Consider the following 229734-nt stretch of genomic DNA (forward strand, 5'->3'; position numbering starts at 1 on the left):
GGTGCTCTCCGTCGGCCGCGATCAGTACCGGCCGCCACCCGCACTTCAGAAGCTCGTGAAGTGGCGTGCCGATCGATGCATGGGGCCAGGCTGCGGGATGCCGGCCTCCCGGTGCGACATCGACCACCACGTCGACTGGGCTCTCGGCGGACGCACGGAGCTCACGAATCTCGGACCGCTGTGCAAAGGCCACCACACGGTCCGACATCACACCGACTGGACGATCGAGCACGTCGCCGACTCGGGCGGCGCGATCCGATGGACATCACCCTCCGGCCGCCAATACCTCGTCAAACCAGAGCGCTCTGTCCCCGTGTTCCGCTCCACGGACAGCCGTGACGCGCCGTTCTGAGCGCACCATCGCCGCGACCGTGCTGACGCGAGCGCGGTCACCTCGTGCTCGCCCGGCGTGACGACCTCCTGCGGCCGGTGCCCGACACCGACACCGACACCGACACCGACGGTGGGTCCGGCGCGTTCGCTAGCCTGCTGTCGATGATTCTTGATCTGGAGACGTGCGGCGCGAACGCCGTGACCTGGGCGCTCGGGCACGCCGGCTCGACCGAGTACACGACGCGCTGCCTGGCGTTCGTCGAAGACGCGATCGAGCGCTCGAACGACCTCGAGATGTTCGGCGGCGATGACGCGGCCGAATCGGCTCGGGTCTACGCAGCATCGGTGAACACCGGTGAGCCGACCGTCTACGCGCTGGTCTTCTACGAGAGCGTGGGCGAGCTGTTCGGCGAGCGGCGCGACTGGGGCCACGTCGGCCTGAGCCTCGGACACGGTCGAGTCGTGCACGCGTGGGACCGGGTGCGCGTCGACGACTACCGCGACCTCGAAGCGCTGACGCCTGCGCCAGGCTGGGAGCCCCTGCGCTGGGTCGGCTGGGTGCCACTCGCCCGTGCACTCGAGGGTGCACAGCCGCGCGTGTGGGGCGAGGATGCCGCCACGGCAGCCATCCGGATGCAGGCGGAACGCTTCGGCGGCTGACGAGCGTCAGGCGAGGCATCCGTCGTTCTAGGCGGTCTGCAGGATGCGCTCGGTGACGCGTGCCGAGAAGTGCAGCGCGTCGACCGGGACGCGCTCGTCGGCCGCATGGAACTGGGCGAACACGTCGAAGTCGCGGGGCACCCGCAGCGGCACGAACCCGTAGCCGTGGATGCCCAGCTTCGCGAAGTGCTTGTTGTCGGTGCTCGCCGGCAGCAAATACGGCACGACGAGACCGTCGGGATCGTCGACCGAGATCGCGTCCTGCAGGATGCCGATGATCGGGGCGTCGACGGGTGCCTCGGTCGCCGACCACCAGCGCCCCTCCCGAATGTCGATGCCGTGGCCTACGACCTCGCGAAGCTGCGCGCGCAGCGCGTCGTCCTCCCCCGGCAGGATGCGGATGTCGAGGCGAGCCGACGCGTCGGCCGGGATGATGTTCGTCTTGTCACCCGCCGCGAGCACCGTCGGCGTCGCGGTGTTGCGGGTCGTCGCGCCGACCAGTGACGACACGAACCCGAGGCTCTCGAGGTCGGCGGCGAGCGACTCGTCGGTGAACGCCAGCCCGCGCGCCTCGCCGAACACGTCGAGGAACCGCTGCAAGGCAGGAGTGCGCACCACGGGGAACCGGTGTCCGCCGACCGCCGCGACGGCCTGGGCGAGGCGCACCACGGCATTGTCGTCGGTCGGCCGCGAGCCGTGCGCGGCGTGCCCCCGGGCGCTGAGTGTCGCCCAGGCGACGCCCTTCTCGCTCGTCGCGACGAGGTACGCCCGCCGCGCATCGGCCGGGTCGGCGGCCAGCGGCACGGAGAAGCCGCCCACCTCGCTCAATGCCTCGGTCACTCCGGCGAAGAGCTCCGGGCGGTTCTCGACCAACCACCCCGCACCCCAGACGCCGCCGCTCTCCTCGTCGGCGAGGAACGCGAACACCAGATCGCGTCGCGGCACGATGCCCTCGCGTGCGAAATGGCGGGCGACGGCGAGGATCGTTCCCGCGTAGTTCTTCATGTCGACGGCGCCGCGGCCGTAGAGGAACCCGTCCTCGATCTCGGCGCCGAACGGATGGTGGGTCCAGTCCTTCTCGTCCACCGGGACGACATCGAGGTGCGCGTGGACCAGCAGGGCACCGGCATCCCGATCGCTTCCGGGGATGCGCGCGATGAGCGACCCGCGCCCGGGGCGCGACTCCACGAGCTCCGAGGCGATACCGGCCTCGGCGAGGCGCCCCTGCACGTACTGCGCGGCACGGGTCTCGCCGTCGCCGATGGTCGCGAGCACTCCGGTGTTCACCGTGTCGATCCGGATCAGCTCACGTACGAAGAGCAGCGCCTCGTCCTCCAGCAGCGTCGACACGGGACCCTCCTCCAGCTCGGGCGGCGGACGTTCCGCCGCGCCCGAGGGTAGCCCGATGAGCGGCCGCTGCGGCGACACCCGCGCCACGCCGAGTCACACCGCGACACGACACGACGCGCAGACACCGCTCGGTATGGTGTGCGCATGACGCGTTCTCGGACATGGGCGACGGCGTGGGCAGTACTGAGGCTGGCGATGGCGGCGGTCACCGTGACGGCGATCACGGCGCAGCTGTCGAAGTCGATCGGCACGGCGGCCGAACTCGGCCGCGACGTCACCACGACGATCACGAACTTCTTCAGCTTCTTCACGATCCTGTCGAACGCGCTCGCGGCGATCGTGCTCGTATGGGCAGCGGTGTGGTACTTCGCGCGCGGACGCAGAGCGGTCGCCGAGCCCCCGGCGCTGGCCGTCGCTCTCGCGTGCGCGAGCACCTACATGATCATCACCGGGATCGTCTACAACGCGCTGCTGCGCAACATCGAACTGCCCCAGGGCAGCGCGCCCATCCCGTGGTCGAACGAGGTGCTGCATCTGATCGGCCCGCTGTTCCTGCTGGCGGATGTCTTCGTGGGCCCGTTGCGTAGGTCGCTGCCGTGGCGGAGCCTGTGGGCGGTGGTCGCCTTCCCGATCGTCTGGGTGGTGTACACGATGATCCGCGGCCCCCTCGTCGCCAACCCCGTTTCGGGCGACCCCTTCTGGTATCCGTATCCGTTCCTGAACCCGAATACCCCGGGCGGCTGGCTCTCGGTGATCGTCTACGTGATCGGCATCGCGCTCGCGATCGTCGCCGTCGGAGCGTTCGTCGTGGGGTGGGGCCGGCGGACCGGTACCGCCGACACGGATGCCGGTACGGCGACGCGGGCGGCGGCATCCGTCCCCTCCGAGGCCCTGTCGGAGTGACGCGAAACGTCCGTTGGGAGCCGTTTGTGCGTTCTGTTCCCGGAACGGCGGACACGTTGTAGCTTCCTGACAACACGCTCATATCGGCGCGTGCTTTCCACACCCTGCCTTCTCATAGGTTTCCGGGCCGTCGGTATCGGCGGGAGTACATCTGTGCTCGGGGACATCGACACGCAATCGCGTGTTGACGAAGGGGGAGACATGTACTGGTCATGGTTTCGAATCGTCGCGGCGATCACCGGATTCTCGGGGGTCGTCGCGGGATTCATCGTCAACGTCGACCGCGCAGCGCGCCAGGGGCAGGGCCTCGGCGACGTGCTGGCGAACTACTTCAGTCTGTTCACGATCGCGTCGACACTGCTCGGCATGGTCACGCTGCTCATCGCCGCCTCATGGGGGATGCGCCACCCGGGCACAGGGCGCGAGCCGCTGGGCATCGCGCTCGCCTTGGCGGCCGTGACGGGACCGGTGCTGCTGCTCGGCCTGGTCTACAACGTGCTGCTGCGCGGCTTGCCCGCGCCGGTCGCCCTCGGCGACTCGGTGGGCATAGCGATGCTCGACACCTACGCCGCAGAGGTGCTGCACGTCGTGCTGCCGATCTACTTCATCCGCGACCTGGTCCTGGCACCGCGCCGGCGTGGGCTGCCGTGGTGGTCGCTCGCCGTGCTCGTCGGCTACCCGCTGAGCTGGACCACGTACACGATGATCCGCGGCGAGCGCGTCGCGAGCCCTGACGGCACCACGGCATGGTGGTACCCGTACCCGTTCCTCGACCCGCACGGCGCAGGCGGCTATTCGTCGGCACTCATCTACATCAGCGCGATCCTGGCGGGCTTCCTCGCGATCGGCAGCGCGATCATCGTGATCGGCCGCTACCGCGAGCGGCGCGCGACCCGCCACGGCGCACCCGCCGCGCGGGGCGCGCTGCCCATCTGAGCCGGCCAGCGGGCCGCGCGGGGCGCGCTGCCCATCTGAGCCGGCCAGCGGCAGAAGGACGCCCGGCCGGGTCGCGCCGCATCCCTTAACTAGACTTGACGGCATGTCGAAGGTCCTTCAGTCCCTGCCCGTCGGCGAGCGCGTCGGCATCGCCTTCTCAGGGGGCCTTGACACCTCCGTCGCCGTCGCGTGGATGCGCGACAAGGGCGCGATCCCCTGCACCTACACCGGCGACCTCGGCCAGCCCGACGAGGACGACATCGACGCGATCCCGAGCCGCGCGCTCGAGTACGGCGCCGAGGTCTCGCGGCTGGTGGACTGCAAGCCCGCGCTCGTCGAGGAGGGCTTCGGCGCCCTCGCGTGCGGCGCGTTCCACATCCGCTCCGGCGGCCGCACCTACTTCAACACGACGCCCATCGGCCGCGCCGTGACCGGCACGCTTCTCGTGCGCGCCATGAAGGAAGACGGCGTCGACATCTGGGGCGACGGCTCGACCTACAAGGGCAACGACATCGAGCGGTTCTACCGCTACGGCCTGCTGGCCAACCCGGCGCTGCGCATCTACAAGCCGTGGCTCGACGCCGACTTCGTCACAGAGCTCGGCGGGCGCCAGGAGATGAGCGAGTGGCTCGTCGAGCACGGCTTCCCGTACCGCGACTCGGCGGAGAAGGCGTACTCGACCGACGCGAACATCTGGGGCGCGACGCACGAGGCGAAGACGCTGGAGCACCTCAACGTGTCGCTCGAGACCGTCGAGCCGATCATGGGCGTGCGGTTCTGGGACCCGTCGGTCGAGATCGAGACCGAGGACGTCACCGTCACTTTCGAGGCCGGCCGCCCGATCGCCCTCAACGGCGTCGAGATCGCCGACCCGGTCCAGCTCGTCTTCGAGGCCAACCGCATCGGCGGCCGCCACGGCCTGGGCATGAGCGACCAGATCGAGAACCGCATCATCGAGGCGAAGTCCCGCGGCATCTACGAGGCGCCGGGCATGGCGCTGCTCTTCATCGCGTACGAGCGTCTGGTCAACGGCATTCTGAACGAGGACACGCTCGCTACGTACCACGAGCAGGGCCGTCGCCTCGGCCGCCTGATGTACGAGGGCCGCTGGCTCGAGCCGCAGTCGCTCATGCTGCGCGAGTCGATCCAGAAGTGGGTGGGCTCGACGATCACGGGCTCCGTCACACTGCGCCTGCGCCGCGGCGAGGACTACACGATCCTCGACACGAGCGCCCCGCGCCTGTCGTACCACCCCGACAAGCTGTCGATGGAGCGCGTCGGCGACGCCGCGTTCGGCCCCACCGACCGCATCGGCCAGCTCACCATGCGCAACCTCGACATCGCCGACTCGCGCGTGCGGCTCGAGCACTACGCCGCGGCGGGCATCATCGGCGGCGCGACGGGCGAGCTCGTCGGCCACCTCGCGCAGGGCGAGGCCGGCGAGATCACCGAGCACGCCGAGGAGTACAGCGCCGAGCGCGAAGAGCTCGCCGAGGCGACGGATGCCGCGAACGAGGCATCCGCGTTCGACCTGGGAACCGACTGAGTCCTGGCGCCATAACTTGCACAGTGTTGTGCAAGAAAACTAACGTGGAGGCATGACCTCTTCGATCGACGCTGCGCGCCGTCCGCGGCGGGACGCTCTCGAAAACCGCGCCGGCATCCTCGCCGCAGCGCACGTCGCCCTCGCGCACGACCCGCGCGCGTCGGTCGACGCGATCGCCCGACAGGCGGGACTCTCGCGACGAGCCCTCTACGGCCACTTCGACGACCGCGACGCCCTGGTGCGCGAACTCGTGGCGCAGGGCGCGGAGAGGTTCAACACCGTCGCCGTCCAGATCGACGACGCCGACCCGCGCCTCGCCCTCGCCCGCCTCGCGGCGGCGCTGTGGACCGAGGCCTCCCACGTGCAGGTGCTCGCCGCGATCGCCCTCGACGAGGCCCACCTCGAAGAGACGGCGACCGCACTCGCTCCCCTGCGGCGCACCGTCGTGCGCATCGTGCGCGAGGGCCAGGATGCCGACGTGCTGCGCACCGATGTCGCCGCGCCCACGCTCGCCCGGCTCGTCGAGGAGACCGCCCGCACCGTGATCACGCGCATGGACGCCTCGTCGCCGAGCGCGGGCGCCCTCGCGGTGCGGGCGGTGCTCAGCATCGCCGGACTCTCGTGGCGCGAGGCCGCGGCACTGCTCGAGGAGCATCCCGACCTCCTCGCCCCGTCGGCGAGGTCCACCGCCGCCGAGGCGGTGACCGAGTGAAGGTCGAGCTGGATGCCGTCGGCAAGGGCCGCCGCGAGCACGCACTGCCCGTGACCTCCGCCGTCTTCGAATCGGGCCGCGTCACGCTCGTCGCCGCCGAGACCGAGCAGCGCCCCACCGTGCTGGGGCTCATCGCCTCGGGCCGGATGCGGCCGGACACCGGACGCGTCGCCATCGACGGGCGCTCGGCGGCTTCCCGCCTGCGCCGCCGCGTCGCCCTCGTCGACGCCCCCGAGGTGTCGGAGCCGGAACCGAACGTCACGCTCGCCGGCGTCGCCGCCGAGGAGCTCATGTTCGCGGGCCGCCGGTCGGACCCGATCGCGGTGCGACGCTGGCTCGACGAGCACGCGCTCGGAGAGGCGGCATCCGTGCCCGTCTCGAACGTCGATCCCGCCGACCGCGTGCGCGCGCTCTGCGAGCTGGCCGTGCTGCGCACGGGCATCGAGGGCATCGTGCTCGTCTCGCCCGACCGCCACGGCGGACTGCCCGCCGCGTGGTGGGCCATCGCCGAGGAATTCGGCGCCCGTGGGCTCGCGGTGCTCGTGATCGCCGGCCAGGCCTCGCGATCGGTGCTCGACGGCGGCGCGCCGGACGCGTCCACCGCCCCCAGCGCCCCCACCACCCCGGCGCGCGAACCGCTCGGCACCCGCCGCGCACCCGGCACCCGCCGCGCACCCGGCGCACCCGGCATCCGACTGCGTCGTTTCACCGCACCGTCGAAGGGTGGCCGGGCATGAAGGTCCCGCAGATGATCCTCGCGGAGCTCCGGCGCCTCGCCTCGACGCGCATGTCGCTCATCGCGCTGATCGCGCTGATGGTCGTGCCGATCCTCTACGGCGGCCTGTACCTGTGGGCCAACCGCGACCCGTACGGTCAGCTCGACGAGGTGCCGGTGGCGCTCGTGGTCGCCGACACCGGTGCCGAGCTCAACGGCACGCAGCGCGACCTCGGCGACGAGGTCGCCCAGGAGCTCATCGAGGACGGAACCTTCGACTGGCACCTCGCCACCGCCGAAGAGGCGGACACCGGACTCGACGACGGCACCTATGACTTCGCGATCGAGCTGCCTGCGGACTTCACCGCCGCGATCGCCTCCATCACGACCGGCGAGCCGCGGACGGCAGACATCGTGCTGCATACGAGCGACGCCAACAACTACCTCGCCTCGACGATCGGCACGCAGGCGGTCGAGCGCATCCAGACCACGATCACCGAGAAGGTCGTGGCCGAGGCGGGTCTCACCATGCTCGACGCGCTCGACACCATCCGCATCCAGCTGACGGATGCCGCCACGGGCGCCTCCCAGCTGGTGGACGGTCTCACGCAGGCAGACGACGGCGCAGGGCAGCTCTCCGCGGGCGCCGTCCAGCTGGCCGACGGGACCGCGCAGCTGCGCGACGGTGCGGCGCAGCTCTCCGCCGGCGCCTCCCAGGTCGCCGACGGCGCTGCCCAGGTGGCCGGCGGCACCGCACAGCTCGATGCGATCGCCGACCGGGTCGGTGCGGCATCCTCCGACGCGGTCTCGACGCTCCCGCAGGTGCGCAGCGACATCGCCGCGACGCTCGCCGAGGCGGGTGTCGACCAGGCTCGGATCGACGAGGTCCTCGCGAAGCTGGATCCTGTGGGCGACCGGCTGGACGCGGTCGACGATCGCGTGCAGGGCGCCGTCGCCGAGATCTATCGGCTGAACGACGGCGCCCAGCGGGTGTCGACAGGAGCCGCGAGCGTCGCCGCCGGCTCGGCGACCCTGGCGACGGGCACGGCGACCGCCGCCGACGGCGCGGCGCAGCTGCGCGACGGCGCGGCGACGCTCGACGACGGCCTGACACAGCTCGAAGACGGTGCCACGCAGCTGCGCGACGGCCTCAACGAGGGTGCCGCCCAGCTGCCCTCGTTCGACGCGGCGACCCGCCAGGCGCAGGCCGACACGCTGGCCGCGCCCGTCGAGATCGAGCGGTCGTCGCTCACGCAGGCGCAGAACTACGGCGCGGGGCTCGCACCGTTCTTCGCCGCCCTCGCCGGGTGGATCGGCATCTACGCGCTGTTCCTGATCGTCAAGCCGGTCTCCAAGCGCGCGGTGACGGCTCTCCACTCACCGATCCGCATCACGCTGGCGGGGTGGGCGACGCCCGCGCTCCTCGGCGGTCTGCAGATGGTCGGGCTCTTCGGGGTGCTCGCCCTGGCGCTCGGCTTCTCGTTCGCGCACCCGCTGGCGACGCTCGGCATCCTGCTGCTCGCCAGCGCCACGTATGCGGCGATCGTTCTCGCGCTCAACGTCTGGCTGGGGTCGGTCGGGCAGTTCCTCGGCCTCGTGCTGATGGTGCTGCAACTGGTGACCGCGGGCGGCACGTTCCCCTGGCAAACGCTGCCGGCGCCGCTGGCGGCGCTGCATCACGTGCTGCCCATGGGCTACGTCGTCGACGCGATGCGGCAGGTCATGTACGGCGGCAGCGCCGACCGGGTGTGGCTCGACCTCGCCGTGCTGCTGACCTGGCTCGTCGGCGCAGGGGTGATCGCGGCCGTCGGCGTCACCCGCATGACGCACTTCCGCACTCTTCGCGATCTGCAGCCGAGCGTCATCGGCTGACGGATGCCGGGGCCGACGGACCGTCGAGGGGTTCCCCGGGGCCGATCCGACGGCAAAAGCGAGTGCGATTCGGCGTGGGGCGCGGGTCGGGGCTAGCATGCGGAGCGGTGCCTGTGCTACCCGAATGCGCAGGGACCGGATGCCGCGGTACCTGGCACCGCGTTCCCCCCACCCTCGCCCGGAAAGCCCTTCAATGCCGAAGCCCCAGCCCTCGCCCTACGCCGTCGACGACACCGCTCCCCGTCGATCCGTGGGGCGGACTCTCGGCATCACGCTGTTCAGCATCCTCGCCGGCATCGTCGTGCTCGCCCTCGTCGCGGTCGGCTTCATCGCGTTCACGGCACAGCGCTCGTTCCCCCAGCTGAGCGGCGAGGCGAGCGTGCCCGGCCTCGAGGCGGAAGTGACCGTGCAACGCGACGTGCTCGGCATCCCGACGATCACCGCCGACTCGTCGCACGACCTCTTCTTCGCGCAGGGCTACGTGCAGGCCCAGGACCGGTTCTGGGAGATGGACTTCCGCCGGCACGTCACGAGCGGACGCCTCTCGGAGCTCTTCGGCGAATCGCAGCTCGGCACCGACAAGTTCCTGCGCACGCTTGGCTGGCACGCCACAGCGGAGCAGGAGGTGGCGGCGCTCAGTGCGACCGAGCGGGCGTACTACGACGCCTACGCCGACGGGGTCAACGCGTACCTCGCCGAGAACCAGGGGGCCGACGCGTCCTTCGAGTACGCGATCCTCGGCCTGCAGAACCCCGAGTATGAGATCGAGCCGTGGACGCCCGCCGACTCCGTGGCGTGGTTGAAGGCGATGGCCTGGGATCTCCGCAGCAACATCGAGAACGAGACCGAGCGCGCGGTCCTGGCGGCCGACCTCACGGAGGCGCAGATCGACGGCCTCTATCCGGGCTACCCCTTCGACCGGAACCCCGTGATCGTGCCGAAGATCTCGACGGTGCCCGCCGTGGGCACCGCTCCCGACGTCGCCGCCGAGGGCGACACCGAAGGGGACGCCGCCGAGACCGAGGGCGACGCGGCAGGCGATGCCGCAGGCGACTCGGATGCCGCCACCGCCGCCATCGAGTGGACCGAGGCCGACACCGTGCTCGACGCCGTGAGCGACCTCGTCGGCGACGCGGGCGAAGGCATCGGCTCGAACTCGTGGGTCGTGTCGGGCAGCGTCACCGATACGGGGATGCCGCTGCTCGCGAACGACCCCCACCTCGGGGCATCGCTGCCGAGCGTCTGGCACCAGATCCAGCTGAAATGCTCCACCGTCACCGAGGAGTGCCCTTTCGACGTCGCCGGCTTCGGCTTCTCGGGACTGCCGGGCGTGGTCATCGGCCACAACGACCGCATCGCGTGGGGCTTCACCAACCTCACCACCGACGTCACCGACCTGTACGTCGAGAAGATCGACGGCGACTCGTACTGGTACGACGGCGCACTGGTCCCGCTCGAGACGCACACCGAGACGTTCAAGGTCGCCGGCGGCGAGGACGTCGACCTCGAGGTGCGCTCGACGGTGAACGGCCCCATCGTGTCGGGGCTCACCGACGACTTCACCGCGATCGCCGACAACCCGTACACCGGCACCGCCGGAACGGTCGCCGCGCCGGCCGGCGCGCCGGACGGCGAGTATGCGGTCAGCCTGCGGTGGACCGCGCTGCAGCCCGGGACCACGGCATCCGCCATCTTCGCCCTCAATACAGCGAAGGACTTCGATGATTTCCGCGGGGCCGCCGCCCTGTTCGACGTGCCGGCGCAGAACCTGATCTACGCCGACGTCGACGGCAACATCGGGTACCAGACGCCCGGCAAGCTCCCGATCCGCGGCGCCGGGGACGGCTCGCTGCCGCAGCCCGGGTGGGACTCGGCGTACACGTGGCAGGGCTACATCCCGTTCGAGGAGCTGCCCGTCTCGTACAACCCCACCGAGGGCTACATCGTCACGGCGAACAACGCGATCGTCGCCGCCGACTACACCTACCCCCTCACGAGGGACTGGGACTACGGCTGGCGCGCGGCGCGCATCGACGAGCTGATCCAGCGCGCGATCGCCAAGGGTCCGGTGACCGCCGACGACCTGAACGCCATCCAGGCCGACAACTACTCCTTCATCGGCATGCGCCTCACGGCGGCCTACGCCGACATCACCACGGGCGATGACGACACGGACGCGGCCCTCGCCCTGCTGCAGGAATGGGACGCCCAGAACGGTGCCGACTCCGCGGCCGCCGCCTACGCGAACGTGCTGTGGGACACCCTGGTCGAGAACGTGTTCGTCGACGGCCGCGAGAACGCCGCCCCGCTCAGCGGCCAGGGCCGGCTCTTCCTGGTCGTCGACGCACTGCTCGATGACGACGCGTCGCCGTGGTGGACCAACGAGGAGCTGGGCGTGTCCGGCATGACCGACATGCTGAAGCGCTCGGCGATCGACGCGTACGAGCGCGTGGTCGATGAGCAGGGCGACAACCCCGCGCGCTGGAACTGGGGCTCGCTGCACGCTCTGCCCCTGACCAACGGCAGCTTCGGCGAGTCGGGCATCGCGCCCATCGAGTGGCTTTTCAACCGTGGCCCGTACCCGGTCGGCGGCGGCTCGTCGGTCGTCAACGCGACCGGCTGGGACCTCGGCTCGAGCTTCGCGACCGTCACCGTGCCGTCGATGCGCATGATCGTCGACCTCTCGGACTTCGACGCCTCGCGCTGGAACCAGCTCACCGGCGAGAGCGGCCACGCGTTCCACACGAACTACACCGACCAGGTCGAGTCGTGGCAGAAGGCAGAGCTCACACCCTGGGCGTTCTCGTCGAAGGCGGTCGACGCGGCCACCACCGACACCCTCGTGCTGACGCCCTGACCGGGCGGCCGGCGTTCACGAGATGGTCCGCGTGATCGCGTAGCCGTCCGCGCGCAGCGCCACGGCATCCGTCATATCGGACCGACGGCCGGCGTTCACGAGATGGTCCGCGTGATCGCGTAGCCGTCCGCGCGCAGCGCCACGGCATCCGTCATATCCGACCGACGGCCGGCGTTCACGAGATGGTCCGCGTGATCGCGTAGCCGTCCGCGCGCAGCGCCTGGGCCATATAGGCGGCGTACCACTGCGGCCAGTTCTCGTCGTAGACCGATCCGAGCTCGTCGCGCTCGTAGCGGCCGTGGGCCTCCGCGGTGCGCGTCAGCAGCTCGCGGAGGAAGGTCTCGGCATCCGAGACCGGGGCTTCACCTGCCATCGTCGGACTCCCTTCGCGGATCAGCGGCCGGGGGCCCTCGTGACGATCTGCTGAAGCACCCACCCGTTGCCGTCGGGGTCCGAGAACGACGCGTACGTGCCGTAGCTGTCGGCAGCCGGGTGCGGGCCCGCGACGCGGTTGTCGGTGCCGGCCCAGTGGAAGATGCCGTCGGCGTCGTGCCACAGGTCGCTGACCTCGGCGCCGCGCTCGAGCAGCTGCTCACGCGCCTCGGCGATGTCGGTGGTGATGAGGTGCAAGCCCTGGGTCGAGCCCGGTTCCGCCGTCGTGAGCTTCTCACCGAGGATGATCGACGCCGCCGATCCGGGAGGCGTGAGCTGCACGACCCGCAGGCCCCGCTCGGAGCGGAAGTCGGCGTCCAGCCGGAAGCCGAGCTGCTCGTAGAAGGCCCTCGATCGATCGACATCCGAGACGGGGATGACGACGACTTCGAGCTTCAGGTCCATGGGATCCTCCTCTGTCAACGACCGGCACGTCACCGGTCTGAACGGTGACCATCTTGCACCTCTTCCCATCACCTGTCAAACAGGTGACGCAATTCGACCCGCATCGGTGTGTCACCTGTCAGAATGGTGATGTGATTCACGCCTTCCCGTGCGGCACGCTCGCCCTCGACTTCGTCGGCACCCTGCGCGCGCGTCGCAACGCCCGCCCCACCGAGAAGCTCGACGCGCCCTCCGACCTCGACGCATGGTTCGTGGAGTCGGGGCTGGTTCCGCGCGCCGCGGCATCCGGGCCCGCTGATCTGGACGCGGCAGTCGAGGTGCGCGAGGCGATCTACGCGCTCGTCTGGGCGCGGCTGCACGAGCGCCCGCTGCCTGCGGACGCGGTCGCGACCGTGAACGCCGCCGCTGCGGCCCCGCCGCTGACGGCCGCACTGACGCCGGACGGCTGGTCCCGCTCGGGGACTCCGCGCCAGGCGCTCTCGCACATCGCGCGCGAGGCCGTCGAGATCGTCGGCGGCGATCAGTCCGCGCTGCTCCGGGAGTGCGCGCGACCGGAGTGCACGCAGGTGTACCTGGACACGTCACGTGGTCATCGCCGCGAGTGGTGCTCGATGTCGACCTGCGGCAGCCGCATGAAGGCGAAGGCCTACCGCGAGCGCCGCAAGGCCGACGCCGCCTGAGGCGTCCCGCTCGAGCCCGGCGCCGCCGGAGGCGTCCCCCTGGAGCCGTCACGCTAGTCGCCGACGAATCCTCGAAGCATCGCGGCGATCATCCGCTGCAGGCGCGGCTCGATGTCGAACAGCGCGTGCCCGAGCCGCGGGTCCGCCCGGTACAACTCGGCCACCTCCGCGCCGGGAGTGGCGATCTGCCAGAACGCGCCGGCCATCGCCGTGGCCGCAGCGACGACGTCCACACCCTGCTCGGCGGTCAGCCGCGGGAGCGCCGCGCGCATCGCTCCGACGATGCGATCGAGCTGCGCATGCGTCACGAGCTTGAACCTGCGCACCGCGTCCACTGAGACGTTGCGTTCAAGATTGAGCGGCGCCTGCGCCAGCAGGTCGCAGAACGTCCCGCGTCGCGCCAGAGTCGCCGCCAGGTCGGCGGCGACATCCTGAGACGTACGCCTGCCACCCCGCTCCAGCGCGGCCACGAGTTCGTCCGCCCACGAGGTCCACTCGGCGGCGGTGACCCGCAGGAAGATCTCCTCCCGCGTCTCGAAGTACCGGAGCATCGCGGACTTGTGCATGCCCACGGCGGCGGCGATGTCGGTGAGCGTCACGTCACGCACCCTGTCGCGCGCGGCCAACTCGCGCGCGGCATCGAGGATGGCGGTCTCACGCCGGTCCTTCGCCTCGCGGCTCCGCGCGCGCTGGAAGCGGGCATCGATCGACGGCGTTCCCGACATGGGTCCATCGTAAGGCAACACGGTTGCATTATTAACGCAACCGTGTTGTACTAACCGCATGTCATCCACGTGGTTCATCACCGGTTCCTCTCGCGGCTTCGGTCGCGCACTCGCCCGCACCGCGCTCGCGCACGGCCATCGCGTGGCGGCGACCGCACGTCGCCCCGGCGACCTGAGCGACCTCGCCGACGAGTTCGGCGACCGCGTTCTCACCCTTCCTCTCGACGTCACCGATCCGTCAGCGGTGGCCGACGCGGTCGGCGAGGCTCACCGCACGTTCGGGCGACTGGACGTCGTCGTCAACAACGCCGGCTTCGCCAACGTCGCCCCGGTCGAGACCGGCGATCCCGAGGACTTCCGCACCCAGTTCGAGACCAACTTCTGGGGGGTCTACAACGTGTCGCGGGCCGTCGTGCCGATCATGCGTGCACAGGGCGAAGGCCTCATCATCCAGTTCTCGTCCATCGGGGGTCGGGTCGGCGGATCCGGCGGGATCGCGTCGTACCAGGCGGCGAAGTTCGCCATCGACGGGTTCAGCCGCGTCCTGCGCACGGAGACCGAGCAGTTCGGCATCCGGACGCTCGTCGTCGAGCCGAGCGGGTTCCGTACCGACTGGGCGGGCAGCTCCATGACGGTCGCGGCCATGCCCGACGAGTACGCGGCGCTGGGCGCGCGGTACGCCGGCTCCGCCGACGAATCCTCGCCCCTCGCGGCCGGCGATCCCGACAGGGCGGCCGAGATCCTGGTGGCGCTGGCGTCGCGGCGGGCGCTTCCGCACAATCTCCCGCTCGGCGCGAATGCGGCGGACCTGGCGGTGGCCTACGGCCGGCGGCAGCTCGAGAGCGACCTGACCTGGAGCGCCGTCAGCCGCTCGGCCGACTTCGGCGAAGAGTTCCCCGTCCCGTTCCCCGATTGAGCGCACGCGACGACCGACGCGATCGCCGGCCGGCCGGCCGGTGCGAGGATCGGGGCATGACTGTTGAGATCACGGCGGAGATCCCGTCGGCGACCGAGCTCGTGGAGCTGTACCGGGCCGTCGGGTGGACCGCCTACACCAACGACCCCGAGGGGCTCGTCGACGCGATCAACGGCTCCTTCGACGTGCTCACGGCGCGCAGTGCGGACGGCGAGCTCATCGGGCTGGCGCGGACCGTCTCGGACGGCCGGACCATCGCCTATCTCCAGGACATCCTCGTGGCACCGGACCACCATCGCCGGGGAGTCGGCGGAGCGCTGCTGGACGAGGTCCTCCACCGGACGCGCCACATCCGGCAGCTGGTGCTGCTGACGGATGCGGAGGACGCACAGCGGGCGTTCTACGAGTCGCGGGGGTTCGTCGAGGCACACGACTTCACCCCGAATCAGCTGCGATCGTTCGTCCGCATCGGCTGATGTCAGACCAGGGGTGCGCACCCGATCGAATCGGACCGCGATAGTCGGGCACGCGCGGGCGACGGCGACGAGGCTGGATGTCGAAGGAGGAACCGTGATCGCGATTCTCAACCGGGTCGTCGGGTACGTCGAGGACCACCTCACCGAGGACATCGACGTCGCCGACCTGGCACTGAGTCTCGGCACCACCGAGTACCACATGCGCCGGATGTTCTCGTCGCTGGCCGGAATGCCGCTGTCGGAATACATCCGGCGGCGTCGGATGTCCGTCGCGGCGGCCGATGTCGTCGGCGGCGGTGACCTGCTCGGGATCGCGGTCCGCTACGGCTACGGCTCGACCGAGGCGTTCGGCCGAGCGTTCCGGGCGGTGCACGGCGTCGGTCCCGGCGACGTGCGCCGCGACGGCGGTCCCCTTCGCACACAACCGCAGCTCAGGTTCCGCCTGATCGTAGAAGGGAACACACCCATGGACACCCGCATCGCGGAACTCCCCGACATCCGACTCGTGGGCCACGCAGCCCGCGTGCCTCTGATCCACGAAGGGGTCAACCCGCACATCCAGGCGCACATCGCTTCGCTCCCCGCCGACGAGCACCTGCGCCTCAAGGCGCTGAGCAGCGCAGAGCCCGCCGGGCTGCTGCAGGTGAGCGCCGACCTCGACCCCGACTACACCGAGGGCAGCGAGCTGACCTACCTGCACGGCGTGGCCGTCGGCGAAGGCACGACCGTGCCCGACGACCTCGACGTGATCGAGGTGCCGGCCGGGAGCTGGGCGGTGTTCCGCACCTCCGGACCGTACCCGGCGGCCCTCCAGTCCACGTGGGCCGCCACCGCTGCCGACTGGTTCCCGTCCAACCCGTGGCGGCTGCGGCCGGGACCCTCGATCGTGGCCATCCTCGAGCGTGCCGACGACTTCAGCACGGCGACATCCGAGCTGTGGCTGCCGGTGGAACGCGCCTAGCCGTCCGCGGGCGCGGCGGTCGTACCCTGGGTTCGGACGGTGCTCGGCGGAGCACGAGGACTCGAGGAGGCGTCGAAGGTGAAGACCGGGAGCGGTGCTGAGACGGATGTCGACATGCCCGCCGATCCCGACGATCCCGACGCCGGTGGGTCGCCGCGCACGACGTGCGCCATCGTGGGCGGCGGCCCCGCGGGCCTCGTGCTCGGGCTCCTGCTGGCCCGCGCGGGGGTGACGGTCACGGTGCTGGAGAAGCACGCCGACTTCCTCCGCGACTTCCGCGGCGACACGGTCCATCCGACCACGCTCGGCCTGCTGGACGACCTCGGATTGTTCGACCGGTTCGACGCGCTGCCGCACTCGCGCATCAGCAGGGTCGTCCTGCCCGGGCCCGCCGGACAGGACGTGCAGATGGCGGACTTCTCGCGTCTGCGGGTGCGGCATCCGTATATCGCGATGGTGCCGCAATGGGACCTGCTGGACCTCATCGCGGATGCCGCCGCCGCCGAACCCTCGTTCACCCTGCGCACCGAGCACGAGGTGACCGGTGTCATCCGCGACGGCGAGCGGGTGGTCGGCGTGGAGTACTCGTCACCGGCGGGTGACGGCCGGCTCCTCGCCGACCTCACGGTCGCGTGCGACGGCCGCTGGTCGGCGGTCCGCCGGTCGCTCGGCCTTCCGGCGCGGCAGTTCCGGGTCGGGTTCGATGTCTGGTGGTACCGCGTGAACACCGCGGAGCCGCTCGGCGAGTCCCTGCTGCCCCGCATCGGCAGGGGCCGCGTCGCCATCGCGATCCCGCGCAGGGGCTACGTCCAGGTTGCGGCTCTCGGGCACAAGGGCACCGACGCCGCCGTCCGACGGCGGGGCATCGACGCTTTCCGCGCCGACACCGCGCAGCTCCTCCCCGAGCTCGCCGGCGACGTCGACGGCATCGCGTCGATGGACGACGTCAAGCACCTCGACGTGCGCCTCGACCGCCTGCGCCTGTGGCACGCGCCCGGTGTGCTGTGCATCGGCGACGCGGCCCACGCGATGTCGCCCGTCGGCGGAGTCGGCATCAACCTCGCCGTGCAGGATGCCGTCGCCGCCGCCCGCATCCTCGCCAACCCGTTGCGTCGCGGCACGTTCTGCGGCCCCGCTCGCGAGGGCGATCACGTGCTCGCGCGCGTGCAGCGCCGGCGCACACTGCCCACGATCCTGATCCAGGCGCTGCAGCGCTTCATCCACGCGCGCCTCATCATGCCGGCGCTCAGCAGCACGGGAGTCACACCGCCGCGTCGGCTGATCCGCCTCCTGCGCCGTCTGCCCGCACTGACGGTCATCCCCGCGTTCATCATCGGCGTCGGACCGCGCCCCGAGAGGGCGCCGACCTGGGCGCGCCGCCCCGGGGGCAGCGCCTCCGGCTGACAGCGCCGGGCCCCGGGCCTCGGCCTCAGCCGCCGGCGGCGGGCGGCGTGCGCTTGGACTCGGCGAGCTCGTCGACGTGGAGCCCGGTCTCGTCGATCGTGCCGTTGCGATACGCCTGACGCCCCACCATGTGCGCCGACAGCGGCGCCGTCGCGAGCTGGATGAGCACGATCGGCACGAGGAACGCCACCACCGGCCACGACCGCAGCGACAGCGCGATCGCGAGGCAGATCAGCATCAGGCCGAGAACCTGCGGCTTGGTCGCCGCGTGGAGACGGCTCGGCACATCGCGGAACCGCAGCACGCCGATCGCGGCGGTGAGGCACAGCAGTGCACCGATGAGGATCAGGACCAGGGCCGCGACATCCAGGATCTCGTTCATCGTCCCTGGTCCCTTCTCGCCACGAACCGCGCGATCGAGATGGATCCGAACACGCCGACCGCCGCGATGATCAGCAGCACCGGGAGCGTCCGCGTGTGGTGGTTGATCGCCATCTCGGCGCCCAGCACGCACATCACCTCGGTGAGGAGCACGTCGGACGCGACCGCTCGGTCGAGAATCGACGGGCCGATGACGATCCGCCACAGCGTCAGCAGTGCGGCCACGCCGAAGATCACGTAGATCGCGATCATCAGGACGTTCATCGCGCACCCCCTCGGGCAACGGGCTTCATGTCGCGGATCGCCTGCAGCTGCGCGCGCGAGCCGACCGCGCGCACGATGCGCTCCTCCCAGCTGTGCACGCTCGCCCGCTGCCGCTCGACGTCCGCGTCGTCACGCACGCCGATCACGTGAAGGTACAGGATGCGGCGGTCCCGATCGGTCTCGACGATCAGCGAGCCGGGGATGAGGGATGCCGTGACGCCGGTGTGCGTCATGATCAGGTCGTCGTCGGTACGCAGCTGCACGGCGATGATCGCGGTGCCGGGCTGCCGGCGGAAGTCGAGCACCTGCCACGCCACGATGAGCGAGCCGTGGATCACCGCCACGATGAACTCGAGCACGAACACGAGGCCCCACCAGAGGTTCACGCGTCCGGAGAGCTCGACGGGCGGCAGGCGGAAGATGCGCGTCACGACGACCGCCGCGATCAGGCCGGTGAGGAACGCGAGCCAGGTGAACTGCCCCCACAGCAGCATCCACAGTGCGATCAGCCAGACGAAGAACGGCAGCTGGCGCCAGGTGGCGATGGCGGCGCGGCGCAGCCGGTTCTGGGGCAGGTCGGGGCTCACTGCGCCTTCTCCGATCCCTGCACGTCGTCCTGCAGCTGCGTGAGCGACACCGGCTGGAGGAGCGCCTCGCCGATGCGGGTGCACACCTCGTACAGCGGTCCGGCGAAGATCGTCAGGGCGACCGTGATGGCGACCATTCCGGTCGTGGCGGCCGTCATGATCTTCGGGATGACGCGTCGCTCGGTCTCGACGCCCGCCGCCGGCGCCGCCCCGAGGTACGAGATGCGGGCCTCGGTCTCGGCCGAGTCCTCGTCCTCGCGCCAGAACGACAGGTTCCACGCCCGCATGAGCGCGTACAGCGTGAGCAGGCTCGTCAGGATGCCGCCGACCATCAGCACCATCATGATCGGCGTGCCGACCTGGGCCGCGGCGTCGAACAGCGCGAACTTGCCGATGAAGCCGGAGAACGGCGGCAGCCCGCCGAGGTTGACGGCGGGGATGAAGTAGAGGACGGCGATCACCGGCGCCGCCTTCATGAGTCCCTTCACGCGCAGGATCGAGGTCGATCCCGCGCGGCGCTCCACCAGTCCCACGGCGAGGAACAGCGTCGTCTGCACCACGATGTGGTGGATCATGTAGTAGATCGTCGCCCCGATGGCGGCCGGCGTCGCGATCGCGAGCCCGAAGATCATGTAGCCGATGTGACTGACGAGCGTGAACGACAGGATGCGCTTCAGCTCCGCCTGCGCGACCGCGCCGAGCACGCCGACGATCATCGTCGCCAGCGCCACCCATATGAGCAGCTGATTCACGTCGTTGTAGAGGAACAGCTCGGTCTCTGTGCGGATGATCGCGTACACGCCGACCTTCGTCAGCAGGCCCGCGAACACCGCGGTCACCGGCGCCGGCGCGGTCGGGTACGAGTCGGGCAGCCAGAACGACAGCGGGAACACGGCGGCCTTGATGCTGAAGGCCAGCAGCAGCATGAGGTGCAGGATCAGCTGCGTCTCCTGCGGCAGCTCGCCCATCCGCTCCGAGATCTGCACCATGTTCACGGTGCCCAGCGCGCCGTAGATCATCGCGATCGCGGCCAGGAACAGGATCGACGACACCAGCGACACCACGATGTACACGACGCCGGTGCGGATCCGCGACTCCGTCGAGCCCAGCGTGATGAGCACGTACGACGCCACGAGCAGGATCTCGAAGCCGACGTAGAGGTTGAACAGGTCGCCCGCGATGAACGCGTTGAAGATGCCCGCACCCAGGATCAGGTACGACGGGTGGAAGATCGAGACCGGCGTGTCGTCGTCGCCGTCGGCCGCGCCCTGGCCGATCGAGAAGAGGAGCACCGCGAGCAGCACGATGCTCGAGACCACGACCAGCAGCGCCGACAAACGGTCGACGTACAGCACGATGCCGAACGGGATGGGCCAGCCGCCCACCGACACCGCGATCGGCTGGTCGCCGACGTCGACGACGTAGAGCAGGATCGCGGCGATGACGAGCACCGCGGTGAGCGTCACCACGGAGACCGCGACCTGCGTCTTGCGGTGCCGGCCGGCGATGAGGGCGATGGCGGCGCCGAGGAGGGGCAGGGTCACGAGCAGCGGGACCAGCGCGGGGGCGATCTGCATCATGTGTCATCACCCCGCTCCCGATCGTCGCCGCGACCGCGCGGGTTCTGTTCGGGACGGTCGACCGGGGCGTCGTCGCGGAGGCCGGCGAAATCGCGTGTGCCGAGGATCGTGATCGGAGCAGTGTCGGTGCCGACGAAGTCGGTCGTGGCGTCGTCGTCCGTGTGCTCGATCTCGGTCTCCTCGTCCATCGTGTCCTCGTCCTCGGGGCCGCGCTCGCGCACCTCGAGGTCTGCGACGTCGTCGACCACCGTGTCGGCCTGGCCGAGCTGCCAGGATCGGTAGATGAGTGCGAGGAGGAACGCCGAGACGGCGAACGTGATGACGATGGCCGTGAGCGTGAGGGCCTGCGGGAGCGGGTCCGACATCTCTTCGACGGATGCCGCCGCCCCGAAGAACGGCGCGACACCGGGGGCGCCCATCACGATGAGCAGGAGCAGGTTGGTCGCGTTGCCCAGCAGCAGGAACCCGATCAGGACGCGGGTGAGGCTGCGTTCGAGCATGGCGTACACGCCGCACGCGAAGAGGACCGCCATCACGATGATGAGGATGAGCGAGACGTTCACGAGACGCTCACCCCCTGCTGCTCGCGCAACTCCTGCGCCTGGCGGTCGACTTCGGCGCCGAGGCTGCGCAGGACGTCGAGCACCAGCCCGATGACGACGAGGTAGACGCCCACGTCGAAGATGGTCGAGGTCACGAACTCGACGTGGCCGAGCACCGGCAGCGTGGTCTCGAAGAAGAAGCTCGACAGCGGCGGGTAGCCGAAGAACACCGGCACCACGGCGCACGCCACCGCGATGGTCATGCCCGCGCCGAGCAGGCGTCCGGCGTCGGTGGGCGCGGCGGCACCCAGCTCGTAGCGACCGCCTGCGACATAGCGCATGACGAGCGCCATGCCAGCGACGAGGCCGCCGGCGAAGCCGCCGCCCGGGAGGTTGTGGCCCGCGAACAGCAGGTACAGCGACACGATGACGATCGTGTGGAACAGGATCCGCACGATCACCTCGAGCATGATCGAGCGGTTCTCGGGGCGCACGCGCTGGCCGCCGACCAGCCACGCCATGCGCCCGCTGCCGCGCTCGTCGCCCCGCTGCTTGAGGCCGTCCGACGTCTCGACGAGCGGGCGGCGTGCCCGGGTCGCACCCGAGGGCAGCGGTGCGATGAACCGCGACAGTGTGTCGGCACGGTGGGTGACGAAGACGAGGGAGGCCACGCCCGTCGCCGCGAGGATGAGCACCGAGAGCTCGCCCATCGTGTCCCACCCGCGGAGGTCGACCAGGGCCACGTTGACCACGTTCTTGCCGTGACCGAGCTGATAGGCCAGCTCGGGGAAGCGCTCCGAGATCGGCTTCTCGACGCGCGCCCCGGTCGCCACGATGGCGACGAGGGCCATGGTGATGCCGACCGCGGCGCCCAGCACGGCGCGCGCGACGGGCCAGACCGAGGCGTTGTGCTCGCCCAGCCGCGACGGGATGCGCCGCAGCACGAGCGCGAAGGCGACCAGCGTGACGGTCTCGACGAGGATCTGCGTGAGGGCGAGGTCGGGCGCCCCGCTCGTCGCGAAGAGCAGGACCATCCCGAGTCCTGTCACCGAGACGAGGACGACCCCGGTGTAGCGCTTGCGGGCGCGGATCGCGATGAGGCCCGCCGCGATCATGAGCGGCGCGACGAACAGCTGTGTCGGTGTCTGGAAGGCCTCGAGCTGGGCGCGCCACTCGTCGCTCGCGATCAGCGCGGTGCCCTCGGCGGCGACGAAGACCACGAAGATCGTGCCGACGTACACGGGCAACGAACCGCGCTGGGTGAGGCTGGTGGTCAGGACGGAGAGGCGTGCGATGCCGCGAAGCGCGCCGTTGTACGCCTCGGCCGCCGTGAACGGCAGCAGCCGGGTGACCGGGCGCCAGCCGCGGGTCGCCCAGAAGACGAGGACGCCCACCGCGATGGAGGCGAGCGAGATCCACAGCGCGGCCTCGAAGCCGTGCCAGACGGCGAGATGCGCGGGGTGTTCGGGAGCCGTCACGCCGATGGTGGCCGCAGGCGCCTCATCGGCGTACGGCGTGAAGGCCTTGTCGAGCCACGGCGACGCGACACCGGCGATCACGGTGAGGCCGGCGAGCACGATCGGCGCGACGAGGAAGCCGATCGGCGGGTCGGGCCATTCCGTGTCGGGCATACGGTCGCCGCTCGGCTGACGCTTGGTCGCGAACGCGCCCCAGACGAAGCGGATGCCGTACCCCGCGGTCAGCACCGACCCCAGCGTGATGCCCACCAGGGCGACGGTTCCCCACACCGCTCCGCCGAGCGCCTCGTGCAGGAGGGCGGCGAGCGCGCCCTCCTTCGCGACGAACCCGATGGTGGGGATGATGCCGACCATCGAGGCGACCGCGATGATCGAGAACGTGGCCAGCACGGGCGCCTGACGGCCGACCCCGGACAGCTCGGTCAAGTCGCGCGTGGAGAGCTGGCGGTCGATGACGCCCACCACCAGGAACAGCGCCGACTTGAAGAGCGCGTGACTCAGCAGCAGTGCGAGGCCGGCGAGGGCGGCATCCCGCGTTCCATAGCCGAGCACCACGGTCAGCATGCCGAGCTGGCTCACCGTGCCGAACGCGAGCACGCGCTTGAGGTCGGTCTCGCGCAGCGCCTGGAAGCCGCCCAGCACCATCGTGAAGACGCCGAGGCCGACCACGATCGGGCGCCACGTCGGCGCGATGGCGAAGACCGGCGCGAGGCGGGCGATGAGGTAGATGCCGGCCTTCACCATCGCCGCGGCGTGCAGGTAGGCGCTGACCGGGGTGGGCGCCGCCATGGCACCGGGGAGCCAGAAGTGGAACGGGAAGATGGCCGACTTGCTGAGCGCGCCGACGAGGATCAGCACGAGCGCGGCGTCGACGATCGGCCCGGAGGGCGCCTCGGCGAGGATCGTGGAGATGCTCGAGGTGCCGGCGTCCACGACGAGCAGCACGACGCCGATCAGCATGACCAGTCCGCCGAGCGTGGTGACCAGGAGCGCCTGGAGTGCGGCACGGCGGCTCGCCGCGCGCTTGTTGTAGTACCCGATGAGGAGGTACGACAGCACGCTCGTGACCTCCCAGAACATCACCAGCACGACGAGGTCGTCGGTGAGCACGAGACCGTACATCGCGCCGGCGAATGCGAGGAGAACGGCGGCGAACTGGCCGAGGTTCTCCTTCTTTCCGCGGAAGTACCAGCGGCAGTAGATCATCACGAGCGCGCCGACACCCGTCACCACCAGCGTCATGAGCCACGACAGCGTGTCCATGCGCATCGAGAGGTCGATGCCGAGCGAAGGGATCCAGGCGTATGTCTCGAACGGAATGTCGCCGGCGATGATGCGCGGTGTGAGCACCACGGCGTAGACGAAGCCCGCCAGGGGAAGAAGCGCGGCGACGTAGAATGCGCGTGCGCCGATGCGCGCCACGAGCCACGGCAGCAGGATCGGAACGACCGCGAACGCGCCGAGCACGAGGAGCATTCGGGCCTCCTCGTGGTCGTCGGTCGGCGCAGGTCGTCGAAGAACAGCGCGGAGCCAAGGCGATCGGGGTGTCTGGATCATCCTACCGGTCGCATCGGGGACGGGCTGCGCGACGCGGCGCGACGGTGACCGCCGTGGACGCCGGCGGTCGCTAGCATGTGCGCGGGCGCATATGACCGGGGGGCCATGCCATGACCGCGACGACCGCGACTTCCGAGACGACTGAACTGCGCGTGCGCGTGGCGCGGATCTGGTACCTGGCCATCGCCGTGGTCGTGGTGTTCTCGCTGGTGATCCAGCTCGTCCTGATCTTCACCGGCGGCCAGGACGCCAATTCCGGGACCAACGCGACCGGGCCGACCGGCACGCGACTGGTACGGCTCTTCAGCTTCTTCACCATCCAGAGCAATCTGTTCGTGCTCGGGACGTCGATCGCGCTCGCGCTCGACGTCTTACGCGACGGCAGGCTGTGGCGCGTGCTGCGGTTCGACGCGCTGCTCGGCATCATCATCACCGGCCTCGTCTACGAGACGATCCTCGCGCCACTGGTCCACCTCGAGGGGTGGGCGCTCGTCGCGACCATCGGGTTCCACTACATCTCACCGTGGGCCACGCTCATCGGCTGGCTCCTGTTCGGTCCGCGGCCTCGGGCGACGTGGGCGACGACGGCGCTCGCGTTCGTCTGGCCGCTGCTCTGGATCGTCTACACGTTCGTGCACGGCGCCGTGACCGGCTGGTACCCCTATCCGTTCCTCGACGTGGACACGATCGGGTTCGCCGACTCGGTGCGCAATTCCGCGATCGTGCTGGCCATCGGCGTCGTGATCGCCGTCATCCTGACGGTGCTCGACCACCGGCTGCCGTCACTCGTGCGAGACGGCCGCAGGCTCGCGCCTCCCGCTTAGCGCTTCGTCATGCGGCGCTCGCTCAGCGGCCGGCGGGTCAGGCGTCTGCCGGCGCCGGGCCGGTGGTGTTGCCCTCGCGGAACGTGCACGTGAAGCGGATCGAGGCGGCCGGCGCGCCTTCCAGCATCGCCGCGACAGCGGCGCCCGCCGCCCTGCCCTTGTCGGCCGCAGGCTGCACGAGCGTCGTGAGCTCGTAGGGGGCGAGACCGTCGACCACGATGCCGTCGAAGCCGGTGACGCTCACGTCTTCGGGAACCCGCAGGCCCGCCTCCTCGGCGGCACGGATCACGCCCGCGGCGAGCAGGTCGCTCTGGGCGATCACCGCCGTCGGGCGACGGTCCGGGTCGGCGAAGATCTCGCGGCCGGCCGCGTGGCCCTCGTCGATGAAGCTGCCGGCGGCGGCGAAGGTCGCGGCATCCGGGAACACGTCCAGCGCCCCGGCGAGGCGCTCGCGGGTGACGTCGACGGCGATCGCGGTGTCGTCGTGGATCCAGCCCCGCTCCCACCCGGCGCGGGCGGGAAGGGCGACGATCGCGACGCGGCGGTGGCCGAGGGCACGGAGGTGGCTGGCCGCCTGGCGCTGCGCCTCGCGGTTGTCGAGGCCGATGCGGGGCACGTCGTCTCCGGCATCGCCTTCGATGACGACGACCGGGATGCCGCGCGCCTTCACGGTCTCGAGCGACTCGCGCAGCAGCCCGCTGCAGCCGATCAGCACGGCCGCGTCGAGGGGCGCGGTGGTGAGCGAGGGGCCGCTGCCGGTGGGCTCATGGTCGCGCAGGAGGAGAAGTCCCGCGCCGATCGGCGTGACGGCGTCGGCGAGGCCGTCCATCATCAGCGTCTTCACGGGGTCGAGGAAGGCCGTGCGCAGGTGCTCCTCGAAGACCACGCCGACGATGCCCGAGCGCCCACGGCGCAGCGACGCGGCGCGGGGGTCGGGACCGGTGTAACCGAGCGCCGCGGCGGCGTCGAGGACCCTCCGGCGGGTGGCTTCCGACACCGGAGTCTTGCCACTGAACACCACCGAGGCGGTCGACGGAGAGACGCCGGCCTCACGGGCGACGTCCGAGATCGTGGCCCGGCGGGTACCGGCATCCTGACGGCTCATGTCGTGATGATCGTAGCCCGTCGAAGGCCACCGGGCCGAATCGATTCGAGGCGGGCCTTCCCGGCGATTCAGCGCTACCGAATCGATTCGGTACAGTGTCCGGATGGATACCGTGCTCACCCGGACGCAACTGGTCGCCTGGCGCACCGCGATCTTCGTCGTCTTCTTCGCGACCGGTCTGGGCTTCGCCACGTGGGCCGCACGCGTACCCTCCGTGAAGGCGAACCTCGGGATCAACGACTTCGAGGTCGGCCTGCTGCTGTTCGCGTCGGGCGCCGCCTCGATCCTCGGACTCTCGCTCGCCAACGTCGTGCTGGCGCGCTGGGGCGCGCGCCGCGGACTGCTGATGGGTCTCGCGACCTTCGCGATCGGCATCGTGCTCGTCGGCTTCGGCGCCGACATCACGGCATCCTTCGCCCTCACCGCCACCGGGCTCGCCGTGATGGGACTCGGCATGGGCGCGACCGACGTGATGATGAACGTCGAGGGCGCGGCGATCGAGCAGGCGAGCGGCAAGACGATCATGCCGCTGTTCCACGCCCTGTTCAGCCTGGGCACGGTGGCCGGCGCCGGGGTCGGCGTGGCGATGGCGGCGTGGCAGGTGGGCGTCGCCCCCCACCTCTGGATCGTGGGCTGCCTCGTCGTGGTCGGCGGCGCCGTCGCCGTGACCTTCGTGCCGCGACGAGAGGTGAACGAAGACCCGACCGACGCCGCCGACACCCCCTCCCGCCGCGAGAAGTTCGCAGCCGCGATCGCCGTGTGGCGCGACCCGCGCACGTACGCGATCGGCGCGATCATGCTCGGCATGGCGTTCGCCGAGGGCGGCGCCAACGACTGGCTGCCGCTCAGCGTCGTCGACGGCCACGGCGGCACCGAAGCGCAGGGCGCGATCGCGCTGACCGTTTTCTCGGTGGCGATGACGGCGGTGCGTGCGCTCGGCGGCCCGCTGGTCGACCGCTTCGGACGCGTGTGGACGCTCCGCATCCTCGCGATCCTCGCGGGCGGCGGCCTGGTGATCTTCATCCTCGCGCCCTCGATGCCGATCGCGCTGATCGGCGTCGCCCTGTGGGGCATGGGCGCGTCCCTCGGCTTCCCGCTGGGCATGTCGGCCGCGGCCGACGACCCGAAGAAGGCTGCGGCATCCGTCTCGGCCGCCGCCACGATCGGCTACGTCGCGTTCCTCTGCGGCCCGCCCATCCTCGGCTGGATCAGCCACCAGATCGGGCTGCTGCCGACCCTGTGGATCCTCGTGGCGCTCATCGCCCTCTCGGGCTTCGCCTCGGGTGCGGCCAAGCCGATCGCGGGCTCGCAGGTCGGCGCCGGCCACCACCACTAGGGCGTGACCACGCCGGGGCATCCGGAGATGTCGCGGCGCGTGTCAGCTCAGAGGCGATCCGCCACGGTGGCCGCGACCGTCAGCCACGCGTCGCGGGTCTCGGGCGCCAGCGCGTCGAAGTCGATGGGGCCGCCGTCGACGAGGGACGGATCGAATGGCGCGTTGACGACCGCCGAGGTCACCTGCTCGAAGTGACGCGAGAGGCGTGCCTCGAGCCGGCGGTCGGGGCGCGACGACGGTGCGGTGAGCACGGTGACCGCGTCATCGATCTTGTCGCCGAAGCCCTTCTCGCGGAGCCCGTCGAGCAGCCACGCGGCACTGGCGGCGGTGTCTTCGCGCACGGTGGAGACGATCACGAGCTGGTCGGCAGCGGCGACCGACGCCACCCAGTTCGAGGCCCGCATGTTGTTGCCCGTGTCGACGATCATCAGCCGGTAGTAGCGACGCAGGAGAGAGTGGAGCCGATCGAACGCGGCCGAGTCGATCGTCGAAGATGCGGCGGCATCCTCGTCCGACGCCAGCACGTCGAAGCGGGCATCGACCTGCGTGCGCACGTACGTGTCGAGCGCGGCGAGGCTGGAGCCGCTGGGGTTCCAGAACTCGTCGATGTCCGCGAGGAGGTCGACGGCGGTGCGGTGGTGCGGGGCGTTCTGCGCGCGCCAGCCGAGCGTGCCGCGGGTCTCGTTGTTGTCCCACGCGAGCGTCGCACCGCCGCGCACCGTCCCGAAGGTGGCGGCCAGCAGCAGCGTGCTGGTGGTCTTGTGCGCGCCGCCCTTCGGGTTGAGGACCACGATCGTCCGCGGCGCATCGAGTCGGCGCTGCACGCGCTTCTGGCGATCGAGCCGGTCGCGCTCGGCACGGCCGGGGGCCGGCGAGACGAGACCGCCGGTGGCCCGCCGCACGGCTCCCTGCCACCCCGACGTCGCGCGGGTCCGGCTGGTGCCGCCGCGCGAGTCGAGCAGGTCCTGGACCGTCGGCTTTCCCGGGTCGCCACGGTCGGCGACGGTCGCGGGCGTCTCGCGCGGCTCTGGGAGCGGCAGCGTCGCCGGATCGCGCCGCTGCGGGGGGACGGATGCCGCCGCCTCGCGCCGCTCCGCCGCGGCGGGCACGGCGGACGTGGCGGGCACGGCGGACGTGGCGGGCACAGCCGGTGCGGCGGGTGAGGCGGGCACAGCGGGCATGGCCGGTGCGGGCGGCGCTGCCGACACCGCGGGCATCGGGGGAACCGACGCGGTCGCGGGCACCGGCGGGACCGCGGACACCGGAGCGGGCGTCGACACCGGCGGGACCGCGGACGCCGGAGCGGGCGTCGACACCGGAGGAGCTGTGACGGATGCCGGCGCGGGCGCCGCCGGAGCAGGCGCCGTGGCGGCTGCTGCCGGCGCCGGTGCGGGCACGGGGTCGGCGGTGGCGGCATCCAGCGACTCCGCCCAAGTGCCGTCGGGGTGCACGACCAGCGGCCAGCTCGACGATCCCTCGACGAGGGTCGCGTGCGCGGGCTCGCCCGTCGAGGCTGCCAGCTGCCGGATCTCCTCGACGACGCGGTCGCGCAGGGCCAGGCTGTCGGGTGCGACGACCTCCTCTACATCGGTGCCGACGTGCAGTTCGGCGGTGGTGCTCGTCAGAAAGTGGACGGTCGCATCGGGGCGGCGTGAATTCATCGGTTCTCCTCCGCGGCGGCGGCTTCAGACGCCGGCCGCGGCAGAGGGCGGCGGCCGGTCAGGGCAGGCGAGTGGGCCGGCGAGAGCCCATCGGAGGGCGAGCGTGGGCCTCTGCCACGCATTCGCCGTGAATGTTCACGCTAGTCGACGGTTCCTGGAAGGCACCGCCGAGCCTCGCGGCGCGCCCGCGGGCAAGGCTCGTCGGGTCCTCACGGCACCAGCGCCGGATCGACTCATCGAGCCCTCGCGGCGCGCCCGCGGGCAAGGCTCGTCGGGTCCCCCACCGCACCACCGCCGGATCGACTCATCCAGCCTCGCGGCGCGCCCGCGGGCAAGGCTCGCCGGGTCTCCACCGCACCACCGCCGGATCGACTCATCGAGCCCTCGCGGCGTGCCCGCGGGCTAGGCTCGTCGGGTGCGTCTCGTCATCGCCCGCTGCTCCGTGGATTACACGGGACGGCTCAACGCCCACCTGCCGCTCGCGACCCGCCTGCTGGTGCACAAGGGCGACGGCTCGCTGCTGGTGCACTCCGACGGCGGCTCGTACAAGCCGCTCAACTGGATGAGCCCGCCCTGCCGCCTGGACGTCGAGATCCCGGATGCCGAATCCGCCGCCGCCGGAGTGCTCGAGCACTGGCGGGTCACCCACGCGAAGAGCGGCGACGCTCTGCTCGTCCGCATCTACGAAGTGCTGCACGACACCTCCCACGAGCTGGGTCTCGACCCGGGCCTGCAGAAGGACGGCGTCGAGGCCGACCTGCAGCGCCTCCTCGCCGAGCAGGTCGACGTCATCGGCGACGGCCTCACCCTCGTCCGTCGCGAGTACCCGACCGCGATCGGGCCGGTCGATCTGCTCCTGCGCGACCCCGAGGGCGGCACGATCGCCGTCGAGGTCAAGCGCCGCGGTGACATCGACGGCGTCGAGCAGCTCACCCGCTACCTCGAGCTGCTCGGCCGCGACCCGCACCTCGCCCCCGTCACGGGCGTCTTCGCGGCTCAGGAGATCAAGCCGCAGGCGAAGGTGCTCGCTACCGACCGCGGCATCCGCTGCGTCACCCTCGACTACGAGGGCATGAAGGGCATCGAGTCCGGCGCCCCGCGCCTCTTCTGAGTCCCTGCGCCTCGCTCCTGATCGCCGAGAGTTCATCTGACGGCCGAGACAGTGGGTCTCACCCAGGGTCTCGGCGGTCAGATGAACTCTCACGGGCTGGGGTGCCCACGACGGAGCGACGACACCGCTTGTGTGATGTCGCTGCGACGATAGATACTGTCGCTGAGACAGTTTTCTAGCAGGACGGATGCCGCGCGATGACGCTCGACGACTTCCGGCGCGAGATCGCCGACCCCGCCATCGATTTCCGCCCCGAGCTGCGGTGGTGGCTCGCGGAAGGGCTCCACAGCGATGCCACGCTGCGGCGGGAGATCGAAGACGCGCACCGTCTCGGTTTCGGCGGCATGGAGTTCCTCGCGATGGACGAGGGCGCGATCGACCACGCGCGCTACGGCTGGGGCTCGGAGGAGTGGGTGCACGACTCGCAGATCGTGGTCGAGGAGACCACGCGCCGCGGCATGTCGGTGAGCTTCACGTCGGGCACCAACTGGTCGAACGCGAACCTCCCGACCATCGATCCCGACCAGCGTGCCGCTGCGCAGGAGCTCGACGTCGTGCACGAGACGCTCGCTGCCGGCCGCTCGCGCACCGGCGCACTGCCGCGCATCGACCTCGAGGCCCCCATCGCCGAGACGACGCTGCCCGGTCACCGCGGCACCATCACGCAGCAGCACCTCGTCGCCGTGGTGGCGGCGCGCGTCGCCGGCGCCGGGCTGCTGGACGCGGCATCCGTCGTCGATCTCACTGCGCAGGTCGAAGGTGACGCACTCGACTGGACCGCCCCCGGCGAGGGCGAGTGGCGACTGTTCGCGTACTGGATGCACGGCACCGGGCAGACCGCGTCGCCGTCGGCCAGCGTCAACTACACCGTCAACTATCTCGACCGCGACGGCGTGGACGCCGTCATCGCCTACTGGGACGACGTGGTCCTGACGCCGGCGCTGCGCGCCGAGGTCGCCCGCAACCCGCGAGCGCAGATGTACATGGACTCGCTCGAGCTGTCGACCTACGGCGCCGGCGGCATGTTCTGGGGTTTCACGTTGGCCGAGGAGTTCCGCACGCGCCGCGGCTACGACATCGTGCCCTGGCTGCCGTTCCTCACCCGCGACGCGCCGTTCATGGCGGTCTCGACGGTGTACCACCACCAGCCCGCCGACGACGCCGACCGCACCACCGTCGAGAAGGTGCGGTTCGACTACGTCCGCACGCTCACCGACCTCTACATCGAGAACATGCTGCGTCCGTTCGCCGCGTTCCTGCACGAGGTCGGCATGACGCTGCGCGCGGAGATCAGCTACGGCCTGCCCTTCGAGCTGACCCGGCCGGGTCCGGAAGTCGACGGCATCGAGACGGAATCGCTGGAGTTCGGCGCGCAGATCGATGCGTACCGGCTGATGGCCGGCCCCGCGCACCTCTTCGGCAAGCAGTACTCGTCCGAGACCGGCGCCACCACCCGCAACCACATGCTCGACCACCGCTTCTACGACCAGATCATCGCCACGCAGCTCGCCGCCGGCATCACCAAGACGGTGCTGCACGGCTGGGCGAGCCCGGCCGGTGCCGAGGGTGTCACGCAGTGGCCCGGCCATGAGGGCATGTGGCCGATGTTCTCCGAGCGGTTCGACACCCGCCAGCCGGGCTCGGAGTTCTACCCGCTCTGGACCGCCGCGATCGGGCGTCTGCAGTACGCGCTCCGGCGCGGGCGGCCGCGCATCGACGTCGGCATCCTGCGCACCGACCACTTCACCGACAACCTCATCGGCATGGCGCTCATCGGCCCGAACGGCGAGCGCATCCCCGACGAGGTGGCCTACGGCACGATGTGGATGCGCGACCGCGAGAACCACTGGTGGCAGGACCTCGGCATGCAGGACGCCGGCATCACGTACGAGTTCTTCGACGGCTCCCTCCTGCTCCGCGACGACGTCTCGTTCGACGGCGACGAGGTCCAGCCCGACGGGCCGGGGTACCGGGCGCTCGTCGTCTACCAGAGCACTCTCGACGCCGACGTCGCCGCGCACCTGCTCGCCTGGACCGAGCGCGGCCTCCGCCTCGTGATCGTCGACGGCGCGCGGGAGCTCGACTCGCTCATGGCCCGACGCTTCCGCACGCACGAGGCCGCGGCATCCGCCACTCCCGGTCTCGACGGCCGCGACGACGAGCTCGCCGCCATCATGACCCGACTGCGACGGATGCCGAGGGTCCGCGTCACCGGGCCGTCCGGTGTCGTCGCGGCCCTCGACGACCTGAGGGCCGGCGGGCGGGCGCGCTTCGACGGCGACGACCGGAACGTGCTCACCCACCTGCGCCAGAACGACGGTCTCACCGTCCTCTACGCGTACCACTTCCTCTACGAGACGACCGAGCCGACGACCGTGCGCGTGCGCCTGGCAGGCACCGGCGTCGCGCACCGGCTCGACGTCTGGACGGGCGAGCTCCGCCCGCATCGGGGCGCGCGGCGCAACGGCGAGCACACGCTCGTCGAGCTCACGCTCGCGCCGGGCGAAGTGGCCGTGGTGGTCCTCGACACGACGACGGATGCCGCGGACACGGCCGCTCCGGCCGTGACCGAGGTGGCCCGCGCCGACCGGTGGCGGCTCGTCGTCGAGAGCCGGGACGCGGGCGAGCCCGAGGTGCTGACGGAGGACCGCGGCCTCGGCTATGTCACCCGCGAGGTGCGCCCGACGACCGCCGTCACCCGCCTCGACGCGGGTGAGACGGAGCTGGCGCCGTGGTCCCGGATCCCGGCCGTCGGCCCGGAGGTGTCCGGCGTGGGCGAGTACACGACGACGATCTCGGTCCCCGAGGCGCGGCCCGGCGTGCGTCACCTGCTCGACCTGGGGTCGACCTGCGGCGGACTGGGCTCGGTGCGCGTGGGCGACGGGCCGGCCCGTGGGTTCGACACCGCGCACCCGGTCGTCGACGTGAGCGGCGACATCCGTCCCGGCGACAACCTCATCACCGTGCGGGTCTCGAGCTCGCTCAACAACCGGCTCCGCGCCCGCGGCTACTATGAGCGCGTCCCCGACATCGGCGCGCAGCTCACCGGGGAAGAGCGCACGCAGCAGGCGATCGTGCGCGAGTACGGACTCGTCGGGCCGGTGCGGCTGCTGCGAGAGGACTGACACCGCGAGCGCCGTCGCGACGGCACGGCACCGAGAGGAACGAGCAACGATGGCCCGAGGTGACGTCGACCCCGACGCCTCCGCCGACCTGAGTCCCGTCATCGGCGCCGATCCGCTCGACCTGCGCCTGTCGCTGGCGTCGATCGTGCACTGGGCGGACAGCACCGGCGTCCGGCGGGACGTCATGGCGAGGGTCGCGTTCCCGATCGACGACATGGGCATGTTCCTCGTCGTGAACCAGCTCTCGTACAACGGGGCGATGAGACCCGTCGACCTGTCGCTCGCGCTCGGCATGACGCCGACCAACATGAGCAAGATCGTCGGGCGGCTCGTGCAGGCGGGCCTCACGGTGCGGGTCGCCGCGCCCGACGACGACCGCGGCGTGCTGGTCGCCCTGACCGACGAAGGGCGCCGCATCGGCGAGCGGATCATGTCCACCGCCGAGACGAACATGCAGGCGCTGCTCGCCGACTGGTCGCCGGCCGAGATCGACGAACTCCGGCGGATGATGGCGCGCCTCGCTCGGGTGCACCGGCGCGATCGCTGAGACGTCGGGGCCGGCTTCGGAGCGGGGGCCGCCTCCGCTTAGGCTTGGTCCCATGCCGAGCCGATCGCCGTGGACCTGTGTGCTGTGGGACGTTGACGGAACGATCGTCGACGCGTCCGACGGCATCCTCCGCCGCCTCACGATCGCCCTCGAGCACTTCGGCAAGCGTCCGCCCACCCGCGCGGAGCTCGTGCACTGGATCGGTCCGCCGATGTACGACTCGTTCCAGGTGAACGTCGGCATGACCCCGGAGCAGGCGTCCGAGGCCGTCGCCTTCTACCGCGGCCTCAACAAGATCGACGGCTACGCGACGGGAGCCAAGCTGTTCCCCGGCGTGGGCGAGCTGATCAAGGATGTCGCGGCCGCCGGCATCCCGCAGGCCACGGCCAGCTCGAAGCCCGAGGTGCAGGTCGTCGCCCTGATGGACCACTTCGACCTGTCGACCTCGCTGACCGCCATCGTCGGCGCCACGGCGGACGAGCGGACCCTGAGCGCGAAGTCCGACATCGTCGCCGAGGCGCTGCGGCGACTCGCCGCGGCCGGCGTCGACACGAGCCGCCCGGTGCTCGTCGGCGATCGCCATCACGACGTCGAAGGCGGTGCCGCCCAGGGCGTGCCGGTGATCTTCGTGCGCTGGGGGTTCAGCTGGCCCCACGAGGCGGAGGGCGCCCAGGCCGTCGTCGAAGACGTCGACCAGCTCCGCGAGCTGCTGCTGGTGGCGGGCGAGCCGACGGGTGCGGACGCCGGCGTGGCGGAGGAGCACGCACGCGCGGAGAGCGCCGAGACCGCCGGGCGTGCGGCGGGTGCGAGCGAACCCGTCGGAGTCGCGGATGCCTGAGCTCGCCGCCGCGATCCTGGGGTGGCTGGTGCCGGCCCTGGTCGTGTTCGGCGTGACGGCGATCGCCGTCGCCGTGATCGTCTGGGGCGTGCGGCAGGCGCGCCGCTCACCCCGTGCCCGCGCTGCGGCGGAGCACGCCCGGGCGAAAGCCGGTGCGACGCTGGTTCGGCTCGACGACGAGGTCGGCGACCTCGAGCTCGAGGTCGGGCTTTCGGGTGCGCTCTACGGCGGCGAGGCGCCGGCATCGCTGCGGCGAGCGCGCCTGACCGCGCAGCACGCCCGCGACGACGCCTTCGAGGAGTACCGCGCGATCAGCGACGGCACTGTGTCGCCCGCTGAGGTCCGCCGGGGCTCGGCGCGCATCGACCGGCACGCCGGCGAAGCCCTCGCCCTCGTGGCGGCAGCCCGCCGCGAGCACGGCGCGTGGGTCACCGCGAACGTGTCGGCCGCCGGTCAGATCGACGCCGCACGCCGCCGTCTCGCCGAGCAGCGGGCATCGATGGGCGATCCGGCGGCACTCGTCGCGGAGCTGTCCTCGCGATTCGCCGAGGACGAGTGGCGCGACGCCTCCCAGTCCGCGCACGCGGCGCTGTCGCAGCTCGCGGTCGCGCAGCGCCACCTGGACGCCGCCGCCGCACGCGCCGACGATCCCTCGCTCACCGCGCTGCCCGACCTCGCCGCCGCCGAACGCGCGCTCCGCCAGGCCGAGGCCGACGCGCGCAACCTCGAAGAGACACACCGCCTCGTGCTGCAGGCCGCGCAGGCGGTTCCCGCCGAGATCTCGGCTGCTCGCACCGCCCTCCGGCAGGCCTCGGTCACCCGCGAGCACCTCGACGCGCCCGATGCCGAGCGACTCGGCGCGGAGCTGCACGCCGTCGAGCAGGAGCTGAACCGCATCGAGACGGATGCCGCGCGCCGCCCCACCCGCACGGTCGACGCCATCGCGCGCCTGCGCGGACGCCTCGACCTCGCGCTCGGCGATGCACGCACGGCGCAGCAGCGGCTGCGGGGCGCCCGCACGGCCCTCGCCGGAACCGTCGCCGCCGCGCGCGGCGCCCTGGCCCAGGCCGAAGCGTCCGTCTCGCGGTCGCGCGCCGGCGCCGACGCGAGATCGCGACTGCTGTCGGCCCAGCAGGAGCTCGCGCGCGCCCGCCAGGCCGAGGACCCGGTCACCGCACTCTACGCCGCCCGCCGCGCCCTGCGCGACGCCGAGGACGCCAAGGCCCTCGCCGACTACGCACGCCTGTCCTCCGCCCGCTGAGTTCCGGGGCACACCTCCCCCCGGCGCGGCGGCCGCCGCCGCTATCGTGATCGCATGAGCGACGGGGCGACTCAGAGACCGAACCGCGTGCTCGCCGTCGTGCGGCGCATGCCGGGGACGCTGACCATGATCGCGCTGATCCTCGTGGTCGGCGTCTTGTGGCAGGGTCTGTGGCGCCCGTTCGAGGAGTCCGACCTCTACGGCGTGGTCGCCTACGGACTGCCCGCCTTCGAGGCGGGACGCTGGTGGACGCCCCTCACCGGCACCTTCTTCGTCAACCAGCCGTGGGTGTACGTCTTCACGATCACCGGGTTCGTCGGCATGGCGTACCTCGAGTTCCGGCGGGGCACCCGGATCGCCTTGGCGTACTACTGGGTCGGCCAGCTGTTCGCGATCTTCGCGACGGCGCTGCTGCTGTGGGGCTTCTCGCAGCTGCCGTGGGCATGGGCCCAGACGCAGGCGGCGGCGCTCGACGTGGGGGCCTCGGGCGGAACGATGGCGTGCATCGCCGCGGCGGTCGGCCTGTTCCGCAGCCCGTGGCGCGTGCGGGCGTGGTTGGTCCTGCTCGGCTTCGTGTTCGTCGCGATGCTGTTCTGGGGCTCGCTCGCCGATCTCGAGCACCTGCTCGCCGTGCTGCTGGTGCTGTTCGTCGACCGCTCGCTGCGCATCCAGCGCACGACGATCCGCGAGCAGCGGCTCATCGCATTCATCGCGGTGCTCGTGCTCGGCGCGATCCAGATCGTCACGATCCTGGTCCCGACCGACGGCCCGTTCGGCCCGACCCGGCCGGCTTCGGGCGGCTTCATCGACTTCGCCATCGACACCGTCGTCATCCTCATCGTGGCCAACGGGCTGCGGCGCGGTCGACGGTGGACCTGGGTCGTGGCCGTCGTCCTCGCCGTGATCAACGTGCTGTTCGCACTGCTCATCGCCGGGCTCATCGTCCTCGCGAGCGAGGCGAGGGTCGAGGCCACCATCGACGGCGAGACCGAGCTGGCGCTGGCGAGCGGCGCGATGTGGCTGCTGATGCTCGTGTACCTGATCTGGGTGCGACGCGCGTTCCGCGCCCGCCGGTCGTCGCGGATCGGCCGGCAGCCCGCGCCGACGGTCGAGGACGTGAAGCGGATGCTGCACGCCGACGGCGGCGGCACGCTCTCGTGGATGACCACGTGGGAGGGCAACAGCTACGCGCGCACCGCCGACGGCATCGTCGCCTACCAGCGGCGGGCCGGCGTGGCGCTCGCCCTCGCCGACCCGCTCGGTCCCGCGGCGTCGCGCGCGGCATCCGTCCGGGAGTTCATCGGGGATGCCGAGCGCGCAGGACTCGTGCCATGCTTCTTCAGCGCCGACGAGGCGACGCGCGCGGCCGTGCCGTCGTCATGGCGGAGCATCGTGGTCGCCGACGACACGATCGTCGACCTGCCGGGCCTCGAGTTCACCGGCAAGCGGTGGAACTCCGTGCGCTCGTCGCTCAACCGGGCCGGGCGCGAGGAGATGACGTTCCGCATGACGCGCCTCAAGGACGAGTCGTGGGGCGTGCAGCAGCAGCTGCGGGCGATCTCGGAGATGTGGGTCGGCGACAAGGGGCTGCCCGAGATGGGATTCACGCTCGGCACGCTCGTCGAGGCCGAGGATCCGGAGGTGCGCCTCGCCTTGGCGATCGCACCGAACGGCGACGTAGACGGCTTCCTCTCGTGGCTGCCGGTCCACGGCGCCGGCGGTACCGTGCGCGGCTGGACGCTCGACCTGATGCGCCGCCGCGAGGGCGGCTTCGGTCCCGTGATGGAGTACCTCATCGGCTCGTCGGCGCGGCTGTTCTCCGAGGAGGGCGCCGAGATCATGTCGCTGTCGGGCGCCCCGCTCGCGCACGACTATCCGGCGGATGCCGGCATGATCGCTGCGCTGAGCGAGCGGCTCGCCGACGCGCTCGAGCCCGTCTACGGCTTCCAGTCGCTGCACCGGTTCAAGCAGAAGTTCCACCCACGGTACGAGACGATGTACCTGCTCTTCCGCGACGAGAGCGACCTCACGCGGATCGGCGGCGCACTCACGCGGGCGTTCCTGCCCGACGCGACACTGCGTCAGTTCGCCGGGGCGGGCATCGAGCTCGTCCGCGGCGAGCGCGACTGAGGCGACGCGGCAGGCGGCGGAGGCTGCGGCGGCGCACCGCCTGCGATCGGCCGGCCGGGCCGATCCCGCCAGGCGCGACGAAGCCGCGGCATCCGCTTCAGTGAGGCGGAGTACCGCGGCCTCGATCGCGTGAAGCGATCGGTCCGCCGATCAGATCGGGCGGATGTTCTCAGCCTGGAGACCCTTGGGTCCCTGCGCGATCTCGAACTCGACGCGCTGGTTCTCTTCGAGGGAGCGGTACCCGCTCGACTCGATGGCGCTGTAGTGCGCGAAGACGTCTGCGCCGCCTTCATCGGGAGCGATGAAGCCGAAGCCCTTCTCCGAGTTGAACCACTTGACGGTGCCCTGCGTGCTCATTACTTGCCGTTCTTCGTTGATCCCCCCGCAATTGCGGCGGTTGACTCCAACGTAGTGAAGAGGCAGGCGCGCGGCGAGACCCAATTCGGATGGTGACACAAATGTTGCACACCGCCGCGACAGGCACGCGGGCCCATCGTACGCCCGGGCTGAGCAAGGCTCGAAAGCCCGGGCGTCGACGGATCCCCCCGGATAGGCCACGTCGGAGACGTGGACAGAGACATCGTACCGATATATCAGCGCGAGAGCGAGGGCCGGGCTCCACGAGATGAAGGGCTTCCCGGGCCCGCCTCGGGGCCGGAAATCCGGCCGGATCCGGGGTGTATGCGCGTGAATCGTCCGGCGTACACTGGTGCCACTCATGACAGCCCCCTTCGTCCCTCTCGAGCCGAGCCGCGCCGTGCTCGGAGACGAGGTCTACGAGCGCCTGGGCGAAGCGATCCTCGACGGCCGCCTCGCGCCGGGGGAGCGCCTGCGCGACCATGAGCTCGCCGAATGGCTCGGCGTCTCCCGCACGCCGGTGCGCGAAGCGCTGCAGCGACTCGAGCGGGTGGGGCTGGTCGAGGTCTCGCCGCACCGCTACACGCGCGTGTCGCAGCCGCGGCGGCAGAGCGACACCATCGAACTCGTCGCCTACAACATGGGCGTCGCCGTGCGGATGACCTCGGCACGGGCCGACGTGGAGGCGATGGATCTCGCGCTCGAGCGGCTGGACGACGTCATCGCCGCATCGCGGGCCGACGATGCCGACGCGCTCGCGGCGGCGAGCCACGCCTTCTTCACGGTCGTCACCCGTGCCAGCGGCAACGCCGCCCTGCTGCAGTTCATCCGCGAGTACGAGATCGCCATCCGGCGCGACATGGTCGGCTGGCAGCCGGTGATCGCGTGCCCGCTCGGCCGCACCGCCGCGTACGAGAACTTCCGCGAGGCCTTTCAGGCGCGGGAAGGCGATCGCGCCGAGACGCTGCTGCGCAGCATCCACGGTCTCTCCTGAACCCCGCCCGGTCGCCGTCGCGTCGCCGGTTCCGACCTTCTCAGCGTCGGATGCCGTGACTAGCGTGGATCGGGTGAACCACATCGAGCTGCGCGCGCTGGATGACGACGACCTCGACGCGATCTTCGAGATGATGCGCGACCGCGAGTCCATCGCCATGGCCGCCTTCACGGCTGAGGATCCCGACGACCGCGCCGCATTCGACGCGTGGATCGCCCGCCAGCGCGCTGACGAGGACGTCCTCTCGTTCGTGGTCACGGAGAACGGCGGCTTCGCCGGCACCGCTGCGTCGTTCACCATCGACGGCGACCGCGAGGTCACCTACTGGATCGCCCGCCACGCCTGGGGCCGGGGCGTCGCCACGGCCGCCCTGCGTCTGCTGATCTCGCGGGAGCCGATCCGCCCGCTGTTCGCACGCGCCGCCGCGCACAACGCCGGCTCGATAGCGGTGCTGACCAAGGTCGGGTTCACCGAGGTCTCGCGCAACATCGACTTCGCCCCCGGTCTCGGCCGCGACACCGAGGAGATCGTGTTCACCCTCGTGCCTTCGCTCGATGGACTCGGCGGAGGCTGAGACGCGGCGGACGACCGCACGGATCCTCGCCGGGCGTGGCGTCGCGCGCCGGCCATGGGGCGCCCGTGGGGTGATGCGGCGCGCGCCACACCACCCCACCACGACGCTCGTTCCCGCTCCTAGGCGCGACCTCGGCGGCGCGACCGCACGAGCACTGCGCCGACGGCCAGCGCGATCGCTGCCACGATGCCGAGCACAGTGGCGGCACCGCCGCCGGTCGCAGCCAGATCGTGCGCGCCGCTGCCGCCGGCCGGCTGGCCGTCGGAGCCGCCGGGGGCACCGGAGCCGGGATCGCCGGAGCCGGGGTCACCGGACCCGGGACCACCGGGGCCAGGGGTCCCCGGGTCGACGACCGGCTGCAGATCGGCGAGCTGGACGGCGGTGGCGTAGACCACCCGATGCGCCGAGAGGTGGATGTCGGGAGTGAGCACCTCGTACTTGGCGCGCACCCAGAACGCCTCGCCCTCCGCCGCGGCGATCGTCCTGGTCGCGACCGGCCCCGGTTCCGTCACCCGGTCGTGAGGGACCTGCTCCGTGTAGAAGCGGTCGCCGTAGATGTCGGACCCGTAGCCCGCCGAGAGGTCGAAGCCGCCGCTGTAGGCCGGATACCGGTTGTTCACGGTGAGCGTGACCCCCTCGGCGGCTCGGCTCGATCCGTCGAGGGAGGGGTCCGACGCCACGACCCAGAAGTCGTGCGAGACCTCGGTCTGGGCCGCGCACCGCTCGGAGCCGGTGTTCGCGTACGTGCCCGCGACCTCGCCGTCGACGATCACGTCGATACCGGTGATGCCGGTCAGGTCGAATGTCGCGGTCACCACCGGCTTGTCGATCCACACCGAGCCGAATACGAGCGGGCCGGCGCACGTCTTCGACCTGATGGTCGCCTGCGTGACAGCACCGACGGAGTTGTCGTAGAAGAGGTCGACAGCGTTCTCATCGTCCGCGTTGCGGGTGAGCGCGAGAGCGCTCGGCGCCGTCTCCTCCACGGCGAACACCCGTTCCCTCTGCTGCATCGGGCCCTCCTCGCCCTCAGCCCACGCCCGAACCACATAGTCGCCGGGCGCGAGTCGCACCGCGGTGGTGCGCGCCGAGTCCACCTCGAACATCGGATCGCTGTACACGTCGAGATCCTCGCGCAGCATCTCGGTGCCGCCGGCGCTGGTCACCGTCGTGTGCACGACGCCCTCGCCTCCGAACATCACCTCCGCCGACACCGATGCGCCACCGTCGGCGAGGTATTCGACGTTCTCGAACACATCGTGCACGAGCAGCCGTGTGGCGACGAGCCCGCCCGTGAGCTGGAGATCCCCCACTGTGATCGTCACTTCGTGTGCGCCGTCGGCCGCGTCATCCGGAAGGGTCAGCCGGCGCGCCGCCGTCCCGTCGTCCCCGGTGATTCCGGTGGTGGCGACGGTGCCGTCGAGCGCGATCTCGTAGTCGGTGCGGGCGGGAAGGCCGACGCCCGCCACGGTGAACGTGCGTCCCGGCCGGACGTAATCCGGAGAGACCTCTATTGCGGGCTCATCCGAAGACGCCGGTGGTTCGCCGGGCGTCGTCACGTACAGGTCGGTCGTGGCGCCCGTCGCACCGAAGGCGACGCGTCCGAAGTAACGAGAACCGGGTGTCAGACCGGACCAGGAGATCGTGGCCGGGGATGTCTCACCCATGTGCATGGTCAGCACGGCCGGGTCGGCGCGCAGCGCCCCGGCATCGGGGTCGCCGCCCAGCAGATAGGTGGTCAGCTCGTAGTCCAGGTCGCCCTCACCGGAGAAGAAGGAGACATCGAGCACGTATTCACCGCTCGCCAGGTCGGCGCGGACGATGGTCTCGTCCGCTCCAGGCGACGTCGCCTGGTCGAGGTACAGCAGACCGCCGAAATCGTCGACCTGGTACAGCGCGAGGTCGAGATCGCTCTGCGGATCGGCGCCCACGAGCTCGAACCGCGCGGAGGTGGTTCCCTCGGGGACTTCGATGACGTGACGGGCCGGAGCGGCCCCGGTGGCGCCCGAACCTCGCGCGGTCCGGCCGGCGACGAGGCCGGAGACGGCGAGAGGCACGTCCATCGTCTCGCCCGCCGCGACCGGCAGTTCGAGGGACCCGTCGAGGCCCTCTCCGGTCGCCGTCCTGGGGACGGCGATGATGCTGGGCCGCACGGCCAGGGGCACCACCGCGGTGTCACCCTCCTGTCCCGCCCACCGGAGCGTGCCCGTGGTGAACACGTCGAGCGGCGCGCTCACACGACGGAAGGTGATCGTGAACGACTTCTCCTCGCCGGCGGATGCGAACTCGAGGACGGTCGGACTCACGGTCACATCGACTCCCGGCACGGTCACGTCCGTCGCGGTGTACGAGCCGGGGCGCGTCGCGGTCACCGTCCGTGTGATCGTCTGCACGCCGGCGAGGCTTCCGACCGCCACCGATGCGAGGTTGAGGTCGGAGGGGTCGATCGCCTGCACTCCGAGGTCCGCCGCGCCGATTCCCTGGATGTAGCCGTTCCAGTCATCGATCCCGTTGAGGAACAGCAGTCCGGGGTCGAGGAAGCGTGCCGGCGCGACCTGACCCGAGCCCTCGCCGAAGGGATCGGTGAACTCGGACCCGTCGCGCTCGAGCGTGTGGGATGCCGTCGTCATGAGCGCGGACTTGATCTCGGAAGGCGCGGCATGGGGATGGGCGCCCAGATACAGTGCGGCGAGTCCGGCGACGTGGGGTGAGGCCATCGAGGTGCCCGACAGGAGCTCGAAGGTCGGTTCCTCACCCTCGGCATTGCGGCCGTCCGCGAGGATCGCCACACCCGGCGCCGTGATGTCCGGTTTCAGGATGTCGCCGCCGTCGGCCAGCACGGGGCCGCGCGACGAGAAGCCGGCGAGCTGGGGGGTCACGGGGGAAGGCATGCCGCTCGTGTTGCCGTCCTCGAACGCGGCCGTGCCGCCGGGGGTCGCCGCATAGGCCTTCAGCGCTTCGAACGCGTCAGCGTCGACGTGGATGGTCGGGACGGCGTGGACGTCGAGGTCGATCGAGTTCGCGGTCGGGTTGACCAGCACCATCGCGATTCCGCCGGCGCGGGCGACTTCGGCCGACTTGGCGGTCCGGTCCACGACGCCGCGCTCGCACAGGACGATCGCCCCCGCGGCTTCGGCCGGGTCGAGCGTCTCGGGGCCGCAGAGCTGCGGGTCCGCCGCTCCCGCGGCAGCGACACTGCTGGCTGTCACGAAGGGGCCGCTCACTCCGGCGGTGTCGGCGATGGTGCCACCGGCGTAGGCGCTGCCGTCGCCCGTGCGGACGGTCGCCTCGTAGCTCGGAATGGTGCTGGCGGCCACCGTCGTGATCCACGGTGCCGCATTGTCGACGGTCGACTCGGTGGGGCCGTCGTTGCCGGCGGAGGCGGCGACGAAGATGCCCGCGGCGGCGGCACCGAGGAACGCCTGATCGGTCAGCGCGACGGTGCTGACGGCGCCGCCGCCGCCGATGGAGTAGTTGATGACGTCTACCCCGTCGGCGACCGCGGCATCGATGGCGGCGAGCAGGTCGCCCGTCATGCAGCCGTCGTCGAAGGCGGTCGGGCCGGTCCAGCAGGCCTTGTACACCGCGACCTTCGCCGCCGGCGCCACGCCCGAGATCGAGCCGAGGTCCCTGCCGGCGACATGCGCGGCGACACCGGCGTTGCCCGCAGCGGTGCTCGCCGTGTGCGAGCCGTGTCCGTTGCCATCGCGAGGCGACACGACCTCGCCACGGTCCGATCCGATGTAGTCCGCACCGTAGTTGTCCACGAAGTACCGAGCTCCGATCAGCTTGGTCGTGCAGTCGTCGCCCTCGAACGCGTCGCCCGTCTGACACGTGCCGCGGAACTGGTTGCCATCGCCCTTCTCGAACACGATGGTGTCGCCGTCCCGGTAGGGGGCTGCGCCGGGGTCGGCGTCGAGCGCGTCGCCGGCGAACGACGGATTCTCCGGCGCGACACCGGAGTCGATGATCCCGACCACCACACCCTCACCTGCAGCGTCGATCCCGCCGAGAGTGGCCCACACGCCGTCCTCGCCGCTGAGTCCGATGAAGTCGGTGGAGGGAGCTGCCGTCTGCAGATGGAGGAGCTCGTCCTTGACCACCGCGGCGACGCGCGGATCGGCGGCGAGGTCGGCGGCCTGCTGAGCGGTCAGCGCACTGGTGAATCCGTTCGTGGCGAGCGTGTACGAACTGACGATGTCCGCGCCCGCATCCGCAGCGACCGCCTCCTGCTCCGCCGCCAGACGATCGGAGTAGGCCGCGACCGCCTTCGAGCGCACATCCAGCTCGTCACCTTCGCCGGGCTGGGTCCCGCGGTACGAGGGGACACCGCCCCGGTAGGTCGCGACCGACGCATCGCGGAGCGTGACGATGTAGCGACCGTCGTCGTAGGCGGAGGGATCGGGCTGCGCCGCCGCCATCAGCGGGGTCGCCCCCGCAGCACTCACGGTCGGGGTCATGGCGAGCGCGAGCGTGGACAGCAGCGCGACGACTGCGCACAGGGCCGTCGTGCGCAGAGGCGCGCGAGTGGAGTGGGTCACGGTGGTCCTCGAGATGTGCGGCGCGATCCCGGGGTGGATCGAGCTGGTCCTCATTCTGCGAGGTCACGTGCCGTCGGCTCTGGCCGGATATGGCCACCGACCTCAACCGGCCAGCTGTTGAAACGCCGATGTTACATCCGCGGTCAGATCCAGCCGCGCCGGGACGCCTCCACACCGGCCTGGAAACGATTGCTCGCGCCCAGGCCGGCCATGAGCTCCTGGCTGCGCCGCCGCAGCGTGCGCGCCGATATGCCCAGTCGGCGCGCGATGGCGTCGTCCTTCATCCCCACGGCCATGAGCGTCAGTATGGAGAGATCCTCGGACGAGGGGCCGTCGGTCTGCGGCGAGGGATACCGTCTGGTCGTCTCGGGCAGACCGCGCAGGGGCGCGGCCGCAGTGAGCGGAACGGCTCTCGCCCACTCGTACTCGAAGAGGGTGCACAACGCGGCGACCAGGGGCAGCGCATGGGTGACGAGCGCGACCACCTCGCCCGGCTCGAGGCTCAGCGAGACGAGGGCGACCGCGCGGTCGACGACGACCAGCTTGATGGGCAGATCGTCCGTGATGCGCGACTGCTCGCCCTGTTCGGCGAGTGCTCCGACCTCGTCCCAGGTCGCACCCTGGTCGAAGCTCGACACCGTGTAGATCGCGCGCCACTGGACGCCGCGGGCCAGGACCGCGGATTCGAAGGGGTCGAAGGAGGCCGCGACGTACGGTGGGCGGTCGAAGGCGAGGAACTCACGCTCGGCCTGATGCTGGAGGCGGGCGTACCAGCCGGCGACGGCATCCGGATCGGTGACGAACATGCTCTGCGGCACATCCGCGGAAGAGGTGGCGGCCGCATCGAAGTGGTCCGCCAGCGCGGGAATGGCCTCGCGCAGCCGTTGCGTCTGCTCGCTCAGCTGCTCCGCCAGCGCACGGACGGCGAAGCGCGGATCAACGGCCGAGTACTCCGGATCGGCCGATTCCAGCCGGGTCACGAGCCCCGCGGAGCGGAGCTCCTCCAAGCGCGCGAACGTGGTCGGCTCATCCAGGCCGAGCTTCGCCGCCACCTCGCGTGCGCGGATGCGTCCCGCCATGAGAACGGCGAGGTACACGCTCTCGCCCAGAGGATCGACCCCGGGCAGGTCGAGCGGCTTGTCATCCTGGGCGGAGTCCCGGCCAATCATGGTGCGAGCATAATGCGCCCGCCCCTGGCCCTCGGCGGAGGCTGAGACGCCGAAAGCCCCCGGTATGTCCGGGGGCTTTCGATGCGCTGTGCGCGAGGGGGGAGTTGAACCCCCACGCCCTTTCGGGCACTGGCACCTGAAGCCAGCGCGTCTGCCTATTCCGCCACTCGCGCGAGTCGCGGCATCCGGAGATCCCGCGAAACTCAACTTGCCGAGGATATCATGCGTCGCGGCCTGGTTCTAACTCGCCTGATCGCGAGCACGATCCATCGCCGGCACAGACTGTGCAATTAGCATGTAGCAACCGGCACCCCCCTCAAGAGGAGCTCCGTGGGACTACTTGACAGCTTCGAGAAAGGTCTCGAACGCGCGGTGAACAGCGCGTTCGCGAAGACCTTTCGCAGCGGCATCCAGCCTGTCGAGATCGCGTCCGCCCTGCGCAGCGAACTCGACAAGAAGGCCGCCGTGGTCAGTCGCGACCGCATCCTCGCGCCCAACACCTTCACCGTGCGGCTCTCACCGGCCGACGACGACCGCATCTCGGCGCTCGGCGATGCGCTCACGCACGAGCTCGACACCCTCGTGCACGCGCACGCCAAGGCACAGGGCTATTCGTTCGCCGGTCCGGTGACGATCGCGCTGCGACGGGATGACGAGCTGTCCACCGGCACACTCCGGGTGGAGTCGACGACGGCACAGGGCGGCCGCGTCGCCTGGCGCGGCGTCGTGGACGTCGAGGGCCGCCGCATCCCGCTGACGAAGTCGCGCACGGTGATCGGCCGCGGCAGCGACGCCGACATCACGGTCGCCGACTCGGGCACGAGCCGCAAGCACGTCGAGATCCTGTGGGACGGCGAGCGCGCCATGGTCCGCGACCTGGGCTCGACCAACGGCACGCTGCTCGACGGCCGCAAGGTGAGCGAGGCGGCGCTGCCGCCCGACTCGACCGTCCGGATCGGGCGCACCGACATCGTGTTCCGCGTCGTCGCGCAGGCCGCGACGGCGCGGCCTGCGGCACCGGTCGACGACGCCACCCGCGCGTTCGACGCGCGTGCCGCGTACGACCCGCAGGAGCGGGGGCCGCTGGCATGAGCGAGCTGACCCTTCTGCTGCTGCGCATCGGCTTCCTGGTGCTCCTGTGGGCGTTCGTCTTCGCCGTCGTGTACTCGCTGCGCGCCGACCTGTTCGGGGTGAAGGTGCGCCGGATGCCGGATGCCGCGACCGCCGCGGCCGGTCAGGCGGCATCCGTCCCCGCCGCCGCCTCCGCGGTCACCGCGCCGGTCGCGCCGGTGGCGTCCGCCGCGTCCGCCCAGCCGGGCGGACCCGCGACGACGTCCTCCGCATCGCGGATCGTGATCACGAGCGGACCCAAGACCGGGCTGGAGCTCCCGCTCGGCAACGAGCCCCTCACCATCGGGCGCTCGAGCGAGTCGGGGCTCGTGATCCGCGACGACTACACTTCCAGCCACCACGCCCGTCTGGTGCTGTGGGGCGACCAGTGGATGATCCAGGACCTGGATTCCACGAACGGCACCTGGCACGACGGCGCCCGCGTGACTTCTCCCGTACCCGTGAACATCGGCGCGCCCATCAAGGTCGGCGCGACGACGTTCGAGCTGCGGAAGTAGCGGGCGGACCCCTCCCACATGGTCTTCCAGGGCTCGAGCGCCGCGATCTCGCACACCGGCAAGGTGCGCTCCAACAATCAGGACTCCGGCTATGCCGGCTCGAACCTGTTCGTCGTCGCCGACGGCATGGGCGGCCACGCAGGCGGCGACGTCGCCTCGAGCATCGCGATCACCCGGCTGCAGGCGCTCGACCGCCCCTTCGACTCCACCGCCGACGCCGAGAGGGCGCTGCGCGACGCGATATCGGATGCCGCTGTCGACCTCGCCGACACCGTCGGCATCCGTCCCGAGCTCGCCGGCATGGGCACCACCGTCAGCGCCCTGATCATGGTCGACGAGTACGCGGTCATCGCCCACATCGGCGACTCGCGCATCTACCTGTACCGCGACGGCGCGCTCACCCAGATCACCACCGACCACACCTTCGTGCAGCGGCTCGTCGACTCCGGCCGCATCACGCCCGAAGAGGCCCGCTACCACCCGCGCCGTTCCGTGCTCATGCGCGTGCTCGGCGATATGGACACCGACCCCGAGCTCGACACGTTCATCATGCCGACGCAGCCGGGCGACCGCTGGCTGCTCTGCTCCGACGGCCTGTCGGGCGTGGTCGACGACCCCCACACCGCGAAGGCGATGGGTCTCGGGCTCGCGCCGGGGCGCACCGCCGACAGCCTGCTGAAGCAGGCCCTCGACGGCGGCGCCCCCGACAACGTGACGATCGTCATCGTCGACGTCGGCGGCCAGCATCCGCTGTTCTCCGGCACGCCCACCATCGTGGGCTCCGCCTCCAACCCGACCGGCATCGACGTGCCCGCGGCACGCCCGGGCCGCACCAGCTGGCTGCACCCCAACCGGCAGGCGGCGAACGAGCCCACCCACTTCGAGCCCGCAGCGGAGTTCCTCGAGGAGCTCATCGAAGAAGACCGCCGCCGCGCCCGCCGTCGCCGCGTCGGATGGATCGTGGGCGTCGCGCTCGTGCTCGTGCTCATCGCCGGCGCCGCGTGGCTCGGCTACCAGTGGACCCAGACGCGCTATTTCGTCGGCGGCGACGAGGACACCGTCGTGATCTACCAGGGTGTGCAGCAGAACATCGGGCCGATCTCGCTGTCGACGCCCTACGAAGACACCGGGATCCCGCTCGATTCGCTGTCGGAGTTCGCCCGTGCGACGGTGGAGGGGACGATCTCGGCGAACTCGCTCTCGCACGCGCGCCAGATCGTGTCGGGAATCAGCGACCTGTCGGGAGGAGGCGGATGAGCGCCACCACCAGCACGCCCACCGACGCCGTGTCGACCGACACCGCCGTGGTGCGGGCGCTGCGGCGCATCCGCGTGCCGCAGACGCAGCGCAACCGGGAGCTCGCCCTGCTCGTCTTCGCGTTCGCGATCAACGGATCGGCGATCGCGCTCGTCCAGCTGGGCGCGCTCGGAGCGATCGACTGGACGTTCCTGGTCTACTGCGGCGGCCTGACCGCCCTCGTGATCGCTCTGCACATCCTCCTGCGCCTGCGCGCCCGCGACGCAGATCCCTTCGTCGTGCCGATCGCGACGCTCCTCACGGGGCTCGGGCTCGCGATGATCTATCGGCTCGACCTCAACTGGGAGCGACACGGCTGGGAGGCGTACTCGACGCGGCAGCTGGCGTGGGCGGCGATCGCCCTGATCGCGGCGATCCTCGTGGTGATGTTCCTGCACAACTACCGCGTGCTGTTCCGCTACACGTACATCTTCGGCTTCGTCGGCATCGCGCTGCTGATCCTGCCGGTGATCCCCGGCCTCAGCGCCGGCGGCAACGCCGATGTGTGGGTCGACCTGGGCTTCTTCTCGTTCCAGCCGAGCGAGCTCGCCAAGATCGCGCTCGGCATCTTCTTCGCCGGCTACCTGGTGCGAACGCGCGAGAGCCTCACCTCGACCGGCACCCGGTTCCTCGGCCTCACCTGGCCCCGCGGACGCGAGCTCGGCCCGCTGCTGGTCATCTGGCTCGTCTCGCTCGGCATCATCGTGCTGCAGCGCGACCTCGGCACCGGCGTGCTCATCTTCGGCATGTTCGTCGCGATGCTGTACGTCGCGACCGGCAAGACCAGCTGGGTGCTCATCGGCGTCGTCCTCGCGGTGTCGGGCGCGTTCCTGGCGTCGCGCATCCTTCCGTACGTGGGCGCGCGCTTCACGAACTGGCTCGACGCGTTCAACCCCGACCTGATGGGCGGCTCCAGCTACCAGCTCGTCAACGGCATCTTCGGCATGGCCAACGGCGGTCTCCTGGGAACCGGACTCGGGCAGGGGCGGCCGTACCTCACGCCGGTCGCCGAGAGCGACTACATCCTGCCGGCGCTCGGCGAAGAGCTCGGGCTGATCGGCGTGTTCGCGATCCTGTGCCTGTACATGGTCTTCACCAGCCGCGGCATCCGCATCGGCCTGGCCGGGCAGGACGACTTCGGCAAGCTTCTCGCGACCGGCCTGTCGTTCACGATCGCGCTGCAGGTGTTCATCATGGTCGGCGGCGTCACCCGGCTCATTCCGCTCACCGGCCTCACCACGCCGTTCCTGGCCGCCGGTGGCTCGTCGCTCGTGGCGAACTGGATCATCGTCGCGCTGCTGCTGCGCATCTCGGATGCCGTGCGCAGCCGACCCCGGGTGGTGATCGGCTGATGACGAAGGAGCTTCGACAGGCTCAGGGACCGACCCATGGTCGACACCTTCCCTGCGGGGGAGGTGCTTCGTGACCAAGGAACTTCGTCGCCTCAGCATCCTGATGCTGGTCATGTTCCTCGCGCTGTTCGCGTCGACGAGCTGGATCCAGGTGATCCAGGCCGACGAGCTCGCGGCCAATCCCGAGAACCGTCGTTCGCTCTACGACTCGTACGAGGTTCAGCGCGGCTCCATCATCGCGAGCGGAGCCGCGATCGCCTCGTCGGTGCCGTCCGACGACCTCTACAGCTGGCAGCGCGTGTACACGGATGCCGCCATGTGGGCGCCCGTCACCGGCTACATCAACCCCGTGCTCAACTCGGCGACCAACATCGAGCTGGCCATGAACCAGGAGCTCAGCGGCACGGCGGGTTCGCAGTTCTTCTCGCGCGTCGAGCGGATCTTCACCGGGCAGCCGCCACGCGGCTCGAACGTGGTGCTGTCCCTCGACGCCGACGTGCAGCGCGCCGCCTACGAGGCGCTCGGCGACCTGCAGGGCGGCATCATCGCGATCGAGCCGGCCACCGGGCGCATCCTGGCGATGGTGACGAGCCCCAGCTACGACACCAACGTCCTGGCATCGCACGACACCGACGCGGTGAACGCCGCGTACGACGCGCTCGTCGCAGATCCGGGCAAGCCGCTGTCGGACCGTGCGATCGGGGGCGACCTGAACCCGCCCGGCTCGACGTTCAAACTCGTCGTCGCCTCGGCCGCGCTCGCCTCTGGCGACTACACCCCGCAGTCGACGCTCCCGAACCCCGCGACGTATCAGCTGCCGCAGTCCAGCAGCATCGTGCACAACGCCAGCGGCGGCACGTGCGGTGGCGGCGACACGGTCACCCTCGCCGACGCGCTGCGCCTCAGCTGCAACATCCCGTTCGCGGAGCTCGCCGTGGAACTCGGCGACACCGCCATCCGCGAAGAGGCCGAGAAGTACGGCTTCAACCAGCCGTTCGAGCTGCCGCTCAAGTCGACGCCGTCGGGATACCCGCGGACGATCCAGGACGACGCTCAGACGGCGTTGAGCGGGTTCGGTCAGGGTCAGGTGACGGCGACGCCGCTGCAGATGGCGATGGTGTCGGCCGGCATCGCGAACGGCGGCATGGTGATGAATCCCCGCATGGTGGATCGTGTGATCGGCCCGGACCTGTCGGTACAGAAGACCTTCGACGACACGGAGTTCGGGCGGGCACTCGACGCGACCCTCGCTGACGAGCTGGTCACGATGATGGTGGCCAATGTCAGTGACGGTGCTGCGTCGGGTGCAAGAATAGACGGGGTCGACGTGGCCGGAAAGACCGGAACCGCGGAGAACACCGGCGACGAGCCATACACCCTCTGGTTCACAGGGTTCGCCCCGGCCCAGAACCCCGAAGTCGCGGTCGCAGTGGTCGTGGAGGACGGCGGCAGGCAAGGACAGTCGGGCAGCGGCAACACCATCGCCGCTCCTATCGCGAAGAAGGTCATGGAGGCGGTGCTGGGCAAATGAGACCGACGCAGGGCGTGACCTTCGGCGGCCGATACGAACTCGATTCGCGCATAGCGATCGGCGGCATGGGCGAGGTCTGGGAAGCGACCGACCACGTCATCGGACGGACCGTCGCCATCAAGATCCTCAAAGACGAATACATGGGAGACCCGGGATTCCTGGAGCGCTTCCGTGCCGAGGCCCGCCATGCGGCTCTCGTGAACCACGAGGGCATCGCGAGCGTGTTCGACTACGGCGAGGAGGCCGGCAGCGCCTTCCTCGTCATGGAACTCGTTCCCGGCGAGGCGCTGTCGACGATCCTCGAACGCGACGGATCGCTGTCGACCGACAAGACCCTCGACATCGTGGCGCAGACGTCGGCCGCACTGCAGGCCGCGCACGCGGCCGGTCTCGTTCACCGCGACATCAAGCCCGGCAACCTCCTCATCACGCCCGACGGCGGCGTGAAGATCACCGACTTCGGCATCGCGCGCATCGCCGACCAGGTGCCGCTGACCGCCACGGGCCAGGTCATGGGCACCGTGCAGTACCTGTCGCCGGAGCAGGCGTCGGGTCACCCGGCATCGCCCGCCACCGACATCTACTCGCTCGGGATCGTCGCCTACGAGTGCCTCGCAGGGAAGCGCCCGTTCACGGGCGAGTCGCAGGTCGCCATCGCGATGGCGCAGATCAATGAGCAGCCGGCACCTCTGCCGGCCACGGTCGCCGTGCCGGTCCAGAACCTCGTCATGGCGATGATCGCGAAGAAGCCCGAGGAGCGTCCGGCCTCCGCGGCTGCCGTCGCGCGCGCCGCCACCGCACTGCGCCGAGGCGATGTCGCGGCAGCCGCCGCGGCGGTCCCGGCCATCGCCGGCGTGGCTGCGGGCGATGCGGCGACGCAGCTGCTCGCGGCGGGCTCCGACACGTCGGCGGCGACGCGCATCATGCCGGCACCCGGTGAAGAGGGTGCTGAAGAGGCGGTCGATAAGAAGAAGCGCAGCCCTTGGACCTGGCCGCTCATCGCGCTCATCGCCCTGCTGCTCCTGGTGCTCATCGGCACCATCTGGGCGGTCGTGGCGAACCAGGACACGCCCGAGCCCGACCCGACCAAGACCACCTCCAAGCCCTCGGTGACACCGACCGACACGCCGACGCCCACGCCCACCACGGCGAACGTCGTCGCGGACGACTACGTGGGACTGGACTGCGCCGCGGCGTCGACCGCACTCGACGCCCTCGGCCTGGGTGCGAACTGCGTCGAGGGCAACGCCGCGCCCGACGAGGCGAGTGTGGGCAAGGTCTACAGCGTCAGCCCGACCGGCAACGTCCCGAAGAGCACCATCATCGAGCTGACGGCCTATGCCGGCCAGACGCCGATGCCGACGCCGAGCTCCCCGACGTTCCAGGGCGCTCCCGCATCTGTCGCGCCCGGCGAGCAGGTCACTGTCATGTGGGACGGCTACACCTGCCCCTCGGGAGCAGGCTCCGTCAGCGCCTACACCTTCACGGTGCAGAACGGCACGATCACGAACGGCCCGAGCTTCCCGCAGAATGCGCGGTCGGCGACCGTGACGGCGGGCGACGCGCCCGGTCAGACGCTCATCGTGACCTACAACGTCACGTGCAGCGGCGGCACCGCGGGCAACCGCACGTCGGGTGAGTCGGGCGAGGCCACGGTGCTCATCGAGGCCCCCGCACCGACGCCTACGCCGACGCCGTGAGCCTGGCTGAGTGAATCCGCAGAGCGGGTCGCGCGGCACGCGCGACCCGCTCTCGCTCGGCTAGTGTGGCTGATGTTCCAGGCAGGGAGTGACCGTGACAGCTGAGCCGCGTGTGCTTTCGGGGCGCTATCGCATCGATGAGCCCATCGGCCGAGGCGGCATGGCGAGCGTCTACCGCGGCTACGACCTCACGCTCGGTCGCGAGGTCGCGATCAAGATCCTCGACCGCGAGCTGGCCGACGACAACGCGTTCCGCACCCGGTTCCGCCTCGAGGCGCAGGCCGCGTCCCGGATGGCCCACCCCACGATCGTGCGGGTGTACGACGCCGGCGAGGACTCCCTGACATCGCCGGACGGCACCGTCCGGCCCGTCCCGTTCATCGTGATGGAACTCGTCAAGGGCCGGCTCCTCAAGGAGATCATCTCGGCGGGTCCGGTTCCGGTCACGGATGCCGTCCGCTATGTCGACGGCATCCTGGAGGCTCTCGAGTACTCGCACCGCGCCGGCGTCGTGCACCGTGACATCAAGCCGGGCAACGTCATGGTGACGGATGCCGGTCAGGTGAAGGTGATGGACTTCGGCATCGCCCGCGCGGTGTCGGACAGCTCGTCGACCGTGGCCGAGACCACTCAGATCCTCGGGACCGCCGCGTACTTCTCGCCGGAGCAGGCGAAGGGGGAGCCCGTCGACGCCCGCGCCGACGTGTACTCGACCGGCGTCGTGCTGTACGAGCTCCTCACCGGCCGCCAGCCCTTCCGCGGCGACTCTCCGGTGGCGGTGGCGTATCAGCACGTCAGCGAGGCGCCGGTGCCGCCGTCCGAGGTGAACGACACGGTGCCCCGGGCGCTCGACACGGTCGCGCTGCGTGCCCTCGCGAAGGACCCGTTCCAGCGCTACCAGGATGCCGCGGGCTTCCGGGAGGCGCTCGACGCGACCGTGGACGGCCGACAGCCGTCGAAGCGCCAGGTGGGCGCGCTCACCAGCGAGCTGTACGGCCCGAACCCGCGCCAGGCCGCCGAGACCGCGCGGTCGTTGCGCCAGCTGAGCACCGACACCACCATGAAGCGCACGCAGGCCGGTCCGCCGGTCGCCTGGATCTGGGCCGGCGTGGCCCTGCTGGCGGTGCTGCTCATCTCCCTGCTGTTCTGGGTCCTCACCATCCAGCCGCGCGACGATCTTCCCGGCAACGTGCGCGAGGTGCCCGATGTGTCGGGGATGACCTACGAGCGCGCGAACGAGGCACTGGCCGAAGCCGATCTCCGGGCGATCCGTGTCGACGAGGAGAACACCGATGTCGCCGCCGGCAACGTCATCCGCACCGACCCCGAGGCGGGGACGTCGGTGACGCCCGACCAGCAGGTCAGCGTGTACGTCTCGACCGGACAGCAGATGTCGACGGTGCCGACGCTGGTGGGACTCGGGCAGGACGCCGCGACCGATGCGATCACGGGCGCCGGCCTGCAGCTGGGCACCGTCACCCCGCAGAACGACAAGGACCTGGCCGCCGGCACGGTGATCTCGAGTGATCCGGTCGACGGGGCGAGTGTCGCGACCGGCACCATGGTGAACCTGGTGGTGGCTTCCGGCCGGGTGGCGATCGACGACGTGCGGGGCTACACGGTGGACGCTGCCACGCGCGAGCTCGAAGACGTCGGCCTCATCGTGACCGCGCAGGAGGATCCGAACTGCGCCGGTGCCGACCCGCCGACCGTTCAGTCGCAGTCGCTGACGCCCGGCGACGTCCCGGTGCACTCGCAGATCACGCTGATCTACTGCTCGGGCGCGTAAAACGCCGGACGCCGGTACACCGGGCGTGAGGGCGTCGTCGTCAGGCGTCGCGGCGCGGACTGAGCGTCGCGCCGCGGGCAGCGGCATCCGTGAATCCGACCGATGCGAGCCAGTTGCCCAGCAGGCGATGTCCGCCCTCGGTCAGCACACTCTCCGGATGGAACTGCACGCCGACGATGGGCGCGGTGCGGTGGGCGACGCCCATGATGACGCCGCTCGCGGTACGGCTGGTGACCACGAGCTCGGCCGGCAGCGTCCCGGGCACGATCGCGAGCGAGTGGTAGCGCGTCGCCGTGAACGGGTCGGGGAGCCCGGCGTACAGCGGAGAGCCGTCATGGTGCACCAGCGAGGTCATGCCGTGCATGAGCTCGGGGGCGTGGTCGACCGTCGCCCCATAGGCCTCGGCGATCGCTTGGTGGCCGAGGCACACGCCCAGGAGCGGGACACCGTCCGAGGCCGCCGCACGCACGACCGCGATGGATGCGCCGGCGTCGACGGGCGTGCCCGGTCCGGGTGAGACGAGCACCGCGCGGCGACCCGCCACGGCGCGCGCGGGGTCGCGGATCGCGTCGGCCTCCACCATGTCGGTCTCGGCCCCCAGCTCATGGAGGTACCCGATCAGCGTGTGGACGAAGCTGTCGTGGTTGTCGACGACGAGGATGCGTGCCGACGACGGTGCCGCGGTCACGACACCGGCGCACCCGACGGGCCGGCCGGAAGCCCGACGGTCACGTCCTGCGGGTTCACGAACTGGCTCACCCAGGGGAAGACGTAGAAGAGCAGCCCGTAGAGCACCGCCGCGATCACGATGAGCAGGATGAGCACCCGCACCCACCAGGGCCCGGGAAGCACTCGCCAGAGCGCCGCGTACATCAGGCCACCGCCTGGAGGGATGCCGGTTCGCCGGCGTTGCGCGGCGTGAAGGACTCGAACACGCCGTAGGCGACGATGCGCTCGGTCATCGCGTACATGGGGCTGCAGCTCGTCATGGTGATGTAGGCGGTGCCGGCGGGGACATCCATCGCCTGGGGCACGGGAAGGAGCACTTCGACCTCGTTCGGGCGGACGTACTGGAGCGTCCGGAAGCGGTAGGTGTACCAGCCGTCCTGCGTCTCCACCACGATCGCGTCCCCCACGTGCAGGTCGGCGATGCGGTTGAACGGCTTGCCCCACGTGGTGCGATGGGCGGCGACGGCGAAGTTGCCCGGCTCACCCGGCATCTTGGTGCCGGGATAGTGGCCGATGCCGATCGGGTCGAGGGTTCGGGAACGGGTCACACCGCCCGCCATCGGCACCATGTAGTCCGACCCGAAACGGGGGATGCGCATGACTGCGAACCTCTCGCCGTCGCCGGGCTCCGACAGCACGGGCGGCGGTGCGGTGACCGGGGCGGAAGGTGCGGACGGATCCGCCGGCTCTGGCGCCGCGACGACGGGATCCTCTGCCTCGTACTGCTCCGCCCACTGCTGCGAGAGCTGAGTCCCTTCGGCGTTGCGCTCGGCTCCGTAGATCAGATCGCCGACCCACAGCTGCCAGACGACGTAGAGGAGCACGATGACGCCGGCGGTGATGAGCACCTCGCCGATGACACCGACGACGGACGTGCGCCGGCGCGGGGTCTGCTCTCTCCGCGCGGCGCGCCCCAGACCGGTCACCGCTTCATCCACAGGGGGATTCTCGCACAGCAAGGGTTGGGGTCGGCTGGCAGTTAGACTCTTCACCATGGCACGACCCGGCAAAGACGACGACTCGCTCGTCGAGCGCGCAGAAGGCGAGGCCGCACCCAACCCGGTGTGGTTCAAGCCGATCATGATCGGACTGATGCTCATCGGTCTGGTCTGGATCCTCGTCTTCTACCTGAGCGGCATGGCGTTCCCGATTCCCGACATCGGGGCATGGAACCTGGTGATCGGCTTCGGTATCGCCTTCATCGGCTTCCTCATGACGACGCGCTGGCGCTAGCGAGATCCTACGAACGAGAAGCCCCGGTCTACGGCGACCGGGGCTTTTCCGTGCGCGGATGCCGTGACCGCCGGCAGCGGACACCCCGTTCGTCGGACGCAACGGAGTTGTTAACAACTCTGTTAACACCTGTGAATTACACCCGTGTCATTCTCCCCAGGCTGTGGATGAGCCTGTGGATAACTCCGGGGTCCTCGCGGCTGCACCCTTACGCGAGCACCAGGCCCGGAAAGACCACAGGCACGAAGAGCAGCGCCACGAGGCCGGCGCCGACGGCCACGAGCAGGCCGATCTGCAGACCACGTTGCCGCACCGCGCGGGTGCGCGTGAAGATGAACGCGACCAGCAGGCCGACCAGCAGGCCGCCCACGTGCGCCTGCCACGAGACGTTGAATCCCGGGATGAACCCGATGACGAGGTTGATGCCGAGGACGAGCGCGATGCCCGCGATGTTCGCGCCGATGTGGCGTCCGATGACGAGCAGCGCCCCGAAGAGGCCGAAGATGGCGCCGGACGCCCCGACGACGGGCGTCGTGAACGACAAGAGCGTCACCGCCACCGAACCGCCGATGGCGCTCAGCACGTAGAGGGTGAGGAACCGCCACCGGCCGAGGAGCGGTTCGAGGCTGCGACCGATCATCCAGAGCGCGAGCATGTTGAGGCCCACATGCCAGATGCCCGCGTGCACGAGTGCGCCGGTGAGCAGACGCCACGGCTCGAAGCGCCCGGTCACGTCGGGGTACATCAGGGGAGCCCAGTACAGCAGCGTCTGCTGCACAGAGTCACCGAATCCGCCGGGGATGAGCGTGAGCAGGTACACGAAGGCGGTGAGGCCGATGATCGCATAGGTGACGATCGGCTGTCCCGACGACGCCGACACCGCGCGCGGACGCGACCATCGGCGCTCGGCCTTGCGCTGCGCCGGCGACTGCGACTTCTGCTGGTCGCGCAGGCACTCGGGGCAGATCACGCCGACGGCGGCGGGGGTCTGACACTCGGGACAGATCGTGCGCAGGCATCGCTGGCAGAGCACGAAGCTCTGCCGATCCGGATGCCGGTAGCAGAAGTTATCGCGGTTGCGCTGGAAGTCGGTGCTCACGCGGCCCCCGTCTGTGGGTTTCGTCGGCTCAGGGCTGCGGCGGATCCGGGCGTGCGACGGCGTTCCGCCGCACGCCCGGCGCGCGAACGATCAGACCGAGGCGATGTCGATCGACTCGATGACGACCGGCTCGACCGGGCGGTCGCCGGCGGCCGTCGGAACCTCGGCGATCGTGTCGACGACGGCCTTCGAGGCGTCATCGGCGACCTCGCCGAAGATGGTGTGCTTGCCCTGCAGCCACTCCGGTCCGCGGCCACCCTGGCCGGGGACGGTGATGAAGAACTGCGAGCCGTTGGTGCCCTCGGGCTGACCGGTGATCGCGTTGCGGCGGAGGCCGGCGTTCGCCATGGCGAGCTTGTACGGCTCGGTGAAGGTGAGCTCGCCGTTGATCTCGTCGTTGAAGTTGTAGCCCGGTCCGCCCACGCCCTGGCCGAGCGGGTCGCCGCCCTGGATCATGAAGCCCGAGATGATGCGGTGGAAGATGACGTCCTTGTACAGCGGGCCCTCGCCCGGCTTGCCGGTCGCCGGGTGCGTCCACGCCTGCGACCCGTCGGAGAGCCCGACGAAGTTCTGCACGGTGCGGGGGGCGTGGTCTCCGAACAGGTTGACGACGATGTCGCCGTAGTTGGTGTGGATCGTTGCGACAGCTGTGTGAAGCGGCATTCCTACATTGTCTCAGAGTTCACTGCAACCCCTCCCGTCTCGGCGGGGGTCTGGCAAGATGGGGAGACGACATCCCCACGACAGGGAGGGCAACCGTGAGCGTCAGCCGCAAGCGCAAGAAGGAACTACAGAAGCTTCAGAAGCAGGCGAATCAGCTGTGGGAGACGCAGCAGGTGCTGGTTGGTGAGGCCGCATCCGTCGCACGCGAAGCAAGTCGCCAGCTCGGGCACTTCGGTCGCGAACAGGTCAAGCCGCAGGTGCAGGCCGGCTACGAGAAGTACGCCGCGCCGTACGTCGACAAGGGCAAGAAGGTCGTCAACAGCACGGTCATCCCCGCGGCCGGCGCCGTGGTCGGCTCCGCACTGTCGGTCTGGGACGCTGCGAACGACACGCGCGCCCAGCTCGCCAGCGGCCGCGGATTCGCGCTGCCCGATTCGAAGAACTACGGCAAGAAGGCCGACAAGTACGCTCGCGAGGCGAGCCGGTATCTCTCGGCGAAGCTCGAGCGGTCCGCACCGCAGAAGAAGGGGATGGGCGCCGGCGGCGTCATCGCCATCATCCTCGGTGTCGCTGCCGCGGCCGGCGTGCTCTATGCCGCGTGGCAGACGCTCCGCGCCGACGACGAGCTCTGGGTCGCGGACGACCCGCTGCGCGCTCCGGATGCCTGAGCCTGCCACGGGCGAGGCACTGACGGGGGTCGACCGCGTTCGCGCGGCGGCCTCCGCGCGCGGTCTGGCGATCGAGATCCGCGAGCGCCCGGCGGCCGACAGCCTGCCGGAAGCGGCCGCGATCCTCGGGATCCCGGCGTCGGGCATCGTGAAGACCCTCGTTGTCAAGCGCAGCGACGACACGTATCTGTTCGCGCTCATCCCGGGTGACCGTGCCATCTCGTGGCCGAAGCTGCGGGCGGTCGTCGGTGTGAACAAGCTGCAGCTGCCGGATCCCGCACGCGCGCTGGCCGCCACCGGTTACGAGCGGGGCACGATCGTGCCCCTGGGCAGCACCCACGACTGGCCGATCTACGCCGACAGCGAGATCGTCGGTCAGCGCATCGCGATGGGGGCGGGCGCGCACGGCTACAGCATGTTCGTCGACGCCGATGAACTCCTCGCCGCCTACGGGGCGACGGTCGCCGACATCTCGCAGCCGATCGACTGACGGCCGGGCCGAAGCCCGCGCTCACGAGGGCAGTTCCACCCCGGCCATCTCGAGGGCGATGTCGACGAGCTTCACGCGCTGCAGCGTGCTCACCTCCGTGAGCGGGAACCACTCCGCGCGGTCGGTGGAGCCGTTCGTCTCGTTGCGCAGGCGACCACCGGTGATGCGCGCGCGGTAGACGATCCGCAGCGTGTGCAGCGGCAGGTCGGCACCCGGTTTCAACCGGCGTCCCGCCGGGATGACGCGGGAGTGGATGCCGAGCAGCGGCCCGATCGCGACGCGATAGCCCGTCTCCTCCCTGACCTCGCGGCGAGCCGCACGCTCAGGATCTTCGCCCTCTTCGAGCCCGCCTCCGGGGAGCGTCCACGCGGCGCGGCGGCCCTCGTTCCAATGGGCGAGCAGGAGGCGGTCGTGTTCGTCGACGATCACCGCGTATGCCGCGACACGCAGGTCCATGCTTCACCCTATCCGCGCGACTCTTCCAGGAGAACGAAGAAGCCGGCCCCTTGCGGGAACCGGCTTCGTGTGTTCTGTGGAGCCTAGGAGATTCGAACTCCTGACATCCTGCTTGCAAAGCAGGCGCTCTACCAACTGAGCTAAGGCCCCGGGGCTTTCGGTGGGGCTACCAGGACTTGAACCTGGGACCTCTTCATTATCAGTGAAGCGCTCTAACCGCCTGAGCTATAGCCCCGAATGTCTGCGGAACTGCGTCCCGCAACCTCCAAGACTTTACCCGACGAAGCTCGATTTCACGAATCGGGCTGGTTGACTGGGCAGGTGACCGCGACCTCTCATCCCGGCGAGCCCCACGGCGCCGGACTCGGGCAACGACTGAACTGGCTGCGTGCCGGCGTGCTGGGTGCGAACGATGGCATCGTGTCGGTCGCTGCGCTGGTCGTAGGTGTCGCCGGCGCGACCACCGACACCGGCGCGCTGTTCACCGCCGGCATCGCCGGACTCGTCGGCGGCGCGATCTCGATGGCGCTGGGCGAATACGTGTCGGTGAGCAGCCAGCGCGACTCGGAGCGGGCGCTCATCGCCAAGGAGCGCGGCGAGCTGCGTGACATGCCCCAGCAGGAGCTCGAGGAGCTCACGCAGCTGTATCGCGAACGCGGCCTCTCCGAGGCGACGGCACGCGTGGTCGCGGAGGAGCTCACCGCACACGACGCGCTGTCGGCCCATCTCGAGGTAGAACTGCACATCGACCAGGACGACCTGGTAAATCCGTGGCATGCGGCGCTCTCGTCGGCGATCGCGTTCACCCTCGGTGCGCTGCTGCCGCTGCTGGCGATCCTGCTGCCGCCACCCGAGTGGCGGGTGCCCGTCACCTTCGTCGCCGTGCTGCTCGCCCTCGCGGCGACGGGGACGGTTTCCGCGACCCTCGGCGGTGCGCCGCGCCTGCGTGCGGCGACGCGTCTGGTGGTCGGCGGCGCGCTCGCACTCGTCGTCACCTGGCTCATCGGCACGCTGCTCGGCACGACGGTCGTCTGACCCGCAAACACGGAGCGCCGGCATCCGTGGATCGAATCCGTGGATGCCGGCGCGCGGCGTGTGGGCGTCAGTTCGAGGTGAAGCCGACGAGCAGGCCGCCGGTGACCTTGACGGCGAGGTTGTAGATGCCCGCGATCACGGCGCCGAGCACCGTGAACACGACGAGGTTCAGGATGGCGACGACGGCCGAGAACGCCAGCACCTGCGGGAAGCTCACGAAGTCCGACAGCAGGATGCTGCCGTCCGAGAAGCTGGAGAAGAACTCGTCGGCCTTGTCGATCAGGCCGGTGGTCTGCACCACCAGGTAGACCATCACGAAGGCGACGACGGTGACCACCGCGATCGCGATCGCGGCGAGGAAGGACAGCTTCACCGCGGACCAGAAGTCCACATACACCAGGCGCAGGCGCACCTGCTTGGCGCTGGTCTTGTGACTCGATTTCTTGGCGAGCTTGTCGGCTACCGTGCTCATGCGTCAGTGCTCTCTTCGGGGGTCTCGGGGGAGGCATCCGACCCGTCGGTGTCTTCTGATGACGGGGTCTCAGGTGACGGTGCCTGTGCGGCTCCGTCGGCGGTTTCCTCGGGTTCTTCGGCAAGGCCGCGTTCACCGTTGCGAGCGATTGCGAGGATGCGGTCGTCATCGCCGGAGCGGGCGAACACGACACCCATCGTGTCTCGACCCTTGGCGGGGACCTCGGCCACGGCAGAGCGTACCACCTTGCCGCTGGCAAGAACCACCAAGACCTCGTCGTCCTCGGAGACGATCAGACCACCCGCGAGATCGCCCCGATCCTCGCTCAGTTTGGCCACCTTGATGCCCAGTCCGCCGCGGTTCTGCACGCGGTACTGGTCGACGGCGGTGCGCTTTGCGTAGCCGCCTTCGGTGACCACGAACACATATCCGTCGTCGGTGGCGACGGATGCCGAGAGCAGGCTGTCGCCGGCGCGGAAGTCCATGCCCTTCACGCCCGATGTCGAGCGGCCCATCGGACGCAGCGCCGAGTCGGTGGCCGAGAACCGCAGCGACATGCCGTGCCGGCTGATGAGCAGGATGTCGTCGCCCTCGTCGACGAGCAGCGCGCTGACGACCTCGTCGTCGGGACCTGCTTCGTCGTCGTCACCTTCGTCGGGGACCTGACCGCGCAGCTTGATGGCGATGATGCCGCCCTGGCGGTTGGTGTCGTACTCGGTGAGGCGGGTCTTCTTGACGAGGCCGTTGCGCGTCGCCAGCACGAGGTAGGTCGCGACGGAGTAGTCGCGGATGTCGAGGATCTGCGCGATCTCCTCGTCGGGCTGGAGCGCGAGGAGGTTGGCGACGTGCTGGCCCTTGGCGTCGCGGCCGGCCTCCGGCACCTCGTACGCCTTCGAGCGGTACACGCGGCCCTTGTTCGTGAAGAACAGGAGCCAGTGATGGGTCGTCGTGACGAAGAAGTGCTCGACCACGTCGTCGGCGCGCAGCTGCGCGCCCTTGACGCCCTTGCCGCCGCGGTGCTGCTGGCGGTAGTTGTCGCTCCGGGTGCGCTTGATGTACCCGTCGCGCGTGACGGAGATCACCATCTCCTCTTCGGGGATGAGGTCTTCCATCGACATGTCGCCGTCGAACCCGTGCAGGATGTGCGTGCGGCGCTCGTCGCCGAACTTGTCGACGATCGCCGTCAGCTCCTCGCGCACGATGTCGCGCTGGCGCTGCGGGGTGGCGAGGATGTCCTGGTAATCGGCGATCTGGCGCTCGAGCTCGGCGGCCTCGTCGATGATCTTCTGGCGCTCGAGGGCGGCCAGACGGCGCAGCTGCATCTGCAGGATCGCGTCGGCCTGCACCTCGTCGATGTCGAGCAGCCTCTGCAGGCCGTCGTTCGCCTCCTGCACGGTGGGCGACCGGCGGATGAGCGCGATGACCTCGTCGAGCGCGTCGAGCGCCTTGAGGTAGCCGCGCAGGATGTGCATCCGCTCCTCGGCCTTGCGCAGCCGGTAGGTGGTGCGCCGCACGATGACGTCGATCTGGTGGTCCACCCACAGCGCGATGAAGCCGTCGAGCGCGAGCGTGCGCGGCACGTTGTCGACGATCGCGAGCATGTTCGCGCCGAAGTTCTCCTGCAGCTGCGTGTGCTTGTACAGGTTGTTCAGCACGACCTTGGCGACGGCATCCCGCTTGAGGACCACGACGAGACGCTGTCCGGTGCGATCGGAGGTCTCGTCACGGATGTCGGCGATGCCGGTGATCTTGCCGTCGCGGGCGAGATCGCCGATCTTGACCGCGAGGTTGTCGGGGTTGACCTGGTACGGCAGCTCGGTGATGACGAGGCAGGTGCGACCCTGGATCTCCTCGATCGCGACGACGGCGCGCATCGTGATCGACCCGCGGCCGGTGCGGTACGCCTCGCGGATGCCCTTGGTGCCGAGGATCTGCGCGCCGGTCGGGAAGTCCGGGCCGGGGATGCGCTCCATGAGCGCCTCGAGCAGCTCCTCGCGAGACGCGTCGGGGTGTTCGAGGGCCCACAGTGCACCCGCGGCGACCTCGCGCAGGTTGTGCGGCGGGATGTTGGTCGCCATGCCGACGGCGATGCCGACGGAGCCGTTGACCAGCAGGTTCGGGAAGCGCGCCGGCAGGACCGACGGCTCCTGCGTCTGCCCGTCGTAGTTGTCCTGGAAGTCGACGGTCTCTTCCTCGATGTCGCGCACCATCTCGAGCGCGAGCTGAGCCATCTTCGTCTCGGTGTACCGCGGGGCGGCGGCGCCCATGTTGCCGGGCGAGCCGAAGTTGCCCTGACCTTGCGCCAGCGGGTACCGCAGCGACCACGGCTGCACGAGACGGACGAGGGCGTCGTAGATCGCCGTGTCGCCGTGCGGGTGGTACTGGCCCATGACCTCGCCGACGACGCGGGCGCACTTCGAGAACGACTTGTCGGGGCGGAACCCGCCGTCATACATCCCGTAGATCACGCGGCGGTGCACCGGCTTCAGGCCGTCGCGCACGTCGGGGAGCGCGCGACCGATGATGACGGCCATCGCGTAGTCGAGATAGCTGCGCTGCATCTCGAGCTGCAGATCGACCTGGTCGATTCGGCCGTGATCGTGCTCAGGCTCGGGGCGTTCGTCTTCAGCCATGGGCTTCTTTCGTGTCTGTGCGTTTCGTCTCGCTGTGCTCGCTCAACGACTGGGCCAGTGCCCGGTCAGATGTCGAGGAAGCGGACGTCCTTGGCGTTGCGCTGGATGAACGTGCGGCGGGACTCGACGTCCTCGCCCATCAGGACGGAGAAGATCTCGTCCGCGGCGGCCGCGTCGTCGATGGTGACCTGGCGCAGCGTCCGGGTCGTGTGGTCCATCGTGGTCTCCCACAGTTCCTTGGCGTTCATCTCGCCGAGGCCCTTGTACCGCTGGATGCCGGAGTCCTTGGGGATCCGCTTGCCGTTGGCGAGCCCGTCCTCGAGCAGCGCGTCGCGCTCCTTGTCGGAGTACACGTACTCGTGCGCCGAGTTCGTCCACTTCAGCCGGTACAGCGGGGGCATCGCGAGGTAGACGAAGCCCGCCTCGATGAGCCCGCGCATGTAGCGGAAGAGCAACGTGAGCAGCAGCGTGGTGATGTGCTGACCGTCGACATCGGCATCCGCCATCAGCACGATCTTGTGATAGCGCGCCTTGTCGATGTCGAAGTCCTCGCCGATGCCCGTGCCGAAGGCCTGGATCATCGCCTGGACCTCTTTATTGGCCAGTGCCTTGTCGAGGCGGGCGCGCTCGACGTTGAGGATCTTGCCGCGCAGGGCCAGGATCGCCTGGGTGTGCGGGTCGCGCCCCGAGACCGCCGAGCCGCCGGCCGAGTCGCCCTCGACGAGGAAGATCTCGCTGATCGAGGGGTCCTTGCTCGTGCAGTCCTTGAGCTTGTCGGGCATCGCCGCCGACTCGAAGACGCTCTTGCGACGTGCGGTCTCGCGCGCCTTGCGGGCGGCCATGCGCGCGGTGGCCGCATCGATCGCCTTGGTGATGACGCGCTTGGCCTGCACCGGGTTGCGCTCGAGCCAGTCGCCCAGCTGATCGCCGACGACCTTCTGCACGAATGATTTCGCCTCGGTGTTGCCCAGCTTCGTCTTGGTCTGACCCTCGAACTGCGGCTCCGAGAGCTTCACCGAGATGACGGCGGTCAGACCCTCGCGGATGTCGTCGCCGGTGAGGTTGTCGTCCTTCTCCTTGAGCAGGTTCTTGTCGCGTGCGTACTTGTTCACCAGGGTGGTCAGCGCCGCGCGGAAGCCTTCCTCGTGCGTGCCGCCCTCATGCGTGTTGATGGTGTTCGCGAAGGTGAAGACGTTCTCGGTGTAGCTCGTGGTCCACTGCATGGCGAGCTCGAGCGAGATGTGGCGCGTGGTGTCTTCCGACTCGATCTCGATGATCTCGTCGTTGACGACATCGGCGTGACGCACCTTGTTGAGGTACTCGACGTAGTCCACGAGGCCGCGCTCGTAGTAGAAGTCGTCGAAAGGCTGGCGCTCCTCCGACCCGCCGCCCTCGGCGTCGGTGACGTATGCCGACGCGGGGCGCTCGTCGGCCAGCGTGATGCGGAGGCCCTTGTTGAGGAACGCCGTCTGCTGGAAGCGCGTGCGCAGCGTGTCGTAGTCGTAGTGGACCGACTCGAAGATGGTGTCGTCGGGCCAGAACTCGATGGTCGTGCCGGTCTCTTCGGTCGGCTCGACCTTGGCGAGCGGCGCCTGGGGCTGACCGCCGTCGCGGTACGACTGGCGCCAGACATAGCCCTCGCGCTTGACCTCGACCTCGAGGCGCGTCGACAGCGCGTTGACGACCGACGAGCCGACACCGTGCAGACCGCCCGAGACGGCGTACCCGCCGCCGCCGAACTTGCCGCCGGCGTGCAGCACGGTGAGCACCACCTCGACGGTCGACCTGCCCTCGCTGCGGTGGATGCCGACCGGGATGCCGCGGCCGTTGTCGACGCAGCGGATGCCGCCATCGGGCAGGATCGTGACGTTGATGGTGTCGCAGTACCCGGCAAGGGCCTCATCCACGGAGTTGTCGACGATCTCGTAGACCAGATGGTGCAGGCCGCGCTCACCGGTCGAGCCGATGTACATGCCCGGGCGCTTTCGCACCGCTTCGAGACCTTCCAGGACCTGGATGTCGTCTGCCCCGTACGCGTTGGGAGCCTTGTCGGGCGTTTCGGGTTCCTCGGAAACGTTATCGGGGTTATCAGACGTCATCTTCGCGAGGGCTCCAAATCCTTCGATGGGGGCCCTGACAGTCTATCGGGTAACGGCCCGATCACAGCGCTCTACGCCCCTGTAAGGGGATGAAAGATGCTCGGATGACTCCGAACGTGGCTTATCCGTAGGTATCGCGCGGACCGCGGCCTGGAATCGTTCTGGGACCCCATTTCCAGGAGGGGACGTCGGGCCCGATGAAGCGGACCGAGTCCACCTTCGCCTCGGGGAAGCGGCGGACGATCTCTGAGAGGATGTGCGCGCGCATCAGCTGAAGCTGTTTCGCCCACGCCGTGGAATCGGCCTGCACCGTCAGCGACCCCTCCGAGAACGCCACCGGACGGGTGTGCCGCGCGGTGTCCTCGCCGGCGACCTCCGCCCACGCGAGGACGACGTCTTCGCGGGCGAGCTGGCCGTTCCACCCGGCTTCGCGGGTGAGGTCCGCGATGACGTCCCCCACTCCGCGGGGATCGCGACCGGGCGCGAACGGGATGTTCTCGTCGTCCACCGTGCGGCGGCGGCGCTTGCGGAACGAGCGCGCCGAGGGTTCGAGCCCGCGCAGCCGCAGGTACGTCGCGATCGTCTCGGGCACATCCGTGCGGTCGGGCACCCCCGGCGCGGCGGGTGCCGCCGCGGCATCCGCCGACTTTCCGGGCTCGGCGCCCCGTCCGGTCGAAGGATCAGGCATCCGTCGCCTCCGCATCCGCGGGGTCGAGGATGCGCCCGGCCTCCACCCGCACCATGCGGGCCCGGAGCCCCTCCGGCACGTCGCCCTCCACCGCCGCGGTCACGACCACCTGCTCGTAGTCGGCGGCGAGATGGGCGAGACGGGACCGGCGGTCGGTGTCGAGCTCGGCGAACACATCGTCCAGGATCAGCACGGGGTCGCCGAGGCGCGAGTCCGCACGCAGCAGCTCGGCCGACGCGAGTCGCAGCGAGAGCGCGACGGACCAGGATTCGCCGTGGGAGGCATAGCCCTTGACCGGAAGGCCGCGGATGCGCAGCAGCAGGTCATCGCGGTGCGGACCCACGAGCGTCAGTCCGCGTTCCAGCTCCGACGTGCGCTTCGCCGCCAGCGCCTGGCGGAAGAGATCCGCGATGCGTTCGGCGGATGAGTCCGCGGGATCGCCGGACGCCTCGGCCGCCGTCGTAGCCGACGCCGCGCCGCCGTCGCCGTCCTCGTCGCTCACCGCGCCGGCGACCGAGAGCGCCCACTCGATCTGCGGGTCGTGGTCGGCGCCGGCGATCGCGGTGTACGCGGCGGCGAGGGGAGTCGCAAGATCGGTCGCGAGCGCGAGTCGCGCCGCGATGAGCTGGGTGCCGAGCGAGACGAGCTTGTCGTCCCAGACGTCGAGCGTCGACAGCGCGTCCCCCCGGATGCCCCGGGCCTTCGCCGACTTCAGCAGCGCGGTGCGCTGCTTGAGCACACGGTCGTAGTCGGCGAGCACTCCGGCCATGCGCGGGGCGCGCTGCACCAGCAGCTGATCGGCGAAACGCCGGCGCGCGGACGGATCGCCGCGGACGATCTGCAGATCCTCCGGCGCGAACAGCACCACCTGCGCATACCGGGGAAGCTCGGTGGGCTTCACCGCGCTGCCGTTGACGCGCGCCTTGTTGGAGCCCTGCCGGTTGACCTGGGCCTCGAGCTGCACCCGGCGGTCGCCGTGCGCCAGCCGGGCACGGATGATCGCGGCATCCGCTCCGTCGCGCACCATCGGCGCGTCGTTCGAGACGCGATGCGATCCCAGCGTCGCGAAGAACGCGATCGCTTCTGCGAGGTTCGTCTTGCCCTGACCGTTGCGGCCGACGAAGACGTTCGGCCCGGGCCCGAGCTCGACGTCGACGGCCGCATAGTTGCGGAAGTCGACCAGACTCAGGTGCTCCACGATCACCGGACAAGCCTAGTGATCGGCGCCGACGCCGGGATGCTGGTCAGCGAAGGAGCAGGTTGGGCTGCAGCAGGTAGCGGAACGAGTCCGAGCCGGCGCGATCGACCGACGTCTGCGGCGTGATCAGCACCGGGCTGAGCTTGTTCGCGTTCTCGCTCGACGTGAACGTGATGCGCACGAACTCGCTCTTGACCGCGCCGAGCGACTCGAGCAGGTACTGCGGGTTGAGGCCGAGCGTCACCTCGTCGCCGCCGAGGAGCGTCGCGTCGACCGACTCGGTCGCGCGCGCCTGCTCGGTGCCAGAGGCGTCCATCGAGACGCTGTCGGCGGTGAACGTGAACCGCAGCGGCGCGGAACGGTCGAGCACCAGCGACACACGGCGCACTGCCTCGGCGAGCTCCGCCGTGTTGACCACCGCGTGGTGCTCGGTCTGCTCGGGGAAGAGGCGCCGCACGGGCGGGAAATTGCCCTTGATGAGCAGCGACGTCACGGTCTTGTTGCCCGCGGTGAACGCGATGATCTCGCGATCGCCCGAGCCCGAGAAGGCGATCGAGATGTCGCCGCCGTGCGCGAACGTCTTGCCGACCTCGGTCAGCGTCCGCGCCGGAACGAGCGCGGTCGTCGACTCGTCGGTCGCGGTGCCTCCGCCGTCCCACGGGATCTCGCGGAGGGCGACACGGTAGCGGTCGGTTGCGACCAGGCTGAGGCTGGTGCCCGAGACCTCGAGCTGCACACCTGTGAGCACGGGGGTCACGTCGTCGCGCGACGCGGCGAACGCCACCTGCGCGATCGCGGTTGCGAAGTCCTCGGAGGGAACGAGGCCGGAGTCGCCGGTGACCTCGGGGATCGCCGGGTACTCCTGCACCGGCATCGACGCGAGGGTGAACCGTGCGGATCCGCACGTCAGCAGGATGCCGCCGTCGTCGTCGACCTCGATCTGGATGGGAGCGTTCGGCAGGCGGCTGGCGATGTCGGAGAGCAGGCGGCCGTGGACGAGGATCGTGCCCGGGTCGTCGACGGTCGCGTCGATGGTGGTGCGGGCCGATGCCTCGTAGTCGAACGCGGCGAGCGAGAGGCCCTCGGCGGATGCCTCGATCAGCACGCCCGCGAGGATCGGCTGCGGGTTGCGCTGCGGCAGAAGCTTGACGACGAACGATACGGCTTCGCTGAACACATCGCGATTGACGTGGAACTTCACGAACGCTCCCTCTGCAGCGGGCCCTTCGACTGCGGGCTCGGGGTTCTCATGCTAGTGCCAGGCTCCGAGATTGCCAGTCCGGCTCCGCCCGGCGAGGAGCTCTCCACCGCAAAGGTGATCGGACGGGTTCATCAAAGAGATTTCTTGTCATGGTGTTAACGACTGTGGAAACTGTGGACAACTCGCTCGACGCCAGTCGGGACAGGGAAACCACAAGAGTGTGAGTTGTGGAACGGCTGCGGAGGGACGTCGGGAAGTCGGATGCCGCGGCCTCCGACATCCGCAATCCATCCACAGGCTTCCCCCGCTCGCTCACAGGGGTTTCCGCAGGCTTGGAGAGTTATCCACAGGTTTTCCACACTGTGCAGAACCGGAATGATGGACCTGCTCGCGGCACCTGTCAAGAACTTCTTCGGGCATATGCAGAGATGGGTCCGCGCGTCGTAACGCACGGACCCATCGACGGGGTGTAAAGGGATCGTCAGCGACCGTTGCGGCCGAGCTGAGCGGTGATCTCCGTCACCTGGTTGTAGATCGAACGGCGCTCCTTCATCAGCTCGCTGATCTTCTTGTAGGCGTACATCACGGTGGTGTGGTCGCGGTTGCCGAACAGCTGCCCGATCTTGGGCAGTGACAGGCTCGTGCGCTCGCGACACAGGTACATGGCGATCTGGCGTGCCGTGGCGACGGACTGGGAGCGGCTGGAGCCGTACAGGTCGTCAACGGTCAGCTTGAAGTAGGCCGCGGTGGCCGTGATGATGTCGGTCGGCGAGATGACGTTGGCGTCGTCCTGATCCACGATGTCGCGCAGCACGGTCTGCGCGAGCGACATGTCGAGCGTCGAGCGGTTGAGGCTCGCGAACGCCGAGACGCGGATGAGGGCGCCCTCGAGCTCGCGGATGTTCGACGACACGACCGTGGCGATGTACTCCATCACCTCGTCGGGGATGTGGAGGCGCTCGGACTGCGCCTTCTTGCGCAGGATCGCGATGCGCGTCTCGAGGTCGGGCGCCTGCACATCGGTGATGAGACCCCACTCGAACCGGCTGCGCATCCGGTCCTCGAAGCCCGTCAGGTGCTTCGGCGGCACGTCGCTCGTGATCACGACCTGCTTGTCGTGGTCGTGCAGCTGGTTGAACGTGTGGAAGAACGCCTCCTGCGTCTCGGCACGTCCCTGCAGGAACTGGATGTCGTCGATGAGGAGGATGTCGACGTCCCGATACCGCGCCTGGAATGCCGAGCCGCGGTTGTTGGCGATCGAGTTGATGAAGTCGTTCGTGAATTCCTCGCTCGACACGTACCGCACGCGGATGCCGGCGTACAGGCTGAGCGCGTAATCGCCGATGGCGTGGAGCAGGTGGGTCTTGCCCAGCCCGGAGTCGCCGTAGATGAACAGCGGGTTGTACGCCTTCGCCGGCGCCTCGGCGACCGCGACGGCCGCCGCGTGCGCGAAGCGGTTGGACTGGCCGATGACGAAGTTGTCGAACGTGTACTTCGGGTTGAGTCGTGTATCGCTGCGCGAGACGGATGCCGTCTCCGCCGGCTCGTCCAGATGCGGGCGCCCGATGGACGGCGCCGACGGGATGACCTGGGCGGTCGACTGGATCGGGATCGGCGCGGTGAGGTGCGCGTCCGCCAGGTCCGGATTGACGACGACGCGGAACGTGGACGCCGGGTTCTGCCCGTCCTGCACGACCCGTGTGAGGGCTTCGAGGATCGGGGCGCGCATGCGCTTGGTGAACTGGGCGGCGGTCAGATCGTTGGGAACGTCGAGGTACAGCGTTCCGCCCATGACACCCTGCGGCACGGCCAGGCTGATGAAGCCGTGGAGCTGCGGGGTGATGCGATCGTCGCGCACGAGTTCGTCCAGTACGGCCGTCCAGACCGGAACGTCTGGAACTTCGTGCGGTGTCATGGCCCCCCCGGGTTGTCGATGTTTCCACCGGAAGCCGCGGAAACGTCGGTCCAGGCCTGTGGATAACTGCCGGAGCCACGCTAGTCAGCGGGCGTCGCGTGAGCAAACTCCACTGTAGATCCGCCCTGCGTGTCGGTGCCAGGGTCGAATGCGTCGGCGGTGCATAATGACACGTTCTGCGCTCGGTTTGAGTTCTCAGGCGACACGACGTAGCCTTAATCGGTTGACTTATGCCTTCGTGGCAGTCGCCCCTGTACACACGTCCCCGGTCTCGAGCGTCCCGGTGACATCTGATCGGAAGTAGTTCCCATGAGCAAGCGCACCTTCCAGCCCAACAACCGCCGCCGCGCCAAGAAGCACGGCTTCCGCGCCCGCATGCGCACGCGCGCCGGCCGCGGCATCCTCTCGGCTCGTCGCGCCAAGGGGCGCACCGAGCTCTCGGCCTGAGCCGAGCGGTGCTCGGGAGGCGGAACCGACTCACCCGCGGAGCGGAGTACAAGGCCGTCGTCCGTCGGGGCCGTCGGTGTGCCGGAGCGCACACCGTGACATACGTGAACCGCGCCGTGACCGATGGTCCGGCGCGGTTCGGTTTCATCGTCAGCCGCCAGGTCGGCGGCGCCGTCGTGCGCAACACCGTCCGCCGTCGGCTCAAGGCCCTCTGCTTCGAGTCGCTCGACTCTGTCGCCCCCGGCGATGACATCGTGATCCGGGCACTGCCGAGTGCGGCATCCGCGTCGTTCGCCGATCTGCGCAGCGACGTCGAGAAGTGCCTGACGCGGAGGACCCGATGAGCGTCCTGCCCGGCTACGCCCTCGGCGAGGCCGAGTTCTCGGCATCCGATTCCCTCCGGAGCGTCCCGCTGCTCCCCCGCAACGCCGTTCTCGCCTTGCTGCACGGATACCGTGCCACCATCTCCCACACCTACGGCGATGTCTGCAAGTACTACCCCTCGTGCTCGGCGTACGCCGTCGGCGCGGTACAGCAGCACGGAGCCGTGAAGGGCGCAGCGCTCACCGCAGCGCGCCTCGCCCGCTGCCACCCGTGGGCCGTCGGCGGCGTCGATGACGTGCCGCCCCACAAGAACTTCCGGCACGAGCTGACCCGTCACGGGTACGTCGTGCCTGCCCCCACCGGAAAGGACTGATCCTCCAGATGGATCTCTTGACAGCCCTGGCCTCGACGCCTTCGCCACCACCCGCAGCGCCGAACGGAGGATTCGATCTCTTCGGGATCATCCTGTGGCCGCTCAAGTGGGCCGTCGAGGCCGTGCTCGTCTTCTGGCACTGGTTCTTCACGGCCATCGGCCTTCCGGCCGCCGACGGCATCACCTGGGTGCTGTCGATCGTGGGCCTCGTCATCGTGGTTCGATCGGCGCTCATCCCGCTCTTCGTGCGCCAGATCAAGAGCCAGCGCAAGATGATGGAAATCGCCCCTGAACTGCGGAAAGTTCAGGAGAAGTACAAGGGCAAGAAGGACCAGCTCTCGCGCGAGGCCATGAGCCGCGAGACGATGGCCCTGTACAAGAAGCACGGCACGACCCCGGTGTCGAGCTGTCTGCCGCTCCTCGTGCAGATGCCCGTCTTCTTCGCGCTGTACAGCGTGCTGAGCGATGTCACGAAGCACTACGCGGCCGGCACCGGCGGCGTCGGGCTGCTCAATGCGGAACTCACGGCGGAGTTCTACAACGCGAAGCTGTTCGGCGTCGCGTCGCTGCACGAGACCCTGATCCAGGCGTTCCAGACCGGGAACACCCCGGCGATCATCATCCTGATCACCCTCGTCGTGCTCATGATCGCGTCGCAGTTCTTCACGCAGCTGCAGATCATCTCGAAGAACCTCTCCCCCGAGGCCAAGACCGGCCAGGCCTACCAGATGCAGCGCATCATGCTCTACATCCTTCCGCTGGGCTTCATCTTCTCGGGTGTCTTCTTCCCCCTCGGCGTCGTCATCTACTGGTTCGTCTCGAACCTCTGGACGATGGGCCAGCAGTTCCTCGTCATCCGCGAGATGCCGACCCCGGGCTCGGACGCGGCGAAGGCGCGCGAGGAGCGTCTGGCGCGCAAGGGCAAGGCGCTCGATGCATCCGGCAAGGTCGTGCCGATGGAGAAGTACGTCGCCGAGCAGCAGCGCCTGTACGAAGAGGCTGAGCGGGCGAAGGCCGCAACGCCGAAGCGCCAGCAGCCCGTCAGCAAGCAGCGCGCCAAGAAGCAGGGGCAGAAGCCCGGCCAGAAGCCCGGCGCGCGGCCTGCCGCGGAGACAGACTCCAGTGGTTCCGCCGGCTCCGGCTCCGGTTCCTGACCCGACGTCACACACGAGGATCACGCAATGACCACGTCCCCTGAGTACGCTTCCGTCGACACGCGCGAGGAGCGGGTTCCCGCCACCGTCGCACAGCTCGAAGAGGAAGGCGACGTCGCCGCCGACTTCATCGAAGGCCTGCTCGACATCGCCGACATCGACGGCGACCTCGACCTCGACGTCCGCGCCGGCCGCGCCTACGTGTCGGTGGAAGCGCCGGCAGGCGGGTCCGTCGCGCTGATCGCGGCACCCGACACGGTGCAGGCGCTGCAGGAGCTGACCCGGATCGCGGTGCAGAACCGCACTGGCCGCTTCTCCCGCCTGATCCTCGATGTCGGCGGTTCGCGCGACGCGCGCCGCGACGAGTTGACCGCACTCGTCGACCGCGCGATCGCCCGCCTGGACGACGGCGCCTCGCAGGCTTCGCTCCCCGCGATGTCCAGCTACGAGCGCAAAGTCGTGCACGACATCGTCGCTGAGCGCGGCTTCGTGTCGGAGTCGTATGGCGACGGCGCCGACCGTCACACCGTCATCCGTCGCGGCTGAGTCCCGCGTTCCACGTGAAACATCTGTTGAATCGGGCGGTCCGTCGATGATCGAGATCGAGCAGGAACCCGCGGCTGCCGCCGAGATCTTCGGCGACCGCATCGAGGTCGCCCGGCGCTTCGCCGAGGCGCTCGGCGCCCATGGCGAGGAGCGAGGGCTGATCGGTCCCCTCGAGCCGCCGCGGCTCTGGTCGCGGCACATCCTCAACAGCGCCGTGATCGCGCCGCTGTTCTCCGGTCGCGTCGGAGACGTGGGTTCCGGCGCCGGTCTTCCGGGCCTGGTGCTCGCGATCGCCCGGCCCGACGTGGAGTGGATCCTCATCGAGCCGATGGAGCGTCGCGTCGCGTGGCTGTCGGAGCAGGTCGAGGCGCTCGAACTCGACAACGTCGAGGTGCTTCGCGCGCGAGCTGAGGACTGGAAGCGCGGACCCGTTCTGGATGCGGTGACCGCGCGTGCTGTGAGTGCGCTGCGCACCCTGGTGCCGATCACCGCTCCCCTGGTGCGCGACGGCGGAGAGCTCATCCTTCTCAAGGGAACGAGCGCCACGAACGAGATCGAAGCTGCTGCGAAGCAGCTCCGCAGCTTCAAGGTGACGAACGCCCGCGTCGAGATCGTGGGCGAGGACCTCCTCCCTGAGCCGTCCCGCGTGATCCGAGCCACCGTCCGCTGATCCTCGGGTCCTCGCCGGTCGAGTAGCGGGCACGCGATTGTCGCCGCGTTCGGTGGGCTGGAGTCCCGCGCGCCCTCATCGGCTTCGTGGCACGCTCTTCCCGGCGGTCGCGGGGCGAAAGCGTCGCTGCTCACGGATGGCTGAAGTGGCGTGGCCGGTCCGGTTACCCCGCCGCTCCCCCGACGCGTGCCTGCCTCCATTCGGCGTCATCGGCGACGACCGCAGTATCTCTACGACAACGAAGAGACACCGCGCCGGTAGACCGCGTTTCACGTGAAACACCCGTCACGGAGCGGTCGGGCGGTGCGACCACTCGACGTCATGACGGCCAGATCCACGGCTCAACGCCCTGTCGAGTAGAGGCGCGCCGGGTTCTTGACTCAGCCATAGCGTCGTAGGTCCGATGGCGCACCGGGCTCGCGGGTCTGGGAGGCCTCGCGGGTCAGAACGGTGGAAGGGTGGTGTTGCGCTTCTCGGGAGTACACGCGATTTGTGGAGCATTCGCGGCGGAGCACAGTGTCACGACAGGTTGCACACCCGGCTATCCCACGGGTGCCGGGGCACGGGCCAGCGCGCGGTCCGGTCCGCTGTTTCCCGGTGTGCTGCGTTGTTTCATATGAAACATCCCGCGCGCCAGCCGGCGCTGACATGCGGGTGAGGTCAGCGGCGTTCTCGGTCGTGACTCGGGAGGACCGTGCTTAGTTGCCTGCCGTTTCAGTGCGTGGGCCGGGCTTCGGATACCGCATCGGCGGCCCGTGCTCCGGGGCAAGCGAGGAAGTCGAGGATCCGTGGTGCTCTAGGTGTTTCACGTGAAACGTCCTTCGCAACCAAAGCGCGCTGTCTCGCGGATAACGTCCGCTGGCTGGGGCAAGCCACCATTTGGATGCGGCGAGTCGGTTGCCTAGGCCGGTGTGCACGATCCGCTCGGCGGATTCAAGTCGCACTGGAAGTCTTCACTCGAAGTAGCCTTCTCTCGCAACTGAGCCGACTTTCGGTCATATCCGCGGTCATGGTCCGTCGCTCCAGGCCGTCCCGTGCGAAGTTGCCGCCTGTTGCACTGCGTTGAACGCACGATTCGGATGCGGCGCGGACCGCCTTCGCCGGCGCGAGCGATCCGGTCGAAGGGTCCATTGTGCTGAGTTGTTTCACGTGAAACATCCCTCGCACCGATTCATTCCTAGCCGCACGTGATGTGCACGGTGTGTCTCGCTGGGACTCTCCGGGGCGGTGCGAAGCTGCCGCCGGGTACGTGCGTGGGGGTCAGAATTCGGATGCGTGACCGGTTTGCCGTGTGCTGGTGCAAGTGTCCGGGCGACGACTTGATGGCGCGGGGTTGTTTCAGGTGAAACCTCCCTCGCGACGGGATGTCCTTATCGGCACGTGATGTCCAGGGTCTTGCTCGCTTCTGACTCTCAGGGACGGCGCGAAGCGGCCGCTGGTTGTGCTTCGTGGCCCTGAAAAATGCGGATGCGGGCGGTGTGTGCCGTGCACCGGTGGAAGTGATCGAGTCGACGAGGTCATGGCGCTTGGCTGTCGGACGTCAAACAACACTCGCGCCGAAGTGTTCTGAGGGGCACGTGATGTCCAGGGTCTTGCTCGCTGAGGACTGTGAGGGACTGTGCGGAGCTGCCTCCGGTTGCGTGCGTGGGGGCCAAGACTCGAAGCTCGCTCGGTCGGGCATTCTCCGTGCGAGGGGTCCGGTCGGCCGTTCCATGGCGGACTCGGTCGTTTCACGTGAAACATCCGGCGCAATAGGTCGCGCTGACGGACGGTGACTTCTGCGATCCTGGTCGGCGGCGACTGTGGGCGAGCGTGCGAAGCGCCGGCCGATTGTGCTGCGCGGGGTCCGCGGTTCGGACGCGTGGCGCAACACAAACCGTTGGCCTGCCGAGCGCGCCGGCTGTTGGCGGGCGGCGTTCGTGGGGGACCCCGCTGGACGAACCAAGCGGTCCGGTGCAGGCTCGGTTTGCGGGCGCGGCACCACAGCTTCACGTGCTGATCCCGTTCCCAGCCACCCGAGGCGCCGACGCTGCGACGGGGCGTCAGGTGGGGCCTCCGTCTGTGTGACCTGTATCCCACTACGATTCGGCGGACAGTGAGGCGCGGCGACGACCCGGGTTCGAAGCATACGTGTTCCGCTGCACGACACTCGTTCAGCGTGGATTCGATTGCTTGGAGGTCGGGTGCTCGCCATGACTGCCCAGGAATCGCAGTGCAAACCCAGGGCGGCGTTCGCCCGTCGGCGCGGAGCCCCGTGTCCCGCAGGGGTGGCGCGGAGGCCGCAGCTCGGATGACTGTCGTCAAGACGGGACTCGCTGCCAGCGCTGGCTATTGGTCCCCGGTGGAATGGTGGCGGGGAGCGGCGCACACCCGGAGTGACCTGGTGGAAGCGTGTGGTCACAGCGGAAACGGCTCGGACCGTCCCGTGGAAATGTCTCTCGCCCATCCCCGAGATTTGCCGCTGGGGCGGCGGCCGTGGGCGCGGTCCGTTCCACCCCTGAATGTCGACGGGAATCGGTGCTGGTCGCCCGCCGACGTCTGCGGACGCTCGAGGGGATCACAAGAAGCGCGGGGCCGCCGGTGGATTCTGTCGGCGATCTGCAGTTCGGTTGTGTTCTTCGGGATGCTCCCCTGCTGTTCCGGCGCGACCTCGGCTGCTTACCGGCGACAGATAGTCGGGTGGGATGTTTCACGTGAAACGCCGCCCCTCCCCTACTTGACGCTGGTCGCTCTGTGCCGCCGCGGCCGATCATGCCCCGGACGCGGCGATTCCTCAGCACGTTCTCCGTCGGCGACCGCGACCCCTCGAATACGTCGAGTGGACCATCGATGCCGCACATGGAGGTACCGCGAGTTTGGTTAGTGGTCGAGGGCGGGAATGGCGTATGTCGCGGTGCCACAGATCGTTACTGCTTGCGGCGCGAGTCCTTCTCGGATGTTTCACGTGAAACATGCGGCGGACGTCCTCATCTGACAACAGATGGCGGCTTCGCTGCGCTCGGTATCGCTCGCGCCACGGAGGTGCACACTTCGTGACGCGCGGCGGCGGACGAAGTACTTCGCGTGAATCGGCAGCTCTGCCCTTGCGGCGCTGGTTGGCCTGGTCGCGCGGCCGTTGGCGAGACCCCTGCAGGAGCGCCTTGCTGCTAAAGGGGGATGTCGATCATGGACCGCTGTGAACGGGGACTTCTTGGCTCTGTGAGCATTGATGGGTGCCGCAGGGTCCATCGTGTGCTGTACGGCACCACCGCGCGCACAGGTGCGGCCGTACGCGGCCGCAACTGTCGTTCGCAGCGTAGATACAGCTGTCGCCCGTTCGTGAATGCATGGTGGCTGGCCATCCTGCCCTCTTTCAACTCGGCTGACCGCGGGGTGGCGGGTTGCGGGGCGCGGTGGCGGCCGGATGTTTCACGTGAAACGCGCCCATGCCGATGAGTTCGTGCTGACGCACGGGCCGTGGCCTTGGGATGGTCGGTGGTTCGTGGACGACTGAGTGAACCGGTGACCGGTGACACGACGGTGGCGACGGCTCGACGAGGTTGCGTGGGCGATGTGGCGAGGCGCTCGCGGGCGACGACGTACGTCAGGGGCTTGCCGTGCCCCGACTCGGGTGATGGCGCAGCCGTCGGCTGGTCGCACGACGATGGCGGCCGCATGGTTGACCGTATGAAAGCAGCCCTCCGGCACGGACTAACGGCCCCGCGTGCGGGCGGAGCGTGGACGATGGTGCAGCGCCCGTGCAAGTTGGGACATTCCAGCTCGGGTGTCGTTGCGGAACTGCTCCATGATGAAGCATGGTCGAGTCGACAGAATCTCGTCGTTGTCGGCGGCCTAGGAAGACGATCCGGTCCGATGACTGGCCCGCCCGCGCGTCCGCCGCAATCTCCTGTGCGGCATGAATTCAGTCGTTCCAGCCAACGACGGTTCGCTGGCGGTCGTGGCCAGGCTGCAACGTGAGCGACGGTCGAACGCGGGCGGGCCGGTTGCTGGATGGCAGCACAGCTTGGGTGTTTCACGTGGAACACTCCCTCGAAGGCCACTCGACGACCGGTGAGTCTGTCCGGGGTTGAAGCTCGAGTAGGTCTCGGTGAGCAGAATCGTCCGGCTCTGCGGTTCCGGCGGTAATCCGAGCTCTGCACGGACGCACCTACTCGCTCGCCCGGAGCATGGGCAGGCGGCTGGCGGTGTGGGCGTGGTGTGATTGGCGGCGAGTAGCGGTGAGAACCGTCGCTGTGGAGGCAGTGTTTCACGTGAAACATCAGCCTGGGCATGTAGGGGTCTACCCAGAGGGTCGGTCCGGTCGTTGCCGCTGGACTTCCGAACCAGTCCCCGGATATGCCGGACAGCCGATGAGGCCGCGGCTGCTCGTCGGTTCAGAGGCGCATCGTATGGCAGTCCCGTGTGCGCAGCGGTCCGCGGGTGAACGGCCGATCCGTTAGCGCGACCGGCGGCGGGACTCAGAGGCCACACGGCGCGACCGTCTCCGCTACTGATCGGGTTGGTTCTTGCGATGTCGTCGAACCTTCGCTGTCTCCTTTGGAACCGGTCCCTCGTCGAGGTTGCCGGCCGTACCGCCTTTCCATAGTGGAGGCGCCTGAGCTCGGCAGGCCCACGCCTACGCCGCCACTGCAAGCCCGCCATGCGGGTCCTTTGCCGCCTCCTTTGGAAGCGGTCCGTCGTCGCGGTTGCAACGCCGTACCTCTTAGTAGCTCGGGCGCAGGGAGTCGGCAGCCCACGCCTACGCCGCCACTGCAAGCACCAGCGCGTCGTTCGCTGTCTCCTCGGGAAACGGTCCGTCGTCGCGGGTGCAGGCCGTACGTCTGTATCAGTAGGTGGGGCGCGGGGATTCGGCAGCCCCACGCCTACGCCGCCACTGCAAGCACCAGCGCGTCGTTCGCTGTCTCCTTTGGAAGCGTCCGTCGTCGCGGTCGCAGGCCGTACGTCTGTATCAGTAGCTGGGGCGCAGAAGCCGGCAGACCCGACCCACACCTGCACCGACGACGAAAGCTCACCATGCGAAACCAGGAGACGACAACTGCGGTCGCAGCGGATCACAACCGGGTTCGGTGCTGGGTGGCCGAACCGTGTTTCACGTGAAACACAGAGCATCTCCGCGCAACGGATGGCATGCGACGCGACGCACTCCGTGACTCGATGGAGCTCGAGCCCGTGGTTGCCGACGTAGACAGGCCACCCTCTTCGGATGGTGCCGGATCGGCCGGCCTGTGCGCCGCGCACGAAAGGCGAGGTCCCGATGGGTCGACAGGGAAGCGGGGGTGATGATGCTCGTGGGAGAACATGCGTATGGCACCTGCCGCAAAGGACGAGTGCTGATCGGCGCTCTCGCCGCCACCCCCATGAATTGACGAACAGGCTTGCCCACCGAGCCGCCGCATGTTCCGGTCGGCATGCAGATGAGCCCGCACCACCTCAGCAAGCCGCATTCTGAAAGGCTTCAAGGCAACAGGAGGAGCAACGTTTCAGGCGTGGGCGGGCTCCGGTCCCGCACCCACGCGGCGACCGCGCTGGTTCCGTCACGATCGAGTACCTGGGCTTCCCAGGAAGCGGCGGGTTAGCACCGCAGGTGGGGTCAGGCGATGTTGACTAGAGGCGATGGCAGTCCCGCTCGCAACGGTAAGGAACGCATGAGTAACTGGCTCCGACGGCTGGGGATGGGGGGAAGGCGGGATAAGGTGGAAGGCGATGTTGAGCGGCCTGCGCAAAGGGGAGAGTTTCACGTGAAACAACCCGACGAGACCGAGGCTCAGGCATCCTTCTCGTCCAATCGCCCGCTCACCGCCCTGGCGACAGAGTCTCCGTCAGCCTCCGCGGACGACAACGTCGAAGCTCCACGAGAAGCATCCGGCGCAGCAGAGTCCGCCGATGCGGGGGTCCTGCCTAGGGACTCCGATGTCGAGTCCGCAGCCGAGCCGCAGATGAACGACCTGGCCCCCGGAGTCGCCGGCGTGTCCGCTGAGAACATCCTCGAAGAGGACTCGTTCACGTCTATCGATTCGGACCTCGCCGATGTTGATGTTCCCGCGACCGAGAACCTCGTGCCCAGCGAGACCCTCGTGCCCAGCGAGAACCTCGTGCCCAGCGAGAACCTCGTGCCCAGCGAGAACCTCGTGCCCAGCGAGACCCTCGTGCCCAGCGAGAACCTCGTGCCCAGCGAGACCCTCGTGCCCAGCGAGGAGCTTACGCCGGGCGAGGACGTTACGCCGGGCGAGGACGTCGTGGCGGGCGAGGACGTCGTGGCGGGCGAGGACGTCGTGGCGGGCGAGGACGTCGCGCCGGACGAGGTGCAGGCGGACATGACGGACGCCCACGCCGATGTCGCGGCCGACGATTACGCTGGACCGGCACCCGACGCATCACCCGACGTCGCTCCCGCCCTCGTCTCGGACGAGGGCACCCCGGCCACGCAGGAAGAGGACTCCCCCATCGCGCAGCACGACGGCGTCACCATCGGACACGACGAGGACGACGACTCGCCGATCGCCCGCGAACTCGCAGACCTGACGGCGCGCCGCAAGGCGCTCGAAGAGGCAGAGGTTCAGCTGACCGGCCGCACGCGGGTGCTCACGGTCTCGAATCAGAAGGGCGGCGTCGGGAAGACCACCACGACGGTCAACCTGGCGGCGGCCCTCGCCGAGCGCGGCGCCCGCGTTCTCGTGATCGATCTGGATCCGCAGGGCAACGCGTCGACCGCGCTGGGCGTGCCGCACACCGCCGACATCCCGAGCGTCTACGACGTACTCATCGACGAATTCCCCCTCGCCGACATCATCCAGGTCAGCCCGGAATCCCCCAACCTGCTGTGCGCGCCGAGCACGATTCACCTCGCCGGCGCCGAGATCGAGCTGGTGTCGCAGGTCGCGCGCGAGCACCGGCTGCGCGTCGCCGTGGACGACTACCTCGAGAAGCACGAGGGCCAGCTGGACTTCATCCTGATCGACTGCCCGCCGTCGCTGGGTCTGCTCACGATCAACGCCTTCACCGCGGCCACCGAGCTGCTGATCCCGATCCAGTGCGAGTACTACGCGCTCGAAGGGCTGAGCCAGCTGCTCGGCACCGTGCGCATGATCCAGAAGCACCTCAACCCGCGGCTGCAGCTGTCGACGATCATGCTGACGATGTACGACGGTCGCACGCGCCTTGCACAGCAGGTCGCCGACGAGGTGCGCGAGCACTTCCCCAAGGAGGTGCTCGACACCGTCGTTCCACGGTCTGTCCGGGTCTCTGAGGCGCCGAGCTTCGGCCAGTCGGTGCTCGCCTACGATGGACAGTCGGCCGGCGCCATCGCTTACCGCGAGGCGGCTGTCGAGATGATCCGGCGCGACAGCGCCTCGAATGAAAGGGGCGTCTGATGGCTGCGAAGCGCACAGGGCTCGGCCGCGGAATCGGCGCATTGATCCCGACCAACGAGCAGGCTGACGACCGCCCCGCCGATGTCTTCTTTCCCCGTGCTGTCGCTGTCGACGAGGCCCCAGCCGTCGAATCGGTCTCGGCAGACACCGAGGAGACCCTCGTCGAGGTCCCCGGTGCGCGGCTCGCGCATATCAACCCCCACGACATCGTCCCCAACCCGCGTCAGCCGCGCACGAACTTCGACCACGAGCACTTCGCGGAACTCGTGCACAGTGTGCGCGAATTCGGTGTGCTGCAGCCGGTCGTCGTCCGCAGCAACGACAAGGGCGAGTACGAGCTCATCATGGGCGAGCGCCGCACTCGCGCCGCACGAGAGGCCGGACTCACCTCGATCCCGGCCGTCGTGCGCGACACCGCCGATGAGCACCTCCTCCGCGACGCTCTCCTCGAGAACCTCCACCGCTCAGAGCTCAACCCGCTGGAAGAGGCATCGGCGTACCAGCAGCTGCTCGAGGACTTCGGCATCACCCAGGAAGAGCTCGCGACGCGCATCGGCCGCTCGCGCCCGCAGATCAGCAACACGATCCGGCTGCTGAAGCTGCCGGTGCCGGTGCAGCAGCGCGTCGCCGCCGGTGTGCTGACGGCCGGCCACGCCCGCGCGATCCTCTCGCTCGAGGACGCCACCGCGATGCAGCGCCTCGCCGACAAGATCGTCAACGAGGATCTGTCGGTGCGTGCCGCGGAGGCTGCGGCAAAGCTCCCGGATGCCTCGCCCACCCGCGCGCCGAAACCCCAGGCGGGTTCGCGCCGCGCGCATCTCGACGAGGTTGCCGAAAGGCTCGGCGATCGCCTCAACACCCGCGTGAAGATCTCTCTCACCGCCAGAAAAGGCCAGATCGCGATAGATTTCGCGAGCATCGAGGATCTGAATCGAATCCTGGGGGAGCTGGGCGAGAACGGCTACGGCCCGGCGTGATGCCGGGGACCCTCCCACCTATCGGCCCCATGGCTCGCCAGCACCACGGCGGCGCGTCGCCTCACCGCTGACATCGCCACCCGCTGCGGGGCGTCGAGGTCGTGCGTGACAGCGTCGCGATCCTCGAGCTGTCCGTCGGCTCGCAGCAGTCAGCCGTGGGGCGGTGTGCGCCGCGGCGCGGAAGACGCCGCTTGCGCGGCACGACGCCGGAGGAGTGCCGTCTCGGCGTCGTTGCCGGGCAGAGCAGCGGCTTCCAGGAATGCGGCGGCCGCGGCATCCGTGTTCCCGAGGCGCTCGAGCAGCTCGGCGCGGACGGCGGGCAGCGGACGGAAGCCGGCCAGCTCCCCCGCTAGCCCATCCACAACGGCGAGTGCCTGCTCCGGGCCTTCCGCCATCGACAGCGCGACCGCACGGTTGAGCCGCACCACCGCCGACGGGGCGAGGGCGTCGAGCGCGTCGTACAGCCGGAGGATGCGCCGCCAATCGGTCTCGGCGAATGTCGGCGCCACTGCGTGGCATTGGGCGATGGCCGCCTGCAGGCCGTAGTAGCCGAGACCGCGGGCGGCGGCATCCGCTCGTGTCATCGCCTCGTTGCCCCGCGCGATCGCGGAGCGATCCCAGCGGCGACGGTCCTGCTGCTCCAGGGTGAGGGGCAGACCGTCGGCGTCCATGCGCGCGCGGAACCGAGACGACTGGAACTCCATCAGGGCGATGAGCGACCAGATCTCGGGCTCGCGGGGCATCAGCGCAGCGAGCTGACGGCCGAGCCGCACCGCTTCGCGCGCCACATCGGGGCGCAGCAGCCCCTCCCCCTCCGTCGACGAGTACCCCTCGGTGAAGAGCAGGTAGATCACCTGGAGCACGCTCGCGAGGCGGGCCGGTCGCTCCGTCCGGTCAGGGACCTCGAACGGCACCCCCTCGTCCGCGAGCGAGCGTTTCGCGCGGACGATCCGCTGCTGCACCGTCGGCACCGTCATGAGAAGGGCACGCGCGATCTGCTCGGTGGTGAGGCCGGCCACTGTGCGCAGGGTCAGAGCGAGACGGGCCTGCGGCGGAAGGACGGGGTGGCAGGCGACGAACACCAGTCGAAGCACATCGTCCTCGATCCGGTCGGGGTCGGCGTGGTCGGGCACGGTGTCGACCGACTCCGCGTGCAGCGCCTCCGTCACGAAGAGAGGTTCGCGCTGCGTCAGCCGCTCGCGCCGGCGCCATCCATCGATCGCACGCCGCTTGGCCACTGACATCAGCCAGGCACCGGGATTGTCAGGGATGCCGCCTACCGGCCAGCTCGCGAGAGCTTCGACGAGCGCCTCCTGGGCAAGATCCTCCGCCCACGAGAAATCCCCCGTGTGGCGGGTCAGCGCCGAGACGATGCGTGCGGACTCGTCACGCCACACCGCCTCGACGGCCCGCCGAGAATGGCCGTCGTCGGAGGTCATGCTCTCAGCGTAGGCGGGGCGACCCACGGTGTCGGAATCGCAACGTACCCTGGATTGGTGGCGAACGAGGAGCACACCCTGCGACGGCGAGCGAGCCTGGAGCTGCTGCGCGCGGAGGCCGCAGACGAGCTCTCGGTGCTGGTGCACGAGCGGCTGCGAGCCGGCGAAGACCCGTGGGAGTTCATGGACGAGCTTCCGACCGTCGACGAGCTCGTCGTGTACCTGCTGCGTGCGGAGAACATCGCCGCCGACGGGGGATCGCGTCCGAACGCCAGCCGTCACTATCGGGTGCTGCGGCAGATCGCGCTCGAGTACCCGCCGCTGACGAAGGCGGTGTGGTCGCTGCTGGGCGACGCCAACACGCACCGCCGGTGGGACCCGACGGTGCGCGCGGAGGCGAGCTGAGGCTCCAGATCACGAGTTGGCAGCGCGCCACTCCTGCTCCTTGGCCACCCATTCGTCGCTCTGGTCGAAGTCGCTGATCTCGTTCACACGCCGCACTTCGAGCGCCGTTCCCGGACCCAGAGGGCACTTCCGCGCCCAGTGCTCGGCCTCTTCGCGGGAGGACACCTCGATGATCCAGAAGCCGGTGAAGACCTCCCGCGCCTCGGCGAAGGGTCCGTCGGTCACGGCAGGCGGCACGGAATCGAAGTCCACGCGGAACCCCTCTGCGGCGTCCGAAAGGCCCTCGGCACTGAGGAAGACGCCGGCCTTCTGAAGCTCTTCGTTGTAGGCGCCCATGGCGGCGTACGCCTCCGCCATGTCGTAGGTCTCGGGGTCGAAGGCCGCTGCCGCCTCGGCACCGACCTGCATGATGAGCATGTAACGCATGAGGTTTCCCTTCCGTCGGGGCTGGGCCCGCGTCGGGGCCCGAGTGGCCCCTTCACTCTGTGCGTCGAACAAGCCTCGTGCAGATCGACATCGAGCGACAAGAAAATGCGGGGCGTCGTCGATGCCCTGATGGGCATACAGGCGAAAAGCCAGGTGAACGCATGAAACCCCGCCGGCAAGGCCGGCGGGGTTCCATGAAAGCGGGGTACGGACTCAGCCGATGTAGGCGGCGAGGTCCTTCTCGAGCGCGAACTTCGGCTTGGCGCCGATGATCGTGGTCTCCACTGCGCCCTTGTTGAACACCTTCATCGCGGGGATCGACGTGATCTGGTACTTCATCGCGAGATCGGGGTTCTCATCCACGTTGAGCTTGAGGATGGTGATCTTGTCGGGGTGCTCCGACTGGATCTGGTCGAGGACGGGCGAGACCATGCGACACGGGCCGCACCACTCCGCCCAGAAGTCCACGAGCACCGGACCCTCGGCCTGGAGCACGTCCTGCTCGAACGTGGCGGAGGTCGTCGCCTTGGCGGTCATCTGTGTTTCTCCTTCGATGGAAGTCTGTCGGTTGTGTCAACAGCACCGGCAGGGGGATTGTTCCCGGGCGTGTCGCGACGCCGCGGAAGGTCAGACCGCGCTCACCTCGGGCAAGCCGGCGATCTGGTCGCCCGAGACGTCCGGGTCGCCCGCCTCGCCGAGCGCGGCCAGGTAGTGCTCGAGGTCCAGCGCGGCGACCGTGCCGCTGCCTGCGGCCGTCACCGCCTGGCGGTAGGTGGGGTCGATGACGTCGCCGGCGGCGAACACACCCGGCACCGAGGTGCGCGATGAGCGGCCGTCCACCCACACGGTGCCCTCGGGCGTGAGGTCGAGCTTGTGATGCACCAGGTGCGTGCGCGGGTCGTAGCCGATGGCGACGAACACGCCGTCCAGCGGAAGCTCGCGCGTCGAGCCGTCGACGGTGTCCTTCAGGACGATGCCGGTGACGGCGTCCTCGCCGATGATGTCGACGACCTCGCTGTTCCAGACGAACTCGATCTTCTCGTTCTTGAACGCCCGCTCCTGCATGATCTTCGAAGCGCGCAGCTCGTCACGACGGTGGATGACGTACACCTTCGACGCGAACTTGGTGAGGAACGTCGCCTCCTCCATCGCCGAGTCCCCGCCGCCGACGACCGCGATAACGCGCTCACGGAAGAAGAACCCGTCGCAGGTCGCGCAGTACGAGACACCGCGACCGGACAGCCGGGACTCGCCCTCGATGCCGATCTTGCGCGGAGCGGAACCGGTCGCGAACACGATCGCGTCGGCCTCGTGGCTCGCGCCGCTGCCGAGCGTGACCTTCTTGACAGGGCCGTCGATATCGAGCCCCACGACGTCGTCGTAGAGAACCTCGGCACCGAACCGCTCGGCCTGCTCCTGCATCTTCGCCATGAGGTCCGGGCCCATGATCGCCTCGGGGAACCCGGGGAAGTTCTCGACCTCGGTGGTGTTCATCAGCTCACCGCCGGCCTCGACCGAACTGGCCACGACGAGCGGGTTCAGGTTCGCGCGGGCGGCATAGATCGCCGCCGTATAACCCGCGGGACCGGAGCCGATGATGATGACCTGACGCACGTGCGCACCTTTCCTCGTGAAGCCTTCGAAGCGTTCCGCGACGGACGCGATGGCCTCGGATGCCTCAACACATGGTAACCGCGCGGCATTCCGCACCACGCCCGCGTGCGGGCGCGCCGAGCGGCCCGGACGGGCGTCGGCTCCCGCCCGTTCGACGTGAGCCGCGAGAGGTCAGCGCCTGCCGGGCAGGAAGCGCCGGACGAGGCCGGTGGCGACGGAGAGCTCGGGTGCACGCAGCAGGGCCAGCAAGCCGACGTAGACAGCGATCGACACGAGCCCGATGATCGCTGCGCCTACAGCGCCGAGCAACGGGCTCGACGCCGTCCACCCGTCAGCGCCGCCGAACCACAGGAACACCAGCCATCCGACGGCAGCGGCCGGGATCGCCGCGAGGACGAAGCGAGCGAGCGACAACAGCCATGATCCGACCGCGAGGTCGCCCAGGCGTCGCTCCAGCAGCCACGTTGCCAGGATCACCTGCACGACGCTCGCGAACGACTGCCCGAGCGCCACGCCGGCCGCGAGGAAGTCCAAGGAGAGCGTGGCCTGCGCCACGAGAGCCGTCGCAACCACGATCGCGCACTGCAGCACGGTGAAGAAGAACGGTGTGCGGGTGTCGTTGTACGCATAGAAGGTGCGCTGGATCACGAAGAGCACGGCCAGCGGGATGAGGCCGACGAGGAACGCGAGAAGCACCCACGCCGCGGCGACCGCTTCATCCGCCGAATTGGTGAAGATGCGGGAGGCGGGTACCGCCGCCGCCGCGAGCGCGAACGTCGCGATGACGATGAACACGCCGAGGGTACGGATGCTGCGACCGACGTCGGCGCGGACATCGGCGTCGCGGCCAGCCGACGCGTGCTCGCTGAGCTGTGTGAAGTAGGGGGTGCCGATGGACAGCACGATGATCGAGTACGGCAGCATGAACAGCAGCCAGGCGTTCTGCGACGCGATCGCCGCCGGCCCGTCACCGGAGGCGCCGGAGAGGACACGCGACTGGACGAGCCCGGCGAGTTGACCGGCGAGGACCATGAGGAAGGTCCAGCCGGCGAGCCGCCCGAGGTGGTTGAGTCCCACGCCGCGCCACCGGAAGTCGGGCCGGAGGTGCAGCCTGGTGCGCCGCCAGAAGAAGAGCAGGATCACGGCCTGCACCACGATTCCCAGCGTCGCGGTCCCCGCGAGAAGGGCGACCATCGATGGCGTCCACGCGGAGGGGGAGGTGATGGGTCCGCCGAAGAGCGCGATGAAGACGAGGAATCCGGCGATCGACACCGCGTTGTTGACGATCGGCGCCCAGGTGAACGGCCCGTAGACGCGACGTGCGTTGAGGGCCTCGCCGACGAGCGCGTACAGCCCGTAGAACAGGATCTGCGGCAGGCACCAGTAGGCGAATGCGGTCGTGAGCGCGAGCTGCTCGGCCGTGTAGTCGGGAGCGTAGAGCTGCACCAGCCAGGGCGCGGCGATGGTCGCGAGCGCTGTGGTGACGACGAGGACGACCGTGCCGAGCGTGAACAGCTTGGAGATGAACGCCCGACCGCCATCGGGATGAGCGCCCGCCTTGACGATCTGCGGCACCACAACCGCGGTCAGAAGACCCGTGGAGATGATCGCGTAGATGTTGTTCGGCAGCTGGTTGGCCGTACCGAAGGCGTCGCCGGCACGGCTGTTCACCGAGCCCACTGCCGCGACCAGCACCACAGCGCGCAGGAACCCGGTGAGGCGCGACACGATCGTGCCGGCGCCGATGAGGACGCTCGCGCGCCCGATGCCGCTCATCGCCGCGGCCCGTCGCTCGATGCGGGGTCGGCGGCAGCCTCGCCGTCCACCCGAGCCTCGCCGTCCACCCGAGCGTCGTCGTCGCCGGCAACCTCGCCGTCAACGGCCGCCTCGCGATCGCCGCGGGCGTCGTCCACCGTGGCCTCGTCATCGGGCCCGCCCTCGCCGACTGCACCACCCGCGCGCGGGGCCGCGCCTGCGGCATCCGTTCCCCGCCGCCGACGGCGCATGCGCAGGACGGTACGTGCGATGCCGATCAGCAGAAGGGCGCCGACGAGCACGGCGAGCGCGGCGATGCCGGCGGCCTCCCAGTCGGCGTAGACGTTCACGTCTACCGATTCCGGCTGGCCGATCGCCACGAAGGCGGGGCTGCGCAGCTGGAGGGTCAGGGTCACGTCGCCGCGCCCGACCCGCGCCTGCACGGGCACCTCGACCCGCGTGTTGCTCTGAGGTGTCGCGACGACAGGGGTCTCGCTCTGCACGTCCAGGCGGAGGTTGTCGCGTGTGGTGTAGAGCACCAGGTTGACCGGGTACGGCAGATCGTTGCGCACCCAGAACCGCAGCGCAGCGCTCGAGCCGTAGAGGTCGCTCGGACTCGTCGGCAGCAGCGCGACGGATGTGAGCGTGCCGGCGGTCTCGGTGCGGTGGTCGGCGAGCGCGGTCGGCCACGTGTCGTCGCCGATCCAGGCGACGCCGAGCAGCTGCAGGATGTCGGCGCGCTCGGGTCCCGTGAGCAGCGACGGCTGATCGAGGATCGTCGCGAACCGGGCGATCTCGCTCTCGTCGCCGATGAGAGCGGATGCCGCGGCCGCCCGTTCGGCGGAGGCATCGGTGCCCACCAGCTCGACCTCGCGGGCCTCGCTGGCGGCGATCGTGGCGATCGTGCGGGCAGTGAGGTTGGGAGCCGACAGGGCGGTCGAGATCGCGGCGCCGAGATCCACGCGCGAGCGTCCGTCGCCGCGCCCGACCGTCACGAGGAGAGGGCCGTCGGCCTCGGCAGCAGCGAAGGCGAGGTAGGCGGTGGCGGTCGTCAGCGGCGCTCCGCGGAGCCATGGCACGTCGCTCTGCGAGGCCGCGTCGAGGGCCGACGAGACGTCGCTGTCGTAGACGAGCACCTCGGCGTCGCCCACGTGTCCGTGTGCCGAGACGGTGCGGCCGTCGGCCCCGGCCACCGTCGTCGCCGAGGGGATCACCGTCGCGGCGGGGGCGCCGTCGCTGCCGAGCTCGCCGAGCCGCGTCACGATGTCGGCGTCGGCCGTACCGTCGGCCGGCCAGTAGACGCCCGGGCGGGTGGCCGGTCCGACGGCGAGGAGCGCGTCGGTGCTGGGCAGCGCGTCTCCCGGCGTCGGCGTCGGCGCGGGGGTCGGGGTGTCAGACGGAGTCGGGGTCGGCGTGGCCGTGGACGTCGGGGTGGGCGTGGCGAAGTTCGACGGCGACATGTACGCGGTCAACGACGTCGGGGCGAGCGGCTGCGGCAGGCCGGCCTGCAGCTGGGCGGTGACATCGGCGTCGCCGAACTGCAGCGCGAAACGGGAGTTCTGGATGCTCTCGAGCCGGCTGAGCCACTCGAGTGCGGATTCGGGCGCCGACGTGCCGAGCACGCGGATCGCGGCGGGCACCGCCGGGTCCACCGCGAGGATGGCCGACGTGCCGGTGACGGCGTCCAGCTGATTGGTCAGGTCGCCGTCGGGCGCCGTGAGCTCGGCCAGCTGCTCGGCGGTGAGGAGTCCTTCATTCAGCGCGCCGGCGCTGATCGGCACGATCACCCCGATGCCGACGTCGGTGGCATCGTCGGCCGGGACGATCATCGCGCTGGTCGAGCTCACCGTGCCGGAGGCGCCCTCGTACGAGGCGGCGAGCGGATAGACGCCTGGCGCGAGGCCGCTGAGGGCGGGGTCGTCGGCCGCCACGGTCATGCCCCGCACCTGGGACGCGCCGGGCGCGACGGCACTGAGGGCGTCCGAGGCGATCGGCTCGACGGCTACGGTCGAGGCGGTGCCGTCGAGCCAGGCGTCCAGTGCGTGGCGGTCGGCGAGCGGCGTCCTGCCGAGCGACAGGGTCACCGTCGACGGCGTGACCGGGGCATCCGTCCCGTTCTGAAGCGAGATCGAGACACTCAGCGCATCGCCGGGGCGCACGATGCCGTCGGCCTGCGGCGACAGCGTGAACACCGTGGTGCCCACCGGGATGCTGGCCGTGGGGCTCGGAGACGGTTCGGGGTTCGCCGCCATCGCGGCAGCGGGGAGCAGCAGCCCGGCGACCACCGCCGCCGCCGCAACGGCGGCGGTCACGAAACGCGGGGCGCGGCGCGCGGGACGCTGCAGGGCTCGCGGTGGGGTCACGATCATCCTGTCGGGGTTCGCTCCTGTGCGATGGCCTGACCGCACGATCGACTGCGATTCTACGGTGAGCGCCTCCGAGCCCGCCCGACGCCGAGCCGTGAGGGCGCCGACGCCCGCGTCTGCTCCTCGCGGGCGGATCAGCGCGGTTGAATGGACTCGTGCTCCCCGAACCGGATACCCGCCTCTGTCGTGACCTCGCCGGCGATCTGCGCGACGCCGGATTCACCGCCGAGGCCCTCCGCGACTCGTGGGGCGCCGCAGCGGACGACGCCATCGCACGCGGGCTGCGGTCCCCGGCGTCGCGCGGCCTCGGCGACCGCGACGACGCCCTCGCCGTGCTGGGCAGACTGCTGGTGCTCGGGATGCCGCAGGACGCGGCATCCGTCGACCGGGCGCTGCTGCGCGCCGGCGCGGAGGGACTCGCGCGACTGGGCCTGGCAACGGTCGACGACGGCCGGGTGCGCCCGCTCGCAGTGGTGCGGCCGCAGTCGTACGCCGACGCCTCCGGATCCGGACAGTGGTGGATCGCCAGCGACCTCGATGAGGCCGCGCTCGGCGGACCGCTTCCCGAGGACCACGTGCTGGGAGTCGGCGGCGCGTCGCTGACGCTCGCCGGCCTGCAGCTGCCGACGCCCGCCCGGCGCGGACTCGACATCGGTGCAGGATGCGGGATCCAGGCGCTGCGCGCCCGCGCGCACACGGCGAACGTCGTCGCGACCGACATCTCGGCGCGCGCCCTCGGATTCACACGGCTGAACGCCCTCCTCAACGGCATCGACGGCATCGAGGTGCGGCTCGGGAGCCTCTTCGACCCGGTCGCGGGCGAGCAGTTCGACCGGATCGTGTCGAATCCGCCGTTCGTCATCACACCGCGCGTCGCCGATGTACCGGCCTACGAGTACCGCGACGGCGGCATGGTCGGTGACGACGTGGTGGCCGCGTTCGTCAGGGGCGTGGGCGCGCATCTCGCGCCGGGCGGAGTGGCGCAGCTGCTCGGCAACTGGGAGACCCGCGACGGCGTGCCCGGCCTCGAGCGCGTGCAGGGCTGGGTCGCGTCGTCGTCGGTGCCGCTGGATGCCTGGGTGGTCGAGCGCGAGAGCCTGGACCCGCTGTCGTATGCCGAGCTGTGGGTGCGCGACGGCGGCACCCTCGCCGGGACGCCGGGTTTCGCGCGGCTCGTCGACGCGTGGCTCGACGACTTCGCCGCCCGCGGAGTCACCGAGGTCGGCTTCGGCTACCTGCTGCTGAGGCGTCCGGCCGAGGGCGCGCCCACGCTGTCGCGTTACGAGGCGCTGCATACGGCGCTCGCCGGTGAAGGCCTCGGCGCTCACCTGGCCGCCGCCCTCGACACCCACGACCGCTTGGCAGGGGTCGACGACGCCGGGCTCGCGGCATCCGTCTTCGTCGTGGCACCGGACGTCACGGAGGCGCGGCATCACCTGCCGGGCGCCGAGGACCCCACGGTCATCGAGCTGCGGCAGGGCGGTGGCTTCGGCCGTGCCCTGGGCGTGGACCCGGGCCTCGCGGCGCTGGTCGGCGCGTCCGACGGCGACCTGCCGGTCGGAGTGCTCGTCGATGCGATCGCCGACCTGCTCGAGGTCGACGCCGCAGCCCTGCGCGCCGATCTCCTTCCCCGCGTCCGCGAGCTCGCCTTCACCGGGTTCCTGCGGCTCGCGGAGTGACCTCGGCCGCTCGGTAGGCTGGAACCCATGCTCAACATGGCCGAGGGCGTGGCGCGCCTCGGCGCGCTCGCCGAGTCCCCCGTCGTCGCCACGCTCGCGCGCGCCTTCGCTGACGCCGGCTTCGACCTCGCGATCGTGGGCGGTCCGGTGCGCGACGCGCTCCTCGGCCGACGCACGAACGACCTCGACTTCACTACGGATGCCCGCCCCGACGACATCCTGAAGATCGTGAAGCCCGTCTCGACGGCCCAGTGGGACATCGGGCGCGCGTTCGGCACCATCGGCGCCCGGGTGCGCGGCGAGCAGGTCGAGATCACGACCTACCGGGCGGACAGCTACGACGGCGTCACCCGCAAGCCGACGGTCGAGTTCGGCGACACCATCGAGGGTGACCTGGTGCGCCGCGACTTCACCGTCAACGCGATGGCGCTGCGGGTCCCGGGGCAGACCCTGGTCGACCCGACGGGCGGCGTCGAAGACATGGTGCGCGGCGTCCTGCGCACGCCGGCGGACCCCGCGGTCAGCTTCGGCGACGACCCCCTGCGCATGCTGCGTGCCGCGCGCTTCGCCGCGCAGCTGGGCTTCGGCGTCGACCCCGCCACCGAGGCGGCCATGGCGGAGCTGCGTCGCACGCTCGAGATCGTGAGCCCCGAGCGGATCCAGGCCGAGCTGGTCAAGCTCCTCACCACCGACGACCCGGTGCGCGGCATCCGATTGCTCGTCGAGACCGGGCTGATGGCAGAGTTCCTCCCCGAGATCCCCGCGCTGCAGCTCGAGGTCGACGAGCACCACCATCACAAAGACGTGTACGAGCACTCGCTGACCGTGCTGCGCCAGGCCATCGACCTCGAGAAGACGCGGAACCCGGATGCCGCGCCCGACGTGCCGCTCCGGCTCGCCGCCCTGCTGCACGACATCGGCAAACCGGCGACGAGACGGCTCGAGCCGGGCGGCGGGGTGACCTTCTACCACCACGACGTCAAGGGTGCGCGCCTAGCCCGCAAGCGGCTGCAGGAGCTGCGCTTCGACTCCGCCACCATCTCCACGGTCAGCCGGCTGATCGAGCTGCACCTGCGCTTCTTCGGGTACTCCGAGGGCGCCTGGACCGACTCCGCCGTGCGCCGCTACGTGCGGGACGCGGATGCCGAGCTCGAGCGGCTGCACATCCTCACGCGGGCCGACGTGACGACCCGAAACGTCAAGAAGGCGACGCGCCTCGCCCGCGCCTACGACGACATCGAACGGCGCATCACCGAGCTCGCCGCCCAGGAGGAGCTCGCCTCGATCCGCCCCGAGCTCGACGGCAACCGCATCCAGGAGGTGCTCGGCATCCCACCGGGTCGCGAGGTCGGCGAGGCGTACCGGTTCCTGCTCGACCTGCGTCTCGACGAGGGCGTCGTCGGACCGGACGAGGCGGAGCGGCGCCTCCGCGACTGGTGGTCGACGCGGTCCTGATGCCGTCGCGGCTCGCCTAGGCCCCCGAGGCGCCCAGACGTGCGCGCACCCGACCGGCGAAGGCGGGGCAGCCTGCCGCGGAGAGCGCGTGAGTCAGAGGCCCGACCGCGCTGCGCGCATCGGCGCCTCCACGGCGAACCAGCTCGAGGCCGAGGTTCCGGACAGCAGCGCCGGCGAGGTCATCGACGACGCACAGGAACTCGTCGGGCGTCGAGAGCTCGAACGGCAGGTGGTCGGTGTCCGCGCTCTCTCTGGCGCGCGACGAGAGCACCCGCATGGTCGACCAGAAGCGCCACATGGCGCTCTTTCTCGCCGCCGCGGCGGGCGGCCCCAACGGCCACAAGGGTCTCGACATGCGCGCCGCCCACGCCGGACGCGGCATCACCGACGCCGACTTCGACCGTGTCATGGGTCACGCGGCGACGGCGCTCGCCGACGCGGGCGTCGATGACGCCACGACCGGCCAGGTCGCGGGCGCGCTGATGCCGCTGCGCTCCGAGGTCACCACCGCCTAGGAGCGCCGAGCTCCGACGCCTCGCCGGGGTGGCCGACGGCCGTCCTACACTGGACGCACGCTCCACCGACGTCGATCGGAGCCGCCGTGTCATCACCCTGGTCGCAGCGCCGCGAGGTGTCGCCCGAGACATCCCGTCTGCTCATCGAGCGCGCGCACGAAGAACTGGTCGCCGGCAACGCCGCCGACGAACGGCTGAACGACGTGCGGATGCTCGTGCGCGAGTCCTGGCGCCGCTCGCTCGACAGCCTCGTCGGCGCCGAGGGGCTGCCGCCCCTCGACCTGACCGCCGAAGAGCTTGAGGCGTACCGCCGCGCGCACCCGCTCGCCGCGGTCATCGACATGGTGCGCGGGCTGCTGCTGCCCGGAGAGGCCTCCGAGTCCGGCGTCGTCGTGGCGGTCGGCGATGCCGCCGGGCGGCTGCTGTGGGTCGAGGGCGACCGGAACGTGCGGCGATCGACCGGCGACATGGGTTTCGTCGAGGGCGCGAACTGGTCGGAGGACGCCGTCGGCACCGCCGCCCCGGGCACGGCGCTCGCGCTCGACCGGTCGGTGCAGATCACCGGTGCCGAGCACTTCAACCGGCTCGTCCAGCCGTGGTCGTGCAGCGCCGCCCCGGTGCACGACCCTGAGACGCGCCGGATCCTCGGCGTCATCGACGTGACCGGCGGCCTCGAGGCGGTGACCCCGCAGGCGCAGCTGCTCGTGGATGCCACCGCCCGGGCGATCGAGGGAGAGCTGCTGGTCGCGCGGCTCCGCGCCCGCGCCGCCGAGGGGCAGGCGTCTGCGCACGGCCCCACCCGCCGCCGCACGCCCACACGGCGCGCCGAGCCCACCCGCGCGACGCTCCGGGTGCTCGGACGCGACCGTGCACTGCTCGAGGTGGCCGGCGAGGGCGTCGAGACGGTGTCCGAGCTCGGACCCCGTCACGCCGAGTTGCTGCTCATGCTCGCCGTCCACCGTCAAGGGCTGTCGGCCGAGCGGCTGGGCGAGCTCGTGTACGGCGCGCCCGCCGATGCCGGCCGAGCGGCGGCCGGTGCGACATCCGTCACGCTCCGTGCCGAGATGGTGCGCCTGCGCAAGGCGCTCGCGGCATCCGCTCCCGCTCTCGTGCCGGAGTCCCGACCGTATCGTCTCGGCGTCGAGGTCGCGACCGATGCGCACCAGGTGCTGTCGCTGCTGGACCGGGGCGCGCACCGCGTCGCGCTCGCCGCATACCGGGGCGACGTGCTGCCGGACTCCGTCGCACCCGGGGTGGAGGAGTTCCGCGACACCGTCCGCGTCGCGCTGCGCGAGGCGCTCATGGCCGAGGCGTCCCTCGATGTCCTCCTCGTCTTCGCCGAGACGGATGCCGCCGCCGACGACGTCGAACTGCTCAGGCTGTGTCTCTCCCTGCTGCCCGCGCGGTCGCCGCGCCGCGCGGGGCTCGTGGCGCGGATCGAGAAGCTCGAAGCCGGTCTCTGATCACGGACCGTTCCTGTCCGCATTGGGCAGCAAGCTGGAGTCACGACAGAGAGGAACCGCCCATGCTCCGCGGATTCGCCACCATCAGCTACTACGCCGTCGACCTCGACGCAGCCTCCCGCTGGTACGCCGAGGTGCTCGGTATCGAGCCCTACTTCGTCACTCCCGCCTACATCGAGTTCCGCGTCGGCGACTACGAGCACGAGCTCGGCATCATCGACGCGCAGTACCGTCCGCCGATGCCCGACGGGCCGGCCGGCGCGGTCATGCAGTGGGCGGTCGACGACGTGCACGCGAGCCTCGCCCGCCTGCTCGAGCTCGGGGCGACCGAGTATCAGCCTGTGATCGAGCGAGGCCACGGCTTCAGCACCGCGGCCGTGGTCGACCCCTTCGGCAACATCCTCGGCATCATGGAGAACCCGCACTACCTCGAGATCGTCGAGCGGGACCGCGCTCGACGCGCGCCGTCGTCCGAGTAGCCCGGCCCCGCCCCGCCCCGCCCGTCTCGCTCTCGCACGCACAACGGCCATGACCCGGTCGCTGTGCGAGCGCGGAACGAGCGAGACGAAGCGCCCCGCACCCGGTCGCAACGTTCTGCAACGTCGCTGGGCCTAGCTTCGATCCATCGCGACGAGGACCGTCGCGGAACGCGTCGAAGGAGACCAGCATGACCATCGTCGAAGAGGGTGTCTCGAGCATCTACGCCGCCCCCGGGCAGCGCGGCTCGATCGCCGACTACCGCCCCCGCTACGGCCACTACATCGGCGGCGAGTTCGTCGAGCCGATCAAGGGGCAGTATTTCGAGAACATCAGCCCCGTCACCGGCAAGCCCTTCACCGAGGTGGGTCGCGGCACGGCCGAAGACATCGACCGCGCGGTGGATGTCGCGTGGAAGGCGTTCGAGTCCTGGAAGCGCACCACCCCGGCCGAGCGCTCCGTCATCCTCAACAGGATCGCCGACCGCATCGAGCAGAACCTCGAGAAGATCGCCGTCGCCGAGACATGGGAGAACGGCAAGCCCGTCCGAGAGACCCTCGCCGCCGACATCCCGCTCGCCGTCGATCACTTCCGCTACTTCGCCGGCGTGCTCCGCGGCCAGGAGGGCTCGCTCAGCCAGCTCGACGAGGACACCGTCGCCTACCACTTCCACGAGCCGCTCGGCGTGGTCGGGCAGATCATCCCGTGGAACTTTCCGATCCTCATGGCCACGTGGAAGCTCGCCCCCGCGCTGGCGGCCGGCAACTGCGTCGTGCTGAAGCCCGCGGAGCAGACGCCGGCGTCGATCCTGTTCCTGTTCGAGCTCATCGGAGACCTGCTGCCTGCGGGCGTGGTGAACATCGTCAACGGGTTCGGCATCGAGGCCGGAGCGCCGCTCGCGCAGCACAAGCGCATCCGCAAGGTCGCGTTCACCGGTGAGACGACGACGGGCCGGCTCATCATGCAGTACGCGTCGCAGAACCTCATCCCGGTGACGCTCGAGCTCGGGGGGAAGAGCGCGAACGTGTTCTTCGAGGACGTCGCCCGCGACACCGGCGACTCCTACTACGACAAGGCCCTCGAGGGCTTCACGCTCTTCGCGCTCAACCAGGGCGAGGTGTGCACCTGCCCCTCGCGGGCGCTCATCCAGCGCTCCATCTACGACCGCTTCCTCGGCGACGGGCTCGACCGCGTCGCGAAGATCGTGCAGGGCAACCCGCTGGACCCCGCGACCATGATCGGCGCGCAGGCCTCGAACGACCAGCTCGAGAAGATCCTGTCGTACATCGAGATCGGCAAGGCCGGCGGCGCGAAGCTGCTCGCCGGTGGCGAGCGCGTCGACCTCGGCGGCGACCTCTCGGGCGGCTACTACGTCGCGCCGACGGTGTTCGAGGGCACGAACGACATGCGCATCTTCCAGGAGGAGATCTTCGGTCCCGTCGTCTCAGTGACCTCGTTCGACGACTTCGACGACGCCATCTCCATCGCCAACGACACGCTGTACGGCCTGGGCGCCGGTGTCTGGAGTCGCTCGGGCGACACCGCCTACCGCGCCGGGCGCGCCATCGAGGCCGGGCGCGTCTGGACCAACACGTACCACCAGTACCCCGCCCATGCGGCGTTCGGCGGCTACAAGCAGTCCGGTATCGGCCGGGAGAACCACCTCAAGATGCTCGACCACTACCAGCAGACGAAGAACCTGCTCGTGTCGTACGCCGACGGTGCGATGGGCTTCTTCTAGACCGGCCGGATCGGCCGTCGCGTCCCGGATGAATCCGGCGCGACGGCCTTCCCGCCCCGGGTGGAGCGATTCCCCAGCGGCTCCGCCCGGGTCATCCATGTCCCCCTGACGCTCCTGATGTGCCGAAATCTGTCGGCAGCGCCCTTCGGAGCGACCGAAAGTGGGACACGCACAGAGAGAGGCGAGGCGATCGCGATGGCCCAGACCCGCACCCACTCGCGTGTGGCGGTGTCGGATGCCGCGGCATCCCTCCTGCGACGACTCACGGCCGATCACGGCCCGCTGATGTTCCATCAGTCCGGTGGATGCTGCGACGGCAGCGCGCCGATGTGCTTCCCGGTCGGCATGTTCCAGACCGGCCCGTCGGACGTGCGGCTCGGCGAGCTCGAGGTCGGCCTCGCAGCGCCCGTCGAGGTCTTCATCTCGGAGGCTCAGTTCGAGTACTGGAAGTACACGCACCTCACGATCGACGTCGTCCCAGGCAGGGGTGCGGGGTTCAGCGTCGAGGGACCGACCGGCAGTCGCTTCATCATCCGCTCACGCATGCTGACGGATGCCGAGCTCGACCACTTCGGACTGGGGCCGCACGCCACCGGGGGGTGACGTGCGGCCCGCCCGTTCAGTGGCTGTCGCGGATGTCGCGTGCGAAGCCGTCGGCGTGCGCGCGGAGCGCCTCGATGCGGCGCTGCCGCGCGGCCATCACGTCGAACCCGAGGTACGCGGGCGGCATCGGCCGGCGCGCGTTGACGGAGCACTCGAAGTTCTCGCACAGCAGGGTGCCGACGGTATCGCCGTTGCGGCCGGCCTTGCCGGCGCGCTTCGCCCCGAACAGCACGACGTCGTTCGGGAGCGTCACGTCCTCGCACCACGAGCACTGCGGGCGCGTGCGCGTGCGCTGCTCGGCCTGTCGCAGCAGGATGCCGACGGGCTCGTCGTCGACCGGCACGACGATGAAGCCGGCGAGCGGCTGCTTCGGATCGCGCCAGCCGAAGTAGTCGAGGTTCTGCCAGTCGACCTCGCCGAGATCGGGGACCACGAGCGCGTTGCGCTCGCGCAGGGAGGCGTTGACGAAGGACGCGCGAATGTCCTTCTGTGTGTATGCGTGCATGATTCCTTGTTTCACGGAGGATCGTCGCGGTACGACGAGAGAGCGGATGCCGCGGGCCGGCGGCCCGCGGAGAGTCGAGGCGTCGCGCTCGGCCTCACACCGGGCGACGCGCGCGGCTACCTCCGCTCGGCGCAGGAAGCGCCGAGTACCCCCTCACGCCCGCCGGGCGTCGTGAACGTCGAATGCACGCCCGACAGCATACGCTCGTACGCGTGGGGGCCGGCTGCGTCGGCGATCAGCGCAGCAGCGCCCCGCCCACCTGCGAGAAGAGCCAGAACAGCACCACCACGCCGCCGACGATGATCGGCACCCAGGGGACCCCGCGCTGGAGGCGTCTGCCCTGCGGCGCGACGCCCGGAGGCGGCCGCAGCGCGGCGAGCGGCACGGCGAAGGGGACGGACTCCGCGCCCCCTCCATGCGGCGGTTGGGCGTCGCCCGGGGCCGCCGTCGGGCGCACGGGCCCAGCCTCCGTGCCATGAGCGGGGTCGCCCGACAGCGGGGCGGTGCCCGGGCCTGCGGCATCCGGTATGGACCCGTGGGCCGAAGCGGCCAGCCGCTCATCGCGCCAGCGCGCCCACTGTGCGAACTTGTCGAGCAGCGCGCCGACCGCCGAGAACAGCCACGCCCACGTCTGCGGGTCGATCGTGGAGAAGTCGCGCTTGGCGTAGAGGAAGAGCCAGTCGTCGACGATCTCGACGTCGAGGGCTGCGGCGTTGTCGATGAAGCGGGCCATGATGTCGGGGGTGAAGAGATAGAGCGCGTCGCGTTCGTAGCCGGCGGGGCAGTAGAGCGCGAAGTGGCGGTCGAAGTCGCCCTCGAGGCTCAGCCGCTGGTCCCTGTCGAAGGCGAGGGGCAGGTTGGAGCCGAACAGCGAGTTGTTGCTCGTCGCGTCCAGCACGATGTGGGGCAGCGGGGTGTCGAGCTTGACAGCGACGTAGCCCCACTGGTGCGTCTGCCGGTTCTTGCCGGAGCCGGTGGTGTAGCGGTAGTTGGCGAACTCGACGAAGCGCGGCCGGTCGCCGCGCACGAGATCCGAGGACTGTCTCGCGCTTCCGATCGAGAAGATCATGCCCGGAAGGCCCGGGGCGTTCACACGGGGGACGTACTGCATCGCGTTCGCGCGGGCGAACCCGTCGAGGCGGTACATGCGTTCGGCCGCGCTGCGGTTGGCGCGGACGGCGAAGATGATCACCAGCGCCACGACGCCGCCGACCACCAGCAGCGGAAGGAGGGCGAAGATCACCGCCACCCCGCCCCCGCCCTCGGCGCCCGCGCCCAAGGCGCTGACGACGGCGGTGAGCATGGTCAGCCCCACCGAACCGAAGATGACGGCCACTACGGCAATCACGACGACCGCGAGCACACCGCTGAAGGACGAGCTCTGCAGACGCCCGGTGCGCCGCAGCTCCTGCACGAAGGCGCGCGCGGCGCCGGGCGGGACCGGCTCGACCAGCGGTCGCGCATCGAAGGGGTAGGACGGTCTGACGCCGGGCCCGGCGGCGGGGACGCTCACGCGACCACGGTACCCGTCGATGCGGCGCGCGCACGGGGGTGGCGGCATCCGTTCTGCCATCGGTTATCGATAGCATCGAGGCCCCACCTCGATCGGTCGCAAGAGATTCGTTGATAACCGATTATCGATTAGTGTATGGTCGTGACGTCCCGATGATGTGCCCACGAGAGGATCGACGATGATCAGCAGACGTACCCTCACCGCGATCGGCGCCGGAGCGGCCGCCGTGACGCTCCTTGCCGGCTGCTCCTCCACGCCGAGCGGAGGTGAGAGCACCGACGAAGAGCTCGAGCTGCGCGTGCTGGTGAACGTGACCCCGAACCTCACCGAGGACTGGTGGAACGAGCTGGTCGCGCCGTTCGAAGACGCGAACCCCGACATCGACGTCGTGATCGACAACCCCGGCGCGGAGGGCGTGAGCGCCGCCGTGCCGCGCCTGCTCGCCGCCGGCCAAGCGCCCGACATCGTGCAGTCGCTGGCCCCGACCCCCGACCTCGCCGAGGAACTCGTCGACCTGTCCGATTACGAGTGGGCGTCGGGCGGTCCGCTCGCGGACCAGTATTCGATCGACGGCAAGTACTACATGGCGGGCGTGGGTGTGCAGCTGCAGAGCCTGTGGTTCTACAACAAGGACGCCTTCGCAGAGGCAGGCATCACCGAGTCGCCCGCGACGGTCGACGAGCTCGACGACGCGCTGGCCAAGCTCAAGGACGCCGGCTGGACCGGCATCCAGACCGGCGGCGACTGGATGTCGAGCCACGCACTGCAGACCCTCGCCCTGCCCTCGATCGTGGGCGAGAACCCCGACTGGTACGCCGAAATGGATTCCGGCGACGTGACGTTCAGCGAGAGCTACGGCGACTACACCGCGCTCTACGCGGACTGGATCGCGAAGGGTTACACCAACCCCGACGCACTCGGGGTGAAGTACCCCGACGCCGAGCAGAACTTCCTCGCCGGCAACACCGCCCTCTACCCGATGGGCAGCTGGTTCGTGGGCACCGAGGCGAAGGCCGAGAACCCGGCGCCGATCGGCGTCTTCCGCGGACCCGCTGTCGACGGCGTCGATGATCCTGCCATGGGGGCGAACATCGCGAGCCCCTACGTGATCATGAAGGAGTCGAAGCACCAGGATGCCGCGGCGAAGCTCGTCGAGTTCCTCACCACCGACGAGGACGCGGTGATGAGTCAGCTCGAGGTCGACGGCAACTACCGCGACGGCTACGAGTACGACATGACCGAGCTCGGCACCGAGCTCCTGGCGATCGTCGCTGACACCCCCGCCTCGGCCTACACACCGACCGGCGGCGGCTACGGCGAGCGCAAGCTCCCCGACGGCTACTCCGGCGAGATCAACACGCAGACGCAGGCGCTGCTCGGCGGGACCTCTGCGGCCGACGTCGACGCGGCGATGGACGCCTGGTTCGACGCCGCCGTCAACTGACCGCGTGCCTCCGCGCCGGCACCGCGCCGGCGCGGAGGCGCCACGTATCGATGACGACACGAGCCCCGACGGCGAGACGGACCGGACGGCGGAGACCCCGACCGGCGTGTCGCCACGGGGAGAAAGCAGACTGAGATGGCCGACACCGTGGCCCGGCCGGCGGGCACCGCGAGAGCGCGGACGAGCGCTCCCAGCCGCCGACGGCGCACCTCGTGGCAGGACCGACTCGCCGGCGTGATTATGAGCGGCCCCGCCCTGATCGTCTTCATCGCGATGTTCATCGTGCCGATGCTGCTGGCCATCGTGCTGAGCTTCACCGACTGGAACGGTTACAGCCTGCACTTCGACTTCATCGGGTTCGAGAACTACGCCGACGCGTTCAAGAACCCGCGCACCGTGGATGCGGCCGTCTTCACCGCGATCATCGCGGTGGTGGGCACGGTGCTGTGCAACGGGATCGGCCTGGCCGTGGCCTCCCTCATCGCCGGCAACACTCGCGGCAACACGGTGCTGCGCACCGTCTTCTTCTACCCGTACATCATCAGCGCCCTGATCATCGGGTTCCTCTGGTCGGCGATGCTCGCTCCGCAGGGCGCGGTCAACTCGCTGCTCGCCCAGCTCGGGGTCGCGCCGCTGCCCTTCCTCACCGACATGACGTTCGCGAAGGCGAGCGTGATCCTGACGATCGTGTGGTCGCACTTCGGCTTCAACATGATCCTGTACCTGGCAGGCATCAAGTCTGTGCCCACCGAGTACTACGAGGCGGCGACCGTCGACGGGGCGTCGCGGTGGCAGCAGTTCCGCAGCGTCACGCTGCCGCTCATCGCTCCCGTGCTCACCGTGAACCTCGTACTGACACTGGTGGGCCTGCTCAAGGCGTACGACATCGTGCTCGCCCTCACCGACGGCGGACCGGCGGCTTCCACGCAGACGATCGTCTACCAGATCCTCAAGGACTCGTTCGCGCAGGCGCGGCTCGGGTTCGGCGCGGCCCAGTCGGTCGTGCTCCTCATCGTTACCGCGGCGATCGGGCTCGCGGTGACCTTCGCGCGCCGCGGCGCCGACCGGAAGGCGAGCGAATCATGACGATCTCGACCGAGACCACGAGCCCGAACATCGCCGCAGAGGTGTACCTGACCGACCCCGGCGAGCTGCCGCGCCGCAGGTTCGGCCGCCGCCCCCAGCGCCGTGGCGGACCCGCCGCCGCGCGCACGCCGCTCGCCGCCTCGATCGTGAAGTGGGTGCTGCTCGGCGCCCTCGCGCTGGTGATGCTGGTGCCGCTGTACATCCTGGTGATCAGCGCGTTCAAGCCGCAGGCCGACATCATCCTGCATCCGCTCGCGATCACGCCCGACATGTTCACGTTCGAGTACCTCTGGAACGCGATCACGAGCGAGAAGTTCAACGTGGTCGGGGCGTACGGCATCACGCTGCTGTTCGTCGTGCTCGTCAACGTGTTCTGCATCGCCCTGTCGGCGCCGGTCGCCTACGTGATCGCACGGGGCCGCTCGAAGTGGCACGTGGCGCTGCTGCTCGTGTTCGTGTCGGGACTGTTCATCCCCGGCCAGGTGACGCTGATCCCGGTGGTCTTCGTGCTGCGCGTGCTGGGCCTCATCAACACGATCCCCGGGTTCCTCCTCTTCGAGACGGCGGCGACGCTGCCGGTGACGATCTTCCTGTTCGCCGCGTACCTGCGCACGGTGCCCCGCGACATCGACGAAGCGGCGGCTCTCGACGGGGCCGGACGCATCCGCGCGTTCTGGTCGTGCATCTTCCCGATCATGCGGCCGGTGGTCGCGACGATCGTCGTGCTCAACTCGATCGGCGTCTGGAACGACTTCGTGAGTCCCCAGATCATCCTGGGCCCGGGCTCGGGCATCTACACGGTGACCACCGGCGTCTACGCCGCGGTGGGCGAGTTCTCCACCGACTACACCGTGCTGTTCCCCACCCTGTTGCTGGCGATCGCACCTGCCGTCGCGTTCTTCATCATCATGCAGCGGCACATCATCGGCGGCCTCGTCGCCGGGGCGACGAAGGGCTGACATGGGCGACGTGATCCAGGGGCATCCGCTCTCCGAGCTGCCCGCGTGGGCGGTGCTCGAGCGCCGGCTGTTCGACGAGATCGAAGACGCCTGGCGGCTCTTCTCCACCACCTTCGCCGAGCCCGACGGCCGCCTGCGCTTCGCCGCCGAGTTCGTCGACCGCGACGGCGTCGACGACCTGTACGAGCCGTTCTTCAACTGGCCGGCTTTCTACCTGCTGGGCGGCAGCGACGACGTGCTCGCCGCGGCGAAGCGGCATTGGGAGGGCGTGACCGCTCAGCTGACCGCGGCGGGCATGCTCACCGGCGAGTACGAGAATGGCTACGACTGGTTCCACCAGGGCGAGTCCCTCCTCTTCTTCTACGGGCTGTGCGCCGCCGATCCGGCCGACCGGGACTTCGCGGAGCGGGCACGCCGCTTCGCGGAGCTGTACACGGATGCCGCGCACGGCAACTTCGACCCCGCGCTCGGCATCATCCGCGCCCCGCACAACGGCGCGCTCGGTCCGCGTCCCGGACTGAGCGACGAACCGGAGCCCTACTCGGCCGACCGTGCCGAGATGCGCCCGTACGGACTCCCCCTCGAATACGTCCCCGGCGTCGAGGCGTGGGACGACCTCGCCGATCCCGCGCTCGCGCTCGCGATGGGCGAGGCGTTGCACCGCGCCGCTGCGGGCGATGTCGCCGTGAACCTCGCCGCGACGAGCCTCGTCGTGAATCGCTGGCTCTACGACGGCGACGAGGGGTCGGCCGCGTGGGTGCGCGTTTATGTCGACGGCTGGCGCGAGCGGACCGGTGCGAACGGCGGTCTGCTGCCCGACAGCGTCGCCCCCGACGGCACGACCGGCGGGCTGCACGACGGCCGCTGGTACGGCGGCCACTACGGCTGGACCTGGCCGCACGGCCTGCCGTCGGTGGGTATGGCGGCGGTGATCGCCGGCATCAACGAGGCCTTCGTCACGGGGGACGACGCGGCGCTCGACATGGCGCGCGTCGTGCTCGACACGGTGCTCGACAACGCCATCGTGGCCCCGATCGCACAGACCCCGTTCAGCCTCCGCGGCGGCTGGCTCGCCCGCTGGGGAGCGGATGCCGCCCAGCCGGCGCTCCTCGCGCCGCACCGGTACGGCCGCCATGGGTGGTTCGACTACGGTCCGATGCCCCTCGAGCTGCCGCTGTGGGTCTGGTGGTGGTCTCGCCGCGCCGACGACCTCGCGCGCGTGCGCCGCGCCATCGCGGGTCTTCCGGCGATGGACGACCCGGTCAAGGCGTTCCGCGACAAGGCGGAAGCCGGACACGAGGCGCCGTGGGTGGCCTTCCTCGACGGCGACCTGCCCGAGTATCCGACGCGCGCGCTGTCGATGGCGCTCGGACAGGTGGCGAGACGTGTCGCGCTGATGGCGGCGGCCGCGGACGATCCGGATGCCGCGCACCTGCACTTCGGGCAGCGGGTGAACCCCGTCGTCACCGAGGTGCTGAGCCAGCTGGTCTCGGGCACTCCGCAGGTGCTCTACAACGGAGGGCTGCCGTTCGCCGCCGTCGTCTACGAGGACCCGGAGCGCGGGCGGCCCGGCCTGCCGCGCGACGTCGCCGCGCTCGTGTCGCGCCTGGACGCCGGCGACATCGACCTCGCTCTCGTCAACACCTCCACGACGCGGACGCACCGCGTGATCGTGCGCGCCTCGCGCTTCGGTGAACGCCATCTCACGGGCGTGACCGTCCGCACGCGGACAGGGGGCGAATACCCCGGGCGCAGCACCGCCTACGCCGCGACGCCGGGCACGTCGACCGTCCACGTCCTCGAACTGGACTCCGACGCCGTCGAGTTGGAGCTGCGGCCCGCCCACGGCGTCGACCTCACTCTCCACACCGCGCCCTCGGATGCCGCGCCGCGGCACCGGGCAGCCGGCGCTGTCGATCGAGCAGCCGCCGCGGCATCCGTCCGTCCGACCTCCCCTTCGAAGGAGTGACATGTCCGAACCCACAGCCCCCTTCCCGCGCCCCGCGTTCGAGCTTCCGGTGCGCGGCGGCGCGTACTGCCGGGCCGATCCCGAGACGATCCGCGATCTGGAGCGGGTGTCGGCGGCGACCGCGTGCGCGAAGCTGCACGGCATGGGCATCACCCGCTCGTTCGTCGAAGGGCCACGCGCGCTGACCGAGGGGCAGCGGGTGGTCGGATCGGCCATCACGCTGCAGTTCATGCCGCAGCGGGAAGACCTCGCATCGGGCCATGGTCAGGAGTATGTCGAACGGCACACCGCACTGTGGGCCGTGCTCGAGGAGGTCAAGCCCGGCGACGTGCTCGTGATCCAGGCGTTCGGCAGCAGGTACTCCGGCTGCATCGGCGACATCCTCGCCCGGTATTTCCTGCGCAAGGGCGGTGTCGGCATCGTGGTCGACGGCCGCATCCGCGACGCCGACCGGATCCGCGATCTCGGGCTCCCGGTGTGGTCCACGGGCACCACGCCGCATTACGCGTCGCAGACCGAGCTCTTCCCGTGGGCCTATGACGTGCCGGTCGCGGTCGGCGGGGCGCTCTGCATGCCGGGCGACATCGTCATCGCCGACGGCGACGGCCCGGTCGTCGTGCCGCAGGCGATGGCGGACTCCGTCGTCGAGTTTGCGCAGGATCATGAGAACTGGGAGTCGTTCAGCCGCCAGCGCCTCGACGAGGGAGCGCGTCTCAGCGACTACTACCCCCTCACCCCCGACTCGCGGGAGGAGTACGAGCAGTGGCGTTCCGTGCAGGCCTTCGCCCGCTGACGGCCACGGCAGGCGCGTCCGACACGTTCGGACTCGGGTGCGCGCCGATCGGCAACCTGTACCACCCGGTCGCCGAGTCCGACGCCGAAGAGACGGTCGCTGCGGCGCTCGCCCGCGGCATCCGGTTCTTCGACACGGCGCCGCACTACGGAGCCGGTGCGAGTGAAGCACGCCTGGGCCGAACTCTCGCCGGCGTGGACCGCGACACGGTCGCGATCGCGACGAAGGTCGGGCGACGGATCGTCGATGCGGACGGCGCCGCCGTGCCGACCGGCCGCATCGGGGTCGACACCGTCGGCGATCTGACGCGCGACGGCGTGCTCCGCAGCGTCGAGGGAAGCCTCGAGCGCCTCGGCACCGACCGCATCGACCTCCTCCACCTGCACGACCCGCTCGATGTCGACGAGGCGCTCGCGCACGCGATGCCCGCGCTCGTCGACTTGCGGGCGCAGGGCATCGTGCGCGCGATCGGCGTCGGCATGGTGTGGCCCGAGCCGCTCACGAGGTTCGTCCGCGAGGCGGACGTCGACGTCGTCATGATCGCCGGCCGCACGACGCTCCTCGACCACCGCGGCGAGACCGAGCTGCTGCCGGAGGCGGCACTGCGGGGCGTCGGCGTGATCGCGGCAGGCGTTTTCAACTCGGGCATCCTCGCCGACCCGGTGGGCGCGCCCTTCTTCGACTATCGCGAGGCGACCCCCGGGCTGCGGAATCGGGCCCGGAGGCTCGCCGCCGTGTGCGACGCCCGAGGGGTGCCGCTGCGTCACGTCGCGGCGCGCTACCCGCAGCGCCTGCCCGCCGTCGAGGCTGTGGTGGTGGGCGCCCGCACCGCCGCCGAGGTCGACGACTTCGCCGACGCCGAGAGTGCGGTGATCCCCGACGACCTGTGGGCCGAGCTGGAGGACGCCGCCGAGGCGCTCGAGGTCGGCCGCGGGTGAGCGCGGGCATCGTCGACGCCCACGTGCATGTATGGGACCTCGAGCGGTTCCCGCTCTCGTGGTTCCGCGACGACCTGCGGCTCCCGCGGGCGGCGACGGTCGCTGCGCTGACGGATGCCGCGGCCGCCGCGTCGCGCCCGCTGGCGGCCGCCGTGGCGGTGCAGGCCGCCGACACGCACGTCGAGATGCAGTGGCTGCGCGATCTTGCACGCCGCGACAGTGTGGTGCGATGGGTCGTGCTGCAGTACGCACCCGCGACGGGCTGGGCCGGGGTTACTGATGCCGTGCGGGACGAGCGTGTGCGCGGCATCCGTGTCGCGACCCCCGGCGGTTCGGCCGACCTGTCGGACCTCGGCGACCTCGACCGGCTCTGCGACGGCGCCGGCGCGACCGGGCGCGTCATCGAGCTGCTGGCGCGGCCGGCGCAGCTCGACGCGGTGGCGCACCTCGCTCGGCGGCATCCGGGCACGACCTTCGTGCTGTGCCACCTCGGACTCGGCGCCGGCGCCCCCGACGGCGCGTGGGCGGAGTCGCTCGCGCGGGTCGGCGCCCGGCCCAACCTGGCGGCGAAGTTCTCAGGGCTTGCGACAGCGCCGGGCGACCACGACCGTCTCAGCGCCCTCGCCGAGACCGCCGTCGATGCGTTCGGTGCCGAGCGCCTGATGTTCGGCAGCGACTGGCCGATGTCGGCCCGCGTCGTGCCGTATGCCCGCCTCGTCGACGACGTCGAGCGCACGTGGGCCGCGCGCCCCGACGCGTTCTGGGGTGCGACCGCGACGGCGCTCTACGGACTCTGACCTGAGCCGGCCGCGGTTCGGGTGGCGCTCTTCGTCGCGCCGGTGTCGCTCAGCGAGCGCAGGTCGGGGCGCTTCGCGTCGCCGGCTGCCGCGGGTCGGGGCTCCGGCGGCTAAGTCGTCTCGTCGTCGGGGAGCAGCGTGCCGGCCGCGTGCGCGTGGAACAGCTGCGCGGCGGCGTCGGGGTCGCCGGCGTCGAGTGCGGCGAGCAGGCTGCGGTGCCACTCGGCGACCGTGTGCCAGTCGCCCGGATATGACGGGTCGCCGAGCACGTGGAGGGAGCGCAGGCTCGGCTCGATGATGTCCCACATGCGCGGGAGGTAGACGTTGCCGCTCGCCTCGATCACGCCGCGGTGGAACGCGAAATCGAGTTCGCGGAAGACGCCGAGATCCTTCGCCTCGGCGGCGTCGTGCATCTGCGAGATGAGGTCCTCGAGGCGCTGGTGCGCCCCGGCATCCAGGGCGCCGCAGGCGAGGCGGCCGGCGATGGACTCGAGCTCGGCGCGGGCGACCTTCGCCTGGGCGACCTCCTCGTCGGAGTAGCTCGAGACGAAGTTGCCCTGGTGGCGCACGTGGGTCACGAGGCCCTCGTGGGCGAGCTGCTTGAGGGCATCGCGCACCGGTGCCTGGCTGACCTGCAGCCGGCGGGCGAGCTGCGACTCGACGAGCTGCTCGCCGGGGGCCAGCGAACCGTCCTTGATCATCGTCTTGACGAGCTCGTAGATCTGGTCCGAGAGCAGACCGCGCTTGAGCTCGGTCACGGAACTGAGCGCATCCGACATCGTGGTCTACTTCCCCGTGCGTGCGGCGCCGACCGGCACGGACGCGTACGCGGCGAGCCAGGCGTCGGCGATGAGAGCGGCGCCCTGCGCCGTCGGGTGGACGCCGTCGGGCACGATCGCCGCGGCGCCGTGGGCCGCGGCCGCGGCGCCGACACCGTCGTGCAGCGGCACGAGCGTGGCGTCGAACCGCTCGGCGAGGCGGCGGACGGCGGCCCGCTTGGGGTCGAGGTCCTCGAGCCAGGCCGCCTGGCCGTCGCTCACCGGCACGAAGAACGGCTCCACGAGCACGAAGTGCTCGACGCCCGCCTCACGGGCGGCCTCCAGGAGCCCGGCGACCGTGGCCTCGAAGTCCTCGGCCGAGGTGGGGTCGTCGCTGTCGAAGCGGCGCCACATGTCGTTCACGCCGATGTAGACCGTGAGCACGTCGGGCTGCGCGGCGAGCACGTCGTCCCAGCGGGCGGCGAGGTCGACGGCGCGGTCGCCGCCGATGCCCTTGTTGATCACGGTCGCGCCGTCGCCGACGGCGTGTGCGATCAGCGCGACATACCCATCCCCCAGCGATGCGGCGTCGTCGCGGTCGCGTCCGGAGTCGGTGATCGAGTCGCCGGCGAAGACGAGGGTGGTCGAGAGAGGCATCCGGTGTGGTCCAATCGACGTGGGACGTGTTCCGCCAGCATAATCGATAATCGCTTGACGGGCTGGGCGCGGACGTCCGCAACCGCACGGACGCCGAGGTTTCCGTGAACATATCGCCTCGGCGGCCTGCGAGCGAGGAGCGGTGCGAAACGGCGTCGGGCAAGATCGAATCACGACGCGAGGAGGAGCCATGACCGATGCCCGCCGGGACCCCGACGATCTCGACGCGCTGCGCGCGGCGTCCGATGTGCTCGGCATCGACGCGCTCCTCACTGTGGACGAGCGCGCCGTCCGTGACCGCGTGCGCGGCTTCGTCGACGCGGAGATCCGCCCGCACATCGCGGACTGGTTCGACCGGGGTCACTTCCCCGTGGAGCTGGCCCCTGCCCTCGGGCGGCTCGGCGTCCTCGGCATGACCCTCGACGGTCACGGATGCCCCGGCCGCAGCGCGGTCGAGTACGGCCTGGCCGCGCTCGAGCTCGAGGCGGGCGACTCGGGCATCCGCACGTTCGTCTCGGTGCAGGGATCGCTCGCGATGGGCTCGATCCACCGCTGGGGCAGCGAGGAGCAGAAGCGCGAGTGGCTGCCGCGCATGGCGGCCGGCGAGGCGATCGGCAGCTTCGCGCTCACCGAGCCGACCGCCGGGTCGGACCCGTCGAGCATGAAGACGTTCGCGCGCCGGGACGGCGGCGACTGGGTGCTCTCGGGAGCGAAGCGCTGGATCGGCCTCGCCTCGATCGCACAGCTCGCGGTCGTCTGGGCGCAGACCGACGAGGGGGTCCGCGGCTTCCTGGTCCCGACCGGCGCACCGGGCTTCGAGGTGGCGGTGCTCGAGCCGAAGGGCTCGATGCGGGCCTCGGTGCAGACCGAGCTGAACTTCGACGACGTGAGGCTGCCGGCATCCGCTCTCCTTCCCGGGGCGCGCGGGCTCCGCGGGCCGTTCTCGGCGCTCAACGAAGCGCGGTACGGGATCGTGTGGGGCGCGCTCGGGGCGGCCCGCGACAGCTTTGAGGCGGCCCTCCGCCACGCCTTGCGGCGCGAGCAGTTCGGCCGGCCCATCGCCGGATTCCAGCTGACGCAGCGCAAGCTCGTCGACATGGTGGTCGAACTGCAGAAGGGCGCGCTGCTGGCGCTGCAGATCGGACGCGCGAAGGATGCCGGCACCCTCACGCCGACGCAGATCTCGCTCGGCAAGCTCAACAACGTGCGCGAGGCGGTCGCGATCGCCCGCGAGGCGCGGACGATCCTCGGCGGCGACGGGGTGCTGCTCGAGCACTCCCCGATCCGGCATGCCGCGAACCTCGAGTCCGTCCGCACCTACGAGGGCACCGACGAAGTGCACACCCTCATCCTCGGTCAGCACCTCACCGGCCTCGACGCCTTCCGCTGACCGCTGGGGTCGCCCCCGGCCCCTCGAGCTCACCGAACCGAGGGCTTTCCGCCAAGACAGGGGGCCATCGCCCCGGGTCTCGCCGCGAATTCCCGGTCTCGACGGCAGCAACCCCCTGCGCGACCGCCGATCGGGGCGGGTTCGGCGTCTGGTCGGCGATCCGGTACCATAGGAGGGTTGTCCGCACGCGTTCTATGCGCGGGAAGTCGGATGACGTGCACACACACCCTCCTGCTGTCGGGAAATGCCCGGCAGCCGTTCTAGTCCGAAGGAGGTGGGTTAGTGACGCACCAGTACGAACTCATGGTCATCCTGAACCCCGAGATCGATGAGCGCCAGGTCGGCGCCAACCTCGACAAGTTCCTGAAGGTCATCACGACCGACGGCGGCACCATCGAGAACATCGACATCTGGGGCAAGCGCCGTCTCGCCTACGAGATCCAGAAGAAGAACGAGGGCATCTACGCCGTCGTCAACTTCACGGCGACCGCCGCGACCACCCAGGAACTCGACCGTCAGCTCAACCTCAACGAGCAGATCATGCGCACCAAGGTGCTGCGTGCCGAAGAGGCCATCGCGATGATCGCGTCGGAGAAGCAGCGTGCCGACGAGCGCGCCGCTCGCAAGACCGCCAAGGCTGCGAAGGCATAAGGCTGATGGCCGGCGAGACGATCATCACCGTCGTGGGAAACCTCACGGCTGATCCCGAACTGCGCTACACGCAGAACGGCCTCCCCGTCGCGAACTTCACGATCGCGTCGACGCCGCGCAACTTCGACCGTCAGGCGAACGAGTGGAAGGACGGCGAAGCGCTGTTCCTCCGCGCGAGCGTGTGGCGCGAGTTCGCCGAGCACGTGGCCGGCTCGCTGACGAAGGGCATGCGGGTCATCGCGACCGGCCGCCTCAAGCAGCGCAGCTACCAGGACCGCGAGGGCAACAACCGCACCGCGATCGAGCTCGAGGTCGACGAGATCGGCCCGTCGCTGCGCTACGCCACCGCACAGGTCACCCGCGCTGCGGGCGGCTCCGGCGGTGCCGGCGGCAGCTTCGGCGGCGGTGGCGGTCAGTCGCGTCCGGCGCAGGTCGCCGATGAGCCGTGGTCCACGCCCGGTTCGTCGAACGCCGGCGGTGGCGACGCCTGGGCAGCCCCCGGCGCCTACGGCGACGACACCCCGTTCTGATCTCACAGGCAGATTCCGGATGCCCCGTGAAGAGGCATCCGATCAAGAAAACGTAAAGGAACCACCATGGCTGGAAAGGCAACCGGCGACCGCCGGAAGCCGCGGAAGGGCGCGAAGAACGCGGCCCCCGCGAAGGCGATCCGTGTCGGTCTCATCGACTACAAGGACGTCGCGACTCTTCGCAAGTTCATCTCGGAGCGTGGCAAGATCCGCGCCCGTCGTATCACCGGTGTCTCGGTGCAGGAGCAGCGTCTGATCGCCAAGGCGATCAAGAACGCGCGCGAAATGGCGCTCCTGCCCTACGCCGGCGCTGGCCGCTAAGGAGCACCCAATGGCAAAGCTGATTCTCACGAATGAGGTCGCCGGGCTCGGAAGCGCCGGAGACGTTGTCGAGGTCAAGAACGGGTTCGCCCGCAACTACCTCATCCCCCAGGGCTTCGCTGTGGCCTGGACCCGTGGCGGCGAGAAGCAGGTGGCGTCGATCCGCGCCGCCCGCGAGTCCCGCGCGATCCACGACCACGAAGAGGCCGTGGCGCTCAAGAACGCCCTCGAGACCAACAAGGTCAAGCTGTCGGTCAAGGCCGGCGCCGAGGGTCGCCTGTTCGGCGCGGTCAAGACGGTCGACGTCGCCGCCGCGGTCAAGGCCGCCGGCCTCGGTGACCTCGACAAGCGCAAGATCCACATCACCTCCCCGATCAAGTCGGTGGGCGAGCACGAGGCGACGATCCGCCTCCGTGACGACCTCACCGCCGTGATCACCCTGCAGGTGGTCGCCGCCAAGTAGTCCCCCGGGATACGGCGAAACGGATGCCGCGAACCGGTGCTCTTCACGAGCACCGCGTTCGCGGCATCCGTCGTCTCCGGCGCTGCGGGCCGGCTCAGAAGATCCAGTTCGCGCCGGCGGCCACCGGCCACGACCACGCTGCGGATGCCGCGCGAAGGGCCGCCGGTGAGCGCACCTCTACGAGTCCCGACTGGGCGAGCGATGACAGCGAGATCGCACCGAGATGCGCGGCGCCGAGTTCGCGGATGTCGAGTGCCAGGTCGGCGTCGTCGCCGGTCGGCGTGATCTCCGCGTGCCCCCACGCCTCGGCGCGCACGCGCCAGCGACCGGCGTTGGCGGGCAGCATCGCGTCGGTCACCTCCAGCACCACGTCGACGTCGCCCGCGTACCGCCGCTGCGCGAGCGCGGCCGGCAGGTCGACGATGCGCAGCCACGAATTGTCCTGGTAATCGGGCAGTGCGGGCCGGATGTCGACGAGCAGTGACACGATCGGGTCGTCGACGGGCAGGTTCGAGATCTGCACCCGAGACGTCAGGTCGAGGTCGAGCAGCACTGACCACATGCGGTGTGCGGCGGCCGCGGTCAGCGCGACGGCCTCACGCACGTGCACCGTGCCCTCCGCGCCGGCGCGCTCCCACGACGTCGTGCGACGGAAGGTCGCGTAGGCGAGCGCGGTGTCGGTCTCATCGCGCACGAGCAGCAGCCGGAGCGACTCCTTGCCGCCGCGGAGCGCAGCGGGGTCGGCCTCGCGCGCCGTGCGCTGCTCCGGTGTCTCGCGTGTCGCCCAGCCCGGCCGCCCCAGACCTTCGGGCAGGCGCGCGTAGTCGCGATGGACCGCGGCGACGAGGTCGCCGTGGGCCTCCGCATCCCACTCCTCGAGGGCGACGTCGAGCGCGGCCGCACCGAGCACCGGGCGGAGGGCGGCGCCGCGGGGGATCGTCAGGCTCAGCTGCGTCGACGCCATGCCGTAGCCGAAGCGGCCGTAGATGGGTGTCTCCGCCGCCATCAGGCCAGAGATCGCCTCGCCGTTCGCAAGGCAGACCCGGAAGTGGTGCTCGATCATCCCGCGCAGGATGCCGCGACGACGGTGGCCCGGGTGCACGCCGACCCACGTCAGCCAGCCGCACGCCACCTCGGCGCCGGGAACGGGGTAGGCGCGCAGCGGGTAAGCCCCGTGGAATCCGGCGAGCAGCTCGTCGTCGCCGACCTGTGCGACGCCGTACGTGCGGTGCCAGCTCAGCGGACTCGGCACCTCGCGCAGCGTATCGATGGAGCGCTCGGTGGGGAACGCCCAGACATCCAGGCGGAGGACGTCGTCGAGCCGGTCGGATCCGATGGGTGTGAGGCAGTAGGAGTCGGGGAGGGGCACCCCCCTACTCTGGCGATCCCGCGGGGGGCGCGCAACGAGGACGGCGGCACCCGGTCCGCGCTCGAGGGCATGACGAAGCGGATGCCGCGAGCCCCCCGGTTCGCGGCATCCGCTCCTGGCATCTCCGCTGCGTCGCCCGCTCCAGGCATGGTCGGACGGCGCAGACGGAGATGGATGATGCACCCCCGATCGCGAGGCGGGTCCAGGCAGGTCCCGGCCATCGCGATCGGGGGCGGTTCGAGGGCGGGAGGGCCGCTGGGGACGGCCCTCCCGCTGTGCTCTCACGCGAGTCGGGGCGAGGGGCGCCTGGGGAACGTCGACTTGCCCCGTCGACTCACGCGGAGCGCCGCCGCGACACGCGCGCGATGGCACCCGCTGCGAGCAGCGAGAGCCCCAGCAGCAGGAACGGCATCGCGCCCGCTCCTCCTGTCGTGGCGAGCTGGGTGGCCTCACCGGACGCCGCCGCCGAACCGGTGACGGTGGCCGAGCCGCCGTCACCGGGCGTCCCGTCGTCCCCCGGGTTGGTGGGGTTCGTCGGGTCGGTCGGGTCGGTCGGGTCCGTCGGGTCGGTCGGGTCCGTCGGGTCGGTCGGGTCCGTCGGGTCCGTCGGGTCGGTCGGGTCCGTCGGGTCGGTCGGATCGGTCGGGTCCGTCGGCACCACGGCGTCGACCGTGGTGCTGTCGCCGATCACCGAGATGGCATTGCCGCCGATGGTGATGGGCAGCGAGATCGGCGCCAGCACCTGCGTGCCGCCGAGGATCGAGCCCGGGCCGCCGGTGGTGCCGGTGGTCCCATCGGTGCCGGTGCCCGGCGCTGCGGCCGCACCCGTCGAGGTGCTGTCGCCGATGCCCGAGATCGCATTGCCGACGACCGTGACCGGCACGGCGATCGGTGCGAGCACCTGCGTACCGCCGAGGATGCCGTCCGTGCCGTCGGTGGTGCCGCTGGTGCCGCCGGTGGTGCTGCCGGTGGACGGTGCCGTGGTCGCGGCATCCGTCGACGCGCTGTCCCCGATGACCGAGACGGCGTTGCCGACGGCGGTGATCGGGGCGGTGACGGGTGCGAGCACCTGCGTACCGCCGAGGGTGCCGTCCGTGCCGTCGGTGGTGCCGTTCGCGCCGTTGCCGGTCGAGCCGGTCGACGGTGCCGTGGCGGCACCCTCGCTCGAGCTGTCGCCGATCAGCGAAATCGCGTTGCCGACCGCGGTGACCGGGGCGGCGACGGGTGCGAGCACCTGGGTGCCGCCGAGGATCGAGTCCTCGCCGCCCGTGGTGCCCATCGAACCGGCTGACGGCGTGCCTGTGCCGGCGGTCGTGGTGGCGTCGGTGGACTCGCTGTCTCCGATGAGGGAGATCGCGTTGCCGCTGACGGTGACCGGCGCGGCCACGGGAGCGACCACCTGGCTGCCGCCGAGGATCGAGTCCTCGCCGTCCGTCCGGGCATCGGCCCCCGCGCCGGCGCCCGAGCTCGCGGACGCCGTGGTGGCGTCCTCGCTCGTGCTGTCGCCGACGACCGAGATCGCATTGCCCGAGACCGTCACCGGCGCCGCGATCGAGGCGATCCCCTGGGTTCCGGACAGCAGGCCGTCCTGGCCCGAGGTGTCGGCCGGTGCCGCCGGGGCGGTGGCAGGAGCCGGCGCGGAGGTCGCGGCATCCGTCGACGAGGAGTCGCCGACCACCGAGATCGCGTTGCCCGAGACCGTGATCGGCACGTTCACCGACACGAGGCCCTGCGTGCCCGAGCCGATGCCGTCGGAGCCACTGGTCGTCGCCTCGGCCGGAGCCGGAGCCGGAGCCGGAGCCGGCGCCGCGGTGGTCGCGCCGCTGCTCGACGAGTCGCCGAGCACCGAGAGCGACGTGCCGCTGATATCGATCGGAAGGTTGACGTCGATGATCGCCTGGCTGCCCGAGAGCAGCCCGTCATCGCCCGTCGTCTCGGCCGCATTGGCGACCGTCGCGCCCAGCAGCGTGATGCCGCCGGCGAGGAGCGTGCCCAAGAGGGCGCGCTTGTAGAAAGTACGCATGGTGTTCCCCTTTGTGGATTGATCGGTTCGCAGCGCACGGAGAGGCGCTGCTCAGCGCGTGAGGGCGCGCTGGTTCCTGTGCCGCCCGCGCTCGGATGAGCAAGGCGGCCGGGGACCGATCAGTCGGGGGAGACGTCGGTGGAGCCGACGGGCGCCGGCGGCGCGTGCTCGTCCTCCGGACCTGCTCGACGCACCCAGGCACGGTGTGCGGCAAGAGGAAGGAGGGCAGCGAGCGCCCAGGCACCGGGACCCGCACCACCGGGTCCCGCGGAGGCAGTGGGCAGACAGAGTCCGCCTGCAGAGCTGAGGGGTCCGCTCACGGCGAGCGCGGCGGACGAGACGACGACCGAGGCGGCAGCGGTGGCGTGCGACACAAATGCCGCCGCCCACTTGCCGATCGAGCCGGCGGTCGTCGAGAAGAGAGCGGCCGCGGCATCCGTCGGGACGGTGGAAGCGGCGAGCGCGTCGTCCGCCGTCAGTCCACCCGACGACGACGGAAGGCCCGGAATCGCAGGGATTCCGGGAAGTGCGGGCACCTCGCCGGTGCCGCCGACGGGCGGGAGTCCGACCGTGGCGCCGGTCTCGTCGACCGCGCCGACGACGCCGGTCAGCGTCTCGTCGACGGTGCCGCCAAGGTCGTTCACCGCGTCGTCGAGGCCGGTGCCGGTGACGATCCCGCCCACGATTGGAACCTCGGTCACGAGGTCGACCACGGGCTGGGTGATGCCGCTCACGACGCCGCCGGAGACGACGTCGGAGACCGGGTGAGTGACGTTCGTGACGACGGTGCCGACCGTCTGGACCACCTGGCTGACCGGCTGCTGGACCGGCGCCGGAGCGGCGGCGACCACCGTGTTGACGGCGCCGGTGACGCCCGTCGTCACTGTGGAGACGGTAGTGGTGACGGTGGTCGCGGTCGTGTCGACCAGCGAGGTCACGGCACCGAGAGCACCCCCGAGAAGTCCTCCGTCTTCGGTCTCGTCGGCGTGCGCCTGTCCGAGGCCGAGGCCGAGGACCAGCGAGACGACGATCCAGGCGAACGCGGTTGCGACCCCGATGAGGGCCAGCCGCACGATCCTCGGCAGCTGCGAGGTTGCGATCTCCACGTTCACCTCCCACGACGAAAGAGCCGCACGTTCCGGACGGATCGTGCGTAGGGGTGCCTGGACTTGCGACGATACCGCCTGGGCGATCGCCGTGTCCATACCCCTCTCGCAGCGAATCCGATCGGTGCTCCTCGCGCGCACGCGTGCGCGCACGGCGTGTCTGTGTCCCCGGGATTGTGCACAGGGCACGATGCACACCCCAACCTTCAACCCCGACTTCAATCACATCCCCCTCCACAGGCTGTGGAAAAGGCATCGGCAGGTCAGGAGCGGTTTCTGCGGCGATTCTGCTCGAAAAGCAGTGAGTTCTCCACAGTGGTTGTTCACAGGCGCGTCGGCGTTTCACGCAGCCTCTCCACAGAGTTATCCACAGGTCGCGTTGCGCGTGTCGGAGGCCGTCCTTAGCGTGGGGTGCGGCCCACTCGTGGCGCGCGCCTCCGTGCTGGACACAACGGCGTGACAGCAGCAGGGGATCGCACACGGGGGTTCGGCGGGAAAGCGGGATGCTGCGGGCATCCCGCAATCAGCTCGTGCACGCTGAGGCGTGCCCGGCGAGCCGCACCGGCCCGCGCCGTGACAACTCGGACGATGTGAACGAACGATAAGGAGGACTCGCAGCCTATGTCGATCGCCGACATCTCCGATGAGCGCATGGGGGGTCCCCGCGACTTCGAGCGCACTCCCCCGCACGACCTCCTCGCCGAGCAGAGTGCGCTCGGCGGCATGCTGCTGTCGAAGGATGCCGTCGCCGACGTCATCGAGACGCTCCGCGGCACCGACTTCTACGTGCCGAAGCACGAGCTCATCTTCGAGGCGATCCTCACCCTCTACTCGCACGGCGAGCCGACCGACGTCGTCGCGGTCACCGACGAGCTCATCAAGACCGGCGAGCTGCAGCGCGCCGGCGGCGCGGACTACCTGCACACGCTGACGTCGATCGTGCCGACGGCCGCCAACGCCGGCTACTACGCGTCGATCGTCTCCGAGCGGGCGCTGCTGCGCCGCCTGGTCGACGCCGGCACCCGCATCGTCCAGATGGGGTACTCGGGTCAGGGAGAGGCGCTCGACCTGGTCAACAACGCGCAGGCCGAGATCTACTCGGTGACGGGCGCCGAGGCGGCCGAGGATTACGTGCCGCTCACCATCGCGGTGGATGCCGCGGTGGAAGAGATCGAGGCCGCGCGAGGTCGCGACGGTCAGATGACCGGCATCCCGACCGGCTTCTCGGGACTGGACTCCCTCACGAACGGCCTGCACCCGGGTCAGATGATCATCATCGCGGCGCGACCCGCGATGGGTAAGTCGACGCTCGCGCTCGACTTCGCACGGTCGGCGGCCGTCAAGCACGACATGCCCACCATCTTCTTCTCGCTCGAGATGGGGCGCAGCGAGATCGCGATGCGCCTGCTCAGCGCCGAGGGCGCGATCCCGCTGCAGTCCATGCGAAAGGGCACGCTCGACTCGCGCGACTGGACCACCGTCGCCGCGACGCGTGGCCGCATCAACGACGCCCCTCTCTACATCGACGACAGCCCCAACATGACGCTCGTCGAGATCCGCGCGAAGTGCCGGCGGCTCAAGCAGCGCGCGGGCCTGAAGCTGGTCGTCATCGACTACCTGCAGCTCATGACCTCGGGCAAGCGCGTCGAGTCGCGTCAGCAGGAGGTCTCGGAGTTCTCGCGAGCGCTCAAGCTCCTCGCGAAGGAGCTCGGCGTGCCCGTCATCGCCCTCTCGCAGCTGAACCGTGGTGCGGAGCAGCGTGCCGACAAGAAGCCGGCGCTGTCCGACCTGCGTGAGTCGGGCTCGATCGAGCAGGACGCCGACATGGTCGTGCTCCTGCATCGCGAGGCCGCGTACGAGAAGGACTCGCCGCGCGCGGGCGAAGCCGACCTCATCGTCGCCAAGCACCGCAACGGCCCGACCGACACGATCACCGTCGCGTTCCAGGGACACTTCTCCCGCTTCACCGACATGGCGCCAGGCGACTTCGGGTAGCAGCCATCGTGATCGAGCCGCAGCGACCAAGGCCGGGGATCCAGTCCCGCTAGGTTCTCCACAGGAACCCCGCCGTGGAGGCGATGAGCGCTACGGCCCACGCCGGCGACCTCGACGGGATGCGGGCGATCTTCTCGAACGGGCTGTCCGGCCTGTTCCCCGATCCGGCTGAGGCCGAGGTGATCGCGCAGGCGCTCGACGCGGGCGACCCGGACGTGCTGCGCCAGATGCTCGCGTAGCACCCGACCACCGAGGTCGACCTGCAGGGACAGCGCTCCTAGGCAGACGATGTGCCTGCAGAGGCAGGCGCCCAGCCTTCCTCCGACCGGATCCCACGCGCGATGCGACGCGAGATGTCTCTCAGCTGCCGCTGCTGCGCGCTCGTGAGGCGATCGAAGACCAATCGGCGCACGAGTCGGGTATGCCCCGGCGTCGCGTCGTCGACCTTCTGCCGGCCGGGGGCGGTGAGGACCGCCAGCGTGAAGCGGCCATCTGCGGGGTCCGGCTCGCGGCGCATCCACCCTCTGGACTCGAGTCGCGTGGCAGCGCGCGACAGTCGCGAGAGGGAGCTGTTCGCATAGCCCGAGAGCACGCTCATGCGCAGGGTCCCGCCGGGGGCGTCGGCGAGTGCGTACAGCACGCCGTACTCGAAGTGCGTCAACTGGGCGTCGCGCTGGAGTTGGGCGTCGAGCGTCGCCGGCAACCACTCGAGGACCGTGGCCAGGGCGGCCCAGGTATCGAGCTCCTCACGAGTCAGCTCTTCGGGCACACCGGTTTGCGTCATGCCCACACTGTAACCGCCGGCGACCGTATTCACTTGCTCAGGAAACTCAATGGACGTACGATTCACTTGACTGAGCAAGTCAAAGTCTCACGCAGGGCGCGTGGGGAAGGGTGTCATGGAACTGAATCTGACGGGCAAGCGGGCGTTCGTGAGCGGATCGACGCAGGGAATCGGGTACGCGATCGCGGAGACGCTCCTGCGCGAGGGCGCCTCGGTGATCGTCAACGGGCGCACGGACGGACGCGTCGATTCCGCGGTCGATGCGTTGCGCGCCTCGGTGCCCGGCGCAGAGGTCACGGGGATCACCGCCGACTTCGCGGATCCCGACCAAGTTCGTCGCTTGCTCGGCGCCCTCGAAGACGTGGACATCCTCATCAACAACGTCGGGGTGTTCGAGGTCAAGGAGTTCACCGACATCACCGATGACGATTGGCACCGTTACTTCGACGTCAACGTGATGAGCGGCGTCCGTCTGTCGCGGCACCTGCTGGGGCGCATGCTCCAGACCGGTTGGGGTCGTGTCGTGTTCGTCTCCAGCGAGTCGGGGGTGAACGTCCCGGGCGACATGATCCACTACGGCGCCACCAAGGCCGCCATGCTCGCGCTGGGCAACGGGCTCGCCAAGCTCACGCGGGGCTCCGGTGTCACGGTGAACACGGTCCTCGGTGGACCGACGTACTCGGACGGCGTCGCACAGGCCGTGACGCAGATCGCCCGGGCTCAGAACATGCCGCCCGAGGACCTCAAGGGCGCGATCGCCGAAGGCAATCGGACGTCGCTGCTCCAGCGATTCATCGAACCCAGCGAGCTCGCGGATCTCGTGGCCTACCTGGCGAGCCCTCGCTCCTCGGCGACGAACGGCGCGGCGCTGCGGGCCGACGGCGGAACGCTCACCACGATCCTCTGATCGTCCGCGACCGGGGTTCCGCCACGTCCGGCCCGCGATTACCCTCGTGCCCGAGGCATCCACCCGAGAAGTAGTCCCGCGCGACCGCGCGGGAAGCGGAACGCGCAGGAGGCTCAGATGCAGACCTTGACGGTCGACTTCATCATGTCGCTCGACGGATACGGCGCCGCGGAAGGGTGGCCGGGATGGTGGGGGCTCGAGGGCCCCGAGTATCTCGGCTGGCTGGAGCAGCTGCCGGAGCAGGACCATCCGATACTGATGGGAGCGACGACGTACCGCGTGATGTCGGAGCTCACCGCCGGCGGCGAGGAGGGCACCGATGTGCTCAACGGCGTGCTGAAGTACGTCTTCTCTTCGACGCTCGAGGAGCCGCTCGCCTGGGAGAACTCGGTGCTGGTGCGCGAGGACGCGATCGACTTCGTGCGGCGGCTGAAGGAGGAGTCCGATCGGCCGCTGCGCACGCTCGGCAGCGTCTCGCTCTGCCGTTCACTCCTCCAGGCCGGCCTGGTGGACCGTTACCGCGTGGTCGTGTTCCCGGTGATCACCGGCGCGACCGGCCAGGAGCGGATCTTCGACCGCTACCCCGACGTCCGCCTCGACCTCGTCGAGGCCCGCACGTTCGACCAGCGCAGTCAGCTGCTCGAGTACGTGCCCACCGTGCTGGACGGGCCGCCGCTCGGGACGTGATCGTGCGCGCGGCGGATTGCGGACAGCATCCGTCCTGGTGGGCGCCTACCGTCGGACAACGACGAAAGGAGCCATCATGGCCATCTCCGACCCCGCCACTCCCGCCGGCTACACCTCGGTCGCCCCGTGGGTCGTCACCGACGACACCGGCGCCCTTCTCGACTTCATCGCCTACGCGTTCGACGGTGAGGAGCTCGCGCGTCCAGACCGAGGACGGGCTCATCGGGCACGCGGAGATCCGTGTCGGCGACACCGTCGTGCTGGCCTTCGATCGCCGGCCGGAGTGGCCCGCGATGCCGAGCCTGCTCCGCGTGTGGGTTCCGGATGCGGACGCAGCCTTCGGTCGCGCCATCGAGCGGGGCGCGGCGGTCGTGACGGAACTCGGCGACAACGCCTTCGGACAGCGCGGCGGACGGGTCAAAGACCCGCTCGGCAACATCTGGTGGGTGACCCAGCAGGTCGAGACGGTGCCCGACGACGTCATGTGGCGGCGCCTGCAGCAGCCCGAGTACGCCGAGAACATGCGGTACGCGCAGGAGTCGCTCGACGCCGAACTGAGCGGCTCGGCAGCCGGACGCAGCAGCGCCCCGCGCCAGGGCGCCGGCGACCGGTCCTGAGGCCACCGCGGCGATCGTGGCCCGACGGTCCGGCGTAGGTTGGAGAGCATGGCTCGAATCCTCGCCGTGACCGGCGGCTACGTCGTCCCCGTCAGCTCCGACCCCATTCCGGACGGCACCGTCGTCGTCACCGACGGGGTCATCACCGCCGTCGGCGGGGCCGACACGGCGGTGCCGGACGGCGCCGAAGTGATCGACGCCACGGGCAGCTGGGTCGTCCCCGGTTTCGTGGAGTCCCACGGTCACCTCGGCGTCCACGAGGACGGCGAGGGATGGTCGGGCAACGACACGAACGAGATGACCGACCCGAACGGGGCGCGGTTCCGCGCTCTCGACGGCATCGACATCGAGGAGGTCGGCTTCCGCGACGCGCTGCGCGGCGGCGTGACGACGGCGGTCATCAAGCCGGGGTCGGGCAACCCCATCGGCGGCCGCACGGTCGCCATCAAGACGTGGGGCGGTCGCACCGTCGATGAGCAGGTCCTCGCCACCGACGTGTCGGTGAAGTCGGCGCTCGGTGAGAACCCGAAGCGCGTGTACGGTGACCGCAAGCAGACCCCCTCGACGCGGCTGGGTGTGGCTTCCGTTCTGCGCGACGCGTTCGTCGCCGCGCAGAACTACGCCGACAAGCGCACCTCGGCCGCCGACAAGGACGAGCCGTTCGAGCGAGACCTCGGCAAGGAGACGCTCGCCGCGGTGCTCGCAGGCGATCTGCTCTGGGATCAGCACTGCCACCGTCACGACGACATCGCGACGGCGATCCGGCTGTCGGAGGAGTTCGGCTACCGCCTGATCGTCAACCACGGCACCGAGGCACACAAGATCGCAGACGTCCTCGCCGAGAAGCAGATCCCGGTGATCTTCGGACCGCTGCTGACGTCGCGCTCCAAGGTGGAGCTGCGCGACCGCGCCATCGGCAACCTCGCCCTCATCGCCGAAGCAGGCGTCAAGGTCGCCATCACGACCGACCACCCCGTGGTCCCCATCGACCAGATCCGGCTGCAGGCGATCCTGGCGGTCCGCGACGGCCTCCCCGCCGAGACGGCGCTGGAGGCGCTGACGACCAACCCGGCCGACATCCTCCGCCTGAACGAACGGGTCGGTGCACTCGAGCCCGGCCGCGACGGAGACGTCGTCGTGTGGTCGGGGGACCCGCTCGCCGTCGACTCGCGCGTGCAGCGCGTGTTCATCGAGGGGCGCGCGGTCTATGAGCCCGGTACGGATGCCGCTCCCCGCGTCGTCGAACGGTGGGAGCGCTTCGGTCGCACGTCGTGGATGGGATGACGACGCGCGGCGCGGCGTCGTGAGCGTGCCGGCCGAGGATCGGGGCGCGCCCGACCCCGTCCCCCGATCTTCGTTCGCCCGGTACTGGGCGGCGGCCGCGATCAGCTCCTTCGGCACCGCCGTCTCGGCCGTCGCGATGCCGGTGCTCGTGGTGCAGCTGCTCGCGGCGACGCCGGCGCAGGTAGGCATCGTCAACGCGGCCCAGTTCGTGCCGTACGCCGTTCTCGGGCTGATCGCCGGCGCGTACACGGATCGCTGGCGACGCAAGCCGATCCTCGTGTGGTCCAGCATCGGCCGCGCGGTGTCGCTCGGCGCGATCCCGGTGCTCTGGCTGACCGGCGTGCTCGAGATCTGGATGCTCGTGGTGCTCCTGCTGCTGTTCGGCTCGTTCTCGGTCTTCGGGTTCGCGGCGACGCAGTCGTTCCTTCCCCGGCTGGTGCCGCGCTCGCGGCTGGTGCTGGCGAACGCGCGCCTGGATCAGACGGATGCCGCCGCCCAGACGGTGGGTCCGGCGCTGGGCGGCGGGCTCGTCGGGCTGCTCGGCGCGCCGGTCGCCCTCCTCGTCGACGCGGTCAGCTACCTCGTCGATGCGCTGCTGAACGCGAGCATCCGCGTGGACGAGCCTCGCGAGCGCCGCCCCGAGCGCAATCTCCTCCGTGAGATCCGTGAGGGGCTGCGCTGGGCGTACGCGCACCGGACACTCGGCCCGCTCGCGGTGTCGACGCACGTGTGGTTCTTCGCGAACGGCATCGCGTTCACGGTGCTCTCGCTGCTGGCGCTGCGGTCACTCGGCTTCACCGCGTTCACCTTCGGACTGCTGCTGGCGGTCTCGGGATCGGCGGCTCTGCTCGGCGCCACCTTCGCGGCGAGATTCGGGTCGTGGCTCGGCACCGGACCGGCCATCATCGTCGCGCGCGCGGCCTATCCGATCGCCTGGCTGCTGGTCGCGGCGGCGGCGTGGCTGTCGGCGGGGCCCGTACTCCTCTATATAGCGCTCGCGGTCCACGGGCTCGCGGCCGGCGTCGAGAACGCGAACGAGATGGGCCTCCGGCAGGTGGTGACACCCGACGCGCTGCTCGGACGCGTGAACGCGAACATCCGCTCGGCCAACCGGACGGCAGCGGCGCTCGGCGCCCTGGCGGGCGGTGCGGCGGTCGGCCTCGTCGGTGATCAGTGGACGCTCGTCGCCGTGATGGTCGTCTTCGCGGTCGCCGCGCTCATCGCGGTCCTCTCGCCCCCACTTCGAGCCATGCGCAGCCTCCCCGACTCGGACTGAGGCCGCGCCTTCCACCCCGGCGATGAGGCGCAGGAGTCACGGTCGCTGCGCGCGCACGCTTTCGTCGACGGATGCCGCGGCCGCGGCATCCGCCACCGCCTCGTCGTCCGACATATCGGCCATGACGAGCGTGGAGCGCTCGGCCGGCAGGTCGGAGCGTTCACGGAGGAACAGGGAGCAGAGGAACTGCCGCGGCGATGACGCCGGCCAGTGCCGCGAACACGGCCTGCGGGCTCGCGCCGTCGGCCAGCACGCCGAGGAGCGGGGTGAGCAGCCCGCCCAGCGCGGTGGCCATGCCGAGCGTGACACCACTGGCGGTGCCGAGGTGTCGCGGCAGGTAGGAGTGCGACAGGGTGACGTGCAGCGCGAACGGCAGGAAGAGCGCCCAGCCGAGCACCGCCGACAGGGTCACATCGTGCGCGCGTGCTCCACGAACGCGTCGAGCGCGGTGCGCAGCGCGGGCGAATCCTCCTGTGAACGACGGTGCACCGCGAGCACATCGCGCGTCGAGGCCGGCGCGACGGTCGGGATCGCGACGAGGTCCGCGCCGAGGTCGCCTCGGCCGAGGCGCGGCACCAGCGCAACCGCGCGGCCCGCGCGGGCCAGTTCCAGGTGATTCTGGAACTCCATCGACTCGTGCACGATGCGCGGTGCGTTGGGGACGCCGTCGAAGAGCCGCCGAAGCCACTGGCGGCAGATGGTCGCCTCGAACGTCGCGACCCAGTGCTCGCCCGCGAGCTCTTCCGGGCGGAGGGACTCGCGATCGGCGAGCGGGTGGTCGCGATGGACGATGACGTCGGCGACATCCGTGAACAGCGGCGTCGCGACGAGGTGGTCGGGCATCGCCAGGGCGACCCCGCCCCAGCGATGCACGATTCCGAGGTCGCGCTGGCCCGATGCGACGATCGCGATGGTCTCCCAGGGCTCGCTCTCGCGCAGGGGCAGGGAGAGGTCGGGGTGGCGCACGGCCAGCTCGCTGAGCACCGGGATGACGAGGCCGCGCACGACGGTCGAGAAGGCGGCGAGCCTGATCTCGCCCACGACCCGGTCGTCGGCCCCGGCCGTGAGCTGGAGATCGGCGCGCAGGCGCTCGAGGTCGGCGAGGATCGGCGTCGACGCGACCACGAGCCGTGTGCCCGCCTCGGTGAGGATGACCCCGCGGCCCGCGCGCTCGAGCAGGGTGATGCCGGTCTCCCGCTCGAGGCGCTTGACCTGCTGCGACACGGCGGACGGCGTGTAGCCGAGGCTCGTCGCCGCTGCGACCACGCTGCCCTGTGTGGCGACCGCCCGAAGGGACAGCACCGCTTCCAGATCGATCATGAAGCAACGCTACACAGTTTCATGGCAAAAGCATCGCTTGTCCTTCATCCTGCGACCCGCTGAGGTGGAAGGCGTGAAGAGACGCGACATGGTGCTGGCGGCCGCGGTGGCAGCCTTCTGGGGTTTCAACTTCGTCGTGATCGACTGGGGCATGGCGGGCGTCCCGCCTCTGCTGTTCGTCGCGATCCGCTTCCTGGTGGTCGCGCTCGCCGTCGTCGTGGTCCCGCGCCCCCGAGCATCCTGGCGGACGGTGATCGGCGTCGGCCTCTTCATGAGCCTCGGGCAGTTCGGACTGCTGTACACCTCGATGGCGCTGGGGCTGCAGCCGGGGCTCGCGGCGCTGGTGCTGCAGGCGCAGGCGGTGTTCACGATCCTCATCGCCGCCGTGTCTCTCCGCGAACGCCCGACGATCCCGCAGAGCGTGGGCGTCGGCGTCGGCGTCATCGGGCTCGCGATCGTCGCGGCCGGTCGCGGCGGCGACGCGCCGGCCCTCGCCGTAGCGCTGGCGCTCGCCGCGGCGTTCTCGTGGGCGATCGGCAACGTCATCTCGCGCCGGGCAGGGGTGGTGAGCGCACCGGGACGGCTCGGCTCGCTGTCACTCACCGTGTGGTCGGCGCTCGTCGTGCCGGTGCCGGCGCTCGCGCTGTCGCTCCTGGTCGAGGGGCCGGCGGCGGTCGCGGCCGGCATCGGCTCGTTCGGCTGGCAGTCGCTGCTGTCGACGCTCTACACCGCGGTGCTGTGCACGATCGTCGGGTACTCGATCTGGAACAGCCTGCTGGCGCGCAACCCTTCGGCGGCCGTCGTGCCGTGGGTGCTGCTGGCGCCGGTCGTCGCGATGGTGTCGGCCGCACTCCTGCTCGGGCAGACGCCCACGCCCGCCGAGGTCGGCGGGGGTGTGCTGCTCGTCGGCGGGGTGCTCGTCACGGGCCTGCCCGATCGACGCCGTTCGGTGTGGGCTCGGCGTGCGGCCGCCGCGGGCCGCCGCCACGATGTGCACGCAGCGCTCTCCGGCCGCTCCGGTCGCCGGCCCGACGAGCACGCCATAGACCCGCGCACATAGACGACGACAGAAGCGGGTCGCGACGAATTTTCCTCGTCGGATGCTGGTGACTTCCCGAATCGATTCGATACACTGGTCGACTGTCGCCCAGGCATCCGCGCGTCGCCTGCTGGTGCGGCATCCTTCCCTCTCCTCGCCTTCTCCTTCGAGAGCCGCCCTCATGACCACCGCCCTGACGACGGGCCGCCCTTGGCGCGTCATCGTCGTGTTCGCCGTCCCGCTGCTCATCGGCAACGTCGTCCAGCAGCTGTACCAGTTCGTCGATGCGATCGTCGTGGGCCGCCATCTCGGAGTCGACGCGCTCGCCGCGGTCGGCGCGACGGGCAGCATGCTGTTCCTGCTCCTGGGGTTCGCGTGGGGCTTGACGTCGGGCTTCGCGATCCCCACGGCGCAGGCTTTCGGCGCCCGCGACTACACGGCCGTGCGCCGGTCGGTGGCGACGGGCACCATCCTCACCGGCGCGTGCACGCTGCTGCTCACCGTCGGCGCGCCCCTCCTGGCAGGGCCGCTGCTCGTACTGCTGCAGACGCCGCCCGAGCTTATGGACGATGCGGTCGTCTTCGCCCAGATCAGCTTCCTGGGCGCCGGCGCGATGATGTTCTTCAACTACCTCTCGGCGATCATCCGCGCCATCGGGGACTCCCGCACGCCGCTCGTCTTCCTCGCACTCGCCTGCGGTCTCAATGTCGTGCTGGTGATCCTGATGGTGGGCACGTTCGGCTGGGGTGTCGGCGGCGCCGCCGTCGCCACCGTCGTCTCGCAGGCCATCTCGGTGCTGCTGTGCCTCGAGTTCGTCCGTCGACGGATGCCGGTGCTCCACGTCCGTCGCGACGACTGGCGGGTCAGCCGTGCCGAGCTCGCCGAGCACCTGCGTCTCGGTCTGCCCATGGGCTTCCAGGCCTCGATCATCGCGATCGGGACGCTGTCGGTGCAGGTCGCCCTCAACGAGCTCGGCGCCGACGCGGTGGCGGCCTACACCGCGGCGTCCCGCGTCGACGGGCTCGCCGTCGCCCTTCTGCAGTCGCTCGGCCTCGCCGTGTCGATGTTCGTCGCGCAGAACCACGGTGGCGGTCGGCCCGACCGCATCCGTCGCGGCGTCACCCAGGCGACCTGGATCTCGGTGGCTGCCGCGATCGTGCTCGGCGCCCTCCTCATCGCCTTCGGCGCCGCCCTGGTGCAGCTGTTCGTCGGCCAGGAGGAGAGCGAGGTCGTCGACCTCGCCGCGCAGATGCTCGCCATCAACGGGGCGAGCTACTGGATCCTCGGCATCCTGTTCGTCCTGCGCGGCGCACTGCAGGGTCTCGGCCACACGCTCATCCCCACGGTGACCGGCGTGATCGAGCTGTTCATGCGGGTCGGCGCGGCGGTCGTGCTCGGCGGCATCTTCGGCTTCCTCGGCGTCGCGGCCAGCAACCCGCTCGCCTGGCTCGGAGCCGTCGTCGTACTCGTCCCCGCATACATCCACGCGCACCGCCAGCTGGCGTCGGCCCCGATCACCCCGATGGTCGCCACGCCCACCACGCCCATCGCCGTCATCGGTCCGACCGACGGCTCGATGGTCGTCGATGCGATCGTCACGCAGCCGATCGTGCTGCCGAACGCGGGGCAGGCATCGGGGCGGCGCCCGCGCCGGTTCGCCTTCATCCCTTCCCGCGACCGGCGGCGCACCCGCGGCTGACACTGCTGCGGACGTTCTGCGGCGCGCGAGGCCGCCGGTTTCGCCGCGACCGAGGAATCCCGTCGAGCCGAGCTGCCGGTTGCCTCGGTCTCGCCGTGGATGCCTAGTCGCGGTGCGGCTGAGGGTCAGTCGTCGAAGACGTTCCAGCAGATCGGGCTGCGGAGACGCTGGTCGTCGAGCACCAGCTCGCGGATCGCGGCCGGCAGCTGAGCGCGCTGCCAGTCTCGTTCTGCCAGCCGCGCCGCATTCGCCTCGACCGGCGGGACGGATGCTGCCACGGCCCTGATCGCGTAGGCCGCCGCGCCGAGCTCGTGGGCGGCGACGTGGGCCACCGCCACCGACTGCCCGGCGGTCAGCGCCGCGAACCTCGCCGGATCGGGGAGACCCTTGCCCGCGGCGTTGGCGACGAACGCCCGTTGATGCGCCTCGCGCATCGGCACCTCGCCGCGGATCCAGGCCCGCCCGAGCTCGATCGCGTCGCGCACCCGTCGGTCGGCGGGACGTTCTGCCTCGAAGAGCGGCAGGACATGCTCCGCGCAGACGGCGGCCCACTCGGCGAGCAGCCGGTGGTCCTGGTCGGTGAGGCTGCCGCCTCTCCGGACGGTGATGAACCGCGGATCGCGCTCGGTCGGAAGGATGGGCATCCCCTCATTCTGTCGCCCACCCCCGACGTCGAGCGCTAGCATATCTGCGTATGAGTGCAGATAAGCAGGGATGCGGATACGCCGTCGACAGCCCGTTCGTGGAACTGGCGGTCGAGGTTTTCGCCATGCTCGCCGATGCGACGCGCGTGCGGATCGTCCTGGCTCTGCAGGACGGCGGAGAGCTCTCGGTAAACCATCTCGCCGACATCGTGGACAAGTCGCCGGCCGCCGTCTCGCAGCACCTCGCGAAGCTCCGCCTCGCACGGATCGTGTCGACCCGCCAGGACGGGCAGCGGGTGTTCTATCGGCTCGAGAACGAGCACGCGTCGCAGCTCGTCGCCGACGCGATCCACCAGGCCGAGCACTCGCTGGGCGGGACGCCCCGCCATCACCACGCCGACAGGGCCGGCTGATGACCGCGCGCACCACGCACGGCACGGACTCCGGGCCGCACGAGCACCGACATCCGCACGAGCACTCCCACGAGGACCATGGCCACTCCCACCCGGGCGGGCTGCGCGGATTCCTCCACGAGGTGTTCGTGCCGCACTCGCACGACGCGGCGGATTCGATCGACGATGCGATGGAGGCGAACTCCGCGGGCATCCGTGCGCTGAAGATCAGCCTCGTCATCCTGCTGGCGACCACCGTCCTGCAGGCCATCGTGGTGTTCTTCAGCGGCTCGGTCGCGCTGCTCGCCGACACCGTCCACAACCTGTCCGACGCGCTGACGGCGGTGCCGCTGTGGATCGCGTTCGTGCTCGGCCGGCGTGCAGCATCCCGCCGCTACACCTATGGCTTCGGACGGGCGGAAGACCTCGCGGGCCTGTTCATCGTGTTCGTCGTGGCGCTGTCGGCGATCGTCGCAGCCTGGCAGGCGATCGACCGGCTGCTGCATCCGCAGCCGATCGACAACCTCGGCTGGGTGATAGCGGCGGGCGTGATCGGTTTCACGGGCAACGAGGCCGTCGCGATCTACCGCATCCGCGTCGGCCGGCGGATCGGCTCGGCAGCGCTGGTGGCGGACGGCGTGCACGCCCGCACCGACGGCTTCACGTCGCTCGCGGTCGTCGTCGGCGGCATCGGCGTGCTCCTCGGCTTCCCACTGGCGGACCCGATCGTCGGTCTCGTGATCGCGGCGGCGATCTTCGTGCTCCTGGTGGGCACCGTCCGCAGCGTCGGCCGGCGCCTCCTCGACGGCGTCGAGCCCGAACTCGTGGACCGCGCCGAGCACGCCCTCTCGCACGTAACCGGCATCGAGCGGGTGGACCGCGTCCGGCTGCGCTGGGTGGGGCACCGCCTGCAGGGCGATGCGATCGTCATCGCCGCCGGGGACGCGGATGCCGACACGCTGGCGACCGCCGCCGAGCGCAGCATCCGCGCGCACCTGCGCAACGTCGACGACTTCATCGTCGCGGCACGCACCACGGCACCGTCGCCTGGGGGCTCGCCGCCCGTCGCGACCCCCTCGCCCTGATTCGATTCCTGCGGCGGCGCTGATTCATGGGGCGCAAGATGTCGCTGCCAGGGTGGCGCAGGCGTCGGCATCGGCGTCGGCGGATGCCCCTACGCTCGTACGCATGTCCGTGACGACGCGCCGCATGCAGGACCTGACCATCGACGACCACACCCTCACCGTTCCGCTGGTGTGGGGCGATCCGGCGGACGCCCGCACGATCGACATACACGCCGCTGTGGTAACGCGCGAGGGCGGAGAACAGCTCCCGTACCTCGTGTTCCTCCAGGGCGGGCCAGGCCACGAGGCGCCCCGCGCCTTCCACTCGCCGCACGGGCCGTCGTGGCTCGACGAGGCCCTCGAGCACTACCGTCTGGTGCTGCTCGACCAGCGGGGCACGGGCCTGTCGACACCGGTCTCGGACCGCGATCTCGAGCGCGGCGCTCCGGAGCTCGCGGAGTACATCACGCATCTGCGGGCCGACGCGATCGTGCGGGACTGCGAGGCGGTGCGCGAAGAGCTCGGCGTCCCGACCTGGAGCGTGCTCGGGCAGTCGTTCGGCGGTTTCACAACCCTCGCCTATCTCTCGACGGATGCCGCATCGCTCGAGCAGGTGTACATCACCGGCGGTCTCAGCGCCGTGGGGCGGCATCCCGACGACGTGTACGCCCTCACGTACGACAAGATGCGCGAGGCGTCAGAGCGCTACTACCGGCGATTCCCCGCGCATCGCGACGCGATGCGGCGGATCGTCGACCTCGCGGACGCGGGCGCCATCGTGCTGCCCGACGGCGAGGTCGCCTCGGTGTCACGCGTGCGCTCGGCCGGCTCCGCGCTCGGGACGAACGAGGGGTGGCAGAAGCTGTGGAGCCTGCTCGAGCTCGAGCCGCACACCAACGCGTTCCGCCACGACCTCGCCGCCGCGATGCCGTTCGACGCGCGCAATCCGCTGTACTACGTGTTCCACGAGTCGAGCTACGCGGACGGGCATGCGACCCTCTGGTCGGCGGAGCGCACCGAGCCGGACGACTTCCGGGACGATCCGACGCTCTTCACCGGCGAGCACGTCCGCCGCGAGTGGCTCGACACCGTTCCCGCCCTGCAGCCGTGGCGCGAGGTCACCCTCGAGCTCGCCGGTTTCGCCTGGCCGCGGCTGTACGACGCCGACGCGATCGCGGCGTCGAACGCCCGCGGCGCCGCCGCCGTCTACGCCAACGACCTCTACGTGCCCTTCGAGTTCTCGATGGAGACCGCTCGGCTGCTCCCGGGCGTGACGCCGTGGATCACCAGCGAGCACGAGCACAACGGACTGCGCTCGGGTGGCGAGGTGCTGTCGCGCCTCATCGACATCGCGCACGGCCGGCGCGTGCGCTGACCGACGAAGGGCGGGGGATGCCGCAGCATCCCCCGCCCTGTGCGGCGTCGTGGGGGCTCAGCCCTCGAGGGTCACCGTGTCGATCGTCACCGCAGCGATGCCGGGGTGGTCGCTGAAGACACCGTCCATGCCGGCGGCGATGAACGCCGTCAGCTCGCCGGCGAGGTCGCCGTACGCGTTCGGGTCGGCGCTGGAGCGGAACTCCAGCGGGAGGAACTGGTTCTCGGCGCGGAACGTCCAGCCGTGCACCGAGAGCCCCGCGGCGTGTGCGTCGGCGATCACCGTGGTCGGCGCGCCCAGACGGCCCTCCGCGGTGCGCGGGATCATGACGGACTTCTCGAGGCCCACGCCGTCGGCGTAGGTCGCGATCTCCGCCAGCCCGACGGGCGTCACGAGGTCCTTGTACGTACGGGAGTCGCCCGCGAGCGTGAAGTCGTACGGTCGACCGGATCCGCTGACGAGCTGGGCGAGCGTCACATCGGTCAGGCCGTCGAGATCGCGCAGGTTGGCGGTCTCGAAGCTCTGCACGATGACGGGCGCGTCCGCGCGGTCGACGCCGTTGGCCTGCAGTGCCGCGACCAGCGGCTCCTCGAGCGACAGGCCGATCGAGTCGAAGTACGACGGATGCTTCGTCTCGGGGTAGACGCCGACCGGGCGTCCGTCGCAGCTCACCGAGTGGCGGGCGAGGTCGATGACCTCGTCGAGGGTCGGGATCACGTACAGGCCGTCGAATGCGGTGTTGGCCGGACGCGTCTGGGGCAGGCGTTCCTTCGCACGCAGCGTCCGCAGTTCGGCGAACGTGAAGTCCTCGGTGAACCAGCCGGTGATCGAGACCCCGTCGATGACCTTCGTGGTCTTGCGCGCGGCGAAATCGGCCCGGGTCGCGACATCCGTCGTCCCGCTGATCTCGTTCTCGTGGCGCGCGACCAGCACGCCGTCCTTGGTCGAGACGACATCAGGCTCGATGTAGTCGGCGCACTGCACGATCGCCGCCTCGTATGCGGCGAGCGTGTGCTCCGGGCGCGACCCGCTCGCGCCGCGGTGCCCGATGAGGCTCACGGTCGACGGCTCGATCTTGGTCTTGTCGAGGTCGATGATCGCGAACTCGGTGTCGTCGGGGGTGCCCGGGATGCGCGCGTCGTTGCCCGGGTAGTTGTTGTCGTTGCCGATGAGGAGGCTGCCGTCCTTGAGCTGCACGACGGTCTCGAACGACTGCACGGGGAGCGAGTAGATCTCGCCGGTGCCGTAGCCGTCGCCGGCGCCGATGCCGTGGGGGTTGGCGATGCGCAACGCATCGAGCACGAGTGTCTTCTCGACGTAGCCCTCGGCGTCGGTGCGGCGCAGGTCGACTTGGTAGACGCGCTTGGTGACCGCCTGCTCGCCCTCGAAGTCGTCGCGCTCGATGAGGATCAGAACATCGTTTCGCACGGTGAACGCGTCGCCGATGACGTTCGGCTCCTGGTCGGTCTGGTAGCTCCAGGTGCGGCCGGTGTACGCCCCCGCGCGCGTGTCGAACTCGAGGATCTCGCGACGACGCAGGTCGGCGTCGTCGGCGTACGAGCCCTCGACGACCGGGTAGAGGTAGCGGCCGTTGACCGAGGCGGCCATCGCCTCGAACCCGCGGCTCGCGCGCACCCGCGGGGTCTCGCCCGCCTGGAGGTAAGGGTTCTGCGGCGACTTGGCGCCGTCGAGCGCGTACGGCTTCTCGAGCAGCGTGCCTTCGGCGTCGAAGTGGAGCAGGAAGGGACCGAACTCCTCACCGACCCAGAACGAACCGTCCTTGGCCTTGACGACCGACTCGATGTCGAAGTCGCCGCCGGTGAGCAGCCGCTCGGCGGTGCCCTCGTTCACGATCGGGAAGTCGAGCACGCCGTTGCGGTCGTTGTACGAGATGAAGCGCTCGACCCGGATCTCGCCGGTGCCGCCGTCGGCGGTCTGCCACGCGGGACGTACGAGGTAGTTGCGCAGGAGGAAGTCGGCCGAGTTGCCCTTCGCCCCGAAGCCGTTGTCGGGCTGCGCCCAGAAGGTGCCGTCGCCGTTGTCGATGGCCGCGGAGAACCCGGGGATGACCTGACCGTCCCAGGGTCCGGTGCGGCCGTTCGCGGAAGTCGCGAGCGCGCCGGATGCCGGACCGGGCTCGAGGTGGTCGGCCGACAGCGTGGCCCGGGCGACGAGCGTCGGCACGTGCGTCTGCACGAACGGCGACGACGACGCCGCGGGCGCGGCGGGCACCGGCTGGGCGGAGGCGGCGGTGGCGGTGGCGGGGAGGAGGGCGACGGCGGTGACCGTCGCTGCTGCTGCGGCCAGAAGGCGCGGCAGGACGCGTCGTGTGGGGATTCGACTCATGCCTCGACGCAATCGCGACCGCCCCACCGCACCCTGGCCGGCCGGCGACGAACCTCCGACGACTCGGTGAACGGGGAGCGAGCGGTGCGTGAGAACGCGCTCATCCCGGCAGACGGATGCCGTCGCGCGAGGTCACTGCCAGCGGGGCCACTTGACGGGCGGCCGGCCCATCAGCCAGGGAGAAGAGCGGCGGCCGGCCCGTCACACAGCGGCGAGGAGCGCCGCCAGCGGTGCGGGCACCCGGTCCAGCGGAACGGCGCCGGCCAGAAGCTCCGCATAGCGGGCCTTGTTCCCGCTCCGGCCGCCGAAGAACCGGGCGAGTTGCGCCTCGACCGGCCGGCCGCGCTGGAAGGGCTGCCGCTGCAGGCTGCGGAACGATGCCAGCTCACCCTGCTCGGCGATGACGGCCTCGACTCCATCGACGCCGAGTGCGCGCACGAACTCGGCCTCCAGGTCGGGGTCGCAGACGAAGACGTCGTCGAGCACGCGCTCGAAGTCGTGCCGCTCGCCCTGATCGACGAGTCCGAGCAGCCGGGTGCCGGCGAGCTCGGCGGCCACGCGCCGGGCGCCCTTGGAGCCGCCGACGACGCGCACCTCCGGCATCCGGATCCCCATCCGGGTGGCGAGCGTCTGGAGGGCGATGCGGTCGCTCTCACCCTCCACCAGCACGACGGTCATGCGGCCGCGACTTCCGCGCGCTCCTCTTCGAGAGTGATCAGGTACTCGAGCTGACGGTGCTCCATGAGACCTCCTGCCGCGCCGGATCCGGCATCCATTCGCGATGATTCTCAATCACACAACATACAGTTGTTGGACTTCTTTGTCTCGGCTGCCTAGCGTGGAGCGCGCAGGACCGAGCCGACCGCGCGCGGGAGGCCCGGCACACCCGAACCGAGAGCGGACCAATGAAGACCATCGAACTCACCGGCGTCGAGCGTCCCGCACCCAACGTGGTGCTGGGGCTCATGCGCATCCAGGACCTCGACGACGACGCGGTGCGCACGCTCGTCGGCACCGCCCGCGATGCCGGGATCGACTTCTTCGACCACGCCGACGTCTACGGCCGCGACGTGCACGGCTGCGAGCGGCGGTTCGCCGAGGCGATGCAGCTCACCGCATCGGAGCGTGCGCAGATCACGATCCAGACGAAAGCCGGCATCGTCCGCGAGGGGCCGTACTTCGACTTCTCGTACGACCACATCGTCTCAGCGGTCGAAGGGTCGCTGCGCGCTCTCGATACCGACTACATCGACATCCTGCTGCTGCACCGGCCCGACGCCCTCGTCGAGCCCGACGAGGTCGCCCGGGCTTTCGACGAGCTGGAGGCGGCGGGCAAAGTGCGCGCGTTCGGCGTCTCGAACCACACCCCGCGGCAGATCGACCTGCTCAAGAAGTCGGTGCGCCAGCCGATCGTGGCGAACCAGATCCAGCTCTCGATCACCCACGCGCCGTCGATCGCCCAGGGCGTGGCGGGCAACATGCAGGGCGAGGAGCAGGCGCTCACCCTCGACGGCGGCGGCATCGTGGACTACTGCCGCCTGCACGACATCGCCATCCAGGCGTGGTCGCCGTTCCAGGCCGGATTCTTCAACGGCGTCTTCCTCGGCTCGCCGGACTACCCCGAGCTGAACGCCGTCATCGACCGGCTGGCCGCCGCGTACGACGTGCCGGCCATCGCGATCGCGGTCGCCTGGATCACGCGCCACCCGGCGCTGATGCAGGTGGTGCTCGGCACGACGACCCCAGAGCGGGTGGGCGCGGCAGCCGAGGGCTCCGACCTACCCCTCACCCGCGCCGAGTGGTACGAGCTGTTCCGCGCCGCGGGCTACCGCGTGCCCTGACGATCCGAGGCTCCGAAGAGCCGTTACGAAGACGGATGCCGCGGCTCGCGGCATCCGTCTTCTTTCGTGGTGTGCACGCCCGGCACCGCCCGGTTCGTGGTTCGCATACTAATCGACTCTTGATTGACGATTATCGATTAATGTAGCATCGCGCTTGTTCCGTCTCCCGTCCGCCACTCGGCGTGCGCGAACGGACCACCTATGAAGGCGACCGCGACGCCGCGGTCACTCACGAAAGGGCTGGAACCTCGCGATGAAGCGATTCTTGTCAGTAGTCGCGCTCGTGGGCACGCTGATCGCCGGAACGGCGACCGCGGCCCAAGCAGCGCCCGACCTGCAGGCCGCGGCAACCGCAGAGCTGTACGTCGCCCCGGACGGCGACGATGCGGCGAGCGGTTCGATCGAAGCGCCACTGCGCACACTCGAGGGCGCGCGCGACGCGATCCGCGCGATGAAGGCGGCGACCGGGCTGCCCGACGGCGGGGTCACCGTCTCGCTGCGGGAAGGAACATACCCCCGCACCGAGGCGTTCGAGCTCGGTGCGGACGACTCGGGGACCGCCGAGTCCCCGATCACGTATCGGTCGTATCCCGGTGAGACCGTCACGCTGACGGGCGGCGTCGCGCTCGACTCCGGCGCGTTCGAGCCGGTCGCCGACGAGGGTGTGCTCAGTCGCATCGTCGACGAGGCGGCGCGCAGCAAGGTCGTCGCCATCGATCTGGCCGCGGCCGGCATCACCGACTACGGGCAGCTCAGCCGTCACGGCTACTGGAAGGCGAACGACGTCAGCACCGTGCCGCCGATGGAGCTCTACATCGGCGGCGAGGGGATGACCCTCGCCCGCTGGCCCAACGCCGGGGCCACCGTGCAGATGGACGAGATCCTCGATCCCGGGCCCACCCGCAAGGACGCCGACCTCCAGGAGCGAGGCGGCACCTTCAGCTACAACTACGACCGTCCGCAGTACTGGACCGCGGCCGACGACGTGTGGCTCGACGGCATCTTCGGCTACAGCTGGGAGTGGTCGTACAACAAGATCGCCGCGATCGACACCGAGGCCAAGACGATCACACTCCGCTACGGCGAGATGTCAGGCCTCATGAAGACGTGGTTCGAGGACTTCCACTTCGCCGAGAACCTGCTCGAGGAGCTGGACGCCCCGGGCGAGTACTACATCGATCGCGCGACCGGCCGGCTCTACCTGATGCCGAACCAGGCGTTCCTCGGCGGAGCAGAGGCGACGGTCACGATGCTCAAGGAGCCGATGCTCCGCACCGACGGCACGTCGCATGTGTCGTTCGAGGAGCTGGTGCTCGAGTACGGCCGCGCGAACGCGGCCGTCATCCTGGGCGGCAGCCACGTGAGCGTCGAGCGCAGCGACATCCGCAACTTCGCCGACGGCGGCGTGCTCATCAACTCCCCTGGCCGCTACACGTACGACGGCATCCCGGTGAACCGCGGCGGACGCGACCACGCGGTCGTCGACTCGCACCTCCGTCACATCGGCGGCGTGCCGGTCGTGCTCCAGGGCGGCGACAAGACGACCCTCGAACCGGGACGCAACCGCGTCGAGAACTCCCACATCCACGACTTCGCGTACTACCACAAGGCCTACAACCCGGGCGTGATGTTCGACGGGGTGGGCAACATCGGGCGGAACAACGAGATCCATGACGCCCCGCATCCGGGCATCATCGTGCACGGCAACGACCACGTCATCGAGCGCAACGACATCTACGACGTGTGCAAGACGTTCCAGGATCTGGGCGCGATCTACATGAACGCCGGCGCAACGCCGCAGCAGCGCGGCACCGTCATCAGGCAGAACTATTTCCACGACACCGGGATCGGTCGACTGGGCGTGGAGGGCATCTATCCGGACAACCTCACGATGGGGCTGACCATCGAGGAGAACGTCTTCTACCGGATGGGCAATGCCGCGATCAAGAGCGGATCGGGTGACTACATCACGTCGCGCAACAATGTATTCATCGACACCCACGTGCCGTACGACAACTACGAGATGTGGATGGGCGACCAGCCGGGCAACACCGTCGACACCTCGTACATGCCGGGGTGGACCGAGCTGTTCGAGGCGAACAACGACTTCGTCGGCACGCCGTATGCCGAGAAGTACCCCGAGCTCCTCACATTCTTCGATGAGAACCACTACTTCCCCGCGAACAACGTGTTCGAGCGGAACGTGACGTGGAATCCGACGCTCACCCGCTCGGGTCAGGTCAACGAGCACGGCGCGCGCGACGTCAAGAACCTCATGAACTACGCCGACAACTGGGTGGCGAACGAGGACCCCGGCTTCGTGGACTGGCAGGCAGGTGACTTCCGGCTGCGAGAGGATGCCGCCGTCTTCGACCAGGTTCCCGGCTTCGCGGCGATCCCGTTCGAGCTGATCGGGCCGCAGGGCAAGATCGGCCTGCCCCACGCGCCGGACTCCGTCGCCCTCGAGAGCGTGCACCTGCCAGCCGACCAGTTCACGCTCGACCTCGGCAAGACGGCGTCGTTCGGTGCCGAGGTCGTGCCGTGGAACGCCTCGAACCCCGCGGTGGACTACGCCTCGAGCGACCCCTCGGTCGCGACGATCGACGCAGCGGGCATGATCACCGCCCTCCTGCCTGGTGAGACCGTCATCACCGTCACCTCGAAGGCCGACCCGGCGATCACCGATCAGGCCGTCGTGGTCGTCGCCGACGGTGACGGGGTCATGCACCGGACCGACTTCGAGTCGGGCGCCAACGGCTGGCCGGTCGATCCCAACCGCGCCATCGTCGAGGACCCCGACGGCGAGCACTGGTACCGCATCAAGGGCGGCGCCAACTCGCAGCTGCCGCGCAACTTCACGGACTACGTGCTCGACTTCCAGGTGCGTACGCCGGCCGTGGTGCCGGATGGCGGCATCCTGCTCGTCTACGACCGCACGGGGCCGACCCCGGGAGGGTACGTGCGGTATCGGCACGCCGAGACGGGTCCCACGTGGACCATCTACGGACCGCAGTGGCAGATCCTCAAGGAGGTCAAGCTGCCCGCCGGGTCCGGGCTCGCCCCCGACTCCGTGTACGACGTCCGCATGGTGGTGAAGGGCTCGGGCGTGCAGGTGACGGTGGACGGCGAGCCGGTCATCGAGGGACCGAACCCGTCAGCCACCGCGTCGGGCAGAGTCGGCTTCTACGTCGAGAAGTTCACGGCGCTCGACTTCGACGACGTGACGTTCTCCATCGTGCCGACGGCCGTGACAGCTATCGACGTCTCGCCCGACCAGGCGACGCTCGAGCCCGGTGAGCGGCTGACGCTCGACCTCTCGGTCACGCCGTCGGACGCCACCAACCCGCGCGTTGAATGGACCTCGAGCGCGCCCGAGGTCGCGACCGTCGACGATACGGGCGAGGTGACCGCGCTCGCCGCCGGTCAGGCGACGATCACGGCCACGTCGGTTGCGAATGCCTCGATCACCGCGACGTCGACCATCGAGGTGCGGGCTGCCCAGCATCCCGTCATCGATCTGCTGACTCCGCTCCTCGATCCCGCGGGCTGGCCGGCGACCGACGCCGTCGACTTCGACGAGGGGAGCCTCCGGATCGACGCCGAGGGCGTGTACGGCTACGGCCCCGAGACCTTCGGGAGCGGCCTGCTGCGCTTCCGGGCCGCGGTCGACGGCTTCGACGGCGGCTGGTACGGCTTCGCCGTCCGCTCCGATCGCGCCGGAGACCCGGCGTGGGTGAACGGCAACAAGGGCTACCTGGTGGTGATCAAGGAGGACACTATCGAGTTCCAGAGCTGGAAACCCCAGCAGACGATGCTCGACGTCATCCCCAACACCGCCATCCGCGCCGGTGAGGAGCACGAGCTCGAGTTCGGCGCCGTCGAGGTCGACGCGGGCACGCGAGTGGTCCTCCGTGTCGACGGCAAGACGGTCTGGAGCCATCTCGACGCCGGCGCCTCGAACCCGATCGCCGACCAGGGGCACCTGAACGTCTACCACTACGTCGAGCAGAACGCGCTGCGGCTGCAGCCGGTCGCGCTCGACGACGGCGCCACCTCGGCGCCGGGCAAGGGCGCGCTCTCGAACACCAGCGGGTGGGAGTACGGCCTGCACGACGGCAACTACGACGTCGCGATGAACCTCTGGTGGGGGACTCCCGGCAGCATCTTCCGTCTCTACGAGAACGGCACGCTCGTCTCGACGCGCGTGCTGTCCGACCCCGACGGGATGTCGCAGACGACCGGTGTCAGCTTCACCGGCAAGCCGAACGGCACGTACGTCTACACCGGCGAGCTGGTCAACTCGAAGGGGACGACTGCGACGTCGTCCACGACGGTCAAGGTGATCCACGCGGCGCCCGGTGCCCCGGCGGTCTCGCACGACGACCGCGATCGGGACGGAGCCTTCACGGCGAAGGCCGACCTCTGGTGGGGAACGAACGCCACGTCGTACCGGTTCGAGCTCGACGGGCAGGTCGTGGGGTCGGGCGAGCTGGTCGCCGCGACACCGGGTGCGCAGTCGGCGTCGGTGCAGCTGACCGGCATCGCGCCGGGAGACCACACGCTCGTCGCCGTGTTCGCCAACGCCAACGGTGAGACGGCGTCGAAGCCCGTGAGGCTCACCGTCGAGTGATCGGCGGTCCGTGGGGGAGGGAGCCGGCGCGCCCCTCCCCCACGGCCCGCGCCGTACAGCGCGGTCTCCGCGCTGCCCGCGGCCGCGTCAGCGGGCGGCGAGCACCTCGACGAGGCGTTCTGCGGTCGCGACGCTCGACTGCGGGTTCTGACCACTCACGAACGAGCCGTCGTTCACGACCGTGACCGACCACGGCTCGCCCGACTCGATGACTGCGCCGAGCTCGCGCAGGCGCGACTCCACCAGGTAGGGCGAGCCGTCGCCCAGTCCGCCCTGGCGCTCCTCTTCGTCGGTGAAGACGGCGAGCCGGCGGCCGGCGAACGCGAACGACCCGTCCGCCCGCACGGCGCTGAGCAGCCCGGCGGGCCCGTGGCACAGCACGCCGACGACTGCGTCGCGATCGACGGCGTCGACGAGCAGCCGACCGAGATCGGCGTCGGCGGCGAGGTCGACCATCGGACCGTGACCGCCCGGCAGCGCGATCGCGTCGTACTCGCCGTCCCGCACGTCGGCGAGCGCGCGCGGGTGCGCCAGGAGGCCGTCGATCGAGGCGAGGTAGTCGGTCAGCGCTGCGGTGTCTCCCGCGAGGCTGCCGGGATCGACGGTCGGGCGCACGCCACCCGGCGTCGCGACGTCGACGTCGTGCCCGGCCGCGACGAGGCCCCGATGCAGCTCGACGAGCTCCTCCGCCCAGAACCCGGTCGGGTGCGCCGTGCCGTCCGTCAGGACGATGGCGTCCGCTCCGGTGACCGCCATGAGTACGTGTGCCATGTCTTTCTCTCCTGTTCGGCGACTCCCGCGAGCCGCTGTCGAAGGGAACGGGGCATCCATCGCTCTCATTTCCTATGCTGTGTACCAGTCATAGGTTTCTTGATGGATGGATGTCTCATGCAAGAGCTCGATCTGCTGCACACGTTCGTCGAGGTGCATCGCGCCGGTTCGATCACGGCGGCCGCCGCCCGCCTCGGGATGAGCCAGCCCTCGGTGAGTGAGCGCATCGCCCGGCTCGAGAGCGAGCTCGGGATCGCGCTCTTCACGCGATCGGTGCGCGGGGTGACGCCGACCCCGGCCGGCGACGCGCTCGCGGTGCGCGTGGCGGCACCGGTCGACCGGCTGCGCGCGGTGTGGACGGCGCCGGCCCCCGGACCTGTCGAGACGGTGCGGGTGGGCGGTGCGAGCGACGTCGTCGCGCTCCGGGTGATCCCCGCGCTGGCGCCGCTCACGAGCTCGGGCGTGCGCGTCGAGTTCGGCCTCGGTCTCGCGCACGACCTTCTCGCCCGGCTCGCGGACGGCGACCTCGATGTCGTCGTCTCGTCGGTGCGGACGCCGCTGCGCGGCATCCGCTATCGAGGACTCGTCGACGAGGAGTTCGTGCTCGTGGGCGCGCCGTCGCTCGCGCGGACCATCGACCGTGCGCGTCTCGCCGCCGACCCCGCGGGAGCGCTGCAGCACCTGCCGCTCGTCGCTTACGACGCCGAACTGTCGATCGTGCGGCGCTACTGGCGCAGCCAGTTCGGGCACCGGCCGGCCAACGCGGTGGCGATCACGGTCCCCGACCTGAGGGCGGTGCTGGCGGCGGTGATCGCCGCCGCCGGCATCTCGGCGCTGCCCCGCTACCTCGCGGAGCCTGCGATCGGCGCCGGCACCGTGGAGATGCTCCACCGATCCGCCGAGGCGCCCATCAACACCCTGCACCTCGCGATCCGCGCGGATGCGCCGCCGACGGCCGCGACCACGCGGGTCATCGACGCACTCGTCGAACGCGCGCGGGACTGGGACGTCTTCTGACGCGCGGCGCACGGAGACGACGGTGCCCGGACACGACGGTGCCCGGACACGACGGTGCCCCGGATCCGCCGGGATCCGGGGCACCGTCGTCGGCAGATCACCGATCGTCGGTGAGCGCGTCCTTCACGTCCTGACCGGCCTTCTTGACCTTGGCGCTGGCCTGGTCGGCCACACCCTCGGCCTGCAGGCGCTCGTTGTCGGTCGCGTCACCGACCGCCTCCTTCGCCTTGCCCTTGACTTCTTCCGCGTTGTGCTTGATGTCATCGTCCAGACCCATGCTGGATCTCCCTTCTCGTGGTGGATTGAGGTTCAGACCCGCTCGTCGCCGAAGCCTGCGCGGTCGACGCGGCGGTGGTAGCGCATACCGGCCGCTCCGCCGAGGATCGCCGCGATGAGCGTGATCACGGCTGCGCCGATCGCGGTCAGGATGCCGGTCCAGGTCGCCGCCTCGGGCGTGACGGGGATGCGGGGGAAGATGTCGACGTTCGCCAGGATGTCCCACTGCGCACCGGCGATGGCCGTCACCACGGCCACGACGATGGCGATCGCGATGGCCCAGAGCCAGACGGCCAGGCCCTGCTTGGCGCCGCTCAGCCGCGCCATGCGGCCGGCGACGTAGCCGCCGGCGAAATAAGCGACGAACAGTACGACGGCGATCGCGATCGCTCCGATGATGGTCGCCGCGCCCATGTTCTGGTCGGCGGCGTCGACCGCGTCTTCGACGGTCTCGGGCGATGCCAGACCGGTCGCGGCGCCGAGCGCGGCGACCACGGCGGTGAGGGCCACCAGCGCGCCCAAGGCTGCGAGCCAGCCGAAGAACGCGGCGCCGAACTTGATGCCGCCGAATCGCTCGTGCTCGCGGGCCACGACGGTGTCGCGCAACGACGCGTCGTTGCGGGCGGTCACGGCTTCACGGCTGTCGGCCACTCCGTCGCGGTCGAGGTCGGTGTCGGTGCGCCGCGGGGCCACGGGCTCCGTCGGACGTGCACCGCGGGGGTTGTCCATGCTCATGCCGCGACGTTATGCGGCACACCCGCGAACGCTCAGCCCGTTGCGAATCGCAGCCGAGGAGCGTAATCTCCGCCGCCTCGCGGGCGCGGGATCCGATCTGCGGCCGTGCGCGGCGGCCCCAGCGGCGTCGGTGAGAGCAGAATGGCGGGTATGGATGCCGTCGCCCCCGTCGTGCGCACCGAGATGCCGCAGCCGAGCTTCATCATGTCGAACGAGGGGTATCAGCTGGCGACATATGCCTGGGGCGATCCCGACGCCGAGACCGTCCTGTGCGTGCATGGATTCGCATCCAGCTGCCGCGACAACTGGGTCGAGACGGGCTGGGTGCGGATGCTGACCGCAGCGGGCTACCGCGTCATCGGGGTCGACCAGCGCGGTCACGGGGCCAGCGACAAGCCGCATGATCCCCGCGCGTACTCGATGAGCGCCTTCGTGGGCGATCTCATCGCGGTGCTCGACACCTACCTCGTCGATGCCGTGCGGTACGTCGGCTACTCCCTGGGAGCCCGTGTCGGATGGCAGCTGGCAGTGGATGCCCCGGAACACATCGATCGGGCGGTGCTCGGCGGCATCCCCGACGGCCGGCCACTCGGCCGCCTGCGCATCGATCAGGCCCGGGCGTATGCCGAGGAGGGAATACCCGTGGCCGACGCCGTCACGCAGAACTACGTGCGACTCGCCGAGCGGGTGCCGCAGAACGATCTGCGCGCGCTCATCGCGCTCGCCGAGGGCATGCGGTTCGGCGATGCCGACCCGGATCCCGCCCGTCCCCCGGCACAGCCGGTGCTCTTCGCCACCGGTTCGGAGGACGCGATCCTCGAGCGCTCCCGCACGCTGGCGGCGACGGCGCCGAACGGCACCTTCGTCGAGATCCCGGGCCGGCACCACTTCAACACGCCGGGGTCGCGCGCCTTCCGCGACGCGGCGCTGGAGTTCCTCTCGCCCGCCGGAGGCATCGCATGACGCACCACGTCCGGGTCGTCTACTGCACGCAGTGCGCGTGGATGCTGCGCGCGGCATGGATTGCGCAGGAGCTGCTCACGACCTTCCAGGCCGAGCTCATGGGCGGCGGCGCCACGCTCGAGCCCGGCACGGGCGGCGTGTTCGAGGTCTACGCCGACGACGAGCTCGTGTGGTCGCGCGCCGCGGACGGCGGCTTCCCCGACATCGTCGCCCTCAAGCGCCGGGTACGGGACCGCATCGCGCCCGGGCGGCAGCTCGGTCACGCCGACCGCGCCGCCGCCCGGGCGGCGGGCGACGGCGCGGGCGACGGCGCGGCGATGGGCTAGCCGTCAGGCGGGGTCGGCGACGGCGGTCTTCACGAGCTCGGTGATCCTCTTCTCGACCGCAGAGTTCCATGCCACCACCGCGAAGCCGACGGGCCACATGTCGCCGTCGTCCAGCCGGGCGGGCTCGTCGAAGTTGATGGTCGCGTAGCGGGTCTTGAACTTCGAGGCGGGCTGGGTGAAGACGACGACCTTGCCGTCCGCGTTCGCATAGGCGGGGAACCCGTAGAAGGTCTTCGGCACGAGATCGGGTGCCGTCTCGGACACGACCTTGTGCAGCCCCTCGGCGACCTCCCGGTCGGTGCCCTCGAGCTTGTCGATCGCCTCGCGCACCTGCTTGGTGCCCGCTTCGCGGCTCTTGCCCGCCTTCGCCTGAGCGCGCAGCTCCTTCGCGCGGTTCTTGACGGCTTCCCGCTCTTCTTCACTCAGTCCGTCTGACGTCGTCTTGGCCATGGTGCTCCTCCTCGCGCTCGGGGGGCGCCTTCGTGCCCCGTGGCCTTCACGCTAGTGAGGCGGTGCCGGGCGATGCTTCTCCATTCCTGCTTGATCCCGCGTCGAGTCCCGCGTGACCCGCGTCGGCCGTGCGGCCGCTGCGTCGGCCGCCGGCGACGGGTGCGCACCGAACGGCGCAGGGGCGCGGTATCCGCCCCGCCCCTGCGCCGTGTCGGTCTTGGACTTCGCCGTCGTGACGCCGTCACGCGAACCGCATCACGATGCGGCCGTCGATCTTGCCGTGCTCCATGCGCTCGAAGATGTCATTGATGTCGTCGATCGACTCCACCGCGACGGTGGGGTGGATCTGTCCCCGCGCGTAGAAGTCGAGGGCCTCGATCATGTCCTGGCGGGTGCCGACGATCGAGCCGCGGATCGTGATCGCCCGCAGCACGATGTCGAAGATGTCGGCCGGGAAGTCTCCTGGGGGCAGCCCGTTGAAGACGATGGTCGCGCCGCGGCGGGCGACGCCGAGTGCCTGGCCGAAGGCCTGCGGGTGCACGGCCGTGACGAGCACTCCGTGCGCACCGCCGGTGCGCTCCTGGATGACCGCGGCCGGGTCCTGCGTCAGCGCGTTCACGGTGACCTCGGCGCCGTGCGAGCGCGCCAGCTCGAGCTTGGCGTCGTCGATGTCGACCGCCGCCACGCGCATGCCCATGGCCCGCGCATACTGCACGGCGATGTGGCCCAGCCCGCCGATGCCCGAGATCACGACCCACTCGCCGGGGCGAGCCTCGGTCATCTTGAGACCCTTGTAGACGGTGACGCCCGCGCACAGGATCGGCGCGACCTCGACCGGGTCCGCGCCCTCGGGGATCCGGGCGGCGAAGCGCTCGTCGACGAGCATGTACTCGCCGAAGCTGCCGTCGACCGAATAGCCGCCGTTCTGCTGTTCGGGGCACAGCGTCTCCCACCCGGTGCGGCAGAACTCGCAGACGCCGCAGGCGCTCCACAGCCACGCGTTGCCGACGAGGTCGCCGACCGCGAGTGTGGTGACGCCGTCGCCGAGGGCGACGACGCGGCCGTACCCCTCATGACCCGGAATGAGGTCGCTCTTGGGTGCGACCGGCCAGTCGCCGCGGGCGGCGTGGAGGTCGGTGTGGCACACGCCGGTGGTCAGCACCTTCACCAGCGCCTGGCCGGGACCGGGCGTCGGGATGGGGACGTCTCTCACGTCGAGTGGCCTGTCGGGCGCGGTGACCACGGCTGCGCGCATCGTGCCCGTGGGGATCGCCGCGCCGCGTTCGGCGTGCGCGTCGGTCAGGATCGTCATCGTCATCACTTCCCTGGGGCGGGCGTTCGCCGCCCTCTGCCTTCGACGCTACGCCGCAGCACGTTGCACCACGTTGCAGCGCCGGTCGCGGCATCCACCGTCTTGAATGGCGTCGCGTGCCCCTCTACCGTGAGGTGTCACCCGACCCACAGGAGCGTCCATGACCTCGCCCGCCGCGCCCGACCCGATGCACGCGATCTCGGCCGACACGCGTCACACCGTCGAAGACGTGCTCGAGTACGCACGACGCCGGGCGCTGTACGAGGACGTGCCGCTCGACAAGCCCATGACCCCCCGCGACCTCGAGCGGCTGGCCTCGGGCTCGATCACCCCGGAGGGCATCGGCTCGCGACGCGCGATCGCGCTGTTCGAGAACGTGCTCGCCCCCTCGTGCGTGTCGACGGACCATCCCGGATACCTCTCGTTCATCCCCTCTGCCCCCACGAAGGCGTCCCTGGCGTTCGATGTCGTGGTGTCGGCATCCGCCATCTACGGGGGCTCGTGGATGGAGGGCTCCGGCGCGGTCTACGCCGAGAACGAAGTGCTGCACTGGCTCGCCTCGGAGTTCGGGATGCCGCAGGGCTCGGGCGGCGTGTTCGTCCAGGGCGGCACGATCGGCAACCTCTCGGCGCTGGTGACGGCGCGCGACGCGGCTCGGCGCCGTGCGGCAGACGAGGGGCGCGCGGCGCCGTCGCGCTGGGTCGTCGTCTGCAGCGCGGAGGCCCACTCGTCGATCGCATCGGCTGCTGCCGTCATGGACGTGGACGTCGCGACGGCGGAGGTCGACGCGGACGGGCGCCTGCATGGCGACGCCGTCGCACGGGTGCTCGACGAGCACGGCGACGCGGTGTTCGCCGTCGTGGCCACCGGCGGCACGACGAACTTCGGCATCGTCGACGACATCGCGGGCGTCGGGGCCGTCGCGCGCGAGCGCGGCGTGTGGTTCCACGTCGACGGCGCCTACGGGCTGGCGGCGATGCTCGTGGAGCGCATGCGACCCGCGTTCGCCGGCGTCGGGCTCGCCGACTCGGTCATCGTCGATCCGCACAAGTGGCTGTTCGCACCGTTCGACGCGTGCGCGCTGATCTATCGCGAGCCCGCACTGGCGCTGTCGGCGCACACGCAGAAGGCCGAGTACCTCGACACCCTCACCGGCAAGCCGGACTGGAATCCGTCCGATCTCGCCATCCAGCTCACCCGCCGCGCCCGTGGGCTGCCGATGTGGTTCTCCCTCGCGACCCACGGCACCGAGCAGTACCGCGCGACCATCGAGTACGGCATCGAGCTCGCCCGGCGCATCGCCGATGAGATCGAGGCGCGCGACGGGCTGTCGCTCGTGCGCGACCCCCAGCTGTCGGTCGTGGTGTTCCGCCGCGAGGGCTGGACGCTCGCGGACTACGAGGCATGGTCGGACCGCCTGCTCGAGGAGCAGCATGCGTTCGTCGTCCCGAGCTCCCACGCCGGCGAGCCGGTGCTGCGGTTCGCGATCATCTCGCCGCTCACCACCTTCGAGCTCCTCACCGGCATCCTCGACACCCTCGCCTGACGGGGCGAACGCGGGGGCCTGGAAGGGGTTCAGGATGCTGTCATCCACGACGCACGTAGACTGAAGGCATCCGTTCTCGCTTCTGAGAACCCGCTCCTCCGCAGGATCACCGTGACCTCAGCCGATGCCCGCACGTTCGCCGTGCGCCATGTACAGCTCGCGCGCGCCGCGTTCGCTGCCCTGGCGGCGCTCATGATCACGTTCTCGCCGGATCATTCGGCGGCTGTGGGCAGCGCGGTGTTCAGCGGCTTCGCGATCGCCACCGGGCTGGTGCTGCTGCTCGCGGTCTGGCTGGTCTACCCCGCCGGCCGCCGCTGGCCCGCGGCCGCCCTGGGCGGCATCTCGGTCGCCGCCGGCATGGCGGGTGGCCTGTACCCGCTGCGCACCGTGACCGGCTACTTCGTCATCGTGATCGCCTGGGCTCTGCTCAGCGGCGTCATCGAGCTCATCGCCGGCTGGCGCGGCCTGGCCGGCCGCCGCGAGCGGCGCGAGATCGTGCCCGGGGTCGCCGACGCCCGACCCGCCGCTCTCGCCGGCCCCCGCTCCGAGAGCCGCGACGCCGCCGTCATCGGCGCGATCACGATCCTGCTCGGCATCGCCCTGCTGTTCGTGCAGCCCGCGTACGCGTTGGACTACACGATCGAAGAGGCCCACGCGACCTTCACCCTCACCGGCATCACGATCGGCGTCGGGCTGTTCGGCGGCTACGCGGCGATCGTCGCGGTCTACCTCGGCATCGCCGGCTTCTCGCCGCGCCCGGCCGAGCCGGACACCGCCGAGAGCGTCACGGCGGAGGCACCCGCATCCGCCGACACCACCCCGCAGAAGGACTCCGCGTGAGCCACGACAGCCCCACCCGCCGCGACCTGATGAAGCCCCTGCAGCTGCTCGGGCTGGCCTTCGGCGCCGCTCTGTTCGCGGGAGTGGTGACGCTCTTGTCGATGGGCTTCTTCCAGCAGCGCACCGGCGACGAGGCGCAGCGCGCCGTGGTCACCGCCCTCGTCATCGCCGGAATCAGCTTCATCGCCGTGCTGCTCATCGTCTCGCTCCTTCTCCTCGCGGTCGACCCCGCCCAGGTGACGAAGCAGATCGACCGGCCGGTGCTCTTCGACGACGAGTCCGAGAAGCCGGAGCCCGGCGAGGATCCGGATGCGGCGGCATCCACCGATCCGAAGGCCTGACAGCCCCGGCGGCTGTCGTCTCTGAGCCACCTCCTCTCTCGAGAGCTCAGCCATGCCGCAGGATCCCGCGCCGGCGTGGTCTGAACGCGGCGAACGCGTCACAGTGCGCAACGCCGCGGCAGGCGGCACGCCACCACGGCTAGCCTGAAGCGCCCGCCGCCCTGATGAGCGGGCCGGAAGGGACGCCATGGCCGACGCGACCGCCCGCCCCCGTGGGCCCCTCATCCTCGACTGGTTCCTTCCCCTGACCGGCGACTCGCGCACCGACGTCAGCATGGGAAGCGCCACCATCCACGCGGTCAATCAGCACCTCACGGTCCTGCGCAAGCCCGATGTGCCGTACCTCTCGCAGGTCGCGCAGGCCTCGGAGAATCTCGGCTTCGAGGCGGTGCTCGTGCCGACCGGCACGTGGAACGAGGAGACCTGGACGCTGGCTACGGCGCTGTCGCAGCACACGCGCACGCTCGACTACCTCATCGCCTTCCGGCCCGGGCTGGTGTCGCCCACCCTTCAGGCGCAGATGGCAGCGGCGTTCCAGAGCGTGAGCGGAGAGCGGCTGCGCGTCAACGTGGTGGTCGGCGGAGAGGATGCCGAGCAGCGGCGCTTCGGCGATCACCTGACGCACGATGACCGATATGCGCGGGCGAGCGAGTTCCTCCACCTGGTGCGGCGGCTCTGGACGGGTGAGGAGGTCACGTTCCGGGGCGAGCACTACGACGTCGTCGGCGGGCAGATGCCGCGTTTGGACGCCGTGCCGGAGATCTATCTGGGCGGATCCTCGACGGCCGCGATCGAGGTGGCCGCCGAGTACGCGGACGTCTACCTGACGTGGGGCGAACCGCCCGCACAGGCCGCCGAGAAGATCGGCCGGGTGCGGGATGCCGCCGCGGCTCGCGGCCGGACGCTGCGGTACGGCGTGCGTCACCACGTCATCGCGCGGCGCACGTCCGACGAGGCGTGGCGCATCGCCGACGAGCTCGTGGCCGGACTCGACGCCGAGCTGATCGCCACCCGCCGTGCCGCTTTCGCGGCGTCAGGCTCAGAGGGCCAGCGCCGTCAGCACGCGCTGACGAACGGGGGCACGACGCGCGGCGATCTCGAGGTGCACCCCGGCCTGTGGGCGGGCGTCGGCCTCGTCCGCGGCGGCGCGGGCACCGCGCTCGTGGGCAGCTTCGAGGAGGTCGCCGACCTCATCGAGGAGTACCACGACCACGGCTTCGACGAGTTCGTGCTGTCGGGCTATCCGCACCTCGAAGAGGCGTACTGGTTCGCCGAGGGAGTGCGCCCCGAGCTGGTGCGCCGCGGACTGATCTGACGGGCATCCCGCGCAGCGACCGCACCCGCGATTCCAGAGCTACCCGAGCTCGTCGACCAGCTTCGAGGCGAGCCCGTCGTACGTCGCGGGGGTGAGCGCCAGCAGACGATCCTTCGCCTCGTCGCCGATGTCGAGGCCGCGCACGAACTCCGCGAGCTCGGGTCCGCCGACGCGACGGCCGCGGGTGAGGTCCTTGAGGAGTGCGTAGGGGTCGGTGATCTGGGACCGGCCCGCCGCGATCTCGGCGCGCACGACGGTCTGGATCGCCTCGGCGAGCACCTCCCAGTTGGCGTCGAGGTCGGCCAGCAGCACATCGTCGGCCAGCGAGATCTCGCGGAGCCCGCGCTGCAGGTTGTCGAGCGCGAGCAGCGCGTGCCCGAACGCGACGCCGATGTTGCGCTGCGTCGTCGAGTCGGTCAGGTCGCGCTGCAGGCGGCTCGTCACCAGCGTCTGCGAGAGCGTGGCCAGCAGCCCGCCCGAGATCTCGAGGTTCGCCTCGGCGTTCTCGAACCGGATGGGGTTGATCTTGTGCGGCATCGTCGACGAGCCGGTGGCGCCGGCGACGGGGATCTGCGTGAAGTAGCCGATCGAGATGTAGGTCCAGATGTCGGTCGCCAGATTGTGCAGGATGCCGCCGGCGTGACGCACGCGGTCGTACAGCTCGACCTGCCAGTCGTGCGACTCGATCTGCGTGGTCAGGATGTTGAAGTCGAGGCCGAGGCCCTCGATGAACCCGCGCGAGAGTTCCGGCCAGTCGACCTCGGGAGCGGCCGCGAGGTGCGCCGACCACGTGCCGGTCGCGCCGGAGAACTTCGCGAGGTACTCGCCGCCCTCGATCTGGTCGGCGACGCGCGAGAGGCGCCACGCGAACACCCCGAGCTCCTTGCCCATTGTCGAGGGCGTCGCCGGCTGGCCGTGGGTGCGCGACAGCATCGCGGCGTCGCGGTGGTCCACGGCGAGCTGCGTGAGCGCGGCGATGACGGCCCGGAGCTTCGGCAGCCAGACGCGCTGAACGGCGCGCTGCACGGTGAGCGCGTACGAGGTCGAGTTGATATCCTCGCTGGTGCACGCGAAGTGCGTGAGCTCCGCGACGGCGTCGAGGCCGAGGGCCGACAGCCGGTCGCGCACGAGGTACTCGACAGCCTTGACGTCGTGGCGCGTCACCGCCTCCTTCTCGGCCAGCCAGTCGATCTCGGCCTGCCCGAACTCCAGGTACAGCGCACGCAGGCGCGCCTTGTCGTCGTCCTGCAGCGGCGAGGTGCCGAACAGCGAGCGGTCGGTGAGGGCGATGAGCCACTCCACCTCGACCTCGACGCGGGCGCGGTTCAGACCCGCCTCGGACAGGTACTCGCCCAGTTCGCCGACGGCGGGGCGGTAGCGCCCGTCGAGGGGGCTGAGGGGCTGCGGGGGAAGTGAGGTCACGGTGGCTCCCGTCGGTCTCGGCGAAGACGACCGTCGATCCGGCGTCATGACACCGGAGGTCATGGCACGGGGCGGATGGCGGGTTCTAGTTGCCGGAAGAGCGCCCGGCTCGCACTCTCGATCATACCGAGCACCTCGTCGAACATTCCGGGCCCGGCATAGTACGGGTCGGGCACGTCCAGCGTGGTCGCCGACGGATCGAACGACAGCAGCAGCGCGATCTTGTCGGCGTCGCCCTCCGTGCGCGCCCATCCACGCAGGATCCGCTCGTGGCTGCGATCCAGGGCCACCACGAGGTCGCTGCGCGCGAAGTCGGCGTGCGTGAACTGCCGCGCACGGTGGTGGGCGCCGTCGTAGCCGGCGCGTTCGAGCGCCGCGATGGTGCGCAGGTCGGCCTGCTCGCCCACATGCCAGTCGCCGGTACCGGCGCTGGTCGAGGCCACGCGGGCACCCAGACCGGAGGCATCCGCGAACTCCCGGAACACGACCTCGGCCATCGGCGAGCGGCAGATGTTGCCGGTGCATACGAACACGACGCGGAAGGGAGCCACGTCGGTCGCGGTCATGGGTTCCATTCTGGACCGAGCCGACACCGAACGTTAAGGATCTCTCCTCACGAGGGCTTCCATCGGAGGATGCCGCTCCCCTAGCTTGTGACGAGCGGGGAGGCGACCGGCCTGCCCGCGATCCCCTTGCGCGGTCCACCGACCGCCGTCCTCACGTGGAGGTCCCGTGTCCCCATCACCCCGCAGACTCACCGCCGCCGTAGCGGCCCTCACGCTCGCCGCGGCGGGCGTGGTGGCGTTCGCCGCACCCGCGGCCGCGGCACCCGGAGATCTGCTCATCAGCGAGTACGTCGAGGGCAGCTCGTTCAACAAGGCGATCGAGCTGTACAACCCGTCGACAGCCGCCGTGGATCTCGCCGCGGCCGGCTACTCGTTGAAGCTCTACTTCAACGGCTCCACCACGGCGAGCACGATCCCTCTGACCGGCACAGCCGCCCCGGGGGACGTGTTCGTCCTCGCTCAGCGGAACTCCACGGCGACTCCTGTGGACCCAGCGATCACCGCCCAGGCCGATCAGACCACCACCGCCAGTCTGTGGAACGGCGATGACGCCATCGCGCTGGTCAGGGGCGACGTCGTCGTCGACGTCATCGGCCAGATCGGCGTGGACCCGGGCGCCGAGTGGGGCAGCGGCCTCACGTCGACCGCCGACAACACGCTGCGCCGCAACGTGGCCGTCGTCGTGGGCGACGCCGACGGAACGAACCCGTTCGACCCCGCCCTCGAGTGGACGGGGTACGCGAGCAACACGTTCGACGGCCTGGGTTCGCACGGGACCGACCCCGAACCCGATCCGGATCCCGTCGCCGACTGCGCGGCCACCCCGGTGACCATCGGGTCGGTGCAGGGCTCCGGGGCGGCGTCGCCGATCCCGGGACAGGACGTGCTGATCAAGGGCGTCGTCGTGGGCGACTTCCAGTCCGGCGGCTACGACGGCTACTACGTGCAGGATGCCGGAGACGGCGACTCCGCGACATCCGACGGCATCTTCGTCTACGCGCCGGGTGGTGCTGCGGTGAACGTGGGCGACAACGTCAGCGTCGCGGGCGCGGTGAAGGAGCAGTTCGGCCTCACCGAGATCGTCGCAGCCGACATGGAGGTCTGCTTCGGCGGCGCGACCATCCCCGAGCCGACGCCGCTCACGCTCCCGGCATCCGCCACCCAGCGCGAAGCGCTCGAGGGCATGTACGTGACGCTCCCACAGCAGCTCGCGATCGGCGAGACGTTCGAGTACGGGCGCTTCGGCACGATCACGCTGACCAACGGCCGCCTCGACACTCCCACCGCGGTCGTCGAGCCGGGCGCGGCAGCCGTCGCGCTGGCCGCCGCCAACGTCGAGAACAGCATCACGCTCGACGACGGCCGGGGCACGCAGAACCCCGACCCGGCGATCCACCCCGACGGTGAGGTCTTCACGCTGGCCCACTCGTTCCGCAGCGGCGACCTCGTCCAGAACGCCACCGGCGTGCTGGACTACCGCTTCGACGCGTGGGGCGTGCAGCCGACCGAGGGTGCCGACTTCACCGTCGGCAATCCGCGTCCGGACGTGCCCGACGTGGGCGGCGACCTGAAGATCTCGAGCTTCAACGTGCTGAACTACTTCACCTCGATCGATCCGACCCCGGCCAACTCGGGCGACGACAGCTACTACCGCGGTGCCGACACGGCCGAGGAGTTCCAGCGCCAGCAGGACAAGATCGTCTCGGCGCTCGCCGAGATCGACGCGGACGTCTTCGGACTGCTCGAGATCGAGAACAACGGCACGGCGGTGCAGGCGCTCGCCGACGCACTGAACGCGAAGGTCGGCGCGGGCACGTACGTGCCCGTCACCACCGGCGTCATCGGCACGGATGCCATCACGACGGCGATCATCTACAAGCCCGCGTCGGTTGCACCCGTGGGCGCGCACCTGCTGATGACGAGCGCGGTCGACTCGACCTGGTCGGACGAGCGCAACCGTCCGGGCCTCACCCAGCGGTTCGCCTCCACCGAGACGGGCGAGGAGTTCGTGGTGTCGGTGAACCACCTCAAGTCGAAGGGCTCGGCCTGCGCCGAGAGCCCCGACCTCGGTGACGGGCAGGGCAACTGCAGCGCCGTGCGCACGGCCGCCGCGAAGGCTCTCACGACCTGGCTGAACACAACGGTGGCGCCGGACGGCCGGGCGATCGTGATCGGCGACCTGAACTCGTACGACCACGAGGACTCGATCGACGCGTTCGTCGCGGGCGGCTTCACCGACCTGGAGAAGCAGTTCAACGGCGAGCACGCGTACTCGTACGTGTTCGACGGGCAGCTGGGCTACCTCGACTACGCCCTCGCACAGCCGGCGCTGCTGGCCGATGTGTCGGGCGTGTCGGCGTGGCACATCAACGCCGACGAGCCGAGCCTCATCGACTACGACACGTCGTTCAAGCTCCCGGCGCAGGACGCCCTGTGGGCGCCCGACCCGTACCGCTCGAGCGACCACGACCCGGTCATCGTGGGGCTGAACCTCACCCCGCCGGACACGACTGATCCGACCATCGAGGTGACCGCGGACCCGTCGACCGTGTTCCCGCCGAACGGCAAGATGCGCACGGTCGATTTCACGATCGACGCCGCGGACGACAGCGGCGACGATGTGACGGTCGAGCTCACGGACGTCACGGCGACGGGTTCGTCGAAGGCGGACTGGGAGCAGCTCGACGACGACACCTTCCGTGTCAAAGCGGTCAAGGGCGCGGTGTACCGCTTCACCTGGACCGCGACGGATGCCGCGGGCAACACCGCGACCGACACGGTCGAGGTGGTCGTGGGCAAGTAGGGCTCTCGAGCTCTCGATACCCGGGGGGGCGTCGTTCCGATGCGGAGCGGCGCCCCTCCTCCCCATGCGGCGGCGGGACGCTGTTCTCCACGGACCCCCGCCCCACCCGGTCCGGACCTGTCCGTCGCGGAGCACGATCGACGGGTGACTCTCGTTCCCCCGGTCGCCGATGCGGCGTCTCATCAACTGGCCGAGACCGTGCGCGAGCTCTCACGCCTCCTCGAACGGATCACGGATGCCGCGCTCCTCGCCCGTGGACTCGCCGACGCCGTCGACTGGCAGGCGAAGGCCGCCACGGCCTTCCACGACCGGGCCGCCGCATGGGCGGGCGATGTGTCGGGGCTCACCTGCCTGGCCGAGACCGTACGGCACGACGTCGCCCGCGCCCGCGAGCGCGCAGCGTTCGCGGAGTCCCTTACCGGCGTGCTGCCCGGAGCGGGGCGATGAGCGACCCATCGTCCGCGAACGACCCGCTCACACCCGCCGTCGCCCGCGAGGACGGGTCCGCCGAGAGCGGCCTGCCGGCGGACCCGTCATCCCGGAACGACCTGCTCATGCCCGCCGTCGCCTACGAGGACGGGTCCGCGGGAGGCGGCCTGCCGGCGCCTGAGCTCATCCGCGATCCCGGACGGCTCGGCGCGAGCGAAGGACTCATCGGCCTGTTCGCCGACCACTGGCCGCGTGTCGACGACGGCCTGCAGATCCGCAGCGGCGGCGCGGTGGCGGTGGACACGGCGACCCTGTCCGCGGCGGCCGTGCGCTTCGATGCCGCACGCGAGGAGCTCGCCGCCATCGCCGACCGCGTGCGCGCGCTGCAGGCCGTGCTGCGGACGCTGCCCGCGCACACGGACGACGCCCGGGCGGCGGCCTCCGCCCTCGCCGCGAAGCTGAACGCGGTGCAGGAGGAGTCCCAGGGGATCGCCGGTGCCCTGCGCGAGGCGGCGTACGCATACGAGATGGTGGAGATCCAGGCCGAGCACCGGGCCGCCGTCCTCGCCGGGGAGGGCGCCCGCGCGGACCGCCTCGACGCGCGGATGACCGCGCTGGTCGAGCGGCATCCCGACGCCTGGCGGATGGCGCTCGGCGCGGAGTTCGGGTACGGCGTTCTGTGGCCGTCCGAGCTCGTGCGGCAGGCGACCCACTGGGGCGTGGGTGTGGGCAGCGAGATCAACGACCCCGGCGCCATCGTGGCGGGCGCCGGCTCGGGACTGCTCACCCTGGGCGGCGCAGTGGCCGTCGGCCTGGCAGGCACGGGAAGGCTCCCGCGGGAGGCGCGCCTCTCGGGCGCTGCAGGGCCGGTGACGCTGATCCCGGTGGCGCCGGCAGCGCCTGCCAGTGCAGCGGGGGCTGTCGGGGTCGCAGCCGCCGGCATCGCTGGTGCCGCCGGTGCCGCGGGTGCCGCGGTTACCTCGGGTGCCACCGGTCCGGGCGGTGCCGCCCCTCCGCGCTCGGCGAGCTCGCCGGCCTCGATCGCGCCGCAGAGCCTGGCGGCGGCGACCGCGCGGATTCCGGGTGGGGGCGACTCGCGGGTTCGGATCGAGCGGTACACGATGCCGGACGGCTCCCGACAGTACGCCGTGTACATCGCCGGCATGCAGTCGGGCGCGATGGGCGGCGACGACGCCTGGGACAACGCGTCGAACGTGGAGCTCTACGCGGGGCGGATGTCGGACTCGTACGCCGCCACCGAGGCGGCGCTCGCGGCGGCCGGGGCGCAGCCGGGCGAGGCGATCCACGTGTTCGGGTTCTCGCAGGGGGCGATGATCGGGTCGCACGTGGCACTCGAGGGTCCCTACGACGCCCAGACGCTCGTGTCGCTGGGCTCGCCCGTCGATGCCGACGTCGGACCGGGGACGCTGAGCGTGTCGGTGCGCCACGCCGACGATCCCGTCGCGGGGCTCGCCGGCGGCGGGCATGGTCAGCCCGTCGGCGCGCCAGGCAGCTTCATCGTCGAGCGGGTCTCCGACCCCGACGTCGGGCTCGACGAGGTGGGGCTGCCCGCGCACCGGCTGACGGCGTATGCCGAGACGGCGGCGCTCGTCGACCGCTCGTCCGATCCCCGTGTCGACGGCCTGCGCCACGTGTTCGACGACCTCGCGCGCGCAGACGCCGTCGAGGTCACCGAGTACGGGGCGAAGCGCGATGCGGGCTGAGTCAGTCCTTGCGGGGTCGCAGGATGATGCCGAAGATCCAGTTGATGAGGGTGATGATGACCGCCGCGACGACGCCCCACCAGAAGTCCTCGACCCGCAGGCCCCAGTTCCACCAGTGCGTGAGCCATGCCGTGAGCCACAGCAGGAACGCGTTGATGAGCAGGCCGATCAGCCCCAGCGTCAGGATGTAGAGCGGGAACGCCAGCACCTTGATGACGGTGCCGATGATCGTGTTCACGAGGGCGAAGATCGCCGCGACGATGAGCAGCGTCAGCACCAGCTGAAGCGTCTCGCCCGGCGGGAACGCCACGACGGTGACCTGGAGCGCCGGGATCAGGGTGACGACCCAGATCGCGAACGCGTTGATGACGACGCGGATGAGGAAGCCCATAGTCCGCCCAGTCTTCCACGCCCCTCGGTCCCGGCCAATGAGAATCACGGCCCGAGACGCGGCCCGGCTCCCGCTCGTAGACTCGGGACCGTGACCGACGCTCCCGAGATCCCCGTCCGCGTGCGCCCCGAGGTCGCCGCGCTGCCGCCGTACAAGCAGGGCCGGCAGGCCGGCGCCGAGGCGTTCAAGCTGTCGAGCAACGAGAACCCGTTCGACCCGCTGCCGGGCGTGCTCGAGCGCGTCCAGGCCGCGACGGCGCTCAACAGGTATCCGGACGCCAGTGCCGCGCGGCTGCGCGAGCGCCTCGCCGAGCGCTTCGCCGTCGATGTCGACGCGATCCACGTCGGCGCCGGCAGCGTCTCGATCCTCGCCCAGCTCGTGCTGGCGACATCGGGCCCCGGCGACGAGGTCATCTACGCGTGGCGCTCGTTCGAGGCCTATCCCTGGCTCGCGGTCGTCGCCGGCGCCACCGCCGTGCAGGTGCCGCTGGCCACGGGGGCCCGCCACGACCTCGACGCGATGGCGGCCGCCATCACCGAGCGCACGCGCGCCATCATCGTGTGCAGCCCCAACAACCCGACCGGCCCCATCGTCACCCAGGCCGAGTTCGACGGGTTCGTCGCCCGCGTGCCCGCCGACGTGCTGGTGATCCTCGACGAGGCGTACTCCGAGTTCGTCACCGACCCCGACGCCGTCGACGGCGCCCGGGTGCTCGCGAGCGGCGGACATGCCAACGTCGTGGTGCTCCGCACCTTCTCGAAGGCCTACGGGCTCGCAGCCCTCCGGGTCGGCTACGCCGTCGGCCATCCGCGCGTCCTCGACGCGGCCCGCAGCACCGCGATCCCGCTGTCCGTCACCGCCCACGCCGAGGAGGCCGCGCTCGCGAGCCTCGACGCCGAGACCGAGCTGCTGGAGCGCGTCCGCGTGATCGCCGAGCGTCGCGACCGGCTCGCGGACGGCCTCCGCCAGGCAGGCTGGAACGTCCCGGAGGCGCAGGGCAATTTCGTGTGGCTGCCCGCCGGTGCCGAGACCGCGGCCTTCGCCGCCGCCTTCGAGGAAGCGGGCCTGATCGTGCGTCCGTTCGCCGGCGACGGCATCCGGATCTCCGTCGGCGAAGAGGAATCTGTCGAGAAGGTCCTAGGGATCGCAGCATCCGTTGTGAAGAACCTCCCGGAAGGGCACCCAGGAGTGCGGGCTAGCGTAGAACGGTGACCCCGCCTGAAGACTTGGTGACGACTGGCGCCACGGCACCTTCGGAAATCACCGTGCCCGAAGACCCCGCACTGATCCGCTTCCTGGAAGCGGACGGCACTTTCGCCCCGACCCCCGCCGCCGAGCGATACCGCACCGCGGTCGACGCGCTGAGCGACGCCGACCTCGAGACGTTCTACCGCGACATGGCCGTCATCCGCGCGTTCGACGTGCAGGCGACGAACCTCCAGCGTCAGGGACAGCTCGCCCTCTGGCCGCCGAGCTACGGCCAGGAGGCCGCACAGGTCGGCTCCGCCCGGGCGGCCCGGCCGCAGGACCACATCTTCCCGTCCTACCGCGAGCACGTCGTGACGAAGATCCGCGGCGTCGACCCGATCGACATCATCCGCGTGATGCGCGGACTGACGCACGGCGGGTGGGACCCGACGGACCCGAAGAACGGCAACACCCACATCTACACGCTCGTCCTCGGCTCGCAGACGCTGCACGCGACCGGGTTCGGCATGGGGCTGGTCTTCGACGACCGGTGCGGCACCGGCGACCCCGACCGCGACGAGGCCGTCATCGTCTACTACGGCGACGGCGCGTCGAGCCAGGGCGACGTGCACGAGGCGATGGTCTTCGCCGCGAGCTATCAGACCCCCGAGGTCTTCTTCCTGCAGAACAACCAGTGGGCCATCTCGGTGCCCGTCTCGACCCAGTCGCGCTCGCCGCTGTACAAGCGCGGCGAGGGGTACGGGATGCCCAGCGCACTGATCGACGGCAACGACGTCCTCGCGAGCTGGGCCGTCACGCGAGCGGCGCTCGACGAGGCGCGCGCGGGCCGCGGACCGCAGGCCATCGAGGCCATGACCTACCGGCTCGGCGCGCACACGACGAGCGACGACCCCACGAAGTACCGGCCGTCCAGCGAGGAGGAGGCGTGGCGCCGCCGCGATCCGCTCGCGCGCATGAAGGCCTTCCTGCTCGCGCGGGGCGCGTCGGAGTCGTTCTTCGCCGACGTGGATGCCGAGGCGGACGCTCTCGCCGACGACATCCGCACCCGCACCAACGCGCTGGGCGGACTCGAGCGTGACGACATGTTCGCGCACGTGTACTCGGAGCCCCATCCGCTCATGGACGAGCAGCGGCAGTGGCTCGCCGGATACGAAGCATCGTTCGAGGGAGGCGCATCGTGACCGTGCTTCGACCGGCTCAGCAGCCGGGAACCGACCAACAGCCGGGAGCGGCTCCGCAGGCGGGCGCCGCCCCGCAGCCGGTGGCGGCCGAGGCCGGATCCGCGGGCACCAGCGCGCCCGTGACGGCGGAGGCGGCGGCCGCGATCGCGACGATGCCGCTCAGCCGCGCCATCAACGCCGGTCTGCGGGCGTCTCTGGCCGGCAGCGACCGTGTGCTGCTCATGGGCGAGGACATCGGCAAGCTCGGTGGCGTCTTCCGCATCACCGAGGGGCTGCAGGCCGAGTTCGGCGAGCGCCGCGTGATCGACAGCCCGCTCGCCGAGTCCGGACTCGTCGGCACCGCGATCGGCCTGGCGCTCGCCGGATTCCGTCCCGTGGTCGAGATCCAGTTCGACGGGTTCGTCTTCCCCGCGTTCGACCAGATCACCTCGCAGCTCGCAAAGATCACGAACCGCCTCGAGGGCGCGGTGCAGATGCCCGTCGTGATCCGCATCCCGTACGGCGGACACATCGGCGCCATCGAGCACCACCAGGAGAGCCCGGAGGCGTACTTCACGCACACACCGGGCCTCCGGGTCGTCAGCCCCTCGACGCCGAACGACGGGTACTGGATGATCCAGGACGCGATCGCCTCGGCCGACCCCGTCATCTTCCTCGAGCCGAAGAGCAAGTACTGGCAGAAGGGCGAGGTCGACACCTCCGCCCGCGCCCTGCCGCTCCACGCGTCGCGCATCGTCCGCCGCGGCACCGACGTCACCCTCGTCGGTCACGGCGCCATGGTCACGACGATGCTGCAGGCCGCCGTGCTCGCCGAGGCCGAGGGCACCAGCATCGAGGTCGTCGACCTGCGCTCGTTGTCGCCCGTCGACTACGGCCCGATCCTCGAATCGGTGCGCCGCACCGGCCGCATGGTCTATGCGCAGGAGGCCCCGGGCTTCACGTCGCTCGGCTCGGAGGTCGCCGCGACCGTGATGGAGCGCGCGTTCTACGCTCTCGAGGCCCCCGTGCTCCGCGTGTCGGGCTTCGACGCTCCCTTCCCTCCGGCCAAGCTCGAAGGCGTCTTCCTGCCCGACGCCGACCGCATCCTCGAGGCCGTCGACCGGTCCCTCGCCTACTGATCCGTGCGTCCCTGTTTCCCGCACCGGTCGGGCGGCGCTCGAAAGGACAAGACATGAGCACCCAGACGTTCGTTCTCCCCGATGTCGGCGAAGGCCTCACCGAAGCCGAGATCGTGCAGTGGCGCGTCGGCCCGGGCGACAGCGTCGCCGTCAACGACGTGCTCGTCGAGATCGAGACCGCCAAGTCACTGGTCGAGCTGCCCTCGCCGTTCGCCGGCACCGTCGGCGAACTGCTCGCCGCTGAGGGGGCGACGGTGAACGTCGGCACGGCGATCATCACGATCGCCTCCGCCACGGATGCCGCACCCCCGGCCACGGTCGGACAGTCCGAGCACGGACAGCCCGCCGAGCCGGCCGAGGGCGAGGGAGCGGTGCTCGTCGGGTACGGCACCGGCGGGCAGGTGCAGTCACGGCGGCGCAAGGCCGCCGTTCCCGCAGCGGAGCGCGTCGCGGCATCCGTCGGCATCATCGCCAAGCCGCCCATCCGCAAGCTCGCGCGCGACCTCGGGGTGGAGCTGTCGGCCGTGGCGCCGAGCGGACCCGCCGGCGAGGTCACCCGCGAGGATGTCGTGCGGCACGCGTCGCAGGCCAGCGTGTTCCGCAACATCGAGACGCCCGAGTGGGGCGACGTGCGGGAGGAGACCATTCCGGTCGCCGCGTCGGCGCCGGCGGAGCGGTCGACGCCCGGCCCCGCCGAGGTCGCACCGTCGACGCCCGCCCCCGACGCCGCCGGTCGCGAGGAGACCATCGCCGTCCGCGGTGTGCGCAAGGCCACCTCGTCGGCGATGGTGCAGTCGGCGTACTCGGCCCCGCATGTCTCGGTGTGGACCGATGTCGACGCCACCCGCACGATGGAGCTCGTCAAGCGTCTCAAGACCTCGCCGGACTTCGCCGACACGAAGGTCTCGCCGCTCTTGATCATGGCGCGCGCGGTGATCTGGGCGGCGCGGCGCACGCCCATGGTCAACGCCGCATGGGTCGACGCCGAAGGCGGCGCCGAGATCCGCGTGCGACGGTACGTCAACCTCGGCATCGCCGCGGCGACGCCGCGCGGCCTCCTGGTGCCGAACATCAAGGACGCGCAGGACCTGTCGATGCGGGAGCTGGCCCGGGCGCTCGAGAAGCTCACGCTGACGGCACGCGAGGGCAAGACCACCCCGGCCGACCAGCACGGCGGCACGATCACGATCACCAACATCGGCGTCTTCGGCATGGACGCCGGAACCCCGATCATCAACCCCGGCGAGGCCGGCATCGTGGCGCTCGGAACGATCCGGCAGAAGCCGTGGGTCGTCGACGGCGAGGTCCGGCCGCGCTGGGTGACCACCGTTGCCGGGTCGTTCGATCACCGCGTGGTCGACGGCGACGGGATGTCGCGCTTCATCGCCGATGTGGCGTCGATCCTCGAAGAGCCCGCACTGCTCCTCGACTGACCCGCACGGCGCGGCCCACCGCGCGGCGCAGGATCGACCGGCGGGTGCGGCGCTCGGTCTCGGCGTGCCGGTCGACCGCGGCCTGCTGCACCTCCGCCCAGCGTGCCAGCACCGCTTCGTCGCTGTAGCCCTGAGCCACGCGCCGCGCGTTCCGCCGCACCGCGGCGTACGCGTCGTCGCCGAGCCCGCACAGCGCGGTGAGCGCTGCCGCCGCAGCGTCGATGTCGCCGTCGGGAACGAGGTGACCCGTGCGCCCGCTGCGGATGACTTCGGCCGGACCGTACGGGATGTCGTACGCCACCGGCACGCAGCCGGAGCCCATCGCTTCGAGGAGCGAGAGCGACTCGCCCTCGGACCTGCTGGTCAGGAGCGTCCAGGCGCCGCGGGCGAAGTGCCCGGCGGCGTTCGGCAGGTAGCCCGAGAACCGCACGGCGTCAGCGAGTCCGAGCCGCACCGCCTCCTTCTCGAGGCGCGGCCGCGCCGGTCCGTCGCCGACGATCTCTGCGGTGACCGGCACCCCGCCCGCACGGACGCGCACGATGACCTCGAGGGCGTGGTCGACCCGCTTGAGGCTGCTGAGGCGGCACGCGATCACCCCGTGGAGGCGGTCGGGCGGCAGTTCCGGCATCCGCTCCGGCACGGTCACCGCATTGTGCACGACGTGCAGGCCTCCGGTGTCACCGAGCTGCGCGATGGCGGCGGCCTGCTGACGCTCGGTGAGGAAGCCGACCGCGTCCCAGCGATCGAGGTGCTCGAACAGCTCGCGCCGCGACGCCGTCAGACGGCCTGCGCCGTCGTGGTGCGCGCCGTGCACCAGGTGGATGCGGGTGACATGCGCGCGACGGTAGTGCTGCAGCGACCGGGCGGCGACCTTGCTGTCGACGACCGCCACCGTCGGCTCGCCCGCGATGACGGCGTCGAGCCAGGCGAAGCGGAAGCGCCGCAGCGACGGCCAGCTCGCGGTCGGGCGACCGTGGGCGTCGAACGCGGTCACGGCGCGGGTCGGGGCATCCGGATGCGGCAGCTCCTCGAGCACCGCGAGGCTGCCGTCGACTCTGAGGTGCTCTACGCGCGTGACGACGCCATCGTCGATCCAGCGCCGCGTCGAGCCGGTCGCGGCGGTGTCCACGTCGTCTGGGGGGCGGCCGGTGAAGTCTGTCGCCGCGCGGCCGGACGGCGGTGTCCTGGAGGTGCGGATGCCGGCACGGAAGTCCTCGTAGATGTTGCGGAGCCCGACCCCGCCCGCGAGCTCGCCGCGCTCCTCGAGGAGGGCGCGGACCGCCGGATAGTCGGGCCGTGGGTCGAACGTCACGACGTCGACGGTGGCACCGGCGCGGGCGAACAGTCGCGAACGGTGGAGCAGGGCCGCCGTCATGCCGCCGTAGCGATCCGGGATGCCCCATGTCACCGCGAGCTGCCGCCGGCAGGGCAGTGCGGCGAAGAGGGCGGCATCGGACATGCCGGCCACGGTAAGTCGGCTCCCGCGTCGGTCCGCCGGGGTTGACGGGGCGGACGCCGGAAGCTACCTCGCCTCGCCCCGCGCCGCATTCCGCGGGAAGACCGAAGATTTGAGAACGATTCTCATTAGCGTTAGAGTCGCTGACATGACCTGGTTGCGACACTCCCTGCCTGTGCTCGGCCTGACGGCGGCATCCGCCCTCGTCCTCGCGGGATGCGCGGGCACCGCAGCTGGCGAGGACGCCGCCGACGACGGCCGGCTCTCGGTCGTCGCGTCGACCAACGTCTACGGGCAGATCGCCGCCGAGGTCGGCGGTGACCTGGTCGACGTCACCTCCATCGTCACCAACGAGTCGCAAGACCCGCATTCGTTCGAGCCCAGCGCCCGGGACCAGCTCGCGGTGTCGAAGGCCGACCTCGTCATCGAGAACGGCGGCGGCTACGACGCCTTCGTCGACGCGCTCATCGAGTCCAGCGGCACGGACGCCCCGGTCATCACCGCTGTCGAGTACTCGCACGACTGGCCCGACAACCCCGGGCACGCCGACCCGCCCGCCGCGGACGAGGCCGACACCGAAGAGACGGATGCCGCGCCCGACGACACCGCCACCGACGACACCGCCACCGAAGGCGGCGACGACCACGCCGACGAGGCGGACCACGAGCACGACCACGACCACGACCATGTCGAGGGCTTCAACGAGCACCTCTGGTACGACCCGCACACCATCGCGCACGTCGCCTCCGCAATCGCCGACGAGCTGGGTCGGCTGAGCCCGGACGACGCCGACACGTTCATCGCAAACGCCGAGGCCTTCGGCACCGAGGTCGAGAAGCTCGAGGCCTCGCTCGGCGACATCGGCGCTGCGCATGGCGGCGAGAAGGTCTTCGTGACCGAGCCGGTGCCGGTGTACCTCACCGATGCCGCCGGACTCGAGAATGCGACCCCCGAGGCGTTCAGCGAGGCGGTCGAAGAGGGGCAGGACGTCGCACCCGCGACCCTCCTCGAATCCCTGGCGCTCGTGCGCGACGGCGGAGTGAGCGTCGTCATCACGAACACGCAGACCGGTGGGGCGGAGACGCAGGAGATCGTCGGCGAGGCCGACGGCCTCGGCATCCCGGTGATCGCGTTTTCGGAAACGCTTCCCGAGGGGGAGACTTACATCTCGTGGATGCAGGCGAACATCGAGGCGCTGAGTACGGCGCTGCAGGCGTGACACCGGCGTCGGCGCTCCGCGACGGGCGGGTGGTGCTGAGCATCAGGGACGCCGCGCTGCAGCGCGGGGACCGCGAGCTCTGGGCCGGCCTCGACCTCGACGTGCGCGCCGGAGAGCTGGTGGCCGTGCTCGGACCCAGCGGGTCGGGCAAGACGACGCTGCTGCGGGCGATCCTCGGCCTCGAGCCGCTCTCCCGCGGCGAGATCACCGTCGAGGGTGCGCCGGTCGAGAGCCACGGCAACCGCCGCATCGGCTACATCCCGCAGGCGCGGCCTCTGCCGCGCGACACCTCGCTGCGGGGCCGCGACCTCGTGACCCTCGGTGTCGACGGCCATCGTTTCGGACTGCCGATCCCGCGCCGCGGCGATCGCGCCCGCGTCGACGCCCTCATCGACGCCGTCGGGGCGCGCGAATTCGCCGACCGGCCGGTCGGGCAGCTGTCGGGCGGTGAGCAGCAGCGCCTGCGCGCCGGCCAGGCGCTCGCCGACGACCCGCCGCTGCTGCTCTGCGACGAGCCGCTCACGAGCCTCGACCTCGCGAACCAGCAGGCCGTCATCGGCCTCATCGACCGGCATCGCCGCGAGAAGGACGCCGCAGTCGTGCTTGTGACGCACGACATCAACCCGCTCCTGGGCAAGGTCGACCGCATCCTGTACATCGCGAACGGCCGCTTCACGCTGGGGACGCCGCAGGAGGTGCTCCGCTCCGACGTGCTCACCGCGCTCTACGGCGCGCACGTGTTCGTGCTGCGCGCCGGCGACCGGCTCGTGGTGGTCGGGGCACCCGACGCCGAGGCGTCGCACCACCACCACGAGGGCGCGGTGCACGAATGAGCGGAGGCGCCGCGTGAACTGGAACGACATCGCGGACGCGATGTTCGGCGGCCTGCCGTACTACGGCGAGATCCTCGCCCTGGTGTCGAACTCCGTGTGGGCGGGAGCGGTGCTGGGGCTCGTCGGCGGGCTGGTGGGCGTGTTCGTCATCCAGCGCGACATGGCGTTCGCCGTCCACGGCATCAGCGAGCTGTCGTTCGCCGGCGCTGCGGCTGCGCTGCTCATCGGCTGGGACGTCGTGACGGGATCGATCATCGGCTCGCTCGTCGCGGCCGCGATCATCGGCGTGCTGGGTGCGAAGGCGCGCGACCGCAACTCGATCATCGGCGTGCTGATGCCGTTCGGACTGGGTCTCGGCATCCTGTTCCTCTCGCTCTACGACGGGCGCAGCGCCAACCGGTTCAGCCTGCTCACCGGCCAGATCGTGTCGGTGCAGACGGGGCAGCTCGGCTGGCTGATCGGCATCGGCGCGATCGTGCTGGTCGGCGTGCTGCTCATCTGGCGTCCGCTGCGGTTCGACTCGCTGGACCCGCAGTCGGCGGCGGCGCGGGGCGTGCCGACCACGGCGGTCTCGCTCGCCTTCATGCTGCTTCTCGGGCTCATCGTGGCCGTCGCGGTGCACATCATCGGCGCGCTGCTGGTGATGGCCCTCCTCGTCACCCCCGCCGCCGCGGCGGTGAGGATCGCCTCGGGCCCGCTGTCGGTGCCGCTGCTGTCGGCGCTGTTCGGCTTCGTGTCGGCGGTCGGCGGCATCCTGCTCGCGATCATGGGGACGCTGCCCGTGAGCCCGTACATCACGACCATCTCTTTCGCGATCTACGTGGTGTGCCGGGTGATCGGCGTTCGCCGCGACCGCGTCACGCGGGCGACAGCATGATCGCGGGAGGCGCCCGGCCGACGTCCAGGACCCGTCGGTAGACTCGCCGCCATGGTCCAGCGCAACACGTGGCAGCGCGAACGCGTGCGCGAAGCGCTCTCGGACGCCCGTGGCTTCGTGAGCGCCCAGTCGCTGCACGCCACCCTCCGCGACGAGAACACCGGCATCGGGCTGGCGACCGTCTACCGCACCCTCGCCGGGCTCGCCGCCCAGGGCGACGCCGACTCGCTGCAGAGCCCCGAGGGCGAGGCGCTCTACCGCGCGTGCACGAGCACCGGCCACCACCACCATCTGATCTGCCGCTCCTGCGGGCTGACCGTCGAGATCGAGGCGACCGACGTCGAGCAGTGGGCCAAGCGCACGGCAGAGCGCCACGGATTCCGCGACGCCGAGCACGTCGTCGACATCTTCGGGCTCTGCGGGAGCTGCGCTGCGGCCCGGGACGCCGAGCGTGACGCGAACTGACCCCGCCCTTCGACGAGCTCAGCGACCGGCCGCGCGTGGATCGGCAGCCGAGTCCGGCGCCGGGCACCGCCACCGTTCCCCGGGTTCCGCCCCCGGCCCGTCCGCACAGGCACGCGCCGCGCTGTGGCTCGGCGTGGGGCTCGCCCTCGTCGCGGGCCTCTTCCTCATCGACTGGCTCGCGCCCACGCTGTTCCCGGCGTCCCTTCCGACCCGCGCACAGGACGGGCTCACCCTCGCCATCAGCGTGCTCATCGAGTCGCTGCCCTTCGTCGCGCTGGGCGTGGTGCTGTCGATCGTCGTGCAGGTGTGGGTGCCCCCGGGCGTCATCGAGCGATGGATGCCGCGCCGCGCGTGGGCGCGTCGCGCGGTGCTGTCGTTGCTGGGCATGATCGTGCCGGTGTGCGAGTGCGGCAACGTGCCGTTCGCGCGTGGCCTGCTCATGCGCGGGTTCTCGGTGCCCGAGACGCTGACGTTCCTGATCGCGGCGCCGATCGTGAACCCCATCGTGATCCTGACGACGCACCAGGCGTTCGGGTTCAGCGACGGCATCCTCGTCGCGCGCATCCTCGGCGGGTACGCGATCGCCAACCTGATCGGATGGCTGTACTCGCGGCATCCGTCTCCCGACGCCCTCCTCACCGACCGCTTCCGCGACACGTGCGAGCTCGTGGTCCACGAGCCCGGCGGCAAGTGGCGGCGCACGCTGGCCCAGTTCGTGGTCGAGCTGCGCGCGGTCATGCCCGCGCTCATCATCGGCTCGGCGCTGGCCGGGGCGGTGCAGGTGCTCATCCCGCGCGACGCGCTGCTCGCGATCGGCTCGAACCCCGCGCTGTCGATCGTCGCGATGATGGCCCTCGCGATGGTCGTCTCGATCTGCTCGAACGTCGACGCGTTCTTCGCGCTGTCGTTCGCCTCGACGTTCACTCCCGGGTCGATCGTCGCCTTCCTGCTGGTGGGGCCGCTCGTCGACGTCAAGATGCTGGCTCTCATGCGGACGACCTTCACGTGGCGCACGCTCGGCGGCATCGTCGTCGTGGTGCTGCTGTCGGCGTTCGCGATCGGGACGGCGGTGAACCTCCTTGCGTAACGCCGGATTCGTCGGCACGCGGTGGCTCGGAGTCGGGCTCGCCGCAGCCCTCGCCGTGGTCACCCTCTCGCTCGCGCTCACCGATCGGCTCGGGCTGTACATCAACCCCGACTCCACCTGGTTCGCCGTCTCGATGGCCGTCTTCGTGCTCGTCGGCGCCGTGGCGTCGTTCGCGCTGCCGTTGGGCGCCGAGGCCGATCACGGCCACGACCACGGGACCGCCTCCGCGGACGCCGAGCAGCCCACGCGGCGAGACATGCCCTCTCGCGAATCCACGGGGATCCACGACCACGACCACGGCCACGAGCACGACCACGAGCACGGCATCGCCGACGAGCCGGCGCACGACCACGACGCACGGCATCCGGCGGCGATCGCGGCCACCGTGCTGGGCGGGATCGCGGCCTCGGGCGTTGTCGTGCTGACGCTCGTGCTGCCGCCTGCGTCGCTGTCGGCCGAGCTCGCGATGTCGCGCGACGTGGGGGCGACGCCGCTGTTCGGCGGCGCCGACACCGTGCAGCTCGCCTCCACCGGCGACACCGCGTCGTTCGGGGTGGGTGATTGGGCGACCGTGTTCGCGACGGCGACCAACCCCGACGCGTTCGACGGCGACACGGTCGAGCTCACCGGCTTCGTCACTCCGGGTGACGACGGCGCCTTCGAGCTGACGCGCCTGATCATCACGCACTGCGTCATCGACGCGCAGCCCGCGAGCCTGCCGATCGTGGGCGCGGCGCCGTCGCCCGATACCGGGCAGTGGGTGACCATCACGGGCACGGTCCGCTCCTCGTCGGACGGGCGTCTCGTCGTCGACGCCGCCGACATCGCGCAGATCGCCGAGCCCGAGGACCCGTATGAGTACTGACGCCTTCCCGCGGCGCACGCGGTCGCGGCGTCGCCGCGGCCGCGCCTTCGTCGTGACGTTCGGGGTCGTGGTGGGCCTGCTCGCGGTGCTCGGCCTGGCCGGGGCGGCGGCGAGCGTCGCGCAGGGGCCGCGGGTCACCGACGCGTACGTGGACCCCGCGGCCGCGGCGGCGGCATCCGGTTCCCGTCTCATCGTGACGACCACCCAGTCGCTCGCCGATATCGACGAGTCGCAGGTGACGATCACCCCGGCGACCCCGTTCGCCGTCGACACGTCGGGCCGGAGCGTCGGCGTGCGGTTCACGCTGCCGCTCTGGGACGACACCGAGTACACCGTCACCATCGACGGCGTCGCCTCCCTCGGGGGAGGGCCGACCGCGACCATCACCGAGAGCTTCCGCACGCCGCCGGCCGAGGTGTTCCTGCTGCAGCGCGGCACGAACGACGGCGACCTGATCTATCGCACCGACCTGACCGGTCAGAACGCCGTGCCGGTGTTCCGGCACCCCCACATCGAGGACTTCCGCGAGACCGGCGCGCATCTCGTGGTGTCGGTGCGCACCGATGACGACAAGGCCGGGCTCATCGTCACCGACCTCGACGGCGAGCATGCGCGCGAGCTGCCACTGCCGGTCGAAGAGGGCGGTGACGGGTACGTGTCGAACCTGCAGAGCGCCGACCGGGGTGAGCGCATCGGCTACACCTTCTCGGACGCCCACCTCGACGCCGACTCCGGCCGCGAGAGCCGCCTGTTCACTGCCTCGCTCGGAGACCCCGACGCCGACCCGGTAGCCATCGAGATCGAAGGCGCCGACCCCCGCGTTGCGGAGTGGCGGTTCGTGCCCGACACAGACAGCATCCTGCTGCTCTCGTTCGACGGCTCGCTGATGCTGACCGGATCGGATGCCGCTGCCGGCGCCCCGACCGCATTGGGCGCGGCGATCGCCATCGACGGCATCGCGCGCGGGTCGAGCGAGGCCGTCGTCGACCGGGTCGACCAGTCCTCCGTCATCGACCTCACCGACGCGAGCGAGCAGCAGCTCGTGACCCCCGACGTCGACCTCGGCGGCACGAGCTCGGTGACGCCGCTCCCCGACGGCTCGACGATCCGGACTGCGGCGGTGCTCGACGGCGACGGGATGCCGACCGGGCGCACGTCCGTCGCCCGCGTCGGCCCCGAAGGTGCGACGACCATGCTCACCGAGATCGGCGAGACGGATGCCGTGATCCAGGTCTGCGTGTCACCCAGCGCGCGGTACGTCGCACTGCTGGTGGCGCCCGACGCAGTCTCGAACGCGTACGACACCTACCAGCTGCCGCTTCCCGCACAGCCCGAGACGCGCATCCTCCAGGTCGCGGACGGCGAACCGGTCGTCGCCTTGAACGGCGCCGCGATCTCGTGGTGCCAGGTGCCGCCCCGCTGACGCCCTTCGACGAGCACAGCGGGCCGGAGCTCAGGGACCGGGCGGGCCGGAGTTCAGGGACCGGGCGGCCGCCGTTCAGGGTCCGGGTGCGCCGGACGCGGACTCCTTCGGCGCGGCCGGCACCGGGATCCTCGAGGGCAGGCCGGTCGACAGCAGGAGCGCGAGCACTGTCAGCGCGAACACGAAGAACAACGACTGGCGGAGCGACTCGACCTGCGTGTCGGCGTAGAGCCGGGCGACCTCGGTCGCGGCGTCGGGGTCGGCTCCGGCATCCGTCAAGAGATCCTCGGCCTGCTGCTGGGAGATGACGGGCGCGCCCTTCGACGCGCTGGCGACGACCTGTTCCCGCACGTCGTCGGGAAGCGTCGTGCTCTGCTGGACCGCCCCGGTGAACCCCGAGGTCAGCAGCAGGATGAAGACGGATCCGACGATCGCCGTGCCGAACGACGAGCCGAGGTTCTGGAAGGTGCCCTGCAGCCCGCCGACCTCGGACGTGTCGGACTGCTCCACGGCCGACATGTTGACGTTGCCGAGCTGCGAGGCGAGCAGCCCGAAGCCGGCGCCGACCACGAACATGCCGGTCGCGAACAGCCAGTCGGCGAGCTCCGGCTGCACGGCGACGAACACCAGCAGCACGCCGACGCCGAGCGTGAGCTGTCCGATGCGGCCGAGGTTGCGGGCGGAGCGGACCGTCGACAGCCGCGAGCCGAGCACTGAGAAGAGGATGAGCCCGAGAGAGAGCGGCAGGATCTTGAGGCCTGTCTGCAGGGCGTCGAAGCCGAGGATCGTCTGCAGGTACACCGGGATGACGAAGAAGAGCGCGGCGATCGCGAAGTACTGCGCCATGAACATCGTGAGGCCGCTGCGCAGCGCCGGGTTGCGGAGCAGGCTGACCTTGAGGAGCGGCACCCGTCCGGTGCGCTCGAGCTGCTGCTGGCGTTTCACGAACAGCCACAGCACGACGAGCGACAGCAGGATCATGTAGGCGACGGGCGAGATGCCGAGCGGGGCGAACGGCTGGCCATTGATCACGGGGGGATCCAGCGGCACGAACCAGCCCCACGTCTTGCTCTGCAGGATGCCGTACACGAGGAGCGCGAGGCCCAGGGCCGACAGCACGACGCTCAGCAGGTCGATGCGCAGCGTGCGGTCGCCGGGGACGTCCTTGATGCGCCCCGACACGATCAGCACGAGCGTCATCACGATCGCCTCGGCGACGAAGACGTAGCGCCAGGAGGAGTACGTGGTCACGAGCCCGCCGATGAGCGGACCGGCCGCCGCGGCCCCGCCGGTGACGGCGCCGAGCACCGCGAACGCGACGACGCGGGCGCGGCCCTCGTAGTTGATCGCCGCGAGGGCGGCGATGGCCGGGATCACGAGCACCGCGCCGAGGCCCTCGACGAGCGACCACCCGATCATGAGGACGGTGAGGTTGGGGCTCAACGCGGTCGTCAGCGAGCCGATGCCGTAGACGACGGATCCGATCCGGAACGCGAGACTGCGCCCCCAGCGGTCACCGAGCTTGCCGCCGGTGAGCATGAACGCCGCCATGGTGAGCGCGTAGAAGGTGATGGCGGCCTGCATGCCCGAGATGTCGGTGCCGAGGTCGGACGCGACGGTCGAGATCGAGACGTTCATCACCGTGCTGTCGAGCACCATGATGAACTGCGAGACGCTCAGCAGGACGAGTGCGAACCAGTTCCCCATGCGCGAACAGTACTGCCCGCGGCGACCCCGGCGAGACCGCCGGGCACCTGACGCGCGGACGTAGACTCGGCGGCATGGTGCGGCACCTCTGGCGAGCGGCGACCCGCGCCGACCTGCAGGGCCTTCCCGCCGACGTCGCGCCGGGCCTGCTCGGCGCCCGGCTCACGACCGTGGTCGAGGGCGAGACGGTGGTGGTGCGGCTCACCGAGGTCGAGGCGTACCACGGCCGCGGCACGGGCACGGTGCCCGACCCCGGCTCGCATGCGCGCATGGGGCCGACGCCGCGGAACGCCACCATGTGGGGCGAGCCCGGCCACCTGTACGTCTACCTCAGCCACGGCATCCACTCGTGCGTCAACGTGGTGTGCGGTCCCGACGGGATCGCCGGCGGAGTGCTGCTGCGGGCGGGGCAGGTGATGGAGGGGACGGATGCCGCCGCTCGCCGTCGTCCGGCCGCCCGCACGCCGCGCGACCTCGCGCGCGGACCCGGCCGGCTGGGCGACGCCGTGGGGCTCCGGCATCCCGTGCACGACGGCATCGACGCGATCATGGGCACGCCGCATCACGGCGCGGTCGCGCGCCTCGAGCTGCTCGCGGAACCGCTCGCCGAGGTGGCGTCAGGCCCGAGAGTGGGCGTTGCGGGCATCGCCGGCACCGCCGAGTTCCCGTGGCGGTACTGGATTCCGGGAGACCCCACCGTGTCGCCCTTCCGATGGGGGCGCGGCGCGCGCGAGGTCAGCGAAGCGATGTGACGGCCGTGATGGCCTTCCGCAGCTGCTGGACCCGGCGCTCGTAGCGCGCCGCGATGAAGATCAGCACGGCGCCTCCGATCCCGAGCCACAGCCACCACGGCACCGCGACGTACGACGTCGAGATCCACGGCCACAGCTGCGCGATTCCGTGCACGAGCACCACGGCCGACCCCAGCACGAGCGGCGCCTGCAGCGCGAAGACCGCTCCGACGACCACCAGGCCGACGGCCACGACGCCGAGCGCGACGATCCGCCACAGCTCGGCCTCGCCGAAGAAGTCGTAGAGCAGCGACGGCAGCAGCAGCAGCGCGAGCCACGGACCGAGCGCGGGCCAGGTCCGCGATTCCGGCCGGCGCACCAGCGTGCGGGCACCGTAGGCGATGCCGCCGACGGCAGCCGGCACCGTCACGAGCTCCACCGGGTCGACCCCGAAGGCGAAGAACGCCAGCACGCCGAAGACGGCGGCGGTCAGGGCCGCGATGACGGCGGGCGCGGCTCCCAGCCGGCCGCGCCGGACGGCGCCGACGTACGCGGCCGCGGTCAGGATCGTCATGGTGGTCGCCGTCCGCACCTCGTCCAGGCCGATGCTCGTCGCGAGCAGTGTCAGCTCAGCCGCCCCGACGAGCACCGTGGCGACGGCGAGGCCGGTGCCGACGGTGATGTCCACGCGCCGCGACGTCGTGGCGCGCATCGCGGCGATGGCGACCGCCACCGCGATCCCGGCGGCCGCGGTCACCCACAGGTCCGCTTCGAAGCCCGGATCGCCGGCGACGGCGAGGAAGCGGACGCCGCAGCCGACGGCCGCGACGACGAGCCCGCCGACGGCGAGCACGGCGCCCAGGGCGGCCCACCGCCGGAGCCCGAGGACGGCAGCCCCCGCCACGGCGGCCACGCCCGCGATCGCCACGGTCACCGCGACGGCCGCCGGGTCGTCCCCGGCACGCAGCAGAGTGGTCGTGGCGAGCAGGACGACGCCCCCGGCAGCGAGCCCGGCCGCGAGGCGGGCCTCGGCGAAGGTGACGGCGGTCGCGGTGAGACTGACCGCGACGACGACCGCGCCCACCGCCGCCGTGGCGGCGGCCGCGTCACCGAGGTCGAACCACGGATCGATGAGCACGCGCACGCCCATCGCGAGCGCGGCACCGGTGAGGATCAGCGCTGACGGCACCCGCACCCGCCACGCGTCGGGGATCGGAGTGAGGGAGATCGCGACCGCGGCGATCAGTGCGATGCCGATGAGCAGCCAGACCCGCGCGGGCTCGGCCGCCACGAGGAGGCTGGGCACGGTGGCGAGTACCAGCGCGGCGCACCACACGTACTGCTCGCCGGCCGGCCACGCCGACCCCGCCCTGCGGTGCCGCCGCGCCGCCAGCACGGCTCCGAGCCCGCACGCCGCGGCGACGGGCAGCGTGGCGAACTCGATCTCCCCGGTGCCGCCGGCGAGTACCGACACCGCTGCGACGGTGATGGCGCCGGTCAGCGCGGTCCACCTGGTCGCGCGGGCGAACGGCGCTCGCCCGATCGCGGCGGAGGCGAGGTGCGCGGCGAGCAGCACCGCGAGCGCGCCGGTCACGACGGCGCCGTGCCCGACGGAGCCGAGCACCATGAGCGATGCCACCCCGAGCGCGATCGGCGGCAGCGCGACCGCATACCCGCGCGACGACATCCGCTCCGGACGTGCGCCCGCGAACCCCACGCCCGAGGCGTACGCGACGGCGACGAGGAGCGCGAGCCACGCCGTCTGCCACGGCCAGGCGCCCGGCGTCCACTCGATCGCGCGATCGACCGTGACGAGCCCGAGGGCGAGGAGGGCGACCACCGAGCCGACGACCGACGGCGGACGGATGCCGCGCATCGGCGGCGACGCGAGCAGCAGGCACATCGCCGCTGCGACCAGCGCGACGATCGTGCCGAACAGCGGCTCGTCCGCCGACGGCGACACCCCGGACATGCTCACCGCGACCCAGGTCATCGCGGCGGGCCAGACGAGGCCGACCATCAGGGCGACGCCGAGGGCGACGCTCGCTTCCGCGCGACGCCGCAGGCGTACGAGGATCGCGGCAAGGCCCGTCAGCACGACGGTCACCGGGATCGCGTACGCCTCGAGCGTGAATTCGGTGTCGGGGGTGCCGGCGCCGAGAAGCGTCCACCACGCCGCGCACGCCGCGACGACCGCCGGCCAGGCGAGAAGGCGCCGCAGCGCCGCGCCGACCGGGGCGCCGGGGCGTCGCGTGGCGAAGCGGTCGTCGGCCGGGTCGCTCGCGGCGGGTGCGGCCCAGCCTCTGGTGACGGATGCCGCGCCGCACGCGAGGGCGACCAGTGCGAGCAGTGCCCAGACGAGGTCGGGGGCGATGCCCCAGACGATGCACAGCCCCGTCAGCAGCGCGCCGAGATCGGCGGCGGTGCGTGCCCGGAGCGGGGCGATAGTGGGCCCGTCCGGCGTGGCGGGGCCGTGGGCCCCGGCCAGCGCCGCGGCCGGAGTCGCCGGTGCAGCTGAGGCCGCCGGCGCACCCGAGGCCGCCGGTGCACCCGGGGCACCGGGCGCGAGCGCTCGGGCAGGTGCGAGCAGCGCGATCGCGGCGGTGGCGATGGTGACGAGCACCGGCCCCGCGGCCAGCACGAGCGTCGCCCATCCCTCGTCGCTCGCGCCTGCCATGTCGAGGGCGGAGTGTCCGAGCGACGCGATCGCCGGGGCGATGAGCAGGGCGGCGGCGGCCACCGCGTGTCCGCGCAGCCGCGTGCGGCCGACGGCGATGAGCGCCAGCAGCGCGAGGAGCGCGACGCCCCGCACCAGCCCGAGCAGCGGTTCGCCGACGGCGGCGACGGTGGCCGCGGTCGCGGCATCCGTCGCCACGTCGTCGGCCGCCGCGACCAGCGTCCACACCAGCGTCGACGTCGTGAGCGCGTAGCCCGCGACGGCGAGGCCGATGCGGCTCGCCGTGTCGATGCGCAGGAAGGCGGCCGCGGCGAGTGTCGCCAGGGCGACCCACTGCAGGAGCGCGAGGGCGACGGCGGGTCCCGAGCCGGTGAGGCCCGTGGCGGCGCCGAGGGCGGCGGGCGCGATGACCGCGGCCACGACGCCGACCCCGACGGGTGCCAGCGCGAGCGCGACGGCGAGCGGCCCGGCGGCGCGCCGGGCTGCGCGCAGCACGACCGGGTAGCCGGCTGCGACGGCCACGCCGATCAGCCAGAGCCAGGGGGTCGCGGTGCCCGCGGCGAACGCGGTGATCACGGCGATCGCACCCGCGATGCTGGAGCCCTCGAGCGGAAGAACCCGGGGTGCCGGTGCCCGACGGCGGGCGGGCTCGGTATGCGTGCCGTTCCTTGTCGGAGTCGCCGGAGCTCCGTCGACCGGTCCGGAGCCGCGCACCTCTCTCGCGGCGTGCGCAGTGGCGCGGGCGGCGCCGACGAGGCCTGCCACCGCGACGAGCAGGGCCGTCCCGACGAGCACCGCCGGGATGGCCGTCCGCGCGGCCGCCGCGAGCAGCAGCACCGCGACGACCACGGCGCGCAGGTCGCTCAGCACCGGCCGCCGGAGCGTGGGCGCGGCGAAGAGGAGTCCTGCCATCGCGACGGCCGCCGCCACTGCGATCACCGGCGCTGCGGGGGCTGAGACCGGGAGGGCGAAGGCGTCCGTGTGCCACAGGGTCCATCCCGATGCGACGGCGGACTGCGCCTGCAGCAGCCAGACGACGAGCGTTCCCGCGATCGAGCCCGCGCCGATGACCGCGGCGGTGAGGGTGGCGGGAACCAGTGCATGCGACACTCCTCGCGCGCGTGCGACGTCCAGCGCGACCGCGGTCATCACCGCAAGGACCGGGCCGACGAACAGGGTGAACACCGGCTCGTCGAGACGCAGGGCGAGCTGCCAGCCCGCCAGGCCCACCGCGGCGGCCGCGACGCTCGAGGCGACGCCCGCGATCACGACGGCTCCAGGGAGCGATGCGACGCCTGCGCGAGGATGCGCGGCCCACGAGTGCGCGGCCCCCAGCACCGCCACGAGAGCGCTGGACCACACGACCACGGGGGCGGCCTCTCCGGTCGCCACCGCGGCAGTCACGGCAGCGGCGATCAACGAGCCGATCCCCGCCAGCGCCAGGATGAGACGCTCGGGCGCGCCGGCCGCACCGCTCCTCGCCGCCGACCACGGCGCGGGCAGCGCGTGGGCAAGGCCCCCGACGGCCGCGCCGAGGAATCCCGCGGTCACCGCCTCCGGGATCGGGAGGTCGACCAGACCGCCGACGAGGAAGGCAACGCCCGCCGGCAGTGCGAGGGAGGCGGCGAGATCGGGGCCGCGCAAGCCGGAGATCCTCGCCCACAGCCGGCACACGACCGCGACGACGAGCGCCGCGACACCCGCGTAGACGGCGGCATCCGTGGAGCCCGCGCCGAACAGGTCGTTCGCCCGGACCGCCCAGGCATCCAGTGCGAGCAGGCCGACACCGAGCACGCCGATCGCCTCGGCCGTCGCACCGAGTTTGCGGCGCCGCAGCCACGAGGCGAGCAGGACCGTCGCGAGCGTGATGCCGCCGATGATGAGCGCCCGTACCTCGAGGACCGCGACGAACCAGGCCAGCAGCAGGAAGAACACGGCGGCCACACCCACGAGCGAGACGCCCACGATGAGCAGCAGCACCGGCACCGTGAGCCGGCGACGAGGCGCGGATGCCGTCACCCCGAGTGGCGCGGCGGGATCGGCCTCGCTCGGCGTCCACGCCGTCACCGGCTCCGGCGCGACCGCCGGGGCGTCCGGCGCGGCGACGGGCTCGCGCGCGATGAACGGGTCCGCGACGGTCGATGGTCCGACGACGGTCGGCGGTGCGACGACGGCCGGCGGTGCGACGGAGGGGCTCACTGTCGAGTCGACGAGGGTGCCGGCCGCCACGGGCTGCGGGGCTGCGGCATCCGTCAACTCCGCGTGCACAGCACTCGGCGACGCCTCGGACGCCGAGGCGAGACGGATCTCGTCCATCAGCTGCTGTCGCGCGAGCTCGACCGACACGATCTGGCGGCCGAGCTCCAGCACACCCACGGCGCGCGGGTCGGTGAGCTCGAAGCCGCACGCCGGGCAGGTGGCCGCCGTGATGGCGGCGAAGCACGACGGACAGCGATGCGCGTCGGCGAGATCGAACGGCGACGCCGGCCACAACCGGGTCTCGCCAAGCGGCTCAGTCATCTGCGTCGTCCTCTCCCACGCCGGAATGACGAACATGCTCCACCAGCGGGAATCACGCGCGGCAGAGTTTGTAGACAACCGCAGGGGCCGTCGTCGTGCAGAAGGCTATCGTTGGACGAGCTGTCAGGATGGATTCCGGCAGGGGAATACGTCGCTCCGGGGTCGAACCCCGTCGGCGGAGGGTGCCGCGGACGGCGCACATCGTGCGCGTCAAGCCCGACACGCCGTGCGTGCTAGACTGTCTCTTTGTCTGCGCGCACTCCAGCACGCAGTTCGCGCCCTCATCCTCACGCCCCAGGCCGGTTGATCCCGGTCCGTCGGCTTGTCGGAGGGTGCAGACAAGGGATCTTGGGTGGGGCCGTCCGGCTCCACGGTACTAAGGAGACATCACTATGGCAGCAGTGTGCCAGGTGACTGGAGCAGTTCCCGGCTTCGGTCACAACATCTCGCACTCGCACCGCCGGACGAAGCGCCGCTTCGACCCGAACGTGCAGAAGAAGACCTACTTCGTTCCGTCGCTGGGTCGCAACATCAAGCTCAACGTCTCGGCCAAGGGCATCAAGGTGATCGACGCTCGCGGCATCGAGGCGGTCGTGCGTGACCTCCAGGCGAAGGGTGTGAAGCTCTGATGGCCAAGAAGGCTCAGGACGTCCGTCCGATCATCAAGCTGCGTTCCACCGCGGGCACGGGTTACACCTACGTCACGCGCAAGAACCGCCGCAACAACCCCGACCGCATCGTGCTCAAGAAGTACGACCCGGTCATCCGCAAGCACGTCGAATTCCGAGAGGAGCGCTGATCCATGGCTAAGAAGAGCAAGATCGCGCGCAACGAGCAGCGCAAGGCGGTCGTCGACCGCTACGCCGCCAAGCGCGCCGAGCTGAAGAAGGCGCTCGTTTCGCCGACGTCGACCGACGAGGAGCGCGAAGCCGCTCGCGTGGGCCTGCAGAAGCTGCCCCGCAACGCCTCGCCGGTGCGCGTGCGTTCGCGCGACGTCATCGACGGCCGCCCCCGCGGTGTCCTCACGAAGTTCGGCATCTCGCGTGTCCGCTTCCGTGACATGGCGCACCGTGGCGAGCTGCCCGGCGTGACCAAGTCGAGCTGGTAAGCATTCCCGGTCGCTGAGACCGCAGTCGGAAGGCCCGGAGTTCCTCGGAACTCCGGGCCTTCTGCATCTCTCCCGGAGGGATGCCGCCAGCGCGGGATCCCAGTGCCCTCCGCCACGAGTTCGGCGAGCGGCGACGTGTCCTGTGGGCTGATGATCGCGACGACGTTGCTGAGCTGCGCGCGCATGTCGGCGGCGAGATCCCCCGTGTCGCCGTGGCGCGCGGTCCGGTTGGCGAGTTCCGAGACCGCGTCGAGCAGCACCGCGCCCTTCGACGACGGCCCCAGCGGTAGATCGTCTTCTTGCTCACGCCTGCGCGATCGGCGATCCCCTCGATCGTGAGCTGGAGACTCATCCGGGGATTCTGCACGTTCGGATTCAACTCCAGGCGTGGCCGTGGCTTCCCGCGGCGGCGCGCAGGATGTCGTCGGTGGATTCGCCGGCCGCGTGCACGTACCTCGTCCTGACCACACGCGCCAGTTCGTCGAGGATGCGCGCGAGGACGCCGCCGGCCGCACGGACGTCGGAGGTCGGTGCGGCAATCGCAGCATCGCGCAACTGCAGCGCGTATGCCAGTGCTCGTGAACTCGAGAGCCGCTCGTCCTTCTCCGTGAAGTAGAAGATCTCGGCGTTCTGAACGAGATCGGCCGTCACCGCGGCGAGCGAGCGGGAAATCGACTCGACGATTGCCACTGCGTGCGCCGCGGAGATGCTGTCCGGCATCCGGGTGATCCCGGCTTCGCTCAGAGCGGTCAGCTCGATCGCCACGGCGCGTCGGCGTGTCAGTGCGGGATGCAGTTGCATGAACCATGACACTGCTGCGGACAGCAGTGCGAAGCCCGTCAGCGCCTCGAGGGGGGCGAGCGCGCGGATGACCGGGTCGATCGGCACGACATCGCCCAGGCCGAGCGTGGTGAGCGCGACGAGCGAGAACGTCAGGGCTTCGACGAACCCGTGATAGCTGGCGGGGTCGACTCCGGCGCTGTACGAGAACCCGTCCGGGATGTGCGGAAGATAGATCAGCGCCCAGCCGACGGCGATGAGGACGATCCACACCGAGATAGCAGCGACCACCGTCAGCGGACCGTTGATATGGATGCGAGCCGCCCGCCGACGTGCGATCGACCAGGTGCCGCGGAACACGAGGGTCGTCAGCCGGCCGGTCGCGGACGGACGCAGAAGCGTGTGGAAGACGTCGTTGAGTGCGACGACGATGAGGATGATGCCGCCGATGGTGCTGACCGCGGACATGTCGCCACAGTACCGCTGGGCCACGTCTCGCCGGGGGCTCTCACGACGTGCGGAGTCCTTCTGGCGCGCGCTCGTCCGCTCCCGGTTTCCGGCCGGTGTCAATACCCGTGAACGTCGCGGGGCCCCGGCTCTACACTCGGCATGACGTCTACAGGGGAGCGATGGATGCCGCTGGATCCGTTCTTCGAGGAGCGCCTGCGTGTGCACCGCAGGTATCTCTTCGACAAGGCGCTGGGCTCGGTGCGCTCGCGGCTGAGCGCGCTGTGGCCGTTCGCAAAGGGGCCGGCGGCGATGACCGGCATGGGAGGCGGTGCAACGCCGGCAGCCGCCGCGCCGCCGAAGGACACCGCCCCGCCGAAGGAAACCGCCCCGCCGAAGGAAACCGCCCCGCCGCAGGACACCGGACCCGAGGCGTCCGCCGCGGCGGAGCCGGTCCTCGCACCGAACGCCCGTAAGCGGGCACGCCACCGCCAAGCCGCCCTGGCCTGGGATCGTCGCGAGCTGCACAAGGTGGGTCTCGCGGGTCCGCGTATCCGCACCACCGAGCACGTCGTCGAAGTGCCCGGACACCCTGACGTGCGGGTGCGCGTCTACCACCCGGACCCGGACGATCCTCCGGCGCAGGGTGTGCCGGGCGTGCTGTCGTTCTTCGGCGGCGCATTCCGCATCGGCGGCATCGGATATCCCACCACGGATGCCGCGAACCGGCGTCGGGTGCGCGACGCCGGCGTCGCGGTGGCCGCGGTCGACTACGCCCTCGCGCCCGAGCATCCGTATCCGGTTGCCGTCGAGCAGGCGCACGCGGCGCTCGAGTGGCTGTTCGACACCGCCGACGAGCTCGGGATCGACGCCCGCAGGATCGGGGTCGCCGGGACGTCGGCCGGAGCGAATCTGGCCGCCGCGGTGACGCTGATCAATCGCGACCGGGGGCAGCGTCCCCTCCGGCTGCAGGTGCTCGAGGTCCCCGTGGTGGACCTGACCGGCGGTCACCTCGACCTCCGGGCGACGCGAGCCCTCGGCATCCCGCGGTTCATCGCGCTGCGTGAGCTGCGATCTGTGGCGCGCACCTACCTCGCCGACCCGCGCCAGGCCCGTGAGCCCTATGCCTCACCTCTCCTTGCCGCATCGCTCGAGGGACTGCCGCCGGCGGTGATCCTGACAGCGGAGTACGACCCGCTCCGTGGCGACGGCGAGGCGTACGGCGCGGCGCTGCGGCGGGCCGGCGTGGATGCGAGTGTCGTGCGGTACCTGGGAGTCACCCACGACACCCCGATCTTCACCGCGGCGCTGCCCGCCGCGCGGCGCTGGCACGACGACGTCGTCGCCGCTCTGCGACGCCTGCACGCCTGACGCGATCGAGGCCCGGGGCTCTCGCGAGCCCCGGGCCTCGGCGTCCCACCGCGGACACCGGCCGAGACACCACTCGACCGCTGTGGCACCACGGGGCCGTGGTGGCTCAGCGGCGGACTGGTTTCCGGCTGCGCCGAGGCGGGGCATCCGGTTACTGCGCCGCCTCCGCCTCGGGAGCCTGCTCCGTCTTGCGCACCTGGTGCGTCGTCGCCCATTCGAGCGCGTAGTCGGCGATCTCCTCCCAGCCGTCCTGGCTCACCAGGCGGTGGGTGCGGCCCGGGTACGTCTTGTACTCGACGATCGCGGGGCTGCCCGACTTCTGGTACTTCTTCACGATCGCCTCGCCGATCGCCGGCGGCACGACATGGTCGATCTCGCCGGTGATGATCAGGAGCGGCGCGCGGTCGGTGCGGCCGTAGTCGACGTGGGTGACGCCGCCCTTCTCGTTCAGTACCGAGAGCACCCCCTCGAAGAAGACCCGGTTGTACGAGTTCACCGCGAACTCCTCCCACAGCTTGTCGGACTCCGCACGGGGAAGGTCGTTACCGAAGGTGAAGTGGAAGTGGCGCTTCGAGAGCGGCTTGGCGCCGTTCTTGCCGAACGGGTTCGCGAGGATCGGTGTGCCGGTCCACAGCGTCGAAAGGGGAAGGGTCGTGACGCCGGCGGTCTGCCCGGGCGCGACGCCCACGTAGGCGACGCCGAGGCCGCGGTCGGCGAGCATCTGGGTGAGGACTCCCCCGAAGGAGTGGCCGATGATGATGGGCTTCTCGGGGAGCTCGCGGATGATCCGCTCGTAGTTGTCGGCGATCTGCTTGAGGCCGATCCCCTTCAGTGCCTCGGGGTTGTTCCGGATGTCCTCCACCGTGCGGTCGTCGATGCCGGGCCAGCCGGGGACGATGACCTGGTGCCCGGCTGCGCGGAAGCGGTCGGCCCAGGTGTCCCAGCTCTTGGGGGTCATCCAGAGTCCGTGGATGAGGACGATGGGGGTCTTGGTCGTGGTGGCCATTTCGATCTCCTTGTGTGCGGTGTCGCGGTGGGTTGTATGAGGTCTCAGGTTTCGGATCCTGGTCCGGTTCCGGCTGATGTCACCGACAGTAGACCGAACGTTCTATCTGTGCAAGACTGTTCCCAGAAAATCTTGAAAAGATTCCGGAGCCCTATTCGGGTCCTCGCTTCCCGCCCGATCAGTAGGCGAAACGATGACACGATGGACGACTGGAGGGGGATCCATGAGCACCACCGTCGCCGCGACGACCGCGGCACATCGTCCGTCGCCCGCCCGCGAGCGGCTTCTTCAGGCGGCGACCGACCTCTTCTACAACGAGGGCATCCACTCCGTCGGCGTCGATCGCATCATCGAGGAGGCGGGCGTGACCCGCGCCACGATGTACAAACAGTTCGCGGGCAAGGAGGGTCTCGTGCTCGCCTACCTCGAGGGCGAGGACCAGGGGCTGCGCGGCTTGTTCGCCCAGGCTGCGGCCGCCTCGGACGACCCCGGCGTGCTGCTCGACTTCTTCATCTCCGGCATCGAGCAGGACATCCGGGAGCGCCACACGCGCGGGTGCCCCTTCATCAACGCTGCGGCCGAGTACCCCGACCAGGGACCGGTGCGCGACCTCATCGCCGACCATCGCCGGTGGTTCCGGGCCACGCTCCGGCAGCTTGCCGAGGGCGCGCGGCTGCGCGATCCCGAGGCGGTCGCGGCATCCCTCGTGCTGTTGCGGGATGCCGCCCTCGTCGGCGGCTACCTCGACGGCCAGGACCGCGTCGGCCCTGCGTTCGCGCGCACGGCGCGCGAGCTCATCGCGGCGGCACGTCGGGACTGAACCCACCACCCTGCGGCACCGCGGGCAGCGGCCTCGGCGTCGGCACCGAGAAGAGGCCGGAACCCTCGGGCTCCGGCCTCCTGTCCAGGGCTTGCACCATCGACGCCGAGGCCCGTGCAGCAGTCGCAGTGCGTCCCAAGAGCCTCATCTGTCACATCAGTCACACGACACGCGGTCCAAAACCTCGGAAATCCGCGAAAATACGCGGATCTGTCGGTCGTGTCGGGTACATTCGGTCCCGGTCGAACAGACCAGCCGGGGGGCGAAGCCGTCCGGTCCCAGCAATGACAAGACGGCATCCGTCGTCTTTGGAGGACAACCACATGGCCGACAAGACCATCACCAAGACCGAACTCGTCGCGAGCATCGCGAGCGCGACCGGCCAGAGCCAGTCGGCCGTCTCGGGCGTGCTCGACTCCCTCTTCTCCACCGTCTCCGACGCGGTCGCCGCCGGCAGCAAGGTCTCGATCCCGGGCTGGATCGCGTTCGAGCAGGTCGCCACCTCCGCTCGCACCGGCCGCAACCCGCAGACCGGCGAGGAGATCAAGATCCCCGCGGGCAAGCGCGTCAAGGTCACCGCGGGCTCGAAGCTCAAGGCTGCCGTCAAGTAATCCGACGCAGACCTCCGGAGAGGGGATGCCGCGACCCGCGGCATCCCCTCTCTCTGTCTCTGCGGCACCAGGGGTGGCGGCCTCGACCGGGAATCCTGCCGCTTGCCGCAACGTAGGCTTGTGGGGTGAACCCCCGCGCGCTGCGGGCCGTCGGGCCCGTGCTGCTGATCGTGGCCGCCCTCGCCGTGATGGTGTGGGCGCTCGCCTTCGGCGGCGGCGCCGCGCCCCTCGCTCTCGCCGACCCCGGGCCGTTCGTGCGCTGGGGGCTTCCGACGGCGAAGCTCGTCGTCAACCTCTCGGCCGCCGGCATGGTCGGCGTGCTCGTCACCGCGCTCTTCACCCTCCGCGCCGGCGAGCGCGAGTTCGACATCGCGCTCGACACGGCGTCGATCTCGGCGGCGGTGTTCACGATGGCCGCCGCCGCGACCGGATTCCTTACGTTCATCGACGCGTTCAACCCCGTCATCAGCATCGGCCCCGAGTTCGGCGCCCAGCTCGGCCGCTACATCGTCGAGACCGAGGTCGGCCGTACGTGGCTCATCACCACCCTCGCCGGCGCCGCTCTCACGGTGCTGACCTTCGCCGTCAGATCGTGGACCGCGACCTTCTTCGTCGCACTGCTGGCGGCGGCATCCCTCGTCCCGATGGGGACCCAGGGCCACTCCGGCGAGGAGGCCTTCCACCACGAGGCGATGACGGCCCTGATCCTGCACATCCTCGCGGCGGCGGTGTGGCTCGGGGGACTGCTGCTCGTGGTCATCGTGCGACCGCTGCAGTCGCGCGAGGACAGTGCCGCGACGGTCGGGCGCTACTCGAGCATCGCGCTCGCCGCCTTCGCGGTCGTCGCGGTGTCAGGAACGGTGCGCGCCGCCATCGGGCTGCGGGACTGGTCGGCGCTCCTGTCGCCCTACGGCGTCATCCTCGGCGTGAAGGTGCTCGCGCTGATCGCGCTGGGGCTGTTCGGCGCCTGGTACCGCTCGCGGCTGATCGGTCGCATGCGCGACACCGATCGGGCCACACGGTCGTTCTGGACCCTCGTCGGCTTCGAGCTCCTGCTGATGGGCGCCGCCAGCGGTGCGGCGGCGGCCCTCGCCCGCACCCCCCCGCCGGTCGCCCCCCTCATCCCCGAGACTCCGACCCCGGCGCAGCGCCTGACCGATGCCCCACTGCCGCCCGAGCTGACGCTCGACCGCTGGCTCACGTCGTGGAACATCGACCTGCTGTGGGCGATCGTCGCCGGCTTCGCGATCTTCTTCTACCTCGTCGGAGTCTGGCGGCTGCGTCGCCGCGGGGACGCGTGGCCGCTGTACCGCACCATCATGTGGGTGGCCGGCTGGCTGCTGCTCGTCTGGGTCACCGGCGGCGTCATCAACGTCTACCAGGACTACCTGTTCAGCATGCACATGGTCGGGCACATGCTGCTCACCATGGCGATCCCGCTGCTGCTCGTGCCGGGCGCGCCGATCACACTCGCCGCGCGGGCGATCCACAAGCGCGACGACGGCACGCGCGGTGGCCGCGAGTGGATCCTGTGGGCGGTGCACTCACCGGTCGCCCGCGTGCTGACCAACCCCTTCGTCGCCGCCGGCCTGTTCGTCGGGTCGCTCTGGGTCTTCTACTACACGGAGCTGTTCCGCTGGTCGCTCTACGACCACCTCGGGCACGAGTGGATGGTCGCGCACTTCCTCATCACGGGCTATCTGTTCGTGATGAGCCTCATCGGCATCGACCCGGTCCCCTACCGCCTGCCCTATCCCGGACGGCTGCTGCTGCTCATCGGCGTGATGGCGATGCACGCCTTCTTCGGCATCGCGATCATGATGCAGGAGGGCCTCATGATCGCCGAGTGGTTCGGCTCGATGGGGCGCACCTGGGGCGCCACTCCGCTGGAGGACCAGTACACCGGCGGCGGCATCGCCTGGTCGATCGGCGAGATCCCGACGCTCATCCTCGCCATCACGGTCGCGATCCAGTGGAGCCGCAGCGATGATCGCGAGACCAAGCGCCGCGATCGGCACGCCGACCGCACCGGCGACGCCGAGCTCGAGGCGTACAACGCCCGTCTCGCCGCGCTCGCCGAGCGCGACGCGCGCACCCGCGGCTGACGGGTATCCCGCTGGCGCCCGGCCGTCGACGCGGGCGCAGCGGGCTCAGTTGGTGTCGGGGCCCGTCACCACGATCGACGCGGTGCCGTCCGGCTGCACCGTGATCGTGCCCTTGACGATGAACGGCACGTCCTCGCTCACGGGGCGCACCCGGCCGTCGAAGATCGAGCGGATGTCGACGTCGATGTGCGCGACGGCCTCGGCGGCGAGGATCGACCAGCCGGCGCCAGCGGGCTCGACGGCGACGGTCGGCTGCTGCACGATCGACCACTTCGGGAGCGACACGATCCGGTCCTGGACGAAGAAGCCGAACGGGCAGGCGGTCGGCTGCAGCACCTCCTGGGTCGCGCAGGCGGTCAGGAACTCCTCGACCTTCTGCTGCACGACACTCATGAACTTCTCCGTCGGCTGCGCCTGCACGTTCACCGGAATCGCGTGGAACGGGCTGTCGGACAGCACCGCGACTCCCGGGGTGCTCGAGATCGCCGTGTCGACCGACACCGAGTACAAGCCCGGAGAGAACACCAGAAGCGAGACCGGCGCGGCGGGGTCGGCATCCGCCCCGTCCGGCGAGACCTGACGCTTGTCGATCTCGAAGCCGTTGACGTCGAACACCATCGATCCGCTGACGCCGAGATTCATGACCGCGAGCGGGCTCTCGGCGAACCGCCAGGTCGGGGCGAGGCCGATCGTGCCGTCGCGTTCCACGGAGAACGTCGTGCGGCCGTCGTACCCGCGCGCCTGGTACTCGATCGTCACGTGCGTGACGTCGCCGTCCTGCTCCTGCGAGACGACCTCCACGTCGCTGATCGGCGCGAGTGCGGCGCTGCGAAGGAGCGCCTCGGACGCCGTCGACGGCAGCCCGGCGGCCTCGAGCTCGGCCGAGGTCACGGCCACGCCGGGCACGGCGAGCGCATCGGCCGCGCGTCCTTCGGCGAGGAGGTCCACGTAGCGTTCGACGAACGCCTTCGGACTGTAGAACTGGCGCTCGATCACGCCCCACGCGGCGAAGACCGCCAGGAGCAGCAGGACGCCGACGAGGCCGAGGAGCGAGAGGTCGACGGCGAGACGACGGCGTTCGCGGGCCTTGCGCGGCGGCTGGATGAGAGGTCGCTCGGTGGTCCCGGCCGCGGGCGCGGGGGTCGCCGCGACGGCCGGAGGCGCGCTCGCGCGACCGGATGCCGTGTCCAACGCCCCCTGGTCCACCCGGCCAGTCTAGGAAAGTCTCGCCGGGAGGCCGCTGTGGACGGAAACATTCTGGACCCCCCGTCTCTTGCGCGCGGGCAGCGCTCGTTCGCCCAGGTCAGGCCATGATCGCGTCGCGGACCACACTCGCCCCCGCGAGCTGGCCGGACGCGATGGCCGCCGCCAGCGAGACCATCGGGCCCGGCACCGCGGCGAGGTGGGCCATGTCGCCGCCGGCGTAGACGCCGGGCACGGTCGTGCGGCCCAGCGCGTCGATCTCCACGCCGCCGCTCGGCAGGATGCCGCAGCCCAGCTGCTCCGCGAACGGTGCGCGCTGGGTCGACGTCGCGGCCGTGAAGACCCCCGCGACCCGTTCGGCTCCGCCCCCCACCAGCGCGAGCTCGAGACCGCCGTCGACCTCGCTCACCTCGGCGATGTCGGCCGGACGGGCGATGAATGCGGAGGCGACGACAGGGCGCAGCATCCCTTCGATCATGGCGCTGTGCTCGCCCTCGATGAGGATGCCGATGCGCTGCCCGGCGAACTCGTGGCCGTGGCAGAACGGACATTGGGCGACACGGCGGCCCCACTGCTCGGCCAGCCCGGTAACGGGGGGCAGCTCGTCGCGCATGCCGGTCGCCAGCACGAGGCGGTGAGCACGCTCGGCGCCCGCCGTCGTGGTGACCTCGAAGCCGCCGATCGCGCCGGTGACCGCCGTGACCTGGTCCGCGCGCACCGCGACCGTGTCGTAGGCGGCGAGCTCGGCGCGAGCGATGCGGCGCAGTTCGGCGGGGCTGCGGCCGTCGTTGGTGAGCAGGTTGTGCGCGTGCTCGACGGTGGCGTTGCGGTAATCCCCGGAGTCCAGCAGCAGCACGCTCCGGTGCATGCGGCCGATGGTGAGGGCGGCCTGGAGGCCTGCGGGCCCGCCGCCGATGACGATGACGTCGTACATGGGTGATCCTCTCGTCGGGTTGCGTCCGAATCGATCCTGTGACTTCATGTCGACATGAAGTCAAGTCTGTCGATCGGGGATGCCGCGGCCCGGTTCTCGCTGCCCACGCACGTACTGCGGCACTGGGAGGACGTGGGTCTGCTGCACCCGCAACGCGACAGCGGCGACCGACGGCGCTACGGCGGCGACGACCTGGTGCGGATCGGCGTGATTGTGCGCAGCAAGAGCGCCGGCATGAGCCTGGAGCAGATCGGCGTGCTGCTTGACGAGCAGGCGCCCGAGCGTCATCGCGTGCTCGAGGAGCACCTCGCCGACCTCGCACGGCGGATGGCCGACATGGAGCGCTCGCGGCTGATGACCGAGCACGCCCTCAACTGCCGTTCGCACGACATCACGACGTGCCCGCGGTTCCGGGCGATCATGGACGAGGTCGTGGCCGGCACCGGCACCTGGCGCGAGGCCGAGACGCCTGTGGACAACGGCGTGCACTCCACCGATCGCGGCGCGCACGGCCGCGATGCGGCGGCGGCTCGTTAGCATGAATCGGTGAACACCCCGCCGCTGTCCCCCGAGCAGGAGGCGCTGTTCCGGCTCATCGAAGACACCCGCGAACACGTGTTCGTCACGGGCCGGGCCGGCACCGGCAAGTCGACGCTGCTGCAGCACCTGGCATGGAACACGAGCAAGCAGATCGCGGTGTGCGCGCCGACGGGCGTCGCGGCGCTGAACGTCGAGGGCCAGACGATCCACTCGCTGTTCAAGCTTCCCCTCGGGATCATCGGCGCGCACGACGAGGACCAGTCCGACGCGACGCGCAAGCTGCTCAACGCCATCGACACCCTCGTCATCGACGAGATCTCGATGGTGAACGCCGACCTCATGGACGCGATCGATCGTTCCCTGCGCAAGGCGCGCGGACGCCGCGGCGAGCCCTTCGGCGGCGCGCAGATCGTGATGTTCGGCGACCCCTACCAGCTGGCCCCCGTGCCACCGCGGGGCGACGAGCTGCGGTACGTGCGCGACCACTACCGCTCGTTCTGGTTCTTCGACGCCAAGGTATGGGTCGGCGAGGCGGCGAGCGACGGCATCCTCGACGTCGGCTCGTACGGCGCCGACCTGAACATCCGCGAGCTGGTCGACATCCACCGGCAATCCGACCCGGCGTTCAAGGCGATGCTCAATGCGGTGCGATACGGCCGCGTGACCGCCGACATCGCGGAGGTCCTCAACGGCACCGGCGCGCGCACTCCGCCCGACCCCGTGGACGGCGAGCACCCGATCATCACGCTCGCGACCCGCAACGACATCGTCAACAACATCAACCGCCGGCACCTCAACGAGCTCGTCGGGCGGGAGCAGACGGCGATGGCGGAGGTCAGCGGCGACTTCGGACGCGGGGAGGCCGCCTACCCCGCCGACATCGAGCTCAAGCTGAAGGTCGGCGCCCAGGTGATGTTCCTCCGCAACGACACCGGATCGTTCGGCGAGCCGCCACGCTGGGTCAACGGCACGATCGGCACGGTCACCCGGATCGCCGGCGAGACCGTGCGCGTCGACGTCGAGGGCGAGGAGTTCGACGTCGAGCCTTCGGTCTGGGAGAAGTACCGCTACTCCTACGACCCCGGCTCCAAGCAGCTGACCCGCGACATCGTCGCCGAGTTCACGCAGTTTCCGCTGCGCCTCGCCTGGGCGGTCACGATCCACAAGTCGCAGGGCAAGACCTATGACCGCGCGATCATCGACCTGGGGTCCGGAGCCTTCGCGCCCGGGCAGACCTACGTCGCGCTGTCGCGGCTGACCTCGCTCGACGGGCTCTACCTCTCGCGACCGCTGCGGCCGCGCGACATCCAGGTCGACCCCGACGTGCGCCGGTTCATGGCGTCGGCCGTGCGGGGTGCGGCGGTGTCCTAGCCGATACCGCCGCCTCGGCTCAGGCGACCTGTGCGGCCTTCGCCTGGGCGAGGTCCTCGAAGAGCTCGGTGTTGAAGCGGTAGGCGAGCAGGACCTCGTCGATGACGCGCTCCTGCTCGGCGGCATCCCACGGGGCGGCGTCCAGCTGCTCGCGATAGACGTCCTTGAACGCCTTCGGATCGGCGATGTCCTCGAACAGGTAGAAGCCGATGCCGTTCGTGTCGAACCCGAAGCGACGGGCCATCAGCCGGCCGATGAACTGACCGCCCGACAGATCGCCGAGGTAGCGGGTGTAGTGGTGCGCCACGAAGCCGCCGGCCCAGGTCGCGCCGACCTCGTTGATGCGATCGACGTACCGCCGAGTGGTCGGCAGCGGCTCGATCCGCTCGCGCCAGTCGGGGCCGACGAGGAACTCCAGGTCGGCCTCGAGCGCGGGAAGGCGCGTGAGCTTGTCGGAGATGAAGACCGCGGCGACGGGATCCTTGCGCATCTGGCCCGCCGTGCGCTCGAGCGCCTCGTAGATGAACCAGTGCTGGGCCACGAGTGCGACGTAGTCGTCACGGGTGCCCTCCCCCTTCATGAGATCGGCCATGAAGCCGGAGTGCTCACTCGACGAGTGCGAGCTGCTCGAGCGTTCGCGCAGCGCGGCGGAGAACGGAATCAGGTCGCTCATACCTTCATGCTAACTGAAGATAAGGCCAACCTAACTAAAAGTTTCCTATGCGTGCGGTCGGGGCACGACATCAAGACGCCGGCACGCCTCGTCGTACAGCGCGACGATCTCGCGGCGCACCTCCCGGCGCTCCGAGATCGGACCCGACGGCCACGGCACCGCGACCTCGGCCGTCGAACCGTCGGCGAGCGTCGCCTGCCAGACCCCGCGCGCGCCGTCGAACCCGGTCATGACCGAAGACGTGATCTCGGCCGTCGTGAGACCCGCGTCCGGAGCGAACGCCCGCGTGATCAGAAGGTTGTCATCGCCGTGGTCGCCGTTCATGTGGCCGAGCACACCCGTGAGGGCATCGTCGTCGAAGAGGTGGGTCATGCTCACACCCTACGGATCGCCGTGCAACGCAAGCCACCGGTGTGTGTTTGAATTCAATGCACGATCGTCGGGGGGTGAGAATGCGGACCCGGTCAACACGTCGCCGCGCCATCGCGGTCATCGCCGGTGCCGTCGCGTCCGCTCTGCTCCTGGCGGGCTGCTCGTTCGGCGGCGAGGTCGAACCCGACCTGCCCGCGCAGGCGGCGGCCACCCTGCCGGATGAGACGGTGCAGCGACTGACGGATGCGGTCACCCACGCGATGGGCACCACCGGGTCCTCCGGCGCCATCGTGGGCGTCTGGGCGCCGTGGAGCGGCACCTGGGTGGCGGGCCTCGGCACGCAGCGTCCTGACGGGGGCGGCGATGTGACCGCCGATCTCGTCTTCCGTGCCGGCAAGGTGACGCGTGCCATGACGTGCGACGTGCTCTTCCAGGTCGCCGCCGACGGCAAGCTGAAGCTGAACGACAGCGTCACCCAGTACGTGTCGGGCGTGCCGGACCTCGCCGACGTCACCCTGCTCGAGCTCTGCGACGGCACGTCGGGGATCGGCTCGTACGCGGGCCAGCTGTACTCATCGTGGATCGCGAATCCTGCGCGCGAATGGGATCCGCGCTACCTCGCGAGCTTCGGGCTCGGGCAGCCCCGGTCGGGCGAGCCGGGTGCGGCGTACCGCGATTCGGATGCCGGGTACCTGCTGCTGGGCCTCGCACTCGAGCGCGCGACCGACATGACGGCGGCGCAGCTCATCCAGACCTACGTCGCCGATCCGCTCGGCCTCGACGCGACGGCCCTCGGCGACCTCCCCGAAGAGGGCGTGCTGAAGGGCGGGCAGTCCGTCAACACTCCCGAGGGCGCGCTCGACTGCGCTGCCCCGATCGACCTGACGACCGCGTCCTCGAGCACAGGGTTCACCGATGCGGGCGCCGTCACCGACATCGAGGATCTGGGCCGCTACGTGCAGGCGCTCGCCTCCGGTGCCCTCGTGAAGGACGACGACCGCTTCGGCGCTCCGGTGGCAGTCGCCGCCGACGGCCCGTCGTGGTACACCGCCGGCGGCGGTGCGCTGATCGCGGGATCCCTCATCGGGCAGTACGGCAAGGTGCCCGGCTACATCACCGCCGCCTTCGCCGACCCGGTGACCGGGCTGACGGTCGCCGTCGTGCTCAACAACTCCGCCGCCGACGGCGCGGTGGGCGAGTACCTCGCGTGGGAGCTCGCGGCCATCGCGTCGAAGGCGCCCGCAGCGACCGGCCAGACCGTGCCCGAGGCCGGTCTCCCCTGGACGCCCGAGCAGTACCACGACGCCATCGCCGGCGCCGCGGTGTGCACGCCGCCGGCCACGTAGTGCAAGCCCGAGCGGGCTCGGGAGGTGCGGGCGCCGCCGGCGCGAGCGGGCCGGGCCGATCGGTGACGACGCCGGCCATCCTGTTGGTGGTCGCTGGTCTGGCGTGCCAGGAGGTCGGCGCGTCGATCGCGGTCCTGCTGTTCCCGCAGGTGGGCCCTCTCGGCATGGTGATGCTGCGGCTGGTCTTCTCGGCGATCGTCCTGCTCCTCATCGCGCGTCCCCGCGTGCGCGGGCACTCCCGCGCCGACTGGACCGGTGTCACGCTCTTCGGGCTCGTCCTCGCAGTGATGAACGGCCTGTTCTACCTCGCCCTCGAGCGTCTGCCCCTCGGGGTCACCGTGACCATCGAGGTGCTCGGTCCCCTGGTGCTGTCGATCGTGGCTGCCCGCCGCGCCTCGGCCTGGCTGTGGGCGGTGCTCGCGCTCGCCGGCGTCGTGGCGCTGGGCGGTGGCGGGTGGGACCGCCTCGACCCGCTCGGCGTGCTGTTCGCACTCGGCGCCGCGGCCAGCTGGGCGTTCTACATCCTGGCGTCGGCGCGGGTGGGCAGGGCGTTCCCCAAGCTCGACGGGCTGGCGCTGGCGATGACGGTCGGAGCGGTCATCGCCCTCCCGTTCGGGATCGCGGATGCCGGAGCCGCACTGCTGCACCCCGAGATCATCGCGCTCGGCGCCGCGGTCGCCATCCTCTCGTCGACGATCCCCTACGCGTTCGAGCTCATCGCCCTCCGGCGCCTGCCGGCCGCGGTGTTCGCGATCCTGATGAGCCTCGCGCCGGCGACAGCCGCGCTCGCGGGCTTCATATTCCTCGGCCAACATATGACCTGGCTCGAGATCGCGGGCATCGGCCTCGTCATCGCCGCCAGCATCGGCGCGGTGCGCTCCTCGTCCCGCGCGGCCGGCGAAGCGGCCGAGCCGCTCGCCTGACGCGGCGCCGTTCCGGATCCGGCGCAGGCGATGTCGCGGCATCCCGTCCTCCGCGGTGCGGTGGCAGGACGGATGCCGCGGCCGCCGTGCGACGATGCGATCGGCGGGCTCGATACGATCGGGGCCATGACTCATGCGGACGACACGGTGCAGACGAGATGGGCCGTGCTCGGCCCCGGGGCGATCAGCCGGGACTTCGTGGTGGGGCTGCGTGCCTCGCAGCACGGCGTGCTGCACGCGGTGGGCAGTTCGTCGGCGGAGCGGGCGGCGACCTTCGCGGCGGAGCACGGCGCCGCGGCATCCGGAACGTACGACGAGATCCTGGCCCGCGACGATGTCGACGCGGTCTACGTCGGAACCGTCCACACGACGCACGCCGACCTCGCGATCCGCGCGCTCGACGCGGGCAAGGCCGTGCTGTGCGAGAAGCCCGCGAGCCCGACCCTCGAGGAGGTCGAGCGCATCCTCGCCACGGCCCGGCGGGCGCAGCGGCCGTTCCTCGAGGCCTTCAAGACCCGGTTCGGGCCGTTCGCCGACGCGCTGCGCGACCTCGTGACCCGCGGTGAGCTCGGCGCGCTGCAGCGCGTCGAGGGCGCGTTCGGCTTCGCGGCGGGCGTGCACGAAGGCCGCCTGTTCGACCCCGCGCTCGCCGGCGGCGCGATCCTCGATGTGGGCTGCTATCCGCTCGCTCTCGCCATCGACCTCGCCGCCGCCGCCGGCGAGCCGATCGATGCACCGGACTACCGCGCGTTCGAGGCCGAGGTGGTGTCGGGCGTCGACGGCACGGCATCCGCGGTGATCGCGTTCGGCGGTGTCACCGCTGCGATCGCCACCTCCGTGATCGAGGACCTGCCCGACACCGGCGTCCTGCGGTTCGCCGATGCCGAGGTCGTGCTCCCCAACGTGTGGGGCAGCCGCACCGAGAGCCCGTCGACGCTCATCGTTCGCCGCGGCGACGACGAGCGGGTGATCGAGGTGCCGGTCGTGCAGCCGATGGCCGCCGAAGCCGATGCGCTCTCGCTCGCCATCGCCGAGGGCAGGCTCGAAGTGCCCCAGATGCCCTGGTCGCACACGCGTGCCGCCGCACGCGTGCTGACGGACTGGCGCGCAGCCGCTCTCGCCGGCTGACGGCGCTGACTCGCCGCCCCGCGACTGCAACGGTGGAGCGCCGGCTCGCTGCCGTGGAGACCTCGACGGCAGCTCGCGGGCCGGGGCCGCCACCGACCGGCTCGTGGGCCTGCGGACGGACCCACCGCGGGCCCGGAGCGGCGGTTCTGAGGGTCAGGCGCCGCGGGGCGGGGCGGTCGAGCCGCGGACGTTCAGGGTCGGGTTCAGCACGACGCGGTGCACCGGGCGCGTCGGATCCTCGATGCGCCGTGCCAGCAGGTCGACGGCGGCGCGGCCGACCGAGTTGCGCGGTGGGCTCACGGCGGTGAGCGCCGGCGTGAACAGCTCGGCGACCTCGTCGTCGTAGGCGACCACCGACAGGTCGCCGGGCACCGAGATGCCGCGGTTGAGGGCGAGGTCGACGAACGCCATCGCCTCAGGGTCGGAGTGCACCAGGATCGCGGTCACCGAGTTCGCCAGCGCTGCATCGAGCGTCGCGTCGACGACCGCCGAGAAGTCGGGGCTGGTGCGCGGCGGCAGGCTCGTCTCGAAGTGATCCGAGGGCGTGAGGCCCAGCTCCAGACACGCGGCCTGCCATCCGGCGGTGATCTTGCGCGACGTCGGGGAGTCGCGGGCGATGATGAGCCCGACGCGACGGTGGCCCAGCGCCGCGAGGTGGCGGGCGGCGAGCACCGCGCCGAGTGCGTGGTCGGTGGTCACGTTCTCGACGGGGCTGCCCTCGGGCAGCACGACGGCATCGCGCTCGACGAGCACGTTGGGCACGCCGCACTCGGCGAGCCACTGCACGACGTCCTGGGCATGCGGGGTGTCGGTGTTCGGCGCGACCACGAGCCCGCGCACGCCGTCGGCGTGCACGAGCCGCTCGAGCACCGGGCGCTCGTCCTGCAGCTCGTACGAGGCGCCCCGCAGCACGACCCGCAGCCCGTGACGGGTGGCCTCGGTCTCGGCGCCGCGCACGACGCTCGGCCAGTAGAAGCTCAGCGACGGCACCAGCATCGCGATCGAGCCCGTGCGCGCGGCGGAGGCCGGATGCCCTGGCTCGACGTCGTCGAACGCGCCGGCCGCGGGAACGGCGCCGCCGTGCACGCGCACGAGCAGCCCTTCGCGCTCCATCTGCGCGAGATCCCGGCGCAGGGTGACGGGGGCGACGCCCAGTTCGTCCATCAGCTGCGCGACCCGCACGGCGCCGTCGCGCTCGAGCGTCGCCAGCACGTGCGCGCGCCGCTCGGCGGCCAGCAGTGCCGGTGTCTGGTCGGTCATCGGGCGTCCTCCGCGTTCGTCAGGTCCAGTTCTACCGTGACGGCGACGCTGTCGCGTGACGTCACGTCCAGATCCAGCCGGGTGAGTCGCGCGCCCCACACGCTCGAGAGCACGGGGTCGTCGAGCTCGCGCACGACGAGCGACGCCGCGATGCCCTCGGGCCACGAGATGCGCACCGGCGCGGCGCCGTCGAGCGGGGTGACCACCACGCTGGACGCATCCTGGCGCACGTCGCCGGCCAGCAACATCCGCACCTGCGTGAACGCCTCGTTCCCGTCGACCGTCGGCGTCTCGGCCACCGGGGCGGCGGTCCAGGAGTCCTCGACCACCACGCGCCGCACCGCCCGTTCGAGGCGCACCGAACGCCGCCACGGCGCCGCGCCGGGGTATGCGCCGGAGAGGTCGAGCGCGAACGCCGCCGTGTCGTCGGCGAGTGAGATCTCCACATCGGATGCCGCGAACCCCGCGCCCGGACTCTGCTCGAGGCCGCCGATGACCGGCACGTTGTGCCACCCGCTCTGCATCGTCCAGATGTCGTAGCGGTCGGGGCCGAACGTCTGCAGCGTGTACGTCGGGCGACCGGCGTCGACGATCACGGGCACGCCGTCGGACGCTACGACGAACGAGCCGACGTCGTTGTGGTTGTGGTGCTCGCCGTTGTGTCCGCCCTTGACGGCGACGGTGAGCCCGCGGCTCGTGCCGCCCCGCTCGCGGGCGAGCAGCACCTCCGTCGAGGGCAGCCATACCTCGCGCGGGAACGGCGACGTCGCCTCGGTCGCGTCGACCCACGCCGGATCGGTGATGCCGCGCAGCAGTCGGCCGAAGCCCTCGTGCTCGGTGGCCGCCGGGGTGCCGGCGATGCGGTGCGATGCGGCGTGGGCGACGGCATCCGTGTCCTGCGCACTCCGCGCGGCGCGATGCAGGGCGTGCCACGGCTGCGCCGCCGAGACGCGCGCCTGTCCGTCGGCGAGGTTGAGGTACCAGTCGTCGCCGAGGTGCATGCGGTGGGGGAACGCGACAGTCTCGCGCAGCGCGGGGATGCCCGAGGCGTCGAGCACTCCCCCGGTCGCATGGCGCACGAGGTCGAGCCCCTCGAGCGCGCGGCATGCGCCGTTCCACCAGTACGCGTACCCCTCGTCGATGGCGCCGTCGGCCGGGAGCACCGAGACGTACCGGTCGACGCCCTCGATCGCGAGCGCCACGACGGCCGCGCGTTCGGCGACCTCGGAGGGGCCGTCGAGCAGGCGCAGCGCGGCGAGCAGCACGTTGCCGTGGATCCACGGGTTCCAGTTGTGGACGTCGCCGTCGAGCCCGAGCCAGTGCCAGTCCCGACGCCGGGTGAACGGCTCGAATACGCGCACGCGCGCCTCGTGCCGGATGCGGGAGCGGATGCCGGGGTACCGGGCTTCGAGGCGCTCGCCGAGGAGCTGGTCCACCCAGGTGAGCAGTGCGACCGCCTCGCCCGCGCCGAGGTCGAGGTACGGCTCGGTCACCGTCGGGAGCACCGAGCCCCGTTCGCGGAAGGCGTCGTCGTGGGCGGGCCAGCACCATGAGCTCTGCTCGCAGATGAGCCACACGCCGTCGAGGACGTCGGCGAGCCACGCACTCCCGATCTCGCCGTCGTCGGCGTGATGGGCGGCGGCGACCGCGGCGCGGGCGAGGCGGCGCTGCCGCTCGAAGACGATGCTCTCCCAGCCCTCGCGGTCGCCGTCGTCGTGCAGTCGCGCGGCGGCCGTCGCCAGCGGCACGGGCCAGGCGGTGGAGCGGTCGGCGGCGGCCCGTGCGAGCACGTCGCGGACGGCGATCGGGTCGGCGATGCCCTGCGGGCCCCAGACGCCCCGGTCGTCCGAGGTGGCAACGGGAAGGGCGCGATCGGGAGACGCGAGCAGCCTGGCGAGTGCGGCCGGGAAGCCGGCGGCGTCGACGCCTGCCTGCCGTTCGTAGACCGCGGCCAGCGCGCCCCGGAATCTCGCGCTCATCTGGGTCCTCCTCGTTGATTCACCATGGTGGGGGTGCACTGTCCCGTCCGATCGGTGCGTTCTGCTAAACCGATCACAAACGATCATAACAAATCTCAAACAGTCTTGCAATGAACGAATCGGGTTGATACAGTCCCAAACGTTCGCTTTCCGCTGACCCCACAGCGGCGAGAAGAAGGCATCGAGGGAGATCCCAGTGACGGTCCAGCAGCCCACCAGGTCGGCGCGCAACGCGACGGGTTCCGCCTGGGCTGCTCGTGAGTGGACGCGGGACGAGTGGCTCGCCTACGCGGACCGCCTCCTCGACACCGCCCGCACGCACGCGTCGCCCGGCGCCGGTCGCATCCACTTCCCCGGTGCCGAAGGCGGCTACGGCCACGCGGTCGACGGTCTCGAAGGCTTCGCCCGTACCTTCCTCCTGGCCGGGTTCCGCATCGCCGGTGCGCGCGGCGAGGGCACGGAGGAGCTCGCGGACTTCTACCGCCGCGGCATCGTCACGGGCGTCGACCCGGATGCCGAGGACCGGTGGGTGCGTCTCGACGAGCACGCACAGGCGAAGGTCGAGGCGGCGTCGCTGGCACTCGTGCTCGACATGACTCGTCCGTGGATCTGGGACCGCCTCGACGCCCTCACGCAGGAGCGTGTCATCGCCTACCTCGCGCCCGTCGTGGGCGACGCCACCTACCCGAAGACCAACTGGCTGTGGTTCCGCGTCGTCGTGCAGACGTTCCTGCGCTCGGTCGGCGGGCCCTGGTCGGCCGAGGACATCGCCGACGACCTGGCGCTGCACGACGTGCTGGTGCGCGAGGACGGCTGGATCTCGGACGGCTTCGAGCGCTCGTACGACCACTACGTCGGCTGGGCGCTGCACACCTACCCCGTGCTGTGGTCGCGGATGCAGGGCGCCGGCGAACTCGCCGGCGGACGCACCGCGGACGACCTCGTGCGGCTCGACCGCTTCCTGCAGGATGCCGTGACCCTGGTCGGCGCCGACGGCTCGCCCCTCGTGCAGGGCCGCAGCCTCATCTACCGCTTCGCGGCCGCCGCGCCGTTCTGGGTCGGGGCGATCGCGGAGGTGCCGTCGGTCCCGCTCGGGCAGCTGCGCCGTGCCGCCAACGCCGTCGTCGCGCACTTCGCCGAGCGCACGGTGCCCGCCGCGGACGGCGTCCTCACCATGGGCTGGCATCACGAGTGGCGCGAGCTCGCGCAGTCGTACTCGGGCCCGGGCTCGCCCTACTGGGCGGTCAAGGGCCTGCTCGGCATCTCGCTTCCGGCCGACCACCCGGTCTGGGCGGCCGAGAGCGAGCCGCTGCCGATCGAGGCCGGCGATGACCTGCGCGTCGTGCGCCCGGCCGGCTGGGTGATCTCGGGTACCCGCGCCGACGGCATCGTCCGCATCGCGAACCATGGCACCGACCACGCGGCCGCGGGCAGCCTCGTCGGCGACTCGCCGCTGTACGCCCGCATCGGCTACTCGACCGCCGCCGGTCCCCTGGCGAATCAGCTCGCGTGGGAGGAGCCGCTCGAGCAGTCGGTCGCCCTTCTCGACGCGGCTGGTCGCGCCACGCACCGCGCCGCGATGGACCTGATCGACGTGCGTGTGCAGGACGACGAGGGCGGCCGGCTCGGCATCGCCGCCTCGGTCTCGCGCGCGCACTGGATCACCCTGCGCCCTTCGGCCCAGCGCCACGGCTCGGGCATCGACGGCGACATCGAGGTCGCGGGCGTGGTCGAGGTGCACTCGCTCGTGCGCGGACCGTGGGAAGTGCGCCTCGCGCGCGTCGACTCCCTCGAGCCCGGCATCGACGCCGCGTCCCTCCGCCTCCGGGTCGGCGGGTGGGCGCTGGCCGCCCACGAAGCGCCCCGGTCCTCGTTTGAGGAGCGGCGCCAGGATGAGGACCGAAACGCCGCGCCGGTCTCCTCACCTCGACCCTCGTCCTCGACTGAGGATGACGAAGCCGGGCAGTCGGCCTCGATCATTGCGAACGGCCTGAGCTCCGGCATCCGTCCCCTTCTCGGCCATGGTGCGACCAGCATCGAGACGCGCGAGGACGCCAGCCCCCTGGGACCCGTCGCCGCCGTGCCGGTCGCGACCTACCCGGTGCAGGTCGGCGCGTGGATCGCCACGCTCGTCGAGCTCACCACCGAAGACCTCGCATCGCCCGCCGATGCAACGGCGGCCGTCGCCCTCGCGGCCGACGGCGCTCAGACCACCGTCACGGTCACCTGGCCGGACGGGACGGCGACCACGAGTCGCCTCGCACACCCCGGAACAGCGTCCGTCGCGAACCGGTAACCCGATGGGCCCGAGGACGGGTCCGCAATCACAAAGGAGTACCCCCAGTATGAAGCGCTCATACGCTGCCGCGGCCGGCATCGCCGTGGTCGCCACGCTCGCTCTCGCCGGATGCAGCGGCGGTGGCGAGGAAGCCGCGCCCGAGGAGTCGTCGGGTCCGGTCACGCTCTCGCTCTCGGGCTGGAGCCTCGACACGACGCCGGAGTTCCAGGCGCTCGCCGACGCGTTCCACGAGGAGAACCCCGACGTCACGATCGAGCTCAAGGGCTACGACGCGGCCGAGTACAACACCCTCCTGACCGCCGACCTCGCTGCCGGCTCCGGCCCCGACATCATCACGCAGAAGGAGGTCAAGTTCGTCCCGACGTTCGTCGAGGGCGGCCAGCTCCTCGACGTGTCGGACGTCGAGCTGCCCGACGACATCAGCGGCGCCAAGTCGTACGAGGTCGACGGCACGGCCTACGCGGTGCCCTACCGCAACGACTCGTGGGTCCTGTACTACAACAAGGCGCTGTTCGACCAGGCCGGCGTCGAGTACCCCGACGGCTCGTGGACGTGGGACGACTACAGCGACGCCGCCGCCGCGCTGACCGAGGGCCTCGCAGCTGCCGGCAGCACCGCCAAGGGCACGTACCTCCACAACTGGCAGTCGACCGTGCAGGGCTTCGCCAACGCGCAGTCCGACGGCGACATCCTCAAGGGCGAGTACGAGTACATGGAGCCCTTCTACGACAACGTGCTCGCGCTCCAGGACGGTGGCGACCAGGTCGACTACAACACCGCGAAGGCGAACCAGCTCACCTACCAGGGTGAGTTCGGCAAGCAGAACGCGGCCATGATGCCCATGGGCACGTGGTTCGTCGCGACCCTCATCGCCCAGCAGGCCTCGGGCGACGCCGACGACTTCGAGTGGGGCATCGCGCCCATCCCGCAGGTCGACTCGAAGACCGCGGGTCTCGACAACACCCCGGTGACCTTCGGCGACCCGACCGGCTTCGGCATCAACGCCGGCATCGACGAGTCCAAGGTCGCGGCCGCGAAGAAGTTCCTCGCGTTCGCCGCAGGTGAAGAGGGCGCCGAGGTCCTCGCGCAGATCGGCATCACGCCGGCTCTGCTGACCGACGCGGTCGTCGACACCTACTTCTCGGTCGACGGCGCCCCCACCGACGACCTGTCGAAGTTCGCGTACTCGACGCACGAGGTGCACCCCGAGAACCCGACGTCGAACAAGGCCGCCGCGATCCAGGGCATCCTCGGCGACATGCACACGGCCATCATGTCGGGTTCGACCTCCGTGTCGGACGCGATCAAGGAGGCGCAGGACCGCGTCGCCAACGAGGTCGGCACCGACTGAGCCGCGGCTCGTCCCACCCGTTCCAGCACGCCTCCGGCAGGCTCGCGGACTCTTCCCCGAGCCTGCCGGAAGGCACCCGATCCCGCGGCGCCCGAGGCGCCGACACCGGATCACCGCTGACCGCCCCGCCCCCCAGCGGGCGGGCCGGTCACCGCACCCGCTCTTCTCATCGCACCTGGAGGTCCGCCATGGCGACCATCACCGCCACAGAGGCCGGCATCGCCCCGCCGCCCGTGCGCCGCCGGCGCTCGAGGCTGCGGCTGCGCAACACCCTCATCGGGTGGAGCTTCATCCTTCCCAACTTCATCGGCTTCGGCCTGCTGACGCTGGTCCCCATCGTCGTGCTGTTCTACATGTCGTTCACGAACTGGAACGTCTTCGGCACCGCGAACTGGGTCGGCTTCGCCAACTACCAGCGCCTCATCGGCGACGGCAGCTTCCGCGTCTCCGTCGTCAACACCCTCTACTACTCGGTGCTGCATATCCCGCTGACGATCCTCGTCTCGCTGGGTCTCGCGCTGCTGCTCAACAACAAGCTCCGCGGCGTCGCGTTCTTCCGCACCGCCGCGTTCTTCCCGTACATCACCTCGATCGTCGCGATCGCCGTGGTCTGGAACCTGCTCTTCAGCCCCGAGTACGGCCCGATCAACGAGTTCCTCCGGTTCATCGGCATCCAGAACCCTCCCGGGTGGCTCACCTCCCCCGAGTGGGCGATGCCCGCCGTCGTGATCGTCGGCACGTGGCGCGACATGGGCTACTACATGATCCTGTTCCTCGCCGGCCTGCAGACCGTGCCGCGCGAGCTGCACGAGGCGGCGCGCGTCGACGGCGCCAATGTGTGGCAGCGGTTCGTCAACGTGACGCTCCCCTGCCTGCGTCCCACCATGTTCTTCGTCACCGTGATGCTGACGATCAACTCGTTCAAGATCTTCGACCTGATCCTCGTCATGACCGACGGCGGACCGGGTCAGTCCACCCTCGTGATGTCGCAGTTCATCTACCGCAAGGGCTTCGAAGAGAGCCAGTTCGGCTACGCGTCGGCCGCCTCGGTGGCGCTGTTCTTCATGTGCATCATCGTCACGATCGTGCAGTTCCTCTGGAACAAGAAGCGGAGCAGCTGATGGCCGAGCAGATCAAGGATGCCGACCTCCTGGTCGCCGACTACACCGCGCCCTCCAGCGCGCGTCGGGGCCTGCGCAAGCTCGCCGAAGAGACACCCGAGCCGCCCGTGGCCACCGAGAAGCTGACCCCGGGTCGCCGCGTGGCGCGGATCGCGATGTACGTCGGTCTCGTGATCTTCGCGATCGGGCTGCTGACGCCGTTCGTGTGGATGGTGCTGAGCTCGTTCAAGTCGTCCAACGAGGTGTTCTCGGTGCCGGTGAAGTGGCTCCCCGAGACGTGGGTGTGGCAGAACTACATCGACATCTGGTCCGAGTCGAACATGCTCGTCTGGATCCGCAACACGCTGTTCCTCGCCGTCGTGGTGACGTTCCTGCAGGTGCTCACCGGCTCGTTCGCGGCCTACGGCTTCGCGCGCATGCGCTTCCGCGGTCGCGACGTGCTGTTCCTCCTGTACGTCGGCACCATCGCGGTGCCGTGGCAGTCATACATGATCCCGCAGTTCATCCTGCTGTCGAACTTCAAGGTGTCGAACACCCTCTGGGCGATCATCCTGCTGCAGGCGTTCGGTGCGTTCGGCGTGTTCTTGATGAAGCAGTTCTACGAGACGATCCCCGAGGAGCTCTCCGAGGCGGCACGACTGGATGGCCTCAGCGAGTACGCGATCTGGCGCAAGATCATGTTGCCGCTGTCGATCCCCGCGCTGGCGTCGCTGACGCTGCTGACATTCGTCAACACCTGGAACGACTACCTCGGACCGCTCATCTATCTGCGCGACCCGAACCTCTGGACGATCCAGCTGGGACTCAAGGGCTTCGTCTCGAACCTGTACGACACGAACTACGCGCTGCTGTTCGCGGGCCTCACGATCTCTGTCATCCCGATCGCGATCATCTTCCTGCTCGGCCAGAAGTACTTCGTCGAGGGCATCGCGACGAGCGGGCTGAAGGGCTGACACCGTGAACAACCCCAGCCTCCTCAGCCGGCTCAACGGCCTCGTCTCGCACGAGACGTGGGCGTCCCTCATCGGGATGATCTACCTCGCGCTGATTGTGAACCTCCTCCTGGTCGTCGCGTGCCTGCCGGTGGTGGCACTGCTCGTCACCACCGACCCGGCGTACTCGTGGCCGCTGCTCGCCGTGGCCGCGCCGCTCGCGGCGCCCGGTATCGCCGCCGCGTTCCGGGCGTTCCGCGAGCACGGCGACGGAGCGCGGACGGGTGCGGGCCTCGGCCCCATCCGCGCGTTCGTCGCCGGCCTGCGCGACACGTGGCGCCGTGCGCTGCTGATCGGTGCGGCCGTCACGGCGGTCATCGTGGTGCTCCTCGTGGATGTGCGGATGCTGTCGAGCACGCCCGCCGCAGTGATCACCGTGCCGCTCCTCGGCGTGCTGGCGCTCGTGGCGATCGCGGCGGGCCTCGTGGCCCTCGTCGCGATCGCCGAGGTGCCGACCGCGCGCCTGCGCGACGTGGTGCGCGCGAGCCTGTACCTGAGCCTGCGCCGCTGGTACCTCACCGCGGTCTCGCTCGCCGCCCTGGCCGCGCAGGCCGCCGTGTTCGCCACCGCGCCGGCGCTGGGACTCGGGCTCACGGCATCCGCGGCCCTCTTCTTCGCGTGGACCAACTCGCGCTACACGCTCCGCCCCGTACTCGATCTCGACGAGAAGGCGACCGCGCAGGCCTGAGGCCCGCGGCATCCGTCCTCCCCTCGCACTTCAGAAGGATTCCCTCCGCATGACGTCCACCTCGCCCGCTCCGGGCACCAGAGCCACGCCCGCCGATCAGCGCATCGCGGCCGACGACGCGATCACCGCCGCGCTGTCGAGGATCCGCCGCAACATCGCGACCTTCGGGGGCGCATACCCCGACGACACCACGGTGGACGACCGCTACCAGGTGCGCCCCGCCGAGGGCGGCATCCCGGTCGGCGGCAACCGCGGGTGGACCACCAGTTTCCGCACCGGCATGCTGTGGCTCGCGTGGGAGTTCACCGGCGACGCGGCGTACCGCGACGCCGCACTCGTCGACGCGGCCGACTTCGAGCGGCGCGTGCGCGCCGAGGAGGACCTCGACACGCACGACCTCGGCTTCCTCTACACGCTGTCGACCGTGGCCGCCTGGCGGCTGGTCGACGACGAGGACGCGCGGCAGGCGTCGCTGCTCGCCGCCGACCACCTGATGCGCCGCTTCCTCGAGCCCGCGGGCATCATCCAGGCGTGGGGCGACCTCTCCGACCCGGCGCAGCGCGGCCGCACGATCATCGACAGCCTCATGAATATGCCGCTGCTGACATGGGCGCATGAGCAGACCGGCGAGGGGCGGTTCGCCGACGCGGTCGCGCGGCACACCGCGCAGCTGCGCGAGCACATCCTGCGCGAGGACGACTCGACGTTCCACACGTTCTACTGGGATGCCGAGACCGGCGAGCCGCTGCGCGGTGCCACCGAGCAGGGCGCGTTCGACGAATCGTGCTGGGCCCGCGGGCAGGCGTGGGGCATCTACGGCTTCGCGATGAACTACGCGGTGACCGGCGACGAGCGCCTGCTCGACGCATCCCGTCGCTGCACCGAGTACTTCCTGCGCCACCTCCCCGCCGACGAGGTGCCCTTCTGGGACCTCGTCTACACCGACGGCAGCGACGCGCCGCGCGACAGCTCCGCCGCTGCGATCGCGGTGTGCGGTCTGCTCGAGCTCGCCAAGGTCGAGACGGATGCCGCGCGCGCGGCCGAGTGGACGGCACGGGCGCATGCGATGCTCGCGTCGCTCATCGCGAACTACACGCCCGCGACCCCCGAGGACTCGGACGCGCTCATCCTGCATTCGGTGTACGACCTGCCCAAGGGCAACGGCGTCGACGAGGGCACGCTCTGGGGCGACTACTTCTACCTCGAGGCGCTGATGCGCGTGGCCCGCCCCACGTGGAGGAAGTACTGGTGAGGCTCGTCACGTACGCCGGCTCCGACGGCGGCGCGCGACCCGCTGCCGTGGTCTCGGGCGCCGAGGGTGACCGGGTGCTGGACCTCGGCGATCTCGCCGGCTCGGTCGAGGACCTGCTGCCGGATGCCGCGGCCCTCGCGGCGGCGCGCGAGAGGGTGGCGGCCGCCGACCCGTCGGTCCTGCCGGTGTTCGATGCTGCGGCACTGGCCGCCCCGGTGACGCCCGGAAAGATCCTGTGCCTCGGCTACAACTACCGCGGGCACGTGCCGGACGGTGTCGATCCGACCGCGAACGACCCCGAGTACCCCGACGTGTTCGTGAAGACCCCGAACACGCTGGCGGGCCCGAACGAGCCGGTCGTGATCCCGCCGGGGGCGATCGACGTCGATTACGAGGGCGAGGTGGCGGTCGTCATCGGCCGGCGCGCGCAGCGCGTATCGCTGGAGGACGCGCTGGACCACGTCGGCGGGTACACGATCCTCAACGACGTGTCGGACCGCGCGTGGCAGCGGCGGCAGAGCCAGTGGGCGCTCGGCAAGTGCTCGGACGGCTTCGCACCGCTCGGCCCGTGGATCGTGACGCCCGACGAGGTGCCCGACCCGCAGGACCTCCTCGTCGAGGTCGTGCGCGACGGCGTCGTCACGGTGTCGCAGTCGACGTCGACCACGATCTTCAGCGTGGCGTACGTCATCCATCACCTCAGCCAGGTGCTGACGCTCGAGCCGGGCGATATCGTCTCGACCGGAACCCCGCAGAAGCTGCCCGCCGCCCAGGAGACGCACCGCCCGCTCGCCGACGGCGACGCGGTGACGGTGCGCATCTCGGGCATCGGGGAGCTCACCACCCGTTTCGTCGCCGCTCAGGAGGCCGCCGCATGATCCTCGATTCGTTCCGCCTCGACGGCAAGGTCGCACTCGTCACCGGCTCGAGCCGCGGCCTGGGTCAGGGCGCAGCGGTCGCGCTGGCCGAAGCAGGCGCCGACGTCGCGCTGCTCGACCGCGGCGACGCGTCGGCCACCGCGGACCTCATCGCCGCGACCGGCCGCCGCGTCCACCGCGTGCAGCGCGACCTCGTCTCGGCGGCCCCCGACGAGCTCGCCTCGGCGGTCGACGAGGTGATCGCCGAACTGGGCGGGCTCGACATCCTGGTCAACAACGCCGGCACCATCCGCCGTGCGCCCGCCGCCGAGTACCCGCTCGGCGACTGGGACGACGTGCTCGCGGTCAACCTCGACGCCGTGTTCCACCTGTCGCAGGCCGCGGGCCGCCACATGCTCGCTCAGGGGAGCGGTCGCATCATCAACGTCGCGTCAATGCTGTCGTTCCAGGGCGGCATTCTGGTTCCGGCATACACCGCGTCCAAGCACGCCGTCGCCGGACTCACGAAGGCGCTCGCGAACGAGTGGGCCTCGGCCGGCGTCACGGTCAACGCCGTGGCCCCCGGCTACATGGCGACCGACAACACCGCGCCGCTGCGCGCCGACGAGGACCGCGCCGCATCGATCCTCTCGCGCATCCCCGCAGGACGCTGGGGCGAGGCATCCGATCTGCAGGGCGTGTTCGTGTTCCTCGCCTCGGACGCCGCGGCGTACCTGACCGGCGCCGTCATCCCCGTCGACGGCGGCTGGCTCGTCCGCTGACCACTCCCCCGCAACACGACTTCACGCACACCAGGAGAGAACCGTGACCCAGACGCACATCCCGCAGCGCTACGCGACCAACCCCGCCCAGATCCCGGGCATGACCACGCAGGACCTGCGCGACACGTACCTCATCCCCGACGTCTTCGTGCCGGGTGAGATCCGGCTGACGTACACGCACCACGACCGCATCGTGCTGGGCGGTGCCGTGCCGGCCGGCGGCGTGCTCGAGCTCGGCGGCTACCCCGAGATCCGCAGCGACTACTTCCTCGAGCACCGCGAGGTCGGCATCATCAACGTCGGCAGCACCGGCACGGTCACTGCCGACGGCGAGGTCTACACGCTCGTCAAGGGCGCCTGCCTGTACCTCGGCCGCGGCATCCGTTCCGTGTCGTTCGCGGATGCCGGCGGTGAGGAGTCGGGCGCGCAGTTCTACCTGTTCTCGGCACCGGCGCACACCGCCTACCCGTCCGCGCTCGTCTCGCCCGGCGAGGGCACCGTGCGCGAGCTCGGCGACCAGCTCACCTCGAACCGCCGCACGCTCAACCAGTACATCCACGAGAACGGCGTCAAGAGCTGCCAGATCGTCATGGGTGTCACCGAGCTGCACCCGGGCTCCATGTGGAACACCATGCCCGCGCACACCCACGACCGCCGCACCGAGTGCTACCTGTACTTCGACCTGCCCGAGGACGCCCGCGTCATCCACCTCATGGGGGAGCGCGAAGAGACGCGTCACCTCGTGATTGCCGACCGTCAGGCCGTCATCTCGCCGTCGTGGTCGCTGCACTCGGGCGTCGGCACCTCGTCGTACACGTTCATCTGGGCGATGGCGGGCGAGAACCAGGCCTTCGACGACATGGATGCCGCGCCCGTCACCGACCTGCGCTGACGGATGCCTCTGCCTGACTACGCTGGGGCGATGCCCATGACCCTGCTCGCGATCGGCGAGACGATGGCGATGGTCACGCCGGTCGTCGCGATGCCCGTGACGGACGCCGACGCGTTCCTGCTCGACGCGGGCGGCGCCGAGTCCAACGTCGCCGCCCACGTGGCCGCGCTCGGCCACCGCGCCATCTGGTTCAGCCGCCTGGGCGACGACGCGCTCGGCCACCGCATCGCGCGGCAGCTCACCGCCCGCGGTGTCGACGTGTCGCGGGTCGTGTTCGACGACGCCCACCCGACCGGGTTGTACGTGAAGGACCCCGGCAACGGCGTCCTCTACTATCGCCGCGGCTCGGCCGCCGCCCATTTGAGCGACGCCGACGCCGATGCGGTGGCGTTCGACGGCGTCGACCTGCTGCACGTGTCGGGCATCACGGCCGCCATCTCGGCATCCGCCTCGTCCTTCCTCGCGCGCGTCATGGCGCGCGCACGGGAGCACGGCGTGCCGGTGTCGTTCGACGTCAATCACCGTGCGCCGCTGTGGCATGCCCAGACTGCCGCCCCGGTGCTGCTCGGGCTGGCCCGCGGCGCCGACATCGTGCTCGTCGGCCGCGACGAGGCGGAGACCCTGTGGGGGACCGCCACCGCTGCAGACGTGCGCGTGCTCCTCCCGGAGGTCGCCGAGCTCATCGTCAAGGACGGCGACGTCGGCGCGACCGCCTACGTCGGCGCCGACGAGGTGTTCGAACCCGCCCTGGTCGTCGAGGTCGTCGAGCCGGTCGGCGCCGGCGACGCCTTCGCCGGCGGATACCTCGCCGGACGCCTCTCCGGCGCGCCCGTCCCCGACCGCCTGCGCGCGGGACACGAGCGGGCCGCGCGCACCCTGCAGACCACCACCGACTCGATCGACGAGCCCGCGGCTCCGGGGCCGGTTGCAGACCTGCCGACCTGACCGGTCTGGGGCGCGTCCCGAATGATCGGGGCGCGCGTCGCACGCCCCGGACGTGCGCGGTGCACCCCAAACCCGCGAAGATGACTGAACCCGACGGACGAAGGACCACCGAATGACCTCCCAGCCCCACTCATCGACGAGCAACACGGATGCTGCGGCCCCGGCCGCCTGGTTCGACGACGCGTTCGCCGGGGCGCCGCTCATGGCGATCCTTCGCGGCATGGGCGTGGAGCGCTCGGTGCGCCTCTCCGAGACCGCGTGGGACCTCGGTATCGACTCGGTCGAGGTGCCGCTGCAGACCGACGAGGACGAGCAGGCCCTTCTCGCGGTCGTGGCGGCCGCGGCCGCCCGGGGCAAGAGCGTCGGCGCGGGCACCATCATCACGCCGGAGCAGGTGACGCGCGCCGCCGACGCCGGCGCGGTGTATCTCGTCTCGCCGGGTCTCGACCCGGTGGTGGTGCGCGCGGCGCAGGAAGCCGGCATCCCGATCCTCCCCGGTGTCGCCACCCCCAGCGAGGTGCAGCTCGCCGTCTCCCTCGGGCTGACGTGGCTCAAGGCGTTCCCGGCGACGTGGCTCGGCAGCGGCTGGTTCAAGCACATCCGCGGCCCGTTCCCGCAGGTGAGGTTCGTCGCGACCGGCGGGCTCGACGCGTCGAACGTCGACGAGTTCCTCGATGCGGGTGTTCGCGTCGCCGCCGTCGGTTCCGCTCTCGAGGACGCGTCGCAGCTCGAGCGCCTCGCCGCGGTGCTCCGCGCGCGGACCGGTTCCGCCCGATGACCTCCGACGCAGACCGCTCACCCGGCGCAAACCGCCGGCCGGAGCGGCACCTCGTGACGGGCGAGCAGCGGTTCGCGATCGGCGAGACCGATTTCCTCCTCGACGGGGAGCCGTTCCGAGTGCTCGCGGGAGCCCTCCACTACTTCCGCGTGCATCCGGGACAGTGGGCCGACCGCATCCGCAAGGCGCGGCTCATGGGACTCAACACCATCGAGACATATGTCGCCTGGAACGCCCACGAACCGGTGCGCGGCGAGTGGGACGCCACCGGCTGGAACGACCTCGGCGCGTTCCTCGACCTCGTGGCGGCGGAGGGCATGCACGCGATCGTGCGCCCCGGACCCTACATATGCGCCGAATGGCATAACGGCGGTCTGCCGGTGTGGCTGACCGGCCTCGAGGGCGTCGGACTCCGCCGCTCCGAGCCGCTCTACCTCACCGAGGTGACCGCCTACCTGCAGCGCGTCTACGACATCGTCGCCCCGCGCCAGATCGACCGCGGCGGGCCGGTCGTGCTCGTCCAGATCGAGAACGAATACGGGGCGTACGGCGATGACACCGCGTATCTCGAGCACCTGGTGCGGGTGACGAGGGATGCCGCCATCACGGTGCCCCTGACCACGATCGACCAGCCGACCGACCAGATGCTGCGCGACGGCAGTGTCGCGGGAGTGCACCTGACCGGCTCGTTCGGCTCGCGCGCCGAGGAGCGTCTCGCCACCCTTCGCCACCATCAGCCCACCGGACCCCTCATGTGTGCGGAGTTCTGGGACGGCTGGTTCGACTGGTGGGGCAATGCCCATCACACGACGCCCGCTGCGGCGACGGCCGCCGAGCTGGACACCCTGCTCGCGGCCGGGGCGTCGGTGAACTTCTACATGTTCCACGGCGGTACGAACTTCGGCCTCACCAACGGGGCGAACGACAAGGGCCGCTACCTGCCGATCGTCACCTCGTACGACTACGACGCGCCGCTGGACGAGCGGGGCGACCCGACCGACAAGTACTTCGCCTTCCGCGAGGTCATCGCCAAGTACGCCCCGGTGCCCGAGGAGGTGCCGGCGGTCAGCGGTCCCGCTCCCGTGTTCGAGGTCGCGCTCACCGCTGTCGCGGTGCCGGCCGAGGCGGACGTGCCTGTGGAGACCGCCGAGCCGCGTCACGAGACACCGCCGACCTTCGAGGAGATTGCGCACCTCAGCGCCCTCGTCTCCTACGAAGCGGAGCTGCCGGGTGGTCAGGGTGGCGTCCTCCGTTTCGGCGAGGTGCGCGACCACGCCTGGGTGTCGGTCGACGGCGTAGCGGTGGGCGCTCTTTCGCGCACGCGCCACGAGGACGCCCTCGTCGTGCCCGGCGGACGTCGAGTCCGGGTGCTCGTCGAGGAACAGGGCCGCGTGAACTACGACGCGCGCCTGGGTGAGCCCAAGGGCCTCATCGGACCGGTGAGCCTCGGCGGTGCGCCGGTGACCGGCTGGACGGCGACGCCGATCGACGTCGCCGCGCTGGGTGCGGCGGTGGCGGATGCTGCGGGCTCGCCCGCGGGCGTGGCCGGATCGACGGTCGCACCATTCCTGCTGCGCGGTTCGTTCTCGCTCGAGTCGATCGCCGACCTCTTCCTCGACACCGCGGGGTGGGGCAAGGGCTACGCGCTGGTGAACGGCTTCCTCCTCGGTCGGTATTGGAGCAGCGGCCCGCAGCGGACGCTGTACGTGCCGGCGGCCGCCCTGCACGCGGGGGAGAACTCGGTCGTCGTGATCGAGCTGGATCGCGTCACCGATGCCGTCGCCCGTTTCGTCGCCGAGCCGGAGCTCGGGCCCCGAGAAGAGTAGCCGGCGGGGAGGGATCGTCGGCCTCGGGGTAGCTTGGCGGGATGCCCGACTACGTCCGACCGTCGGCGACGACGCCGCTGTTCGCCGACGCGCTCGGACGGCCGATTCACTACGGCCAGCGGTGGGGTGCCGACGGACCGCCCGACGACTCCTACTCTGTGACGAGCAATCTCGAGCGCTTCGCGGTGTGCTCCATGATGTCGCCGATGCGCTCATCGCGTGGCTCGCGGAGACGTACGACGTCTCGGTGGAGGAGACGCCAGAGGCTGTCGCCGATCTCCTGCGAGCTCCGACGGATGCCGTGCGCGTCGTCCGTGTTCGCCCGGCGGACGCGGATGCCTCGCCGCTGACGTTCGTCTTCACGTCGTTTCCCGGCATCCCTCTGCAGGCCGGGCTGCTGTTCGACTCGTCGTACCCGACCTGCGGGTGCGACGCGTGCGACGAGACAGGGGAGAGCTGCGGGAGCTCGCTCGAAGAGGCGGTGTTCGCGGTCGCCGACGGCGGGCTCTCGGAGGCCCGCACGCCGGGCGTTGAACTGTCCTTGTCATTCCGGCTGGATTCTGCCCGTGGCTCGACCGGAGGTTCGTGTCGCGAGGCCGACTATCCCGTCGAGCGCCAGGCCGCCGCGAGGGACCAGCTGACTCCGCATCGCGTGTGGGCGCCGTGGCCTCCGCGATCCTGAGCGGCTGACGGTCAGATGTCGCTGAAGTCGTTCGAGGGGCTCTGGAGCTCGGTGACGACGTCGCCGTTGAGCCCGGCCAGGATGAACTCCCGCCCCGGCTCCCCGGGACGGCTCAGCGATTCCACGCCTTCCACCTCTTGCCCATCGACGCCGAGATAGTCCGCCTGCCCGTCGCCGTCGGCATCCCATTCGTCCCATCCGCCCATCGTGAGCACATCGTCGCGGGTGGACCCGACGGCGATGCCGCTCGTCGTGCGGACGGGGATGCCGCCGACGGTGGCTGCGAGGATGGCCACGCTCGCGGGACCGTCCTTCCAGACTTTGACGGAGATTTCCTTCCATGTGTAGGCGGTGCCCCAGACTTCTCCGTGGCCCCACATGTCCTCGAAGTCTTCGCCGACGCGGGGTTCTCCTGTGAGCTGCTCCACGAAGGCGAGGAGCGGTTCCGGATCGTCGAACGAGAACGACTGGGGCTCGCCGCCGTCGGTGAACGTCATGCCCTCGACGCCGAGGGAGATCGCGCCCGCCGGTGTCGGGGTGGGCGTCGGTGTCTCGCTTGGCTGTGCGGCGGGGATAGGGGAAGACGTCGTCGATGGTGCGGGCACCCCAGTAGCACAGCCGGCAAGAACGAGGGCGCTGGCGACGAGGAGCGGCGAGAGGCGGCGAAGCACCAGACCAATCTAGGTGACAGGCCCCGCCGCCGTCGGCGGGATGCCCGCACCGTGTGGAGAGTGCGCGAGGACTGGTTGACTAGGCGGATGCCTCTGGCCGCTGCCCGGGTCGCCGTGTGCGGTCCCGCCTCCTGGAACCACCTGATCGTGCTCGACCGGTTGCCGGATCCGGTGCCGCACATGCAGTTCGCACGGGGGGACCTGCACACGGTGGGCGGCACCTCGGCGGGCAAAGCCCTGCACCTCGCCGACCTCGGCGTCGACGTCACGCTGCACGCCTTCCTGGGCGCCGACGACGAGGGCCGTCTGGTTTCGGCGGCGCTGGAAAGAGCGGGCGTGCGCGTCGAGGCGTATGCGTCCGAGCGCACGGAACGTCACGCGAACCTGATGACACAGGCGGGGGAGCGGGTGAGCCTCTATCTCGCGACGCCGAGTGCGGCATCCGTCGACGCCCTCGAGCGGATCGGGGCTGCTGTGGCCGCCGCCGATGTCGCTGTCGTCGATCTGAGCGCGGCGGGTGTCGCGATCGTCGAGAGCCGGCTCGCCGGTGCGGGAGGCGCCCCCATCTGGACCGACCTGCACGATTACGACGGTTCGGCTGAGTTCCACGAGCCGTTCTTGCGCGCGGCAGACGTGGTGTTCATGAACGACGATGCGACGGACGATCCGTGGGCGCTGATGCAGAGCTGCCTCGACCGCGGACCCCGACTCGCGGTCTGCACCATCGGCGCGCGCGGTGCGATCGCGCTCGCCGCATCGGGGGAGCGGGCCACCGTCGCGGCGCAGCCGGTCACGGTCGCCGACACGAATGGCGCGGGGGATGCGTTCTTCGCCGGCTTCCTGGCGGCGTCACTCGCCGGTGCGGACCTGAACGGATGCCTGGAATCCGGCGCCCGTCAGGCCGTCATCGCCCTGTCGTCGGACACCTGCATCCAGCGGTCGTCGGAAGCGGAGAGGCGGGCGTCACCAGCGCGCTTCGGTGACGACTGCCGGCTGCGCCGAGGCGTCGTAGACCCGGACCCACTCGGGTCGCACGACGACGACGGCGAAGCCCTGGTCGAGCGCGCGTGAGCCCGGGAACTGCTCGTTGTACGCGGCACCGTGCTGTTCGCGCGACGCGCCCGACGTGATGGTGGCGACGCCTTCGACCTGCACCGTCATGTCGCCCTCCGTGCCGATGACGACGGCGACACGGCCGTTCTCGCGCAGGTTGTGGACCTTGCGGGAGTCGTCGGAGGCATCGAAGATCAGCGTTCCGTCGTCGAGGGCCGCTATCCCGACCAGTGCCGCTTCGGGCGCGCCGGAGGGCGCGACGGTGGCCACGACGGCGCGGCCCTGCGCGCGGACGAAGGCGGCGAACGCGGCGGTGTCGCTGGGGTCGAAGGTCACCGGCTCACAGTAACGGCAGTCGTCGGCAGTGGGGAGCGGTGCGGTGAGCCGGGGCGGCGAGGCGGCGGGGCGGTCGGGCGGCGGGGCGGCGGGGCGGTCGGGCGGCGGGACGGTCGGGCGGTCGGCGTAGAGCCGGCGTACCCTCGCTCCCGGGGCGGCAAGGACTCACAAGCCTCGCAGCAAACGTCACCACCTCCCTGCGCCGGCCCTGACTCACGCCGCGCCGAACCGTCGCGGCGACTTGGATCGGAGCACGACCGGATCTCCGATCCCACCGGTCACCGGGTCGGGCGGTGGATGGAGCCAGTAGGTGTCGGCAGAGCTGGCCGGATCTCGGTGGCGGGTGATGCGCCATCGCTGATTGTGCAGGCGAAGGTGGCAGTTGCGGCACAGGGGAACGCCGTCGTCGACATCGGTGCGGCCGTGGTGATCCCACCAATGGTCGATGTGGTGGTACTCGCAGTGGGAGATCGGCGCCCCGCACGACGGCCAGATGCATCCACCGTCCCGGGCGGCGATCGCGATCCGCTGCTTGCGGCTGAACAGCCGCAGCTCGCGGCCGACATCGAGCGGCCTTCCGTCGGGGGCCCAGACGACCGGAATCGCGCCCGCATCACAGAGGTGCGCCTCGACGACGCCGCCGGGCAGCGCGTGCCCGCCGTCCTCCAGATGACCGACGCCGGTCACCCGCGCCGCTCCGCGCTCGTCGATGGCGGTGATCGCCGACGAATCGACGAGGATCCGCACACCGGGCTGCCGGTCGCCGAATGCCTGCTGCGGGTCGGCGTCGGCTCCTGTGCGGAGCACCGCGATGATCGTGTCGTATTGCAGCTGTTCGTTCGTCCGATCGTCAGCTTCTGCGTCGCGCGCCCTCTCGGCGGCATCGGCGCCGACGAACCGCGGCCCACGCCGTGGGCGCAGGGCGGCTTGGAGGAGGGCGTCTACCCATGCGCCCGCTTCGTCGTCGAAGAGGATATGGGCGTGGCGCTGTCCGCTCTCGTCGATCCACCGGCGGAAGGAACGTACGGCGAACCGCTCCTCGAAGCGCAGCGTCACGCCCACGGGATCGAGTCGGTCGCGGGCGATGCGTGCCTGGTTGCGCAGGCCTTCCACCGGCAGCGTCGCCGCTTCGTCGAGCAGCAGTCGCACGGCCCGCGACCACGCCTGCGGCAGGAATTCGGCATCGAGCTCGGGATAGCGATCGACCGGCGGTTCACCGAGACCCGCGCGGATCGCGTGGAACTGCGCTTGCGAGAGCGTCCCCGCCACAAGGGCATCGCGAACCAGCTGCAGCCACTCGGGTGCCGCCGGTGTCGGCGCGGCAGCTGTCTGAGACCACGTCCCCGTCCCGGGCGTGACTGGTTCGGACGCGAACGGGGTCATGAGCGCCAGCTCTTCTCCCGCCCGCACGGCGCGAGTGACATCACGGCGACCGAGGCCCGTGATCTGCTGAACCAGCGCTGTCCCGGTGCGCAGCCCCTTGCGCTGCGCGAGTCCGCCGTATCCGCGATCGCGCGCCGATCGTCGCGAGACCTCCGCCGAGGCGCTCGCGACGACCAGCTCCAGGGCCTTGCGAGCCTCGGCGGTGTCGCTGAGCAGCTTCAGCAGATCGTCGTCGCCGAGCTTCTCGACCCCGATTCCGTCGGCGTCGAGCCGCTGGGCGACGCGGGCGACGGCATCCGTCAGCCGTATCGCCGGAGGCGACGACGTCAAGAGGTTCATAGAACAAAGGTACTAAGAACCTCCGACATCGAGCATATGCCGGGTCTCGACGCCGCCGCCGACTATGCCTACGCTCGTGCCTGTGGTGGACCCGATGCACTTCGAGGCGAGCGCCGACGACTACGCCGCGGCTCGGCCGTCCTACCCGGCCGCGCTGTGGCAGCGAATGCGGACGCTCGGGCTGCTGAGCCGAGGCGCTCGCGCGCTCGATCTGGGTGCCGGAAGCGGGCAGGCGACGGGGCCGCTGCTCCACGCGGGACTGCGCGTCACCGCCATCGAACCGGGACCGCGTCTCGCCGCGCACCTTCGCGCGGCTCACCCCGTCGCCGATGTGCGCATCTGCCGGGCGGAGGACATGCAGTTCTCCGCGTCGAGCTTCGACCTCGTCGTCGCGGCGACCTCGATCCACTGGATGGATCTCGATGTGCTCCTGCCGAAGATATATACGATACTTACTTCCCGAGGTCGTTTAGCCGTGTGGCGCAACGTGTTCGGCGACGCCGACGCCCCGACCACCCATTTTCGGGCGCGGATCGCTGAGATCGTCGCCGCGCGGCAGGCACCGCCGCGCCCGGGTCCGCCCGCCGAGGACCTCGATGCGACGATCGTGGCTCTGACGACATCGGGTCTGTTCGAGGTGACGGATGCCTCCACCTACCGATGGACTCTCGAGCTCGACGCGGCTGCGATCGGGCGTCTCTTCCGCACGTTCAGTGACTGGTCAGCCGGCGAGGTGGAGCAGGCGGTCGAGGCCGTGAGAGCTGTCGGCGGCACCGTCACCGAGCACTACTCGTCGTGGCTGGTGGTGCTCGCGCCGATCGAGCGGCCATCCACGCCGTGAGTGCCCGGAGTGCGCCAGTGCGCGACGGCCGACTGGAGCCGGCCTGGACCATCGCGCCGTTACCGGAGCGTGGCCGCGGGCTCGGGGCGGTGCACGCCCCGGGGGCGGTAGCCGAGGGCATCGGAGACGCCCGCGAGATCCGCGAGGTACCAGAGGATGGCGAGCCACATCTCGGTGCCCTGCAGGCCGGGCTCGGTCTCGGCGAGGCCGCGGGTCGCGGGAGCCGGCTCGCGGAACGAGAAGCCGGCGCCCGGCACCCAGGTCGACAGCGCATCCGACAGCAGGCGCGTGGCGAGGTCGCGCACCTCGTCGCCGCGATAGCCCGTCGCGCGCGTGAGCCACAGCGGGTGCGCGACGTCGAGCACGTTGCACGCGTTGCGCGCGCCGGCGGCGAACCATCGCGGGTCGCGCGCGTGGCGCAGCACGGTGTCGATGACGCGCTCGGGGTAGGGGATCGGCACCCCGAACTGCGCGAACGTGCCACGCGAGGCCCGGTAGAAGCCGTTCACGACGGGCAGCAGGCCGCCGTCGGCGGTGGGTGAACCCCACATGCCGGTGTGGGGGTCGACGTTCATGACCAGCCAGCCGAAGAGCGCCTCCTCCACACCCGCCGGAATCGGATGTCCGGCACGGCGTGTCCACAGAAGCGCGGTGCCGAAGCCGTCGATGTGGTGGCCGGCGTTCCACGCGTCGGAGGCCCACGGCAGACTCTCGCAGAACGCGATCACTCGCTCCGGAGTGGCCGCGGTCACCCACGTGAGGGGAGCAGGAAACGAGGACCCCAGCAGATCGAGCGCGTACCCGACGCTCAGCACGTGGTACGCGACATCGCCGTGCGAGAACCCGAGACCCGCCTCCTGACGGCCATCGGAACCGAGAGGTGCGACCGCGCCGGTCCCGGAGTCCTGCCAATCCTGCAGCCGCCGGACCTGCGCCTCCGTGGACGCCTGCGGCGGCGCGGTGCTGAGCAGCAGATCTGCGATCTCGATTGAATCGCCCTGTGCGCGCACCGTCGGCGCTGCGCCGGGGCGGTCTGCGAACAGCTCGAGGTCGTCGTTCCAGGAGCGCTGGAGGAGAGCGGATGCCTCCTCCCGCGCGCGTGCGGCCAGCTCGGCGACCCGCTCGGCAAGGCCCGCGGTGGCGTCATCGGATGCCGCGATGAGGGGTGCGGCAGCGGCCGACGTCGCCGTCCGGCTGCCCGGCGCGGCGGAGGTGTCCTGCGGGCGAGTAGCTGAAGCGAACGTCCCACCCGCCACCGGATCGTCCGTGCCGCGCGCCGCCGCGTCGGCAGCGGCGTCGGGCGCGATGCCGGTGTCATCGGGCTCGACGCGCCAGCGGATGAACCGCGCGGGGTTGCCGCCGACGACGGCCCCGGCGGGCACGTCCTTGGTGACGACGGCGCTGGCGGCGAGCACCGCATGGGACCCGACGCGGACGCCGTCGAGGATGACGACGTGGGAGCCGATCCACACGTCGTCGCCGATCTCGATGCCCTTCGACGTGAGCGGCTGGCGGAAGACCGGCGTGCCGGACTCCATCGAGTGGTTGAAGCCGAGGATCGACGTATGCGCGCCGATGCGCACGCCGTCGCCCATCGTCACGCGTCCGCGGATCACCGTGTACGGGTTGATGCTGCAGTCGGCGCCGGCGAGCAGGTCGCCGGTGAGGTAGGCGCCGGCGGCGACATAGGTGCGGTCGCCGAGCCGCAGCGAGTCGTTGTCGATCGAGGCGAGCTCGGAGATGAAGCACTGCTCGCCGAGCGAGTGATCGGCGCGGCCGTCGACCAGCGCGTGCTGGATCGCGAGCTGTGCATCGCGTTGATCGACCGACGCTTCGCGCCAGAAATCCCAGGGCGAGTACTCGTGGGCGGCGATCGCTGGCATAGGGAGGGGCTGACGGGAATCGAACCCGCGCTGTCTGCTTGGGAAGCAGAAGTTCTGCCATTGAACTACAGCCCCGATGCCTTGAAATTACTGGGATCAAGGATCCCTGTCAAGGCGGGGTGTACACATTGGTGTACACATGGCCGTGACGTCCAATTGCTCGGCGTCACCCCTTCAGCGTACCTGCTGCGTCGGCGAACGCCGCAATCTCCAGTTCTCGCAAGACGGGTCGCCCGGCGGCTGGTGAGCAAATCTCGCGCGAGCGCCGTCAGGGCTATGTGCGCGAGATCACTGTCATGGACGGCTGCTCGGTCGGCGTCAACTCGACCACGGATCACCAGGCGAACGAGCCACCGTGGCATCGGGGAGGGCGTGCAGGGCTCTACATGTTCAGCAGGTGCTCGGGGTGCGTAGGCAGGCGCTCGATGAACGCTTGGAGGTCCGACACCAGATACAGCGGCTTGGTGCCGGAGAAGTGCGGAACGACGTCTCCAAGGCGAACGTGCTGTCGCAGACGCGACGGGCTCATCCCGACCGCCGCGGCGGCCGAGGCGTGGTCCAATGCCACAACGGCCTGCGTCGAGTCGGTGTCGGCGGTCAAGATGCTCATGGTCAGCTGCTCGGTGGTGTCGCGGCATCCGGTCGGTCGGATGAGGGCCGCCCAAGATTCGATGTCAGGCCGGCGAGCCAGCCGGCAGTACGCGCTTCCTGGACCCAGTACGCCGCGGTGCGCTCGGGAATCTCGAGCTCTTGGGCGATGAGCTTCAGGGGAGCGAGTCCGGCGAGGGCTGCAGTGCCATAGAGGATCTCGATGACCTCCCAGCGCTCGTCCTTGACGCCGCGCTTGATGACCGCCTGCGCCATCCATACGGGGATGATTCGGCCCTCCGATGATGTGAGGTCAGCGACGGTAGTTGGCCTCGCTTCCGGGCTGTCGTCGAGGAGCAGTGCGATGCACCGGGGAATTGCGACCTGCAGTATCGCTTGAGTTGCGACGTACTTCAATCGGTCCTCAAGAAACTCAGCGGCGACTGCCTCGTTGGTGAGTTTCGTGATCACGTAGCGCCCGCGATCGGGTTCGTAGTGCGCCTCGATGGTCGTCTGGATGCCGGACTCCTCGTCAACGGCAATCGCGACGAACCCAGGTGCGATGCGGAGCGTCGCGCCAACCGCCTCAGTAGCGTCCGTCGCTGTCATGTCGTTGCCGTGCAGCGTCTTCACTTCGACCTTCACCCCCGGCGTTCGAGGACCGTCCTGGCGCGCGTTGGTGCAAGAGAAGCAGCGGCCCCGCCCAGGATCCCGACTTGGGCCCCTGTGGCCGAACCGACGTCGGGGCCTGACTATCGCCCAATGCAAGCGTCTCGCGCCCCATGCGGTCGACAATCCGTGATGAAGCTCGGCCCGCTGTCGATGGCTTGCCGGCGCCGGAAAGATGTCCATCACGCGGGCGGACGTGGGGCGCGGAGTCGAGACCACGGGCCGTGTGGCTCTCCTGGATGGTCGCTGGGCACGACGCCTCGCGGATGCTGCGAGCCGTCGAGTCAACGAAGAAGCCATCGGTTCCGTCTGCTCGCGATTCTCAATGCCCGCAGACGCCATTTACCGTTTCGAAGGAAGCGTAGACCGTGATCGCCCAAGCCTTTTCCACCGCACGCTGGAAGATTGCCGATGGGTTGCACATGCAGCTCTTCGACGGCGAAGTCCGGTCGAGCGCGGCGCCACTATGCTCGCCGAGGAGGAGCGTCAGTATGCGGAACAGGTGCATCTGCCTGTCCAGATGCTCACCCGTTGTGCGGGATGGCGGTGCCGCCTCGGCACATGGCGCGGATGCGCCGAGGCGCCACGCTGGCGTGCTGGCTGCGGACGGTCAGACACTCGCGGGTGCGGTGCTCATGTTCAGTCCTCGCCGAGCCCTGCCGCCGAGACGGTGTCGGCGCCCGCGGCCTCGAGCTGCTTGTTGAGCAGGCGCAGGTCGAAGAGGCCCTCGATCGAGCCCTCCTTCTGCGTGCCCGCCTGGATGCCGTTGTCGACGAGCGTCTCGAAGGTGTCGGCGTGCGGGTCGACCGAGAACGTGACGTGCTCGAGGGCGCGGGCGATGACCTCGTCGGCGAGCGGCTTGCCGGTCTCCTTCTCGATCGCGCCGTTGATGACCGCGGGCGCCTCGTCGGGGTTGTCGGCGATCCACTGCACGGCGGCCTCGTGGCCCTTCAGCAGGTCGGCCACGACGTCGGGGTGCTCGTCGAGGAACTCCTTGCGCACCAGCAGCACCGTCGTCGGGAACTCGCCGTCCTTCCAGAGGTCGGCCTCGTCCTGCAGCACGTGCGCGCCGGCGTCGATCACCAGGCGCGAGACCCACGGCTCGGGCAGCCACGCGCCGTCGAGCTGGCCGTCCTGGAACAGCGTCAGCGTCTGCGCGTTCTCGGTCGGCGTGATCTGCACGTCGCCGCCGCCCGAGGTGTCGGTCTCGAAGCCCTGGTCGGCGAGCCACACCCGGGCCGCGACATCCTGCGTGTTGCCGAGCTGCGGGGTCGCGATCGTGGTGCCCTCGAGGTCGGCGGGAGTGTCGATGCCGTCGCGGACGACGAGCGCCGCACCGCCGGTCGCCGCGCCGGCGACGATGCGCGCCGACTCTCCGCCGGACTGGATGAAGGTGTTGATCGACGGGTTCGGCCCGATGTAGGTCGCGTCGATCGCGCCCGCGGTGAGCGCCTCGATGGCGGCGGGGCCGGCGTTGAAGACCTGGGTGGTGATGGTGACGTCGTCGCCGAGCGCGTCGGCGAACAGGCCCTCTTCGAGGCCGACGAGCGCCGGCGCGTGGGTGACGTTGGCGAAGTAGCCCAGGCGCAGCTCGCTGGCCGAGGGGCCGTCGCCACCGGCAGAGGTCTCGCTCGGGGTCGCGGCGGGCGAGGCGCAGCCGGCCATCATCGCCGCCACGAGTCCCAGGGTTGTGAGTGCAGTCGCGGTGCGGATTTTGTTCACGGTGTCGCCTCCCCAGTTCGTGATGTGTCAGCCCTCGTTGGCCCAATCGGAGGCTAGGAGAGAGCAACCCCCGCAGCCAGACGATCGTTAATCGAAGACTTCTCGTGCAACCATCCGATATCCAAGTTGCGTTCGGTATTTCTGGATCGCGACCAACAATGACCGTCGCACAGGGTGTTTTCGCGCTTGGTGCGGTTCCCCAGCCCGCTTGACGAACGCCATTATCATCGATTGACGACTTCATCAACCGACTCTCCGACTCGGAACACCGTTGCGCAGAGTGTCGGGCGCGACCCTCCCGGGATGACCGTCATCGTGGCGTTCTGACAACCTCGCCGGTCCGCACACGCCATGTGGCGTCGGGGGTAGGCATCCGCGACACGGGACCGCGCCGAGCCAGGTCTACCCAGACGAAGCGAGATCAAGCGTGGTGAGTGCGCCTCGCACCGTGTCGAGGTCTGCGTACTGGATGTAGTGGGCGGTCGTCTTCGCGACAACGATGGTGATGTCATCACCCAGCGAGGCATAGTGCGCTCGGTCCGCCCGGCCGACGTCTGCTGCGAAGACGACCACCGTCGGCACATCGATCGCCGCCACCTCGCTGCTCGCCGCCTGTAATTCGGCGAAGCTGGTGCCGAGCGCGTCGTACCTGTATAGGAACCCGGCCTGCTGCTCAACCTGTCGAGGTAGGGGGCCTTGTGCGTCCGCGCGGAGTTGCTCACGCACGAACGGACGTGTCAGGCCAACAGAGGACGCAACCACTTGTAGCCCCGTCGCCGACAATGCGACCGCGGAGGCGTCGGCAAGCGTCTTCTCGTTCGTGGGGTCGAGCAGCACCAACCCGTGCACGAACTCCGGGTACGCCGCGGCGAACTCGCGGGCGATGAGCGCGCCCATCGAATGCGCCACCACGATGAACGGACCGACCTCCCGGGCGGCGCTTATCACCGCCGCCAGTTCACCCGCTTCCTGGGTGGCGATGCGGTCCCCGCGCGCCGGCGACGACCAGCCGTAGCCGAGGCGGTCGTAGGAACAAACCCTCCTGTCCGCACTGAGTTCTGTCTGCACATCCGACCAGTTGGCCGATGAGTCGCCCAGTCCGGCCTCCAGCAACAGCGGGGGCAGCGACGACGGTTCGCCGGTGCAATACAGGTGCCAGTTGCTGTCGCCGACGGTGATCAGTTTCCCCTTAGCCGGGAACTCATCTCGCTCCCGGCTAAGGGTGGTGGTTTCGACGAGATGACCGACGCATGCCAGCATCACCGGCAGGCCTGCTATCGAGAGCGTGAGCAGGCGACGTGTTTTGCGGCGCGCCGCGGATAGGGCCGCCTGACCTGCTGTGTTCTGCACCCTTGCATCATGCGGGCGCGGGGAGCTGTGCGCGTCCACCCCAGGTATGACATCTACGCCGGCCCGGCGGGCGCCACGCTCGCACGAGCGACGCCTCGTCGGGGTGAGGTGATGTCCTGACGCGGTGTGTCAACTATCGATCGACCGGGCCTGCCGCGGGGCAGGGCCAACTAGCCTGCTCACGCGGCGGTGTCGAGTAGTAGTCGCCGCTGTCGGAAAGAGGTGCGGCCGTCGGATGGGTACGCCCACGCAACGGGTGGTGCGGGTTCAGGTTTCAGTGAGTCGAGCAGCGCCGACGGTAAGGGGCTCACGACATGTTTACGTCATGTCGTCGGGACATGTTTGACGCGTCGCGTTCGTCTTGGAGCGTCGAGTGGTGCCCCGCGAGACATGACATTTCGCGGAGTCTGATGCTGACCTTTGCTTCTCAGGTAACGCTCGAGATCCGGCTGCGGGCTGTGACCGCGGTTCGGGACGGCGCAGCGGTCGTGGCTGGCCCTTAGTAGTTCGGTATCACGCGTCAGACCATCACCGCGTGGCGGAACCGATACACCGCCGGCGGGGTCGAGGGCCTGAGGCCGCACACCTTCAAGTCTCGAGTAGCGAACCCTGTCAACCGCGCCTGGCCGTCCAGAGCTGCGGCAGCGCTCTATGGTGTCTTCGAGCGACCGGGATCGCGACGCATTGCGAGCGACCGAGCAGCGATGTCGGGCACATAGCCGAGCGCTTCCACCGCCTTCTGCACCGCATCGCACGCGGTCGCGCTGACATTTGGGGAGCCTGTCAGCACCCGCGAGGCCGTCGAACGTGACACGCCAGCAAACAGAGCGACGTCTGCGAGAGTGGCGCGCTCGTGCGATGTGCCTTCCATCATGACCTCCGAAACAGATCGGCTTGGAATCGGTACGCGTCGCCGCGGTAGCTGTTCGTCCCCAGCAGGATCGGCACGCCGTCGATCGTGTAGGCGACCTCTTCGCCGATGAGGACAGCCGCTCCCACGACGGTGTCGAGAAGCCGCGCAAGGCTGCCGTCGGCAGTGGCCGCCATCACGCTGTATGCGCTGCGATGGATCGTGACGCCGCACAGTTCGCGCAGCGTGTCGTAGAGGGACGCGTCATTCAGTTCGGCGGCGGAAAGTTGGGGTGCGCGCTCCGCTGCGACGACCACGATGTCGAAGCACACCGGACGGCCGTCCATTCCACGTACGCGGTCGACCTGGATGACCGGCGACGTGGGCGCCATGCGCAGCTTCTCGGCCTCATCGAAGGTGGCGCCCCGAACCTCTTGGCGAAGAACCTTCGCAGTCGGGTGTAGTCCGCGGGCTCGGGCCATCTCCGTGAACGACTGCAAGGTGCTGGGCGGTTCACCCACGACATTTGCGGGCACGAACCATCCGCGCTGTGCAGAGCGCGTGAGACGGCCTGCGGCTTCCAGGGCCCCTAGGGCGGTGCGCAATGTGACCCGACTGATGCCGAGGCGTGCAGCCAGTTCCCGTTCTCCCGGCAGTCGAGTTCCAGGGGCGTACAAGCCCACGTCCAGCTCTTGCACGAGCTGGTCGTAGGCCTGGGTTGCAGCTGCCGGAAGGGTCACGACCACACGGTACCACAAAGAGTAACTGGTTTAACCAAAGTTAATATTTGGTTCATAACTGGCATAACTGGTCTAGGGGTGCTAGCTTTCCCGTGGCGGTGCCCGCCGCCCCTTCTCCGGCCAGCTTTCACCGGCCCGAGCAGTTTCTGGTTCTCACGACCACGACGGAGTGAACATGATCTCGAAGAAGGCCCGAGCTGCGGCGACCGCGGCGATCGGCTCGATCGCGGTGCTCGCCATGGCGGCCTGCGCGCCGGGCGGCAGCAGTGCCGGCAACACCGCACCGACCGAGGTATCCGACGATGTCGCCGCTGCAGGCGACGTGACGTTGAAGCTGTCGGACTTCTTCCAGGGCGACTGGATCGTCCAGATGATCGAACAGTTCGAGGAGAAGTATCCGAACGTCACGATCGAGCGCACACAGGAAGACTGGGGCCAGCTGACCAGCACGCTCAATCTGCAGCTTCAGGACAACGGCGGTCCCGATATCGCCTCCGCCAACAACGGCTGGTCGTCGCTCGGCACGCTCGCAGAGGGTGGCTTGGTGGTCAACCTCGACCCGTACGCCGAGCTGTACGGGTGGGATGACCTGGTTCCGACGACGATCGCGCGTCAGAACCAGTTCACCGAAGACTTCGACACGATCGGCGAGGGCTCGTGGTTCGCGTCACCGATCGCTTCGGCTTCCCTCATCGGCATCTACTACAACGCAGACAAGCTCAAGGAGCTCGGCATCGAGGTGCCGACCACGCTCGAAGAGGTGGAGGCCGCTGCGAAGAAGGTCAAGGCGGCGGGCCAGGTGCCTTTCAGCTACAGCGGGCTGGACGGCAACACGGCTGCCTTGCTGGGGCTGCAGACGCTGTACGGGTCCGAGAGCGACATCAACGACTTCGTCTACGGTTCCACCGACGTCACGGCCGCGGATACGGGCCTCACCGAGGCGGCCACGACGCTCGAGGAATGGAACGAGGCCGGCTGGCTGACGCCGAACTTCGAGGGCATCGACTACCAGACCTCGCTGGCGAACTTCATCGACGGTGATGCGGCCTTCCGCTGGGACTACACCGGTTCGCTGGGTCTGACCGGAGATCGCCTGAACGACTTCGGATACATCCAGCTGCCGCAGGCGGACGCCGACACGACCGTGGGCGTCGGAGCGTCGGCCGGGGCCATGATCATCTCGTCGAAGTCCGAGAACCCCGATGTCGCCGCCGCGTTCCTCGACTTCCTGATGTCGCAGGACGCCAGCCAGGCAGCGGTCGACCTCGGACTCGTTCCGATGCTCAATGAGGTCGAGATCCCCGACGTGCTCAGTCAGACCGGTGAGGCCACCGCGACCGCGACGCTCGACTCCGATGACGGCTACGTGCCGTACTTCGACTGGGCCAGCCCGACGATGCTCGACATCCTCACCCAGAACACCCAGTTGCTGCTCGCAGGAAAGACGACTCCCGAGGAGTTCACGAAGGCCGTGGACGCCGACCGCGACACATTCCTCGCGGAGCAGGGTTCCTGAGATGAGCGTCGCCCACGCAGGGGCCGCCGTCGTGCCGGAGACGGCTGACGGCGGCCCCGCCACCCGGATGCTGCTGGTTCCCCGCAGGCGGCGGCGCACCTCACTGGCCCGCCGACGGATGCGGGTGGCGGGGCTTCTCTTCGCCGCACCCGGCCTGCTGCTGTACGGGCTGGTGGTGCTGTGGCCGATGGTGCAGTCGGTGCAGTACTCGTTCTACAAGTGGAACGGGGTCACCGAAGCGATCTGGGTCGGGTTCGACAACTACGTCAATTTCTTCACCGACCCGGTCCTCCGCTCGACGCTCGGGAACGTGCTGGTTCTCATCGTCTTCTTTGCGCTGCTTCCCATCACGCTCGGCCTCATCTCCGCCGCGCTGGTCACGACATCGAAGCGCCCCGGCATGGGTGTCTACCGTTGGATCTTCTTCCTGCCGCAGGTGCTCACGAGCGTGGTGATCGCGCTGGTCTTCAAGCGTATGTACGCGCCCGAAGGGCCGATCAATGAGGCGCTGCGGGCAGTCGGCCTCGGCGCACTCGCGCAGAACTGGCTGGGTGACTTCACCTGGGCGCTCCCGGCGATCGGCCTGATCGGAACCTGGGGAGCCTTCGGATTCTGCATGGTGCTGTTCATCG

At 70.4% G+C, this 229734-nt stretch carries 206 protein-coding genes, 4 tRNA genes and 1 pseudogene (2 of these 211 only partly in view); 130 read left to right on the forward strand and 81 right to left on the reverse strand.

Translation table 11 applies throughout. From position 1 onward, the window contains the following. On the forward strand, positions 1-352 hold the final stretch of the coding sequence (locus Q9R08_RS02660) for an HNH endonuclease signature motif containing protein (protein ID WP_308866272.1). 920 nt of this gene lie to the left of the window's left edge; 352 of the gene's 1272 nt are visible here — the last part of the coding sequence; its start codon lies beyond the left edge, outside the window; its stop codon occupies positions 350-352. 143 nt (positions 353-495) lie between these two features. Next, a complete protein-coding gene (locus Q9R08_RS02665) occupies positions 496-993 on the forward strand; it encodes a hypothetical protein (RefSeq protein ID WP_308866273.1) in 498 nt (165 codons plus the stop codon). A 27-nt stretch (positions 994-1020) separates the two neighbouring features. On the opposite strand, the gene Q9R08_RS02670 is transcribed toward Q9R08_RS02665, so the two are convergent. Then, positions 1021-2343 (reverse strand): M20/M25/M40 family metallo-hydrolase, encoded by a 1323-nt coding sequence (locus Q9R08_RS02670; RefSeq protein ID WP_308866274.1) that lies wholly within the window; start codon positions 2341-2343, stop codon positions 1021-1023. Positions 2344-2487: 144 nt separating this feature from the next. Here Q9R08_RS02670 and Q9R08_RS02675 point away from each other — a divergent pair, with 144 nt between their 5' ends. From Q9R08_RS02675 to Q9R08_RS02705, 7 genes are all read left to right on the forward strand, one after another. Then, a complete protein-coding gene (locus tag Q9R08_RS02675) occupies positions 2488-3246 on the forward strand; it encodes a Pr6Pr family membrane protein (RefSeq protein WP_308866275.1) in 759 nt (252 codons plus the stop codon). Between the two features lie 201 nt (positions 3247-3447). Then, the gene (locus tag Q9R08_RS02680) at positions 3448-4182 is read left to right on the forward strand and encodes a Pr6Pr family membrane protein (protein ID WP_308866276.1); all 735 of its coding nucleotides are present in this window, start codon (positions 3448-3450) and stop codon (positions 4180-4182) included. Positions 4183-4285: 103 nt separating this feature from the next. After that, a complete protein-coding gene (gene argG / locus Q9R08_RS02685) occupies positions 4286-5728 on the forward strand; it encodes an argininosuccinate synthase (protein WP_308866277.1) in 1443 nt (480 codons plus the stop codon). 52 nt (positions 5729-5780) lie between these two features. Further along, on the forward strand, positions 5781-6440 hold the full coding sequence (locus Q9R08_RS02690; protein WP_308866278.1) for a TetR/AcrR family transcriptional regulator: 660 nt from the start codon (positions 5781-5783) through the stop codon (positions 6438-6440). Beyond that, complete coding sequence (locus Q9R08_RS02695) at positions 6437-7177, forward strand: hypothetical protein (protein WP_308866279.1); 741 nt, start codon at positions 6437-6439, stop codon at positions 7175-7177. Before Q9R08_RS02690 ends, Q9R08_RS02695 begins: the two co-directional genes overlap by 4 nt. Then, positions 7174-9027: a YhgE/Pip family protein gene (locus Q9R08_RS02700; RefSeq protein WP_308866280.1), complete on the forward strand. Its 1854-nt coding sequence runs from the start codon at positions 7174-7176 to the stop codon at positions 9025-9027. The genes Q9R08_RS02695 and Q9R08_RS02700 overlap by 4 nt, the downstream gene beginning before the upstream one ends. A 193-nt stretch (positions 9028-9220) precedes the next feature. Beyond that, positions 9221-11884 (forward strand): penicillin acylase family protein, encoded by a 2664-nt coding sequence (locus Q9R08_RS02705; protein ID WP_308866281.1) that lies wholly within the window; start codon positions 9221-9223, stop codon positions 11882-11884. Between the two features lie 175 nt (positions 11885-12059). On the opposite strand, the gene Q9R08_RS02710 is transcribed toward Q9R08_RS02705, so the two are convergent. Beyond that, positions 12060-12257 (reverse strand): hypothetical protein, encoded by a 198-nt coding sequence (locus tag Q9R08_RS02710; protein WP_308866282.1) that lies wholly within the window; start codon positions 12255-12257, stop codon positions 12060-12062. Positions 12258-12277: 20 nt separating this feature from the next. Next, on the reverse strand, positions 12278-12721 hold the full coding sequence (locus tag Q9R08_RS02715; RefSeq protein WP_308866283.1) for a VOC family protein: 444 nt from the start codon (positions 12719-12721) through the stop codon (positions 12278-12280). Positions 12722-12852: 131 nt separating this feature from the next. Between Q9R08_RS02715 and Q9R08_RS02720 the strand changes: the two genes are divergently transcribed. After that, a complete protein-coding gene (locus Q9R08_RS02720; RefSeq protein ID WP_308866284.1) occupies positions 12853-13401 on the forward strand; it encodes a CGNR zinc finger domain-containing protein in 549 nt (182 codons plus the stop codon). Positions 13402-13454: 53 nt separating this feature from the next. Here Q9R08_RS02720 and Q9R08_RS02725 read toward each other — a convergent pair whose 3' ends face one another. Then, complete coding sequence (locus Q9R08_RS02725; protein WP_308866285.1) at positions 13455-14126, reverse strand: TetR/AcrR family transcriptional regulator; 672 nt, start codon at positions 14124-14126, stop codon at positions 13455-13457. Between the two features lie 58 nt (positions 14127-14184). Between Q9R08_RS02725 and Q9R08_RS02730 the strand changes: the two genes are divergently transcribed. From Q9R08_RS02730 to Q9R08_RS02745, 4 genes are all read left to right on the forward strand, one after another. Beyond that, complete coding sequence (locus Q9R08_RS02730; RefSeq protein ID WP_308866286.1) at positions 14185-15042, forward strand: SDR family NAD(P)-dependent oxidoreductase; 858 nt, start codon at positions 14185-14187, stop codon at positions 15040-15042. 56 nt (positions 15043-15098) lie between these two features. Further along, a complete protein-coding gene (locus Q9R08_RS02735; protein ID WP_308866287.1) occupies positions 15099-15518 on the forward strand; it encodes a GNAT family N-acetyltransferase in 420 nt (139 codons plus the stop codon). Between the two features lie 94 nt (positions 15519-15612). After that, positions 15613-16479, forward strand: coding sequence for an AraC family transcriptional regulator (locus tag Q9R08_RS02740; protein ID WP_308866288.1), 867 nt, complete (start codon positions 15613-15615; stop codon positions 16477-16479). Positions 16480-16557: 78 nt separating this feature from the next. Beyond that, positions 16558-17883, forward strand: a complete 1326-nt coding sequence (locus Q9R08_RS02745) for an FAD-dependent oxidoreductase (RefSeq protein ID WP_308866289.1) — start codon at positions 16558-16560, stop codon at positions 17881-17883. 25 nt (positions 17884-17908) lie between these two features. Here the strand turns inward: Q9R08_RS02745 and mnhG are convergent, their stop codons facing one another. The 6 genes from mnhG to Q9R08_RS02775 are packed head-to-tail and all read right to left on the reverse strand — an operon-like array spanning position 17909 to position 24191. Continuing rightward, positions 17909-18265 carry a monovalent cation/H(+) antiporter subunit G gene (mnhG, locus tag Q9R08_RS02750; RefSeq protein WP_308866290.1) on the reverse strand — a complete coding sequence of 119 codons (357 nt, stop codon included), beginning with the start codon at positions 18263-18265 and terminating at the stop codon, positions 17909-17911. Then, a complete protein-coding gene (locus Q9R08_RS02755; RefSeq protein WP_308866291.1) occupies positions 18262-18528 on the reverse strand; it encodes an MrpF/PhaF family protein in 267 nt (88 codons plus the stop codon). Before Q9R08_RS02755 ends, mnhG begins: the two co-directional genes overlap by 4 nt. Further along, on the reverse strand, positions 18525-19115 hold the full coding sequence (locus tag Q9R08_RS02760; protein ID WP_308866292.1) for a Na+/H+ antiporter subunit E: 591 nt from the start codon (positions 19113-19115) through the stop codon (positions 18525-18527). The genes Q9R08_RS02755 and Q9R08_RS02760 overlap by 4 nt, the downstream gene beginning before the upstream one ends. Further along, the gene (locus Q9R08_RS02765; RefSeq protein ID WP_418001312.1) at positions 19112-20692 is read right to left on the reverse strand and encodes a Na+/H+ antiporter subunit D; all 1581 of its coding nucleotides are present in this window, start codon (positions 20690-20692) and stop codon (positions 19112-19114) included. The genes Q9R08_RS02760 and Q9R08_RS02765 overlap by 4 nt, the downstream gene beginning before the upstream one ends. Beyond that, positions 20692-21258, reverse strand: coding sequence for a Na(+)/H(+) antiporter subunit C (locus tag Q9R08_RS02770; protein WP_308866294.1), 567 nt, complete (start codon positions 21256-21258; stop codon positions 20692-20694). Before Q9R08_RS02770 ends, Q9R08_RS02765 begins: the two co-directional genes overlap by 1 nt. Next, on the reverse strand, positions 21255-24191 hold the full coding sequence (locus Q9R08_RS02775; RefSeq protein WP_308866295.1) for a Na+/H+ antiporter subunit A: 2937 nt from the start codon (positions 24189-24191) through the stop codon (positions 21255-21257). The genes Q9R08_RS02770 and Q9R08_RS02775 overlap by 4 nt, the downstream gene beginning before the upstream one ends. 191 nt (positions 24192-24382) lie before the next feature. Here Q9R08_RS02775 and Q9R08_RS02780 point away from each other — a divergent pair, with 191 nt between their 5' ends. After that, entirely contained in the window at positions 24383-25096 is a 714-nt protein-coding gene (locus Q9R08_RS02780; RefSeq protein ID WP_308866296.1) for a Pr6Pr family membrane protein, read from the forward strand. A 37-nt stretch (positions 25097-25133) separates the two neighbouring features. Here the strand turns inward: Q9R08_RS02780 and Q9R08_RS02785 are convergent, their stop codons facing one another. After that, on the reverse strand, positions 25134-26201 hold the full coding sequence (locus tag Q9R08_RS02785) for a LacI family DNA-binding transcriptional regulator (RefSeq protein WP_308866297.1): 1068 nt from the start codon (positions 26199-26201) through the stop codon (positions 25134-25136). 103 nt (positions 26202-26304) lie between these two features. Between Q9R08_RS02785 and Q9R08_RS02790 the strand changes: the two genes are divergently transcribed. Continuing rightward, entirely contained in the window at positions 26305-27537 is a 1233-nt protein-coding gene (locus tag Q9R08_RS02790) for an MFS transporter (RefSeq protein ID WP_308866298.1), read from the forward strand. 47 nt (positions 27538-27584) lie between these two features. Here the strand turns inward: Q9R08_RS02790 and Q9R08_RS02795 are convergent, their stop codons facing one another. Then, entirely contained in the window at positions 27585-29198 is a 1614-nt protein-coding gene (locus Q9R08_RS02795; RefSeq protein ID WP_308866299.1) for a chromosome partitioning protein, read from the reverse strand. 415 nt (positions 29199-29613) lie between these two features. On the opposite strand from Q9R08_RS02795, the gene nucS reads away from it, so the two are divergent. The 6 genes from nucS (at position 29614) to Q9R08_RS02825 (ending at position 38210) form a co-directional block, all read left to right on the forward strand. Then, positions 29614-30309 (forward strand): endonuclease NucS, encoded by a 696-nt coding sequence (gene nucS / locus Q9R08_RS02800; RefSeq protein ID WP_308866300.1) that lies wholly within the window; start codon positions 29614-29616, stop codon positions 30307-30309. A 197-nt stretch (positions 30310-30506) separates the two neighbouring features. After that, a complete protein-coding gene (locus Q9R08_RS02805) occupies positions 30507-33434 on the forward strand; it encodes a glycosyl hydrolase (RefSeq protein ID WP_308866301.1) in 2928 nt (975 codons plus the stop codon). 49 nt (positions 33435-33483) lie between these two features. Beyond that, complete coding sequence (locus Q9R08_RS02810; RefSeq protein ID WP_308866302.1) at positions 33484-33981, forward strand: MarR family winged helix-turn-helix transcriptional regulator; 498 nt, start codon at positions 33484-33486, stop codon at positions 33979-33981. 52 nt (positions 33982-34033) lie between these two features. Beyond that, positions 34034-34819: an HAD hydrolase-like protein gene (locus Q9R08_RS02815; RefSeq protein ID WP_308866303.1), complete on the forward strand. Its 786-nt coding sequence runs from the start codon at positions 34034-34036 to the stop codon at positions 34817-34819. Next, the gene (locus Q9R08_RS02820; protein ID WP_308866304.1) at positions 34812-36080 is read left to right on the forward strand and encodes a coiled-coil domain-containing protein; all 1269 of its coding nucleotides are present in this window, start codon (positions 34812-34814) and stop codon (positions 36078-36080) included. The genes Q9R08_RS02815 and Q9R08_RS02820 overlap by 8 nt, the downstream gene beginning before the upstream one ends. Positions 36081-36134: 54 nt before the next feature. Then, positions 36135-38210 (forward strand): bifunctional lysylphosphatidylglycerol flippase/synthetase MprF, encoded by a 2076-nt coding sequence (locus Q9R08_RS02825; protein ID WP_308866305.1) that lies wholly within the window; start codon positions 36135-36137, stop codon positions 38208-38210. A gap of 150 nt (positions 38211-38360) precedes the next feature. Here Q9R08_RS02825 and Q9R08_RS02830 read toward each other — a convergent pair whose 3' ends face one another. Beyond that, a complete protein-coding gene (locus Q9R08_RS02830; protein WP_137845695.1) occupies positions 38361-38567 on the reverse strand; it encodes a cold-shock protein in 207 nt (68 codons plus the stop codon). 361 nt (positions 38568-38928) lie between these two features. Here Q9R08_RS02830 and Q9R08_RS02835 point away from each other — a divergent pair, with 361 nt between their 5' ends. Together Q9R08_RS02835 and Q9R08_RS02840 are read left to right on the forward strand one after the other, a co-directional pair. Further along, positions 38929-39561, forward strand: coding sequence for a GntR family transcriptional regulator (locus Q9R08_RS02835; RefSeq protein WP_308866306.1), 633 nt, complete (start codon positions 38929-38931; stop codon positions 39559-39561). A gap of 73 nt (positions 39562-39634) precedes the next feature. Continuing rightward, positions 39635-40135, forward strand: coding sequence for a GNAT family N-acetyltransferase (locus Q9R08_RS02840; protein WP_308866309.1), 501 nt, complete (start codon positions 39635-39637; stop codon positions 40133-40135). A gap of 119 nt (positions 40136-40254) precedes the next feature. Here Q9R08_RS02840 and Q9R08_RS02845 read toward each other — a convergent pair whose 3' ends face one another. The 3 genes from Q9R08_RS02845 to Q9R08_RS02855 all read right to left on the reverse strand — a co-directional run bounded on the left by Q9R08_RS02845 (position 40255) and on the right by Q9R08_RS02855 (position 46018). Beyond that, positions 40255-44676 (reverse strand): S8 family serine peptidase, encoded by a 4422-nt coding sequence (locus Q9R08_RS02845; protein WP_308866310.1) that lies wholly within the window; start codon positions 44674-44676, stop codon positions 40255-40257. Between the two features lie 143 nt (positions 44677-44819). Continuing rightward, positions 44820-45845, reverse strand: a complete 1026-nt coding sequence (locus tag Q9R08_RS02850; RefSeq protein WP_308866311.1) for a helix-turn-helix transcriptional regulator — start codon at positions 45843-45845, stop codon at positions 44820-44822. 89 nt (positions 45846-45934) lie between these two features. After that, positions 45935-46018, reverse strand: a tRNA-Leu gene (locus tag Q9R08_RS02855). Positions 46019-46175: 157 nt separating this feature from the next. On the opposite strand from Q9R08_RS02855, the gene Q9R08_RS02860 reads away from it, so the two are divergent. The 7 genes from Q9R08_RS02860 (at position 46176) to pknB (ending at position 55141) form a co-directional block, all read left to right on the forward strand. Beyond that, a complete protein-coding gene (locus tag Q9R08_RS02860) occupies positions 46176-46937 on the forward strand; it encodes an FhaA domain-containing protein (RefSeq protein ID WP_308866312.1) in 762 nt (253 codons plus the stop codon). Beyond that, positions 46934-47473, forward strand: a complete 540-nt coding sequence (locus Q9R08_RS02865; protein ID WP_308866313.1) for an FHA domain-containing protein FhaB/FipA — start codon at positions 46934-46936, stop codon at positions 47471-47473. The genes Q9R08_RS02860 and Q9R08_RS02865 overlap by 4 nt, the downstream gene beginning before the upstream one ends. A gap of 18 nt (positions 47474-47491) precedes the next feature. After that, complete coding sequence (locus tag Q9R08_RS02870; RefSeq protein ID WP_308866314.1) at positions 47492-48730, forward strand: PP2C family protein-serine/threonine phosphatase; 1239 nt, start codon at positions 47492-47494, stop codon at positions 48728-48730. Beyond that, positions 48727-50121, forward strand: a complete 1395-nt coding sequence (locus tag Q9R08_RS02875) for an FtsW/RodA/SpoVE family cell cycle protein (RefSeq protein ID WP_308866315.1) — start codon at positions 48727-48729, stop codon at positions 50119-50121. The genes Q9R08_RS02870 and Q9R08_RS02875 overlap by 4 nt, the downstream gene beginning before the upstream one ends. A 70-nt stretch (positions 50122-50191) precedes the next feature. Then, positions 50192-51652 carry a peptidoglycan D,D-transpeptidase FtsI family protein gene (locus tag Q9R08_RS02880; protein WP_308866316.1) on the forward strand — a complete coding sequence of 487 codons (1461 nt, stop codon included), beginning with the start codon at positions 50192-50194 and terminating at the stop codon, positions 51650-51652. Beyond that, entirely contained in the window at positions 51649-53352 is a 1704-nt protein-coding gene (locus Q9R08_RS02885) for a serine/threonine-protein kinase (protein WP_308866317.1), read from the forward strand. Before Q9R08_RS02880 ends, Q9R08_RS02885 begins: the two co-directional genes overlap by 4 nt. Positions 53353-53446: 94 nt before the next feature. After that, positions 53447-55141, forward strand: a complete 1695-nt coding sequence (gene pknB, locus Q9R08_RS02890; protein ID WP_308866318.1) for a Stk1 family PASTA domain-containing Ser/Thr kinase — start codon at positions 53447-53449, stop codon at positions 55139-55141. A 40-nt stretch (positions 55142-55181) separates the two neighbouring features. Here pknB and Q9R08_RS02895 read toward each other — a convergent pair whose 3' ends face one another. From Q9R08_RS02895 to Q9R08_RS02905, 3 genes are read right to left on the reverse strand one after another with little or no spacing between them, the layout of a single operon-like run. After that, positions 55182-55829, reverse strand: coding sequence for an anthranilate synthase component II (locus tag Q9R08_RS02895; protein ID WP_308866319.1), 648 nt, complete (start codon positions 55827-55829; stop codon positions 55182-55184). Further along, positions 55826-56014 (reverse strand): hypothetical protein, encoded by a 189-nt coding sequence (locus Q9R08_RS02900; RefSeq protein ID WP_308866320.1) that lies wholly within the window; start codon positions 56012-56014, stop codon positions 55826-55828. Before Q9R08_RS02900 ends, Q9R08_RS02895 begins: the two co-directional genes overlap by 4 nt. Further along, positions 56014-56808 carry a class E sortase gene (locus Q9R08_RS02905; RefSeq protein WP_308866321.1) on the reverse strand — a complete coding sequence of 265 codons (795 nt, stop codon included), beginning with the start codon at positions 56806-56808 and terminating at the stop codon, positions 56014-56016. Before Q9R08_RS02905 ends, Q9R08_RS02900 begins: the two co-directional genes overlap by 1 nt. A 55-nt stretch (positions 56809-56863) precedes the next feature. On the opposite strand from Q9R08_RS02905, the gene Q9R08_RS02910 reads away from it, so the two are divergent. Next, entirely contained in the window at positions 56864-57103 is a 240-nt protein-coding gene (locus tag Q9R08_RS02910; protein ID WP_045301992.1) for a cell division protein CrgA, read from the forward strand. 208 nt (positions 57104-57311) lie between these two features. Here the strand turns inward: Q9R08_RS02910 and Q9R08_RS02915 are convergent, their stop codons facing one another. After that, the gene (locus Q9R08_RS02915) at positions 57312-58202 is read right to left on the reverse strand and encodes a rhomboid family intramembrane serine protease (protein ID WP_308866322.1); all 891 of its coding nucleotides are present in this window, start codon (positions 58200-58202) and stop codon (positions 57312-57314) included. 90 nt (positions 58203-58292) lie between these two features. Continuing rightward, positions 58293-58865 (reverse strand): peptidylprolyl isomerase, encoded by a 573-nt coding sequence (locus Q9R08_RS02920; protein ID WP_308866323.1) that lies wholly within the window; start codon positions 58863-58865, stop codon positions 58293-58295. A gap of 95 nt (positions 58866-58960) precedes the next feature. Between Q9R08_RS02920 and Q9R08_RS02925 the strand changes: the two genes are divergently transcribed. Beyond that, positions 58961-59533 carry a DNA helicase gene (locus Q9R08_RS02925; RefSeq protein WP_308866324.1) on the forward strand — a complete coding sequence of 191 codons (573 nt, stop codon included), beginning with the start codon at positions 58961-58963 and terminating at the stop codon, positions 59531-59533. Then, complete coding sequence (locus Q9R08_RS02930; RefSeq protein ID WP_308866325.1) at positions 59526-60023, forward strand: aminoacyl-tRNA deacylase; 498 nt, start codon at positions 59526-59528, stop codon at positions 60021-60023. The genes Q9R08_RS02925 and Q9R08_RS02930 overlap by 8 nt, the downstream gene beginning before the upstream one ends. Before the next feature lie 21 nt (positions 60024-60044). Here Q9R08_RS02930 and Q9R08_RS02935 read toward each other — a convergent pair whose 3' ends face one another. The 3 genes from Q9R08_RS02935 to Q9R08_RS02945 all read right to left on the reverse strand — a co-directional run bounded on the left by Q9R08_RS02935 (position 60045) and on the right by Q9R08_RS02945 (position 60714). Continuing rightward, complete coding sequence (locus Q9R08_RS02935) at positions 60045-60479, reverse strand: NUDIX hydrolase (RefSeq protein ID WP_308866326.1); 435 nt, start codon at positions 60477-60479, stop codon at positions 60045-60047. Between the two features lie 77 nt (positions 60480-60556). Further along, a tRNA-Ala gene (locus tag Q9R08_RS02940) sits at positions 60557-60629 on the reverse strand. Between the two features lie 11 nt (positions 60630-60640). Then, positions 60641-60714 (reverse strand) — tRNA-Ile (locus Q9R08_RS02945). Positions 60715-60788: 74 nt separating this feature from the next. Here Q9R08_RS02945 and Q9R08_RS02950 point away from each other — a divergent pair. After that, complete coding sequence (locus Q9R08_RS02950) at positions 60789-61514, forward strand: VIT1/CCC1 transporter family protein (protein WP_418001305.1); 726 nt, start codon at positions 60789-60791, stop codon at positions 61512-61514. Between the two features lie 67 nt (positions 61515-61581). Here the strand turns inward: Q9R08_RS02950 and Q9R08_RS02955 are convergent, their stop codons facing one another. The 7 genes from Q9R08_RS02955 to dnaA form a co-directional block, all read right to left on the reverse strand. After that, the gene (locus Q9R08_RS02955; RefSeq protein ID WP_308866328.1) at positions 61582-61986 is read right to left on the reverse strand and encodes a DUF3566 domain-containing protein; all 405 of its coding nucleotides are present in this window, start codon (positions 61984-61986) and stop codon (positions 61582-61584) included. Then, on the reverse strand, positions 61983-64619 hold the full coding sequence (gene gyrA, locus Q9R08_RS02960; RefSeq protein ID WP_308866329.1) for a DNA gyrase subunit A: 2637 nt from the start codon (positions 64617-64619) through the stop codon (positions 61983-61985). Before gyrA ends, Q9R08_RS02955 begins: the two co-directional genes overlap by 4 nt. A gap of 65 nt (positions 64620-64684) precedes the next feature. Further along, entirely contained in the window at positions 64685-66718 is a 2034-nt protein-coding gene (gene gyrB, locus Q9R08_RS02965) for a DNA topoisomerase (ATP-hydrolyzing) subunit B (RefSeq protein WP_308866330.1), read from the reverse strand. Positions 66719-66839: 121 nt separating this feature from the next. After that, entirely contained in the window at positions 66840-67406 is a 567-nt protein-coding gene (locus Q9R08_RS02970; protein ID WP_308866331.1) for a DciA family protein, read from the reverse strand. Continuing rightward, the gene (gene recF, locus Q9R08_RS02975) at positions 67399-68610 is read right to left on the reverse strand and encodes a DNA replication/repair protein RecF (RefSeq protein WP_308866332.1); all 1212 of its coding nucleotides are present in this window, start codon (positions 68608-68610) and stop codon (positions 67399-67401) included. The genes Q9R08_RS02970 and recF overlap by 8 nt, the downstream gene beginning before the upstream one ends. A 40-nt stretch (positions 68611-68650) precedes the next feature. Next, positions 68651-69805, reverse strand: a complete 1155-nt coding sequence (gene dnaN, locus Q9R08_RS02980; RefSeq protein ID WP_308866333.1) for a DNA polymerase III subunit beta — start codon at positions 69803-69805, stop codon at positions 68651-68653. A 481-nt stretch (positions 69806-70286) separates the two neighbouring features. After that, a complete protein-coding gene (gene dnaA / locus Q9R08_RS02985) occupies positions 70287-71720 on the reverse strand; it encodes a chromosomal replication initiator protein DnaA (RefSeq protein ID WP_308866334.1) in 1434 nt (477 codons plus the stop codon). 309 nt (positions 71721-72029) lie between these two features. On the opposite strand from dnaA, the gene rpmH reads away from it, so the two are divergent. The 8 genes from rpmH to Q9R08_RS03025 all read left to right on the forward strand — a co-directional run bounded on the left by rpmH (position 72030) and on the right by Q9R08_RS03025 (position 83581). Further along, positions 72030-72167 (forward strand): 50S ribosomal protein L34, encoded by a 138-nt coding sequence (gene rpmH / locus Q9R08_RS02990; RefSeq protein ID WP_055952712.1) that lies wholly within the window; start codon positions 72030-72032, stop codon positions 72165-72167. Positions 72168-72175: 8 nt separating this feature from the next. Next, entirely contained in the window at positions 72176-72511 is a 336-nt protein-coding gene (gene rnpA / locus Q9R08_RS02995; protein WP_308866336.1) for a ribonuclease P protein component, read from the forward strand. Further along, a complete protein-coding gene (yidD, locus tag Q9R08_RS03000; RefSeq protein ID WP_308866337.1) occupies positions 72508-72864 on the forward strand; it encodes a membrane protein insertion efficiency factor YidD in 357 nt (118 codons plus the stop codon). The genes rnpA and yidD overlap by 4 nt, the downstream gene beginning before the upstream one ends. 8 nt (positions 72865-72872) lie before the next feature. Further along, complete coding sequence (gene yidC, locus Q9R08_RS03005) at positions 72873-74018, forward strand: membrane protein insertase YidC (RefSeq protein WP_308866338.1); 1146 nt, start codon at positions 72873-72875, stop codon at positions 74016-74018. A gap of 27 nt (positions 74019-74045) precedes the next feature. Further along, positions 74046-74564 (forward strand): Jag family protein, encoded by a 519-nt coding sequence (locus Q9R08_RS03010; protein WP_308866339.1) that lies wholly within the window; start codon positions 74046-74048, stop codon positions 74562-74564. A 46-nt stretch (positions 74565-74610) separates the two neighbouring features. Next, positions 74611-75234: a 16S rRNA (guanine(527)-N(7))-methyltransferase RsmG gene (gene rsmG / locus Q9R08_RS03015; protein WP_308866340.1), complete on the forward strand. Its 624-nt coding sequence runs from the start codon at positions 74611-74613 to the stop codon at positions 75232-75234. Between the two features lie 5738 nt (positions 75235-80972). Then, positions 80973-82604, forward strand: coding sequence for a ParA family protein (locus Q9R08_RS03020; RefSeq protein WP_308866662.1), 1632 nt, complete (start codon positions 80973-80975; stop codon positions 82602-82604). Then, on the forward strand, positions 82604-83581 hold the full coding sequence (locus tag Q9R08_RS03025; protein ID WP_308866341.1) for a ParB/RepB/Spo0J family partition protein: 978 nt from the start codon (positions 82604-82606) through the stop codon (positions 83579-83581). The genes Q9R08_RS03020 and Q9R08_RS03025 overlap by 1 nt, the downstream gene beginning before the upstream one ends. A 149-nt stretch (positions 83582-83730) precedes the next feature. Here Q9R08_RS03025 and Q9R08_RS03030 read toward each other — a convergent pair whose 3' ends face one another. Further along, complete coding sequence (locus tag Q9R08_RS03030; RefSeq protein ID WP_308866343.1) at positions 83731-85020, reverse strand: RNA polymerase sigma factor; 1290 nt, start codon at positions 85018-85020, stop codon at positions 83731-83733. A 57-nt stretch (positions 85021-85077) separates the two neighbouring features. Between Q9R08_RS03030 and Q9R08_RS03035 the strand changes: the two genes are divergently transcribed. After that, positions 85078-85425, forward strand: a complete 348-nt coding sequence (locus tag Q9R08_RS03035) for a tryptophan synthase subunit alpha (RefSeq protein ID WP_404909914.1) — start codon at positions 85078-85080, stop codon at positions 85423-85425. Positions 85426-85434: 9 nt separating this feature from the next. On the opposite strand, the gene Q9R08_RS03040 is transcribed toward Q9R08_RS03035, so the two are convergent. The 5 genes from Q9R08_RS03040 to Q9R08_RS03060 all read right to left on the reverse strand — a co-directional run bounded on the left by Q9R08_RS03040 (position 85435) and on the right by Q9R08_RS03060 (position 91583). Next, the gene (locus Q9R08_RS03040; RefSeq protein WP_308866345.1) at positions 85435-85851 is read right to left on the reverse strand and encodes a YciI family protein; all 417 of its coding nucleotides are present in this window, start codon (positions 85849-85851) and stop codon (positions 85435-85437) included. A gap of 213 nt (positions 85852-86064) precedes the next feature. After that, positions 86065-86388 (reverse strand): thioredoxin, encoded by a 324-nt coding sequence (gene trxA, locus Q9R08_RS03045; protein WP_163616257.1) that lies wholly within the window; start codon positions 86386-86388, stop codon positions 86065-86067. A 90-nt stretch (positions 86389-86478) separates the two neighbouring features. Next, positions 86479-87465: a thioredoxin-disulfide reductase gene (gene trxB, locus Q9R08_RS03050; RefSeq protein WP_308866346.1), complete on the reverse strand. Its 987-nt coding sequence runs from the start codon at positions 87463-87465 to the stop codon at positions 86479-86481. Positions 87466-87636: 171 nt separating this feature from the next. After that, on the reverse strand, positions 87637-89241 hold the full coding sequence (gene murJ / locus Q9R08_RS03055) for a murein biosynthesis integral membrane protein MurJ (protein WP_308866347.1): 1605 nt from the start codon (positions 89239-89241) through the stop codon (positions 87637-87639). Next, complete coding sequence (locus Q9R08_RS03060) at positions 89238-91583, reverse strand: DUF6049 family protein (protein WP_308866348.1); 2346 nt, start codon at positions 91581-91583, stop codon at positions 89238-89240. The genes murJ and Q9R08_RS03060 overlap by 4 nt, the downstream gene beginning before the upstream one ends. A 158-nt stretch (positions 91584-91741) precedes the next feature. On the opposite strand from Q9R08_RS03060, the gene Q9R08_RS03065 reads away from it, so the two are divergent. Together Q9R08_RS03065 and Q9R08_RS03070 are read left to right on the forward strand one after the other, a co-directional pair. After that, positions 91742-93265, forward strand: coding sequence for a DUF7059 domain-containing protein (locus tag Q9R08_RS03065; RefSeq protein WP_308866349.1), 1524 nt, complete (start codon positions 91742-91744; stop codon positions 93263-93265). A gap of 27 nt (positions 93266-93292) precedes the next feature. Next, entirely contained in the window at positions 93293-94720 is a 1428-nt protein-coding gene (locus Q9R08_RS03070) for a CCA tRNA nucleotidyltransferase (protein WP_308866350.1), read from the forward strand. Between the two features lie 16 nt (positions 94721-94736). Here the strand turns inward: Q9R08_RS03070 and Q9R08_RS03075 are convergent, their stop codons facing one another. Beyond that, positions 94737-95018 carry a hypothetical protein gene (locus Q9R08_RS03075; protein WP_308866351.1) on the reverse strand — a complete coding sequence of 94 codons (282 nt, stop codon included), beginning with the start codon at positions 95016-95018 and terminating at the stop codon, positions 94737-94739. On the opposite strand from Q9R08_RS03075, the gene Q9R08_RS03080 reads away from it, so the two are divergent. The 5 genes from Q9R08_RS03080 (at position 95017) to Q9R08_RS03100 (ending at position 99519) form a co-directional block, all read left to right on the forward strand. Continuing rightward, positions 95017-95235: a globin domain-containing protein gene (locus Q9R08_RS03080; protein ID WP_308866352.1), complete on the forward strand. Its 219-nt coding sequence runs from the start codon at positions 95017-95019 to the stop codon at positions 95233-95235. The two genes, Q9R08_RS03075 and Q9R08_RS03080, sit on opposite strands and share 2 nt — an antisense overlap. A gap of 86 nt (positions 95236-95321) precedes the next feature. Then, a complete protein-coding gene (locus Q9R08_RS03085) occupies positions 95322-96698 on the forward strand; it encodes a transcriptional regulator (RefSeq protein ID WP_308866353.1) in 1377 nt (458 codons plus the stop codon). A gap of 62 nt (positions 96699-96760) precedes the next feature. After that, positions 96761-97177: a VOC family protein gene (locus tag Q9R08_RS03090; RefSeq protein ID WP_308866354.1), complete on the forward strand. Its 417-nt coding sequence runs from the start codon at positions 96761-96763 to the stop codon at positions 97175-97177. 188 nt (positions 97178-97365) lie between these two features. Next, positions 97366-98916: an acetaldehyde dehydrogenase ExaC gene (gene exaC, locus Q9R08_RS03095; RefSeq protein ID WP_308866355.1), complete on the forward strand. Its 1551-nt coding sequence runs from the start codon at positions 97366-97368 to the stop codon at positions 98914-98916. Between the two features lie 195 nt (positions 98917-99111). After that, entirely contained in the window at positions 99112-99519 is a 408-nt protein-coding gene (locus Q9R08_RS03100; RefSeq protein ID WP_308866356.1) for a DUF779 domain-containing protein, read from the forward strand. Positions 99520-99535: 16 nt separating this feature from the next. On the opposite strand, the gene Q9R08_RS03105 is transcribed toward Q9R08_RS03100, so the two are convergent. Both Q9R08_RS03105 and Q9R08_RS03110 read right to left on the reverse strand, forming a co-directional pair. After that, positions 99536-100024, reverse strand: coding sequence for an FBP domain-containing protein (locus Q9R08_RS03105; RefSeq protein ID WP_308866357.1), 489 nt, complete (start codon positions 100022-100024; stop codon positions 99536-99538). Positions 100025-100259: 235 nt separating this feature from the next. After that, a complete protein-coding gene (locus Q9R08_RS03110) occupies positions 100260-101537 on the reverse strand; it encodes a hypothetical protein (protein ID WP_308866358.1) in 1278 nt (425 codons plus the stop codon). Between the two features lie 178 nt (positions 101538-101715). Between Q9R08_RS03110 and Q9R08_RS03115 the strand changes: the two genes are divergently transcribed. The 7 genes from Q9R08_RS03115 to Q9R08_RS03145 all read left to right on the forward strand — a co-directional run bounded on the left by Q9R08_RS03115 (position 101716) and on the right by Q9R08_RS03145 (position 109523). Further along, the gene (locus Q9R08_RS03115) at positions 101716-102981 is read left to right on the forward strand and encodes an ABC transporter substrate-binding protein (protein WP_308866359.1); all 1266 of its coding nucleotides are present in this window, start codon (positions 101716-101718) and stop codon (positions 102979-102981) included. A gap of 135 nt (positions 102982-103116) precedes the next feature. Next, positions 103117-104067 carry a carbohydrate ABC transporter permease gene (locus Q9R08_RS03120; RefSeq protein WP_308866360.1) on the forward strand — a complete coding sequence of 317 codons (951 nt, stop codon included), beginning with the start codon at positions 103117-103119 and terminating at the stop codon, positions 104065-104067. Beyond that, on the forward strand, positions 104064-105026 hold the full coding sequence (locus tag Q9R08_RS03125) for a carbohydrate ABC transporter permease (protein ID WP_308866361.1): 963 nt from the start codon (positions 104064-104066) through the stop codon (positions 105024-105026). The genes Q9R08_RS03120 and Q9R08_RS03125 overlap by 4 nt, the downstream gene beginning before the upstream one ends. 1 nt (position 105027) lies before the next feature. Continuing rightward, complete coding sequence (locus Q9R08_RS03130) at positions 105028-106995, forward strand: DUF8034 domain-containing protein (RefSeq protein ID WP_308866362.1); 1968 nt, start codon at positions 105028-105030, stop codon at positions 106993-106995. A gap of 1 nt (position 106996) precedes the next feature. Continuing rightward, positions 106997-107788: an RraA family protein gene (locus Q9R08_RS03135; protein ID WP_308866363.1), complete on the forward strand. Its 792-nt coding sequence runs from the start codon at positions 106997-106999 to the stop codon at positions 107786-107788. Next, entirely contained in the window at positions 107758-108726 is a 969-nt protein-coding gene (locus Q9R08_RS03140) for an aldo/keto reductase (RefSeq protein WP_308866364.1), read from the forward strand. The genes Q9R08_RS03135 and Q9R08_RS03140 overlap by 31 nt, the downstream gene beginning before the upstream one ends. Beyond that, on the forward strand, positions 108723-109523 hold the full coding sequence (locus Q9R08_RS03145) for an amidohydrolase family protein (RefSeq protein ID WP_308866365.1): 801 nt from the start codon (positions 108723-108725) through the stop codon (positions 109521-109523). Before Q9R08_RS03140 ends, Q9R08_RS03145 begins: the two co-directional genes overlap by 4 nt. Before the next feature lie 110 nt (positions 109524-109633). On the opposite strand, the gene Q9R08_RS03150 is transcribed toward Q9R08_RS03145, so the two are convergent. Beyond that, positions 109634-110302, reverse strand: coding sequence for a GntR family transcriptional regulator (locus Q9R08_RS03150; RefSeq protein ID WP_308866366.1), 669 nt, complete (start codon positions 110300-110302; stop codon positions 109634-109636). A gap of 6 nt (positions 110303-110308) precedes the next feature. Then, positions 110309-110938 carry an SGNH/GDSL hydrolase family protein gene (locus tag Q9R08_RS03155; RefSeq protein WP_308866367.1) on the reverse strand — a complete coding sequence of 210 codons (630 nt, stop codon included), beginning with the start codon at positions 110936-110938 and terminating at the stop codon, positions 110309-110311. A gap of 190 nt (positions 110939-111128) precedes the next feature. Here Q9R08_RS03155 and Q9R08_RS03160 point away from each other — a divergent pair, with 190 nt between their 5' ends. The 5 genes from Q9R08_RS03160 (at position 111129) to rplI (ending at position 114293) form a co-directional block, all read left to right on the forward strand. After that, positions 111129-112328, forward strand: a complete 1200-nt coding sequence (locus Q9R08_RS03160) for an acyl-CoA dehydrogenase family protein (RefSeq protein ID WP_308866368.1) — start codon at positions 111129-111131, stop codon at positions 112326-112328. Positions 112329-112610: 282 nt separating this feature from the next. After that, the gene (gene rpsF / locus Q9R08_RS03165; RefSeq protein ID WP_308866369.1) at positions 112611-112979 is read left to right on the forward strand and encodes a 30S ribosomal protein S6; all 369 of its coding nucleotides are present in this window, start codon (positions 112611-112613) and stop codon (positions 112977-112979) included. A gap of 5 nt (positions 112980-112984) precedes the next feature. Next, entirely contained in the window at positions 112985-113509 is a 525-nt protein-coding gene (locus Q9R08_RS03170; RefSeq protein ID WP_308866370.1) for a single-stranded DNA-binding protein, read from the forward strand. Between the two features lie 66 nt (positions 113510-113575). Continuing rightward, positions 113576-113830, forward strand: a complete 255-nt coding sequence (gene rpsR / locus Q9R08_RS03175; protein WP_045301896.1) for a 30S ribosomal protein S18 — start codon at positions 113576-113578, stop codon at positions 113828-113830. A gap of 10 nt (positions 113831-113840) precedes the next feature. Next, entirely contained in the window at positions 113841-114293 is a 453-nt protein-coding gene (gene rplI / locus Q9R08_RS03180; RefSeq protein WP_308866371.1) for a 50S ribosomal protein L9, read from the forward strand. A 94-nt stretch (positions 114294-114387) separates the two neighbouring features. Here the strand turns inward: rplI and Q9R08_RS03185 are convergent, their stop codons facing one another. The 3 genes from Q9R08_RS03185 to Q9R08_RS03195 all read right to left on the reverse strand — a co-directional run bounded on the left by Q9R08_RS03185 (position 114388) and on the right by Q9R08_RS03195 (position 118791). Then, the gene (locus Q9R08_RS03185) at positions 114388-115662 is read right to left on the reverse strand and encodes a GNAT family N-acetyltransferase (protein ID WP_308866372.1); all 1275 of its coding nucleotides are present in this window, start codon (positions 115660-115662) and stop codon (positions 114388-114390) included. 334 nt (positions 115663-115996) lie between these two features. Continuing rightward, on the reverse strand, positions 115997-117685 hold the full coding sequence (locus tag Q9R08_RS03190; RefSeq protein ID WP_308866373.1) for a chaplin family protein: 1689 nt from the start codon (positions 117683-117685) through the stop codon (positions 115997-115999). A gap of 119 nt (positions 117686-117804) precedes the next feature. Then, the gene (locus Q9R08_RS03195) at positions 117805-118791 is read right to left on the reverse strand and encodes a hypothetical protein (RefSeq protein WP_308866374.1); all 987 of its coding nucleotides are present in this window, start codon (positions 118789-118791) and stop codon (positions 117805-117807) included. 621 nt (positions 118792-119412) lie between these two features. On the opposite strand from Q9R08_RS03195, the gene dnaB reads away from it, so the two are divergent. Further along, complete coding sequence (gene dnaB / locus Q9R08_RS03200) at positions 119413-120786, forward strand: replicative DNA helicase (protein ID WP_308866375.1); 1374 nt, start codon at positions 119413-119415, stop codon at positions 120784-120786. Between the two features lie 83 nt (positions 120787-120869). Further along, on the forward strand, positions 120870-121025 hold the full coding sequence (locus Q9R08_RS03205) for a hypothetical protein (protein ID WP_308866376.1): 156 nt from the start codon (positions 120870-120872) through the stop codon (positions 121023-121025). Between the two features lie 38 nt (positions 121026-121063). On the opposite strand, the gene Q9R08_RS03210 is transcribed toward Q9R08_RS03205, so the two are convergent. After that, complete coding sequence (locus tag Q9R08_RS03210; protein ID WP_308866377.1) at positions 121064-121570, reverse strand: MarR family winged helix-turn-helix transcriptional regulator; 507 nt, start codon at positions 121568-121570, stop codon at positions 121064-121066. Between the two features lie 115 nt (positions 121571-121685). On the opposite strand from Q9R08_RS03210, the gene Q9R08_RS03215 reads away from it, so the two are divergent. The 5 genes from Q9R08_RS03215 (at position 121686) to Q9R08_RS03235 (ending at position 126341) form a co-directional block, all read left to right on the forward strand. Continuing rightward, positions 121686-122477: an SDR family NAD(P)-dependent oxidoreductase gene (locus Q9R08_RS03215; protein ID WP_308866378.1), complete on the forward strand. Its 792-nt coding sequence runs from the start codon at positions 121686-121688 to the stop codon at positions 122475-122477. 117 nt (positions 122478-122594) lie between these two features. Continuing rightward, the gene (locus Q9R08_RS03220) at positions 122595-123164 is read left to right on the forward strand and encodes a dihydrofolate reductase family protein (protein WP_308866380.1); all 570 of its coding nucleotides are present in this window, start codon (positions 122595-122597) and stop codon (positions 123162-123164) included. 185 nt (positions 123165-123349) lie between these two features. Further along, positions 123350-123781 carry a VOC family protein gene (locus Q9R08_RS03225; RefSeq protein WP_308866381.1) on the forward strand — a complete coding sequence of 144 codons (432 nt, stop codon included), beginning with the start codon at positions 123350-123352 and terminating at the stop codon, positions 123779-123781. A gap of 48 nt (positions 123782-123829) precedes the next feature. Then, the gene (locus Q9R08_RS03230; RefSeq protein WP_308866382.1) at positions 123830-125065 is read left to right on the forward strand and encodes an amidohydrolase; all 1236 of its coding nucleotides are present in this window, start codon (positions 123830-123832) and stop codon (positions 125063-125065) included. Positions 125066-125084: 19 nt separating this feature from the next. After that, a complete protein-coding gene (locus Q9R08_RS03235; protein WP_308866383.1) occupies positions 125085-126341 on the forward strand; it encodes an MFS transporter in 1257 nt (418 codons plus the stop codon). Positions 126342-126501: 160 nt separating this feature from the next. On the opposite strand, the gene Q9R08_RS03240 is transcribed toward Q9R08_RS03235, so the two are convergent. Together Q9R08_RS03240 and Q9R08_RS03245 are read right to left on the reverse strand one after the other, a co-directional pair. Continuing rightward, positions 126502-126753 (reverse strand): hypothetical protein, encoded by a 252-nt coding sequence (locus Q9R08_RS03240; protein ID WP_308866384.1) that lies wholly within the window; start codon positions 126751-126753, stop codon positions 126502-126504. Then, the gene (locus Q9R08_RS03245) at positions 126750-127661 is read right to left on the reverse strand and encodes a LysR family transcriptional regulator (RefSeq protein ID WP_308866385.1); all 912 of its coding nucleotides are present in this window, start codon (positions 127659-127661) and stop codon (positions 126750-126752) included. The genes Q9R08_RS03240 and Q9R08_RS03245 overlap by 4 nt, the downstream gene beginning before the upstream one ends. A gap of 73 nt (positions 127662-127734) precedes the next feature. On the opposite strand from Q9R08_RS03245, the gene Q9R08_RS03250 reads away from it, so the two are divergent. Both Q9R08_RS03250 and Q9R08_RS03255 read left to right on the forward strand, forming a co-directional pair. Next, a complete protein-coding gene (locus tag Q9R08_RS03250; protein WP_308866386.1) occupies positions 127735-128721 on the forward strand; it encodes an EamA family transporter in 987 nt (328 codons plus the stop codon). A 160-nt stretch (positions 128722-128881) separates the two neighbouring features. Continuing rightward, entirely contained in the window at positions 128882-130399 is a 1518-nt protein-coding gene (locus Q9R08_RS03255) for an MATE family efflux transporter (RefSeq protein ID WP_308866387.1), read from the forward strand. Positions 130400-130524: 125 nt separating this feature from the next. Here Q9R08_RS03255 and Q9R08_RS03260 read toward each other — a convergent pair whose 3' ends face one another. Further along, complete coding sequence (locus tag Q9R08_RS03260; protein WP_308866388.1) at positions 130525-131043, reverse strand: putative immunity protein; 519 nt, start codon at positions 131041-131043, stop codon at positions 130525-130527. A gap of 50 nt (positions 131044-131093) precedes the next feature. On the opposite strand from Q9R08_RS03260, the gene Q9R08_RS03265 reads away from it, so the two are divergent. The 3 genes from Q9R08_RS03265 (at position 131094) to Q9R08_RS03275 (ending at position 133874) form a co-directional block, all read left to right on the forward strand. After that, positions 131094-131456, forward strand: a complete 363-nt coding sequence (locus Q9R08_RS03265; RefSeq protein WP_308866389.1) for an ArsR/SmtB family transcription factor — start codon at positions 131094-131096, stop codon at positions 131454-131456. Continuing rightward, positions 131456-132520, forward strand: coding sequence for a cation diffusion facilitator family transporter (locus tag Q9R08_RS03270; protein ID WP_308866391.1), 1065 nt, complete (start codon positions 131456-131458; stop codon positions 132518-132520). Before Q9R08_RS03265 ends, Q9R08_RS03270 begins: the two co-directional genes overlap by 1 nt. A 103-nt stretch (positions 132521-132623) precedes the next feature. Continuing rightward, entirely contained in the window at positions 132624-133874 is a 1251-nt protein-coding gene (locus Q9R08_RS03275) for an alpha/beta fold hydrolase (protein WP_308866392.1), read from the forward strand. Between the two features lie 57 nt (positions 133875-133931). On the opposite strand, the gene Q9R08_RS03280 is transcribed toward Q9R08_RS03275, so the two are convergent. Further along, entirely contained in the window at positions 133932-136220 is a 2289-nt protein-coding gene (locus Q9R08_RS03280) for an esterase-like activity of phytase family protein (protein ID WP_308866393.1), read from the reverse strand. 201 nt (positions 136221-136421) lie between these two features. Beyond that, the gene (locus Q9R08_RS03285) at positions 136422-136898 is read right to left on the reverse strand and encodes an ATP-dependent endonuclease (RefSeq protein WP_308866394.1); all 477 of its coding nucleotides are present in this window, start codon (positions 136896-136898) and stop codon (positions 136422-136424) included. 227 nt (positions 136899-137125) lie between these two features. Here Q9R08_RS03285 and Q9R08_RS03290 point away from each other — a divergent pair, with 227 nt between their 5' ends. After that, a complete protein-coding gene (locus Q9R08_RS03290) occupies positions 137126-138061 on the forward strand; it encodes an aldo/keto reductase (RefSeq protein ID WP_308866395.1) in 936 nt (311 codons plus the stop codon). Between the two features lie 265 nt (positions 138062-138326). Beyond that, positions 138327-142691, forward strand: coding sequence for an Ig-like domain-containing protein (locus Q9R08_RS03295; protein WP_308866396.1), 4365 nt, complete (start codon positions 138327-138329; stop codon positions 142689-142691). A gap of 87 nt (positions 142692-142778) precedes the next feature. Here Q9R08_RS03295 and Q9R08_RS03300 read toward each other — a convergent pair whose 3' ends face one another. Continuing rightward, the gene (locus Q9R08_RS03300; protein WP_308866397.1) at positions 142779-143462 is read right to left on the reverse strand and encodes a type 1 glutamine amidotransferase domain-containing protein; all 684 of its coding nucleotides are present in this window, start codon (positions 143460-143462) and stop codon (positions 142779-142781) included. Between the two features lie 117 nt (positions 143463-143579). On the opposite strand from Q9R08_RS03300, the gene Q9R08_RS03305 reads away from it, so the two are divergent. Further along, positions 143580-144479 carry a LysR family transcriptional regulator gene (locus Q9R08_RS03305; RefSeq protein WP_308866398.1) on the forward strand — a complete coding sequence of 300 codons (900 nt, stop codon included), beginning with the start codon at positions 143580-143582 and terminating at the stop codon, positions 144477-144479. Between the two features lie 97 nt (positions 144480-144576). On the opposite strand, the gene Q9R08_RS03310 is transcribed toward Q9R08_RS03305, so the two are convergent. Both Q9R08_RS03310 and Q9R08_RS03315 read right to left on the reverse strand, forming a co-directional pair. Next, a complete protein-coding gene (locus Q9R08_RS03310) occupies positions 144577-144756 on the reverse strand; it encodes a CsbD family protein (protein ID WP_308866399.1) in 180 nt (59 codons plus the stop codon). Positions 144757-144788: 32 nt separating this feature from the next. After that, positions 144789-145490, reverse strand: coding sequence for a hypothetical protein (locus tag Q9R08_RS03315; protein ID WP_308866401.1), 702 nt, complete (start codon positions 145488-145490; stop codon positions 144789-144791). A gap of 150 nt (positions 145491-145640) precedes the next feature. Here Q9R08_RS03315 and Q9R08_RS03320 point away from each other — a divergent pair, with 150 nt between their 5' ends. After that, positions 145641-146453: an alpha/beta fold hydrolase gene (locus tag Q9R08_RS03320; RefSeq protein ID WP_308866402.1), complete on the forward strand. Its 813-nt coding sequence runs from the start codon at positions 145641-145643 to the stop codon at positions 146451-146453. After that, entirely contained in the window at positions 146450-146779 is a 330-nt protein-coding gene (locus Q9R08_RS03325) for an Rdx family protein (protein ID WP_308866403.1), read from the forward strand. Before Q9R08_RS03320 ends, Q9R08_RS03325 begins: the two co-directional genes overlap by 4 nt. A gap of 3 nt (positions 146780-146782) precedes the next feature. On the opposite strand, the gene Q9R08_RS03330 is transcribed toward Q9R08_RS03325, so the two are convergent. Continuing rightward, positions 146783-147229, reverse strand: coding sequence for a hypothetical protein (locus Q9R08_RS03330; RefSeq protein ID WP_308866404.1), 447 nt, complete (start codon positions 147227-147229; stop codon positions 146783-146785). Between the two features lie 241 nt (positions 147230-147470). Then, complete coding sequence (gene adhP / locus Q9R08_RS03335) at positions 147471-148541, reverse strand: alcohol dehydrogenase AdhP (protein WP_418001306.1); 1071 nt, start codon at positions 148539-148541, stop codon at positions 147471-147473. Positions 148542-148701: 160 nt separating this feature from the next. On the opposite strand from adhP, the gene Q9R08_RS03340 reads away from it, so the two are divergent. The 4 genes from Q9R08_RS03340 to Q9R08_RS03355 all read left to right on the forward strand — a co-directional run bounded on the left by Q9R08_RS03340 (position 148702) and on the right by Q9R08_RS03355 (position 152583). Continuing rightward, positions 148702-150087: a pyridoxal phosphate-dependent decarboxylase family protein gene (locus Q9R08_RS03340; RefSeq protein WP_308866405.1), complete on the forward strand. Its 1386-nt coding sequence runs from the start codon at positions 148702-148704 to the stop codon at positions 150085-150087. A 111-nt stretch (positions 150088-150198) separates the two neighbouring features. After that, the gene (locus tag Q9R08_RS03345; RefSeq protein WP_308866406.1) at positions 150199-150927 is read left to right on the forward strand and encodes an acyl-CoA synthetase; all 729 of its coding nucleotides are present in this window, start codon (positions 150199-150201) and stop codon (positions 150925-150927) included. Next, entirely contained in the window at positions 150924-151268 is a 345-nt protein-coding gene (locus tag Q9R08_RS03350) for an amino acid transporter (RefSeq protein ID WP_308866407.1), read from the forward strand. Before Q9R08_RS03345 ends, Q9R08_RS03350 begins: the two co-directional genes overlap by 4 nt. A gap of 187 nt (positions 151269-151455) precedes the next feature. Then, on the forward strand, positions 151456-152583 hold the full coding sequence (locus Q9R08_RS03355; protein ID WP_308866408.1) for an LLM class flavin-dependent oxidoreductase: 1128 nt from the start codon (positions 151456-151458) through the stop codon (positions 152581-152583). Positions 152584-152622: 39 nt separating this feature from the next. Here the strand turns inward: Q9R08_RS03355 and purB are convergent, their stop codons facing one another. Together purB and Q9R08_RS03365 are read right to left on the reverse strand one after the other, a co-directional pair. Further along, positions 152623-154005, reverse strand: coding sequence for an adenylosuccinate lyase (purB, locus tag Q9R08_RS03360; protein WP_308866409.1), 1383 nt, complete (start codon positions 154003-154005; stop codon positions 152623-152625). A 59-nt stretch (positions 154006-154064) separates the two neighbouring features. Next, complete coding sequence (locus Q9R08_RS03365) at positions 154065-154571, reverse strand: low molecular weight protein-tyrosine-phosphatase (protein WP_308866410.1); 507 nt, start codon at positions 154569-154571, stop codon at positions 154065-154067. 166 nt (positions 154572-154737) lie between these two features. Between Q9R08_RS03365 and Q9R08_RS03370 the strand changes: the two genes are divergently transcribed. From Q9R08_RS03370 to Q9R08_RS03380, 3 genes are all read left to right on the forward strand, one after another. Next, positions 154738-157374, forward strand: a complete 2637-nt coding sequence (locus Q9R08_RS03370) for an ExeM/NucH family extracellular endonuclease (protein WP_308866412.1) — start codon at positions 154738-154740, stop codon at positions 157372-157374. Between the two features lie 144 nt (positions 157375-157518). Continuing rightward, positions 157519-157821 carry a hypothetical protein gene (locus tag Q9R08_RS03375; RefSeq protein WP_308866413.1) on the forward strand — a complete coding sequence of 101 codons (303 nt, stop codon included), beginning with the start codon at positions 157519-157521 and terminating at the stop codon, positions 157819-157821. Then, positions 157818-159527, forward strand: coding sequence for a hypothetical protein (locus Q9R08_RS03380; protein ID WP_308866414.1), 1710 nt, complete (start codon positions 157818-157820; stop codon positions 159525-159527). Before Q9R08_RS03375 ends, Q9R08_RS03380 begins: the two co-directional genes overlap by 4 nt. Position 159528: 1 nt before the next feature. On the opposite strand, the gene Q9R08_RS03385 is transcribed toward Q9R08_RS03380, so the two are convergent. Beyond that, a complete protein-coding gene (locus Q9R08_RS03385) occupies positions 159529-159918 on the reverse strand; it encodes a phage holin family protein (protein WP_308866415.1) in 390 nt (129 codons plus the stop codon). Between the two features lie 90 nt (positions 159919-160008). Between Q9R08_RS03385 and Q9R08_RS03390 the strand changes: the two genes are divergently transcribed. The 4 genes from Q9R08_RS03390 (at position 160009) to Q9R08_RS03405 (ending at position 164859) form a co-directional block, all read left to right on the forward strand. Then, positions 160009-161130 carry a histidinol-phosphate transaminase gene (locus tag Q9R08_RS03390; protein ID WP_308866416.1) on the forward strand — a complete coding sequence of 374 codons (1122 nt, stop codon included), beginning with the start codon at positions 160009-160011 and terminating at the stop codon, positions 161128-161130. A gap of 47 nt (positions 161131-161177) precedes the next feature. Next, positions 161178-162308 (forward strand): thiamine pyrophosphate-dependent enzyme, encoded by a 1131-nt coding sequence (locus Q9R08_RS03395; RefSeq protein ID WP_308866652.1) that lies wholly within the window; start codon positions 161178-161180, stop codon positions 162306-162308. Positions 162309-162460: 152 nt separating this feature from the next. After that, a complete protein-coding gene (locus Q9R08_RS03400; protein WP_308866653.1) occupies positions 162461-163426 on the forward strand; it encodes an alpha-ketoacid dehydrogenase subunit beta in 966 nt (321 codons plus the stop codon). Between the two features lie 53 nt (positions 163427-163479). Further along, positions 163480-164859: a dihydrolipoamide acetyltransferase family protein gene (locus Q9R08_RS03405; protein ID WP_308866417.1), complete on the forward strand. Its 1380-nt coding sequence runs from the start codon at positions 163480-163482 to the stop codon at positions 164857-164859. Here the strand turns inward: Q9R08_RS03405 and Q9R08_RS03410 are convergent. Then, positions 164807-166318 carry a glycosyltransferase gene (locus tag Q9R08_RS03410; RefSeq protein WP_308866418.1) on the reverse strand — a complete coding sequence of 504 codons (1512 nt, stop codon included), beginning with the start codon at positions 166316-166318 and terminating at the stop codon, positions 164807-164809. The genes Q9R08_RS03405 and Q9R08_RS03410 overlap by 53 nt on opposite strands. Before the next feature lie 145 nt (positions 166319-166463). Here Q9R08_RS03410 and Q9R08_RS03415 point away from each other — a divergent pair, with 145 nt between their 5' ends. The 7 genes from Q9R08_RS03415 (at position 166464) to Q9R08_RS03445 (ending at position 173084) form a co-directional block, all read left to right on the forward strand. Beyond that, on the forward strand, positions 166464-167534 hold the full coding sequence (locus Q9R08_RS03415; protein WP_308866419.1) for a metal ABC transporter solute-binding protein, Zn/Mn family: 1071 nt from the start codon (positions 166464-166466) through the stop codon (positions 167532-167534). A 32-nt stretch (positions 167535-167566) separates the two neighbouring features. Continuing rightward, the gene (locus tag Q9R08_RS03420) at positions 167567-168367 is read left to right on the forward strand and encodes a metal ABC transporter ATP-binding protein (RefSeq protein ID WP_308866420.1); all 801 of its coding nucleotides are present in this window, start codon (positions 167567-167569) and stop codon (positions 168365-168367) included. A gap of 13 nt (positions 168368-168380) precedes the next feature. Continuing rightward, the gene (locus Q9R08_RS03425; protein ID WP_308866421.1) at positions 168381-169244 is read left to right on the forward strand and encodes a metal ABC transporter permease; all 864 of its coding nucleotides are present in this window, start codon (positions 168381-168383) and stop codon (positions 169242-169244) included. Between the two features lie 51 nt (positions 169245-169295). Continuing rightward, on the forward strand, positions 169296-169709 hold the full coding sequence (locus Q9R08_RS03430) for a Fur family transcriptional regulator (protein WP_308866422.1): 414 nt from the start codon (positions 169296-169298) through the stop codon (positions 169707-169709). A gap of 133 nt (positions 169710-169842) precedes the next feature. Beyond that, positions 169843-170796, forward strand: coding sequence for a permease (locus tag Q9R08_RS03435; protein WP_418001307.1), 954 nt, complete (start codon positions 169843-169845; stop codon positions 170794-170796). After that, positions 170789-171661: a TIGR03943 family putative permease subunit gene (locus Q9R08_RS03440; protein WP_308866423.1), complete on the forward strand. Its 873-nt coding sequence runs from the start codon at positions 170789-170791 to the stop codon at positions 171659-171661. Before Q9R08_RS03435 ends, Q9R08_RS03440 begins: the two co-directional genes overlap by 8 nt. Beyond that, positions 171651-173084: a hypothetical protein gene (locus tag Q9R08_RS03445; protein WP_308866424.1), complete on the forward strand. Its 1434-nt coding sequence runs from the start codon at positions 171651-171653 to the stop codon at positions 173082-173084. The genes Q9R08_RS03440 and Q9R08_RS03445 overlap by 11 nt, the downstream gene beginning before the upstream one ends. Positions 173085-173159: 75 nt before the next feature. On the opposite strand, the gene Q9R08_RS03450 is transcribed toward Q9R08_RS03445, so the two are convergent. Beyond that, positions 173160-174791, reverse strand: coding sequence for an MFS transporter (locus Q9R08_RS03450; RefSeq protein ID WP_308866425.1), 1632 nt, complete (start codon positions 174789-174791; stop codon positions 173160-173162). Between the two features lie 74 nt (positions 174792-174865). On the opposite strand from Q9R08_RS03450, the gene Q9R08_RS03455 reads away from it, so the two are divergent. Continuing rightward, complete coding sequence (locus tag Q9R08_RS03455; protein ID WP_308866426.1) at positions 174866-175543, forward strand: DNA-3-methyladenine glycosylase; 678 nt, start codon at positions 174866-174868, stop codon at positions 175541-175543. Here the strand turns inward: Q9R08_RS03455 and Q9R08_RS03460 are convergent. Continuing rightward, the gene (locus tag Q9R08_RS03460; RefSeq protein ID WP_308866427.1) at positions 175527-180719 is read right to left on the reverse strand and encodes an SCO7613 C-terminal domain-containing membrane protein; all 5193 of its coding nucleotides are present in this window, start codon (positions 180717-180719) and stop codon (positions 175527-175529) included. The genes Q9R08_RS03455 and Q9R08_RS03460 overlap by 17 nt on opposite strands. Positions 180720-181111: 392 nt before the next feature. On the opposite strand from Q9R08_RS03460, the gene rpmB reads away from it, so the two are divergent. Genes rpmB through rpsN form a run of 3 tightly spaced genes read left to right on the forward strand, consistent with a single transcriptional unit; the run spans position 181112 to position 181827 of the window. Further along, complete coding sequence (rpmB, locus tag Q9R08_RS03465; protein ID WP_013584774.1) at positions 181112-181348, forward strand: 50S ribosomal protein L28; 237 nt, start codon at positions 181112-181114, stop codon at positions 181346-181348. Further along, a complete protein-coding gene (gene rpmG / locus Q9R08_RS03470; RefSeq protein ID WP_005051772.1) occupies positions 181348-181518 on the forward strand; it encodes a 50S ribosomal protein L33 in 171 nt (56 codons plus the stop codon). The genes rpmB and rpmG overlap by 1 nt, the downstream gene beginning before the upstream one ends. 3 nt (positions 181519-181521) lie before the next feature. Next, positions 181522-181827, forward strand: a complete 306-nt coding sequence (gene rpsN, locus Q9R08_RS03475) for a 30S ribosomal protein S14 (protein WP_163615787.1) — start codon at positions 181522-181524, stop codon at positions 181825-181827. 375 nt (positions 181828-182202) lie between these two features. Here rpsN and Q9R08_RS03480 read toward each other — a convergent pair whose 3' ends face one another. Beyond that, complete coding sequence (locus Q9R08_RS03480; protein ID WP_308866428.1) at positions 182203-183075, reverse strand: potassium channel family protein; 873 nt, start codon at positions 183073-183075, stop codon at positions 182203-182205. A 141-nt stretch (positions 183076-183216) separates the two neighbouring features. Between Q9R08_RS03480 and Q9R08_RS03485 the strand changes: the two genes are divergently transcribed. Beyond that, a complete protein-coding gene (locus Q9R08_RS03485; protein WP_308866429.1) occupies positions 183217-184425 on the forward strand; it encodes an alpha/beta hydrolase in 1209 nt (402 codons plus the stop codon). 151 nt (positions 184426-184576) lie between these two features. Here the strand turns inward: Q9R08_RS03485 and Q9R08_RS03490 are convergent, their stop codons facing one another. Next, positions 184577-185431 carry an alpha/beta hydrolase gene (locus Q9R08_RS03490; protein ID WP_308866430.1) on the reverse strand — a complete coding sequence of 285 codons (855 nt, stop codon included), beginning with the start codon at positions 185429-185431 and terminating at the stop codon, positions 184577-184579. Positions 185432-185654: 223 nt separating this feature from the next. Between Q9R08_RS03490 and Q9R08_RS03495 the strand changes: the two genes are divergently transcribed. The 3 genes from Q9R08_RS03495 to Q9R08_RS03505 all read left to right on the forward strand — a co-directional run bounded on the left by Q9R08_RS03495 (position 185655) and on the right by Q9R08_RS03505 (position 188967). Continuing rightward, positions 185655-186251, forward strand: coding sequence for a TetR/AcrR family transcriptional regulator (locus tag Q9R08_RS03495; protein WP_308866431.1), 597 nt, complete (start codon positions 185655-185657; stop codon positions 186249-186251). Positions 186252-186574: 323 nt separating this feature from the next. After that, the gene (locus Q9R08_RS03500; RefSeq protein ID WP_045301792.1) at positions 186575-186862 is read left to right on the forward strand and encodes an HU family DNA-binding protein; all 288 of its coding nucleotides are present in this window, start codon (positions 186575-186577) and stop codon (positions 186860-186862) included. Between the two features lie 125 nt (positions 186863-186987). Next, a complete protein-coding gene (locus tag Q9R08_RS03505) occupies positions 186988-188967 on the forward strand; it encodes a bifunctional copper resistance protein CopD/cytochrome c oxidase assembly protein (protein ID WP_308866433.1) in 1980 nt (659 codons plus the stop codon). A gap of 45 nt (positions 188968-189012) precedes the next feature. Here the strand turns inward: Q9R08_RS03505 and Q9R08_RS03510 are convergent, their stop codons facing one another. After that, entirely contained in the window at positions 189013-190173 is a 1161-nt protein-coding gene (locus tag Q9R08_RS03510; protein WP_418001308.1) for a hypothetical protein, read from the reverse strand. Between the two features lie 97 nt (positions 190174-190270). After that, positions 190271-191104, reverse strand: coding sequence for an NAD(P)/FAD-dependent oxidoreductase (locus Q9R08_RS03515; protein WP_308866434.1), 834 nt, complete (start codon positions 191102-191104; stop codon positions 190271-190273). A gap of 54 nt (positions 191105-191158) precedes the next feature. Here Q9R08_RS03515 and Q9R08_RS03520 point away from each other — a divergent pair, with 54 nt between their 5' ends. Beyond that, positions 191159-191641 carry a MerR family transcriptional regulator gene (locus tag Q9R08_RS03520; protein ID WP_308866435.1) on the forward strand — a complete coding sequence of 161 codons (483 nt, stop codon included), beginning with the start codon at positions 191159-191161 and terminating at the stop codon, positions 191639-191641. 9 nt (positions 191642-191650) lie between these two features. Beyond that, positions 191651-193015: an ATP-dependent DNA helicase gene (locus Q9R08_RS03525; protein ID WP_308866436.1), complete on the forward strand. Its 1365-nt coding sequence runs from the start codon at positions 191651-191653 to the stop codon at positions 193013-193015. 19 nt (positions 193016-193034) lie between these two features. Here Q9R08_RS03525 and Q9R08_RS03530 read toward each other — a convergent pair whose 3' ends face one another. Together Q9R08_RS03530 and Q9R08_RS03535 are read right to left on the reverse strand one after the other, a co-directional pair. Next, positions 193035-193688, reverse strand: coding sequence for a biliverdin-producing heme oxygenase (locus Q9R08_RS03530; protein WP_308866437.1), 654 nt, complete (start codon positions 193686-193688; stop codon positions 193035-193037). Positions 193689-193733: 45 nt separating this feature from the next. Then, positions 193734-194060, reverse strand: a complete 327-nt coding sequence (locus Q9R08_RS03535; protein WP_308866438.1) for a DUF2470 domain-containing protein — start codon at positions 194058-194060, stop codon at positions 193734-193736. 80 nt (positions 194061-194140) lie between these two features. Between Q9R08_RS03535 and Q9R08_RS03540 the strand changes: the two genes are divergently transcribed. The 3 genes from Q9R08_RS03540 to Q9R08_RS03550 all read left to right on the forward strand — a co-directional run bounded on the left by Q9R08_RS03540 (position 194141) and on the right by Q9R08_RS03550 (position 197457). Beyond that, positions 194141-195406, forward strand: a complete 1266-nt coding sequence (locus Q9R08_RS03540) for a serine hydrolase domain-containing protein (protein WP_308866656.1) — start codon at positions 194141-194143, stop codon at positions 195404-195406. Between the two features lie 62 nt (positions 195407-195468). Next, a complete protein-coding gene (locus Q9R08_RS03545; RefSeq protein ID WP_308866439.1) occupies positions 195469-196329 on the forward strand; it encodes an EamA family transporter in 861 nt (286 codons plus the stop codon). A gap of 126 nt (positions 196330-196455) precedes the next feature. Further along, on the forward strand, positions 196456-197457 hold the full coding sequence (locus Q9R08_RS03550; RefSeq protein WP_308866440.1) for a Gfo/Idh/MocA family protein: 1002 nt from the start codon (positions 196456-196458) through the stop codon (positions 197455-197457). A gap of 153 nt (positions 197458-197610) precedes the next feature. On the opposite strand, the gene Q9R08_RS03555 is transcribed toward Q9R08_RS03550, so the two are convergent. Further along, positions 197611-198717: a substrate-binding domain-containing protein gene (locus Q9R08_RS03555; RefSeq protein ID WP_308866441.1), complete on the reverse strand. Its 1107-nt coding sequence runs from the start codon at positions 198715-198717 to the stop codon at positions 197611-197613. Then, positions 198714-200696: a heparinase II/III domain-containing protein gene (locus Q9R08_RS03560; protein ID WP_308866442.1), complete on the reverse strand. Its 1983-nt coding sequence runs from the start codon at positions 200694-200696 to the stop codon at positions 198714-198716. The genes Q9R08_RS03555 and Q9R08_RS03560 overlap by 4 nt, the downstream gene beginning before the upstream one ends. Before the next feature lie 196 nt (positions 200697-200892). Between Q9R08_RS03560 and Q9R08_RS03565 the strand changes: the two genes are divergently transcribed. The 14 genes and pseudogenes from Q9R08_RS03565 (at position 200893) to Q9R08_RS03625 (ending at position 215161) form a co-directional block, all read left to right on the forward strand. Further along, a complete protein-coding gene (locus Q9R08_RS03565) occupies positions 200893-202992 on the forward strand; it encodes a DUF2264 domain-containing protein (protein WP_308866443.1) in 2100 nt (699 codons plus the stop codon). A 49-nt stretch (positions 202993-203041) separates the two neighbouring features. Then, positions 203042-204346 carry an ABC transporter substrate-binding protein gene (locus Q9R08_RS03570; RefSeq protein ID WP_308866444.1) on the forward strand — a complete coding sequence of 435 codons (1305 nt, stop codon included), beginning with the start codon at positions 203042-203044 and terminating at the stop codon, positions 204344-204346. A gap of 188 nt (positions 204347-204534) precedes the next feature. Further along, on the forward strand, positions 204535-205467 hold the full coding sequence (locus Q9R08_RS03575) for a carbohydrate ABC transporter permease (RefSeq protein WP_308866445.1): 933 nt from the start codon (positions 204535-204537) through the stop codon (positions 205465-205467). Further along, positions 205467-206420, forward strand: coding sequence for a carbohydrate ABC transporter permease (locus Q9R08_RS03580; RefSeq protein WP_308866446.1), 954 nt, complete (start codon positions 205467-205469; stop codon positions 206418-206420). Before Q9R08_RS03575 ends, Q9R08_RS03580 begins: the two co-directional genes overlap by 1 nt. Positions 206421-206424: 4 nt before the next feature. Then, the gene (locus Q9R08_RS03585) at positions 206425-207147 is read left to right on the forward strand and encodes a ferredoxin-NADPH reductase (protein ID WP_308866447.1); all 723 of its coding nucleotides are present in this window, start codon (positions 206425-206427) and stop codon (positions 207145-207147) included. Between the two features lie 49 nt (positions 207148-207196). After that, on the forward strand, positions 207197-208399 hold the full coding sequence (locus Q9R08_RS03590; protein ID WP_308866448.1) for a glycoside hydrolase family 88 protein: 1203 nt from the start codon (positions 207197-207199) through the stop codon (positions 208397-208399). Further along, complete coding sequence (locus Q9R08_RS03595) at positions 208396-209277, forward strand: fumarylacetoacetate hydrolase family protein (protein WP_308866449.1); 882 nt, start codon at positions 208396-208398, stop codon at positions 209275-209277. Before Q9R08_RS03590 ends, Q9R08_RS03595 begins: the two co-directional genes overlap by 4 nt. Then, entirely contained in the window at positions 209274-210038 is a 765-nt protein-coding gene (gene kduD / locus Q9R08_RS03600) for a 2-dehydro-3-deoxy-D-gluconate 5-dehydrogenase KduD (protein ID WP_308866450.1), read from the forward strand. The genes Q9R08_RS03595 and kduD overlap by 4 nt, the downstream gene beginning before the upstream one ends. A 43-nt stretch (positions 210039-210081) precedes the next feature. Continuing rightward, the gene (gene kduI / locus Q9R08_RS03605; protein ID WP_308866452.1) at positions 210082-210930 is read left to right on the forward strand and encodes a 5-dehydro-4-deoxy-D-glucuronate isomerase; all 849 of its coding nucleotides are present in this window, start codon (positions 210082-210084) and stop codon (positions 210928-210930) included. 30 nt (positions 210931-210960) lie between these two features. Further along, entirely contained in the window at positions 210961-211875 is a 915-nt protein-coding gene (locus Q9R08_RS03610; protein WP_308866453.1) for a sugar kinase, read from the forward strand. A 112-nt stretch (positions 211876-211987) separates the two neighbouring features. Further along, positions 211988-212653, forward strand: coding sequence for a bifunctional 4-hydroxy-2-oxoglutarate aldolase/2-dehydro-3-deoxy-phosphogluconate aldolase (locus tag Q9R08_RS03615; RefSeq protein WP_308866454.1), 666 nt, complete (start codon positions 211988-211990; stop codon positions 212651-212653). Then, entirely contained in the window at positions 212650-214479 is a 1830-nt protein-coding gene (locus Q9R08_RS03620) for a glycoside hydrolase family 35 protein (protein ID WP_308866455.1), read from the forward strand. The genes Q9R08_RS03615 and Q9R08_RS03620 overlap by 4 nt, the downstream gene beginning before the upstream one ends. 41 nt (positions 214480-214520) lie before the next feature. Continuing rightward, positions 214521-214652, forward strand: a pseudogene (locus Q9R08_RS20830) (DUF6226 family protein); the annotation flags it as partial. 14 nt (positions 214653-214666) lie between these two features. Then, positions 214667-215161 (forward strand): DUF6226 family protein, encoded by a 495-nt coding sequence (locus tag Q9R08_RS03625; RefSeq protein WP_308866456.1) that lies wholly within the window; start codon positions 214667-214669, stop codon positions 215159-215161. A gap of 11 nt (positions 215162-215172) precedes the next feature. On the opposite strand, the gene Q9R08_RS03630 is transcribed toward Q9R08_RS03625, so the two are convergent. Further along, entirely contained in the window at positions 215173-215766 is a 594-nt protein-coding gene (locus Q9R08_RS03630; protein ID WP_308866457.1) for a hypothetical protein, read from the reverse strand. Between the two features lie 153 nt (positions 215767-215919). Between Q9R08_RS03630 and Q9R08_RS03635 the strand changes: the two genes are divergently transcribed. Then, a complete protein-coding gene (locus Q9R08_RS03635) occupies positions 215920-216903 on the forward strand; it encodes a carbohydrate kinase family protein (protein ID WP_308866458.1) in 984 nt (327 codons plus the stop codon). Here the strand turns inward: Q9R08_RS03635 and Q9R08_RS03640 are convergent. Together Q9R08_RS03640 and Q9R08_RS03645 are read right to left on the reverse strand one after the other, a co-directional pair. After that, positions 216796-217221 (reverse strand): pyridoxamine 5'-phosphate oxidase family protein, encoded by a 426-nt coding sequence (locus tag Q9R08_RS03640; protein ID WP_308866459.1) that lies wholly within the window; start codon positions 217219-217221, stop codon positions 216796-216798. The genes Q9R08_RS03635 and Q9R08_RS03640 overlap by 108 nt on opposite strands. 213 nt (positions 217222-217434) lie before the next feature. Then, entirely contained in the window at positions 217435-218943 is a 1509-nt protein-coding gene (locus Q9R08_RS03645; RefSeq protein WP_308866460.1) for an HNH endonuclease signature motif containing protein, read from the reverse strand. Between the two features lie 82 nt (positions 218944-219025). On the opposite strand from Q9R08_RS03645, the gene Q9R08_RS03650 reads away from it, so the two are divergent. Continuing rightward, a complete protein-coding gene (locus tag Q9R08_RS03650) occupies positions 219026-219784 on the forward strand; it encodes a class I SAM-dependent methyltransferase (protein ID WP_308866461.1) in 759 nt (252 codons plus the stop codon). 59 nt (positions 219785-219843) lie between these two features. Here the strand turns inward: Q9R08_RS03650 and Q9R08_RS03655 are convergent, their stop codons facing one another. The 6 genes from Q9R08_RS03655 to Q9R08_RS03680 all read right to left on the reverse strand — a co-directional run bounded on the left by Q9R08_RS03655 (position 219844) and on the right by Q9R08_RS03680 (position 225996). Continuing rightward, positions 219844-221667, reverse strand: a complete 1824-nt coding sequence (locus tag Q9R08_RS03655) for an acyltransferase (RefSeq protein WP_308866463.1) — start codon at positions 221665-221667, stop codon at positions 219844-219846. Positions 221668-221671: 4 nt separating this feature from the next. Next, positions 221672-221742, reverse strand: a tRNA-Gly gene (locus Q9R08_RS03660). Positions 221743-222049: 307 nt separating this feature from the next. Continuing rightward, the gene (locus Q9R08_RS03665; protein ID WP_308866464.1) at positions 222050-222277 is read right to left on the reverse strand and encodes a hypothetical protein; all 228 of its coding nucleotides are present in this window, start codon (positions 222275-222277) and stop codon (positions 222050-222052) included. 2 nt (positions 222278-222279) lie between these two features. After that, complete coding sequence (locus tag Q9R08_RS03670; RefSeq protein WP_308866465.1) at positions 222280-222900, reverse strand: hypothetical protein; 621 nt, start codon at positions 222898-222900, stop codon at positions 222280-222282. A gap of 663 nt (positions 222901-223563) precedes the next feature. Further along, a complete protein-coding gene (locus Q9R08_RS03675) occupies positions 223564-224646 on the reverse strand; it encodes an ABC transporter substrate-binding protein (RefSeq protein ID WP_308866466.1) in 1083 nt (360 codons plus the stop codon). 402 nt (positions 224647-225048) lie between these two features. Next, positions 225049-225996, reverse strand: coding sequence for an alpha/beta fold hydrolase (locus Q9R08_RS03680; protein WP_308866467.1), 948 nt, complete (start codon positions 225994-225996; stop codon positions 225049-225051). Between the two features lie 512 nt (positions 225997-226508). Between Q9R08_RS03680 and Q9R08_RS20835 the strand changes: the two genes are divergently transcribed. After that, positions 226509-226715 carry a hypothetical protein gene (locus Q9R08_RS20835; protein ID WP_418001313.1) on the forward strand — a complete coding sequence of 69 codons (207 nt, stop codon included), beginning with the start codon at positions 226509-226511 and terminating at the stop codon, positions 226713-226715. Here Q9R08_RS20835 and Q9R08_RS03685 read toward each other — a convergent pair. Continuing rightward, positions 226646-226870: a LacI family DNA-binding transcriptional regulator gene (locus tag Q9R08_RS03685; RefSeq protein ID WP_308866468.1), complete on the reverse strand. Its 225-nt coding sequence runs from the start codon at positions 226868-226870 to the stop codon at positions 226646-226648. The genes Q9R08_RS20835 and Q9R08_RS03685 overlap by 70 nt on opposite strands. Continuing rightward, positions 226867-227586 carry a GntR family transcriptional regulator gene (locus tag Q9R08_RS03690; protein ID WP_308866469.1) on the reverse strand — a complete coding sequence of 240 codons (720 nt, stop codon included), beginning with the start codon at positions 227584-227586 and terminating at the stop codon, positions 226867-226869. The genes Q9R08_RS03685 and Q9R08_RS03690 overlap by 4 nt, the downstream gene beginning before the upstream one ends. A 175-nt stretch (positions 227587-227761) precedes the next feature. Here Q9R08_RS03690 and Q9R08_RS03695 point away from each other — a divergent pair, with 175 nt between their 5' ends. Together Q9R08_RS03695 and Q9R08_RS03700 are read left to right on the forward strand one after the other, a co-directional pair. Beyond that, positions 227762-229102, forward strand: a complete 1341-nt coding sequence (locus Q9R08_RS03695; RefSeq protein WP_308866470.1) for an ABC transporter substrate-binding protein — start codon at positions 227762-227764, stop codon at positions 229100-229102. A 1-nt stretch (position 229103) separates the two neighbouring features. Further along, positions 229104-229734, forward strand: partial view of a carbohydrate ABC transporter permease gene (locus tag Q9R08_RS03700; RefSeq protein WP_308866471.1) — the 5' portion only. The gene runs 338 nt beyond the window's last position; the window shows 631 of its 969 coding nt (coding positions 1-631); its start codon is at positions 229104-229106; its stop codon lies beyond the right edge, outside the window.

The organism is Microbacterium psychrotolerans, from assembly GCF_031085295.1.
Lineage (GTDB): Bacteria > Actinomycetota > Actinomycetes > Actinomycetales > Microbacteriaceae > Microbacterium > Microbacterium psychrotolerans.

Excerpts from the sequence above, each read along its gene's own strand:
- Q9R08_RS02665 (WP_308866273.1), top strand. The coding sequence starts at position 496 with ATGATTCTTGATCTGGAGACGTGCGGCGCGAACGCCGTGACCTGGGCG.
- Q9R08_RS02675 (WP_308866275.1), top strand. The coding sequence starts at position 2,488 with ATGACGCGTTCTCGGACATGGGCGACGGCGTGGGCAGTACTGAGGCTG.
- Q9R08_RS02680 (WP_308866276.1), top strand. The coding sequence starts at position 3,448 with ATGTACTGGTCATGGTTTCGAATCGTCGCGGCGATCACCGGATTCTCG.
- argG (WP_308866277.1), top strand. The coding sequence starts at position 4,286 with ATGTCGAAGGTCCTTCAGTCCCTGCCCGTCGGCGAGCGCGTCGGCATC.
- Q9R08_RS02690 (WP_308866278.1), top strand. The coding sequence starts at position 5,781 with ATGACCTCTTCGATCGACGCTGCGCGCCGTCCGCGGCGGGACGCTCTC.
- Q9R08_RS02700 (WP_308866280.1), top strand. The coding sequence starts at position 7,174 with ATGAAGGTCCCGCAGATGATCCTCGCGGAGCTCCGGCGCCTCGCCTCG.
- Q9R08_RS02705 (WP_308866281.1), top strand. The coding sequence starts at position 9,221 with ATGCCGAAGCCCCAGCCCTCGCCCTACGCCGTCGACGACACCGCTCCC.
- Q9R08_RS02710 (WP_308866282.1), bottom strand. The coding sequence starts at position 12,257 with ATGGCAGGTGAAGCCCCGGTCTCGGATGCCGAGACCTTCCTCCGCGAG.
- Q9R08_RS02715 (WP_308866283.1), bottom strand. The coding sequence starts at position 12,721 with ATGGACCTGAAGCTCGAAGTCGTCGTCATCCCCGTCTCGGATGTCGAT.
- Q9R08_RS02725 (WP_308866285.1), bottom strand. The coding sequence starts at position 14,126 with ATGTCGGGAACGCCGTCGATCGATGCCCGCTTCCAGCGCGCGCGGAGC.
- Q9R08_RS02730 (WP_308866286.1), top strand. The coding sequence starts at position 14,185 with ATGTCATCCACGTGGTTCATCACCGGTTCCTCTCGCGGCTTCGGTCGC.
- Q9R08_RS02735 (WP_308866287.1), top strand. The coding sequence starts at position 15,099 with ATGACTGTTGAGATCACGGCGGAGATCCCGTCGGCGACCGAGCTCGTG.
- mnhG (WP_308866290.1), bottom strand. The coding sequence starts at position 18,265 with ATGAACGAGATCCTGGATGTCGCGGCCCTGGTCCTGATCCTCATCGGT.
- Q9R08_RS02755 (WP_308866291.1), bottom strand. The coding sequence starts at position 18,528 with ATGAACGTCCTGATGATCGCGATCTACGTGATCTTCGGCGTGGCCGCA.
- Q9R08_RS02765 (WP_418001312.1), bottom strand. The coding sequence starts at position 20,692 with ATGCAGATCGCCCCCGCGCTGGTCCCGCTGCTCGTGACCCTGCCCCTC.
- Q9R08_RS02775 (WP_308866295.1), bottom strand. The coding sequence starts at position 24,191 with ATGCTCCTCGTGCTCGGCGCGTTCGCGGTCGTTCCGATCCTGCTGCCG.
- Q9R08_RS02780 (WP_308866296.1), top strand. The coding sequence starts at position 24,383 with ATGACCGCGACGACCGCGACTTCCGAGACGACTGAACTGCGCGTGCGC.
- Q9R08_RS02785 (WP_308866297.1), bottom strand. The coding sequence starts at position 26,201 with ATGAGCCGTCAGGATGCCGGTACCCGCCGGGCCACGATCTCGGACGTC.
- Q9R08_RS02790 (WP_308866298.1), top strand. The coding sequence starts at position 26,305 with ATGGATACCGTGCTCACCCGGACGCAACTGGTCGCCTGGCGCACCGCG.
- Q9R08_RS02795 (WP_308866299.1), bottom strand. The coding sequence starts at position 29,198 with ATGAATTCACGCCGCCCCGATGCGACCGTCCACTTTCTGACGAGCACC.
- Q9R08_RS02805 (WP_308866301.1), top strand. The coding sequence starts at position 30,507 with ATGACGCTCGACGACTTCCGGCGCGAGATCGCCGACCCCGCCATCGAT.
- Q9R08_RS02810 (WP_308866302.1), top strand. The coding sequence starts at position 33,484 with ATGGCCCGAGGTGACGTCGACCCCGACGCCTCCGCCGACCTGAGTCCC.
- Q9R08_RS02815 (WP_308866303.1), top strand. The coding sequence starts at position 34,034 with ATGCCGAGCCGATCGCCGTGGACCTGTGTGCTGTGGGACGTTGACGGA.
- Q9R08_RS02820 (WP_308866304.1), top strand. The coding sequence starts at position 34,812 with ATGCCTGAGCTCGCCGCCGCGATCCTGGGGTGGCTGGTGCCGGCCCTG.
- Q9R08_RS02825 (WP_308866305.1), top strand. The coding sequence starts at position 36,135 with ATGAGCGACGGGGCGACTCAGAGACCGAACCGCGTGCTCGCCGTCGTG.
- Q9R08_RS02830 (WP_137845695.1), bottom strand. The coding sequence starts at position 38,567 with ATGAGCACGCAGGGCACCGTCAAGTGGTTCAACTCGGAGAAGGGCTTC.
- Q9R08_RS02835 (WP_308866306.1), top strand. The coding sequence starts at position 38,929 with ATGACAGCCCCCTTCGTCCCTCTCGAGCCGAGCCGCGCCGTGCTCGGA.
- Q9R08_RS02850 (WP_308866311.1), bottom strand. The coding sequence starts at position 45,845 with ATGATTGGCCGGGACTCCGCCCAGGATGACAAGCCGCTCGACCTGCCC.
- Q9R08_RS02865 (WP_308866313.1), top strand. The coding sequence starts at position 46,934 with ATGAGCGAGCTGACCCTTCTGCTGCTGCGCATCGGCTTCCTGGTGCTC.
- Q9R08_RS02870 (WP_308866314.1), top strand. The coding sequence starts at position 47,492 with ATGGTCTTCCAGGGCTCGAGCGCCGCGATCTCGCACACCGGCAAGGTG.
- Q9R08_RS02875 (WP_308866315.1), top strand. The coding sequence starts at position 48,727 with ATGAGCGCCACCACCAGCACGCCCACCGACGCCGTGTCGACCGACACC.
- Q9R08_RS02885 (WP_308866317.1), top strand. The coding sequence starts at position 51,649 with ATGAGACCGACGCAGGGCGTGACCTTCGGCGGCCGATACGAACTCGAT.
- Q9R08_RS02900 (WP_308866320.1), bottom strand. The coding sequence starts at position 56,014 with ATGTACGCGGCGCTCTGGCGAGTGCTTCCCGGGCCCTGGTGGGTGCGG.
- Q9R08_RS02910 (WP_045301992.1), top strand. The coding sequence starts at position 56,864 with ATGGCACGACCCGGCAAAGACGACGACTCGCTCGTCGAGCGCGCAGAA.
- Q9R08_RS02920 (WP_308866323.1), bottom strand. The coding sequence starts at position 58,865 with ATGCCGCTTCACACAGCTGTCGCAACGATCCACACCAACTACGGCGAC.
- Q9R08_RS02930 (WP_308866325.1), top strand. The coding sequence starts at position 59,526 with ATGCCTGAGCCTGCCACGGGCGAGGCACTGACGGGGGTCGACCGCGTT.
- Q9R08_RS02935 (WP_308866326.1), bottom strand. The coding sequence starts at position 60,479 with ATGGACCTGCGTGTCGCGGCATACGCGGTGATCGTCGACGAACACGAC.
- Q9R08_RS02955 (WP_308866328.1), bottom strand. The coding sequence starts at position 61,986 with ATGAGCACGGTAGCCGACAAGCTCGCCAAGAAATCGAGTCACAAGACC.
- gyrA (WP_308866329.1), bottom strand. The coding sequence starts at position 64,619 with ATGGCTGAAGACGAACGCCCCGAGCCTGAGCACGATCACGGCCGAATC.
- gyrB (WP_308866330.1), bottom strand. The coding sequence starts at position 66,718 with ATGACGTCTGATAACCCCGATAACGTTTCCGAGGAACCCGAAACGCCC.
- Q9R08_RS02970 (WP_308866331.1), bottom strand. The coding sequence starts at position 67,406 with ATGCCTGATCCTTCGACCGGACGGGGCGCCGAGCCCGGAAAGTCGGCG.
- dnaA (WP_308866334.1), bottom strand. The coding sequence starts at position 71,720 with ATGACACCGCACGAAGTTCCAGACGTTCCGGTCTGGACGGCCGTACTG.
- rpmH (WP_055952712.1), top strand. The coding sequence starts at position 72,030 with ATGAGCAAGCGCACCTTCCAGCCCAACAACCGCCGCCGCGCCAAGAAG.
- yidD (WP_308866337.1), top strand. The coding sequence starts at position 72,508 with ATGAGCGTCCTGCCCGGCTACGCCCTCGGCGAGGCCGAGTTCTCGGCA.
- yidC (WP_308866338.1), top strand. The coding sequence starts at position 72,873 with ATGGATCTCTTGACAGCCCTGGCCTCGACGCCTTCGCCACCACCCGCA.
- Q9R08_RS03010 (WP_308866339.1), top strand. The coding sequence starts at position 74,046 with ATGACCACGTCCCCTGAGTACGCTTCCGTCGACACGCGCGAGGAGCGG.
- rsmG (WP_308866340.1), top strand. The coding sequence starts at position 74,611 with ATGATCGAGATCGAGCAGGAACCCGCGGCTGCCGCCGAGATCTTCGGC.
- Q9R08_RS03025 (WP_308866341.1), top strand. The coding sequence starts at position 82,604 with ATGGCTGCGAAGCGCACAGGGCTCGGCCGCGGAATCGGCGCATTGATC.
- Q9R08_RS03030 (WP_308866343.1), bottom strand. The coding sequence starts at position 85,020 with ATGACCTCCGACGACGGCCATTCTCGGCGGGCCGTCGAGGCGGTGTGG.
- Q9R08_RS03040 (WP_308866345.1), bottom strand. The coding sequence starts at position 85,851 with ATGCGTTACATGCTCATCATGCAGGTCGGTGCCGAGGCGGCAGCGGCC.
- trxA (WP_163616257.1), bottom strand. The coding sequence starts at position 86,388 with ATGACCGCCAAGGCGACGACCTCCGCCACGTTCGAGCAGGACGTGCTC.
- murJ (WP_308866347.1), bottom strand. The coding sequence starts at position 89,241 with ATGAGCGGCATCGGGCGCGCGAGCGTCCTCATCGGCGCCGGCACGATC.
- Q9R08_RS03070 (WP_308866350.1), top strand. The coding sequence starts at position 93,293 with ATGCTCAACATGGCCGAGGGCGTGGCGCGCCTCGGCGCGCTCGCCGAG.
- Q9R08_RS03080 (WP_308866352.1), top strand. The coding sequence starts at position 95,017 with ATGGCGCTCTTTCTCGCCGCCGCGGCGGGCGGCCCCAACGGCCACAAG.
- Q9R08_RS03075 (WP_308866351.1), bottom strand. The coding sequence starts at position 95,018 with ATGTGGCGCTTCTGGTCGACCATGCGGGTGCTCTCGTCGCGCGCCAGA.
- Q9R08_RS03090 (WP_308866354.1), top strand. The coding sequence starts at position 96,761 with ATGCTCCGCGGATTCGCCACCATCAGCTACTACGCCGTCGACCTCGAC.
- exaC (WP_308866355.1), top strand. The coding sequence starts at position 97,366 with ATGACCATCGTCGAAGAGGGTGTCTCGAGCATCTACGCCGCCCCCGGG.
- Q9R08_RS03100 (WP_308866356.1), top strand. The coding sequence starts at position 99,112 with ATGGCCCAGACCCGCACCCACTCGCGTGTGGCGGTGTCGGATGCCGCG.
- Q9R08_RS03105 (WP_308866357.1), bottom strand. The coding sequence starts at position 100,024 with ATGCACGCATACACACAGAAGGACATTCGCGCGTCCTTCGTCAACGCC.
- Q9R08_RS03115 (WP_308866359.1), top strand. The coding sequence starts at position 101,716 with ATGATCAGCAGACGTACCCTCACCGCGATCGGCGCCGGAGCGGCCGCC.
- Q9R08_RS03120 (WP_308866360.1), top strand. The coding sequence starts at position 103,117 with ATGGCCGACACCGTGGCCCGGCCGGCGGGCACCGCGAGAGCGCGGACG.
- Q9R08_RS03125 (WP_308866361.1), top strand. The coding sequence starts at position 104,064 with ATGACGATCTCGACCGAGACCACGAGCCCGAACATCGCCGCAGAGGTG.
- Q9R08_RS03130 (WP_308866362.1), top strand. The coding sequence starts at position 105,028 with ATGGGCGACGTGATCCAGGGGCATCCGCTCTCCGAGCTGCCCGCGTGG.
- Q9R08_RS03135 (WP_308866363.1), top strand. The coding sequence starts at position 106,997 with ATGTCCGAACCCACAGCCCCCTTCCCGCGCCCCGCGTTCGAGCTTCCG.
- Q9R08_RS03150 (WP_308866366.1), bottom strand. The coding sequence starts at position 110,302 with ATGTCGGATGCGCTCAGTTCCGTGACCGAGCTCAAGCGCGGTCTGCTC.
- Q9R08_RS03155 (WP_308866367.1), bottom strand. The coding sequence starts at position 110,938 with ATGCCTCTCTCGACCACCCTCGTCTTCGCCGGCGACTCGATCACCGAC.
- Q9R08_RS03160 (WP_308866368.1), top strand. The coding sequence starts at position 111,129 with ATGACCGATGCCCGCCGGGACCCCGACGATCTCGACGCGCTGCGCGCG.
- Q9R08_RS03170 (WP_308866370.1), top strand. The coding sequence starts at position 112,985 with ATGGCCGGCGAGACGATCATCACCGTCGTGGGAAACCTCACGGCTGAT.
- rpsR (WP_045301896.1), top strand. The coding sequence starts at position 113,576 with ATGGCTGGAAAGGCAACCGGCGACCGCCGGAAGCCGCGGAAGGGCGCG.
- rplI (WP_308866371.1), top strand. The coding sequence starts at position 113,841 with ATGGCAAAGCTGATTCTCACGAATGAGGTCGCCGGGCTCGGAAGCGCC.
- Q9R08_RS03190 (WP_308866373.1), bottom strand. The coding sequence starts at position 117,685 with ATGCGTACTTTCTACAAGCGCGCCCTCTTGGGCACGCTCCTCGCCGGC.
- dnaB (WP_308866375.1), top strand. The coding sequence starts at position 119,413 with ATGTCGATCGCCGACATCTCCGATGAGCGCATGGGGGGTCCCCGCGAC.
- Q9R08_RS03205 (WP_308866376.1), top strand. The coding sequence starts at position 120,870 with ATGAGCGCTACGGCCCACGCCGGCGACCTCGACGGGATGCGGGCGATC.
- Q9R08_RS03210 (WP_308866377.1), bottom strand. The coding sequence starts at position 121,570 with ATGACGCAAACCGGTGTGCCCGAAGAGCTGACTCGTGAGGAGCTCGAT.
- Q9R08_RS03215 (WP_308866378.1), top strand. The coding sequence starts at position 121,686 with ATGGAACTGAATCTGACGGGCAAGCGGGCGTTCGTGAGCGGATCGACG.
- Q9R08_RS03220 (WP_308866380.1), top strand. The coding sequence starts at position 122,595 with ATGCAGACCTTGACGGTCGACTTCATCATGTCGCTCGACGGATACGGC.
- Q9R08_RS03230 (WP_308866382.1), top strand. The coding sequence starts at position 123,830 with ATGGCTCGAATCCTCGCCGTGACCGGCGGCTACGTCGTCCCCGTCAGC.
- Q9R08_RS03245 (WP_308866385.1), bottom strand. The coding sequence starts at position 127,661 with ATGATCGATCTGGAAGCGGTGCTGTCCCTTCGGGCGGTCGCCACACAG.
- Q9R08_RS03255 (WP_308866387.1), top strand. The coding sequence starts at position 128,882 with ATGACCACCGCCCTGACGACGGGCCGCCCTTGGCGCGTCATCGTCGTG.
- Q9R08_RS03260 (WP_308866388.1), bottom strand. The coding sequence starts at position 131,043 with ATGCCCATCCTTCCGACCGAGCGCGATCCGCGGTTCATCACCGTCCGG.
- Q9R08_RS03265 (WP_308866389.1), top strand. The coding sequence starts at position 131,094 with ATGAGTGCAGATAAGCAGGGATGCGGATACGCCGTCGACAGCCCGTTC.
- Q9R08_RS03270 (WP_308866391.1), top strand. The coding sequence starts at position 131,456 with ATGACCGCGCGCACCACGCACGGCACGGACTCCGGGCCGCACGAGCAC.
- Q9R08_RS03275 (WP_308866392.1), top strand. The coding sequence starts at position 132,624 with ATGTCCGTGACGACGCGCCGCATGCAGGACCTGACCATCGACGACCAC.
- Q9R08_RS03280 (WP_308866393.1), bottom strand. The coding sequence starts at position 136,220 with ATGAGTCGAATCCCCACACGACGCGTCCTGCCGCGCCTTCTGGCCGCA.
- Q9R08_RS03285 (WP_308866394.1), bottom strand. The coding sequence starts at position 136,898 with ATGACCGTCGTGCTGGTGGAGGGTGAGAGCGACCGCATCGCCCTCCAG.
- Q9R08_RS03290 (WP_308866395.1), top strand. The coding sequence starts at position 137,126 with ATGAAGACCATCGAACTCACCGGCGTCGAGCGTCCCGCACCCAACGTG.
- Q9R08_RS03300 (WP_308866397.1), bottom strand. The coding sequence starts at position 143,462 with ATGGCACACGTACTCATGGCGGTCACCGGAGCGGACGCCATCGTCCTG.
- Q9R08_RS03305 (WP_308866398.1), top strand. The coding sequence starts at position 143,580 with ATGCAAGAGCTCGATCTGCTGCACACGTTCGTCGAGGTGCATCGCGCC.
- Q9R08_RS03310 (WP_308866399.1), bottom strand. The coding sequence starts at position 144,756 with ATGGGTCTGGACGATGACATCAAGCACAACGCGGAAGAAGTCAAGGGC.
- Q9R08_RS03315 (WP_308866401.1), bottom strand. The coding sequence starts at position 145,490 with ATGAGCATGGACAACCCCCGCGGTGCACGTCCGACGGAGCCCGTGGCC.
- Q9R08_RS03320 (WP_308866402.1), top strand. The coding sequence starts at position 145,641 with ATGGATGCCGTCGCCCCCGTCGTGCGCACCGAGATGCCGCAGCCGAGC.
- Q9R08_RS03325 (WP_308866403.1), top strand. The coding sequence starts at position 146,450 with ATGACGCACCACGTCCGGGTCGTCTACTGCACGCAGTGCGCGTGGATG.
- Q9R08_RS03330 (WP_308866404.1), bottom strand. The coding sequence starts at position 147,229 with ATGGCCAAGACGACGTCAGACGGACTGAGTGAAGAAGAGCGGGAAGCC.
- adhP (WP_418001306.1), bottom strand. The coding sequence starts at position 148,541 with ATGACGATCCTGACCGACGCGCACGCCGAACGCGGCGCGGCGATCCCC.
- Q9R08_RS03340 (WP_308866405.1), top strand. The coding sequence starts at position 148,702 with ATGACCTCGCCCGCCGCGCCCGACCCGATGCACGCGATCTCGGCCGAC.
- Q9R08_RS03355 (WP_308866408.1), top strand. The coding sequence starts at position 151,456 with ATGGCCGACGCGACCGCCCGCCCCCGTGGGCCCCTCATCCTCGACTGG.
- Q9R08_RS03365 (WP_308866410.1), bottom strand. The coding sequence starts at position 154,571 with ATGACCGCGACCGACGTGGCTCCCTTCCGCGTCGTGTTCGTATGCACC.
- Q9R08_RS03380 (WP_308866414.1), top strand. The coding sequence starts at position 157,818 with ATGAGCGACCCATCGTCCGCGAACGACCCGCTCACACCCGCCGTCGCC.
- Q9R08_RS03385 (WP_308866415.1), bottom strand. The coding sequence starts at position 159,918 with ATGGGCTTCCTCATCCGCGTCGTCATCAACGCGTTCGCGATCTGGGTC.
- Q9R08_RS03400 (WP_308866653.1), top strand. The coding sequence starts at position 162,461 with ATGCCGCTCAGCCGCGCCATCAACGCCGGTCTGCGGGCGTCTCTGGCC.
- Q9R08_RS03405 (WP_308866417.1), top strand. The coding sequence starts at position 163,480 with ATGAGCACCCAGACGTTCGTTCTCCCCGATGTCGGCGAAGGCCTCACC.
- Q9R08_RS03410 (WP_308866418.1), bottom strand. The coding sequence starts at position 166,318 with ATGTCCGATGCCGCCCTCTTCGCCGCACTGCCCTGCCGGCGGCAGCTC.
- Q9R08_RS03415 (WP_308866419.1), top strand. The coding sequence starts at position 166,464 with ATGACCTGGTTGCGACACTCCCTGCCTGTGCTCGGCCTGACGGCGGCA.
- Q9R08_RS03430 (WP_308866422.1), top strand. The coding sequence starts at position 169,296 with ATGGTCCAGCGCAACACGTGGCAGCGCGAACGCGTGCGCGAAGCGCTC.
- Q9R08_RS03445 (WP_308866424.1), top strand. The coding sequence starts at position 171,651 with ATGAGTACTGACGCCTTCCCGCGGCGCACGCGGTCGCGGCGTCGCCGC.
- Q9R08_RS03450 (WP_308866425.1), bottom strand. The coding sequence starts at position 174,791 with ATGGGGAACTGGTTCGCACTCGTCCTGCTGAGCGTCTCGCAGTTCATC.
- Q9R08_RS03455 (WP_308866426.1), top strand. The coding sequence starts at position 174,866 with ATGGTGCGGCACCTCTGGCGAGCGGCGACCCGCGCCGACCTGCAGGGC.
- Q9R08_RS03460 (WP_308866427.1), bottom strand. The coding sequence starts at position 180,719 with ATGACTGAGCCGCTTGGCGAGACCCGGTTGTGGCCGGCGTCGCCGTTC.
- rpmB (WP_013584774.1), top strand. The coding sequence starts at position 181,112 with ATGGCAGCAGTGTGCCAGGTGACTGGAGCAGTTCCCGGCTTCGGTCAC.
- rpmG (WP_005051772.1), top strand. The coding sequence starts at position 181,348 with ATGGCCAAGAAGGCTCAGGACGTCCGTCCGATCATCAAGCTGCGTTCC.
- rpsN (WP_163615787.1), top strand. The coding sequence starts at position 181,522 with ATGGCTAAGAAGAGCAAGATCGCGCGCAACGAGCAGCGCAAGGCGGTC.
- Q9R08_RS03480 (WP_308866428.1), bottom strand. The coding sequence starts at position 183,075 with ATGTCCGCGGTCAGCACCATCGGCGGCATCATCCTCATCGTCGTCGCA.
- Q9R08_RS03485 (WP_308866429.1), top strand. The coding sequence starts at position 183,217 with ATGACGTCTACAGGGGAGCGATGGATGCCGCTGGATCCGTTCTTCGAG.
- Q9R08_RS03490 (WP_308866430.1), bottom strand. The coding sequence starts at position 185,431 with ATGGCCACCACGACCAAGACCCCCATCGTCCTCATCCACGGACTCTGG.
- Q9R08_RS03495 (WP_308866431.1), top strand. The coding sequence starts at position 185,655 with ATGAGCACCACCGTCGCCGCGACGACCGCGGCACATCGTCCGTCGCCC.
- Q9R08_RS03500 (WP_045301792.1), top strand. The coding sequence starts at position 186,575 with ATGGCCGACAAGACCATCACCAAGACCGAACTCGTCGCGAGCATCGCG.
- Q9R08_RS03515 (WP_308866434.1), bottom strand. The coding sequence starts at position 191,104 with ATGTACGACGTCATCGTCATCGGCGGCGGGCCCGCAGGCCTCCAGGCC.
- Q9R08_RS03520 (WP_308866435.1), top strand. The coding sequence starts at position 191,159 with ATGAAGTCAAGTCTGTCGATCGGGGATGCCGCGGCCCGGTTCTCGCTG.
- Q9R08_RS03530 (WP_308866437.1), bottom strand. The coding sequence starts at position 193,688 with ATGAGCGACCTGATTCCGTTCTCCGCCGCGCTGCGCGAACGCTCGAGC.
- Q9R08_RS03535 (WP_308866438.1), bottom strand. The coding sequence starts at position 194,060 with ATGACCCACCTCTTCGACGACGATGCCCTCACGGGTGTGCTCGGCCAC.
- Q9R08_RS03540 (WP_308866656.1), top strand. The coding sequence starts at position 194,141 with ATGCGGACCCGGTCAACACGTCGCCGCGCCATCGCGGTCATCGCCGGT.
- Q9R08_RS03550 (WP_308866440.1), top strand. The coding sequence starts at position 196,456 with ATGACTCATGCGGACGACACGGTGCAGACGAGATGGGCCGTGCTCGGC.
- Q9R08_RS03555 (WP_308866441.1), bottom strand. The coding sequence starts at position 198,717 with ATGACCGACCAGACACCGGCACTGCTGGCCGCCGAGCGGCGCGCGCAC.
- Q9R08_RS03560 (WP_308866442.1), bottom strand. The coding sequence starts at position 200,696 with ATGAGCGCGAGATTCCGGGGCGCGCTGGCCGCGGTCTACGAACGGCAG.
- Q9R08_RS03570 (WP_308866444.1), top strand. The coding sequence starts at position 203,042 with ATGAAGCGCTCATACGCTGCCGCGGCCGGCATCGCCGTGGTCGCCACG.
- Q9R08_RS03575 (WP_308866445.1), top strand. The coding sequence starts at position 204,535 with ATGGCGACCATCACCGCCACAGAGGCCGGCATCGCCCCGCCGCCCGTG.
- Q9R08_RS03580 (WP_308866446.1), top strand. The coding sequence starts at position 205,467 with ATGGCCGAGCAGATCAAGGATGCCGACCTCCTGGTCGCCGACTACACC.
- Q9R08_RS03590 (WP_308866448.1), top strand. The coding sequence starts at position 207,197 with ATGACGTCCACCTCGCCCGCTCCGGGCACCAGAGCCACGCCCGCCGAT.
- kduD (WP_308866450.1), top strand. The coding sequence starts at position 209,274 with ATGATCCTCGATTCGTTCCGCCTCGACGGCAAGGTCGCACTCGTCACC.
- Q9R08_RS03610 (WP_308866453.1), top strand. The coding sequence starts at position 210,961 with ATGCCCATGACCCTGCTCGCGATCGGCGAGACGATGGCGATGGTCACG.
- Q9R08_RS03615 (WP_308866454.1), top strand. The coding sequence starts at position 211,988 with ATGACCTCCCAGCCCCACTCATCGACGAGCAACACGGATGCTGCGGCC.
- Q9R08_RS03620 (WP_308866455.1), top strand. The coding sequence starts at position 212,650 with ATGACCTCCGACGCAGACCGCTCACCCGGCGCAAACCGCCGGCCGGAG.
- Q9R08_RS03635 (WP_308866458.1), top strand. The coding sequence starts at position 215,920 with ATGCCTCTGGCCGCTGCCCGGGTCGCCGTGTGCGGTCCCGCCTCCTGG.
- Q9R08_RS03645 (WP_308866460.1), bottom strand. The coding sequence starts at position 218,943 with ATGAACCTCTTGACGTCGTCGCCTCCGGCGATACGGCTGACGGATGCC.
- Q9R08_RS03655 (WP_308866463.1), bottom strand. The coding sequence starts at position 221,667 with ATGCCAGCGATCGCCGCCCACGAGTACTCGCCCTGGGATTTCTGGCGC.
- Q9R08_RS03665 (WP_308866464.1), bottom strand. The coding sequence starts at position 222,277 with ATGAGCATCTTGACCGCCGACACCGACTCGACGCAGGCCGTTGTGGCA.
- Q9R08_RS03685 (WP_308866468.1), bottom strand. The coding sequence starts at position 226,870 with ATGATGGAAGGCACATCGCACGAGCGCGCCACTCTCGCAGACGTCGCT.
- Q9R08_RS03695 (WP_308866470.1), top strand. The coding sequence starts at position 227,762 with ATGATCTCGAAGAAGGCCCGAGCTGCGGCGACCGCGGCGATCGGCTCG.